This window comes from Pseudomonas moorei, from assembly GCF_042846945.1.
GTDB lineage: Bacteria > Pseudomonadota > Gammaproteobacteria > Pseudomonadales > Pseudomonadaceae > Aquipseudomonas > Aquipseudomonas moorei.
In genome coordinates this window covers 1,306,451-1,537,136 of sequence record NZ_AP035776.1, presented here as the reverse complement: position 1 = coordinate 1,537,136, position 230,686 = coordinate 1,306,451, and the positions used below count along the sequence as shown (strand labels likewise).

Genomic DNA, 230,686 nt, shown 5'->3' with positions numbered 1-230,686 from the left:
AATACTCGGCCAGGCGAAAACCCAGGCATTGCTCGGTAGCGAACAGATCCAGCATGGCGTGAATCCGCGCGATCTCGGTTTGTTCATGCCGGGTGAAATACCCATGCAGTTCTTCACTCAACGCGACGCTATCAAAGCCGGTTTGCAGCAGGCTATAGACCTCGGTCATCTGCTTGCTTTCCAGTTCGACCCAACCCTTCTCCTGAAAGTAATCCAGCGCCTTGACCACCCGGCTGCGCTCGGCCTGGTGCTGCTGATACAACGCCTCGAAATTCACCGTGGCCCAGGTTCGTGCGTGGATGGAAGTCTGGATGATCGCCGCGACGAACGCCCTGCGCTCGCCCTCGAAACGTGCCAGCAACGCATCGGGCTGCAGCAAATACTTGAAACGGTATTCGGCGTAGTAGGCGTAACGCGGGGCGATCAGGCCCCGCAGTTCCAGCTGCACCAGCAAGGTCTTGAGCGGCAGTTGACGAATGTTGCTCTGATCCGCCAACGGCCCCAGCAAAAACTCCCATTGCCCCTCGGGCGCGGCGGCCTGCATTTCGTCGAGTACGCAGCGAATGCCGTCCAGCTCCGGGGTGTCGCCATAGACAAAGTTTTCCAGCACGTTAAGGCTGTCGCGGTTGGCCAGGACCAGGCAGTCGGAGGGCTGTCCGTCACGCCCGGCACGGCCGATTTCCTGGCTGTAGTTTTCGATGGATTTGGGCAGGTCGAAATGCACCACGTTGCGGATGTCGCTCTTGTCGATGCCCATGCCGAACGCGATGGTGGCGACGATGCAATTGGACTGCCCGCTCATGAAACGCTTCTGGATCGCTTCGCGTTGCTCATGGGGCAACCCGGCGTGATAGGCCTCGGCCTGAATGCCGTGGCGGCCCAGGTGCTCGGCGATCTGTTCGGCGGTTTTCTGCAGAGTGACGTAGACGATGCCCGGCTGGTCGGGACGCTGGCTCATCCACTCGACAAGACGTCGGCGCTTGTCCTGCCCGCGCACCGGTTCCACCAACAGATTGAGGTTCGACCGATAGAAACCGGTGGTCACCACATCCTCGGGGGCGATGGCGAATTTGCCCTGCATGTCGACGATCACTTTGGGCGTCGCAGTCGCCGTCAGCAGCAATACCTGAGGGATGTTGAACTGGCGCTGATAGTCGGGAAGCTTGAGGTAGTCGGGGCGGAAGTTATGGCCCCACTCCGAGATGCAATGCGCCTCGTCCACCACCAACAGCGAGATCGGCACCTGCTGCAAGAAGTTGCGAAAGCGCTCGTTTTTCAGGCGCTCCACCGAGATCATCAAAATCTTCAGTTCACCGGACTTGGCCCGGGCCATGACATCGCTGGCGTCATCGCGGCTCTGGGCCGAATCGATACTGCCCGCGGCTATGCCGTGGCGCTGCAGGAACGCCAGTTGATCCTGCATCAATGCCAGCAACGGCGAGACCACCAGCGTCAGGTGCGGCAACAAGACCGCCGGAAGCTGATAACACAGGGACTTGCCGGAGCCCGTGGGGAAAATCGCCGCCGCCGAGCGCCCCGCCAGCACCGCGCTGACCGCCGCCTCCTGGCCGGGCCGAAACTGTGGATAACCGAAAACCTGTTCCAGGGTGTTGTGCATAAGCTGTCACTCCGTTGACCGCTGCGAAGAGCAAAGCCTAGCCGGCGATTGCAGCGGGTCGAGAAAAGGTCGGGGCGGAAAAAGATACGGGATGATACAGCGGATGGTTCGGCAGCATCGCAAGGCTTATGGAATGTCGCGACTGTCAGGGCGCCATCGCGAGCAAGCTCGCTCCTGCAAGGATTCATGCCGTTCACAAACTTGAGGATGATGCAAAACCTGTGGGAGCGGGCTTGCCCGCGAAGAGACCGGCCCATTCACTACAAAACTCGAAACACCCTACCGTTTCTGAAGCGCCCTTTACCGAGCTTTTCGACGCGTTGACTGATAAAGCCGTAGGTATTTTTACCACTGCCAGTTTCAGGGTAAATGACCGCCACCCACTCGTAGGCTTCTTCCTCAAACGTCAGTAAAAACCCTACAAAACCTGTCCATCTCAGCCGTCTTGTGGCACCGGCTCACGCCCTTCTATAGTTTCCGACGCGGCTGAAATCAGTGAATCGGCCTGCCGGGCACACCTGCCGTTTTCGCACAGGACTCACCTTGATGATCAACCCCGAATCACTCAACGACCGCTATCGCCCGCTCAACACCCGCTACAGCGAAACCCCGGTGCTGGTGATCGACACCGAAGCCGATCCGGTCGAGATCCTCGACGCCGCCCAGCAGCGCATCCGCGCCGCCAGTGACCTGTTGGAAACCCTGTACTGCCTGTGCTTCAAAGAGGCCGACGCCAGCGACATCCCCAATATCGTTGGCGCACTGTACCTGCTGACCCAGGACGGCAATGCCCTGCTCGACATCGCCCGGCAACGTCTGCCGAAACTCACAGGCCAAGCCCCACCATGTCCCCCTGTGGGAGCTGGCTTGCCAGCGATGAACGATCACGCAGTGCACGGTGGGTAAGTGCGTCAGCAACGCCCTATGCAAGCTTCGGCACGGTCCTACAAAAGAAGACAACTTTTCGGCTATCGCCGGCGGGGGACGCAAACCTATAGTCCGGACTGTCGCTGCCAAATCAGCGACTCGGGCTTGGTCACCCGATGGAACACATAAACACGTCCGTTGTATGCTGCCGGCACCTCAAGTGTCTGCACGCTTTATGGTGGCTGTGTTTGGGACGCCTTCGGGCGTGCCGGTCTTATGTGTTCTTCCGGTTGACCAACCCGAACACAGTCCGCCTCCATCGCTTGGTCACGATGACAGCGGTTCATCCAATGCATTTGAGAATACATAAAATGAAAAAATGGAATCCATTCACCAACGAACGCTACCTCCCGCTGCACACCAACCTCACCAACACCCCGCCCCTAATCATCGACACCGAAGCCAATCCCCAGGACATCCTTGAAGCCGCCCTCCAGCGCATCCGAGCCTCCAGCGACCTGCTGCGAACCCTGCACTGCCAAAACTTCCACGACGGCGATGTCGAAGACATCCCCCACATCACCCACGCGCTGTACCTGCTGACCCAGGACGGCTGCGACCTGCTCAAGGTCGCCCAGCAACGCATGCTCAACTGGAAAGCGCCGGTCTGAGATTATTTTTAAAACTGGCATTATTCTGGCTGTTTATCGTTATTTCAGCTGGAATAATGACAGTACAGATGGGGGCCCCTATCAATTTCTATGCAGTGAGGCAGCTTCAAGGCGAGGCGATGCTCTTTCACTTAAGTGCTATTATTCTGGCAGTTAAGGCTAAAAAATGAAGGAATATTGGCACATGGCCAAGAAGACCGCGCCACTCCTGCCCGCCGCTTCCCGATTGCTTGCCGAGTTCGGGGAGCGACTGAAACTGGCACGATTGCGCCGCAAGCTCACCGCCAAGCAAGTCGCCGAGAGATCAGGCATGTCACTGACTACCTTGCGCTCTCTGGAATCAGGTGGTTCAGGCGTGACCATCGGTGCCTACCTGTCCGTAATGCAGGTGCTTGGCCTTGAAAAAGACCTGAACAAACTCGCGGCAACCGACGAGGTGGGGCGGCAACTGCAGGACGCACAATTGAAATCCAGGGCCACTTCATCCAACGACTTGAACCGACAGGCACGTAAAGTCAGCGTGGCTAAAAAAGCCCCTCCCAAAACCGGAAAAGAGACTGAAGTAATTGAAAGCGCCAGCCCCGTAGAAGATCTGTTGGCTGACTACCCCTTCAACACCCACTCTCTTTCCAGTCTGTTGACCCAGAAAAAAAACAAGTCCACGACAGGTGAACAATGACGCAGATTGCGGTGTATGCCGATTGGGAGTCCTTGAACGGGCCCAGGCGTCTCGGTTTCCTGCATGCCCGAAAGACCCGTTCCACAGAAGTCTTCGAATTTGAGTACGACAGGGTTGCGCTGGCAGATCCGGAGCTGAATTTCACGCCGCTCGACCCTCGCATTGGCCTCTATGAAGGTCGGCAGTTTCCGGGACAACATCAAAGCCGGTTTGGCGTGTTCGCTGACTCAAGCCCGGATCGATGGGGCCAACTGTTGATGAAACGGCGGCTGGAACGGGATATCCGCGACGGCTTGATTGCCAAGGGCAGCAAGCTCTACGAGTCAGATTTCCTGTTGGGCGTACATGATCTCTATCGGGTCGGTGCGATCCGCTACAAGCTTAATGACCAAGGCAACTTTCTCGATGATCGCGATGGCGTCACCGCCCCGCCTTTCATCGAGTTGCGAGCGCTGGAACAAGCCAGCCGAGCCTTGGAAAACGATCCGGACAACACCTCACTCGATGGCCGCGAGTGGCTGAGAATGTTGATCGCACCGGGCGGCTCACTCGGTGGCGCCCGCCCCAAGGCCAGCGTTGCAGACGAGCACGGTCATTTGTGGATCGCCAAATTCCCCAGTACCCGCGATGACTATGACGTTGGCGCCTGGGAACTGGTGGTCAATGCCTTGGCCAATCATTGTGGCTTGCGCGTCGCAACCGGTATCGCCCGACGCTACGCCAGTGATCATCACTGCTTCATGGTCAAGCGCTTCGATCGCACCGAACGGGGTGGCCGACTGCACTTTGCCTCGGCCATGACCCTGACTGATCGCGTTGACGGGGACGATGCCTCAGTCGGCGCAAGCTACCTTGAGTTGGCCGAAGTGCTCATGGAACACGGCTCGCAAACCCATGCTGACCTACGGGAGCTGTGGTCTCGCATTGTGTTCAACATTCTGGTTTCCAATACCGACGATCACCTGCGCAATCATGGCTTTATCCTCGACCCAGGTCGGGGATGGCGCTTGTCTGCCGCCTATGACATAAACCCGGTGGTCCATGCCGACGGTTTGAAACTCAACATCACCGATGCCGACAACGCACTGGATCTGGAGTTGGCGCGGGAAGTGGCGGAGTATTTTCGGGTCAGTCGTGCGGATGCAGAAAATATCATCGACCGCTTCAAATACGTTGTCAGCCAATGGCCAACGCTGGCGCAGGCATTGGGGCTATCAAAACGTGAGCAGGACAATATGGCACCTGCATTTCGATTGGCGGAGCCTATGCAATGAACCTCGCCCCCCACTTCCCCGACGACCACTTCATGCAGCGACTCATGCAGTTGCTACACGAAGAAATCGGCCTGCCCGAACGCAAAACCATCTGCCTCGACACCTCGATCAACTTCGATCTGGGTTGCAACGGCGCGGATGCCCAGCACCTGATCGAAAGCCTGGAAGAGCAGTTCGCCATCGACTTCATCGACTACGACGCCTATCGCTACTTTCAGCCGGAAGGGTTTGATGTCTTCCTCAAGCGCAGGGCAAAGGGACGTGGCGACAAAGTCCCACTGACTATCGGAATGCTCTACAAAGCGATCAAGGCGCAGCGGTGGGATACATCAGAATTGGAGGGCATGGAGCTAAACGCTTAAGTGCCATTATTCTGGTCGTTTAGCGCCTATTCGGCTGGAATAATGGCAGTTATGTTTTTTGCCGGCCTGAATCAGGCCCATAAAAAAACCGCCCCGAGAGGCGGTTTTTTCATTGCATCAAACCAACGCTTACAACTGAGGACCGGCAGCCTTGATCGCGTCGCTCACGTCGAACTTCTTGAAGTTCTCGGTGAACAGGCCGGCCAGTGCTTTGGCGGCTTCGTCGTAGGCGGCTTTGTCAGCCCAGGTGTTGCGTGGGTTCAGCAGGCCAGTCTCAACGCCCGGTACGGCCAGTGGCACGTCGAGGTTGATGGTGTCCAGGTGCTCGGTCTCGGTACCGATCAGCGCGCCGCTCTGGATCGCTGCGATCACCGCACGGGTGGTCGGGATGTTGAAGCGCTTGCCGACGCCGTAGCCGCCGCCAGTCCAGCCGGTGTTGACCAGGTAGACCTTGGAGCCGAAGCCGCGGATACGCTTGATCAGCAGCTCTGCGTATTCGCCAGCCGGACGCGGGAAGAACGGTGCGCCGAAGCAGGTGGAGAAGGTCGACTTGATGCCGCTGCCCGAACCCATTTCAGTCGAACCCACCAGAGCGGTGTAGCCGGACAGGAAGTGGTAGGCCGCTTGCTCTTCGTTGAGGATCGACACTGGCGGCAGCACGCCGGTCAGGTCGCAGGTCAGGAAGATCACAGCGTTCGGCTCGCCACCGAGGTTCTTCTCGGAACGCTTGGCAACGTGCTCCAGCGGGTAGGCAGCGCGGCTGTTCTGGGTCAGGCTGACATCGGTGTAGTCGGCGTGCTTGGCGTCATCGATCACGACGTTTTCCAGGACGGCGCCGTGCTTGATGGCTTTCCAGATAACCGGCTCGTTCTTCTCGGACAGGTCGATGCACTTGGCATAGCAACCGCCTTCGATGTTGAACACCACGCCCTCGCCCCAACCGTGCTCGTCGTCACCGATCAGGTAACGGCTTTCGTCGGCGGACAGGGTGGTTTTACCGGTGCCGGACAGACCGAAGAACAGGGTCACGTCGCCTTCTTCGCCGATGTTGGCGGCGCAGTGCATTGGCAGCACGTCGGCGGCCGGCAGCAGGAAGTTCTGCACCGAGAACATGGCTTTCTTCATTTCACCGGCGTAGCGCATGCCAGCGATCAGCACTTTCTTCTGAGCGAAGTTGATGATCACGCAACCATCGGAGTTGGTGCCGTCACGCTCTGGAACGCATTCGAAGTTGGCGACGTTGAGCACTTGCCACTCATCACGACCAGCCGGGTTGTACTGGGCCGGGTTGATGAACAGGCAGCGACCGAACAGGTTCTGCCAGGCGGTCTGGGTGGTCATCTTCACGGCCAGGTAGTGCTCGGAAGCCGCACCTACATGCACATGGGAAACGAAATGCTCTTGCGCGTTGTTGAACGCCTCAACGCGGTTCCACAGGGCATCGAACTTGTCGGCCGGGAACTTGCGGTTGATCGGGCCCCAGGCGATGGCGCCCGTGGTGGTCGGCTCATCAACGATGAAACGATCGACTGGCGAACGGCCGGTACGGTGACCGGTGCGAACAACCAGTGCGCCGGTATCGGCAAGCTCGCCTTCACCGCGGTTGAGGGCTTCTTTGACCAGATCATCAACACTCAGATCGGTGTACACGGCGTTATTGGCTTGCGTCATGAGGTTCCCCGTCGGCCAGTGGCCGAGTGCTCCAAACGTTTTGTAGTAGAAAGTCGTGCACTACTACCGCGAAAAAAGTGGGCCGGATTATGCCAGAAAAGCCCAAAAATAGTAGGGCCCTCCCGTCGTAACGGCGTTATTCCGGCACAAACCAGTGAATTTACCTGCGCTGAACCGTTTTAGTGACGGGTATCTGACGGCGTCTCGACACCCGCACCAGCGAACAATTGAGTGACATCGGCGGCATCAAACAGGTACTGATGGTTGCAGAACTGGCAGTCGATCTCGATTTTTCCACCGTGCTCAATCACCAGGTTCTGCGCGTCTTCCATACCCAGACTGACCAGGGCATTGGCCGAACGCTCTCGCGAACAACTGCAACGGAAACGCAGTTTCTGCACGTCGAACATACGCACCTGCTCTTCATGGTAGAGGCGATGCAGCACGGTTTCGTTGTCCAGGCTCAGCAATTCATCGGAGGTCAGGGTGGTGGCCAGCGCGGTGAGGTGCTGCCAGCTGGCGGCGCGTTCTTCTTCGTCCTTCAAACGGTCGGCGGGCAGTTGTTGCAGCAACAGGCCACGGGCGCGACGGCCATCGGCGCAGAGCTTGATGCGAGTGCCAATCTGCTGCGACATGACGAAGTAGTTGGTGAAGCAGTCGGACAACGTTTCGCCATCCAGATCGACGACGCCCTGGTAGCGTTGGCCCTGGTTCGGGTCAATGGTCAGGGTCAGCGAGCCATCGGGCATCAAGTCGGCCAGGATTGCGTCGGCGGCAATCCGGTCCGCCTCGTATCGCGCCAGGCCACGAATGTCGCGCTCACTGGAACATTCGATCATCAGCAGCGGGATCGGGCCTTCGGAACGGGCTTGAAGGATCAGCAACCCGTCGAACTTCAACGTGCCGACCAGCAAGGCCGCAGCGGCCATCAACTCGCCGAGCAGTTGCGCGACCGGCTCCGGATAGGCGTGTTTGGCCAGGACTTCAGCGTAGCTGAGCTCCAGCGAAACCATCTCGCCACGGGTGTCGCTGTCATCGAAGATGAAGCGTTGGGTGAAGTCGTTATCCGGTAAGTCGGTCATAAGTCTGGTATCTGAAGTGGTGACAAAAGTAGTGACAGAATTCGAGGTTACGCCTTGGCTATAGCGTATTGCTGCCTGGTTTTGGGTTAGAGGCCGATGGCGGTGTGCGTTTTACGACGAATGGCACAGGCTCGTCAGGCCAATTACCTCATATGGCTACGCGCAGGCGCAATTACAAGTCTTGGCCTGACTCAGTTGATCGGTGGGTTCGGTCAATCATTCGTTGCTGCTCCCACGAAACTTGAACAGATCACGCCGCTGTTTCTTGCTCGGCTTGCCGTCGGTACTCACACCCAGTGCGCCAGCCTTGCGCTGGGCCGCGGCATTTTCGCGCTTGGCAATACTGGCTTCGGTTTCGGCGTACAGCGTCTGTGCTTCCGGCGCGCCACGGCGAACAATCGACAGCGCCTGGACGACCACCGTACGCTCCTCGAAACCGGTGCGAATCACAAACTCATCGCCAATGCGCGGTTCCTTGCCCGGTTTGCAACGCTCACCCCGGCAATGCACCTTGCCGCTTTCAATCGCTGCCTTGGCCAGGGCTCGGGTTTTGTAAAAACGCGCGGCCCACAACCATTTATCGAGGCGGACTTTATCGTCCTCTTCGTTTTTTTGTGCCATGGGATTTCCTCATTCTGAAATATTGGTGAACTGTACTACCGTTTCTGTCGTACCAAGAATTACCTCGTCTCGGATTACAATGCAGGCATTCCAGAACCTCCCTGAAGGGCTGGAAATCCGGGCCGTAGATATCTGTCGCCTTTTAATCATTATTCTGCGTGAATACCGCGAATCCGGCCGCGTGCGGCCGAGCGGTTACTACCGGTTGAGCACCTTTGAAGACATTTGACCATTTGACCGTCGTCGGTCTGCGCGAGTGGGTGGCGCTCCCGGATTTGGGAGTGGCAGGCCTTCGGGCAAAAATCGACACCGGCGCCAGCACCTCCAGCCTGCATGCCACCGACATCGAGACCTTCGAGCGCGACGGTGAGCAGTGGGTGCGCTTCACCGCGCACCTGGGCACGGTGGTGCAATTGCGTCACCGCCGCTGCGAAGCACCGCTGGTGACGATGAAAACCATTAAAAGCTCTAACGGTCACGCGCAGGTGCGATACGTGATCAGCACCACCCTGGCCCTGGGTGATCGGGTCTGGCGAGTCCAGTTCACACTCGCTTGCCGCAAATCCATGCGATATCGCCTGTTACTCGGTTCCAAAGCCCTGATCGATGGCCAGTTGGTGGTCAATCCGGGCATTAAATATGTACAAGACAAGCCGGTGTTCCCGGTATCTACCTCCTCCACAGGTGTTGCATGAAGATCGCTGTGCTGTCGCGGAACCCGCGTCTGTATTCCACCCGCCGCCTGGTCGAAGCCGGTACTGAACGCGGCCATGAAATGGTGGTGGTCGACACCCTGCGCGCCTACATGAACATCGCCAGCCACAAACCTCAGATCCACTACCGCGGCAAGCCGCTCGAAGGTTTCGATGCGGTGATCCCGCGCATTGGTGCATCGGTCACGTTCTATGGTTGTGCGGTATTGCGCCAGTTCGAAATGATGGGGGTTTTTCCGCTTAACGAATCGGTGGCCATCGCCCGCTCGCGGGACAAACTGCGCTCATTGCAATTGCTGTCACGCCGGGGCATCGGTTTGCCGGTAACCGGGTTTGCCCACTCGCCGGACGACATTCCCGACCTGATTGCGATGGTCAACGGCGCACCACTGGTGATCAAGGTGCTCGAAGGCACCCAGGGCATCGGTGTGGTGCTGTGCGAAACCGCTACGGCGGCAGAGTCGGTGATCGAGGCGTTCATGGGCCTCAAGCAAAACATCATGGTTCAGGAGTACATCAAGGAGGCCGGCGGCGCCGACATTCGCTGCTTCGTGGTGGGTGACAAGGTGATTGCGGCCATGAAGCGCCAGGCCAGGCCTGGAGAGTTTCGTTCCAACCTGCATCGCGGTGGCAGTGCCAGCCTGATCAAGATCACGCCGGAAGAACGCATGACGGCGTTGCGGGCAGCGAAGGTCATGGGACTGGCGGTGGCGGGAGTGGATATCCTGCGCTCCAATCACGGACCGCTGGTGATGGAGGTGAATTCGTCGCCGGGCCTGGAGGGTATCGAGACCACCACCGGCAAGAACGTGGCGGGGATCATCATCGAGCATCTGGAAAAGAATGGCGGGCCGAACATGACGCGGACCAAAGGGAAGGGCTGATCCTGGAGGCTTGTGGCGGCTGGAAGGCCGCCTTCGCTGGCAGGCTCGCCCCCACAGGAGATCCAATGTGGGAGCGAGCCTGCTCGCGGTGGGACCATCAGCCCCACCGAAGAAGTCAGCGCTTAAACCGCATCCCGCGGCAGCATCAACCCCAGCGGCAAGCGCACCCGCGCTTCCAGCCCTCCGCCGGAACGGTTACGCAGTTCAACATTGCCGCCATGCATCGAAGCAATCCGCTTCACGATAGCCAACCCCAAACCGGTGCCCTTTCCGCCCCGTGCACGGTCGCCACGGGTGAACGGGTTGAAGATCGCTTCCAGCTCCGCGGGGTCGATACCGGCACCACGATCCATGACGCTCAGCACCACATATGGGGCGGCGGTGTCCCCAGACACATAGGCCGCCACTTCCACGCCACTTCCGGCGTGGTGCAGCGCGTTGCCAATCAGGTTGTTCAGCAGTCGCTTCATCGACACCCGCCGCAACGGGAATGGCTGGATGGGCTCCAGACGCAAGCGCACTTTCTCTTCGGTCTGGTTGTACGGCGCGGCGACTTCGCGGACCAGATCGCTCAGGTCCACCTCCTCCACCGACTCGTCGCGGCCGTCGCGGATGAACGCCAGGAACTGGTCGAGAATCGCATCCATGTCCTCGATGTCGCGAACCATGTCGTCGGTCAGGTCGCTGCGGTCGCCCATCAACTCCAGGGACAAGCGCAATCGGGTCAACGGCGTACGCAGGTCATGAGACACCCCGGCCAGCATCAGTTCGCGCTCGCGACCGGCCTGCTCGACATCTTCGGCCATCTGGTTGAAAGCGCGGTAAACCTCGGTCATTTCGCTCGGCGTATCGCTGATTGGCAAACGCACGCTGCGACCCTGGCCAAGTTGACGTGCGGCATAGACCAGGCGCTTCAGGGGTTGATTGAGCTGGCTGACAAAAATCCACGCCGCTGCGGTGGACAGCAGGCCAATCGCGAGGAACCAGCCCAGGACGTTCCAGATTTTCTGGCCGCGTAGCGGATGCGGGTACAGCGGTACTTTCAGCCAGCCTTCACCCAGGCTTGGCGCCCGGACCCACAACGCCGGCGGCGCATGCATGCGCAATCGCACCTCGGTGTCCGCCCCCAGTTCGGCCTGCATCTGCCGCTGGTAGATCTCGCTGTAGGGCCAGTGTTGTTCACCTTCCGGCACACCGGCACCTACCACCCGTATCAGGGGTACGGCATCGGCGATCTTGTCGCGGTTTTTTTCATCGGCCGCCCAGTACGCGCGCAACGTCAGGGCGACACCGTGGCTGTACTGACGGTCCACCAGCACGTCCTCGTTCATCAACAGATAAACCAGGGTCAGTGCCTTGGAGAACAGAACGACGATGAGCACCAGCCAAAGGGTGCGGGAGAAAAAGCTCTGGGGGAACCAAACCGGGGTTTTCATGGATAACCGCTACACACTTGCAGGAGCGAGGAATGCTCGCACATTGCGGATCGCGAGTCTGCGGGCATGATCATATGACCCCTGGCCCGCACGACCCGCTCCTACAAAGCGCCGATCACTTGGTGGCGGCGCCATCCGGAACGAACACGTAACCCACACCCCAAACCGTCTGGATGTAACGCGGCTTGGACGGATCAGGCTCGATCATCCGGCGCAGACGGGAAATCTGCACGTCAATGGAGCGCTCCAGGGCATCCCACTCGCGACCACGGGCCAGGTTCATCAGCTTGTCACGGGTCAATGGCTGACGGGCATTCATCACCAGCGCCTTGAGGACCGCAAACTCACCGGTGGTGAGCATGTGCACTTCTTCACCGCGCTTGAGCTCGCGGGTGGCCAGGGACAGTTCGTAGTCGCCGAAAGTCACGCTTTCGTCTTCGCTGCCCGGTGCGCCCGGCACCGGCGCCGATTGACGACGCAACACAGCCTTGACGCGCGCCATCAGCTCGTCCGGGTTGAACGGCTTGGCCAGGTAATCGTCAGCGCCCAGCTCCAGGCCCTTGATGCGGCTCAGCTCATCGCCCTTGGCGGTCAGCATGATGATTGGAATCTGGTTGTTCGCGCCACGCAGGCGACGGCAGGCGGTCAGGCCGTCTTCGCCGGGCAGCATCAGGTCGAGGACGACCAGGTTGAACACTTCGCGTGCCAGCAGGCGATCCATTTGCTCGGTATTCGGGACGGCACGGGCGCGGTAGCCCTTGCTGACGAAAAAACGCTCCAACAGGCTGCTGAGGCCCGGATCGTCGTCAACAATAAGAATTTTCTCGCCTTCAGCAATGTTTGCAGTGCTGCTCATTGGATGCTCCTTTGATCTCGGCGCGCATTATGGCGTAGCTGCCGTTATACGCACCGTGTGCATTGTTAGCAGATTTTTCCTTTACCGCCAGAAAACCGGCCGTTACACCCGTATCCCGCGATGCCCCCTAACGGCAGAACGCTGGTTATAATGCGCGGCCTTTTGTGTCAGGCAACATCAGACAGGTACTACAGACATACGCTAATTATTTTCGTAGCGTTGGCAGTATTTGTTCGATTTCACGGGTCAACGGAGTGCCTGTTGACTCAGGTAGCGGCGCAGGCCAGGCCGCTCAACCAGACTCGCCAAGCCCCTATTTCTGCGCCTGCGAGCCTGCTTTCACAATTTGTCAGGTGGTTTTATGGACAGCATCAACAGCCGCATCGCCGAGGAACTCGGCGTACGCCCACAACAGGTCGAAGCGGCCGTCGCGCTACTCGATGAAGGCTCTACGGTTCCCTTCATCGCCCGTTACCGGAAAGAAGTGACCGGCAGCCTCGATGACACCCAGTTGCGTCATCTGGAAGAACGTCTGCGCTACCTGCGAGAACTCGACGAACGGCGCATCAGCATCCTTGCCAGCATCCAGGAGCAAGGCAAGCTGACCCCGCAACTCGAGCGTGACATCAAGCTCGCCGACACCAAGACCCGCCTCGAAGACTTGTACCTGCCGTACAAGCAGAAGCGCCGCACCAAGGGCCAGATTGCCCTGGAAGCCGGCCTCGGCGACCTGGCCGACGGCCTGTTCAACGACCCGACACTGACGCCGGAAGTCGAAGCCGCGCGCTTCGTCGATGCCGAAAAAGGCGTGGCCGACGTGAAGGCTGCCCTCGAAGGCGCCAAGTACATCCTCATGGAGCGCTTCGCCGAAGACGCCGGCCTGCTGGACAAGCTGCGCAATTACCTCAAACAGGAAGCCACCCTCAGTGCCCGCGTGATCGCCGGCAAGGAAGAGGAAGGCGCCAAGTTCCGCGACTACTTCGAACACGACGAACCGTTGAAAAGCATGCCGTCGCACCGCGCGCTGGCGATTTTCCGTGGCCGCAACGAAGGCATTCTCAGCTCCGCGCTGAAAGTCGGCGATGAACTGCCCGGCACCATGCATCCGTGCGAAGGCATGATCGGCCAGCACGTCGGCATCCAGAACCAGAACCGCGCCGCCGACAAATGGCTGGGCGAAGTGGTGCGCTGGACCTGGAAGGTCAAGCTCTACACCCACCTGGAAACCGACTTGCTGGGCGAGCTGCGCGATGGCGCGGAAACGGAGGCGATCAACGTGTTCGCCCACAACCTGCACGACCTGCTGCTGTCCGCCCCGGCCGGCCCGCGTGCCACCCTGGGCCTCGACCCGGGCCTGCGCACCGGCTGCAAGGTCGCCGTGGTCGATTCCACCGGCAAGCTGCTGGATCACGCCACGGTTTATCCGCACGTGCCGCACAACAAATGGGACCAGACCATCGCCGTGCTCGCCGCCCTGTGCGCCAAGCATTCGGTCGATCTGATCGCCATCGGCAACGGCACCGCCAGTCGTGAAACCGACAAGCTGGCCGCTGAGCTGATCAAAAAATATCCAGCGATGAAGATGACCAAAGTCATGGTCTCCGAAGCCGGCGCGTCGGTTTACTCGGCCTCGGAACTGGCCTCCAAGGAATTCCCTGACCTCGACGTGTCGATCCGTGGTGCGGTGTCGATTGCTCGCCGCCTGCAAGACCCGCTGGCCGAGCTGGTGAAGATCGATCCGAAATCCATCGGTGTCGGCCAGTACCAGCACGACGTGTCGCAGCTGAAACTGGCGCGCGGCCTGGATGCGGTGGTCGAAGACTGCGTGAACGCCGTGGGCGTGGACGTGAACACCGCTTCCGTAGCGCTGCTGGCGCGCATCTCCGGCCTCAATGCAACCCTGGCGCAGAACATCGTCAGCCATCGCGACGAGCACGGCGCGTTCAAAACCCGCGCCGCGCTGAAGAAAGTCGCGCGCCTTGGCGAGAAAACCTTCGAACAGGCCGCCGGCTTCCTGCGCGTCATGAATGGCGAGAATCCGCTGGATTCGTCCGCCGTGCACCCGGAAGCCTATCCGCTGGTTCAGCGAATCGCGGCTGAAACTGACCGTGACATCCGCTCGCTGATTGGCGATGCCGCGTTCCTCAAGCGTCTCGATCCGAAGAAATACACCGACGAAACCTTCGGTCTGCCGACCGTAACCGACATTCTCCAGGAGCTGGAAAAGCCCGGTCGCGACCCGCGTCCCGAGTTCAAGACCGCCGAGTTCCAGGAAGGCGTCGAAGACCTCAAGGACTTGCAACCGGGCATGATCCTCGAAGGTGTGGTGACCAACGTGACCAACTTCGGCGCGTTCGTCGACATCGGCGTGCATCAGGACGGTTTGGTGCACATCTCTGCACTATCGGAGAAGTTCATCAAGGATCCACGGGAAGCGGTGAAGGCCGGCGATGTGGTGAAAGTGAAGGTCATGGAAGTCGACATCCCGCGTAAACGCGTGGGCCTGTCGATGCGCATGAGCGACACCCCGGGCGAGAAGATCGACGGTGCTCGCGGTGCACGTCCAGGATCGGCTCCGCGCCAATCCCAGAACACCGCGCCGCGCAAGGAAACCACGGCGGCGGCTCCGGCCAACAACGCCATGGCTTCGCTGTTCGCCAATGCCAAGCAGTTGAAGAAACGCTGATGGACATCCCGGCCGGGCTGACCGAAAGCGCGTTTTTCAAGCATCTGGGCTGTCGTCTGCACAGCCTGGAAACCGGGGTGGCGCAAGTCGCCCTGGCGCTGGAACCCGAGCTGCGCAATCGCGGCGGCAAGCTGCACGGCGGGGCCTTGTTCAGTCTGGTGGACATTGCCATGGGGCTGGCCTGCTCCAGCACCCACGGCTTTGATCAGCAGAGCGCGACCATCGAATGCAAGATCAACTACATCCGCGCCGTCGCCGACGGTGAGGTGATGTGCACCGCCCGGGTGATCCATCCGGGCCGGCGCACGCTGGTGGTCGAAGCTGACGTGATGCAAGGCGACAAACTCGTCGCAAAAGCACAAGGCACGTTCGCTGTCCTGTAGCTAGACGTCATCGATTTGAGTTAATTTCAACGCAATCAAACCTGTGGGAGCGAGCTTGCTCCCATAGGGATTGTGCGGTTATTAACTGACCGGCATATGGCCTGAGCGGCTCCAAAAACCAGGCGAAAACGCCAGTTTTAACTTCACCCTTGTAGACCGTCTTGCCCACCCCCATATTGGGGCGACTGACGCGTGAAGGAATCCAACTTGAGCGAACTTCTCAACCGCCGCCTGGCCCTGCTCGGCGAGCGCGCTAACCTCTCTCTGCTCGAACAGTGCCTTCACGGCATCGAACGTGAATGCCTGCGCGTGACCGATGAAGGTCGGCTGGCGCAAACGCCGCACCCGGAAGCATTGGGTTCCGCGCTGACCAACGAACAGATCACCACTGACTATTCCGAATCGCTGCTGGAGTTCATCACCCCGGCCCTGCCCGATCCGGCGGACACGCTGGCGAGCCTGGACAATATTCATCGCTTTGCCTACAGCAAGCTCGGCAACGAGTACCTGTGGAGTCCGTCGATGCCGTGCCCGCTGCCGGCCGAGGAAGATATCCCGATCGCCTATTACGGCACGTCCAACATCGGTCAGCTCAAGTACGTCTACCGCAAGGGCCTGGCCCTGCGTTACGGCAAGACCATGCAGTGCATCGCCGGGATTCACTACAACTTCTCCCTGCCGGAGAAACTCTGGCCTCTGCTCAAGCAGGCCGAAGGCTTCGTCGGCACCGACCGCGACTATCAGTCGTCGGCCTACATCGCCCTGATCCGCAACTTCCGCCGCTACAGCTGGCTGCTGATGTACCTGTTCGGCGCATCGCCTGCACTGGACGCCGGCTTCCTGCGCGGCCGTTCGCATCAGTTGGAACAGCTGGATCCGGACACCTTGTACCTGCCGTACGCCACCAGCCTGCGCATGAGTGACCTGGGTTACCAGAGCAACGCACAGGCCGGCCTGACGCCGTGCTACAACGATCTGGGCAGCTACATCGACAGCCTGCGCAAAGCGGTGGCCACGCCCTATGCGCCGTACGTCGAAGTCGGCACCCACAAGGACGGTGAGTGGGTTCAACTCAACACCAACATCCTGCAGATCGAAAACGAGTACTACTCCAACATTCGCCCCAAACGCGTGACCTACACCGGCGAGCGGCCGATCCAGGCGCTGATGGCCCGTGGCATCCAGTACGTTGAAGTTCGCTGCCTGGACATCAACCCGTTCCTGCCGACGGGCATCGATCTCACCGAATCGCGCTTCCTCGACGCCTTCCTGCTGTACTGCGCCCTGAACGACAGCCCGTTGCTGACCAACACCAGCTGCGGCAATGCGACCTCGAACTTCCTCAGCGTGGTCAAGGAAGGTCGCCGTCCGGGCCTGCAACTGCAACGCGATGGTCACCCCGTTGACCTGAAAGAGTGGGCCGCACAATTGCTGGAAAACATCGCACCCCTGGCGGCGATGCTGGATCAGAGCCACGGCGGCGATGCCCACAGCAAGGCGCTGGATGCGCAACTGGCCAAGGTCAAGGACCCATCCCTGACGCCATCAGCCCAAGTCCTGGCGGCCATGGCCGAGCACAAGGAAAGCTTTGCCCAGTTCTCCCTGCGCCAGAGCCGCGCCCACGCCGAGTTTTTCCGTAGCCAGCCATTGCCGGCTGAGGAACAGGCCCGGTTTGAAGAACTGGCGCGCTCGTCGCTGGCTCAACAGGCGGAGCTGGAACAGAACGAAGTCGGCGATTTCGACGTGTTTGTCGGGTCGTATCAGGCGAGCATTCTGGCGATCAGCAACTGACATCAGAGTGTCCTTCGGACCTTATCGCGAGCAGGCTCGCTGCCACAGTGGACTTTCAGTGTTGCCACAATTGTGCAAACACCTGTGATTACTGTGGGAGCCTGCTCGCGATTGACCGCGCAGCGGTCACGGTTAGATTTTTCCGCTCATAAGCTCATTCGAAAAAGTTATTTATTTTCGAATTCTTAGATCATTTAGTCTCCTTTCACGCCGACTCTCGGTCGCCTGACAAGGAGCTTCCCGATGAAACTGCATTTCCCTCTTCGCCTGCTGGCGGCCGCCTCTCTGGCGGCAGCGAGCTTCTTTGCCCAGGCGGCTGACGTGACTGTCGCCTACCAGACCACCGTTGACCCGGCCAAAGTCGCCCAGGCCGATGGCGCCTATGAAAAAGCCACCAAGGCCGACATCAGCTGGCGCAAATTCGATAACGGTGCCGACATCATCGCCGCCATCGCCTCCGGTGACGTGCAGATCGGCTACCTCGGTTCCAGCCCCCTGACGGCGGCTATTACCCGCAAAGTCCCGGTGGAAACCTTCCTGATCGCCACCCAGATCGGCGCCGCCGAAGCGCTGGTGGCCCGTGATGGTTCCGGGATCAAGACCCCGCAAGACCTGATTGGCAAGAAAATCGCCGTGCCATTCGTCTCCACCGGCCACTACAGCCTGCTGGCCGCGCTGAAGCACTGGAACATCGACCCCTCGAAAGTCACCGTCCTCAACCTCGCCCCGCCCGCCATCATCGCTGCATGGAAACGTGGTGACATCGATGCCACCTACGTGTGGGACCCGGCCCTGGGCGTCGCCAAGGAAAACGGCAAAGTGCTGATCACCTCCGGCGAACTGGCCAAGTTCGGCGCGCCGACCTTCGATGCCTGGATCGTGCGCAAGGACTTCGCCGAGAAACACCCGGAAATCGTCACCGCGTTCGCCAAAGTGACCCTGGACGCCTACGCCGACTACCGCAAAGACCCGAAAGCCTGGCTGGCCAATCAAGGTAACGTCGACAAGCTTGTAAAACTGTCTGGCGCCAAGGCCAGCGATATTCCGCTGCTGCTGCAAGGCAACGTTTATCCACTGGCGGCTGATCAGGTCATCACCCTGGGGGCGCCGACCACCAAGGCCATCACCGACACCGCCGCGTTCCTCAAGGAACAAGGCAAGGTCGAGGCTGTGCTGCCGGACTACGCACCCTACGTCAGCGCCAAGTTCATCACCAACTGATCGGGAGTTCATCGCCATGGCCTTGCTACAGCTGGAGCGCATCAGCGCACAGTACCCTGGCAGCCCGGAACCGGTGCTGGCGGATATTTCCCTGAGCCTGGGGCCCCGGCAATTGCTGGTTGCCCTCGGCCCGTCCGGCAGTGGCAAGACTTCGCTGTTGAACCTGATTGCCGGTTTCGTCGAACCCAGCGCCGGGCGCATCACCCTCGACGGCGTGCCCGTCAAAGGCCCGAGTGCCGAACGCGGCGTGGTGTTCCAGGACGACGCCCTGCTGCCCTGGCAGGACGTGCTGGCCAACGTCGGCTTCGGCCTGGAACTGGCCGGCATTCCTCGGGACAAACGCGAAATCCGCGCCCGGGAAATGCTCGCGCTGGTAGACCTTTCCGGATTTGAACACCGCCGCATCTGGCAACTGTCCGGTGGGCAGAAGCAGCGCGTCGGCCTGGCCCGCGCCCTCGCTGCCGACCCACGGGTTCTATTGATGGACGAACCCTTTGGCGCCCTCGATGCGTTCACCCGCGAGCAGATGCAGGAACTGTTGCTGCAAGTCTGGCGGCGCACGGCCAAACCGGTGTTCCTGATTACCCACGACATCGAAGAAGCCGTGTTCCTCGCCACCGACCTGAATCTGCTGGCGCCCAATCCGGGGCAAATCGTCGAGCGCCTGAGCCTGGACTTCGGCCAGCGTTACGCGGCCGGCGAGTCGGCACGGGCGATCAAATCCGACCCGCGCTTTATCGAAACCCGCGAACACGTGCTCGCCAGAGTCTTCTCCCAACGCAGCGCCGCCCAGCGGCAGGAGCGCGCATGAGCAGCTATGAAATTCCGGCCGTTGCGGTAAAACCCGGCGCTTCGGTGATTCCGGTTCGTCGCACTTTGAGCACTCGCTGGATCAGCGTGCTGACGCTGATCGCCCTCGTGGTCCTCTGGTGGGCCGTTACCGCGACCGGTTTGATTGAACCCTTGTTCCTGCCTCCACCGTCCGCCGTCCTGCAAAAAGGCTGGTTGCTGGCCACCAGCGGCTACATGGATTCGACCCTGTGGCAGCACCTGGGCGCGAGCCTCAGCCGCATCGGCCTGGGCCTGGGCTTCGCGGTGCTGAGCGCCGTACCGGTTGGCATCGCCATCGGTCACAACCGCATAGCTCGCGGCGTTCTCGATCCGCTGATCGAGTTCTACCGCCCGATTCCACCGCTGGCCTATCTGCCGCTGATCGTGATCTGGTGCGGCATCGGCGAGCTGTCGAAAGTGCTGTTGATCTACCTGGCCATTTTCGCCCCGATCGCCATTGCCACCGCGACCGGTGTTCGCACGGTCGACCCGGCAAAATTGCGCGCCGCGCAGTCGTTGGGCGCGACCCGTGCACAGTTGATTCGCCATGTGATTCTGCCCAGCGCGTTGCCGGATATTTTGACCGGTGTGCGCATTGGTCTGGGTGTGGGCTGGTCGACACTGGTCGCCGCCGAATTGATCGCCGCCACCAGCGGCCTGGGTTTCATGGTGCAGTCGGCCGCGCAGTTCCTGGTCACCGATGTGGTGGTCCTGGGGATTCTGGTGATCGCGCTGATCGCCTTTGCCATGGAGATGGGCTTGCGCGCCCTGCAACGCAAACTCGTGCCATGGCACGGCCAGGCCCACTAAAAATTGCCGTGTGAAAAACCTGTGGGAGCAAGCTCCCACAGGAGTCAACACTCAGAGTTGAAGAGAACCACCATGAGCCACCTGACCATCACCCCACTAAGCTCCGCCCTCGGCGCGCAGATCAGCGGCGTCGACATCAGCCAGCCACTGAACCTGGAACAGCGCGACGCCATCGAGCAAGCGTTGCTCAAGCATCAGGTGCTGTTCTTCCGCGACCAACCGATCACGCCCCGGCAGCAAGCGCGTTTCGCGGCCAATTTCGGTGATCTGCACATTCACCCGATCTACCCGAACGTGCCGGAACAACCGGAAGTGCTGATCCTCGACACCGCCGTCACCGACGTGCGCGACAACGCAATCTGGCACACCGACGTGACCTTCCTGCCCACCCCGGCGATGGGCGCGGTGCTCAGCGCCAAGCTGCTGCCGGAGTTCGGCGGCGACACCCTGTGGGCCAGCGGGATTGCGGCGTACGAAGCCTTGTCGGCGCCGGTGAAAGCCTTGCTCGAAGGGCTGACCGCCACCCACGACTTCACCCGTTCGTTCCCGCTGGAGCGCTACGGCAATACGCCAGAAGCGTTGGCCCAATGGGAAGAAGCACGGCGCAAGAATCCACCGCTGTCGCACCCGGTGATCCGTACCCATCCGGTGAGCGGGCGCCGTTCGTTGTTCGTCAATGAAGGGTTCACGTCGAAGATCAACGAGCTGTCGGAAACCGAAAGCGAGGCGATTCTGAAGTTCCTGTTCGCCCACGCCACCCGGCCGGAATTCACCATTCGCTGGCGCTGGCAGAAAGACGATATCGCGTTCTGGGATAACCGCGTGACACAACATTACGCGGTGGATGATTACCGGCCGGCGCGGCGGGTGATGCAGCGGGCGACGGTGTTGGGGGATGTGCCGTTTTTTCGCTGAACTCCAAGTGCAGTGTTGATTGTCCCGGCCCCATCGCGAGCAGGCTCGCTCCCACACTGGTTCTGTGTTGACCAAAATTTTGCGGTCAACCGCCATCCCTGTGGGAGCGAGCCTGCTCGCGATAAGGACGGAGCAGACGCCAGAAGACCTGGCTGACGGTTACTCAGCCGTCGAAGGCTTCTCCCAAAGATTGATCCCACCCTCCTGGGCAAACCGGTCGATCTCCGCCAGCTCCTGCTCACTGAAACTCAAATTCTTCAACGCCCCGACGTTCTCGATAATCTGCTCCGGCCGGCTCGCACCGATCAGCGCCGAGGTTACGCGCGGGTCGCGCAGGGTCCAGGCCAGGGCCAGTTGCGCCAGACTTTGACCGCGACGCTTGGCGATCTCGTTAAGCGCACGCACGTGGGCAATGTTGGCCTCGGACAGGTGCGAAGCCTGCAACGAAGCACCGCCAGGACGATTGACCCGTGCATCCGCCGGCACGCCGTTGAGGTACTTGTCGGTCAGCAAACCCTGGGCCAGTGGCGTGAACGCAATCACACCCGTGCCAAGTTCGTCGGTGGTATCGAGCAGGTCTTTTTCCACCCAGCGATTGAGCAGGTTGTAGGCCGGTTGATGGATCAACAGCGGGACTTTCCACTCTTTGAGCAACGCCGCCATTTCGCGGGTCTTCACCCCGGAATAGGACGAAATGCCGATGTACAGCGCCTTGCCCTGTTGCACCGCGGTGGCCAGTGCGCTGGCGGTTTCTTCCAGCGGGGTGTCCGGGTCGAAACGGTGGGAATAGAAAATGTCCACGTAATCCACGCCCAGGCGCTGCAGGCTCTGGTCGAGGCTGGCCAGCACGTACTTGCGCGAACCGCCGCCCTGACCGTAAGGGCCGGGCCACATGTCCCAACCGGCCTTGCTGGAGATGATCAGCTCATCGCGGTATTGCTTGAAGTCCTCGCGCAGCAAACGCCCGAAGTTGATCTCGGCGCTGCCGTAGGGCGGGCCGTAGTTGTTGGCCAGGTCGAAATGGTTGATGCCCAGGTCAAACGCGGTGCGCAACAACGCACGCTGGGTATCGATCGGCGTGCTGTCGCCGAAGTTGTGCCACAGGCCCAGGGACAGCGCCGGCAGCACCAGCCCGCTGCGGCCCACGCGGCGGTAAGGAATGGAGTCGTAGCGGTTTTCGGCAGCGGTGTAAGTCATCGAATCCTCTCTTGTCTGTCTTGAATCTGGTATCGACTGCTTCGCCAGTCGCCCAGCATACGCTTAGACAAACGCCAGAAAAGCCCGGCGTCGACCAATTGCTGAAACGTTTCACAGAATTCATCGTTTGATCTTCATCCGGCCCCCGCAAACACCTCCCCCAAACACCGGCATCGGTGACGGTGGTGTGTCATTGAGGAATTTCATCCCGGGTGAATGGGCAGATCCTGCGGGTCAAGGGTGGGTTGGTTTAAGGCCGGGCCCGCCTGACCTATGCTCAGTAGTGGTATTGATGACTTGGCTTGCACTGACACCGTCGTGACCCCAATCGCGAGCAGGCTCGCTCCCACAGGGATCGCAGTGATCTTTGTGGGCGCGAGCTTGCTCGCGATCGCGGTTTGTCGGGCATTGCTCATCTATCGGACGGAACACAGACCATGCACACCACCATCATCATCACCTTTGGCCTGATCCTCCTGGCGCTGATGCTGTTCATCGGCGAGAAAATCGGCTTCACCCGCCAGACCCTGGCCTACGGCTTTGTCGCACTGTGGCTGGCGCTCACATTGATCAATTCCGCGGTCGGCATGGTTCACGCCGGTCAGCCATTGAGCACCGAAGTGGTGGTCGGCACCGTGGTGTTCAGCGTCCCGGTGGCGGCGCTGGTGCTGTTCATGGTGCTGACCAGCGAAACCTGATCCCCCGATCAACGCACCAGATGCAGGAACTGCATGTGCCGCTCGTACTGATCAAGGATGTCGTTGATGATCTGTTCCTTGGTGTACCCCACCAGATCGTAGTTCTGACTGCCCTCGCTCAAATGCACTTCGGCCCGGTAATAACGACGGTTGTTGAGCTCCTTGGAGCCCATGCCGCCGCGGGCAAATGACGGCGTGAAGTAGCCACGCATCTGCACCTGATAAACAAACGGATGTTCATCGCCGTGACCAATTTCCAGGCTGACGTTGTCATTGGCCGGGTCCGGCTGTGTGATGACCTTCAGGCCCTTTTCGACGAACACCGCCGAGACTTCTTCAATGGCCGGGCGCACCGTCGAATCGAGGAAGCGATAGACCTCGTCCCGCGACGGGAAATGCACCGCCTGACTCAAACGCTGACGCCAGCCGCCGCGCCGCGAGCCGGACACCGGCGCCAGGGAATGCAACTGCGCGATCTGCTTTTGCGACTCCAGGTAAAACGCTTTGTGCAGCCCCCACATCATCAACAGCAAAATCAGCGAGAACGGCAGCGAAGTCAGCACCACCGCCGACTTCAGCGCATCGATGCTGCCGGAGAACAGCAGCGCACTGGTCACCAGCGCCGTCATCGCGCCCCAGAACACCCGCAGCCATTTCGGCCCGTCTTCGTCCGGGTTGCCGCCCTTGGCGGACAGCGTCGACAACACCACCGTGCCGGAGTCGGCCGAAGTCACGAAGAACACGAAGCTGATGAACACCGTGACCGCAATCACGGTTTTGCTCCACGGGTAGGTTTCCAGCAGCAGGTACAGGGTCATCGACGGGTTATCGATGGCCGACATGCCCAGCGCACTCATGCCGTGGTTGAGCACTTGATCGATGGCGCTGTTGCCGAAGATCGACATCCACGCCAGGGTGAAACCGAGCGGGATCAACAGCACGCCGAAGACGAATTCGCGGATGGTGCGGCCGCGGGAAATCCGCGCGATGAACAGGCCCACGAACGGCGACCAGGCAATCCACCAGGCCCAGTAGAACACCGTCCAGCCGCCGAGCCAGTCGCTGGGTTTGTCGTAGGCGTACAGGTCAAAACTCTTCATCGGCAAGGCGCCGAGGTAGTCACCGAGGTTCTGGATCAGGGTATTGAGCAGGTGCTGCGTCGGGCCGGCGAACAACACGAACAGCAGCAACGCGCAGGCCAGCAGCATGTTGATGTCGGACATGACCCGCACCCCCTTATCGACGCCGGACACGGCAACGATGATTGCCGCCCCCATCATCAGGGTGATCAGGCCGACCTGAATCCACTGGGTGTGGGCGATGCCGAACAGGTAGTCCAGGCCCGAGTTGAGGTGCAGCACACCAAAGCCCATGTCCGCACCGAGACCGAACACCGTGGCGATGATGCCGAAGCCATCCACCGCGTAGCCGATCGGCCCATTGATGCGCTTGCCAATCAGCGGATACAGCGCCGAACGCAAGGCCAGCGGCAGGTTATGGCGGTAGGCGAAATACGCCAGCGCCATGCCGACGAAAGCGAACACACCCCAGCCGTGCAGCCCCCAGTGCAGAAACAGAATCTGCATCGCCTGACGCGCCGCGTCCGCCGTGCCGGCCTCGCCTTGGGGCGGTTGCAGCATGTGGGTCAGCGGTTCGGACACACAGAAGAAAAACAGGGTGATGCTGATGCCGGCGGCGAACAACATGCCGGCCCAGGACAGGTAGCTGAACTCGGGCTCGTCGTGGTCGGCACCGAGCTTGATCTTGCCGTAGCCGGACAAGGCGGTGACCACCACGAAGACCAGATACAGCGTCATCGCCAGCATGTAGTACCAGCCGACCGTATTGGCCGCCCAGTTTTGCGCCGCCAGCAACCAGGCACCGGCTTGTTCAGGCAGGGCGATGACCACGACGCCGAACAGCAGAATGAAACTCGCCGCAAAGTAGAACACCGGCGGATTCATGCGGACCAGGCCGCTTGGAGGGAGGGACGATGCACTCATGAACGGTGCACCTCGAAGGGGTAAAACGTGGCTGTAGAAATCAGACTCAGCAAAGGCAAGCCTCCTGTTGTGAGCGGGCGGCGAACCACCGGTTTAACTTGAATGAACGTTCAATTTAAACATGGATAGGGTGCTAAGGACTAATCGCAGGGCTCGGCGGTCGTTTTCTTGTGCCAGTTCAAGGGAGGGTATGAGGCAGGATTAAATCAAAGCCGTTAGCTCGATTCGGCATGAAATCCAATCGCGAGCAAGCTCGCTCCCACCGCGGATCTTCAGTGAACCATGACTGTGAACACCCGAAAATCCTGTGGGAGCGAGCTTGCTCGCGATGAGGGCCTGTCAGTCAGCCAGGATTTCTGGAATTACTTCTGCGCCCCATCATCATGCTGCAGATTCGCCTGGGTCAGGTTGCTGCCCGCCGGCACGCTGCGGGTCAGCCAGACGTTGCCGCCAATGGTCGAACCCTTGCCGATGGTGATCCGTCCCAGAATCGTCGCGCCGGCATAGATCACCACGTCATCCTCGACAATCGGGTGACGCGGCTGGCCCTTCTGCAACTGACCGTCTTCGTCCGCCGGGAAGCGCTTGGCGCCCAGGGTCACGGCCTGATAAATCCGCACGCGCTCGCCGATGATGGCGGTCTCGCCGATCACCACGCCTGTCCCGTGGTCGATGAAAAAACTGCGGCCAATCTGCGCGCCGGGGTGAATGTCGATGCCGGTGGCCGAGTGGGCGATTTCCGCGCTGATCCGCGCCAGCAACGGCAAACCGGCGCGATACAAATGGTGAGCCAGGCGATGGTGGATCACCGCCAGAATCCCCGGATAGCACAGCAATACTTCATCGACGCTGCGTGCCGCCGGGTCACCGTGATAGGCCGCCAGAACATCGGTATCGAGCAGGCTGCGCAACCCCGGCAACGCGAGGGCGAAGTCCTGGATGATCTGGATGGTCCTGGCCTCGACCTCGGTGTCGACCTTGGCGCTGTGGCGCGCGGCGTAGCGCAATTCGAGCCGCGCCTGAGCCAGCAAGGCATTCAGTGCGACGTCGAGGGTATGGCCGACGTAGAAGTCTTCACTTTCCTCGCGCAGGTCCACCGGCCCCAGGCGCATGGGAAACAGCGCACCGCACAAGGCTTCGAGAATCTCCGCCATGGCCGCGCGGGACGGCAATTCGCGCCCTCCCTGCTCGGTGCTGGCACGGCCGTTTTGCGCGCGCCACTGGTCACGTGCCGTGCGCAGCTGGCTGACGATGCTCTGCAATTGCCAATGGCTGGAACGCTCACTCACGGTAAAAACTCCTCACGGGCGGCCGGACAGTCTGGCCGCGTCAAAGGCAAATACTTTACGGCAAGGGCCGTGAGCCAAATTAAGAACCAATTGTGCTGTGTTAAGCACTGTTGGCTATAAGCGATTGGTGGTTGGCGGTTGCCGCTTCAAATAGGCGTGCCTATAGTCCACACATCTCCCACCGCCAGTACGGAACCATGTTCAATCAAGAGCCGTTCAATCAAGAGCCGATCAAACAACAGCTTGCCCGCTTTAACCGTCTCGACCTGCTCGGTCAGCCCACCGCCCTGGAAAAGCTCGAACGCCTGTCGACCTGGCTGGGCCGCGACCTGTACGTCAAACGCGATGACCTGACACCACTGGCCATGGGCGGCAACAAGCTGCGCAAACTCGAGTACCTGGCCGCCGATGCCCTGGCGCAAGGTGCCGACACCTTGATCACCGCTGGCGCGATTCAGTCCAACCATGTGCGCCAGACGGCCGCCATTGCCGCCAAACTGGGCCTGGGCTGCGTAGCGCTGCTGGAAAACCCCCTCGGCACCGACGACGCCAACTATCTCGGCAATGGCAATCGGCTGTTGCTGGACCTGTTCGATGCCAAGGTCGAGCTGGTGGAAAACCTCGACAATGCCGACGAGCAATTGCACGCCCTCGCCGCTCGCTTGCGCAGCAACGGCAAAAAACCGTATCTGGTGCCGATTGGCGGCTCCAATGCGCTGGGCGCCCTGGGTTATGTGCGTGCCGGGTTGGAACTGGCGGAACAGATCAAGGACACCGGCCTGAATTTCGCCGCCGTGGTGTTGGCCTCGGGCAGCGCCGGAACCCACAGCGGCCTGGCATTGGCCTTGAGCGAAGCACTGCCGGATTTGCCAGTCATTGGCGTCACGGTGTCCCGTAGCGATGAGGACCAGCGGCCGAAGGTACAGGGCCTGGCCGAGCGCACCGCCGAGTTGCTGGGTGTGAGCCTGCCGAAGAGTTTCAAGGTCGAGTTGTGGGACGAGTATTTCGCGCCACGCTACGGCGAACCCAATGCCGGGACTCTGGCGGCGGTGAAGCTGGTGGCGAGTCAGGAAGGCCTGCTGCTGGACCCGGTCTACACCGGCAAGGCGATGGCCGGGTTGCTTGATGGCATCGGTCGTCAACGCTTCGATGAGGGCCCGATCATCTTCCTGCACACCGGTGGGGCGCCGGCGTTGTTTGCCTACAAGGACTTTCTGTAACCGTGAAGATCAAAAGATTGCAGTCGCAGGCTGCGATCTTTTCCACAACGCTCACATATTCCTTTATTGCATAACAAAAATAGAATTTATTATTTTCTAATCTAATAACGCCATCATATAGTCATACCTTAGGCAAATTTGCTGCAAGACGCATACGCTGCTTTAGGGCAGGATATCGCAGTCGTTCAAATCCCGAATTTGCCAACTTTCCTAAAGCGTCTTCCATAAGAAAACACAGGGGCTTGTCATGAATTTTTCCGCACTACGTCGAAATCTGCTGGTAGGTTCGCTGGGCCTGGCGCTGGGCGTCGGTCTGCTGGGCCAAGCGGTTGCCGGTGAGCAACTGCAAAAAATCAAGGACGCTGGCGTGATCAACGTCGGTCTGGAAGGCACCTACCCGCCGTTCAGTTTCGTCGACGCCGACGGCAAACTGACCGGCTTCGAAGTCGAGTTCTCCGAAGCCCTGGCCAAAGAGCTGGGCGTGAAGGTCAAACTGCAACCGACCAAATGGGACGGCATCCTCGCGGCGCTGGAATCCAAGCGTCTGGACGCAGTGATCAACCAGGTGACCATCTCCGAAGAGCGCAAGAAGAAGTATGACTTCTCCGAGCCTTACACCGTTTCCGGGATTCAGGCGCTGACGCTGACCAAGAACAAGGACACCATCAAGACCGCCGCCGACCTGGCCGGCAAGAAAGTCGGCGTAGGCCTGGGCACCAACTACGAAGCGTGGGTGAAAGAGAATGTGCCCAAGGCTGACGTCCGCACCTACGAAGATGACCCAACCAAGTTCCAGGACCTGCGTGTCGGCCGTATCGACGCCATCCTGATCGACCGCCTCGCCGCGCTGGAATACGCCAAGAAAGCCAAGGACACTTCTGCCGCCGGCGAAGCGTTCTCCCGTCAGGAAGCCGGCATTGCCCTGCGCAAAGGCGAGCCTGAGCTGTTGGCCGCTGTGAACAAAGCCATCGACAAGCTGCGCGCCGACGGCACGCTGAAAAAGCTTTCGGAAAAATACTTCAGCGCTGACGTCACTCAATAATGGAAGAAGCTTTTCAACTCGCACTGGACTCCCTGCCCTTCCTGCTCAAGGGGGCCTACTACACGGTCATCTTGAGCCTGGGCGGGATGTTCTTCGGCCTGGTGATGGGCTTCGGCCTGGCCCTGATGCGCCTGTCGCGCTTCAAGCTGGTGAGCTGGATCGCCCGCATCTACGTGTCGTTCTTTCGCGGCACGCCGTTGCTGGTGCAACTGTTCGTGATCTATTACGGCTTGCCGCAATTGGGCATGGAACTCGATCCGCTGCCGGCGGCCCTGATCGGCTTCTCGCTGAACATGGCCGCCTACGCCTGTGAAATCCTGCGTGCCGCGATCAGCTCCATCGAGCGCGGCCAGTGGGAAGCGGCTGCCAGTATCGGCATGACCCGTGCGCAGACCCTGCGCCGGGCCATCCTGCCGCAGGCGATGCGCACCGCATTGCCGCCGCTGGGCAACAGCTTCATTTCGCTGGTCAAGGACACCGCCCTGGCAGCCACCATCCAGGTGCCGGAGCTGTTCCGTCAGGCTCAGCTGATCACCGCCCGTACCTTCGAAGTGTTCACCATGTATCTGGCCGCCGCGCTGATCTACTGGATTCTGGCCACGGTGCTGTCGCACCTGCAGAACCAGTTGGAAGCCCGGGTCAATCGGCACGACCAGGAGTCCTGACCCCATGATTGTCGTGGAAAAACTGACAAAGCAGTTCAAGGGTCAAGTCGTGCTCAACGGCATCGATCTGCAAGTGAAGGAAGGTGAGGTCGTGGCGATCATCGGGCCGAGCGGCTCGGGCAAGACCACGTTCCTGCGCTGCCTGAACTTCCTGGAAGAACCCACCAGCGGCCGGATCAAGGTTGGCGACATCGAGATCGATACCAGCCGCCCGCTGAACCAGCAGCAGAGCCTGGTGCGCCGCTTGCGCCAGCATGTGGGCTTCGTGTTCCAGAACTTCAACCTGTTCCCCCATCGCACCGCCCTGGAAAACGTCATCGAAGGCCCGATCATCGTCAAGAAGATCCCGCACGCCGACGCCGTTGCCCTGGGTAAAAAGCTGTTGGCCAGGGTCGGCCTGGCGGGCAAGGAAGATGCCTACCCGCGCCGCCTCTCGGGCGGTCAGCAACAGCGTGTGGCGATTGCCCGTGCGCTGGCGATGGAACCTGAAGTGATCCTGTTCGACGAACCGACCTCAGCGCTGGACCCGGAGCTGGTAGGCGAAGTGCTTTCGACTATTCGCAGCCTCGCCGAGGAAAAACGCACCATGGTCATCGTCACCCACGAAATGGGCTTTGCCCGTGACGTGGCCAATCGTGTGGTGTTTTTCGACAAGGGCGTGATCGTCGAACAAGGCGAAGCGAAGGCGCTGTTTGCCAATCCGAAGCAAGAGCGCACCAAACAGTTTCTCAGCAAGTTCCTGAATAACGCTCACAACTAAATCCCCTCGCAACAATTGCAAACTTCCATGGATGGAAGTTTCACCCCCTATCAAAACCCCTTTCACACATAATTAAGCAACACACACAATAAGCATCTTTTTGTCAGAGCACACGGTACATATTTATATCCTGCAACAAACACATAACGTCTCCAGGCCGCTCGCCGCCACCCCACACCATCGCCAAAAACCCAAGCATTGCTGGCCCTCATGGTCAATGTCGACGCACCTATAGCGTTTATTAACTTCACTACGTAGGAACTTTCTGAATAACAGCAGATTTTGTATTCGAGCAACTAACGCTATTGACACTTATTCAAGCGAACTCGTATCTAGCCTCCCACCGGCGTCAATCATCACGCGCACTCATTATTTCCACTCAAAGTAATGAACGGTCTTGCTGCTCGACATTAAAGTTTCCGGTTTTCCAGAAACGGACCTCGTTGCAAGACTTCAAGGAGACTCTATGACAAGCACCTCGAACAAAACCGGACTGGCGGCCCCGACCCTGGCGCAATCCCACAAAACCGGCATCAACATCACTTCCGCCGCGCACCTGCTGATTGAGGTGCCCGCCTACGCCACGATGGACGAAGGCGACCTGATCGAACTGTTCTGGAACCACTGCTACGTCGCCTCCCGCGTGCTGACCGCCACTGACGTCGGCCAACCCGTTCAACTGCGCGTGCCCGAGAGCTTCATCGACAATGGCACCTCGCGCATCCACTACCGGGTCATGCAGGTCGGCCGGGGCCCGGCGCTGTCTGCCGCCAGATCCGTACAGATCAAACTCGATTGCCCCGGTGGCCAGCCCTCGGCCCTGTGTGGCGACGAAAACCAGAGCCTGGCACCGGTCAGCATCCCCGAGACGATCCGCCGCCAGGGGGTCAATCCGAACCAGGTCAAGCGGGGGGTGCCGTTAACCATCGAGCCGTACCTGAACATGGCCGCCGACGATGAAATCACCCTGCGCTGGGGTGACGTGCGCATGGACCTGCCCCGGGTCAAGACCAGCGATGTTGGTCAACCGATCCAGGTCTGGGTGCCGCCAGCGATCATCCTCGAAGGCGGCGAAGACCTGCGACTGGAAGTGACGTACTGCATCCTCGACCGCGTGGGCAACAACTCGCGCTGGGCGCCGGCGCGAACGCTGAAGATTGGTTGCGCCAACCCTTACCTCAAAGTCCCGAAGAAAGCCTCCCTCAAAGCAGCCGAAGCCCGCAGGCGATGAGACATTTGCGCCTTGCGCGGCGCTTTTTCTACAGGAGCAAGGCGTGCCCGCGATGGCGATCCAATGGGCGCTATCGCGGGCACGCCTTGCTCCTGCAAAAAGCCAAATCCAGCCTTGAACTGTTGCCCCGGAAACAGCTGTTGCCCCATGAACAGTGGGCGATGACACACTTCTATCTATATTCCTAAAAGTTAGTTCATAACTTATTTATAAACGCTTAGGGTATATAGACCGGACCACCGGACATTCTTGTTTTCGTTCGCCGCACCCCGCGGCGCTTCCATGAGATGTGAGGTAGGTATGGTCCGGAACACAATCACCCCAGTGCAGATCGCCAGGGCATTGCGTGTAGCCAAGGAGTGGCGTTGATGTCCAGTCTGGCAGAAGCAATTGTCCAGAGTGATCTGGACGTCGCCCCGCTGTTGTTGCCCGCGCAGGTGTTGCGCAATGACGCACAAGCGATCAAGGCGGCCCTTGAGCTGGCGCAAGTCGCCCGCCTGCAAGCGGCCAAACGCGACCAGCAGCGCAAGCTGCCGTGGTCGGAAGTCGAACAGTTCACCCGCAGCGGCCTGGGCAGCATCGCCATCCCGCGCGAGTACGGTGGCCCGCAGGTTTCGTTCGTCACATTAGCCGAGGTGTTCGCGATCATTTCCGCGGCAGACCCGGCGCTCGGACAAATCCCGCAGAACCAGTTCGGCATCCTCAACCTGGTGTCCGGCAGCGCCACCGAAGTGCAGAAAAAACTGCTCTTCAAAAGCGTGCTCGACGGCTGGCGCATCGGCAATGCCGGACCAGAACGCGGCAACAAAAACACCCTGGAGCTCAAGGCGCGCATCACCGCCGACGGCGATGGCTATGTCCTCAACGGGCAGAAGTTCTACTCCACGGGCGCGCTGTTCGCGCACTGGGTCGCGGTCAAGGCGCTCAATGACGACGGCAAGCAAGTGCTGGCCTTCGTGCGTCGCGGCACGCCGGGCTTGCGCATCGTCGACGACTGGTCCGGTTTCGGCCAGCGCACCACCGCCAGCGGCACCCTTTTGCTCAACAACGTGCGGGTCGATGCCGAACTGGTGGTGGACAACTGGAAGATCAATGAAAAGCCCAACACCCAAGGCGCCGTCTCGCAACTGATCCAGGCCGCCATCGACGCCGGTATCGCCCGTGGCGCCATCGACGACGCCATCGAATTCGTGAAAACCCGTGCCCGGCCATGGATCGACGCCAAGGTCGACCGGGCCAGCGATGACCTCTACGTGATCGCCGACATCGGCAGACTGAAAATCGAATTGCACGCCGCCGAAGCCCTGCTGCGCAAGGCCGGGCAGGTGCTCGATCAGGTCAGCGCCGCGCCGCTCACCGCCGAGTCCGCCGCTCGCGCCTCGATTGCCGTGGCCGAAGCCAAAGTGCTGACCACCGAAATTTCGCTGCTGGCCAGCGAGAAGCTGTTCGAACTGGCCGGCAGCCGCGCCACCCTCGCCGAGTTCAACCTCGATCGCCACTGGCGAAACGCCCGGGTGCACACCCTGCACGACCCGGTGCGCTGGAAATATCACGCCGTCGGCAGCTATCACCTGAACGGCACATTGCCCGCTCGCCATTCCTGGATTTAACGACCAGAACACTTTTCACCAGAGCTCTGGAGAACCACATGACCCTTTCTCAACACGTCGCGGTCATCACCAGCGATGAGCAAGCCCTGATTGTCGCCAGCGACCTGGCCGAAGATTTCAAACGCGACAGCGCCCTGCGCGACCGTGAACGCCGTTTGCCACACCCGGAGCTGGAAGTGTTTTCCCGCTCGGGCCTGTGGGGCATCAGCGTGCCCAAAGAGTACGGCGGCGCCGGGGTTTCCAACGTCACCCTGGCCAACGTCATCGCCCTGATCGCCCAGGCGGACGGCTCGCTGGGGCAGATCCCGCAGAACCATTTCTATGCCCTCGAAGTGCTGCGCGTGAACGGCAGCCCCGAGCAGAAAAAACGCCTGTACGCCGAAGTGCTGGCCGGCCAGCGCTTCGGCAATGCCCTCGCCGAACTGGGCACCAAAACCGCCCACGACCGCGTCACCCGCCTGACCCGCGATGGCGACGGCGACGGCTATCGCATCAACGGCCGCAAGTTCTACTCAACCGGGGCCATTTACGCCCAACGCATTCCGACCTCCGTTGTGGACGAAAACGGCGTGCAGCAACTGGCGTTCGTCCCGCGCAACAGCCAGGGCCTGACCGTGATCGACGACTGGAGCGGCTTTGGCCAGCGCACCACCGGCAGCGGCTCAGTGGTGTTCGAAGACGTGTTTGTCGCCGCCGAAGACGTGATTCCGTTCCAGAGTGCCTTCGAGCGCCCGACGCCGGTCGGCCCGCTGGCGCAGATTCTCCACGCCGCCATCGACACCGGCATCGCCCGCGCCGCCTATGAAGATGCGCTGCACTTCGTGCGCACCAAAACCCGGCCGTGGATCGACGCCACCCACGAAAAAGCCACCGATGACCCGCTGACGATCAAGAGCTTCGGCCACTTGAGCATCCGCCTGCACGCTGCCGAAGCCCTGCTGGAACGTGCCGGTGAACGCCTCGACCAGGCCCAGGCCGACACTAACGCCGAGACCGTCGCCGCCGCATCGATTGCCGTCGCCGAAGCCCGCGCCCTCAGCACCGAAATTTCCCTGGCCGCTGGCAGCACCCTGTTCGAACTGGCCGGCAGCCAGGCCACCCTGGCCGAACACGGTCTGGATCGCCACTGGCGCAACGCGCGCGTGCACACCCTGCACGACCCGGTGCGCTGGAAGTACCACGCAGTGGGCAACTACTACCTCAATGATGAAAACCCGCCACTGCGGGGGACTATCTGATGGCCAGGAAAAAGATCCTGCTCAACGCGTTCAACATGAATTGCATCGGGCACATCAACCACGGTTTGTGGACCCATCCCCGGGACACCTCGACCCAATACAAAACCATCGAATACTGGACCGAACTGGCGCAGTTGCTGGAACGCGGGCTGTTCGACGGCTTGTTCATCGCCGACATAGTCGGCGTCTACGATGTCTACCAGCAGTCCGTGGACGTACCGTTGAAAGAGTCGATCCAGCTGCCGGTCAACGACCCGCTGCTGCTGGTCTCGGCCATGGCCGCCGTGACCAGAAACCTCGGCTTCGGCCTCACCGCCAACCTCACCTACGAACCGCCGTACCTGTTCGCCCGGCGCATGTCGACCCTGGATCACCTGAGCCGTGGCCGGGTGGGCTGGAACATCGTCACCGGCTACCTCGACAGCGCCGCCAAGGCCATGGGCCTGAGCGAACAGGTCGAGCATGACCGCCGCTACGACCAGGCCGACGAATACCTGGAGGTGCTCTATAAGCTCTGGGAAGGCAGCTGGGAAAACGGGGCCGTACTCAACGATCCGCAACAACGGATCTATGCGCAGCCCGACAAAGTGCACAAGGTCGAGCACAAGGGCGAGTTCTATCAAGTCGAGGGGTATCACCTCTGCGAGCCGTCGCCGCAACGCACGCCGGTGCTGTTCCAGGCCGGCAGCTCCGATCGCGGCTTGCTGTTCGCCGGGCGCCATGCCGAATGCGTGTTCATCAGCGGCCAGAACAAACCGTCGACCAAAGTGCAGGTGGACAAGGTCCGCGCCAGCGCCGTCGAAGCCGGACGCAACCCTGAGGACATCAAGGTGTTCATGGGGCTGAACGTGATCGTCGGCGAAACCGAAGAACTGGCCTGGAAGAAGCACGCCGAGTACCTGAGCTACGCCAGCGCCGAAGCCGGGGTGGCGCATTTTTCCGCGTCCACCGGCATCGATTTTTCCGAGTACGCCATCGACGAGCCGATCCAGTACGTGAAAAGCAACGCGATCCAGTCGGCCACCAAAAACCTGCAAAACAACGACTGGACCCGACGCAAATTGCTCGAACAACACGCCCTGGGCGGCCGCTACATCACCCTGGTCGGTTCACCGCAGCAAGTGGCGGATGAGCTGGAATCGTGGATCGCCGAAACCGGGCTGGACGGCTTCAACCTGACGCGGATCGTCACGCCGGAAAGCTATGTGGATTTCATCGATCTGGTGATCCCCGAGCTGCAACGGCGAGGCTCGTACAAGACCGCCTACGACAACGGCAGCCTGCGCGAAAAGCTGTTTCACGGTGAGGCGCATTTGCCTGAGCAACATACCGGATCGACGTTCAGACGCTAAACGCATCGCGAGCAGGCTCGCTCCCACATTTGGAATGCATTCCCCTGTGGGAGCGAGCCTGCTCGCGATGAGGCCCTGATAAACACCCAAAATTCATGGACTGACTGGAAAAACCAACATGACCAAAAACCACCTCTCTAACCCAGTCAAAGCACTGGCCCTGGCCCTCGGCCTGTTCAGCTCTGCGGTGTTCGCCGCCGACGCACCGTTGAAAATCGGCACCACCGCCGCCTTCGCCATTCCCCTGGAAGCGGCGGTCGAAGAAGCCGGCAAGCAAGGCCTGAAAGTCGAGCTGGTGGAGTTCAGCGACTGGATCGCCCCCAACGTCAGCCTCGCCGCCGGCGATATCGACGTGAACTACTTCCAGCACATCCCGTTCCTGGAAAACGCCAAGGCCGCCTCCGGTTTTGACCTGGTGCCGTTCGCGCCGGGGATCATCAACAACGTCGGCCTCTACTCGAAAAAATACAAAAGCTTCGATGAACTGCCCGAAGGCGCCAGCGTGGCCATTGCCAACGACCCGATCAATAGCGGTCGTGGCTTGCAGCTGCTGGCCAAGGCCGGTTTGATCACCCTCAAGCCGGGCGTCGGCTACAAGGCCACCGAAGAAGACATCATCGCCAACCCGAAGAAAATCAAGATTCTGCAAGTCGAAGCCGTGCAGCTGGTGCGTGCCTATGACGACGCCGATCTGGTCCAGGGTTACCCGGCCTACATTCGCCTGTCGAAGACCTTCGATGCCAGTTCCGCCCTGCTGTTCGACGGCCTCGATCACAAGGAATACGTGATCCAGTTCGTGATCCAGCCCAAGAGCAAAACCGACCCGCGCCTGATCAAGTTCGTCGACATCTACCAGCACTCGCCCGCCGTGCGCGCCGCCCTGGATAAAGCTCACGGCAAGCTCTATCAAGCCGGTTGGGAGAGCTGAGCATGACGGCCGCGACCCAACGGCGACTGGAGATTCCAGAGCCCCGCCATGCACAACAGACCGAGCTGCACCCGGAGCTCAATCGTGCCCACGTGCGCTTTGTCGGCCTGGGCAAAACCTACGACGGCAAGCAAGGCCCGGTGGCCGCCCTGCAAGGCATCGACCTGGCGATCCAGCGCGGTGAAGTGTTCGGCATCATCGGCCGCAGCGGCGCCGGCAAGTCGTCGCTGATCCGCACCATCAACCGCCTTGAGCAACCGACGTCGGGTCGTGTGTTGATCGATCAAGTGGACATCGGCGAGTTCAATGAAGAGCGCCTGGTGGCCCTGCGTCGGCGCATCGGCATGATCTTCCAGCACTTCAACCTGATGTCGGCCAAGACCGTATGGCAGAACGTCGAACTGCCGCTGAAAGTCGCCGGGGTGCCCAAGGAAAAACGCGATCAAAAGGTCCGCGAACTGCTGGAACTGGTGGGCCTGCAAGCCAAACACAAGGCGTACCCGGCGCAGCTGTCCGGCGGCCAGAAACAGCGCGTCGGCATCGCCCGCGCCCTGGTGCACGACCCGGCCATTTTGCTGTGCGACGAAGCCACCTCGGCGCTCGACCCGGAGACCACCCAATCGATCCTCGGCCTGCTGCGCGAGATCAATCAGCGCCTGGGCCTGACCATCATTTTGATCACCCACGAAATGGCGGTGATCCGCGAGATCTGTGATCGGGTGGTCGTGCTCGAGCACGGGCGCATCGTTGAGCAGGGGCCAGTGTGGGAAGTGTTCGGCAACCCGCAGCACGAGGTCAGCAAAACGTTGCTCGCGCCGCTGCAACATGCGCTGCCGACAGAACTGCAAAGTCGCTTGCAAGCGCAGCCGCAGACCTCGGACGACGCTGTCGTTCTGCGCCTGCAATTCACCGGCTCGGCCCAGGACGAACCGGACATCGCCGCCCTGTTCGGTGCCCTCGGCGGTCGCGTGCGTTTGTTGCAGGGTGGTGTGGAACGCATTCAGGGCCACGCCCTCGGCCAACTGCTGCTGGCCGTGACCGGCTCGTCCCTCGGCACCGAAGCACTGCGCCAACGTGCCAGCCAATGGGCGCAACAGGTCGAGGTATTGGGCTATGTGGTTTGATCGATTGCTGCAAGGCTTCATCGACACGTTCTTGATGGTCGGCGTGTCGTCCTTGATCGCACTGTTGGCGGGGATTCCGCTGGCGGTGATCCTGGTCACCAGTTCCAAAGGCGGCATCTACGAGGCACCGACCATCAACCGCGCGCTGGGCGCGTTCGTGAACCTGTTCCGCTCGATTCCGTTCTTGATTTTGATGGTCGCGCTGATTCCGTTCACCCGCTTGATCGTCGGCACCACCTACGGCGTGTGGGCGGCCGTGGTGCCGTTGACCATCGCCGCGACGCCGTTCTTCGCGCGCATCGCCGAAGTCAGTTTGCGCGAGGTCGATCACGGCCTGATTGAAGCGGCGCAAGCCATGGGCTGCCGGCGCGGGCACATCGTCTGGCATGTGCTGTTGCCTGAGGCGCTGCCCGGCATCGTCGGGGGTTTCACCATTACCCTGGTGACCATGATCAACTCCTCGGCCATGGCCGGGGCGATTGGCGCGGGCGGGTTGGGGGACATCGCCTATCGATACGGGTATCAGCGCTTTGACAGCCAGATCATGCTGACGGTGATTGTGTTGCTGGTGGCGTTGGTGGCGGTGATTCAGCTGGGCGGGGATCGCTTGGCGCGGGGACTCAACAAACGCTAAGGGGGCCCTTTGTGGGAGCGAGTCCGCTCGCGATGGACGTCAACGATAACGAGGGCTGCCTGGATGAACACGGCGCTCTTGCGTCCATCGCGAGCAGGCTCGCTCCTACAAAAAGCGGATTTTTCCTACAGGAAAAATAGGTCTCCTACAGCCCTGTTCCCTTTCCTTTGCAGGACATTTCCTAGATTATTTCGCTCGCTTGCGCCTGCCAATTTGGGTGACTAGTCTCGGCCCGTCACTGCTCATCAGTGACCGGGTTTAGTAGCCCGGAACAATAGGCGCATAGCAATTCCATGCTCATGTTCGGCACTTTTTGCCGCATGCAGAATATGGTGGCTGTGCGCGGGGCATCTTCGGATGCACGGTTTTCCTATTGACCGGCCTACTAACCTGCGTACAGCCGCCACCCAATCGTTTAGTAGGCGAGAAGTGACGGCTCCCATGAAGCAATAGGAGCAACACTCATGGACAGATCCGTTCCCGATCCACCCCCCGAAACAGCCTCCAACGAAGACATCACCGACGACCTGCTCAGAGATCGCTCGGCGCTCTACCGCACCATCGATTTCTACCTCACCGGCGATCAACCCTCACCGCCCGACGAACTGCGTTTCTACAACGTCAGCAAAGACGTGAGCTTCGAAGACACCCAGCTCTACATCGCCGATCTGCTGCGCTGTGCCTCGGTCACCGCCTATCAGTGCGGCGACCACCTCAAGGGCGCCGACCGGGCCATGGTGTTCTCGGTCTGGCATTTGCTGGAGATCGCCAAGGCGATGGTTGATCGATCGATTGAGTGCTTGGGGATGAAACACGGTTGAGCCATTAAAACCGCCATCGCGAGCAGGCTCCCACAGGGAAACGCCACCCAATGTGGGAGCGAGCCTGCTCGCGATGGGCTGCACAGCAGCCCCCTACCTGATGGCGTATATTCGACCCATTCCAATTGCCTGCGCAGCCCACCATGAAACAGACCCCCGACGATCTCCAGCAAATCACCGCCACCACCCTGGCCCATTACAACTCGGTGGCCGAAGGTTTTCGTGAAGGCACCCGCGATCACGATGTCAGCCAGAACATCGATGCCCTGCTGCGGCATATCCGGGGCGAGGCGCCGTTCGACATTCTGGATTTTGGTTGTGGGCCGGGTCGTGATTTGCAGACGTTCACGCGCCTGGGGCACAAGGCGGTCGGCCTCGACGGATCAGAAAAATTCGCCCAGATGGCGCGCGAGGACAGCGGTTGCGAGGTCTGGCAGCAGGACTTTTTAAAGCTCGATCTGCCGGCCGAGCGCTTCGACGGGATCTTCGCCAACGCCGTGCTGTTTCACATCCCGCGCCAGGAATTGCCTCGGGTGCTCAAGCAATTGCGCGAAACCTTGAAACCGGGTGGCGTGCTGTTCAGCTCCAATCCCCGTGGCGAGAATCAGGAAGGCTGGAACGGGCCACGCTATGGCGCCTATCACGATTTGCAGGCATGGCAGCAGTTGCTGACCGAAGCGGGGTTCGTGGAGCTGGAGCATTACTACCGGCCCGCAGGGCTGCCGCGTGAGCAACAGCCATGGTTGGCGAGTGTCTGGCGTAAGCCTGCGTAGCCCATCCGGACGCCATCGCGAGCAGGCTCGCTCCCACAGGGAACCGGGTTTGTCTGAAGACCATGGTCAACTGTGGGAGCGAGCCTGCTCGCGATGAGCGCGAAGCGCTCGCCTTACTGTCCGTCCTTCTGTGGCTCGCGAATCTTGTACCAGGCCACGTACAGCGCCGGCAGAAACAGCAGCGTCAGCAAGGTCGCGACAATGATCCCGCCGATCATCGCGTAGGCCATCGGCCCCCAGAACACTTCCCGGGCGATCGGGATCATCCCCAGGCTCGCCGCCGCAGCGGTCAACAGAATCGGCCGACGCCGGTGCTCGGTGGCTTGCATCACCGCATCCCAGGGTGAAAGGCCTGCCCTCTCCATCTCATCGATCTGGGTCACCAGAATCACCGAGTTGCGGATGATGATGCCGATCAGCGCCAGGATCCCAAGGATCGCCACAAAGCCCATCGGCGTTCCCGTCGGCACCAGCGCCAGCACCACGCCGATCAGGCCCAGCGGCGCGACGCTGGCCACCAGGAACAGCTTCTGCACGCTGTGCAACTGGATCATCAGGAAGGTGGCCATCAGGAACAGCATCAACGGCACCACTTTGGCAATCGGCCCCTGGGCCTTGCCACTCTCCTCCACCGTACCGCCGGTGGCGACCTTGTAGCCCACCGGCAAACCGGCGGCGAATTTGTCGATGTCCGGTTTGAGTCGGGCCACCAGGTCGGTGGGCTGTATATCGCCGACGACCGCCGCCTTGATGGTGATGGTCGGCCTGCGGTCGCGACGCCATACCAGCGGCTGCTCCAGTTCGTAACGCACGGTGGCAAAGGCCAGCAGCGGAATCGAGGTGCCGCCCGGCGTGACGATCTGCAGGTTTTGCAGGGTCTCCGGCGAACCCCGTTCGGCGTCCATCGCACGACCGACCACGTTGATCAGGTAGATGTCATCGTCAACCTGGGTCACGGTCGAACCGCTGACAATGCTGTTCATCAGGTTCGCCACGTCTTGGGACGACAGGCCGAGTTGGCGCGCCTTGTCTTGGGCGATGTCGATGCGCAGCACCTTGCCGGGCTCGTTCCAGTCGAAAATGATCTCGCCGATGTATGGGCTCTTGTCCAGTTCGCTGGCCAGGTCGATGGCGTGCTTGCGCACCTGGTCGATGTCCTTGCCGCTGACCCGATACTGCATCGGCCGCCCGACTGGCGGCCCCATTTCCAGCGCTTGCACGTAACTGCCGATGCCGACGAAGTCTTTGCGCAGGCGCTCACGCAGGCGATCGCTGAGGGCTTTGCGGGCTTCGAAGTTTTTGCTGACGATCACCAGTTGCGCGTAATAGGGGTTCTGCAATTGCTGGTCGAGGGGCAGGTAGAAACGAATCGCACCCTGGCCGATGTAGGTGCTCCAGCGCACGATGTCCGGATCGCCCTTGAGCGTCGCTTCGAGCTTGTCCACCGCTTTGCGGGTTTCGTCGATGGAGGCGTTTTGCGGCAGGTTCAAGTCCACCAGAATTTCCGGGCGATCCGAGGACGGGAAGAACTGGTTCTGCACGAACCGCATGCCGAACACCGACAACCCGAACAACAGCACGGTGATGCCAATCGCCCACCAGCGATTGCGCATGCACCACAGCAGGCCGGCGTTGAAGGCCCGCCCGACACGCCCCGGTTCGGCCGAATGTGGCTTCACGTTGGTGCTGAGAATGTGCACGCCGATCACCGGGGCGAACAGCACGGCGACGATCCACGACACCAGCATGGCCACGGCAATCACCGCAAACAGGGTGAAGGTGTATTCGCCGGCGGAACTGGCGTTCAGGCCGATCGGCACGAAACCGGCGACGGTCACCAGCGTCCCCGTGAGCATCGGGAAGGCCGTGGAGGTGTAGGCGAAGGTGGCGGCCTGCTCCTTGGTGTCACCCAGCTCCAGGCGCGAGACCATCATCTCGACGGTGATCATCGCGTCATCCACCAGCAAGCCCAGGGCAATGATCAATGCACCCAGGGAAATCCGTTGCATGGTGATGCCGCTGTATTCCATGAACACGAAGACCATCGCCAGCACCAGCGGGATCGAGCACGCCACCACCAGCCCGGCGCGCACGCCCAGGCTGATGAAGCTGACCACCAGCACGATCACCACCGCTTCGAACAGCGCACTGGTGAAACCGCCGACGGCTTCTTCCACCACCACCGCCTGGTCGGACACGTTATGCACGCCGACGCCCACGGGCAGGTCGGCGGTCAGCTCGTTGATGCGTTGATGCAGCGCCTTGCCGAACACCTGGATGTTGCCGCCCTTTTGCATGGCGATGGCCAGGCCGATGGCGGGTTGGCCGTTGTAGCGAAACTCCGGCGACGCCGGGTCGACGTAGCCGCGGCTGATATCGGCGATGTCGGCCAGGCGATAGAAGCGGTCGTTGAGACGCAGGTTGACGTTGGCCAGATCCTTTTCGGAAACGAACTGCCCGGAGGTGCGCACGGAAATCCGCTCGGGACCGGCCTCGATCACCCCGGCCGGGGTCACGGCGTTCTGGGTTTGCAGGCTTTGCACCACTTGCTGCTCGTCGATGCCCAGCGCCGCCAGTTTGCGTGTCGAGAAATTCAGGTAGAAGACTTCGTCCTGCTGGCCGACCATCTCGATTTTGCCCAGCCCCGGTACATCGTGGATCTCGGCGCGGGCCTGTTCGACGTAATCGCGCAACTGACGCATCGACAGCCCGTCGGCGGTGAAGGCATAGACCGAACCGAACACATCACCGAACTCATCGTTGAACGCGGGGCCTTGAATCCCCTGAGGGAACGAGCCGCGAATATCGTTGATCTTCTTGCGCACCTGGTACCAGATTTCCGGGATGTCCTTGGCGCTGGTGGTGTCGCGCAAGTACACGTAGACCGTGGACTCACCGGGACGGGTGTAGCTTTTCACGTAGTCGAGCGAGTCGAGTTCTTCGAGTTTTTTCTCGATGCGGTCGGTGACCTGCTTGAGGGTTTCTTCCTGGGTCGCGCCGGGCCAGCGGGTCTGGATCACCATGGTTTTGATGGTGAACGAGGGGTCTTCCTCGCGCCCCAGGTTCATGTAGGAAAACACGCCCATCAGCAGCGCGACGAACATCAAGTACCAGACAAACGACTGATGCTTGAGGGCCCATTCCGATAAGTTGAAACTCCCTTTCATTGCGGGCTGTCCTCGTCGACTTTCACTTTCTGCCCCGGTTTGAGGCTGTTCACGCCGGCCGTGACAATCCGCTCGCCGGATTTCACGCCACTGGCCACCACCACTGTGCTGTCCGAGCGACTGATGATGCTGACATCCCGGGGCGCCACGGTTTGCGCTTGCACATCGACCACCCAGATACGCGGTTTGCCGTCGACCTCCTGCAATGCGCTCAGGGGCAGTTCAATGCGCGGCTTGATCGTTGAGCTCAGGGTCACGCTGATCGCCGTGCCCAGGCGAAAAGCGGTCGGTGTTTCGGCCAGGGTCAGGCGCGCACGCCGGGTGCGGGTGGTGCTTTCGGCCTGCGGTTCGATTTCGCGCACGGTGGCGGTGGTGGAGATGTTTGGATTGAGTTGCGAGGCGACCTGAAACACCACGCCCTCGGGCAACTGGTCGACCAGGGTGTCGGGCAGGTCGATCACCGCTTCCTTGATGTCCGGTTGCGCCAGGGTCACCACCTGCTGACCCGCCGTGACGACTTGCCCGGCCTCGGCATTCCACGCGGTGACCACGGCCTTGTGGTCGGCGCGCAATTCAACGTAGTTGAGCTGATCCCTGGCCTGGCTGAGCGAAGCCTTGGCCTGGTCGAGGGAGGCCTGGGTGGTTTTCAGGTCAGTCTGCGCCCCATCGAGCTGCGCCTGGGAACCCACGCCGCGATCGAACAGTTCCTGCTGGCGCCGGGCATTGGCCTGGGCGTTGATGAACTGCGCCTGGATACTCGCCAGATTGCCCTCGGCGGTGCGCAACTGGTTCTGCTGGTCGGTAGGATCGAGCGTGGCGAGCAAGCTGCCCTTGTCCACTTCAGCACCGACATCGACGCTGCGACTGGCGATGCGCCCCGGCACCCGGAAACCGATATTGCTTTCATAACGGGCCTGGATGCTGCCGGCAAAGCGCCCGAGGTTTTCCTCGTCGAGTGCCTGGACCTTGATCGACAGCACCGGGCGCACGGGCTCTGGCGGTGGTTCTTTTTTCGAGCAGGCCACCAGCATCACACCGGCTAAAACCAGTAACAGACGCCTCATGGCTGAGCCCCCACGGTCAGGTCCTTGTAGGTGTTTTCGGCGATTTCCACCTTCACACCGGGGTGCAGCAACTGGCCGCCGGCAATCACCACTTTTTCACCACCCTCCAGGCCGGCGCTGATGATGACTTTGCCGGTCAGGTAGCGGCCGACCACGACGTTATGCAACTGCGCCCGGCCTTCCCCATCCACCAGCCACACTGCCGGTTCGCTGAGGTTTTTGGTCAGCGCCGACCACGGCAGTTCCACGGCGGTTTTGCCTCGAGCACTGGCCGTGGCACTCACCACCGAGCCCAACTGCATGCCGTCCGGCAAGCTGTCCAGGCTGACTTTGACCTGCACGGTGCCGGTTTGCTCGGAGACCGCCGGGGTGATTTCGCGGAGGGTACCGGTGGTTTTGATCGCCGGATTATCCAGCAGGCTGACCACCACTGTTTTGTCCGCAGGCGACCCGGCCAGCAATGATTCGTAGACGTTGAACACCGCATCGCGCTCACCGTCCCGGGCCAGGCTGAAAATCGGCACCGTGGCCTGCACCACCTGACCGACTTCGGCCTGGCGCGCCGTAATCACACCCGGCGCCTCGGCGATCAACGCGGTATAGCTCAGTTGTTCGCGGGCATTGGCCAATTGCGCCTGGGCCGCCGCCAGGGAGCTTTGGCTGCTGCGCAATGCGGCTTGGGCGGAATCGTATTCGCTTTGGCTGGTGTAGCCCTTGGGCAGGAGTTTTTGCTGACGCACGAAGGCCGCGGCGTTCTGCTTGACCTTGGCCTGTTCGGCAACGACCTGGGCCTGGGCCGAGTCGACGTTGGTTTGCAGGTCTTTGGGGTCGAGCCGGGCGAGGACTTGTTTGGCGGAAATCCGGTCACCGACATCGACCGTGCGCTGGATGATCTTGCCACCGACGCGGAACGACAACTCGGTCTGCACCCGCGCCTGCACATCGCCGGTCAGGGTGACGCTGGCGGCGTAATGAGCCGGTTTGACTTCTTGTACGAACACCCTTGGACGGTTCTTCTCCACCGGTGTTTTGTCGCCACAGGCACTTAGCAAGGCCAACAGGCTCAAGCCCAGCGCCATTTTCATTCCGGGACCAGCCATGCAGACTCCTTTGCGTTTAACGGGCGCAATTCGTCTGTCAGCTTAGAACAGGGTTACAAAGCTGCGTCCGGTGAAGTCAAAAAAGTCTGGGCTGTAGGGTTCTCACCGCGACTTCCGGAGCGACCGGAATTGACTGCGGCGGATATTGTTGGCCATCGTTGTTACGTCAGAGTGGCGACGAAACGTTTTTTGTTGGGCAACCCAAATTTGTCTGTCGATTTGTTTATTCAAGAATTCTTTAGCCCCGTCCGAGTTTGAAGAGTTGAACCTTGTAGCATCGGCAGGACTACCCGTCAGGGGTGGAGCGCTTGCACCCTCAAAAGGGTCTAGAGTCAGAGGCGGTGCAGACGCTGTATATCTGGTGCTGGGGACCTCAACCCGCCCTTTGTTACCGACAAAATTCTTCAGCGCGGGAATGGTACGGGGATCTCTGGCGGCCCAGCCTGATCCCAATCTTGCCGTAACCGTCAGCGCGGCCAGGCCCAACGCGATGAACCCCAGGGTTTTCACAGCCTCAGTGTCTCCGGTAATGCCCGCGACCGCACTGCCCACCGCGGTCACCGCCGAAACCATCGTCGTGATTCCGGCGATGGTCGCCCCCGCGGCACCGAGTGATTGCTTGAACGGCAACTTCCTTGCCGCGCCCCATAGCAGAGCTTCTTTTCCCAGTTTGTAGGGGATGGAGGGGGACATGACAATACGCGCGTTTGTCACGCCGAGCAGGCTGGTGACCAGCCGGGCAACCTGTCCGGTCGGATCAGTGAAATTCACCGGATCCCCCAGGCAATACGCATAAGGATTCAGCCCACCCCGACCGAACGGGCTCCAGCTGTCCGGGCTGTTGAAGCGCATCAGCACCGGGTTGAACACCCGGCGCCCATTGCCCAGAAAATAATGCCCGGTGACCGGGTCCACCGCTTCACCGGTAAACCCCAGAAGGCTGCCTGAACCACTGTCGACCCGACGATGGCCGTGGGGTGCATAAGCCTGGCGCACAGGCCCGCCAGGCCCGGTAACCTGCAAGACAGAGCGTTGTTGATCGCTGGCCAGCAAGCCGCTGTTGAAGGCGTCACCTTGGCGCGACTGCAGCGCCAGCAGGTGTTTGTCGTGCTGGAAAACATGCTGGCTGGACGTCCCCTGAAGTTCGGTCGCCAGATGCTCGCGGCAGTAAAACCTTTGCAGCGCCTGGGCATCGGCCGGTTCGACCCCGACCAGCAGGTCCAGCGCGTCATACCGATACCGGGATTTTTTAAACGTGGCCATCATCAGAACCTCGTAAAGCATTAGCTTGCCCTAACGAAGTCGCCCTAAATACCTATCAGAACTGATAGGTCGTCCATTTGGCAGGGACGGCGCTATCCTCGCAGACCGGATTGGGCGATTCCTGAAATATCGAATCGCGATCAAGCTCGCAATGATCATTGAGCGCGATGAGGAACGTTGCCGAGGCAACGGAAGACGTCTATTTTCCTTTGCGCCGTAGGAAGGATCTATTTTTCAAGATGCCCCTCCAAGGACGGACCGCTTTTGGCCAGACTCCCCGGCCAACGACTCACAAGGAAGAGAAAATGGCAGACGCAAAAGTGCCTAAGCCGATGAATCCACAGGACGTCGTGAAATTATTGGTGGCGTTGCGCAGGGCATTAAAGGCAAATGAGGCCTGAGGGGTTTTGGGCGAATCAGTGGGAGCGAGCCTGCTCGCGAAGGCGGCGCATCAGCCAACATTAACGTCGACTGACACGCCTCTTCGCGAGCAGGCTCGCTCCCACATGTAATGTGCACACGCAAAAAAACGCCGACGCTGTATCAGCCGTCGGCGTTTCAAACCTTGAAGGGGTTTACCGCGTCAATCAGAACGCCGGCAGTACCGCGCCGTTGTACTTCTTATCGATGAACGCTTTCACTTCCGGGCTGGTCAGGGCTTTGGCCAATTTCTGCATGGCCACGCTGTCCTTGTTGTCCGGACGAGCGACCAGGAAGTTCACGTAAGGCGAATCGGCACCTTCGATCACCAGTGCGTCTTTAGCCGGGTTCAGACCCGCTTCCAGCGCGTAGTTGGTGTTGATCATGTCCAGGTCGACCTGATCCAGCACGCGCGGCAGCATGGCCGACTCAAGTTCCTTGAACTTGAAGTTGTGAGGGTTCTTGGCGATGTCTTTCGGGGTAGCCAGGGCGTTTTTCGGGTCTTTCAACTCGATCAGGCCTGCCTTCTGCAGCAGGATCAGGGCACGGCCGCTGTTGCTGCCTTCGTTCGGGATGGCGATGGTCGCGCCGTCCTTCAGCTCAGCCAGGGTTTTGACTTTCTTCGAGTAGCCACCGAACGGTTCGACGTGCACGCCGATCACGGTTTCCAGGTGAGTCCCTTTACCTTCGTTGAAGCTTTTCAGGTACGGCAGGGTCTGGAAGTAGTTGGCGTCCAGACGCTTCTGGTCGACCTGCACGTTCGGCTGAACGTAGTCGGTGAAGACTTTGATTTCCAGGTCCACGCCTTCTTTGGCGAGGGTGGGTTTGATCAGTTCAAGAATCTCGGCGTGTGGAATCGGGGTCGCCGCTACCACCAGTTTCTCGCCCGCCTGGGCCAGGCCCGCAGTCAGGGCAGCCGCCAGTGCGGTGAACAACAGAACCTTTTTCATGCAGTGTCCTTATCGAAAATCACAGTCGCTTGTGGCGACGGCTAAATATTGTGGTGCCAGTGAAGTGCTATCGCTGGCGTGAAGCGGACAATACCGGGATTTTTTATTCCCGAACAATATCTTTTATTCACTTTCATATTCCATTTTGTTCATACAGCTCTAGCTCGCACATTGCCTTGCAGGAGCGAGCCGGCTCGCGATGGGCGTCAACGATAACGATGGGCACCTGACACCCCGCGGCGCTCTCAGGTTCATCGCGAGCAGGCTCGCGATGGTCGTCAACGATAATGTTGGGCACCTGACCCCCCCGCGGCGCTCTCAGGTTCATCGCGAGCAGGCTCGCTCCTACAGGAGGCCGGTTTGCTTAAGTATTTGTTTAAGGGCGTCTTTTTCTGTGGCGGAACCCTTGGCGAGAATCTGTTGGAGTTGCCGTTCAATTTGCGCCAGTCCTTCGTCCGGCAAATTCAAATGCTCGGGCAAAATCTCGTCGCCGGTGCTCACCAGCAACGCAAAGTGGATGACGTTTTCCAGCTCTCGGGTGTTGCCCGGCCAGGAGTGGCGTTCCAGCACCGCTTGCGCGGCCTCGCTGATCAGCGGCACGGGCAGGTCCAGGCGTTGGCTGTAGATGCCGAGGAAGTATTCGGCCAGCGACAGAATATCGCCCACCCGCTCGCGCAAGGCCGGCAGTTCGAGCTGGCCTTCGCTGAGGTAGTGATAGAGCCGCTCATGGAATTTGCCGGCAGCGACGGCCTGGGCCAGGTCGATGCTGGTGGCGGCCACCAGGCGCACGTCCACCGGGCTTGGCTGGTGCGCGCCGACACGGGTCACTTCGTGGTTTTCCAGGGCAGCGAGCAATTTGATCTGAATCGGCAGCGGAAGATCACCAATCTCGTCCAGGTACAAGGTGCCGCCATTGGCCGAGCCGAACCAGCCGGCGCGGCTGCTGGCCGAGCCGCTGTAACTGCCTGCGGCATAACCGAACAATTCCGCGTCAGCGTAGGTCGGGCTGATGGCGCCGCAATTGACCGAGACAAACAACCCGCCGCGATCGCTGGCGCGATGAATGTGCCGGGCCAGCAACTCCTTGCCGCTGCCGGTTTCGCCTCGGATCAGCACCGAGATCGAACGCGGCGCCAGTTGTTCGAGATCCTGGCGCAATTGCCGGGAACGCGGATCGACGAACACCAGCGCCTTGGCGCGGATGCTCAGGGGACTTTTTTCAGCATCGGGAAAGGTCAGCAGCGGCTGGCCGAAGGTTTCAAAGCTCATGGCAGACTCCCGCCCAAAAACCGCCGGGAGACGGGGGCGTTATTTAAAAATGAAAAAAGCCAAAGGCTCAGGCGCGACGCAGGGCGTGATGTTCCATGCGGTTTTGCAGACGGTAGAGATAGGCAAAACCCTGCTCCCAGCGCTGGTGACCCGACTTCACATTGATGTGCCCGGCACCCGCCAGAATCCCCGCTTCAGCACCCCAGTTGCGCGCCAGTTCCAGGGCGCGTGGTGCACTGACGGCGGCGTCGTTGTCGGAGCTGACGACCTGGCTGGGAAAGGGCAGCAGATCACCTGGAATCGGTGCGAAATTACGCAGGGCCGGCGCGCAGGCGGGACGCTCGACGTCCGCCGGCGCGACCAGCAAGGCACCGCGAACCTGCCGCAGAAACTGCACGGGCGCGGTCGCCGCCCAATGCGCGACGGTGATGCAACCCAGGCTGTGGGCGATCAAGATCACCGGCGTGCTGTCGGCGGCAATCGCTTCGGCCAGCGCGGCAACCCAGTCTTCACGACGCGGCGTCAGCCAGTCAGCCTGCTCCACCCGTGCGCTGTTCGGCAGGCTGTTCTGCCAATGGCTTTGCCAATGATCTTCTGGCGATCCTTGCCAGCCCGGCACAATCAGATAGCGAATGGATTCGTTGCGCATGGGGGAGCTCTCCTGCTGCGTGTCTGTTCCTGATCGAGTATAGGGACGGGATTTATATTCGTTAAGGAATAAGAAGCTATTTATTAAGACCTATATCGAATATGCAACCAATCCTTGTGGGAGCGAGCCTGCTCGCGATAGCGGTACTTCAGACACAGCGATGTCGACTGACACTCAGCCGTCCCGAGCAGGCCCGCGCCCACAGGGACTGGTGTTTTTGCGGAATAAAAAAGGGGCCGCACCCTGCCAAGGAGACGGCCCCGGAAAATCGTAAATCTGTCAGCGCGCGGTAATCACCGACAACCTGGTGATGCCTGCCCGCTCGATGGACGCCATGGCTCGCGCCACCTCGCCGTAATTCACCCCGTCATCGGCCTGCAACTGCACCCGCACTTCCGGGTCCTTGGACTTGAAGCGGGAATACAGAGAAGATACCCACGACGTCATGGTGTACTCCTCGTATAACCATTTCGCGTGAAACAGGTTTCGGTTTCATGAATATCGACATCGGGTGGTTGACCCGGCACATCCCCCTGCTTGGCCGACACAAATCGCCAACACTTCACGGCACTCAGGTCCGCTTCCGCAATGCCCATTGATTGACTCCTGCGGTCTTTTGCGAATAACCCGATACGCGAACCAAACTCCCCCAAACGACGAATCGGTGGGTGAATCATTGAGCCAGACGCTTATTTCTTAAAGTAATTTTTTACGCTAAAACGAGATCAAAATCGCATATGCGCTGGCAAGGGTTGCGAAGCACAAACCCAAATTTTCCGGTGATTCACGCAGATGAACCGGGCTTGGTCATCTGAAGTCCTCAGTTGCGCCGAGGAATCAAACGTTGCAGCCAGGATGGAGTGACAGCGAAAGTGTCATGCAATTGACTGGCAGTGATCGTTCGATCAGCCACGTCAAAAGCCAATGCTGCCCGCAAGGCTGGCCAGCAGTGTTTCGGCAGGTGCTCAGGCGCTCGCAGCTCGCGCTCCAGATGCTCATTGCGAGCCTGGGTCGAGGGCAAGCGGCGAAATGGGTGCCTTCCTCCGGCCAGCTCATAGATCACACAGGCCACTGCGTAGACATCGGCGCTGGCCAAAAGCGGCTGACCTTCCAGTAACTCCGGAGGGGCGTAACTGGCAGTCCAGCCGTTGAAGCGTTCGCGACTCAAGTACGGCAGGCCCGGCAGGACGTCTTTCTCCGCCTGGCCAAGACCGAAGTCAAACAAGCGCACCCCTTCTTCGCTGAGCATCACATTGCTCGGCTTCATATCACCATGCAGCACGCCGCGAGCATGGGCATAGGCCAGTGCATCGAGCAGCGGCAGCGCGATGTCGCGCAGTTCTCTCCACGGCAGACCCAACGGCCGTTCGCAAAGGAGTTTGTCCAGGGTTAACCCGCGCATGAGCTCCATGGTGATGAAGGCACGCTGGCAATCGGTGTCCACTTCAAAGCTGTACAAACGCAGCACGTTGTCGTGACGCAGGTACCGGGTCATGGCGAACTCGCTGTAAAGCAAAGCACTGGCGTCCGGCGACTCGGAAAATTCTTCGCTGAGGATTTTCAATGCAATGTAAGGGGACGGATCGCCGAACTGTTCGCCCAGCAAGTCCCGTGCACGGTAAACCAGGCCCATGCCTCCGGCACCTATCAGGCGCTCGATGCGGTAACGGCCTGCCAGTACATCGGGTAGCTCACCGATGCTGTCCTTGGTAGGCGCCCGTGCCGCTTCAACCTTTTGCGACGCGGCGTATGCAAAGTAGGTCAGATTGCTATCCTGCTCTTCGCTGTCCGGTACGTCGTCGATCGACCGAATGAGCTCACTCATTGCCGGATCACCACGGCGGTCAGATTATCCCGGGCCGAGCCTCGCAGAGCCCCGTCGAACAGACGCGCCAAGGCAACATGGGGAGCCGTCAGGCTCAAGGCGCTGCACAAGGCGTCGATACTCAACCCGTTGTACAAACCATCGCTGCAGAGCAAAAACGCATCGCCGGGATACACCTCAAGTTCCAGTACATCCAGGGTCAATTGCGCGGCCGCACCGACCGCGCGGGTCAGGGCATGCGCTGCGGGATGGTCCTTGGCCTGTTCCGCGCTCATGTGCTGTTCGTCGATCAGTTGTTGTTGCAGTGAATGGTCCTTGGACAGCTGATACAAACGCTGATCACGCCACAGGTAGCAGCGGCTGTCACCGGCCCAGACGCAGGCCGCGCGATTGCCCTCAACCAGCAGTGCCACCACGGTGCTGCCCATGATGCTGTCATGGCTCCCTGCAACAACCGTCAACTCTTGACCCAGACGGCGGTTGAGCCAGTGCAAGCACTGGCGAATCCCTTTGAGTCGTTCGTCGAAATCTTCCCGCACGGGCAATTCCGCCAGGCTGGCGACGATCAACTGGCTGGCGATATCGCCTCCCTGATGACCGCCCATACCGTCCGCGACCACCCACAGCCCCTGTTGGGGAGCGTCCAGGAAAGCGTCTTCGTTGCGCGCCCGAACCTTGCCGGCGTCGGTGCGCGCGGCGCTACGCCAGGGGCCGGGCACCCGCATCAAAGCTGCGCCGGCAGGCGGAAGCTACGCAATACGCCCATGTCGAACGGGTTGGGCGTGCGCTGACTGGTGAGCAGGTAGTTGGCGCGCAGGCCGCCCACATCAGCCTTGAGCACCAGCACGTCGCGACCGCTCAGGTATTCGGTCTGCATCAAATCGAACAGACGGAACAGCGACCAGGGGCCAGTGTTCTTCTCGATACCCAGCGGGCGACCGACCATTTTGTCGAGCACCAGACTGGTACGACCGTCTTCAGCGTCGCTCGGCCACTTGAACGACACCGGCACGATCGGTCCATGGCGGTATTCGATAGTCTTGTCGCCAAACTTGAACTCGGAACGGCTGACAGCCGGGTCGAGGGTGTAAGGCTCCAGTTTGAACGTCACCTGAGGCTCGGCCGGGCTGTTGGCGAAAAAGCTCTGGCGGATCACCAACGCAGCGGCCATCTGATCAAGGTAGACCCTGGAAATCGGCAGACTCTGACCATCAAGGCTACGCATGCGGTAGTGACCCGGATCACCGCTGACAAACGGACGCAGATAGCCGTCGAAGAAGCGGTCGGCAATGCCCTGCGCCTTGAAGAACTCGCTGAAGTCGTTGATTGCCACGTCGCTGGCGCTGTGGGCGTTGAACGGATAGCGCTTGCCGATCGCTTTGTCGTAGAAACTGTACAGCTCATTTTGATAGCGGTGATTCAGGTACCGGTAGGAGTCTCCGAGTATCAGACGCCAGGTGTCTTCAGCCAATACGTTGAACCACACGCCCACTGGACGCGGCAGACGGCCGGCCGCATGGCGCAAGCTGCTCAGCGCATCTCGCTGGCCGCCCATGCGGGTCTTGGCCATTTCGAACGCCGCTTGCTCTGGCAGACTGGCACGGGACAGGCTGGCCATCTGCATTTGCAGGTCATTGAGGGCGGACAGTACCGGGGTCAGCTCAGCAATTGGGCCGTTGTTGTCATCGAGCAAGCGGTGCAGCGATTCAAAACGATTTTGCAGGGATTTCCTCGCGGTATCCGGCAGTTTTTTCACCAGGGTTTCAGACGCCTTGCCTGCCGCAGCGACCGCCAATTTTCCGAGCTTGCCGCCCTTGTCCTCCAGTTTCCCTGCCGTATCGGCGGCGCCATTTGCCAGGTCGGCGATCACCGGAAAACGAGTGTTTTCACGCACTTCAACCAGCAGCTTCAGGACCGGCGAATTGGCCGACGTCAGGCCCGCCAACAGCTCCGCGACTTCAGCGAAATCGCTGATTTCCGGCAACGCGACCCGGCCCACCGCCTCACCCCAGTAATTGGCATAGTCGCGAAAATACAGCTGTTCCAGCTCAATCATCAGGCGACGCAAGTCCATATCGCTGATGCCGGAGCCTTCACCCAGAACCCAGTTGTCACGCAGGATATCGGTGACCAGTATCGAGCCCTGCACCGAAAAATACTGTTGATAGCCCTGCTGGGTGTAGAACCCCGGGATCACATAATCGGTACCGACAAGCTTCGCCCCCTGGGGGCCCAGGTGTTGGCCCAAGCGGTACTCCGGCAGAATGCGGGCCTGCTCGCGCAGCATCCGGTACACCACGTTGACCAGGGACTCGCTGCGCAGAACCTGACGTGCCTGAGCCACCAACTGATCGTTAAGCGGATAAATGAACGGCTTCTTGAGCAAACGCTCGAAGTGGTTGTTCAAGCCGTTTTGCAAGTCGGTATTGCCTGGGTAACGCCGGGACCATTCGCCGGCTACCCAGTCCTTGAGCCACGGCACGTCGCGGCGATCCTTGAAATTGAGCATCAGGTAGGCACGCAGGCTGTTGAGCAGGCGCTCGCGATCCTTCATGTTGGCGCGAATCTGTCCTTCCAGCAGGATCGCGACCTGTGGCAACAGTTGCTCTTCAAGATCATGTTCGTAGGCGGCCTTGACCACGGGGCTGACGTCTTCGCCTTGATACAGCCCCCCGCGCTCGTGGTAACCCACGTCGCCTTTCTTCGGGAACACTTGAGTTGCCGCGTAGCGAGTGTCGAGTGTCTTGAGCACCGCCATCGAGTCATCGCCGGTGGCTGGCGTCGCGCGTTGTTGGGTCCAGGCTTGTGCCAGGCTGCGCAGCTTTTCCAGGCGCTCGTAGTTGGCAGAGAAACCACTGGCCCAGAGCACCCCGAATAGCACCAGTACGGCCAATGAACCCACGTACAGCGCACGTTGGCCCCAGTGGATTCGGCTGCGTTCGCGTTTATCCAGGCCAGCAAGATCGGCCTCGGGAAAAATGACTCGGCTGAACAAATGGTGCGCGAAGCGCGAGCGGCCATTGCGCAGGGTCGGCAGCACACCGGTCTTGACGGCCAGTTTGGCGCCAATACTGGCGGCGGTTTCGTCCATTTCCTCAGTCAGATAAGGCGAACTTGTCAGGTAAAAGCCGCGCAACTGGCTGCCACGCTGGTAGCGGTTACCGGTGAAGGCCATATCCACGAACAGGCACAGACGCTCGCCGATTCGCCCCAGTTGATGCGGAAAGTCGAGGATGCGGCCACGACGTCGGGTGTCACGCTCCTGGTGCATGCGCATGATCAACTGACTGTTGAGGCGATACAGCAACGCCTCGAACTCGCCGCGCAGCACGGCCACATCAGCACCGTTCTGGTCCTTGCGGAAAGTGGCACCGAGCACTTGATCGCTTTCATCACGCGTCAATTGGTCAAAAAACGCTTCAAAGCCCGGCAGGCCATCGGCCTTGCTCAATACAAGGTAAATCGGCACATCCACGTGCAATTTCTGATGCACCTCTTGCAGGCGCGCACGCACCGAGTGGGCCAGGGATTCAATGTCCTGTTCATCGTTGAGCAGGATATGCGCCGGAATGGTCACCAGCACACCGTTCAATGGACGGTCGCGGCGACCCTTGCGTAGCAGGTCGAGCAATGTGTTCCAGGCGTGGGTATCGACGGTATCTGCCTGGGTCATGTAACGGCCAGCGGTGTCGATCAGTACGCCATGGTCGGCGAAATACCAGTCACAGTGGCTTGTGCCGCGGGTGTCACGGGTCAGTTTGCGGTCGATCTTGTTGATCGGAAACTCAAGGCCCGAGAAGTCCAGCAAACTGGTCTTGCCGCTGCCCTGCGGTCCGATCAGCAAGTACCAGGGCAAATCACCGCGCCAGCGTTCGCTGCGACCGCGATACAGGCTCGAGGTCTTCAGGGTCTTGAGCGCATCCTTGAAACGCGCCTTCAACTCCTTCTGTGCCTCGTCGATCAGCTCTTCACGGCGGATTCGATCCTGCCCACCTTCACTGTCTTCGATGGCTTTCTTGCGTACACCCGCGCGCCAGCCAACGAAGACCATTGTCAGCCCCCAGATCAGCGACAGCGCACTGATGGTCAGCAGGCGGGAGGTCGAGGCTTCCCAGAACTTGTAGTCGTCTACCGCCAACAGCGGCCCGACGAACCACACCAGCAGCGCGACGAACATCACCAGCAGCAGGGTCCAGACCCAGGTCTTGCGCAAGAACGCGCCGACTTTCTTGAAAATCTTTTTCATCACTCGTCCCTGTTTACGGCAGCGGCCGAGGTTGAACCGCGGCCGGATCGAACTGCTGATAAGGTTGCAGAACGGTTTCGCGTTGCTCGCCCAATACCCAGGCAAAACCCGAATACATCACCACCAGGCACACGATGGTGAACAGCACGATCATCCACGCGGGCACGATACGCACCAGGGTGCGGCGCTGATCGTTCAAACCTTCCCAATGGGGCGACAATTCCCGTGGCACATCGCCGCGCAGTTGACGAATCTGGCGATACAGGGCGTCGCGGATGCCTTCGAGCTCGAGCATGCCGCGGGCTTGTACCCGGTACTTGCCTTCAAAGCCCAGGGACAAGCAGAGGTACATGAGTTCCAGCATCGGCAGGTGCTTGGCCGGGTTTTTCGACATCTGATCAAGCAGTACGAAAAATTTCTCGCCGCCGAATGTTTCGTTGTGGAAGCTGCTGAGCAAGCTCATCTGCGACCAATCGCTTTCGTTGCCCCACGATGTGGTGACGACCGCTTCGTCAGCGACGGTGCAGAGCACGTAACGGGCGGTCGACACATGACCGCTTTCGGCGCCGTTGTGATACGCGCTGCTTTCAAACAGGTTCAGCACGTTGGTCAGTCGCACGTTGAGCTCGCGCAGATTTTCAGGGCCATCGCTGTGCTTGAGGCGCACCACTTCCGATAACAGCCCGGAGGCGGCGGCCACCAGCGAGTTGAGGCTGACGTTGAACGTTTCTGCCGGGCGCAGTCGCGCGGCGTAGATCATCCGCTCTTCAAGCTGCTCGAAACGCGGCGGCGCGGCGAGGTCGGTCAGCGGACCCGACGCAGGGCCGTGGCCCTTACGGTCGAGAAGAACAGTTTGCTCGTCCTGGCTGTATTCCGTGTCCTTGTTCATGTCGGTCAGTTCCTGATGGCCCAGAATTTCAGTTCAAGCTCGGCAAATTCGCCGGACACGTGAAACGCGAAGCCGCCTGAGCGCTCGAGTTGCGCCTGGTCTTCGGAACTGAGTTCGAGGATGAAATAGGTTTTGTTGGAGTGGAACGCGATCTGCCGTGGAGCCACGGGCAACGGTTTGACCTTGATGCCCGGCAGATGCAGGTTGACTAGTTGGCGGATGTTTTCCACCGGGCCGACCTTGAGGTGCGCCGGCAAGCGATGGCGCAATTCTTCGGAGTCGCAGTTGGCACTGGCCGCCAGCACGAACGAAGCCGAGCCCAAGAGTTTATGGTCGTGCAACGGCGAGACGACGATTCCGTACTGACGCGCTTGCAGCACCAGTTCGATGGCGTGCTGTTCCAGCACCATCGACAGCACCTGCCGGATCGCATCCATCAATTTGCCAAAGCTCGCCCCTTGGTCGCTGTGCTGATAACGGCTGTCCAGACGTGGACGCTTACTGTCGCTGGAGAAGGTCGCCAGATCGCCAAGCATGGTCAGCAGCGTGCGGTACAACTCTTCCGGGTGTACCTGTTCGAGGCTGAGGTAGTGGCGCAGGAGTAGTTCGGTACGATTGATCAGTTGAAGCATCATAAAGTCACCGACCTCCGCGCCACCCACCTTGCCATTGGAGCGGATCCGCTCAGCGATGGTGTCACCCCGGTGACCGAGCATGCTGATCACTTCCTTCAGACACGACAGCAGATAGCTGGAGGCGTGGGCCTGGATGTAGGTCGGTACGAACTCCGGGTCCAGCCTGATCACTCCGTCCGGCGTGCTGTCGAGCACTGCGCAGATTTTCAGCTTCACATACGCCTGATCGTTCTGCTGCTCGCCAAGCAACAGTTTGAAATCCGGAAGCGCGCAATTGATCTGACTGGCGGAGTCGTCGCCCGCGTTGGAGTCGGTCACCTGCGCCTCGTACGTGGTATAGCGCGCCAGCACGTCCGACTGCTCCGGGCGACGGGCCTCGATGTGATTGCCGGTGACCAGTGGCAGCGCCAGATAAACCGGCGTATTGCCAGTGTTTGGGGGCACGTCCAGGGCCAGCGGCTCGGTGTTGCCGCCCAGCTCGAACAGGCTCCCGTCGGGCAGAATCCCGGAGGCCTGGCTGATCACCAGTTTGCCCATGTTGAGAAACTGCGAGTCGATGTCCAGGTTGAGGAAGCCCCAGATGTAGCTGCCCAGCAATTGGGTGCGGGTCTTCATCTGGTGGTCGTAGTAGCGATCGTTGTGCTGGAAGTGCTGCGGACGCAGCAACATGCCTTCCTGCCAAATGACTTTATGGGTGTTCATGGGTCAGTCATCCACTTTGGCGAGCGATTCATGGGTGTTGCGAATGCCGCTCTCGTCGAGAGACAGGTCAGCGTCGGTGACTTGCTCCGGAGTGACTCGCAGGGTGTGGCGCCATTTGCTATCCGGAAGATCACGGTAGGCGGCGAGGACACCGACGTAGCGACTGCCCTCCTTCACACTCAGTTTGAGTTCGATCGTTTCACCCGGCCGCATTTCCAGCTCCTCGCTGGCAACCATGTCCGGAGCCAGGGAATCCTTGGCGCGCTCGTACAGGCTGAAGAAGTCCGCGCTCTCGAAAGCTACCGGGTGTTTGAGTTCGATCAGGCGTATGACTATCGGCGACGGACGGCCATTAAGGTCCGGGTTCAACTGATCGCTGGCCGTCAGCTTCAGGTTGAGTTTGGTGACGTGGGAATACGGCGATAGCGTCGAGCAACCCGCCAACAGCGCCAGGGTGGTCAGCGCAGGCAGCGCCTTGGAAAAAACAGTCAAGCGGCGAGACATGCGCATCATCCTTGGTGGTCGGTGTGGAGGGTGGAGATCAGTCGGATCTGTTCTTCGTAGGCCTGGGCGAAGTCACGGGCCATCAGGCGCTCACACCAGTCATCGTCCTGGCACAACGCCTGGTGATAACGCCCATAAGCTCTCCAATGACTGCCAGCGGTGGCGAGCAACGGTTTGTTGTCACGCTCGAAACGCAGGGTGAGCTGCTGAGGCGAGAAGTATTCCAAGGTGCTGCGAACGGCGGTTCGGCTCGCTGTGAGCAAGGCCACCTGATGTGCCTGTAAATCGCGGAACGCACGGGATATGGCCTGTTCAGCCGATAGCTGCCCCGGCTTGCCCGGTTGCAGAAGAATGCCCAGCGCTTCACCGGTATCAACAGCGAACTTCAACGGGTTCTTTTGCGAGCCATGCACCGTGGTCTGCGCAAGCCGCAACTCGTTTTTCAGCTCGCTTCGTGTACGCAGGCTCTGCTGGAGACCGCCGACGCTCTGCTTGAGCAAACACGCGGCTCTCAACGCCAGGGCTTCTTTGGCGTCATGATCAAGGCCGTCGAGATCCACGCCCAAGGCGTCGGCAAACTTTTCCCAGAAACCGTCAGCCTGACGCTCGACCTCTATCGGTGCCGGTTCGGGCTCAGGCGCCGCCGGGGCATCAATCAGCTCCGGCACCCTGAGACTTTCCATGTCGATACGGGCATAGTCGGCTCGCTGACAGGGCTCTTCGTTGGCCTTGCCCGGTGAGATCAGCGGGTCGATGTCCGAGCACGCACCGTCCTCCCGATTGAGAGCGTTCAACGGGTCGAGGTCGAAAAATGCATCGTCAGGAATGACACTGCCCGCGGGTTGCGGACGACCGACTTCCACCTCGAAATTGGCCGGATCACGAACCAGCCGTGCACGGATCTCCACATCACCCAGCACATACACGCTGCCGTGCTCGATACGTACTGCCACGCCCTTGGGCAGTAGTGCGCCGCTGCCGCTGTACGAAATACCGTTGCTACTGGTATCGGTCAGGAAAAACGCGCCTTCGCTGTAGCTGATCAAGGCGTGTCGGTTAGACATGTGTCGGTGGATGTCCGGGATAATCCAGTCGCAGTCCCCGTTCCGCCCAATCACGCCACCAGCCTGCTTGAAAGTCTTGCGCCACAACTCCATCGGTACGGGCTGCTTGGTGCTCAGCATTTCGAAAATCAGTTCCATGATGATGCTCCTTGCGGTCACTTGCCGCGATTGACCGACTGCGGATCACCCAATGGGCGATAGGTGTTGTCGTTGTATTTGTAATTGCCGTTGCAGGCGGCTAGGCCACATAGAACGACAACTGTCAGCAGGACGGCTTGCCAGTGACGAATAGACATCAGAGGGTCTCCAGGGGCAGCACAAGGCACTGGCCCTTAGGGTTGAGGCTGTTAAAAGCGGATGAATTGAAACCGGGTGCGTCTGGCCTACCCATCAACGTTTCCCGTGTTGATGTTCAGGCGACCAAGGCGGTAGAGGAATGTGCGTCGTGGCAGGCCAAGCTCGCGGGCCGAGAGGGTCTGATTACCGTCGTTCTTGCGCAGGCAGTCGATCAGCAGGCTGCGCTCGATCTGCTCCAGGCGTTCGCGCAGGTTCATGCTGCCGACTTCGGGCAGGGTGTCCGTACGTAGGGAGAAGTGCTCCACCAGCAACTCGCTGCCTTCGCAAAGCAGTACCGCGCGTTCGACCAGTCCCTTGAGTTCACGCACGTTGCCGGGGAATGCGTAACTGGCCAGTAGATCCAGCACTCCGTTGGACCAGCTCACCTCATCACGCTGCAAAAACGCACAGGCTTTGTCGGCGAAGTGCCGTGCCAATTCGAGGATGTCGTCTTCGCGTTGACGCAGGGGCGGCAGTTCAATAGGGAACTGCGCGAGACGGTAGTACAAGTCCTCGCGAAACTTCCCCTCGCTGACCAGCACCGATAAATCCCGATGTGTCGCGGCAATAATGCGCACGTCAATCTTGTGGGTGTCGTTGGAGCCCAACGGACGAATCTCACCCTCTTGGAGCACTCGCAACAGCTTGGCTTGCAACGACAGCGGCATGTCACCGACCTCATCAAGCAACAAGGTCCCGCCATTGGCAGCGTCGAACAGGCCGGATCGGTCTCTGTCGGCACCCGTGAAGGCGCCTTTACGGTAACCAAACAGCTCGCTTTCGAGCAGGTTTTCCGGAAGCGCGGCGCAGTTTTGCACGATGAATGCCTGAGAGCGACGAGGTCCGCCATCGTGGATCGCCCTGGCCACCACCTCCTTGCCGGTACCCGTTTCACCACCCAGCAGCACGGTATAGGGGCTGTGCAGGACTTTACCGATCAGGGAATACACACGGCGCATGGCTGTGCTTTTACCCGTGAGGCCATAACCGCTGGCACTCGCAACGACGACCGGTGTCGGCCCTACATTGCCGCTTGGTCGCCGCAACCGCTGCAGCAAATGCAAATGGCCCAGCACGAACGAGCCAAGTCGACCAAACGAGTCGGCGAAGCCTTGCAGCTCAACGTGCCGATGGCTGGCGCACAGCAACAACCCTTGCACAGACTTCTGCTGGTTAATCAGCGGCACGCACAACAGCGATTGCCAAGGCCTCGCCTGGGCCGGCAGAAAACCGGTCTCGTGCAGGCTGCCGCTCAATTCACTCATGCACACAACACGGTTCTGGCACAGCGCAAATTGCAGCAGTTGCTCACCGTTGTAATCCACCGACAAGCTGGCGGTTTCCCGGGGTTGCAGATTGCCGTTGAGGCACTCGGCGCTCATCTCCAGGGAGGTGTGGGTGGCGTCCAGCAAGTACAGCTGGGTCAATTCGCAATGGCTGAGTTCAGCCAACCCGAGTACAAATTCCTTGAGCAACGTAACGCCATCCATCGCTCGCGACAGACTGGAAAACTGCGCTAACAACGCTTCGGCATAGGCCAGGGGTTGTGGCACTGAAGTGAACATCACTCCCACCTCAGGCGAACTCACAAGTCACTCCGCCGCCACCGAGCGTGGCGTGCACACGCTGGAGGGTTTCCCCGGTGGTCATGGCATCCAGCAGGCGATCGGCAATCAGCGGCAGTACGTGCAGGTCCAGCAAGTGATCGATCAGGCGCGCACCGCTATCGCTTTGGGTGCAGCGTTCGGCCAAGTGATCGACGAGGCCCTGCGAGTAAGTGAAATCCAGCTGGCGACGGTTCAGGCGCTCGCCCAGACGACCGAGCTTGATTTCGATCAGCTCGCGCAGCACCGGACCACCGACCGGGTAGTAAGGCACCACGCGCATCCGCGCCAGCAGTGCCGGTTTGAAGTGCTTGATGAGCACTGGACGAATGGTTTGCTCAAGTACCTCGGCAGTTGGCCGCGCACCGTTTTCGCAGAGCTCGCTGATACGGTCGCTCCCCAGGTTAGAGGTCATCAGAATGAGTGTGTTGCGGAAGTTGATCTCACGCCCTTCACCGTCATTGACTACGCCCTTGTCGAAGATTTGATAGAACAGATTGAGCACGTCCGGGTCGGCCTTCTCGACTTCATCGAGCAGCACGACCGAATAGGGCTTCTGCCGCACGGCTTCGGTGAGCATGCCGCCCTCGCCATAGCCGACGTAGCCTGGCGGTGCACCGATCAGGCGCGAAACGGTATGTTTTTCCTGGAATTCGGACATATTGATGGTGGTGATGAAACGATCACCTCCGTACAACAAATCAGCGAGGGCCAGCGCGGTTTCGGTCTTGCCGACGCCACTGGGGCCCACCAGCAGAAACACACCCTCGGGCGCATCGGGATTGTTCAGGCCCGCCGCAGTAGCGCGCATCGAGCGATCAAGGGCATGAATGGCCTGTTCCTGACCCCGAATGCGGGTACGCAGTTCATCAGCGAAGCTGGCAACCTTGGCATTATGCTCACGGGCCAGCTGCGCCAGCGGCACGCCGGTCCAGGCACTGATCACTTCAGCCACAAGCCGCGGGCAGACCTCAAAGCTCACCAGTCGCTCTTTGACTTGCATCTCGGTCAGCGCTTGGTGAGTTTCGTTGAGCGTCGCTTCCAGTGTTTCGACGCTTTGCGCTTCGTCTACGGGCAGGGTTTCGATCACGGTGCCTTCGGCGTCGTCATCGACCATCACAGGCGGCTCTGCGTCGACGGCTTCACGGGCCTTGGCCAATTGCCGGCGCAGTTCCAGCAGATGTTCAGCCAATGTTTTCTGTTCGGTCCAGAGGGCTTCCAGCGCGACCCTTTCGGATTCGGCCTGGCTCAGGCGTGCGTCCAGCGAATCCAGCGCTCCGCGGTCGATCAGCAGACCGGCCTCGGCATCGCGGCGCAGGGCCTGGCGTTGACGGCCACCCTCAGCCAGCTCGCCGCGCAGCCGCTCCAGGCTTTGCGGCGCAGCAGCAAGGCTGATGCGCACTCGGGCGCAGGCGGTGTCCAGTACGTCGACAGCTTTATCCGGCAGTTGACGACCCGCCAGGTATCGAGCGGACAACTCGGCAGCGGCGACCACTGCGTCATCACGCAAATAGATACCGTGGCTCTTCTCGTATACCCGAGCAAGGCCACGAAGGATGGTCACCGCCTCGCTGACGGTTGGCTCGTGCAATTGCACCGGTTGGAATCGGCGGGCCAGCGCCGGGTCTTTTTCAAAGTACTTTTTGTACTCCACCCAGGTGGTTGCAGCGATGGTACGTAACTCTCCTCTGGCCAACGCCGGTTTAAGCAGATTGGCGGCGTCGGAACCGCCGGCATTGCCACCCGCGCCGATCAGGGTATGGGCCTCGTCGATGAACAGGATGATCGGCCTGGGCGAAGCCTTGACTTCGTCAATCACACCTTTGAGGCGACGTTCGAATTCACCTTTCACGCTGGCACCGGCCTGTAACAAGCCCATGTCCAGAGACAGCAACTCGACGCCCTTCAATACCTGCGGCACTTCACCGGCAGCAATGCGCGAGGCAAGGCCTTCGACGATCGCCGTTTTACCAACGCCCGCTTCGCCAACCACGATCGGGTTATTCTTGCGGCGTCGAGCAAGGATGTCGACCATCTGCCGGATCGAGTCGTCGCGGCACAGCACCGGGTCAAGCTTGCCGTCACGGGCTTGTTGGGTCAGGTTGTGGGTAAAACGCGGCAGCAGCAGCTCACTCGATCCGATCGGTTTGCCGCTGTCCAATGGTTCTTTGCGGGATAAGGCGAACGCTTTCAGACGGTCGATATTCAATTTGGCCAGCAGCGGCTGGTAGCGACTGCCGGCATAGCGCATCGGATTACGCAGCAACGCGAGAATCAGTGCAGCCTGTTCGACCTGGGTCTGGCCCAGTTCAAGGTTGGCAACCAGCAAGGCGTCTTGCAGCCATTGCACCAGTTCCGGAGCGAATACCGGGTTGCGCGAAGCGCTGTGCTCGACCCGGCTTTGCAGCACGGCACTGAGTTCACCAGCATCGACTTCAGCATCCTGCAAAGCGCGGGCAAGCAAGCCTTGCGGACGTTCCAGCAACCCCAGCAGCAGGTCTTCGATAAGGATCTTGCTGCCGCCACGCGTCACACAGCGCTCGGCGGAACTTTCCAGGTCACGACGGGTTTCGGCATCGAGCGCCTGGATAAGCTTTTGCAGGTCTACGTTAATCATTTGTCAGCTGTCCTTAATGAATTTTGCTGCCCAGAGTCACCACGCCGTCCGCTTTTTCGCGACCGAGCCAACTGGTCCATCCCAAGCGACAAGCGTTTTGCTCACCAATACGCAGTTCGCGAATTTCATCCCGGCGCAGCATCAGGCGTATGTCGTAATCGAGCGGGTCACGCAGGGTGAATCGCACCAGCGCACATAGCGGCTGGTACCCGAAACCAATCGGCAGGAATTCATGAAAGCGCTGCCAGTCCAGTTCGCGAATGTGGATCCGGAACTTGCCGCTGCGATCACGAACGCTCTCCCCCAGCACCACGTTTTCACCCAGCGCGGTATTGACTTGTCCCAGGCGATTACGTTGTTCGTCGAGAATGTCCACATGGCGCTCAATGCACTGTTCAATGGTCAGATCGGCGTGCTTGAAGTAGTAACGCAGCACCGCTTCGATCAGCGCAGCCGAGTGCGCACGCAAACTGAGCAAGCCCAGATACGGCAGCAGGCGCTTCCAGTTCAGCTCCCGGGCTTGGCGGATCTCTTCACCACCGAGGCCGATCAGGGCAAATAGCCGGGAGGAAAAAGGGTCGAGGGCACCGCTCTCGAAACTGGCGCGGTAGCGATATTTTTTCCAGATCGGCAACATCAGTCGTTGCAAGCGATGGTGGAACAGGTCGAGGAAGTTGCGTGTCGGGTTGCCGTCCTCGCTGTCGCCCAAGGCCTGTTCCGCGTAAAACGCCGGCAGGGGCGATCCTGAACCAACCAGCCCGATCAAGTTGAAACGCAAGCGAGCGCGCATCAGCCCGTCTTCGTGAAAGAACTCAACGCGATCAATATCACTGCCTGGAAACCCCAGACTGGGATTGGCCTGGAATTCCAGTTGGTCGTACAAATCGTCCTGGCTGAGATGAGGGTGCGCTTCGCGTAGTCGGTCAACGACCAACAGCACGGCCTGAAACAGCGAGTATTCGCGTATACCTCGAGTCAGCCCGCTTAAAGAAGCGGTTGCAGGCCCATACGTGGTGTCCATTGATACACCTCTCCCTGTGTGCTCTTTACCCGCAGCTCGTGGTACGAATTGAGGCTGGCGTAAAGTGCGAAAAACTCGTTAAGCACCGAAGCAAAAACAAACAGGTCGCCCTCGCCGATGTACCCTTGGGGGTCGATGGTCAGCTCGGTACGCAGTCCACGAACCGGTAACCCTCGGTGCAATCGATCGACGTATTGGTGTTTGATCGACTTGAGGCCGCTTAGCAGGCGTTCGCTGACTTTGGCCGCGTGCTGGTCGTAATAGCGCGGCAGGTCATAGGTTTCGAGAATGACCTTCAGTGCGTTGACGTCAGCCAGCGACAGATAGTTAAGCGACATATTGCTGATCAGCTTCCAGAGGAAGTCACGATTCAGCGGCGGCGCGAAGCTCGAAGTGGCGGGGGTAATGTTTCGAAAGCTCAGGAACTCCGGCGTCTGCTCACAGGCCCGTTTGATGTCGCCAGGCTTGAGCTTGCGCGGCAGGTTCTGGTTGGTGCACATCAGCTCGACCGACAGGGTTTCATGGGCCTGGGTGTGACGAACCCCGAAGCTCAGGTAAGTGTCGAGGCCGTCGTGCAACGAAGAAGCGCGCTGGAGAACGCTGTAGTGAGGACGGCTGGTGGGCACGTCAAAACTAGGGTCGTGCTCGAAGGATTCGAACGCAACATACGCCTGATAACCGAGTCCGCCGGGTTTCCAACCCGTGACACTTTCCACGGAAAATACCCCGCAGCTGTCCAGGTCGTACTTGGCGGGTAGCAGCAGGTACTCGTCCTGTTTGCCATCAAGACGAATCGGCAGTGCATCGTGCCGGAACAGATTAACGATGGGCGTACAGTGAAGCTTCACGTTATCCAGGGTCGGACGCATGCGCAGGACTCCACTCTTGCGGATGTCAAAGCGCAGCTCCAGACCACGGACCTGTTTGAGAATGTCAGCCGGCAAAGACTTGAGCAGGTCCAGGCCGTTGATATCGACGAACAGGAATTTGTCCTGGAAGGCAAAATACTCTTGCAGGTAGCGATAACCGCGGAAGGTGTTCAGCGGATAGGGAATCAACGCTTCTTCTTCAGCAAAACCCACCGGCTGCACGCGGTCGCCGGGCATCTTGAATGCCATAGACACGCCGTTGACGCCGCCAATCGGGTTGCCGACATCGTCCAGTGGAATCAGCTCGATGCTTTCCAGGTTACGCAGCAGACTCAGGTACAACATCTGACTGATATAGCGCTCGCCGGCAAAGTGCAGTCGCAAGCGGCGTAATTCCAGCTCACCGAGGTGACCGTCGGCGCTCATCTCCAGACGCAGGCTCAACAGCGAGCCGTCGCCCTTCACCGAGTAATTCAGCGCAATCAGGTCCAACGCCAGGACTTCAGTCGGGTAACAGGTGCGAAAGCGGCAATGCACGTCATCTATCGGCTCGCTTTCCACCGGTGTATCGCGCTCGACCATCAATGCCGGACCGGAACGTTTCAACGGATCGAACTGCAAAATGCTGAACGCCGGCAGCGGCCGCATATAGTTGGGCCATAGCAGTTGCATCAGCGAATGGCTAAGCTCCGGCAACTCGTCATCGAGCTTCTGGCGCAGACGCCCGGTCAAGAACGCAAACCCCTCCAGCAACCGCTCCACGTCGGGATCCCGCCCGGTCTGCCCGAGAAAAGGCGCCAGTGCCGGACTACGTTCGGCGAAGCGACGACCTAACTGACGAAGTGCCGTGAGTTCGCTTTGGTAGTAGTGGTTAAAGGACACGGAGGACCTGCCTGGTTTTGGAACTCATGAAAAAAGGCTTGAATGCCCGACTGCCGAACAAATCACCCACGGCCACAGGGTCCGGATAACACCTCGATTCAACGGTGTTCATGGCTATTCGATTCCTGCCTTTTTGGATGTCAGGACATGCGCGTTTCATTGGCTGACCTTGACTTGACCGCTGCCATCCAGGCACGCGGTAAAACTGACCTGTCGCTTGAAACCGTCCACTTCCAGCAGGCCTTCGATACTGAAGGCCAGCCGAAGCTGATCGTGTTCACGCGGCAGGGAAATGACATGCACTGCGCTCAGGCGTGGCTCGTAGGCTTCGATGAAACTTTCGATGGCCGTACGGGCCTGACTCAGGGAGTCGTGCAGGCTCAGACGCATGTCATTAAGATCGGGGAGCCCGTAATCGGACAGCGTTTGCACGCTGCCCGCACGGGTGCTGAGCATCTTGGCCAGATGGGCAGCCACGGATGCCATGGCCGAGACCTCGCGACTCCAGCCGGCGCGGCCGTCCGCGTCGCCCCCCAGGCGCTCGAAAAGGCTGCCGTATCCAGTCATGAGTCAGGCTCCGTTTACTCTTTGTCCAGCTTGCCAACCAGCGACAAGGTGAAATCGGCACCCATGTATTTGAAATGCGGGCGCACGTTCAGGCTGATGCGGTACCAGCCTGGCTCGCCTTCGACATCACTGACGATGATCTCGGCTGCGCGCAGCGGGCGACGGCCACGCACTTCGGTGCCAGGGTTTTCCTGATCGGCGATGTACTGGCTGATCCACTTGTTGAGTTCACGCTCCAGGTCAGTGCGCTCCTTCCACGAACCCAGTTGCTCGCGCTGCAGCACTTTCAGGTAATGAGCCAGGCGGTTGACGATCATCATGTAAGGCAGCTGGGTGCCGAGCTTGTAGTTCAACTCCGCCCTCTTGCCTTCCGCGCCTATGCCAAAGAACTTGGGCTTTTGCACCGAACTGGCGGAGAAGAACGCCGCGTTGTCGCTCCCTTTGCGCATGGTCAGGGAAATGAAGCCCTCCTCGGCCAGTTCGTACTCACGACGGTCGCTCACCAGAACCTCGGTAGGAATCTTGGTTTCGATTTCGCCCATGCTTTCGAAGTGATGCAACGGCAAGTCTTCAACTGCACCACCGCTTTGCGGGCCAATAATGTTCGGGCACCAGCGGAACTTGGCGAAACTGTCGGTCAGCCTGGTAGCAAATGCATACGCGGTATTGCCCCACAGGTAGTTCTCGTGGCTGTTGGCGACGGTTTCTTTGTAGACGAACGATTTGACCGGGTTTTCTTCCGGATCGTATGGGTTACGCAGCAGGAAACGCGGCACGGTCAAGCCAACGTAACGGGCGTCTTCCGACTGGCGGAAACTCTGCCATTTGGCGAATTGCGGGCCCTCGAAGTGATCCCTCAGGTCCTTCAGGTCCGGCAGACCAGTGAAACTGTCCAGACCGAAGAATTTCGGGCCGGCCGCAGCGATGAACGGTGCGTGGGACATGCAGGCCACGCTGGACACGTACTGCATCAATTTCACGTCCGGCGAGCTTGGGGACATGAAGTAGTTGGCGATGATTGCGCCCACCGGCTGACCACCGAACTGACCGTATTCAGCGGTGTAGACGTGCTTGTAAAGACCCGACTGCATCACTTCCGGCGAATCTTCGAAGTCGTCCAGCAGGTCGTCCTTGGAGACGTTGAGGATTTCGATTTTGATGTTTTCGCGGAAATTGGTGCGCTCCACCAGCAACTGCAGGCCACGCCACGATGATTCCAGAGACTGGAAGTCCGGGTGGTGGAGGATTTCGTCCATCTGACGGCTGAGCTTGGCATCAATCTCGGCGATCATGCGGTCAACCATGGCTTTCTTGACCGGCTCACCGTTGTTCTGCGGTTTGAGCAGCTCCTCAATGAAGGCCGACACACCGCGCTTGGCGATGTCGTAGGCTTCGTCGGCCGGAGTCAGGCGGGTTTCGGCGATGATGCTGTCGAGAATGCTGTATTCGCGGTTCTCGTTGCTGTTCTGCTGCGCTGCACTAGTGGTCATTGTCTTGGCTTCCTTGGCTGATGGGGACTCAGGCGTCCTGGGCTGCGGCGTTCAAGCCCAGCTCACCCAGTACGCGACCGCGGGACTCATCGTCGGCGAGCACGCCTTCGATGGCTTTGCGGAACGCAGGCGCGTTACCCAGCGGGCCTTTGAGGGCCACAAGCGCGTCGCGCAGGTCCATCAGTTTTTTCAGTTCGGGCACCTGCTTGACCAGCGAGGCCGGGTTGAAGTCCTTCATCGAGTTGACGCGCAGTTTCACCGCCAGTTCTTCAGTGCCGCCGTCTTCCTGAAGACGGTTCGGCACGCTCAAGGTCAGCTCCAACTCCTGCTTTGCCAACACTTCGTCGAAGGTCATTTTGTCGATGCTGATCGGCTTGCGATCTTCGACTTTGCGTTCGTCCCTGCGGTGGGTGTAATCACCGATTGACAGTAGTTTCAACGGCAGTTCGATCTCTTCCTGTGCGCCACCAGTGGCAGGCTTGAAAGTGACGTTGATGCGTTCCTTGGGGGCTACCGAGCCTTCTTTGGCCATGGCTTTTCTCCTTGCGGTTGTGGCCCTGGGGCCTATTGGAGTACCACTTCAAGATCGAGGTGGCACAACCTGCGATAAACCTCTTCCTTGCGCTCACGCACAGCATGGTTCTGCGGTAACAACTCGCAGCAGCTATGCAGAAAATGCAGCACTTCGAGCACAAGATCAGGCTCCCAGGCGCTGACTCCTGAGTCCTGTAATGTCTGGTCGAGGGTTTCGAGTTGGGTCTTGGCCAGCTCATATTTTTTGGCCATGAAACACAGCCGCGCGAGGGCGAACTGCCAGAAGAATCGGAAGCGCCCGCCCTGGGCACTTTGCAGGCCCTGCTTGAGGATCTGCACGGCAGCCTTGAGGCCGTCCTTGCGCAGGATCGGCAGGGCTTCCTCCAGAGCCAGCTCCCAGGCCGGCAGGGTGTCGGTTGCTTCAACCTTGCGCGGCGTACTGGCGGTTTGCAGATGCGGCATGACATTGGCACTGATCCAGGCGCGGGTGGCGGGATCGGCGAACGGTGTACCGTCGTGGAAACGCAGTTCGATGATGCCGGGCAGACGCCGAATCAAAAGCGCGAAGTGCACTTCCACCTCGCGCATGGCCAATTCAGCGTTCAGTCCTTGCAAGCATTCCCAGACCATTCGCTGGCCATCGAACCAGAAGGGCGCGTTTGCCAGGCTTGCCTCCAGGTCAACCAGCAGGTCTGCGTATTTGCCCTGATCATAGCGATCCTGATAGTGCTTGAGCTTGTCCACCAGCAGCCCGCGCATCACGGTAATCTGCTCGGCGTCGCGCTCGGGAATCGCGTCGATGGACAGCCACGACAGCGTGCGATTGAGGCGCAAGGCGCGCACATCAGTGGCTTTTTGCTTAAGCCACCAGGCACACAACGGACGGGCGCTTTCCAACTGAGCCCGCAAGGCCTTTTGAGCCTCTCTCTCGTTATCGATTGGCGCGCCAGGCGCGAACAACTGCGTAGCAACCTGTTTGACCTGCGCAACCGCAGCCCCCACCAGGCCGGTCTCCAACGGGCTGTCGGCGGCGCGTTGGACCCTGTTTTTCAGACGACGGGAAATCGGCAGCAGTAGTGGTGCGTCAGCACCCAAATGCTCGGTACATGCAGCATCAATACCCTCAAGGTGTTCGACCAGACGACGAAACAGCGGCAACTGCTCTTTGACCGCGATACTTTCACCTAACACCTGCTCAAGACGCATCATCAACCAGTTGATGGCAGCAGCACGGGTACGGGACTTGCTCGGATAAATTTCAGTCCAGTGGTTCTCACACAGGTAGTGCAGAAATCCGAGGCCAGCCAATAACCCGGGGAAGGACTCGCACCGGTACAGACCCCAGGTCAGCCAAGCCCCAACGCGTAAATCCTTGGACTGGGTGCGCAGCAGGGTTTCACTGTTTTCACAGACTTTCCGCCAATCGGTCTGGCCGCTCTCATGGATGGATTGGGCTTTACCCAGCTCGCTCTCCAACGCTTCATATTCGCTGGAAAAACGAACGTCCTCGCCCGCAAAAGCCTCTTTGGAAACAGAGGCTTTCGCGAGATCAAGATAGTAAGCAGAAAGTTCACTGGAGTAGGACATCCATACCCTTTGATAAAAATTGCCGCGTTTTAACGCCATCATTGCGAGCGCGCTGCATTCACGGGCACGCCTGCGAATTTATTCCGCGTTGATGCCCCAACGAATTTTATTTAGAAAGCCATTCAGATCGTGCCTTTCATAAAAACACAGAAAAACATCAACCTATATATAAGTAATTGAAAATAGTGATTTTTTTCTAGTTCCATTCACCTCGCCCGGCAATTTCAGAGCATGGCGAAGCGAGTGAAATGGATGAAGCGAGTCACTCGGGAGATATTACGATCATTGCGACAAATGAAGGTGTAGGACTATTCCGATAACCCGCTAGGAAAATTCCTTAACCTTTATATTCTTGTGAAGAAACAACTTAATAGCCACCTGCGCAGCGTGCGCAAAAAATCGCACGTTAAATTGTGGACAACCCTGTAGATGAATTTCTGCAGGGCTTGTATTTCATCATGCACAGACAAGTGCGCAAGAAGTTGTGCAGATCTGCGCAACTTCTTGCGCACTTTTTACCGATACCATCTGTATCAATCAGGAACTGAAACTTCGTTTTTCTCTGTATAAGCCTGATAAATAGGGAATTTAATTTAACTGGCATAAACCTTGATCGTAGCTTTGGAACCCACGACGCAATAAAGCCTGTGGGTTCCCTATTTTCAGCAAGGAGAGTATCCATGGCTATGCCCGCCTATATGACCATCACGGGTACCAAGCAAGGTCAGATCACTAAAGCAGTTTTCACCGCTGATTCCGTAGGCAACATATTTCAGGAAGGTCATGAAGACCAAATCATGGTTCAGGCCTTCAGCCACGAAGTGATCATTCCTCGCGACCCGCAATCAGGTCAACCGACCGGTCAACGCGTTCACAAACCGGTCAAAATCACGAAGGTGTTCGACAAGTCTTCGCCCTTGTTGATGCGTGCACTGACTACCGGCGAACTCCTGCCTGAAGTGACCATCCACTGGTACCGTGCCTCAGCGGCATCTTCTCGAGAGCTCTACTACATCACGAAACTTGAAGACGCGATCATCGTCAACATCAAGGGCTACATGCATAACTGTCAGGACCAGACAACCGCGCACTTCACGCAGTTGGAAGACGTTGAGTTCAGCTACCGAAAAATCACTTGGGTACACACAATCGGCAATACCGAAAGCTCTGATGACTGGCGCACCCCCGCCGCTGCAGGCTGAAACTGACAGGTGGTTTCACGGCATTGACCTTTTTAGCGGTTGATGCCGTTTAAGGCGCCCTCCCAATCGACCATCAAGCCTGAGCCGCACGCACCTTCTCTGCGTTCAGTTCTTCCTTTCGCACAAACCGGTTCGCCCGCATAAACGTGCCGAAATCATTAAACCGAACCCCCATTTCCCGCATCACCTTATGCCCCACCGGCACGGTCAGCTGGCGAATGTAGAACGGTTCCTTCACCACAAAGTGATGGATGCCATGACTGCTGCCGAAGTTGAAGCAGAACGCCTGCAACGGCCACAGCCACCAGGCGTTCAGCACCTGGCACTGCTGCATCACGTTCCCCGGCTCGATGTCGCCGTAGTAGTGCATGTTCGAGCTGATGAAGTGCAGGCAGAACGTGCGCAGCACGTTCGGGCCGATGATCACCACCGCCGCGATGTCGATCACGCTCATTACCGACAGCGTGGTCGCCGACCATTCAATCGGGGTGCCCAGCAGATGCGCAATGCCGTTTGCGGCGTGGAAGCCGAGAAACGCGTACCACGCGCCCCAATGCACCAGCGCCAGCGGCGCATAGACCTTCAGCGTACGTTTGATGATGCTGAATTTGTGGGCCCAGGTCTTGGCCCGCAACATGCGAATAAACGCCGACATGACGTTGTCGCCGACCATCAGCAACCGCGCCAAACCCCAAGGCTCGCCATTGGTGATCGCACGCTCTTCCATGTCGGTCTCGGAGCCGGAGACCTTGTGGTGGTTGAGGTGCAGGTGACGGCGAATCCAGGGGTTGATGGTGCTGGGTCGCGCCAGCCAGACCAGACCCATCATCAGGTTGTGCGGCACCCGCTGTTTGCGGAAGTACATGCTATGGATCAGGTCGTGCTCAAGTTCATGGGTCAACGAAGCGAAGAACGCATTGAGCAGCAGGCACGCCCACCAGGCCATGTGCCCGGTGATGTAGAGCGCCGCCGAACCGATCATCCCGGCCAAGGCGAAGGCCAGGATGCCCGCGCCCAGCGCGTCCTGATGCTTGAGTATCGGGTAGCGCTGACGCAGTTCGACGCCCTTGGCCAACACCACTTCACGAATATGCGCTGATCGCTGCGCTGCATTCAGTCGTTGGGGACTTGCAGAAGTACCGTGCATGCTTCCATCCTCTGGTTATTGATGTTCGCATCCTGCCCGCTTCACACTCCCGAAGCGGTAGCCGTGAACGCCAACCTGTTGACCGGAAGCGCCAATCAGCATGACTGAACCGACCTCCCTCGCCAGCTGGACCCGCGCCCTGCGCAAGCAACTCGACGCCCTGGGCCTCGACAGCACCGCCCTGTGTCGCCAGGCCGGGCTCGATCCGCAATGGATGGACGACCCGAACGCCCGATACCCGTTATCCGGTACCACGCGCCTGTGGGAACTTGCGGTGCAGGCCAGCGGCGACCCGGCGATTGGCCTGCGCGTCTCCCGCTTCGTCAGCCCCACCACCTTTCACGCCCTCGGTTATGCACTGGTGGCCAGCGGCAGTTTGCGCGAAGTGTTCGAGCGCATCGTGCGCTATCACCAGGTGGTCAGCGATGCCCTGGAACTGGAACTGACCCGCGGCGAGGATCGTTACCGCTTCCGCCTGAAAGTTCCGATCGGCAATCCGGCCCCGGCCTACGAGGCCATCGATGCGTTCATGGCGATTTATGTGCGCACCTGCCGCAATCGCCTGGGCCGCGACTATGCCCCGTTGGCGGTTTACCTGCGTCGGCCGGAACCTGAAGACTCGCATCAATGGCACAAAGTCTTCCGCTCACCCGTGCACTTCGGCACCGACGAAGACCGACTGGAATTCGCCCTCGTTGACTTCGACAGTCACCTGGACGACGCCAACCCGGAACTGGCCGAACACAACGAAACCGTGCTCAAGCGCGCTTTGGCGCAACTCAAGCCGTTGACCTGGGAGCGCAAGGTCCGCGATGCCATAGAAGAGCAATTGCCGGAAGGTGAACCCAGCGCCGAGCACATCGCCAAGGCCCTTCACCTGAGCTTGCGCAGCCTGCAACGGCACCTGGCGGATGAGGGTTGTCGGTTCGATACGCTGCTCAATGAAAGCCGCGAGAACCTGGCGCTGCTGCACCTGCGTGATCCCCAGGTTTCGCTGAGCGAGGTCAGTTATTTGCTGGGGTTTGCCGATACCAGCAGTTTCAGCCGCGCATTCAAGCGCTGGACCGGGATGACGCCGGGGCAGTTTCGGGATGGGTTGCGTTAAGGACGTTGAAATCTTCGCTGGTTTTGCCGGCCTCTTCGCTGGCAAGCCAGCTCCCACAGGCTTTTCGGTTGACCAGACATTTAGGATTCACACAAGCCACTGAGCTGGCTTGCCAGCGATAGCGATTGTTCAGGCACCACAGAAACCACTACCGCCCCTGACCCCGCCGCAACAACTTGCGCACCCGCGCCACCAGCTCACTGACGGCGAACGGCTTGAGCAGGTAGTCATCTTCATGCAGCTCCAGCCCGCGCAGGCGATCCTCGATGCCGTCCCTGGTGGTGAGGAACAGCACCGGCGTTTCACCGAGCTTGCGGATCTGTTGCAGCAGCTGCCAGCCATTAAGCCCCGGCAGCATGACGTCGAGGATGATCAGCTCGTATTCGCCGGACTCAATGAAGCGCCGGCCGTCCATCCCGTTGACCGCCACATCCACCGCATAACTGGCTTCGCTCAGGCCATTGGCCAGAAGCTTGGCGGTCTCGGGTTCGTCTTCCACTAACAGGACACGCATTTGGCACACCTCGATTGTCGTCAGCACAGGCTAGGCGTGTTCGGGGATAAAGCCCACCTTTAAAAGATCGCCAGCGCCCGCAACCGTTCGATATCGAGGATTTCGATCTCGCCATAGCCCAGATTCAGAATCCCCTGCCCTTGCAGATCCTTGAGCATTTGATTGGTGGTCTGGCGCGACAACGACAACATTGAAGCCAGTTGCTCCTGGGGCAGTTGCAGGCGCAGGCGTGGCGGGTCGATCTCGCCGTAGCCGTGGGCGATCATCAACAAGCGATGGGCCAGCCGCGTCGAGGCCGGCATCAGGCTCAGCTGTTCGAGGTGGATGAAGGTCAGGCGCAGTTTCTGGCTCATGAGCAAGGCCAGTTGCCGCCAGTACTCCGGTTGTTCGTCGAGCAACTTTTGCAGCGCCATTTGCGGGATGTGCAACAGGGTGCAGTTGCCCAGGCCGAACGCATCGTGGGTACGCGCCTGACCATCGAACAGACAAATCTCGCCGAACCAGTGCGGCGCCTCCACCAGGCTGAGCAACGCTTCCTTGCCTTGCTCGCTGACCGTGCCAATGCGCACGGCACCTTCGAGCACCGCGTACAGACCACAGGGCGGATCACCCCGCTTGAACAAGCGCTGGCCCGGCGACAGGCGCCGGACCCTGGCGGCGGCCAGCAGACTATCCTGAAAGGAAACAGGCAAATGACTGAACCACTGACCGTGCATCAGGCGTGGACGCCAGACCTGCATATCCATGAAAACTCCTAGAGATTGTCGCCTGGCTGACAGAGTGAGCAATGGCCCCGGGGCATGATCAATCACCCTACAGGAGGAATAACAATGAAAAGCCTCGTTGACCATCTCAGTCAATACGCCACTTACCACCGTGACCCGCGCAACATCGCCACCCACTTCGTCGGCATTCCGCTGATTGTGCTGGCGGTGGCGGTCCTGCTGTCTCGTCCGCAATGGGCCGGGGGCTGGCTTTCACCGGCGGTGCTGGTGTCGTTGGCTTCGGCGTGGTTTTACCTGCGGCTGGAATTACGCCTTGGTGTACTGATGACGGTGTTGCTGGGGCTGTGTGTCTGGGCCGGTCATGCGCTGGCGCAGCAAAGCACTGGCATCTGGCTGGCCAGCGGCATTGGAATGTTTGTGGTGGGTTGGGCGATTCAGTTTGTCGGCCATCACTACGAAGGGCGCAAACCGGCGTTCGTCGATGACGTGACGGGGTTGATTGTCGGGCCGCTGTTTGTGGTGGCTGAGCTGGCGTTTTTGCTGGGGATGCGCCATGAGCTGAAAGAGCAGATCGAGGCGCGGGCGGGGGGTGTGCGGGTCAATCCGAAGCGTGCGGCTGTTTAGATCGCAATCGCGAGCAGGCTCGCTCCCACAATGGATCGGTGTTGAGCACAAAATCTGTGACCGACACCGAACCCTGTGGGAGCGAGCCTGCTCGCGATGCTCTTGCTTTAGAGGTTGGCGACCTTCTGCCAGACCTTCGGCTTGAAGAACAGCGTCTCGCCCTTGGCCAGCCCGATCAGGCTGTCGTGGTCCTTCACCACTTCGGCTTCGATCAAATCGCTCTGTCCTTCGACCTTCAGGGTCACCCGCGTGGTCGCGCCCAATGGACGGATATCACGCACTTCGGCCGCATGGTGGTCTTCCAGTTCATGCCGCGAAAGCGACACTTCGTGCGGGCGGAACAGCACGTGATTGTCTTCGCCCAGATGCAGACGGTTCGAATCGCCGAGGAAGTGATAAACGAAATCGCTGGCCGGGTTTTCGTAGACGTCGCCCGGTGAGCCGATCTGCTCGATCACGCCCTTGTTCATCACCACGATGCGGTCGGCGACTTCCATCGCTTCTTCCTGGTCGTGGGTCACGAACACCGAGGTCAGGTTGATGTCTTCGTGCAGGCGCGCCAGCCAGCGGCGCAGTTCTTTGCGGACCTTGGCGTCGAGGGCGCCGAACGGCTCGTCGAGCAGCAGTACTTTTGGCTCGACCGCGAGGGCACGGGCCAGGGCGATCCGCTGACGCTGGCCACCAGACAGTTGTTCCGGGTAGCGATCCGACAGCCAATCCAGTTGCACCATGTTCAACAGTTCGTGGACCTTGGTCGCGATCTGGCTTTCGCTCGGGCGCTGGTTCTTGGGCTTCATGCGCAGGCCGAACGCGACGTTGTCGAATACCGTCATGTGGCGGAACAAGGCGTAATGCTGGAACACGAAACCGACGTTGCGATCACGCACGTCGTGGCCGGAAACGTCTTCACCGTGGAACACGATGTTGCCCTGGTCCGGGGTTTCCAGACCGGCGATGATCCGCAGCAGCGTGGTCTTGCCGCAACCGGACGGGCCGAGCAGCGCCACCAGTTCACCGCTCTGGATGTCCAGGCTGATGTTGTCCAGCGCCTTGAACGCATTGAAATTCTTGCTGACGTTACGCACTTCGATCGACATGAATTATTCCTCCGCGGCGCTGGCGCGCAGGCGGTTAATACGGTTTTCGCTCCACTGCTTGAGCAGCAGGATGAAGAGCGCCAGGATCAGCAACAGGCTCGCCACGGCGAACGCCGCCACGTGGTTGTATTCGTTGTAGAGAATCTCGACGTGCAGCGGCAAGGTGTTGGTCACCCCGCGAATGTGCCCGGAAACCACCGACACCGCACCGAACTCACCCATGGCCCGCGCGGTACACAGCACCACGCCGTAGATCAGGCCCCATTTGATGTTGGGCACCGTGACGTGCCAGAACATCTGCCAGCCATTGGCCCCGAGCAAACGCGCTGCCTCTTCCTCCTGGGTGCCCTGCTCCTGCATCAGCGGGATCAGTTCACGGGCCACGAACGGCACGGTGACGAAAATCGTCGCCAGCACGATGCCCGGCAAGGCGAAGACGATCTGGATGTCGTGGTCCTGCAACCATGGGCCGAACAGCCCTTGGGCGCCGAACATCAGCACGTAGACCAGACCGGCAATCACCGGCGACACCGAGAATGGCAGGTCGATCAGCGTGACCAGCATGCTCTTGCCACGGAACGAGTATTTGCTCACGCACCAGGCGGCGCTGACACCGAACACCAGGTTCAGCGGCACCGATATCAGCACGGCGATCACCGTGAGTTTCAGCGCGGACAGCGCGTCCGGTTCAAAAATCGCGGTGAAGAACGCACCCAGGCCATTCTTCAGGCCCTGGGACACCACGATGAACAGCGGCAGTAGCAAGAACAGCGCAAAAATCAGCCAGCCGAGGCCGATCAGGACGCGCCGCGAAGTCGCACTGCCACGACGGGCAGCGTTGGCCGAAGAGGCGGCAGCAATGGACGATTGGGACATGTGTGCGCCTCCTTATGGGGTTTCGATACGGCGCTGCAGCAAGTTGATCAGCAGCAGCAGGACAAAGGAAACCACCAGCATCAGTACACCAATGGAGGTAGCGCCGGTGTAATCGTACTGGTCGAGTTTGACCATGATCAGCAGCGGCAGGATCTCGGTTTTCATCGGCATGTTGCCGGCGATGAAAATCACCGAACCGTACTCGCCGACCCCGCGGGCAAAGGCCAGGGCGAAACCGGTCAGCCAGGCTGGCAACAATGCCGGCATCAGAATATGGCGGAATACCTGCAACGGTTTTGCCCCCAGGCACGCCGCCGCTTCTTCCACCTCACGAGGAATATCGGCCAGTACAGGTTGTACGGTACGTACTACGAATGGAAGTGTCACAAAAGTAAGGGCAAGGGTGATGCCCAGGGGGGTGTAGGCGATCTTGAACCCCAGATCGGCTGCGAACTGACCGACCAAACCGGTGGGGGTGTACAACGCGGTCAGGGCAATACCGGCCACTGCGGTGGGTAATGCGAAGGGCAAGTCGATCATCGCATCGATGACTTTGCGCCCAGGGAAGGTATAGCGCACCAGCACCCAGGCCAGCAGCGTGCCGATGATGCCGTTGATAATCGCCGCATAGAGCGCGGTGCCGAAGCTGAGCTTCAACGCCGCCAGCACCCGTGGCGCGGAGATGATTGCCCAGAACTGATCCCAGGTGAGTTGAGCGGCATGCACGAACATTGCCGCCAGCGGTATGAGCACAATCAGGCTGAGGTACACCAAGGTGTAGCCCAGCGTCAGCCCGAAGCCGGGTATGACGGGGGAGATACGACGCGACATAAAAGTCCTTGGTTGAGAATGCGCAAAGCCCCGTCGCCAGGATCGGGGCCCGTTGGCCAAAGCCGGTCGGCTAAGGGCTTGAACACCGCAACTTCTGTGGGAGCGCCTGCTCGCGATACCGGTGGGCCAGCCAACATCCCTGTTGTATGTACCGCCATCATCGCGAGCAGGCTCGCTCCCACACGTTGCGCCCCTTAACTGACAGGCATCCGGCCGGTTGTCAGGTCTACTTCAGGTTATTGCGCCTGGTAGATCTGGTCGAACACGCCACCGTCGTTGAAAAATTTCGGTTGCGCGGTTTTCCAGCCGCCGAAGTCTTTATCGATGGTGACCAGTTCCAGTTTCGGGAACTGGTTGGCGTACTTGGCAGCCACCTCCTTGTCACGTGGACGATAGAAGTTTTTCGCCGCGATTTCCTGGCCAGCCGGGCTGTACAGGTGTTTGAGGTAGGCTTCGGCGATCTGCTCGTTGCCCTTTTTCTCGGCGTTCTTGTCGACCACGGCCACCGGCGGCTCGGCAAGGATCGACAGCGAAGGCACAACGATGTCGAACTTGTCGGCGCCGCCGTCTTCTTTCAGCGCCAGGAAGGCTTCGTTTTCCCAGGCCAGCAACACGTCACCCTGACCGTTGTTGACGAAGGTGATGGTCGAACCGCGAGCACCGGTGTCCAGCACAGGCACGTGTTTGAACAGGGTTTGTACGTATTCCTTGGCCTTGGCTTCGTCACCGCCATTGGCTTTCAGGCCATAGGCCCAGGCGGCGAGGAAGTTCCAGCGTGCACCGCCGGAGGTTTTCGGGTTCGGGGTAATCACCGACACGTCATTCTTGATCAGGTCGCCCCAGTCCTTGATGCCTTTGGGGTTGCCCTTGCGCACCAGGAACACGATGGTCGAGGTGTAAGGCGTGCTCGCTTCCGGCAGGCGTTTTTGCCAGTCGGCCGGGAGGGTCTTGCCGAGTTTGGCGATTTCATCAATGTCACCCGCCAGCGCCAGGGTCACGACGTCGGCACGCAGACCGTCGATCACCGCCCGCCCCTGCTTGCCCGAACCACCGTGGGATTGCTGGATCTTCACGGTGTCGCCGGCATGGTCCTTCTGCCAGAACTTGATGAATTCAGCGTTGTAGTCCTGATACAGCTCACGGGTCGGGTCGTACGACACGTTGAGCAACTCGTAATCCTTGGCTACCGCGGAACCGGCAAAGAGGGCACTGGCCAGGGCGGCCAAAGCGAACTGACGAATCGACGACATGGTGAAAGCTCCTGGAATTCTTGGGTATTGGCTTTTTTTATGATCTGGAATCGGATGCTTGCTCAAAGATCGCAGCCTGCGGCAGCTCCCACACAATCCCCCGCAGAAACTGCCGCAGGCTGTGATCTTTTGATTGGTTTCGCTTCAGCCCGGTTTGTTGCCCGGTTGCTGCAAGCGGAATTTTTCCTTGCGTTCGATCTGAACCACCTGGGCGTTGTGGACGGTGATTTCCACTGCGCCAAAACGCAGATCGCGCAGGGCGCTCTGGATTTCACGCAGGATGGTTGCTTCGTCCTGGCCGTCAACGCTACGTAGAGATGCGCTCATGGTGCTGCTCCTTCGACTGAGAGGTTGCCCTGGCAGTGGCGGCACTGCTTGCGGCGTGGGACCAATAGTAGAGAGGCGCAGATATTCTTAAAAAGACTATTTAAGAATGTTTATATAACCAGAAGACATTATTTGATGGGCAAGGGTTTGCGGGGGGAATTCTGTAGGAGCGAGCTTGCTCGCGATGGACGCGAACGAAAACCAGGGCTGCCTGGATGAACGCGGCGCTTCTGCCACCATCGCGAGCAAGCTCGCTCCTACAGGTTTTGCGCAACAGATTCTTAACGGATTGACGGTGCATGCACCCAATTCAGTTGTCCGGGAGGCACCGGCCGCCCGAACCAGTATCCCTGGCCCAGATGGCTGCCATGCTCAAGCAGGAACGACGCCTGTTCGACCTGCTCGATCCCCTCGGCCTGCACCTGCATTCCCATGCTGTGCGCCAGGGCAATGATCACCCGCACAATGGCCGCGTCGTCTTCGTCCCCCGGCAGCCCGGCGACAAAACCCTGATCGATCTTGAGTTTCTGTACCGGCAGGCGCTTGAGCCGCAGCAGCGACGAATAACCGGTGCCGAAATCATCGATGGCCAGCCGTACACCCAACTCGCGCAGTCTGTGCATTTGCTCAAGCGCGACCTCGGGATCTTCCATCACCGCGCTCTCGGTGACCTCCAGCTCAAGATAAGCCGGGTCCAGTCCGGTTTCGCGCAGCACCTGGGCCACTTGCTGGTACAGCTCACGACCGGCGAACAGCCGCGATGAAACATTCACCGCGACGAACGACAACACCACGCCGGCCTGATGCCACTGGCACATCTGCTGACACGCTTGCTGCATGACCCAGGCATCGATTTCGGCAATCAGGCCGGTGCGTTCGGCGACGGGAATGAATTCAGCCGGCGACACCAATCCCCGCTCGGGATGCTCCCAGCGCACCAGCGCCTCGACACCGATCAAGCGGCTGGTGGGCAAGTCATGGACCGGTTGGTAGTAAACCCGCAATTGCTGCTGCTCCAGCGCGCGACGCAATTCGAATGCAAGCTCGACCCGTTGCTGGGCGTGGGCCGTCAATTCTTCGGTGTAGAGGGCATAGCCATTGCGACCGGCGCTCTTGGCCTTGAACAGCGCCGAGTCGGCGTTGCGCAATAATTGCTCAGTGCTCAAAGCATCGCCGGGGAACAGGCTGATGCCGATGCTGGTGTTCATGAACAGCTGATGCCCGTCGATAAAGAACGGTTCTTTGAGGCCATCGATGATCCGCTGGGCCAGCGCCGCGGCCTGGACCAGTTGCGGGCAGCTCTCGGCCAGCACGGCAAACTCATCGCCCCCAAGCCGCGCCAGGGTAATGCCCGGCCCGAACATCGCGTCTAGACGCTCCGCCACCGCCTTGAGCAATTGGTCGCCGATGGTGTGTCCGAGGCTGTCGTTGATCATCTTGAAGTGATCCAGATCGACCATCAGCAGTGCGCAGCCACGCTTGTGAGTCTGTGCCGAAGCCAGCGCCTGTTCGGCGCGATCGGTGAACAGCAGGCGGTTGGGCAGATCGGTCAACGGATCGTGATGCGCCAGGTGCATCAGTTCGTGTTCGGAGTTCTTGATCGCGCTGATGTCGGAAAACACTGCCACGTAATGACTACGCCGTCCCCGCTCGTCGTGAACGATGCGGATGGTCTGCCATTGCGGATAGATTTCGCCGCTTTTTCGACGGTTCCAGATTTCTCCGCTCCACTCGCCGTTACTGTCGAGTGTCGCGAACATCGCCTGATAGAAGGCGGCCGGATGACGGCCGGACTTGAACAAACTGGGCCGCTGGCCCAGCACTTCCTGGCTTTGATAACCGGTGATCTGGATGAAGGCCCGGTTCACATGGACGATCAACCCTTCGTGATTGGTGACCAACACGCCTTCACGGGTGCAATCAAACACGGCGGCGGCCTGACGCAGTCGCTCTCGGTCTTCACGGCGCTCACGCAATTTGGCCCCAATACCGAGACAACGGAGCAATCGCGCCCGGGCAATGAAGACCAACCCGGCACTGATCACCACCCAGACATAACCGTTGATCAGTTGCCATCGCGAAAGCTCGGCAGAACTATCGAAGAAACTGTTCAATAAATAGCCACTGAGCTGCAGCCATATCAAGGAAAGCAAGAGGTAAAGCAGCGCTGCGCGCGAGGCTTCGCGATAGCTGGCAGACATAAGGCTGTCCATGTCCCTATACAAAAAACGGGATTATAGGTTAAAGACACATCCAGCCACTCATATCTGAAAGGGCGACTGGTTTTCTCTGTGGGCTTAGTGATAATGCACCGGCTGTTTTTTTCTTTATCGAGGGCCCTATAGCCTATGTGGTACGAAGGTTTTCTCGGCTTGTCGCCCTGGTCACTGGTGGCAGTCACCCTGCTGATGACCCACGTGACAATCGTCGGCGTCACGGTCTATCTGCACCGTTACTCAGCCCATCGCTCGCTTGAGTTGAATGCCGGCCTGAAGCACTTTTTCCGTTTCTGGCTGTGGCTGACCACCGCGCAGAACACCCGCGAGTGGACCGCCATCCACCGCAAGCACCACGCCAAATGCGAAACCGAGGATGACCCGCACAGCCCGGTCATCAAGGGCCTGTCCACCGTTCTGCGCAAAGGCGCCGAGCTGTACCGCGCCGAAGCGGAAAACCCCGAGACCCTGCGCATCTACGGCAAGAACTGCCCTGAAGACTGGATCGAACGCCATCTCTATACCCCCTTCCCGCTGCTGGGTGTGGCGATCATGGCCGTCATCGACCTGCTGCTGTTCGGCACCATCGGCATCACCATCTGGGCCGTCCAGATGATGTGGATCCCGGTGTGGGCCGCCGGTGTGGTCAATGGCCTGGGCCATGCCGTCGGCTACCGCAACTTCGAATGCCGTGACGCGGCGACCAATCTGGTGCCCTGGGGCATCCTGATCGGCGGTGAAGAACTGCATAACAACCATCACACCTACCCTAACTCGGCAAAACTGTCGGTGAAGAAGTGGGAATTCGATCTGGGCTGGGCCTGGATTCAAGTGTTCAGCTTCCTGCGCCTGGCCAAGGTCCAGCGGGTTGCGCCGATTGCCCATCGTGTCGAAGGCAAAGGCAACCTGGACATGGACACCGCCATGGCGATCCTCAACAACCGCTTCCAGATCATGGCCCAGTACCGCAAATTGGTGATCGGGCCGCTGGTCAAGCAGGAGCTGGAAAAGGTCGATCACTCGGTCCGTCACCAGTTCCACCGCGCCAAGCGGTTGCTCTCGCGTGAAACCAGCCTGCTGGACGACAAACACCATGTCCGCATCCAGACCATGCTCGAGCACAGCCAGGCACTGAAGGTAATTTACGAGAAACGCCTGGCCTTGCAGCAGATCTGGGTCAAGACCAGCTCAAATGGTCACGACATGCTGGCCGCCATCAAGGATTGGGTACACGAAGCCGAAGCCAGCGGGATTCAATCCCTGCGTGACTTCGCCAACCAGCTCAAAACCTACTCCCTGCGTCCAACCGCTGCCTGACTGTGGCGAGGGAGCTCGCTCCCGCGCGGCTGCGCAGCAGACGCATAATCGGCGACGCGTTTTAATCGAATAAAACGCGTCGCCAATACCGCCCAGCGGGAGCAAGCTCCCTCGCCACAAAATGCGGGAACTTCGCTTCAAATCCTCCCTCTCAAAGACACTTCGCCACCCAGGCGGGCTTCGTTGTGGCCGCTTTCGAATCCAGAGCGGTGCACGCCCTTTGAGATTTGTTCCCATGGTCATTAAAAACCAACAAGACTCATCCCCTTCGCAGTGGCCCGAGACTGCGCAAACCCTGCTGGCACTGATGCACGCTCAAGGTGAAGTGGCGCGACTGAGCGAACGCGAACAGTTGTTCAGCACCCTGCTGGTGAGCGTCAATGCCGTGCTCTGGGCATTCAACTGGGAAACCCGCCAGGTGCTGTACGTCAGCCCGGCCTATGAGCGGATTTTCGGGCGCTCCGCCGACCTGCTGCTGTCCGATTACAACCAGTGGCGCGACAGCATTTACCCCGACGATCTGGAATATGCCGAGCGCAGCCTGGCAGATGTGCTGGAAAAAGGCGCGATCGAAGACCGCGAATACCGGATCATCGCCGCCGACGGCCAGGTTCGCTGGCTCAGCGACAAATGCTTCATCAATCGCCAGGCCGAGCCGGGACAGCCAGTGATCATTGTCGGCATCGCTGAAGACATCACCGACAAGAAGCAGATGGAAACCGAGCTGCAACGCCTGGCGACCACCGACGCCCTGACCCAAAGCAGTAATCGTCGGCACTTCTTCGAAAGCGCTCATCAGGAATTCGAAAAGGCGCTGCAACAGGGCACGCCGCTGTCGTTCCTGATGCTGGATATCGATGACTTCAAAGTGATCAACGACACCTACGGTCACCAGGAAGGCGACACCGTACTGCAACGCATCGCCGAGAGCGGACGTGCGGCGTTACGCCGTGGCGACCTGTTCGGGCGCATTGGCGGTGAGGAATTTGCCGCAGTGTTCCCGGGCTGCACGCCAGACATGGCCCTGCAAGTGGCCGAGCGACTGCAACGGGAGATCCAGCGTTTGAGCTTCAAGCATGACGGCCAGACCTTTGGCATCACCGTCAGCCAGGGGCTGACCAGCCTGGTCGCCGGGGACGAAAACGTGGACAGCCTGTTTGCCCGCGCGGACGCGGCGATGTATCAGGCCAAGCGTGAGGGCAAGAACCGGATAGTGACGGCCTGAACGCCCCAACGCAAACCCTCGGTGGGTAAAGCCTTATTTCTTGCGCAGACGCACCAACTCCGGCAAGCCGATCTTGAGCAGGCGCGCCGTTCGGCTTTTGGCCAGGTCCTCAAGCCCCTCATGCTCGCTCAGGCGCGCCAGCTGTGCCGCCATGTTCATCACCAGTGCTTCGCGGGAGTAGACCCCGCCACCGAGCTGGTAGGTCGCGGCAATCAGCTCTCGCAGCTCCAGCGGCAGCCGCCAGCGGGTGCGCAACGCCGATCCGTAGGCCGCACTGAATTCGGCCAGCGCCTCCCCGACCGCCTCTTGGTCGTCCAGTTCGCCACCGCCCTGCTTCCACTCCTGCAAACAGCGCAACAACGCCAGATCGCCGAGTCGATGCAACATACCGGCGCAATAGCACCGCGCCTGATCCAGATCGAGCAGGCGCGCCAGTGTTCGCGCGTATTCGGCGGTGTGCAATGACAAGTCCCAATAACGCTCGGCATAGTCCGCCAGAGACGGATCACTGAGCCGTGCACTGCGCTTGAGGGCCAGCCCGAGAATCAGGTTCATGCTTTGTCCGGTGCCCAGTCGGTGCAACGCCTGAGCCAAGGTTTGCACGCCCGCACCATGGTGCTGGGCCGCGCTGTTGGCGGCGGCGATCAGCACGGCGGTGACCTGCGGGTCCGTGCGGATCTCATCTTCGAGCGCCGTCAGATCCAGACCATCAGGATTGAGGCTTCGCTTGACCGCCAGCTGCACGTCGGTCATGAGCGGCGCGCCCTCGGCCAGTTCGCGACGGCGCTCTAGGAATACGGACAAGGTCATGCCCGGTGCCAGCGCCGGCACTTCGCACGACACCTCTTCCCCGGCATCAAGCAGCAACCCCTGCAAGCGCTGGGTCAGGCTATCCATGTTCAGGGGTTTGGTCAGGTAGGCGGCAGGCGCCAGCGGCAAGGCTTCGCGTACGCTGGCGCTGTCGTTGCGGCTGCTCATCAGAATGAATGGCAATGGAGGATTACGTTTGCGCTGGCGAATACTGCGCAACACATTGAGGCCATCGACACCAGGTAGTTCCCAGTCGGCGATCACCAGATCGTACGGGTTGGCCGCCAGCAGCTCCAACGCCTGCTGGCCGTCGGCGCACAAATCGAGTTGTGCGTCACAGCGCACGTTCAACAACACTTCCTTGAGCAGATCACGGGACCAGGGGTCGGCCTCGGCGATCAATACTCTTGGAACCGCGGGTAAAATGACAGTCGTCATACAGCTCTCCCTGGCAATGCTCGAACCTTATCCAATGCCGCTCCTTCGAAATAGTAGCAATACGTCGTATCTGTTCTGGCAGGTATGAAAAAACCCGCCGAAGCGGGTTTTTTGTCGATCAGGTCACACTTTGCGATCAGAGTTCAGCGAAGCACTCTTCGATGATCGCCAGACCTTTGTCCAGTTGCTCGTCCGGCGCAGTCAGCGGTACCAGGACGCGCAGAACGTTGCCGTAGGTGCCGCAGGACAGCAGGATCAGACCTTTGTCGCGAGCCTTGGCCACAACGGATGCCACAGCGGCAGCGTTCGGCTTGTGGCTGTCGCCGTTTTCGAACAGCTCGACAGCGATCATCGCGCCCAGGGCACGGACTTCGCCGATTACCGACGGGTACTTGGCCTGAATGGCCTTGAGGCCAGTGACCAGACGCTCGCCGACTGCCTTGCAGCGGTCCAGCAGGTGCTCTTCTTCGAACACTTCCATCACGGCCAGGGCTGCGGCGCAAGCGATCGGGCTACCGGCGTAGGTGCCGCCCAGGCCGCCTGGAGCGATGGCGTCCATGTATTCGGCCTTGCCGCACACACCGGCCAACGGGAAGCCGCCAGCGATGGATTTGGCGAAGGTGGTCAGGTCGGCAGCAACGCCCATCTGTTCCATGGCGAAGAACGTACCGGTACGGCCAGCGCCAGTCTGTACTTCGTCAGCGATCAGCAGGATGCCGTGGTGGTCGCACAGGGCACGCAGACGCTTCATGAATTCTTTCGGCGCGACGTAGAAACCACCTTCACCCTGTACAGGCTCGATGATGATGGCCGCGATGTCTTTCGGCTCGGCGTCGTTCTTGAAGATGCGCTCGATGGAAGCGATCGAATCGTCGATGCTCACACCGTGCAGTTCGTTCGGGTACAGCGCGCGGAAGATGCCGCCTGGCATCAGGCCCATGCCGGCCGAGTAAGGCACGACTTTACCGGTCAGGCCCAGGGTCATCATGGTGCGACCGTGGTAAGCGCCGGTGAAGGCGATCACGCCGGCACGGCCAGTGGCGGCGCGAGCGATTTTCACGGCGTTTTCCACGGCTTCGGAACCGGTGGTGACCAGCAGGGTTTTCTTGGCGAAATCACCTGGCACCTTGGCGTTGATTTTTTCGCACAGTTCCACGTACGGCTCGTAGGCCAGTACCTGGAAGCAGGTGTGGGTCAGCTTGTTCAGTTGCTCGGTCACGGCGGCGATGATTTTCGGGTGCACGTGGCCGGTGTTCAGCACGGCGATACCGCCGGCGAAGTCGATGAACTCGCGACCTTCAACGTCGGTCACGGTAGCGTTCTTCGCGGACTCGGCGAAGATCGGGTGAATCTGGCCTACGCCACGTGGAACTGCAGCGGTACGGCGGGCCATCAAAGAAGCGTTAGTCTTGCTCATACATTCCTCATTCGCCGCTCATCGGTCGGCGTGATTCAAGGATTAAGCAGCGAGGAGGCAACCAGGGCAGCATGCGATGATCGACTGCCACAGCGTTCCCCGCCACAGAGAAAATTCCGTTTGAAGCACGCAAAGGGTCAGCGCTCTCGTGCCCTTTGCGTTTGAAGCAATGCCTTGCCGGGCTTAGATGCCCAGGCAGAGGTATTTGATTTCCAGGTAATCTTCGATGCCGTACTTGGAGCCTTCACGGCCCAGGCCCGAGGCCTTGATGCCGCCGAACGGCGCGACTTCGTTGGAGATCAGCCCGGTGTTGACGCCGACCATGCCGTATTCCAGGGCTTCAGCCACACGGAACACTCGGCCCAGGTCACGCGCATAGAAGTACGAGGCCAGGCCGAACTCGGTGTCGTTGGACATCGCGATCACATCGGCTTCGTCTTTGAAGCGGAACAGCGGTGCCAATGGACCGAAGGTTTCTTCCTTGGCCACGGCCGCGTTGTTCGGGACGTTGGTCAGGATGGTCGGCTCGAAGAAGTTGCCTTCCATCGGCTTGCCGCCGGACAGCACGGTGGCGCCTTTGGCAACGGCATCAGCGATGTGCTCCTGCACCTTGGCCACGGCTTTTTCGTCGATCAGCGGGCCAGTGGTGGTGCCGGCTTCCAGACCGTTGCCGATCTTCAGCTTGGCCACAGCCACTTTCAGCTTCTCGGCGAAGGCGTCGTAGACCGCATCCTGGATGTACAGACGGTTGGCGCAGACGCAGGTCTGGCCGTTGTTGCGGTACTTGGAAATGATCGCGCCTTCGACGGCCTTATCCAGGTCCGCGTCGTCGAACACGATGAACGGAGCGTTGCCGCCCAGTTCCAGGGACACTTTCTTGATGTCCTTGGCGCATTCGGCCATCAGTTGACGACCGATTTCGGTCGAACCGGTGAAGGACAATTTGCGCACGATCGGGTTGCTGGTCAGCTCGGTGCCGATGTCGCCGGCGCTGCCGGAAACCACGCTGAACACGCCAGCCGGGATACCGGCACGCTGGGCCAGTTCAGCCAGGGCGAAGGCGGAGAACGGCGTTTGCGAAGCAGGCTTGAGCACCATGGTGCAACCGGCGGCCAGGGCCGGGCCGGCTTTACGGGTGATCATCGCGGCCGGGAAGTTCCACGGGGTGATGGCTGCGGTCACGCCGATTGGCTGCTTGATCACGATCAGGCGCTTGTCTGGCTGGTGGCCCGGAATCACGTCACCGTAGATGCGCTTGGCTTCTTCGGCGAACCACTCGATGAAGGAAGCGGCGTAAACGATTTCGCCCTTGGCTTCGGCCAATGGCTTGCCTTGTTCCAGGGTCATCAGGCGAGCCAGGTCGTCCTGGTTCTCGATCATCAGTTCGAACCAGCGACGCAGTTTGCCCGCACGCTCTTTGGCGGTCAGTGCACGCCAGGCCGGCAGCGCTTTGTCAGCGGCTTCGATGGCACGACGGGTTTCGGCAGCGCCCATTTTCGGCACAGTACCCAGAATTTCGCCCGTTGCCGGGTTGTTGACCTTGATCGTCTGACCATTGTCCGCATCAACCCAAGCGCCATCGATGAAGGCTTGCTGGCGGAACAACTGGGTGTCTTTAAGCTGCATGTCGGCTTTCCTTAACAGCACCGCAATGGATGCGGAGCAAATTATGATTGTAGAAAGGCGCCTCAGTAGGCTGCCGTCAGGGAAATCATTCACCGGGCTGAAGCACATAAATAGCGCACGTATTGGATTCGTGCGGTTCAGCACCCAGACAAGAGCGTTTGAAATCTCAAACGAATCCTAGGATCAAAGGGGGTAAAGGACAATAGGGCGTTCGAAAAAAAGAACGAAATCGACTTTTTTGCTGCGTTTTTCTGATCAACGTAGCAAACACAGGTTACGCTTTGGAAAAACGCAGACGATTCAGCAGCATGGACGCCTGCGGTGCATATGAGTATCATGGCGCCCGCGCTGCACCAGTAGCTCAGCTGGATAGAGTACTGCCCTCCGAAGGCAGGGGTCGTGGGTTCGAATCCCGCCTGGTGCACCATACATAGAAACGAGAAAGCCTCAGACCGCAAGGTCTGGGGCTTTTTTGTGCGCGGAACTCATCAGATCCGGAAGCTGCCCACCAAATGCTTCAAGCGGCTGGCCTGCTGTTCCAGATCCGAACAGGCGCGCAAGGTGAACTGCAGGTTTTCCATGCCTTCCTGGTTCAGCGTGTTGATTTCATTGATGTCCATGTTGATCGAGTCGACCACCGCTGTCTGCTCTTCAGTGGCAGTGGCCACTGACTGGTTCATCCCGTCGATTTCACCGATGCGCTGGGTCACGCTGCCCAAGCGCTCGCCTGCCTGATTGGCAATCGACACGCTGTCCTGGCTGTGGCGCTGGCTTTCACCCATGGTATTGACCGATTCACGGGCGCCGACTTGCAGCTCCTCGATCATGTTCTGCACCTGCTGCGCCGATTCCTGGGTGCGGTGGGCCAGATTGCGAACTTCGTCAGCTACCACGGCAAAGCCACGTCCCGCCTCGCCTGCACGCGCCGCTTCGATTGCCGCGTTGAGCGCCAGCAGGTTGGTTTGCTGAGAGATGCTGGTGATCACTTCGAGGATCTGACCGATGTTCACGGTCTTGCTGTTCAGCGTTTCGATGTGCGAACTGGAGGTGACGATCAGGTCCGAGAGGCGGTTCATGGCCTCAATGTTGCGATTGACCACTTGCTGGCCTTCTTCGGCCAAGTGGCGGGCGGAGCTTGCGTGTTGCGAAGCTTGCGCGGCGTTATGTGCGATTTCCTGGGCGGCAGCCCCCAGTTGATTGATCGCGGCGGCAACGCTGCTGGTACGGTTGACCTGCTCGTCGGAATTGGCCATCGAAGCGTTCGATGCACTCACGACACGCAGGGCCACTTCGTTGACCTGCTCGGTGGCCGACGACACTTCGCGGATCGAGGTGTGAATCCGTTCGACGAAGCGGTTGAAGGCGTTCCCGAGAATGCCGAACTCGTCCTGGGTATGAATGACCAGGCGCTTGGTCAGGTCGCCTTCACCTTCGGCGATATCTTCCATAGCCTTGCTCATGGCCTGCAGAGGTTGCAGCAGCAGACGAATCAGCATGCCCAGCAGGGCAATGATGAAAACCACGGCGATCACGGTGGCAATCACAGCCGACGCGCGGAATTCACTGAGCCTGGAAAAGGCCTTGTCCTTGTCGATGGACAGGCCGATGTACCAGTTCACCGAAGGCAAACCCTTGATCGGGGCGAAAGTGACGATGCGGGTCTGGCCATTGGCCTGGACTTCGGTCAACTCGCCGTTGATCCGTGGCGTACCCTGCGGGAAGAGGTCGCTCAGGGTCTTCATCTGCATGTTTTTGTCGGGGTGGACCAACACCTTGCCATCGGAACTGACCATGAAGGCGTAACCCACACCGCCCAGATCCAGTTTGTCGATAATGTCGACCAGCGCACCGAAGCTCACATCACCGCCGACCACGCCGACGGTCTGCCCTGACTTGCGAATGGCCGCCACCATGGAGACCACCAGCGTGTTAGTGGCCATCTCGACGTAAGGCTCGGTCATGGCGACGGTATTGCTGGCCTCGGCAAGCTTGTACCAGGGGCGTGTGCGAGCATCGTACCCATCCGGCATCTTCGCATCAGGCAGGATGGCGAACTCGCCTGCTGCGGTACCGACGTAGGTACTGGGGAAGCTCGACACCAGGGTTTTCTGTGCCATCAACGTGGTGATGCTGGCCATCTGTGGGTTCAAGGCCGCGTTTTGCGCCAGGTTTTCAACCAGCAACGTGCGACCGTCAAACCAGTTCTTGATGTTGGCCGCCGTCATGTCGCCCATTTCATGGAGGTTGTTTTCCAGATCCTTGCGAATGGCGTTGCGCTGGAGGTAGTCGTTGTACAGCGTGAATAGCGCGAAGGCGGCTACCACGATCAGCGACGCCACAATGAGGATCTTGTGGCTGAATCGGAGGTTTTTATTCATAACGGGTCGTGTCCACGAAGGCGTTATTGTTGATTGGCACGAGCTGTATCGACCGCTTGAATAAAATACTGAACAGCTTTGTTCGTTTTTCTATACGCCGAAGGATTACCGGCAATTTCGACTTTGATTCTGAATATTGGCTTTCGGGACTACGAAGGCAGGGGCGTGGGTTCGAATCCCGCCCCGTGCTCCATCCAAAGAAACGAGAAAGCCTCAGGCCTTAGGGGTCTGGGGCTTTTTTGCGGGCACAAAAAAACCGCCTAAGCGGTTTTCTCATTCCGTCGTCCAATCAAACTCGTCGTATTCATCATCGTCTTCGTCATCCTCGAAGCCTTCATCTTCAAGCATGTCATCTTCAACAATGTCTTCGTCCGGCTGATTCAGCAGAAAATCCTTGCGACTCTCGGTAATCGCTCGCCGTAGTTCCTCGCCCTTTTCCGGGCAGTTGAGCATTTGGGCGATGCGGTCGATTTTTTTTGTCACGGCATCCTCCAACGCATCGACTACAGGCTGATAGTGCGCGCTTTCGGGGAGGGATGCCAAATCCCCGGAAGGCCGCGCACTTCAGCTTTCTGCAAAGCCGCTGAAGTGATCAGGCTTCAGCGATGGTAGCGCCGGACCACGCTGCTGTTTTTCAGCACATGACCGTTGATTCTTTCCAGCAGCTGCGCACGGGTCAGGCCTGCCGGCAATGCGTCCGGGGCGAGGTCCAGGGCGTAGATCTGGATGATGTAGTGGTGCGCGCTGTCGCCAGCCGCCGGGCAAGGGCCGACGTAACCGGCCGTGCCTTTGCTGTTGATGCCGGCCACGCCTTCAAGCGTGGCTTTTGCGCCGACGCCGGCGGCAATCTGGTGGGTGGTGGCTTTGATGCCGTAATGCACCCAGTGATCGACACCCTGCCCTTTCTGGCCATCCGGATCGTGCATGACGATGGCGTAACTGAGCGTACCGGTCGGGCCGGCATTCCAGCTCAGTGCCGGTGAAACGTTGTGCCCGCCGCAGCCCGGGGCATCGCTGGCAGCGGCAGACGTGAACAAACGGTCATCCGACACACCTGGGATGTTCAGGGTAAAACGCTCCTGGGTTGCCTGTGTCGCCTGTGTCGCCGGTGCCGCTTGCGCCGGCAATTGCACGCAAAGGGCGACTGCTATGGCCACTAGCCAAGGGTTCAGAGAGGTCAATCGGGTCATGCCGGAGTACCTTGTGCGGGTGGGGCCGTCGTCGGCGTGCAAACTATAGCTGGAGCTTTCATAGGGTGGCACCAGGATTTGGCGCAACCTTGAACAATTGCGCCGTTTTTTTAATTGAGCAGTGCATCTCAGAACCGTCCTACAGCCGTATCTGAACACGGTGACGAGGATAGGGTCGACCGCATCAACCGCAGAAAGCGAAACGCCCGGCGCCAGCATTGCGCAGAGGCCGGGCGTTTCCTGAAGGGTTGCGGTTTATTGAACCTCGCCTGCGCCAGCAAATTTGCTCATGACGAAACCGACAAATTCTTCGACGGTCATTTTCTGGCCATTGAACTCGACCTGATTGTTGGCGTAGTGCAGTTTGCTGACGATGTTGCTTCCATCCAGTTTCGCCAGTTGCGAGCCGACGGCCATGCTGCCAAACATGTCGGCAGTGGCGGTGGCCTGATCGGCGATCAGCTTGGCATCGGTCTGGCCGTCGATTTGCGATTGCACGGTGAACACATCAACCAGCATTGGTTTGGACACTTGGACATTGATGTCCAACAGCGCAATCAACTGCCTGATCAGTTGGTCGGTCGGCAATTCGATCGATTGCGGCTTGGTCAGATCCAGCACCAGGTTGGCGCGGCTTTCGCCGTTGGTGGTCTTGAACGAGAGATTTTCCAGGGCCACCTGCGGGCCGGCCGCCAGCAATTGCTCCAGACCGGTTTTCAGTTGCGTCTCTTCGGCGTCGGTCAGCTTCAGTTCCGGCACCGGCTGACCCGCCTCGGCGGCCTCGGCGGCGAGCTGCTCGTAGGGTTGCAGCTTGCTCTGGTAAATCTGCATCAGCGACATCGTTGCCGGAATGTCGAGGTTCTTCAGGCTCATCGCCATCTGTGCCGAACCGATCGCCTTGCCGTTCAAGGACACTTCACCCACCTTGTAATCGGCACGTCCGGAGGCGCTGGTGCCTGATTCTGCGGTCTGGTTCTTCATTTCGAAATTCTTGAGGCCCAGCACTGACTGTTTGGGACCGAACGTGGTCTGGCTGTTGCTCAGCGAGACGGTGTTCTCGCCGGTGTAATAGCCGTAGGTGCTTTTGCTCAGGTTGCTGGCCAGGGTCAGGCCGTTCAATTCAACCTGCACCGGTGCCTGATCTTCAGAAACGGTGATCAGCTTCAGGCTGTCCATGTAGCCGTCGGCCTTGACCTTCTGCGCCTGGGCGCTGGCCGCGACATCAAGCTTCAGGCCGGAAAACTTCAGGCTGGACTTGTCATCCAGTGCCGTTTCCAGTGGCAGCATTTCCAGCGTGCCATTGGTGGAATTGTCGTAGCCGATATTGACCACGCCTTTGAGCGGAGAGACATCCTTGGCGGCGGCAAACCATTTTTCGGTGAGCGGTGTCTTTTCCAGTTCGTAGTGACTGGTGGCCATGACCGGCAACCACTTCAGCGATACCAGGCGCGAGAACGGCAGCGGACCGTGTTCGATATGGTCGACAAACAGCAGCTCGACCGGCTCCTCGCCGAACATTTCACCCTCGCCCTTGAGGCGATAGTGCGCGGTGCTGCTGAACACGTGGCGCTCCAGCGATACCAGTTCCAGTGACGCCGTACCTTTATGACCGACCAGCGCGGCTTGCAGCTGCTGGTTGGCGTCAGCCAGGGAGGCGTTCACCACCCCTTCAATCTTGGTGCCGGTGTACCAGGCACCGCCAGCGCTGATAGCACCGATGGCAACGACGATTCCCAGAAGCACGCCTGCTGATTTATTCATGAATGACCCAATCAATGTCCGTTGTTTAAGGTGTAGTCGTCTTCCCTGAACCCATGGCGGGTTGCGGACGCGACAGCGCTGAAAGTGGGATGCAGAGTAGCATCAGGCGCGATGGACGGCCCAAGGATTAAAGGTGAAAGAGTGTCTATGGGGCTGCGTATGCAGGTAAGTATTCGATGTCCATGCGATCGCCATCGCGAGCAGGCTCGCTCCCACATTGGAATGCGAACTCCTGTGGGAGCGAGCTTGCTCGCGATGGCGTTCCGACGATGGCGTCAGACCTGACGACACAGAATCAGGAATACTGAACCTCGATCTCATCGAGCTGGTGATCAAAGGTCTTGAGCCGCGCAGTCCAGGTGTACACCAACACTTCAAAGTCGCGATTGATCACCGCCCCGCCCATCACTTCCCCCCGCGGGTCGCAGAAATCCAGCTGATAGCGTTCGCGGGCCATGGCCGTGGCGACATCGGCCAGTTCTCGCGCATTGTTGAGCCAGTGCCAGCCGTCGTCGGCCACTTGCTTGTCGAGCTCCAGGCATTGCTTTTTCAAGGTCTCCAGGCTCTTTTCCAGCGGCGTGCCGGTCAGTTCGCCCATGACTTCCTGAAACGTGCGCCCCGGTTGCCAGTAGCTGCCCCAGAAATAGCGATCGAACACCGTTTCGACACGACGCAGTGCGACCTTGGTGTCCCAGATCAGCACCAGGGTCTTGCCTTGTTCGAGTTGTCTTTTTTTGGTTCGCTGGTTCTGGACCGAAGCCCAGGCCACTACCGCGATGGACATCACGGCAATCAGCGCGGTGGCGCTGTCGAGAAACACCAGAGCCTTGTCGATCTGGAGGGTCAGCATGATGCCGTAGAAATAGGTGGCCGAAAGCAGCACCAACGCCACGACGGCGCACCAGAAACCGAGAGCATAAGGGTTTTTCATTATTGGTTTCCCCATGACCTGCGCGAGCCTTGTGCGAAGCAAGGGCGCTTTGCTCCAACGCCCCTCCAACACTTCAAAGCATAGCAACGGCCTCAGGGTTTGCTGGAGTTCGACGCTTGCGTTCGTCCGCTTTCCCAACCACCACCCAGGGCGAGGAACAAATCGATCTGGCTCATGGCAACTTGCGTGTTCGCCGTCGCCAATTGCGCCGTGACGTCGGTATAGGTGCGCGTCGCTTGCAGGTCCGCCAGGAACGACGCGCGGCCAGCCTGGAAGAAGCGGTGGGTCTGGTCGGCCGCCAGTTTCGCCGATTGCTCGGCATCGGCCAGGGCATCGCGGCGTTGCAGCAGCGCCGAGTACTGGGTCAGGGCGGTCTGGGTTTCGCGAATGGCGTTGAGTACAACGCCGTCGAAGTGCGCCAACACGCCCTGGGTCGTGGCTTCGGCCTCACGGATGCGTGCGCGGGTGCCGTTGGACGGTACGGTCCAGGTCAGCGACGGTCCGAAGCCCCAGCGATTGGTGGAGGGCTCGCCGAGATCACCGAGGATGCCGACGGTGCCGATGGTCGCGCCGATGCTGATGTTCGGGTACAGCTCGCCCGTGGCGATGCCGATACCGGCAGTCGCGGCGGCCAGTCGGCGTTCGGCCTGCCGCACGTCGGGACGACGCTTGAGCAACGCTGCACCATCGCCCACGGGCACCAGTTGCGCGATTTTCGGCAGTTCGGCGCAGGTCGCGGTGCCCGCCGGTAATTGATCCACCGGTTTGGCCAGCAGCATCGATAAACGGAACAGCCCGGCCTGACGCGCCGCCTCATAACGTGGCATGTCGGCACGCAATGACTTGAATTGGGTTTGCGAACGCGTGACCTGGGTTTCGTCGCCGCGTCCGGCATCGCGCAAGCGCTGGATCAGCGTAGTGCTCTGGGATTGCAGGTCGAGCGAGTGCTGGGCAATCTCCCGCTCTTCGTTGGCCGCGCAGACTTGGGTGTAAGCGCGCACGACATCGGCTACCAAGGTGATGCGTGCGGTATCGGCGGCGGCCTGGGTGGCATCGGCATTGGCCTTGGCCGCTTCGATGCCGCGCTGCAGCGTACCGAACAGGTCGAACTGATACGACGCGGAAATACCGATATCGCCGATGTTGGCCACCGGCACCTTTTCCGGCAACAGGAAGGCCTGGCCGGACTCCTGCAAACGTTCGGCGCCCATTTTCACGCCGCCGCTCCAGCCACCGGCCGCCTCGGCCTCGTCCACTTGCGCACGCGCGCGCAACAGACTGGCCGCCGCCACGCGCAGATCAGTGTTGGAGGCCATGGCCTGCTGCACCAGTTGATCCAGGCGCGGGTCCCGATACAGGCGCCACCAATCGGCAGGCACCGGCGCCGAGACCACCGGCTTGCCCTCCACCGCCAGCTCGCCCCGCAAGTCCTCACGGTGGATGGCCGCCGCCTCCGGCAGGTGATAGTCCGGCCCGACCACCTGACACGCCGACAGCAACAGGCCTAACCCGGCAACCGCCAAACCCGAGGCTTTGCTCATTGCGCCGGCTCCTGGAACTGGTCGTCGATGATCGATACGGTCGCGGTGCGCCCGGCGATCATGCGGAAATCCGCCGGTACGTCATCGAAGGCGATCCGCACCGGAATCCGCTGCGCCAGACGCACCCAGCTGAACGCCGGGTTGACGTTGGGCAAGAGGTTATTGCCGCTGGTGCGGTCGCGGTCTTCGATACCGGCGACGATGCTTTCCACGTGGCCACGCAGGCGCGCGCGGTCACCGATCACCCGGATGTCGACGCTCTGGCCGACATGGATGCCGTCCAGTTTGGTTTCTTCGAAATAGCCGTCGATGTGAAACGAATTACTGTCGACGATGGACAGTACCGGCCGCCCGGCACTGACAAATTCCTGGGTGCGCGGCGCACGATCGTTGACGTAACCGTCCACCGGGCTGCGAATCACCGAGCGGTCGAGGTTGAGCTGGGCACTGTCCACTGCCACCTGGGCTTCCATCAACGCCACTTGGGCGCGGGCGACCCTGGACTGGCTTTCTTCCAGCTGTTCGGCGGGCACCAGATTTCCCAGGCCCTTGTTGCGCTTGGCTTCACGCTGGGCCTGGGCCAGGGTTTCCTCGCGGTCGGCGACTGCGGCTTTCGCCTGGCGCAGGGCCAGTTTGAAGCGGTCCTGATCGATGCTGAACAGCACCTGGCCGCGCTTGACCGGCTGGTTGTCGCGCACGTCCACTTGCTGGATCAACCCGGAGACGTCCGGGGCGATCTGCACGATGTCGGCACGGATGTGGCCGTCGCGGGTCCAGGGGGCAAACATGTAGTACATCACCATGCGCCAGACCACGACCACGGCGAAGCTCACGATCAACAGGGTCAGGACCACGCGGCCGATGGTCAATAAAGGTTTTTTCATGTCATCAGGTATCGACTGAGTGAGTCCACGACGCCAAGCAGCAAGGCGTAGAGAGCCACGTTAAACAATGCCCGGTGCCAGACCAGACGGTAAAAGTGCAGGCGCGTGAGCACCCCGTGCACCAACAGAAACAACACATACGTAATGCCCATCAGCACCAGCAGCGTGGGCAGGAACACCCCGCTCAGATCCAGATCACCAATCATAAGGGCGCTCCATCGATCCCATGGGGAAGCGGTTCTTCGAGCTCGGCGGACCCGACAAATTCGACGCCGGGCAACAACGCCAGGCGCAAGCCACTCAAGGCGTGCAACAGATGCAGGCGGGTTTCATCATCGCCCGCACCGCCAAGCGCGCGACGGGTACGGTCCATGGTCATCAGCAACGGGCTCGGCGCGGGCAAGCGCTCGCCAGCCTTGAGACACGCCTTGAAGTATTCGCCAACCTCGGCCACCACCTGACGCAGCAGCGCGTTCGGCGTCCCGTCGATACGCGGCGCGTAGGCGAGCAGATCGAGCATGTTCAACGCCACGCGGACTTCCCGCAGGGCGATGCCGGTGTCCTGGCCGGTCATGGCCAGACGCGGCAAATGCTGCATCAAGCGGTCGAGCATCTGCACACCCAGGTGCCGGTGCTCGGCCAGCGTGGCGGGCTCGGACAGGCCGACAATGTCGCGCCAGCTGAAACGGGTCAGACGCTTGGCCGCCAGCTCGGCGCCGAAGGGCCGGGCGATCAGGGTCCAGACGAATGCAAACAGCAAGCCCACGGGGCCGGCCAGATTGGAGTTGGCAAAGCTGAGGAAGTCCGCGTCGTATGCGCCCTGAATACTGATGAAGGACGAGGTGTTGACCAGGGTCAGCAACATGCCCAGGTAAAACTGCGGTTTGACCGTCAGGGTGCCGACGACGATGAACGGCACGGCGAACGCCAGCACCAGCATCGGGAAATCGTGCAGGTTGGGCAGCACCAGAAACAGGTAAAGGCTGGCGAACAACACCGACATCGCCGTCCAGAAAAAGAACCGGTATATCTGCGGTGCGGGGTCGTCCATCGAGGCGAAGAAACTGCACGCCACCGCCGCCAGAATCACCGCGGCGCCGCCGTCGGTCCAGCCCAGCAGAATCCACAGCACCGACGCGACAATGATCGCAGTGACGGTGGACGCCGCTGAATAAAGCATCAGGCCGCGATCCAGAAAGGGCGACAGCCGCCCGAGGCGCCAATGCCGATACACCGCGCGCCAACTGTCCAGGTTTTCGCATTGGATGGCGATTTGCAGACTGCGGCAGTCCTGCCACAGATCAATCCACTCGCCGAGGCGGTACAGCGCGTTGGAGAACAGCAGCTGCTTGCGATCCTGCAGCGCCCCGGCACTGGGTTGCAGGGCTTCGAGCTGGTCTTTCAGCGCCTGCCAACGATGGATGTCCGCGTCCTTGTGTTGCAGCCATTCGCTGGCGGCGCCGAGGAGTGGCGCGAACTTGTCCACAAGTTCGGGGGTGCGCCGTTCCAGGGCGTAGAGCGCATCGTCAAGGGCGTCGACTACGGTCAACAGGTGAATCATCCGCCCGCGCAGTTCCTTGGTATTGCGCACCGTTTGCGGCCGCGCGCCTTCGTGGGGCAACTGGCCGATCATCAGTTCCAGGCTGTTGAAAGTCGTCACCATCGCCGCACGCAACGCACTGATTTCGCCGGGCTGCACCTGGCGACTGAGGAATTGCAGGCTGTAGGTCGAGGCATCGGCAAACCATTTGCTCACCGAATCGTTGAACACCGGGGCCAGCCGCCGCGGCCAGAACATCGCGCCGACGACCGCCGCCACAGCGATACCGAGGAAGATCTCCTCCGTGCGCGCCTCGGCCACGTCCCACACGGCCAACGGGTTATTCACCACCGGCAGGGCGATCAGCGGCAAGGTGTAACCGGCGAGCATCAAGGCGTAGTTGTTGGCGGTGCGCAGGTGCAGGGACAGAAACAGCAGAATCCCGGTCCACAGCGCAATGGCCAGCACCAGCACATAGGGGCTCTGGACAAACATCGGCACGAAAAAAACCGCCGCCGCAGCGCCGAGAAAAGTGCCCACTGCGCGGTACAGCGCCTTGGAACTGGTGGGGCCGACAAACGGGCTGGAAACGATATACACCGTGGCCATCGCCCAGTAAGGACGCGGCATTTGCATGAGCAAGGCGATGTAGAGCGCAATCATCGAGGCGGCGAACGTGCGCACGCCAAAGAACCAGTCCCGCGCCGGGGGCATGCCGGTAAAAAAGCCGTTCAAGGGTTGACCACCGGAAACGGAACGGCCAACTCAAAAGCCTTCAACACACGCAACGTGGCTTCCAGATCGCGCTGATCGATGCCCTCGAGCACCTCATTGCGCAGGCGTACCAGTTCAACTTCGACGGCTTGCACCAGTGTCCGGCCGCTGTCGGTAAGGCTCAGGCATTTGGCGCGGCGATCCTGGGCATCCTCGGTACGACAGACGTAGCCGGCATGACACAGCTGATCGAGCAAACGCACCAGGGACGGACTCTCCATCCCTGCCGCCTGCGCCACTGTCACCTGCCGCACACCCTCGCCCAGGCGCCCGATCATCAACAACGGCACGGCACAGGCTTCGGAAATTCCATAGTTGACCAGCGTGCTCTGGCAGATCTTCCGCCAATGCCTGGCGGCCACCACCATGGAGCTGCTGATGTTCATCTGGAGAGCGTCGAGGTTATTCGGCACGGGAGAAAACACACACTGTTAGTTTGCTAACTATCAATATGGCATTGGAGAGGTTTTTCCGTCAAGTTTTGAAACAAATTGGTTTCCGCCCGTCGCAAGCAGAACGCGATGGACCAGACAACGTACTGATGATGTATATACTTTCTTAGTACCAGATCCAGGAATACTCACCATGTCAAAACAAGCCGTTTTTACAATGAAACTCGAAGCAGATTTGCGCGAACAATTCATGGCCGAAGCAGAAGCCGCCCATCGTCCTGCCTCACAAATCGTCCGGGAAATGATGCGCCAGTTTGTCCAAACGCAACGAGAATCTCGTGAATACGAGGCCTTCTTGCAACGCAAAGTGGACGTCGCCCGCACCTCGATGCACAGCGGCAACGGCCTGACGAATGAGGAAGTGGAAGCAGCGTTCGCCGCCAGACGTGGGAAGGCAGCCACAGAACAATGAAGATAATCTGGACGCGAGAAGCCGCACAGGATCGTGCAGATATTTGGGACTACCTGTATGCCAGCAACCCGAAAGCGGCCATCGACATGGACAATCGCTTCAGCGATGCGATATCCAGGCTTGCTCACACCCTGAAAGCGGCCCTGCCGGAATCATTGCAGGCACTCGCGAACTGATCCCACATCAGAGTTATCGCATTGTTTATGAACAGGCAGTGAACGCAATCTGGATACTGGCTCTGGTTCATACATCCCGTCAGTGGCCGCCAGAGAATTGAACGTCTACAGCCCCCGCCCCTTCCTCAACATCACATCCAGCTGATCCACCACCTCCGCCCAATCGGCATCCTCCAGAATATCGTCGCGCAGAAAATCCGCCTGGCTCTGGGTCCAGAAGAACGCATCCGCCAAATGCAGTTCCGGTTTGAGCGGCGAATGGGTGGCGATGAATTTATCGATGCTTTCGGCGTCGTCGGGCAGGCCGAGTTGTTTGAACAGCGATGGGAGGCTGTGGGTCGGGTTTTCCATGGCTGGCTCCTTGGGGAAGGCTTGAATGGGTGACCGCTGCGCGGTCAATCGCGGGCAAGCCCGCTCCCACAGGTTCAGTGTTGATCACAAATCTGCGGCTCAAATCAATCACTGTGGGAGCGAGGCTTGCCCGCGATGACGGCGGCACTGGCGTCGCGAAACTCAATGACTCAACTCCCGCACCTCGGCATGCGGCACCATTTTCAGGAACTGCGGCATGTCCATGTGCAGCAGGTTGATGTGATTGCCGGCTTCCAGATAGATGTCTTTTTGCCGGGTCAGCAGCGGGTCGATGACCACGTCCAGCCCATAAGCCTCACCCAGGGCCGGCACGGCGCCACGTTCGCAGTCATCGAACAGGTGCGGCAGATTGCTTTCGCGAGAGACCTGCCATTCGCCGCTGCTGCGGACTTTGCTCAGGTCCAGGTGGCGACTGGCGGGCAACACGGCCATCAGGTAATGGCCGTGGTGGTCGTCGAGGATGACCGACTTGGCTACCCGCTCGGCAGGAATGCCCGCGACTCGCGCTGTTTCCAGGCTACTGGCCGAGTGAGGGTGGGTGACGATGTCATATTCGCATTGAGCCTTTTCCAGGCTTCTCTGCACGGTTCTTGCCATACGCATGATGCACCTCGGTGTCCGCAGCAACGTCTGGCGGACGATGGTTGACGCTTTTCCACGTAGTGAAAGTCTAGGCCCGCCGGGCCAATCCGGTGGGAAATCCGCCCATTGGACACGTCGACATCTGAACAAAATTCATACGACCAAACGGTCAACTAAACTGTATACAGAACCGCCCACGACTCTCCCGGAGGGTGACGTGAACACGCGCTGTTGCACCGTTGCACTGCTATTGGCGTTGAGCGCATCGGCCTTCGCCGCAGACACTGTCGGGCTGCCGGCGACCAATCCCGCCGGCGTCTGGTTGATCACCTTCGGCCTCGCGTTCCTGATCGCCGAGGCGGCCCTGCCCAATTACGGCGTGATTGGCCTGGGTGGAATCGTGATGTTCGTGATCGGCGCGCTGATCCTGACCAATGCCGAACTGCCCGCTCCGTTGATGATTGTGTTGGGCCTGATCAGTGCACTGCTGCTGGCGTTCCTGCTGATCCGCGCCCTGAAGACCCGCCCGCGCCACACCATCAGCGGCGATGCCGTGCTGGTCGGCAGTGTGACCCCGATCACCTCATTGCAGGCCGACGATGCCTGCCACGGCTGGGTGCATTTACAGGGCGAATGCTGGCAAGTATCGAGCGCCAAGCCCCTGCAGATCGGGCAAAAGGTACGCGTGGTGTCGCGCAAGGGATTAATGCTGAAAGTGGCCGCGACTGACGCGGTGCCGGCGGGAGAATAGTCATGGGTCTGCAATTGGGTTTTGCCGCGCTGCTGTTACTGCTGATCGCGCTGGCCGGTTCGACCTTCCGCATCCTGCGTGAATACGAACGCGGGGTGGTGTTCCAGCTCGGACGCTTCTGGCAGGTCAAAGGCCCGGGCCTGATTCTGTTGATTCCAGTGGTTCAGCAAATGGTTCGCGTCGACTTGCGCACCGTGGTGCTCGACGTCCCGGCGCAAGACGTGATCACCCGCGATAACGTTTCGGTCAAGGTCAATGCCGTGCTGTACTTCCGCGTGCTTGACCCACAGAAGGCGATTATCCAGGTCGAGGACTTCCTGATGGCCACCAGCCAGTTGGCACAAACCACCTTGCGCGCGGTGCTGGGCAAGCACGAACTCGACGAGCTACTGGCCGAGCGCGAACGGCTGAATCTCGATATCCAGCAAGTGCTCGACGCCCAGACCGATGCATGGGGCATCAAAGTGGCCAATGTCGAAATCAAGCACGTGGACCTCAATGAATCGATGATTCGCGCCATTGCCAAACAGGCCGAAGCGGAGCGTGAGCGCCGGGCCAAGGTGATCCACGCCGAAGGCGAATTGCAGGCCTCGGAAAAACTCATGCAGGCCGCTGAAATGCTCGGCCGCCAGCCGGGGGCCATGCAACTGCGCTACATGCAGACGCTCAGCTCGATCGCCGGCGACAAGAGTTCGACCATCGTCTTCCCACTGCCGATCGAGCTGCTCAAGGGCATGGCGGACCTGTCGTCGAAATCTTGAGCACCGTCACTCACCCGCCATGACAAACAACCGTGCCCGAGTGTTCCCGGCAGCGGTCTCGGCGACTTTCTGCCAACCGCCGGGCAGCGGGGCGAATTCGTCGGGTTGATCCGCCGTGCTGATCAACCACACGCGACCGGTTCCCCTGGGCAGTTGACTGAGCTGGTCGAGGTAGATCCTTGGCGCATCACCGTTGACCAGCGTGCCAAAGCCATAATCATTCGGGCGGCTGGATGTTCCGTTGGCCAGGGGCGGGGTGTAGAGCAGCGGTTCCGTATCGGTGCGGTTGTAGTAGACGTAGCTCATGTACCAGAGCATGTCGCTGATGACGATTCGGTCACCGGCCACGTAGTGCTGGTTGACGAACTCGACCATTACACTGGTCTGGTCATTCACATCCACCGTGGCATTGGTTTTCAGCCCGACCAGCTCGGCGCCGACAAACAGCACCAGCAACCCGAGCGCCAATACCCGAAAGCCGCCCAGCAAGCGGTCGATGGCCAGCGCCATGATCAGCGGCAGACCCAACGCATAGGCGTTCAAATAACGCTCGATAAACACCGGCGAAATAAACGAAACCCCATAAACCAGCAACAACGGCAGCACGGTGTAGAGCGCCAGCAGCGCACTCCAGCGATAGCGGCTGCGATCACGCCAGACCGTCAGCAGGATCACGCTCAGCAATAGCACTGGCATCGCGACGAACAGGAGCCGGGGCAAGTTATCCCCATCGTCCTGGATCAGAAAATCCCAGACCATCGACGGCAGGGAGCTGAGGGTGACCGGCGACTCCCAACCCACGTCGCCGCTGGCCTTGAGCTCCTCCATGTGCCGGGTCAAATCGACCAGGCCAGGGATCCACGGAGCAAACAGCACCACAATGGCCACATTGCTCAGCCACCAGGCCGGGCGAGTGATGTAATGGGAGGGTTGGTCCGGGTTCAGGCGCAGCACCAGCAAGTACGCCCAATGGACGAGCACACAGAGCGCGGTGAAATAGTGGGTGTAGAACGCGGTGGCCATCAGCAACGCGTAGATCACCAATGCATGGGTGTGGCGAGGCTGCTTGACCCAATGCACCAGCGCAATGGTGGCGCCGAGCAGCCACACCCCCAGCCACGAATACATCCGCACTTCCTGGCTGTAACGCACCGCCGTGGGCAGCAGCGCCAGCATCAACCCGGCCAGCAATGCCGCGCGCGGATTGGCGATCAGGCGGACCAGCCACATGCCCAGCATGACCGACGCCACACCCGGCAGCGCACTCAAACTGCGTATCGAAAAAATGCCATCGCCAAACAGCCCGATCCAGCCGTGCAGCATCATGAAATACATCGGCGGATGGACGTCATGGGCGGCATGGGCCCAGATGCCGTCCAGGGTGTAGCGGCTCATCAACAGGCTGGAACCTTCATCGCCCCAAATCGCGGCATCGGTCAGGCCATATAACCGGGTCACGATAGCCAGCACCAGGATCAACAAACCGCCGCCATACCAAAGCATTCGCTGCCTCGAGTCGGACACTGCCAAATTCTCGGGCGCTGGCCGGGATTTGACCAACCGCTCTTTTCTTTGCGCCTCCACTACCACTCTGTTCACCTGCACTGCCAAAACGTTCCGCTCACTTTAGGCTAATGTCAGTCGCCACGGCCAGCGGATACACCGACGCTAACGGCCATCCCTTCCATATACCGCTGTCGCGTCGTCCGCAGGGCGATCTGATTCTGACGAACGGCGTCGGCCAGGCTGTCGATACCGGGTTTGCTCCAGCCAAGCAGGATGTGAGCCACCAAGACCTAGCAGTTCTGATAGCTCTCAATCGTGAGCGCCGCGAGTAGAACTAAACGCCAACATGGCCCTGGCGGAATTCGCTGTATGACTCAAGCAAACACCATTCGGCAACGCGTGATACTGCTGGCCTCCAACAGCAGCCAATCGATCATTGGCGAAAGCGTCGAGGGCAAGATCAACAACATCGGTTACACCGCCTACGGCGAACAGTCCGCGCAGCAGGACGTCGCGACGGCGCTGGGTTTCAACGGCCAATTACGCGAAGCCCGCCTCGGCTGGTACTTGCTGGGCAACGGCTACCGCGCCTACAACACGCGATTGATGCGTTTTCATAGCCCGGACAGTTGGAGCCCGTTTGGGCGAGGCGGGTTGAATGCGTATATGTATTGCGTAGGGGATCCGGTGAACCGGGTGGATCCGACGGGGCATATGTGGGATACCACCAAGTTTTTTGTTCAGAAGAACATTGGATTCCGAACACCCCAAAAACTCGCCATTGCCAACACCAGGGCAATCGCAAGACGGGAAGCCATTTCGCCCCTTAGGCGGAGCTCCCGTTCAGTGGAACCGTCGAAACCGAGTCGCCAGTCTGACGCTGCGTCTGCGAAAGGCGGCTATATCATGGGAGCCCCTGGTGCTAGAAATTCCACTCCATCGCCAGGCGGTGATCTCGCGCCCCAGAACATAGAAGGATGGGAGCGCCCACTTCCCGGCCAAGGAACTTCCAGGAAAGTGAGCCCTACTGCGCCGGAAACGCATCGCGGGAGCAGAAGCCGTCCTGCAGGACCGACTGGACCGATGCCTCCCCCAACATATAAAGAGGCAATATCCGTGATTAAGGAATTGAACCTTGATTATTTTGCTAGATCGCAGCAGGGTAAAACCTATGTAGTCGCCAGCTTGGCTCCTCACGTCAACTATCCTGCAATCGATCTTGCTCATCCGATTCAGTCAATAAGACAACCGGCAGTCCCACCACCTCCGCCGCTAATTGTCATTGTTCCGCCACCAAACTAGAAACAGGTTAAAACACTACGTAATGACGAATGTATTAGGTGGGCTTGGGAGAGCTGCCTTAGGCATGCGACCCAACGGACTGGATCGTCTTACCAACCTAATACTTCCCTACCGCACCATCCCCCACCGCTTCACCGTCACCCGCTCCAGTGAATCAAACACCAGATTCTCCACCAGCAGCCCAATCAAAATCACCACCGCCAACCCGGCAAACACCTTGTCGGTGTACAGCTCATTGCGATTCTGAAAGATGTACCAGCCCAATCCGCCCTTGCCGCTGGTGGCACCAAACACCAGTTCGGCGGCGATCAGCGTGCGCCAGGCAAACGCCCAGCCGATTTTCAGCCCGGCGAGGATCGACGGCAGTGCGGCGGGAATGAGGATGAACAACACGAAGTGCATGCCCTTGAGACCGTAATTGCGCCCGGCCATGCGCAGGGTTTCCGAGACGCCGAGAAACCCGGCGTAGGTGTTCAGCGCCAGGGCCCAGAGCACCGAATGCACCAGCACGAAAATCAGGCTGTTCTGCCCCAGCCCGAACCACAGCAGGGCCAGCGGCAGCAGTGCAATCGCCGGCAGCGGGTTGAACATCGAGGTCAGGGTGCTGAGCAGGTCACGACCGAACTGGGTCGACACCGCCAGGGTGGTCAGGGCAAACGCCAGGACGATGCCGATCAGGTACCCCTTGACCAGCACCACCAGGGAAATCCACACCTTGCCCAACAACTCGCCACTGAGCAGGCCGTCATACAGCGCATGGCTGGTTTGCAGAAAACCCGGCAACAGCAAATCGTTGTTCTGATATCGGGCGACGGCTTCCCACAGGACGGCGAGCAGAATCAGGATCAGGCTTTTGCGTAACCAGCCCTGTTGCCACAGGCGCTGGCCCAGCGGTAACTCTCGCTCCAGCGGCACGCTGGTCAGCGGTTGCAGGACGATTTCGAACTCTTCACGCGGGGATGATAAATGGCTCATCGGGCCCTCCTCTCAACTGGCTCAATAAGCGATACGGATGTCAGCAAAATCCAGCGCGCGCTCGGTTTCCGGCGACTGACCTTCATCAAACAACAATCGATGGATACGCCGCGCCGATTCCTGGAACGCAACGCCGCCAAGGCTGTGCAGATCATATTGATGGCTGTGGACTTCCGCGCGCACCCGCCCCGGATGCGGCGACAACAGCAGGATCCGGTTGCCCACCACCAGCGCCTCTTCGATGGAGTGAGTGACGAACAACAGCGTGAAGCGCACCTCCTCCCAGAGCAGCAGCAACTCTTCCTGCATCTTGCGTCGAGTCAGCGCGTCGAGGGCGGCGAAGGGTTCGTCCATGAGCAGGATTTTCGGCTGCATGGCCAACGCCCGGGCGATGGCGACCCGCGCCTTCATGCCGCCCGACAGGGTATGCGGATAGGCATCGGCAAACGCCGCCAGACCGACCTTCTCCAGGTAGTGCAGCGCCCGCTCTTCCGCCTCTTTGCGCTTGAGGGTTTTGGAGGCCAACAGCGGAAACATCACGTTCTGTTTGACGGTTTTCCACGGCGGCAGTTGATCGAATTCCTGGAACACCACGATCCGGTCCGGCCCCGGCGCATCGACGCGCTGGCCTTGCAACCGGATCTCGCCTTCGACGGGCTGGATGAATCCGGCGGCGGCCTTGAGCAAGGTCGACTTGCCGCAACCGGACGGGCCGAGCAGGACAAAGCGGTCCGTCGGATCGATTTCGAAGCTGACCTGGTGGGTCGCTCGCACCACCCGTTGCGGTGTGCGGTATTCGAGGCAGACCTTCTCGACCGACAGCAACGCCTGGGCTGCCGCGGCCGGTTTGCTGACCGTGTGGCCTTGCAAAGGGGCGTTCATGTCGGTCAGCTCCCTTGCAGCGGTTTGGCGTCCTGGAAGAAATAATCCTTCCATGAATCCGGTTTGTTTTTGATCGCCCCCACGCGGTAGAGGAACTCGGCCAGCGGGTAGGTATTTTTCGGCGTGACGCTGAATTCGAACTGCGGGTTGTCGATGATTTTCAACAAGGCCGCACGGTCGATCTTGGCCTTGGTCACGCGGATGTAAGTGTCAGCCGCCGCGCCTTTATCGTTTTGCGCGAATTGCGCGGCTTCGGTCAACGCTTCAACAAAGGCTTTGTAGGTTTTCGGGTTCTCATTGCGGAATTTCTCGGTGGCGAACAGTACCGTCGGCGAGTTCGGGCCGAGCACGTCATAGGAGTTGAGCACGACGTGGACGTTCGGGTTTTCCAGCGCCTGATCCTGGAACGGCGGGTTGGAGAAGTGTCCGGTCAATTCGGTGCCACCGGCGATCAGCGCTGCCGTGGCGTCGGGGTGCGGCACGGCAATGGTGTACTTGTCGAGGCGATTGAATTCCTTGTCACCCCACTGCTTGGCGGCCGCGTATTGCAGGAAGCGCGACTGCACCGACACGCCCACGGCCGGCACCGCGATGCGGTCCTTCTCGGTGAAGTCGGCGATGGTCTTGACCTTCGGATTGTTGCTCACCAGGTAGTACGGAAAGTTGCCCAGCGAGGCCACCGCCTTGACGTTTTGCTTGCCGTGGGTGCGGTCCCAGATCGTCAGCAATGGGCCGACCCCGGCACCGGCAATGTCGATGGAACCGGAGAGCAACGCATCGTTGACCGCCGCACCGCCGGAGAGCTGGGTCCAGTCGACCTTGATGTCGATGCCTTCCTGCTTGCCGTACTTCTCGATCAGGTTCTGGTCGCGCACGACATTGAGCAACAGATAAACGATGCCGAACTGTTCGGCGATGCGGATCTCACCTTCGGCATGGGCCACGGTCGGTGCCACCAGGCTACCGGCGATCAGGCTGAAACCCAGGCCGATGGCTGCAGCCAGCGGGGCCAATGAAAGACGTTTGGACATGTTCAGATCTCCGACAAATCAGAAAGGCGCGTCGCCCTGGATGGTGGTGCGATACAGCTTGCGGCGCAGATAGCTTGGGCATCCGGCGGCGAGGTGGATCAGCGAACGGTTGTCCCAAAACACCAGGTCATGGGCCTGCCATTGATGGCGGTAGATGTTTTGCGGCAACACGCTATGGGCATAGAGCTCGTCGAGCAGCTGCTTGCTCTCGTCTTCGGGCAAACCAACGATGCGGGTGGTGAAGCCTTCACTGACGAACAGCGCCTTGCGGCCGTTTTCCGGATGGGTACGCACGACGGGGTGAATCACTTCGGCGACCTGGGCCAATTGCTCCGGGGTCAGGGTCGGGCGCCAGTTGCCTTCGAATTTGGTCTCGCTGTAGCGCGCCGTATAGGAGTGCGCGGCCGAGCGACCTTCGACCGCCTTGCGCAGCGCCTCGGGCAGGTTGTCCCAGGCTTTGTGCATGTCGGCGAACAGCGTGTCGCCGCCTTCCGATGGCAGCTCCTGGGCATGCAGCATCGAGCCCAGGCTCGGCAGCTCCTTATAGGACAGGTCGGAGTGCCAGAACTTGCCGGCGTCACCGAGGCCGATGTTCTGGCCGTTCTCGACGACGTTGGAAACGATGAGGATTTCCGGGTGACCGGCGAGCAGGAATTGTTTGAGCACATGGATCTGCAACACGCCAAAACGGCGGCTGAAATCGATTTGCTGCCGGGGAGTAATGCGCTGGTCGCGGAACACCACCACGTGATGATCCAGGTGCGCGCGGTGGATGCGGGCGAAGTCTTGATCGTTGACCGGGCGGGACAGATCAAGGCCGATGATTTCGGCACCCACCGCACCGCTGAACGGGCGGATTTCAAAAAATTGTGGCGCGATGCTTGGCGATGCAGATGTTGCAGACATAAATCACTCCCACGCACGGCACGCTCAAGGGCGCGCGCGTCGATCAGAAACACACGGATGTCGTGTTGGTTCGTGTCGTGCGGCGCGCCGATTGGTCGGCAGGTACGCAGGGGAGTGACTTTATAGGTATAAGAAAGCTAATTTAAATACCGTTAAAGAATAACGATATGGCCTTTGGAAATGCGCCATGCCGGTGCAATGCCTTGGCGGGCAATCCCGCTCCCACAAGGTACTGAGTCAGGTCTTCATTTTGTGATCAACCCAAACCCAATGCGGGCGCTGACTTGCCAGCGAAGAGGCCATCAGCCTCACCCTTTATTTGGCCCAGTTGATGACTTCACTGTAAGGCGTCTGCAAATCCCGCTCGGGAATCTCCCAGATCACCAGCTTCGGCGGCGTCTGCTTGAAGGCCGGGTTGTCGAAGTAACCATTGGCGCCGCCGGAGAATTCACCACCGTCCTTGGCGAAGTTGCCAATCGGTGCGCCCAGGGCCTGTTGCAAGAAACCGGCAAAGTTGGAGTTGCGCGAGAACGAAGTGCCGATCAGCGCCACGTTCGGCAAATTGTCATCGCCGAACAGGTCGTCGAGGTTGTCGCCGCCGCTTTGCGCCTGGGCAACCTTCTCGCTGATCCGGGTGGCGGCAACGGTTTCCGCCTGCGGTTGCCAGGTCACCGGCAACCATTCCAGCCCTGCCAATCGCACCAGGTCGCCAGGGCGGCGGGCCGGGTCCTGGACCTTCACATCGAAGTCTTTGTGCGGGGTCGCGCTGATGCCCATGGCTTGTACGTGTTGGGCCACGGTCTTGGCCGCCGCCGCCGAACCGGTTTCGCTCCAGTGGGTATCGGTGCGCAGATAGGCATCGGCGCCCAAGGGTTGCAGGGTCGGCGCAAGATCAATGGCGGCGACACCGGCCTTGTTCAAGCCATCGACCCAATCCACTGCGCGCTGTTGCAATTGCAACGGACGACGCAGGTCGCACAACTGCGCACTGGCGATGCGACTCTTGTCCGGCACCACCGCCACCAGCAACGTAATCCCGCGCTTGGCCAGGCGCTGCTGAACCTCTCGCACCACACCGGCCTTGGTCTCGGCATTGCCTTGAGCGTGACGGTTGATGCGCAGCTCGTCGGTCAGGAACAGCCAGCCCGGGCAGCCGGAACGCACCCGCGGCCCGGTGTCGTGCAGCAGCAACCAACTGGCGCCACGTTCCAGGTCGGCCGCCTGTTCCGGCACCGCAGCCTTCGACAGCTGCTTGGCGACCTTGTGGGTGACCTCGCCATGCAACGCATCATCGAGGGTCAGCCTGGGTGGCAGCATCTCGACTTTGCCGCTCAACAGCAACCAGACGCAGGAGACGAAACCGATCGCCAGAAAAGCCACGAAAAACACACCCGATGCCTTGCTGACAGGGGCAGTCACTTCGCTGGATTGGGCCGGTACATGGGACAAGGAAGTCATGGGCGCGGTCATCAGAACTGGAAGTACAGGAAGGGCACCGACTCACGACTCGCGACCAGGGCGAACGCGAGCAGGAAACCCATCATCGGTGCAAATAGCGCATGGCCGACAAGCCGCTGCTCATAGCGGCTCTGCAGCACGGGCGCGATGATGTACAGCACGCCGAGCAGCGCCGCGATGCCGTGGACCGGACGCAGCGTCACCGCCAGCGCCTCACCCAATGCAAACCCGTGCAGGCCGAACTGCCCGGCATACATGGTCATTGCGCTATGGAAATCCGGAGCACGGAACAAGGTCCACGCCAGGAACACAAACAGCAGCGTCAATGTGTGCGACAGCAGTGGCGGGATGCTCGGCAGACTGGAACGCGACCACCAACGATCGACGCACAAGGCGATGCCGTGGGCCGAACCCCACAACAGGTAGTTCCAGCTGTCGCCGCCGTGCCACAGGCCGGCGATGGCCATGGTCAGGAACAGGTTGCGATAGGTCTTCCATACGCCTTTACGGTTGCCACCAAGGGCGATGTACAGGTAATCGCGCAACCAGCTCGACAGCGACAAATGCCAGCGCCGCCAGAAGTCCTGGATGCTGCTGGCCAGGTACGGCCGGTTGAAGTTTTCCGGGAAGTGAAAGCCGAGCATCAGGCCCAGGCCGATGGCCATGGCGCTGTAACCGGCGAAGTCGAAAAACAGCTGCAGCGAGTAGGCCAGGCAGCCGATCCAGGCGTCGACGAAGGAAGGGTTTTCCAGATGGAAAGCGACGTCCACCAGCGGCGACAGGGTATCGGCCACCAGCACTTTCATGCACATGCCGATCATGAAACGGCGCGCGCCCAGAGAAAAATTCTGCCAATTGAAATAGCGCTGGCTCAGCTCACGGCGTACCCAGTCATAACGAATGATCGGCCCGGCAATCGAGTGGCCGAACATCGAAATGTAGGTCGCGTAATTGATGAAGCTGCGCTCCACCGGCACCGTGTGGCGATGCACGTCCACCAGGTAGGAGATCGCCTGCAACACGATGAACGACAGCCCCGCCGGCAAGGCCACCCGCTGCCATTCCAGCGGCATGGCGCCGTAGTAAGTGATCAGGTCACTCCAGGTCCCGGCCAGGATGTTGGCGTACTTGTACCAGCACAGCACCGCCGTGTTGAACACGATCAGCGCAATCAACAGCCTCACCCGCCCTTTCGAACCCTCGCGGGCGCGATCCACCAGCAGTCCGCCGACCCAGGCGACGATGGTCAGGACCACGTGCAGGCTGAGGAACAGCGGGCTCAACCAGCCATAGAACAGCCAGCTGCCGATCAGCAGGATGACGTTGCGCCAGGCCGGTCTGGCCAGGGCATACACCAGCAGAAACGCAGGCAGAAACAGCGTCAGGAACTCGAGTGAGGCGAAGACCATGGCAGCGGCAGAATCCGATCAGTGGGACAGAGTGTCCGTGGCGTTCAGAAGACGCGGCCCGGTCGCTGAAGGCACCAGCAGCACGCTGTAGCGCTCGCCCGCTTTCAGCTCGCCCAGGTCCAGCGGCGCACCGACATTGGCGTTCGCGCACACCAGTTGCACCGACAGGCTCACCGGGTTGATCGAACGGCGCTGGACGCTGTCGACCGGCACGGCCTTGAACAGATCGGCGGTACGCCCGGCAGGACGCAGGCTCGCATCGGTACACGCGCCATCGACGTTGAAGAACGCCAGTGAGGCTTTGAGGCCATTGAAGTCATCCGGTTGCTCGCGCACGGCGACTTGCTTGATGCCATTGCCGTCCGGCAACGCGACCACGGTGGCGAATTCACCGGGCTCGATCTTCATGTCCATGGCCAGTTTCTGTGCGCCACTGACCAGGGTGCCCTTGACCGGACTGCTCGACTGCACCGGGAAAAACAGTGATACGGGTTTGGCCGCTTCCAGGCGCATCGGTGGCTGGCCGGCCTGGGCGATCACGTCCAGCGGTGCGCTGCTGGCGTTGACGAAACGGATGAACGCCGCGTCTTCGCTGGGGCCGGTGGGGTACAGGGCAAACTCAGCCGCCAGGGCGTTCACGCTGGAAAACAGCGCCGCCACGGCGCACACCGCAGACAGGGCACGCATCACTGCTTGGCTCCCTTGTTGCTGACCGCGTCGGCCGGCAGTTTGGCCAATGCGCCACCGATGGCGTTGGCCCAGGATTTGTAACCCGCCACGGTGAAGTGCTGGCCGTCGGTGGTCACCCACTCGCCCGGCTTGGAGAAGGTCAGCGAATCGATGTAGGTGCAAGGCGCCACGTTGCTCGCCAGGAACGCCGACATCAACTTGGTGCGCGTGTCGTTCTTCTTGTACATGCCGCCTTCCTTGCCCCACGCCGGGCCGACCCACGCGCACTTGGCGCCGTTGGCGGTGATTTCCTTGGCCAGGGCGGTCACGTTCTGCCAGGCCCAGGCTTTGGGGAATACCGGTTTGTCGTAGGACGCCATGGTGTCGCCGATGACCAGCACGACCAGGTCAGGCTTGTCGGCGGCGATCAGATCCTTGATCGGCGTGGTGGTGGCTTCGCGCCCCTTGATGACGATCTTGCCGTCGCCTTTCTGCTCGGCGCCACAATCGACTTTCTTGGTGATCAGCCAGTCGCCGGCACTGGCGCCGCATGCGCCGATCGAATGCACGATCGCGCCCTGCTGGGTCAGGTTGGCTTGCAGCGGCTCCATCAAGTGGTCCGCCAGGCTCATGTGGCTTTCCCCGAGTACGAGAAGGGTCATACCGGCGAGAACGGAAGAAGGCATTTAAGTCTCCAGGAATCAGTTGGAATAAGGGGAACGGTAGGGGCTGACCGGCAATTCCATCGCGCCGTTCATGTCTTCGAACATGTAACGCAGGTACATGGCCCCCGTGAATTGTTTGTAGTCCTGAGCGTTGTCCAGGCCGAGATTGCCGCCGAGGAAGAAATTCGAACCGAATTTGTATTCCCCTGCACCGCTGAGGCTGTAGCCCACGCCGGTCTTGCTCTGGCCTTTGTAGCGCTGATTGTTGGCGGCCTGCAGGTCTTTGTCGTTCGGGAAGTAATCCGCCGCGTCCTGGTCGAAGTACTGCACGCCCACCGAGCCTTTGACCTGATAGGAGAACCGGTCGCCGCGCTGCGCCCAGGTCACTGGCACGCCTAAAGCGAAGTAGCTTTGCGGGCTGAAGTAACCGCCATGGCCGTAGGTGAAGAAGTCCTGGTTATTCTCGAAGCTCAAGCCGGTGGCACTCAGGCCGAGGGTCAGCTTGCTGTCTTCGGCGTTGTGCAGATACCAATACACGCCGCCACCCAGTTCGGTGCGACTGTTGGATTCGACGTTGTGGCCGAGCAACTTGTGCCACGAACCGTAGCCGTAGGAGCCAACCTGCTGATCGTCATAGCTGAGCTGAGCACGGGCGCCGTTGGCCGTCACGCCGCCCCACGATTGGCCGGTGCGTTCATCAGTAGTGCCGGCAAACGAGGCCACGCTGTCCGTCACCGGACGCCGCGAGACATTGACGCCATAACGCACGTTGGAGTTGTCGGCGAACGGCCGATCCACACTCACGCCACCGGCTGCGGTGCTGTACTTGAAGCCGATTGGCGTGGTGCCGAGATCGGCCTTGACGCCTTCGTCCGGGCGGGCATAGGCCACGCTCAAGCCCACGCCTTTATCCCGCTGGGAACCGGCACCGTCCGGCGACGCTCCGCCCCCGCCGAAGCGGGCCGCGGAGTCGCTACCGACACTGCCGGCATTCAGCGACACCGGGGTCACGCGCACGGCATAGCGGTTTTCGCCAGCCGGGATGTTGATCTCCAGCGGCGTTTCAACGTCGGTCATTTTGCTCAGACCTGACTCGCTGTCGTTGCTGCGGATGGTCACACCCTGGGTCACATAGCCACTGCGCTCCTGCAGGATATTGTCGAGCGCGCGCTGGGCGGAACTGGCTTGATCCACCGCAACGTTGACCGTGCCCCGCGGCGCGAACGGATTACCACCGGCAGCGGCAAAACGCCCCGCCGGCAACGTCTGGCGTCCGGCAACGGGCGCTGCCATACGAGGCTGGGCTTGCCCCGGATAGGCGTCGGCCGGCAGTGCGTCATTGCTGGCCACCATGACCGGCGTGGCCGCTTCAAGCTGCGCCTGGGCCGGCGCGGGAATGCTGTCCACCGGTACGCGGCTCACTTGATTGCGCTGGCCCGGCAAACCCACAAAGGGGTTCGGCGCGACGTTGAGGCTGTTGGCCTGGGCCGTCAGGCTGCGTTTCTGCTCGTTCTGCTCGATGGCAACGGCCTTGCGCAGCAACTCGGTGGCCTGGCTGGACTTGCCCATGCTGCGGTAGATCCGCGCGGCTTCGGTCAGCGATTGCGGATCGTAGGTTTCCAGTTTGAGGAACTGTTCCAGCGCCCGATCCGCGTAGCCATTGTCGTGGGCCTGAACCGCCGCATCGGCAGCATTGAGCAAAATCTGCGGATCGTTGGGCTGACGCTGCAACAACGGTTTGTACAGTTCAAACGCCTTGGCATTGTCGCCATTGCTGGCGTACATGCGTGCCAGTGCCGAGACAGCACCCGCATCCCCCGGACGCGAAGCCAGAGCCGGTGCCAGGGTGTCATAGGCTGCGGCCAGATCGCCGTTTTCGCGCAGGATATCGGCCTGGCGAATGCGGTACTGATACAGCACGTCATCAAAACGTTTACGCGTGGCCACGCTCATCGGCTGGTTCTGCAAGCCATGCAGGATCGAGTTGACCTGTGCATCGTCGCCGGTCTTGAGCAGCAGGCTGGCGTACTGCAGCATCAGGTCGGCAGACGGCGTCGGCGTTTGGGCAATGACGTCGCGCATCATCTGTTGCGCGTGTGCCGAATCCCCGGCGTCCACATAGGCCGCGGCCAGGGTCGCCATGCCGTCGGGGCTGCGGCTGGCTACCGGTTGCAAGCGGTCGAGCAAGGCCAGGGCTTCCTGACGCTGGCCACGCTTGGCGATGCTCGCCGCCAGTTTGATTTGTACTGTCAGGGTGATCTGGTCGGCCAACTGATTCATGTCCGCCGTGCGACGTTCGGCCGGAATGCGGCTGATGGTCGCTTGCGCGGCGTTCCATTGCTCCATTTCCACCGAGAGCAAGGCACTGGTGTACAGCGCATCGATGTTGGTCGGATGGGTTTTCAGGTCGCTGTCGATCAGATCCCGAGCCTTTTGCGGCTCGCCGGCCTTGAGGTACAGGCGCGACAGATCGAAGCGGGTCCAGACGTTATCCGGGTCGTCCTGCACCGCTTGCGCCAGGGCTTGCTGCGCAGCGCGATTATCGCCGCGCTGTTCGGCGAGTTTGGCCGCTTGCGTGGAGCGCAAGGCGCGCAGACGAGCGCCGCCGCCCATTTCGGCCTGTTGGGCCGGGGTCAAGGTGTCGAGCAGGCGCAGCGCCTCATCGGCCTGACCGGTTTGCGCCAGCACATTGACCAGCCCCTGCACGGCCTGCGGGTTGCCGCGTTGCACGCTCAGCACCTGGCGATAGTTGGCCTGGGCGGCGTCCAGTTGCCCGGCCTGGGCCTGAATATCGGCCAGGGCCAGACGCGCGTCGATACCTTTGGGGTTCAAGCGCATGGCCTGGGCAATGCTCTCTTGCGCCTTGGCCGGCTGCGTCCTGGCTTGATCGCGGGCCTGTTGCAACAATGCCCAATAGCGCACGTTGTCCAGCGCCGACTTCCAGCGGGTGCCGCCATTGGCGATGGCACGGTTGAGCAATTGCTCGGCTTCGCCGAAACGGTTTTGTTGCTGACGCACCACGCCGAGGCCACCGAGGGCATCGGCGTCGTCGGGTTTGTTTTTCAGGCGGGCGGCAAATGCCTGTTCGGCACCCGATTGATCGCCCTTCTGCAGCGCTTGCAGCCCACGCGCCACCAACGGATCTTGCTGCCAGGCCGGCGCACCGGCGGTGGTCGACTGCGACTTGCCCTTGTTGAGCAGGTCACGGATTTCCTGGTCGTCGGGATGCACTTTCAGGAAGTCATCGAACAGCGACACTTGCGAGGCGTTCGGCGGCCCCATCCACACCAGCGCCAGACGCCAGCTCTCATCGGCGTCACCGGCAATGTCGGCACGGGTCGACAGTTTGGCCAGCGCCCGGATGCCTTCCGGGCGGCTGTCTTCGTGGCGCACCAGGTGTTTGGCCAGGAACAGCGCGACAATCGAGTCGTTCGGCGTTTCGCGCAGCAAGCGTTCAAGGCCTTTACGCGCCTCGGGCCAGCCGGCGTCATTGAATGCCAGGTTGGTGTAGAACTCGCGACCGATCTTGCCTTCGGGCGTGCGTCCGGCAAACAGCTGGCGGAACACTACGGTGGCTTTGTCACGCTGGTCGCCGTCGGCCAGGCGCCGTGCCTCGTCCAGCAGGGCAATGTTCTGCGGGTCGGTCAGGGCGATGTCCTGTTCCAGTTGCGCGGCCTGCCAGGGGCGCGGCGACAACGCCTGCAAGCGCATCAGATACTGTTGTGCCTGTTGCGGTTTGTTCTGTTTGACGCCGATCAGCCCCATGCCGTACAGCGCATCGATCTGGTTGGGGTCCAGACGCAGAACCTTTTCCCAGGCTTCTGCCGCACGCGCAGCGTTATCCCGGCTCTGCCAGTATTGGCCCTGCTCCACCAGACGCGTTTGTACGTCATTGGTTTCGGCGTGGGCAGCGGTGCCGATAAGCGCGGCGAGAATACCGACGGCTAGCGTGTGACGGCGCGGGTGCATGACGTCTCCCAAGTCAGTTTGAGCGTTCCGTCATCACGAAACTGATAGCGTTTTTCAGCCCAGCCCAGTGCGAACAGACTAAGCATGGCGTTGTAGTACAGCGGTTCGGCACGTTCGCCATCGGCTTTGGCCAGCGCCGCGTTCAACGCCGTTTCGGCCCGACGCTGCTGCTGTTCGGCCAGCCAGGGTTGCCCCTTGGCCTGGAAGTACGGAATCAGCGCGGCAGAGTACCCGAACGGGCCCTGCCCTTCGAGCACGCCACTGATGACCTGAACCTTTTCCGGAGGAATGCCGGTGGACGCGGTGCTGTTCGACATGCCGTCCAGACGTGCCAGCAGCGGCGCGGCCAACGGGTCGGACTTGGGTGTCATGCCGGCCCACAGATAGACGCGAATCGCGTCATAACTGCCCAGCTCACCCTTGACCGGATCGACCACAAACAGGCCGGCCTTGGGCGCTGTCGCGCGATAGCCGATCCAGTCCGCCACATAACCTTTCGGGCTGGAGGCGCTGACCATTTTCACGGTGTTTTCGGCGATCTCCTTCCACGGCCCGGTCGGTGCTTCCTTGGCCAGCCGGCGCAACAGCGGCAGCGGCAGATAACTCGGGTTCAGGCGCCATAGGTGATCGGGCTGGGTGAAGCCTTCGGGCCCTGGCAAAACCATTTTGCCCAGGCCGGGCAGACTCACCACCAACTGGGTTTCGATGTTCTTGAGCAGGCGCAATGCGTCTTCGCGGTAATCCGGACGCTGCCACAGCCGTGCTGCTTCGAGCAGTGAGTAGGCGATCCAGAGGTCCGAATCGGATGCGGAGTTGGCGTCCTGCAATTGCCATTTGCCGTCCTTGCCCTGCCCCCACAACCAGCCCGGCAGACGATTGCCGATATCGGCACCGGCCATGTTGGCGGCGGTCCACTTCCACAGCGCATCGAAACGCTCGCGGTCGTTGCCGATCAGCGCAAACAGCATGCCGTAGGACTGACCTTCGGAGGTGCTGTGATTGTCCTCGACGCTGGACTCCAGCATGCGCCCGTCGTTTTGCACGAAACGCGTGGCGTAGGTTTGCCACAGCGGCCAGTCGACGCTTTTGCAGGCTGCCTGATCAGCCATGGCCGGTGTCAGACTCAAGGACGCGAGTGTGCCGGCCAGCCAAAATACGGCCCGGCGCCAGCGGCGCTCGGGGGCAGAATTGCATCCAGGTGTCCCGTGGCTATTCATGGCGATCTCAGTTGCTCAGCCGCTGTTTGGCACGCGAACGCAGCGACAAATAGGCCAGGCAGCTGAGCAGCACCACGCCCAGGCCGGTCAGCAGCAGCGTCAGACCGACGTGGCGCGACAGCATCCATTCCAGGCGTTTGAACGGGCCCAGTTCGCCGACGTAGTACTGCTCGTCCGCCACCAGGGGCTCGATGGTTTTGCCGCGCACCACCACCAGACTGCCCTGGATCGACTGGGTGTAATCCTCGCCACCGATCAAGGCATTGGTTGCATCGGCCAGGCCTTGCGGCTGGCCGCTGGCGATCACCACCACGCTGCGACCGCTTTTGAGCGGCGATTCGAAACCGGTCAGGTATGTGCTGCGCGCACCGCCGGAGAAGGCCATGGCCAGACGAGCCTTGCGCTGGTTCGCCTCAGGATCCGGGCTGAACCAGTCACGCACACGCATCGGCAGATCGGACAGGTGGAAGCTTTGCTGGTCGCCGATATCGGCAGCCGGCAGGCGATCGGCCCACTGGGTCAGCAATGGCTGATTGTTGCCGGCCGCAAACACCAGCAAGTCTTTATCCGCCGCCGCCTGGACCTGCGCCGCCTGCATCACCTGCACGCCAGTGGCCGGGTATCCGGTGGACTGGCCGAAGCGGCCGAGCACCGTCAGGTACGCATCCAGCTCGGCAGCGCCGGCGTTGTCCGGCAGCACCACGGCGGTCTGCGACAGATCCGCCAGACGGGTGAACGGGAAGCCTGCGTCCTTGAATACGCCGAGGTTCGGCATGGCCATGAAGTGGTCGTAGCCAGTCAGGTCCAGGGTCGATTCCGGATCGACGCTGCCGCGCATGTTGTCGATGATGATGTCGCCACATTCGCCCTGCTTGATGTAGTCGAACATGAAGCGCAGTTGCAGGCGCGATTGCAGGGCCACCGAGTTCAACGGCAGGCGCACGCGGGTTTCGCGGTTCAGCGTGTCGTCGTTGATCTTCAGGGCTTTCAATACGCTGCTTTCGAGTTTGTCCTGAGGCAGCAGGTTCTGCGACTGGATCAAGCCATCGTTGAAGCTGACGATGAACGAGGAGTTGCTCGATTTTTCCTGTGGTGTGTAGCGGTATTTCAGGTTCAGCGGCGCCCCTTCATCACGCCAGGTAAACAGGTCTGGCGGGAAATTCAGCGGCACGGTGATGTCGCCCGGGTTGTAGCCCGACACATTGAATTGTTTGGCCGGCAGCAGCTCGCCGAGTTTGACCGGACGATCGCTCGGCAACCAGTTCGGGGCATCGTAAGGCTTGCGTGGTTGCACGGTGTCGAGCCGGTCAATCACCACGCTGCTGCCCGACAGGGCCTGACTGCCCAGCACCAATGCGGTGGTGGCGGTCTTCAATTCGGCGGCGTCGCGACCGCTGATCACCAGCAACTTGCCGTTGGCGTCGTTGGGGTTGGTCATCACGCTCAGGGTCGGGCCCTTGGCCGCGGGCAGGCTCAAACCGCCGATTTGCAGCGCCTCGGGACCGCTGAACAGCAACACAGCGTTGCCGCGGGCGGGGATCTGGTTGATCTGCGTCGAGAACCTCGCACCGCGATAACTGGCCTGGGCACCGAACCACGATGACAGGGCACCGGCCGCTTCCAGGGTGGTGTTGTCAGGCACGCTGGCGAACACGAACGGCAGGCTCAGGGTGCGTGCATCGCGGCGGTCGAAGAATGGCAGCGGCATGATCGACAAATCGTTGGGCAGCGCCAGCGGTGACACGTCAATGCTCAGCGCGGTGGCGTTGCTGATCTTCGCCCACAGGCTGGAGTGCGTCGGATCTTCGCAACTCATGGTGTAGTGACCAACGAATTGCAGGCTCAAGCGGTTGAACTCGGTGATCAGCTGCGGCGGAATGCTGACCTCCCGGGTTTGCAATTGCCCGGCGTTTTCCTTGGGCAATGGCAGGCTCGCGGCCACTTCATCGTTGACGATGACGTTGATCTGCGACAGATCAGCCAGCAAGGCCGGTGAATAGGTGTACTGCAACTTCAGTCTGGCGCCGGTCACGATGGAATCGGCGCGCACATCGAAGTTGACGCTATCGGTGGACTCCACGCCGCGCAGGCTCATCGGATAATTGCGGCCCAGTTGCTTGAGCGTCACGCTGTAGCTGTTGGCGCCGGGCGCGACATCCGCTGGCGCAGTCTCGGCGAATGCCGACGCGCCACCACCCATTGCCAGCAAGGCGCACGTCATGCGTACCAGGGCGCGGCGAGGCTCGCGCAGGTTACCGAAAGCGAAAGACTTCGAGTTCATCACTTGTCCAAAACGTTTTCCAGGGTGGACGGGGAGACGTGGCGACGGCGGAACAGGTTCCGCACTTCCATGACCGTTGCTTTGAAGAGTTCGTAGATACCGCGAAGACCAATGCCGCTGACATCGCGCAAGGCGGCCAGCGGTGTATCGACCTGGCCATTGCCCCAGGTCGATGCCCAGGTGTCGGCGCGCGAGAACGTCAGGCGAATCAGCTCGCTTTGCTGACGCAAGGTCAACTGATCGAATTGCGCGCCCAACAGCCCCTCGCGACTGAATACGACGACGGCAGGGAACACACTCAGCTGTTGATTGCGGAACAGCGATATCTGTACCCGTTCGCCCTTGGGAATCTCGATGCCTTCCGGCAAACGGAACCCCAGGCCTTTTTGCGAGAAGTCCTGCGTCACGCCTTCGATCACGGTGCCATCGGCGCGAGTCAGACGCATCGGCAGGGCCGCCGCCACCCGTGGTTCGGAACGCACCTGGCGGGTTTCGCTGGCCACCGCCACCGAGGCACTGGTGATGATGAGGTTGTAGACCGTCCACGCCAGGTTGATCAGGATCGTGGTGGTGGCGCCCTCGGCACCTTCGATCAGGCGCACCACGCCATAGATCAGACCCGCGGCGTTCAAGGTCAGCAGCACAATGTACGGGCGTGCCAATTTCCACTCGAAATATTTCTTGTCGATTACGCCACCCTTATCGGTCACGTTAAAGCCACCGAACTTGGGGTTGACCAGCGCCATCAGCACCGGGCCCATGATGTACCACGCCAGTACCGTCTCGTAGACCTCGTTCCAGAACGAGTGGCGGAACCGCCCCTGGATGCTGGAGTTGGTCAGGCTGGCGTGCAGAATGTGCGGCAATACGTAAGCGGTGATCATCAACGCCGAGGCGTGGAAAATCTGCGCATCGAAGAACAGGAACGCCAGCGGTGCCGTGAGAAAGGCCAGGCGCGGCAATCCGTAGAAAAAGTGCAGCATCGCGTTCAGGTAGCACAGGCGCTGACCCAGGTTCAGGCCTTTGCCGAACAGCGGGTTGTCTGTGCGAAAGATCTGCGCCATGCCACGTGCCCAGCGAATCCGCTGGCTGATGTGCCGCGACAGGCTTTCCGTGGCCAGGCCTGCGGCCTGGGGAATGGCCAGGTACGCGGTGTTGTAGCCGGCACGGTTCAGTTTCAGCGCGGTGTGGGCGTCTTCGGTCACGGTTTCGACGGCAACGCCACCAACTTCCAGCAACGGTGCACGACGGATCACGGCACAAGAGCCGCAAAAGAACGTCGCGTTCCACAGGTCGTTGCCGTCCTGCACCAGGCCATAGAACAGTTCACCTTCGTTCGGCACGGAGCGGAACGTATTGAGGTTTTTCTCAAACGGGTCGGGCGAGAAGAAGAAGTGCGGCGTTTGCAACATCGCCAACTTCGGGTCCTTGATGAACCAGCCGACACATACCTGAAGGAAGGAGCGGGTCGGCACGTGGTCGGCGTCGAAAATCGTCACGAACTCGCCGCTGGTGACCTTGAGGGCTTCGTTCAGGTTGCCGGCCTTGGCGTGACGGTTGTTGTCCCGGACGATGTAACCCACGCCGATCTGTTCGCAGAACTCGCGGAAGTCTTCACGGCGGCCGTCGTCCAGGACATGCACGCGCAGTTTGTCCTGCGGCCAGTCGATGGCCTGGGCGGCGAAGATGGTGACTTTCACGATGTCGAGGGTTTCGTTGTACGACGGGATGAAGACATCGACCGTAGGCCATTCGCTCGGCGGCCCGCTCATCAGTACCGGTTTGCGGCGCAGGGGCCAGGCGGTTTGCACGTAACCGAACACCAGCACGATCATCGCGTACAACTCGGCCAGGACCAGGCCGTAGCCGAACAGCATATCGACCCAGCCCTCGAAACCAAGGGTGGAGGTAAGTCGCCAGTACAAGTAGCGCAGGGAAGCGGTCAACGACAGCCCGATGAGTATCAGCACGGTCAGGCGCCCGGGAATCTTGCGCAGCACCATTGCCGCAATAAAGCAGCCGAGGGCGAAAGCGCACTGCGAATACAACTCGAACGGCACCGTGATGATGAACAGCGCCAACAGGCCGCACAGCAGCATCACGATGACGCTCAATGCTCGACGCAATGCGGCTGGCAGGCTCTCCAGGCGATCGGAGACCGATTGTGCCCAACGCTGTGTGCGGGTTTGGTCGGCAGTGTCTGGGGCTGAGGTGTTGATCACGAGGCGTAGGACTCTGCAGCTTCCATGGATTTCAGCTGTGCCATGAGCCGGTCACTCAGCAACAGCATGTCGCGGCAAGCCTGGGACGATTCGGCCGTCAGCAGCGGGTTTTGACCATAAGCCAGTGCTTCGCCAACGGCATGGTCGAGCGTCACGACGCCCAGCAGGCGTGAACCCAGGCGGCGCTTGAGCACTTCGTGCATGTCGCTGCAGAACAGGCGAGAGCTGTCGAACTGATTGATCACGTAATTGCACAGCGGCGCCTGGCCGAGGGCCGCGCGCTCCGCCAGTAAATGCTCCATCTGGTCCAGCGTGACGAAACACGCTGCGTCGGCCGTCAGGACGACGAGCACCTGATCCGCCACCATCAAGGCCTGCGTCAGATAAGCGGTACGACCCGGTGGCGTATCAAGGACCACAACATCGTTTTCGTTCAGGTCCATGCTTGCCAGTTGCCGGGCGAGCCAGTAGCGGTCGTTTTCCAGATAGCGCTCAAGGGTGCGGCGCTCGTCCTCCGTCACCGAGCCGTAAGGCAGCAGCAATGAACCGGCCGAGCCGGCCAACAACAGTGACTTCCAGTTCTCACCCTTTAGGCTGGCGTAACCCAGGCCCGCCACGTCTGGCTCCGCGCCCAAGTGATGTTGCAGGGCGTTTTGCGGATCGAGGTCGATGGCCAGGGTCTGCCCGCCCTCTATACGCAAGGCGGTGGCCAGTGCAGAGGCCAGCGTACTTTTACCAACGCCCCCCTTGGCCGACACCAGGGCAATTACGTGAGCCCTGGTTTTGGCCGGGCGACCCTGTGGCAACACTTGGCGTAGCGCCTCTTCGTTGCGCGCTTGCGCTTCGGCCTGACGCGCCAGGGCGACTTCAGCCAGCAGGTGGCGAAGTGGTGCGGCAGGTGTGGCAGGTGCCGGGGTATTAACAGGCGCCAAGGGAGCTTCGACGCCCTGCAAGGAATCGGCAGAAGCCTGATCGCCGGGCTGTAGCGCCGGTTGATCGACTTCAACGACAGGCACCCGCTCAGGAGCCGTCGGCACCAGCGCCAACGGTTTTTCTTTGTACTCGAAATGGCTACCGAACTCGAGATAGCTGTCCGCACTTGCCCCGAACCTGTTGAATAGGTTCGATATATCGTCTGTACGTTTCATAAAAGACTATCCGAGGCGCTGGCACATATTGGGGAGCACGCTGCTCAAGAACTCATCGAAGCTAGCCATCAAAATGGTATCGTCAATATTTTGAACGCCGCAAGTGTAATAGTTGAACGCGATTAAAAAAACCTTTTTTATCGCCATAAAATTGACGAATTAGTGGCTTTTTTATTTGGCGCCTCCTGTTTGCTCTGGCTGCCCAACTGTGCCGCAGGCGAATAACTACGGGGGCTGGCGGCGGCGCGGGATTATCCAGTAAGCACCGGAAAGGCGCACATGGTTTGCGCCGGATGGCACCTCGGTAGATGGACGGCAATCTGAAGATATTGCCAACTCTCAAAGCAATTCGCGGACCATATGAACTATGGTTATAGGCTACATTGTTTGGAATTCAGATATATATGTTCCAAATCAATGTCTTAGTTCCAACTTGGGGATTTTCTTTCCGGCAACGACCTGCACGTGATGACACTCAGTGCAATTGTGAGAGCAAAGAGTGTGCGGTGCGCCCTCTATCAGCGCGATGTTGGCTATGCTGCTGACAGCATGACGCTGTTCACTTATGAGGGAAGTTCGATGTTCTACGTGCAACGCGATTCAGACGGCCAACTGCTGCGCGTGGAAGCCGAAGCTTACGCCGAGTCCACGGAAACGCTGCCGGCCGACCACCCTGACCTTCAGGCCTGGTTCGCCAACGAAATCATGGCCACCAGCCACAAGCAACTGCAGCAGATCAAACAGCTCAAGCAACTGCGCCAGAGCGACCTGGAAATGATCCGGGTACTCGACGACTTGATCGCCGTACTGATCAACAAGGGCGTGATCCTGGTCACCGACCTGCCAGCGCCGGCACAGGCCAAACTCATGGACCGCAGCCAGGCCCGTGAGGCCTTGGGCGGGTTGAGTCAGCTGGTTGAGGACGATGAGGAAGGGTTTATCTGATGCTTCGCTGGCTGTACCGACGCCATCGCGAGCAAGCTCGCTCCCACCCTTGCGCGGTGGCGGTCGCAGGATGTGCGAGCAATACACAAACCTGTGGGAACGAGCTTGCTCGCGATGGCGGCATCACTGACGACACAAACCCAACGCCCTAAGCCCAAGGCCTGGGCTCACCCAACAGCCGCCCCTGGACGCCATACACCCCCATTTCCCGAATCACCCTCAACTCCCCTTCGGTCTCGACCCGCTCGGCAATCAATGGCAAATCGATACTGTGGGCGGCGCGCTGAACCGCTTCGATGAACAGGCGCTTGTCGTTCTCCTGATCAATCGCGCGGATGTAGCTGCCGTCGATTTTCAGGTACGCCAACCCCAGACGCGCCAGGTTACCGATGATGCTGAAGCGGCCCCCAAAGTGCTGCAGGCTCAGCGAGAACCCGAGCTCACGCAAACGCCGCGTCAGGTCTTCGAGCATGGCTTGCTCCGGCAATTGCTCTTCGCCGATTTCCAGGGTCAGCCGCGGCCCCAGGCTGGAGTGCGAACGCAGTGTCTCGAAGAGGGCATTCAACGCTTTCGGGTCGTCCAGGGTCGCCGATGACAGGTTCAGTGCCAGCGACTCCTCGTGATCGCCCATCTGCTCCAGCACCAGCTCCAGCATCAGTCGGTCCAATCGTGACACCCAGCCGAACCGTTCGAGCCACGGCAGGAAGCCTCCAGCCGGGATGATCTGGCCCTGATCGTCGATCAGCCGCGAAAGCACTTTGTAGTGCAACACCAGTTGAGTGTCCTGGCTGGCCACCACCGGCTGAAAATACAACTTGAATCGCCGCTGGGTCAGCGCCTGATCCAGCAGGTTGTGCCAGGCATGATGGTCGTCGCCGACGCCGGCCAAGGCACTGCGATCCAGGCAGACCCAGTGCGTGTCGGTCTGACCTTCGGCCTGCGCCAATGCCTGATCGGCCAATGCGAGCACCGCCTGCGGGGTATCGCCATGAATAAACGGCGCCAGCCCGATCGCCGCCACCGAGGCGACGTCCGTGGCACCGGTCGCATGCAGGCTGGCCAGGGCGATGTCGAGGTGCTGCGCCAGTTGCAGGGCTTCTTCACGCACCAGTCCTGGCGCCAGCACGGCAAATTCGCCCCCCCGAATCCGCGTGACGAGGTTGTGCGTCTCCGGGTATCTGGCGCACTCGCGGGACAACTGCTGGCCCACCGCCTGAAGCAAGGCGTCAGTACGCTGTCCACCCAAACGCTGGTTCAGCCCGGCCAGGTCCTGCACGCGCAGCAGCAACAAATACCCGGAGCTGGCCTGCTCGGGATTGCTCACCCGTGCATTGAGCTGCATTTCGAAGTAACGCCGGTTGGCCAACCCGGTCAGGTTGTCCTGATAGGACTCGACCCGCAGTTTTTCACTGCGCTCGGCCTGCTCATGAAACAGCGCCTTGAGCTTCTCGACCATTTGGTTCATGGCCAGCACCACTCGACGCAATTCCGGTGTGCGAGGCAACTCGGGCAGGCTGAGAAATTCGCGTCGGGCAATCGCGTGGGACTGCTGGACCATGTAATCGAGCGGCTTCAATTGTCGACGCAGCAACAGCGCGCCCAATACCGCGCTGACCACGCCACAGGCCAGCAACCAGCCCAGGCTGCCCAGCGCGCTCTGCCACAATTTGGCCAGCGCAAACATCGGGTGACTGACCACCTCGACCCGCGCAGCCTGCTCCCAGCCACGACTGACAATCGCATCGCCCCCGGCGGGCTCCAGGCCAATCAGTTTGACGAACCAGTCCGGCACGTGGGCATCGGTCGGGATGCCGCTGCGTTCGACCAGGGTTTGTTCGGTCTTCAGGTCGACGACGCGGATGCTTGCGTAGTAGCCGCTGTCGAAGATCGAACTGACCAACAACTCGACCATCGCCGGGTCATCGATGTTTGGCGTCAGGGACAGCGCCAGCGCCGTCGCAGCGTCCTGAGCATGGGAGCGCAACTGGTTGACATACTGGGCGCGCGAGCTCTCCAGGCTCACCATGAAGTTGCCGGTGAAGGCGACGACCAGGAACAGACAGATAGCAATCAACAGCTGTTTGAACAAAGACATCTGAGGGCGTGCTCCTAATTAGTCGTCTCGACCGGAAATCCTTCGGCCTGCATTTTTTTCAGCACATCCTGCCAACGGGACAGGCGTTTGGTGTCACCGACCTTCTGGTTGCCCTTGGCACCCGGTAACCACAACCCCTCTGCGTTAAAGGAGTAGACCGGCAGCAAATCCGTTCGTTGGCTGGCCGGCTTGATCGTATCGATCAGGCTATCGAGCACCAGCGGCATGGCGTCCGGGCTTGAGTAGTAGGTCAATACCATGTGCGCGCGATTCAGACTCAGCGCCTTTACGTAGGTGATGCGCAGTTTTTCACTGGCAATGCCGAGGTGGCGCAGGCTGAAATACTTGGCGATCGCGTAGTCTTCGCAATCGCCCGCACCTTTCCACAGGGCTTCGATGGGTGTTGCCCAATAATCCTCCTGGTGCCACAGATCGATGTCCTCGACGTAGCGCAGCTGTTTGTTGAAGAACCGATTGACTACATTCAGCTGTTCCAGCTCGCTGACCTGCTTCTGGGTCGCCAATAAGTATTGCCAATCATCAATGCGCTTCTGGCCTTCACCCAAAGGTCCGTACAATGCCCGCGCCCGGCCGCTGATCAAGGAAAAATCCCAATCGGCCTGCACACCGCCCAGCAGGACGCCGGCCAGCAGCAACGCGCCGAATAGCCAGCGCAACATCCGGGAAATCGGGAAACGTACCGCCAATGCCAGGCATCCAGGGTAGTCAGAGGGAAGTCGGTTGATGGTGTAGGTTAGCCCGGTAAAAAACAACGGTACGCTGAGATCACTGGCGGCACGCTAAACTGAGAGAAGGTGCTCTGTCGGGCGTTTGACAACCCCTCAGGCCACCACTAGTGTCAGTTGGATCCAAAAATACAAGTCAATCATGGTGCGTAGTAGTGACACAAAAGCCCAACCCTCTGAGCAGTATTAAGGTCAACGGGCCGATTCCCGCTCACCTGGCACGCTCGGTGATTGAAGAAACCCTTCGCGCGGCCATTCTCGACGGTCGTATTCCCTGCGGTGCAGCCCTGCGTCAGCAAGACCTGGCCGATCTGTTTGGCGTTAGCCGCATGCCCGTGCGCGAAGCTTTGCGCCAGCTCGAAGCCCAGGCATTGCTTAGCGTGACAGCCCATAAAGGCGCCGTGGTCGCCCCGCTGGTTCAGGGCGATGCCGTGGAAACCTATGCCCTGCGCATCCTGTTGGAGTCCGAAGCGCTGAAATTATCGATTCCGTTTCTTGAAGGCGCGGATATCGAACAGGCAACCCGCTACATCGAGGAACTGGAAAGAGAACAGGACTACACCGAAATCGGCCGACTCAATCGCCTGTTTCACATGTCGCTGTACAGCAAAGCCCCTAACCGTCGACTGCTGAAGCTGGTCGAAGACGGGTTGATCGAGGAAGAGCGCTTTCTGCGCTTCAATCTGGAAGCCATGGGCCTGGGCAAGTTGTCTCAGGAAGATCACCGGGCACTGCTGCGGGCTGCCGAAGAGCGGGACGTCGAAAAATCGGTGAAGTTACTCGAACACCACCTCAATCGTGCGGTCGAGGTCATCACTCGCTACCTGGCCAGCCCTGAGGCTGAGCGCATCAAAACCTCGAAATGACCCCCGTTGACCTGTGGCGATAGCGCCACAGGTCCAGTGTCACGCTTGAAGCCGCACGATCCACTTACAAATTTCCCCCGCCGCCCCCCTCCCGGCCCCTCATACGCCGGTGATAGCGGCTGCCTTGCATTACGCTCACTCTTGGGTCGACAACAAACCATGAACGGGGGACGCGTGCTAACGCTGGCGCAGTCCCCGCACCAGGAACGTACGGAAGGAGCCTGCCTCGGGAAAGGGAGAATCGGTGTCACCCCCGTCAAACTTCCGCCCCTTTCAAATCACCTCAATCATCTGCGTGAAAAAGTTACTTCGAGTGAGGCATTCACTCTTTATCTAAATTCTTACTTATATAACTAGGAAGGAGTAACTACGCCTAAATAAAGCTTATACATAAAGCTTTATTGGGCCGACTCACACCCAGAAAAGTTAAACTTTAAAAACATTTAAAAATAACTTGCCCAGGTCTTAATTCATGTACTAATTTTTCCACACCGTCAGCCAGCAATGGCCGACACAGCAATAACACGCCAATCGCATTACAACTAAAACCCATCAATTCATTTGAGGCGCCTGCTCGCCAGCGGAAAAGTTTACTCAACAGCCGACGCTTTAACACATCACATTTGACTATTTAGAGGTTCACCCATGAAACCCACTAAAGACCGTCTCGCCCAGAAAAAAGCAGAACTTGCTGCACACCCGATATTCCGCGAAATACATTCATTGTCGGTATTACAGCATTTCATGGAAACCCATGTGTTTGCGGTATGGGATTTCATGTCACTGACCAAGCGCCTGCAGCAGGAACTGACTTGCACCCACTTGCCCTGGCTTCCCCCAAGGGACCCACAGGCAGCGCGATTGATCAACGAGATCGTGCTGGGTGAAGAGTCCGATGCGCGTCCGGATCACGGTCACTACAGCCACTTCGAGCTGTACCTGGATGCGATGCGCGAAGTCGGTGCCAATACCGCCGCCATCGAGCGCTTCGTAACGCTGCAACAAGAAGGGGTGAATTACGACGTGGCGCTGCAAAGCGTCGAGGTCGATCCGGCGACCGCGCGATTTGTGCGCCAAACGTTGCACACCGCATTGCATGCGCCGGACCACAGCGTGGCGGCGGCGTTCCTGCATGGTCGCGAGAGCGTCATCCCGCCGATGTTCCAGCGCATTCTCGACGACTGGGGCATCGGCATTGAACAAGCCCCCACCTTTCGCTACTACCTCGAACGGCACATTGAAGTCGACTCGGAAGACCACGGCCCGGCTGCGGAAAAACTTCTCGACCGACTGATCGATGGCGATCCGCATCGTGAAGAAGACATGTACGCCAGCGCAATCGCCGCCGTGGAAAGCCGCATCGCGCTATGGGACGGCCTGCGCCTGAGCATGAGCCAACGCAGCGCGCAGGTGAGCGCATGAACGCCGCCGACTACCAATCCTTCGCCGACGCCTGGGAAAGCCGTGCGACCATTCGCACCCGCCCGCGTCGCGTGCTGGAGAACGACGACAAACTGATCTATCCGCTGAGCCGCCAACCGCTGGTGCTCGGTGAAACCTTCCTGCGCGAGTGCCCGCAGCTGCGCGACTTTGCCCTGGTGCAGACGCTCTACAAATTCATCAACGACGTGGTGATTTTCGAAACAGAGATCGTCGACAAGACCGCCCGCAACATTGCCAAGAATCGCTTCGACGTGACCTTCCCGTTCGCCTGCCGTTATGACGCCATGACGGTGGTCGTGGACGAGGATTACCACGCCTTGGTGGCGATGGATTTCATGCAGCAGACCGTCGCCATGACTGGCATCGCGCCCATTGAGCTGCCGGGCGAAATCGAGCTGAGCCGGGCGATCCCGGCGGCCGTGGCACTCGCGCCGCAGCACCTGCGTGGCGCCGTGGAACTGATCTGCGTGGCCATCGCCGAAAACACCGTGACCGGCGATGTGGCGGCCTTCGCCAAGGACGACACGATCAAGCAATCGATCAAGGGCCTGATGGCCGATCACTTGCTCGATGAAGGCCGGCACTCCGGTTTCTGGTCACGGATGGTGCGCATCTACTGGCACACCGCAAGCGAGGGCGACCGCCACTGCATCGCGCAGATTCTGCCGGTGTTCATCGGCCACTACCTGACCAACGATATCCAGAGGTCCTTTGATTTGCGCTTGATCGATGCCCTGCCGATCAGCGACAGGGTGCGCCACGCCCTCAGGAATGAAGTGTCCGGAGTGGCCTTTCCAATCAATCGCCATCACCCGCTGGTCGCCAACATCGTGCAGTTCTTCCGCAGCAGTTCGCTGCTGGATTCGCCGTGCGTGCAAAGCGCCTTGCGCGATTACTTGATTTGACGAGGAGCCCCTCATGAGACGTCTGGACATACTGCTCGTTGGACAAAGCCGGGCCTTGACCGACCTGGCGCAGGAACTCGAAAAACACGGCCATGCACTGTCCCGGGTGACAACAATTGATGAACCGGCACCCACGCCTGTGGATTTGTTGATTGACGATGCCACGCTACCGATTCGAGGCTTCGACGATGTGCCGCGACTGACGCTGCAACTGGGTGTTGGCCTGCCGGGCCCTTGCGGATTGCCATCGCTGGACTTGCTGTGCCTGTGCGGCTCGACGTTGATCAGTCGCGTGTCGATGGCCGATGAGCCCTCGGGCAATGGCCAGGCATTGCGTCTGCGGACCGTGGCGGAACTGGTGGACCATGTGGCGCTGCTGGTCAGCCGCTATTCCCGTGACGCCGACTATTGGCTGCTCACCGAGCCCGTCACTTCTGCGCACTTCGAAAGCGTGGAGAGCCTGATGTTTCTCGAGCGCCTGGCCTTTGTCCACCGGCTCAATGCCACCGCTGAGCCGCGCCTGCAATAACGGGCGCAGACACCGATGATTGAACGCCTGGAACAACGCTTCATTCAGTCGGCCGGTTGCCGTGCACTGACTGTTTCCGGCACCGCCCTCGATTACCGGCAATTGCATGACCTCAGCCGCGCCATTGCCCAACGTTTACAACCGCTGCTGGCCGGGCATCAGGGGCCTCCGGTGATCGGCATCTGCCTGCCCAGGTGCAGCGCGCTGTATGCGGGCATCCTGGCGATCCTGGGCCACGGTGCGGTGTACCTGCCGCTGGAGCCAAGCCATCCGCTGCAACGTCAGCAGTACATTCTGTCGGACGCTGGCGCGGTGTTGCTGCTGCATGACGGTCAGCATCCACTCGCGTCAGAAGTCGTAGGGCTCGACATTACCCGTATCGACTTAGATGAGGTGGATCTTGATCAACCGCTGATGCGCCAACGCCCCGCGCTCGATGCACCGTGCATGGCGCTCTATACCTCGGGCACCACCGGCCACCCCAAAGGGGTGCTACTCAGCCAGGCCAACCTCGCCCACTTCACCGCGTGGTACGCCGATTATGTCCAATTGACCGAGAACAGCCGTGTATTGCAGTTTTCGTCGTTGGGTTTCGATTCGTCGTTGATCGATATTTTCCCGACCTTGCTCCAAGGCGCCGAACTTATCGTGCCCAGTGATGACCAGCGTCGTGACCCGCTACAACTGGTTGAACTGATCCGGCACAACCGTCTGAGCCACGCATTTTTACCGCCAGCATTGCTGAGCGTTTTGCCGCTTGAACAACTGCAAGACCTCGGGCACGTGATGACCGGCGGCGATGTCTGCGAACCTTGGGTCATTCAGCAGCTGAGCCGCCAGGGCAGGCTCTACAACCTCTATGGCCCAACCGAAGCCACGGTACTGATAACCGCGAGGCGACTGCAGGCCGGCGATAACAATCGATCGCTCGGCGGGCCGATTGCCAATAGCCAGGTGTTGATTCTCGATGACGATTTGCAGCCAGTGCCCGAGCAGACCGTTGGCGAGCTGTACATTGTCGGGCCGGGTGTGTGCCTGGGTTACCTGAATAACCCGCAACAGACCGCCGAACGCTATTTGTCCCTGAACCTGCCCGACGGCCAGATCCTGCGTGCCTATCGCACTGGCGACATGGCGAAGTGGACCGCTGAGGGAGTCGAGCTGTGTGGGCGGCGTGATAATCAAGTGAAAATTCGCGGTTTCCGGGTCGAGCCGGAGGAGATTGAACGTTGCCTGCGCGACAGCCAGCTGTACCGCCAGGTGGCGGTGGTCATTGATAGCCATCGACGAATACTGGCTTTCCTTGCGCAACCTCAGGGATACCCCATCGGTATCGCTCGCGAAGCGTTAAAGGCCCATGCGGCGCAGTACCTGCCGGACTACATGCAGCCCTGCGCCTGGACTGAACTGCCGAGCCTGCCATACGCCAGTAACGGCAAAGTCGATCGCAAGGCGCTGCTGGAGATGCCGGTCAGCATCAGCGAAAACACCCCTCGCCGCTTGCCTGCCAACGTTGATGAAACGCGGCTTCTGGCGATCTGGTCTGAACTGCTGGAATTGCCGATCCACGATATTTCTACTGACGAAAGCTTCTTCAACCTGGGAGGACATTCGATCCTGCTGTCGCGAATGCTTCTGCGTCTACGCGAAGAATTCGGCCGCAGCATTTCGATCAACCGCTTCATCGAACTCCCCACCATCGAAAAACTCGCGACCCTGGTACGCGGCTCCGGCACGGAAGAAGCGCTGAGCGAACGAGCCATAACCGATGCCGAGCGCACGCTGGATGTGCAGCCTTTGCCCGCGAGCCGCATGGGTGATGTGCAAAGGGTGATCGTCACCGGCGCCAACAGTTTTGTGGGCGTGCACATTGTCGAAGCGCTGCTGGCCGCGGGTGCCAGTGAAATCGCATGCCTGATACGCGAAGGCGAAGGGCAATCGGCTGCGGAGCGCTTTGCCCGGGCGTTACGGGAAAACCGTCTGGAGCATCTGGATCTGAGTCGGGTTCAGGTCTACGCGGCCGACATTGCCCGGCCGGCACTGGGGCTGGCTACAGATGTGTACGAGCGATTGGATCGAGAGTTCGGCGCCTTGGTGAACAATGCTGCGAACGTCAATCACGTGCTCGATTATGAGTCGCTGGCGCGGGACAACGTCGAGCCGATTTTCGAGTGTCTGCGGCTTTGCGAAGGACGCAGCAAAAAGATCTTCAACTTCGTCTCGACGCTCTCGGCCTCCAGCACGATTTCCGCCGAAGGCCGGGTACTTGAGTTACCCGCCGCGCCGACTCCGCCGATCTACATCAAGAACGGCTACAACCTGTCCAAGTGGGTCGGCGAGCGGATCCTCGAACGTGCCCGGGAACGCGGCGTGCAGGTCAATCTCTATCGCCCTGGCAACATCAGTTTCAATAGCCTCTCGGGAGTGTGCCAACCGCACAAGAACCGTTTGATGCTGATGCTCAAAGGTTCGATCCAGCTTGGGCAGGTACCGGAGTTCACGTTGAATTTCGACCTGATGCCGGTGGATTTCCTTGCCCGCTTTATTGCCTTTCATGCCGGACGTTATGAGCCGGAAAGGTCGGTCTTCAACCTGCACAACCCCGAACCCCTGGATTGGGGCACCTACGTTGCGTCTTTTCGCGAAGCAGGTCGCGAGTTTTCCTTGGTCAGTGTCACCGACTGGCAGCAGCAACTGGGCCGAGTCGACAGCGACAACGCGCTGTTCGGGGTGGTGGGTTTCTACCTCAACGGCTTCGAGGAAGACATAGGCGACATCTCCATGATCGGTCATGACAACGCCAAAGCCGGCGTCCGGCAAATGGGCGCGCGCTACCCGGAAAAATCCCCGGCGCTACTGCGACGCGGTTGCGACTACCTCAAAGACATTAATTTCATCTGATTCATCCCAACCAAGAACGGAGCAAAACCATGAACACTCTGCAACCCGATACCTTGATCAAAAACCCGCAAGGCTGCCAGGTCGTGTCTTCGGTGGAAGTACTGGCCGATGCTGCGCAAGTCTGGGCCGTGGTCGGCAACTTTGCCGGCTTCGATCAATTCATTCCGGCGCTGTCGCACATCGAGATGACCGGCGAGGGCGTGTCGTCCCTGCGCAAGAAGTTTTTCAGGGACGGCAATCTGGTAGTCGAACAACTCAACTCCCGAGACGATCACGCCCTGAGCATGACTTGGACCACGATTTACAACACCTTGGGCGTGGCGAATTTGTGGGCGGCTATGACCGTGGAATCATTGGGAGTGGGCAAATCGCGGGCCACCTGGACGATCATGGCTGAACCTGCTCAGGGTGGCGCTGAGGCACTGCCCGGGTTCAAGGACTTCGTTCAGGGCTTTGCCGATGATGCGATGAATAATGTGCTGAAGCTGTTTGCTTAAAGCTTGGCTTGCTTTATTTGCCAGCCGGTAACTTCTGCTAAATTTTAGCGATGCTGAGCCAGGTTGCTGCTGCAAAGCCAGTCTCTGAACCAGAGGCTGGTTTTTTTGTGTTTCTGGTTTTTGGCTGGTCCAGAACGACAAAACCCCTGTCTGTGTTAACAAACAGGGGTTTCGGAATTTAATCTTGACGATGACCTACTCTCACATGGGGAAACCCCACACTACCATCGGCGATGCATCGTTTCACTTCTGAGTTCGGGATGGGATCAGGTGGTTCCAATGCTCTATGGTCGTCAAGAAATTCTGTATGTCGGTCCGTCTGTAGAGACGTTCCAACGAATTCTTGATACTTCTACTCTAAAGACAAAACCCCTACCTGCATACGCAGATAGGGGTTTCGGAATTTAATCTTGACGATGACCTACTCTCACATGGGGAAACCCCACACTACCATCGGCGATGCATCGTTTCACTTCTGAGTTCGGGATGGGATCAGGTGGTTCCAATGCTCTATGGTCGTCAAGAAATTCGGGTACCGAACCGTCTTTCGACGCTTCAGCAAATTGGGTATGCGATAGTTTGTGTGTTGTGCGAACTTTCGGTTCATTGCGTCTTCACACACCGCAATCTGGCTTTTAAGCGCAAATTGCTTGGGTGTTATATGGTCAAGCCTCACGGGCAATTAGTATTGGTTAGCTCAACGCCTCACAGCGCTTACACACCCAACCTATCAACGTCGTAGTCTTCGACGGCCCTTCAGGGGACTCAAGGTCCCAGTGAGATCTCATCTTGAGGCTAGTTTCCCGCTTAGATGCTTTCAGCGGTTATCTATTCCGAACATAGCTACCCGGCAATGCCACTGGCGTGACAACCGGAACACCAGAGGTTCGTCCACTCCGGTCCTCTCGTACTAGGAGCAGCCCCTCTCAAATCTCAAACGTCCACGGCAGATAGGGACCGAACTGTCTCACGACGTTCTAAACCCAGCTCGCGTACCACTTTAAATGGCGAACAGCCATACCCTTGGGACCGGCTTCAGCCCCAGGATGTGATGAGCCGACATCGAGGTGCCAAACACCGCCGTCGATATGAACTCTTGGGCGGTATCAGCCTGTTATCCCCGGAGTACCTTTTATCCGTTGAGCGATGGCCCTTCCATACAGAACCACCGGATCACTAAGACCTACTTTCGTACCTGCTCGACGTGTCTGTCTCGCAGTCAAGCGCGCTTTTGCCTTTATACTCTACGACCGATTTCCGACCGGTCTGAGCGCACCTTCGTACTCCTCCGTTACTCTTTAGGAGGAGACCGCCCCAGTCAAACTACCCACCATACACTGTCCTCGATCCGGATAACGGACCTGAGTTAGAACCTCAAAGTTGCCAGGGTGGTATTTCAAGGATGGCTCCACGCGAACTGGCGTCCACGCTTCAAAGCCTCCCACCTATCCTACACAAGCAAATTCAAAGTCCAGTGCAAAGCTATAGTAAAGGTTCACGGGGTCTTTCCGTCTAGCCGCGGATACACTGCATCTTCACAGCGATTTCAATTTCACTGAGTCTCGGGTGGAGACAGCGCCGCCATCGTTACGCCATTCGTGCAGGTCGGAACTTACCCGACAAGGAATTTCGCTACCTTAGGACCGTTATAGTTACGGCCGCCGTTTACCGGGGCTTCGATCAAGAGCTTCGCGTTAGCTAACCCCATCAATTAACCTTCCGGCACCGGGCAGGCGTCACACCCTATACGTCCACTTTCGTGTTTGCAGAGTGCTGTGTTTTTAATAAACAGTCGCAGCGGCCTGGTATCTTCGACCGGCGTGGGCTTACGCAGCAAGTGCTTCACCCTCACCGGCGCACCTTCTCCCGAAGTTACGGTGCCATTTTGCCTAGTTCCTTCACCCGAGTTCTCTCAAGCGCCTTGGTATTCTCTACCCAACCACCTGTGTCGGTTTGGGGTACGGTTCCTGGTTACCTGAAGCTTAGAAGCTTTTCTTGGAAGCATGGCATCAACCACTTCGTGTTCTAAAAGAACACTCGTCATCAGCTCTCGGCCTTGGAATCCCGGATTTACCTAAGATTCCAGCCTACCACCTTAAACTTGGACAACCAACGCCAAGCTGGCCTAGCCTTCTCCGTCCCTCCATCGCAATAACCAGAAGTACAGGAATATTAACCTGTTTTCCATCGACTACGCTTTTCAGCCTCGCCTTAGGGACCGACTAACCCTGCGTCGATTAACGTTGCGCAGGAAACCTTGGTCTTTCGGCGTGGGTGTTTTTCACACCCATTGTCGTTACTCATGTCAGCATTCGCACTTCTGATACCTCCAGCAAGCTTCTCAACTCACCTTCACAGGCTTACAGAACGCTCCTCTACCGCATCACCTAAGTGATACCCGTAGCTTCGGTGTATGGTTTGAGCCCCGTTACATCTTCCGCGCAGGCCGACTCGACTAGTGAGCTATTACGCTTTCTTTAAAGGGTGGCTGCTTCTAAGCCAACCTCCTAGCTGTCTAAGCCTTCCCACATCGTTTCCCACTTAACCATAACTTTGGGACCTTAGCTGACGGTCTGGGTTGTTTCCCTTTTCACGACGGACGTTAGCACCCGCCGTGTGTCTCCCATGCTCGGCACTTGTAGGTATTCGGAGTTTGCATCGGTTTGGTAAGTCGGGATGACCCCCTAGCCGAAACAGTGCTCTACCCCCTACAGTGATACATGAGGCGCTACCTAAATAGCTTTCGAGGAGAACCAGCTATCTCCGAGCTTGATTAGCCTTTCACTCCGATCCACAGGTCATCCGCTAACTTTTCAACGGTAGTCGGTTCGGTCCTCCAGTCAGTGTTACCTAACCTTCAACCTGCCCATGGATAGATCGCCCGGTTTCGGGTCTATTCCCAGCGACTAGACGCCCTATTAAGACTCGCTTTCGCTACGCCTCCCTATTCGGTTAAGCTCGCCACTGAAAATAAGTCGCTGACCCATTATACAAAAGGTACGCAGTCACAGAACAAAGTCTGCTCCCACTGCTTGTACGCATACGGTTTCAGGATCTATTTCACTCCCCTCTCCGGGGTTCTTTTCGCCTTTCCCTCACGGTACTAGTTCACTATCGGTCAGTCAGTAGTATTTAGCCTTGGAGGATGGTCCCCCCATATTCAGACAAAGTTTCTCGTGCTCCGTCCTACTCGATTTCATGACTAAGAGATTTTCGCGTACAGGGCTATCACCCACTATGGCCGCACTTTCCAGAGCGTTCCGCTAATCTCAAAGCCACTTAAGGGCTAGTCCCCGTTCGCTCGCCACTACTAAGGGAATCTCGGTTGATTTCTTTTCCTCAGGGTACTTAGATGTTTCAGTTCCCCTGGTTCGCCTCTTAAGCCTATGTATTCAGCTTAAGATAACCATCTTATGATGGCTGGGTTCCCCCATTCAGACATCTCCGGATCAAAGTCTGTTTGCCGACTCCCCGAAGCTTTTCGCAGGCTACCACGTCTTTCATCGCCTCTGACTGCCAAGGCATCCACCGTATGCGCTTCTTCACTTGACCATATAACCCCAAGCAATCTGGTTATACTGTGAAGACGACATTCGCCGAAAATTCGCATTGCTCAAAGAGCAACTCACAAATTTTACCTTAGCCTGATCCGTTACCAGTGAAAGTAACGTTCAGTCTATCTTTCTATCACATACCCAAATTTTTAAAGAACGATCTAGTCAAAGACTAGAAATCAACATTCACCATCGGCTCGATGGAATGCTCATTTCTAAGCTTTCAAACTTCAGAAGCAGTAGTGGTGGAGCCAAGCGGGATCGAACCGCTGACCTCCTGCGTGCAAGGCAGGCGCTCTCCCAGCTGAGCTATGGCCCCGTATTTCTACAGGCGTTTCCCACACAAAATTGGTGGGTCTGGGCAGATTCGAACTGCCGACCTCACCCTTATCAGGGGTGCGCTCTAACCAACTGAGCTACAGACCCAATTTCGGGCTGCTTCTATCGTCTTCTTCAATGAATCAAGCAATTCGTGTGGGAACTTATGGAGCAGCTGAGTCGTCGATTAAGGAGGTGATCCAGCCGCAGGTTCCCCTACGGCTACCTTGTTACGACTTCACCCCAGTCATGAATCACACCGTGGTAACCGTCCTCCCGAAGGTTAGACTAGCTACTTCTGGTGCAACCCACTCCCATGGTGTGACGGGCGGTGTGTACAAGGCCCGGGAACGTATTCACCGCGACATTCTGATTCGCGATTACTAGCGATTCCGACTTCACGCAGTCGAGTTGCAGACTGCGATCCGGACTACGATCGGTTTTATGGGATTAGCTCCACCTCGCGGCTTGGCAACCCTCTGTACCGACCATTGTAGCACGTGTGTAGCCCAGGCCGTAAGGGCCATGATGACTTGACGTCATCCCCACCTTCCTCCGGTTTGTCACCGGCAGTCTCCTTAGAGTGCCCACCATGACGTGCTGGTAACTAAGGACAAGGGTTGCGCTCGTTACGGGACTTAACCCAACATCTCACGACACGAGCTGACGACAGCCATGCAGCACCTGTCTCAATGTTCCCGAAGGCACCAATCCATCTCTGGAAAGTTCATTGGATGTCAAGGCCTGGTAAGGTTCTTCGCGTTGCTTCGAATTAAACCACATGCTCCACCGCTTGTGCGGGCCCCCGTCAATTCATTTGAGTTTTAACCTTGCGGCCGTACTCCCCAGGCGGTCAACTTAATGCGTTAGCTGCGCCACTAAGAGCTCAAGGCTCCCAACGGCTAGTTGACATCGTTTACGGCGTGGACTACCAGGGTATCTAATCCTGTTTGCTCCCCACGCTTTCGCACCTCAGTGTCAGTATCAGTCCAGGTGGTCGCCTTCGCCACTGGTGTTCCTTCCTATATCTACGCATTTCACCGCTACACAGGAAATTCCACCACCCTCTACCATACTCTAGCTTGTCAGTTTTGAATGCAGTTCCCAGGTTGAGCCCGGGGCTTTCACATCCAACTTAACAAACCACCTACGCGCGCTTTACGCCCAGTAATTCCGATTAACGCTTGCACCCTCTGTATTACCGCGGCTGCTGGCACAGAGTTAGCCGGTGCTTATTCTGTCGGTAACGTCAAAATTGCAGAGTATTAATCTACAACCCTTCCTCCCAACTTAAAGTGCTTTACAATCCGAAGACCTTCTTCACACACGCGGCATGGCTGGATCAGGCTTTCGCCCATTGTCCAATATTCCCCACTGCTGCCTCCCGTAGGAGTCTGGACCGTGTCTCAGTTCCAGTGTGACTGATCATCCTCTCAGACCAGTTACGGATCGTCGCCTTGGTGAGCCATTACCTCACCAACTAGCTAATCCGACCTAGGCTCATCTGATAGCGCAAGGCCCGAAGGTCCCCTGCTTTCTCCCGTAGGACGTATGCGGTATTAGCGTTCCTTTCGAAACGTTGTCCCCCACTACCAGGCAGATTCCTAGGCATTACTCACCCGTCCGCCGCTGAATCAGAGAGCAAGCTCTCTTCATCCGCTCGACTTGCATGTGTTAGGCCTGCCGCCAGCGTTCAATCTGAGCCATGATCAAACTCTTCAGTTCAAACATCTTTGGGTTTTGAGAAAACCCTAAACTTGGCTCAGCAATCGTTGGTTACATCTTTGATTTCTCGCGGAGTAACTTGTGATGCTGATAATCTGTTGACTAGCAGTCTGACTCCACAAGCACCCACACGAATTGCTTGATTCAGTTGTTAAAGAGCGGTTGGTTAAGAGCTTTGTCTCAACCGAGGCGCGCATTCTACAGCAGCCTCATTTGCTGTCAAGTGATTATTTTCAGAAGTTTTCAAGGAAAACTTAACAACTTCAACCACTTGCGCTTTCGATCTCTCGTCAGCGGGATGCGAATTCTACAGCGTTACTCGCTGCTGTCAACACCTCTTTTTCAACTTCCTTCGTACTTCGATGACCTGAAGCAACCTGCTGCCGAAAACTGCGTAACTCATTGTTTATCAAGGAGTTTTCCGTTTCGACTGCGCCGGAAGTGGGGCGAATTATAGGCCTCCAGAATCTGCCGTCAAGCACTGATTTGGTTTTTCTATCAATTACTTACGGAAGGCAGGAAAACAGCCCGTTCCTCCCCCCGTAACAAGGAGGAGTCAAACCAGCGCTCTTTATAGAAGGAAGCCCTAGAGCACTCCAGACTCTTTAAAGGCCGCCACTACACCAGCATCCAGCCCCAACACCCGCTGCAGTACCTCCGACGTATGCTCTCCCAGCAGCGGAGGCGCATAACGGTACTCCACGGGCGTCTCGGACAATCGAATAGGGCTCGCTACTTGCGGCACCATCCCGGCCAATACATGCGGCAACTCAATCGCCAACCCACGCGCCTTGACCTGAGGGTCCGCAAACATCTGCGCAAGATCATTGATAGGCCCACACGGAACCCCCGCCTGCTCCAGTTGTGCCACCCACTCAGCAGTGGTCTTGAACACCGTCGCTTGACGAATCAGTGGAATGAGCACTGCGCGGTTAGCCACCCGCAACTTATTGGTAGCAAATCGCGGATCATCTGCCCATTGCGGCTGACCAGCCACCTCGGCGAATTTGCGGAACTGCCCGTCATTACCTACGGTCAGGATGAAATCGCCATCCGCTGTAGGAAAATCCTGATAAGGCACGATGTTCGGATGAGCGTTACCCAAGCGCTTCGGCGCATTGCCTGTGGTCAGGTAGTTCATCGCCTGGTTAGCCAGGCAGGCCACCTGAACATCCAGTAGCGCCATATCAATATGCTGACCGCCGCCATCATGATCCCGGTGCGCAAGCGCCGCCAGGATCGCCACCGTCGAATAAAGCCCGGTCAGAATATCCGTCAGCGCCACGCCGACCTTTACCGGCCCTGCGCCTTCTTCCCCTTCCGGTCGACCCGTCAGACTCATTAGCCCGCCAAGCCCCTGGATCATGAAGTCATAACCCGCGCGCTTGGCATAAGGCCCGGTCTGACCGAACCCGGTGATCGAGCAATAAATCAGGTCTGGATTGATCGCCTTCAGCGACGCATAGTCCAGCCCATAAGCCGCCAGTCCACCGACCTTGAAGTTCTCGATCAGGATGTCCGATTTGGCCGCCAACTCACGCACCAGCTTCTGCCCCTCCGGACGCGTGAAGTCGATGGTGACTGACTGCTTGTTGCGATTGGCCGACAAATAATAGGCGGCCTCGCTGGTGTTCTCGCCATAGGCGTCCTTTAAGAACGGCGGCCCCCAGGCGCGCGTGTCATCGCCATTGCCCGGACGCTCGACCTTGATCACCTCAGCGCCAAGGTCCGCAAGAATCTGACCGGCCCATGGCCCGGCCAGCACCCGCGATAAATCCAGTACCCGTAGATGCGAAAGCGCGCCCATGGCCGTTCTCCTATTAATAGAACGCCTGGATGCCGGTTTGCGCACGACCAAGGATCAGCGCGTGGACGTCATGCGTACCTTCATAGGTATTCACCACCTCCAGGTTGACCAGGTGGCGCGCGACCCCGAACTCATCGGAGATACCGTTGCCGCCGAGCATATCGCGGGCCATGCGAGCGATGTCCAAAGATTTGCCACAGGAGTTGCGCTTCATCATCGAAGTGATTTCGACTGCCGCCGTTCCTTCATCTTTCATGCGACCCAGACGCAGGCAACCTTGCAGCGCCATGGTGATTTCGGTCTGCATGTCGGCCAGTTTCTTCTGGATCAATTGAGTGGCAGCCAATGGACGACCGAACTGCTGACGATCCAGGGTGTATTGGCGAGCGGTGTGCCAGCAGAATTCTGCCGCACCCAACGCGCCCCAGGAAATGCCGTAGCGAGCCGAGTTCAGGCAGGTGAAAGGACCTTTCAAGCCACGGACATCCGGGAAAATGTTCTCTTCCGGCACGAATACGTTATCCATGACGATTTCGCCGGTGATCGATGCACGCAGGCCGACCTTGCCATGAATCGCCGGGGCACTCAGACCTTTCCAGCCTTTCTCCAGAACGAAGCCGCGGATATCACCCGCATCGTCTTTGCCCCAGACGACAAACACGTCCGCGATCGGGCTGTTGGTGATCCACATCTTGTTACCGGTCAGGCTGTAGCCGCCTTCCACTTTGCGAGCACGAGTAATCATCGCACCTGGGTCAGAACCGTGGTTTGGCTCGGTCAGGCCGAAGCAGCCGATCCACTCACCCGAGGCCAGTTTCGGCAAGTATTTCTGCTTTTGTGCTTCTGTGCCGAATTCGTTGATCGGCACCATCACCAGCGAAGACTGCACACTCATCATCGAACGGTAACCGGAGTCAACACGCTCAACTTCACGGGCAATCAGACCGTAGCTGACATAGTTCAGACCACTGCCGCCGTATTGTTCAGGGATGGTTGCACCCAACAAACCCACTTCGCCCATTTCGCGGAAGATCGCCGGGTCGGTCTTTTCATGACGGAAAGCTTCGAGAACGCGCGGTGCGAGGCTCTGCTGAGCGAACTGCGCAGCGGTGTCGCGAATCATGCGCTCTTCTTCGGTGAGCTGTTGATCCAGCAGCAGGGGATCGATCCAGTTGAAGCTAGCTTTACCGGCCATGAGTGTGTCCTCTCGAAACAGGTCAAATAACGTGGACTGATGCTAGGCCGGCTTCGGCCTCCCGGCAAACGAGGATTTTGCATACTGTTGTGCTAATTTCTCACTCCGAAACGTCGCGAAATGCCAATAATGCGATGTATTAGTGAGGTTGACGTACATGCGCAGAAAGATACCCAGCACCACCGCCCTGATCAGCTTTGAAGCAGCAGCGCGCCACGAGAGCTTTACCAAGGCAGCACAGGAGCTTTCGCTGACACAGGGCGCGATTTGCCGTCAGATCGCCAGCCTCGAGGACTTCCTCGGCGTAGAACTGTTCCGACGTTCGCGACGCGGGGTCAAACTGACCGAGGCCGGACTTTCCTATAGCCGCCGGGTCGCCACTCAACTGGATGCCGTGGAACGCGATACCTTATCCGTGATGGGCCAGCAGGGTGCCAACGTGATCGAGTTGGCCGTAGTTCCGACCTTCGGCACCCAATGGCTGCTGCCCCGACTCAAGGACTTCCAGCAAAAACACCCGGAAGTGACGGTCAACCTGACCAACCGCACACGCCCGTTTCTCTTTGCCGACACCGACTTCGACGCCGCGATCTATTTCGGTGACGCGGACTGGTCAGGTACAGAATCCCACCGCCTGATGGGCGAACATCCGCTGCCGGTGTGCAGCCCCGGCCTACTGGGAAAAAAGACCGTTCTGACCGCCGCTGAAATCGCCGAATTACCCCTGCTGCAGCAAACCACCCGCCCTTATGCCTGGCGACAGTGGTTCGACTCCCAACACCTGAATGTCCCGCGCGACATGACAGGACCTCGGTACGAGCTATTCTCCATGCTGGCTCAAGCAGCCATGCATGACATGGGGATCGCCTTGATACCACCGTTTCTGATTCAGCGTGAGTTGGCCGAAAAACGCCTGGTCATCGCCAACGCCCAGGCACTCTCCAGCATCAAGGCCTATTACCTGATGATTCCTGAGCGAAAGGTCGAATCGGCGTCATTAAGGGCTTTTCGGGATTGGCTGGTGAATCAGGCACATAGCTACAGCTTAGAGAAATAAAGGCCCACAGCCATTAGCTGACCCCGTAGTCAGCAAAATAAAAACCCTACAGATATAAGTATTTGTCGCATTTTTGCAGACTGTAGCCAAAAGTAGTACAGACGTCCTACAAGCGCCTGAAGACGTGGCTTTGAGGTGTTATTTGAAAGCGATGCCGCATCATTCATATGGCCGATGCAAAAATTGTTGAAAAGCCACCAAAATCCCTGAAAGGCACGGGCTACAAGGGATTAACCCGGTTAGTTGCGACATTCGGTCACGGGGTGACTTGTAGTTAATTTTCCGTCACCCGTCATAATCCCTTGAAGGGCACAAAGTTCGCCTGCAAAATGCCGCGCCCCGCCCTGATTTAGCGGGATCGTGCTGATCGGCCGCCCCAGCCGCACCATCCGTAGTGCATGGGTTTACTCAATAAGATCACGCAGGAGATTTGACGTGCACATTGGTGTTCCTCTCGAAACCCAGACGGGTGAAACACGGGTTGCTGCAACCCCGGAAACCATCAAGAAACTGATCGGCCAGGGTCATAAGGTCACTGTGCAAAGCGGCGCCGGCATTAATGCCAGTGTTGTCGACAGTGCTTATGCAGCGGCAGGCGCAACCATTGGCAGCGCCAACGATGCCTTTGGTGCAGAGCTGATTCTTAAAGTGGTCGCCCCCAGCGACAGCGAGCTGGCGCTGATCAAGCGCGGCACCGTTGTGGTGGGCATGCTCAACCCGTTCAGCAATGAAACCATCGCCAAGATGGCTGAATGCGGCATCACCGCGTTCGCGCTAGAGGCTGCACCACGTACCTCCCGTGCTCAAAGCCTGGATGTGCTGTCCTCGCAAGCCAACATCGCCGGTTACAAAGCCGTGTTGCTGGCCGCTCATTACTATCCGCGCTTCATGCCGATGCTGATGACCGCTGCTGGTACCGTGAAAGCCGCTCGCGTGCTGATCCTCGGTGCCGGTGTGGCCGGTTTGCAGGCCATTGCCACGGCCAAGCGCCTGGGTGCAGTGATCGAAGCGTCCGATGTGCGTCCTGCGGTTAAAGAGCAGATCGAATCCCTCGGCGCCAAGTTCGTCGACGTGCCCTACGAGACCGATGAAGAGCGTGAATGCGCCGTCGGTGTCGGCGGTTACGCGCGCCCCATGCCCGCCAGCTGGATGCAACGCCAGGCCGTGGCCGTGCACGAACGCGCCAAGCAGGCAGACATCGTCATTACCACCGCGCTGATTCCGGGCCGCAAGGCGCCGACGCTGTTGAGCGCGGAAACCGTGGCGCAGATGAAGCCAGGCTCGGTGGTCATTGACCTCGCGGCCGCCCAGGGCGGCAACTGCCCGCTGACCGTGGCCGACCAGGTGGTCGTCGCAAACGGCGTGACCATCGTCGGCCCGACCAACCTGGCCGGCGCGGTCGCGGCGGACGCTTCGGCGCTGTACGCCCGCAACCTGCTGGACTTCCTGAAACTGGTGTTCACTAAGGAAGGCCAGTTCGACATCAACCTTGAAGACGATATCGTCGCCGCGTGCCTGATGTGCCGCGATGGCCAGATCGTGCGCAAGAACGGCTGAGGATAAAAACAATGGAAGACATGCTGATCTCTCACGGTATCTACAACCTGATCATCTTCGTGCTGGCCATCTACGTCGGCTACCACGTGGTCTGGAACGTGACACCTGCGCTGCACACCCCGCTGATGGCCGTGACCAACGCGATCTCCGCCATCGTCATTGTCGGCGCCATGCTCGCCGCCGCCCTCACCGTCACCCCACTGGGCAAGACCATGGGCACCCTGGCCGTGGCGCTGGCGGCGGTCAACGTGTTTGGTGGCTTCCTGGTCACCCGGCGCATGCTGGAAATGTTCAAGAAGAAAGCGGCTCCAGCAAAGGCTCCGGCAGCCAAGGCCGAAGCAGTCAAGGCCGAGGTGCAACAAGCATGAGCATGAACCTGGTTACCTCCCTGTATTTGATCGCCTCGGTCTGCTTCATCCAGGCGCTCAAGGGGCTCTCGCACCCAACCACGTCGCGTCGCGGCAACCTGTTCGGCATGCTCGGCATGGGCCTGGCGGTCCTCACCACGGTCGGCCTGATCTACAAGCTCGGTGCCGAACTGGCCCATGACGGTATCGTCTACGTGATCGTCGGCCTGCTGATCGGCGGTACCGCCGGTTCGATCATGGCCAAACGCGTTGAAATGACCAAAATGCCGGAACTGGTCGCCTTCATGCACAGCATGATCGGCCTGGCCGCGGTGTTCATCGCCATCGCGGCTGTCGTCGAGCCGCAGTCCCTGGGCATCGTCCAGCATCTGGGCGATGAAATCCCGACCGGTAATCGCCTGGAACTGTTCCTCGGCGCGGCTATCGGTGCAATCACCTTCTCCGGTTCGGTGATCGCTTTCGGCAAACTGTCGGGCAAGTACAAGTTCCGTCTGTTCCAGGGCGCGCCGGTACAGTTCAGCGGTCAGCACAAACTGAACCTGCTGCTGGGCCTGGCCACACTGGCGCTGGGCGTGACCTTCATGCTGACCGGCAACCTCAGCGCCTTCGCCTTGATGCTGGCCCTGGCGTTCGTCATGGGCGTGTTGATCATCATCCCGATCGGCGGCGCCGACATGCCGGTAGTGGTGTCGATGCTCAACAGCTACTCCGGCTGGGCCGCAGCGGGTATCGGCTTCTCGCTGAACAACTCGATGCTGATCATCGCCGGCTCGCTGGTGGGCTCCTCCGGTGCGATCCTCTCGTACATCATGTGCAAGGCGATGAATCGCTCCTTCTTTAATGTGCTGCTCGGTGGTTTCGGCAATACAGCCGACGCCGGTCCCGCAGGCGCCAAGGAAGCCCGTCCGGTGAAATCCGGTTCGGCTGACGACGCGACCTTCCTGCTGACCAACGCCGACACCGTGATCATCGTTCCGGGCTACGGCCTGGCGGTGGCCCGTGCTCAGCATGCGCTGAAGGAACTGACCGAGAAGCTGACCCATCGCGGCGTGACCGTGAAATATGCGATCCACCCGGTGGCCGGTCGTATGCCGGGCCACATGAACGTGTTGCTGGCCGAGGCCGAAGTGCCTTACGACCAGGTGTTCGAGATGGAAGACATCAACTCCGAGTTCGGCCAGGCCGACGTGGTGCTGGTGTTGGGCGCCAACGACGTGGTCAACCCAGCGGCGAAGAACGATCCGAAATCGCCGATTGCCGGCATGCCGATTCTCGAAGCGTTCAAGGCCAAGACCATCATCGTCAACAAACGCTCGATGGCCAGCGGCTATGCCGGCCTGGACAACGAACTGTTCTACCTGGACAAAACCATGATGGTGTTCGGCGACGCTAAAAAGGTCATCGAAGACATGGTCAAGGCTGTCGAGTAAACCTCCCCGGCAACGCAAACGCCCCGACTCGTCGGGGCGTTTTTGTTTGCGCAAATCGTCGAAAAAATCGAAGCTTTGTTACCGATCCGGTAACGGTGTTTTGTCTTAAAGCCCCGAAATAGACAGCTCTTCTGCGACCTTGGTAGCGGGACGCAGGCCTTCGAAATTCACTAGACTGCACATCCTGCTACCCGTTGCCCGAGATAACAATCCATGTACCGTGACCGTATTCGCCTGCCTTCGTTGTTGGATAAAGTGATGAGCGCTTCCGAGGCTGCCGCTCTGATTCAGGACGGCATGACCGTCGGCATGAGCGGCTTCACCCGCGCCGGCGAAGCCAAGGCTGTACCCCATGCACTGGCCGAACGAGCCAAGGTCACGCCGCTGAAGATCAGCCTGATGACCGGTGCCAGCCTGGGCAACGATCTGGACAAACAGCTGACCGAAGCCGGCGTATTGTCGCGGCGCATGCCGTTTCAGGTGGACAGCACGCTGCGCAAGGCGATTAACGCCGGTGAGGTTATGTTCATCGACCAGCACCTTTCGGAAACCGTCGAACAACTGCGCAACCAGCAGCTGAAACTGCCGGACATCGCCGTGATCGAGGCGGTGGCGATCACTGAACAAGGGCATATCGTGCCAACCACCTCGGTGGGCAACTCGGCCAGCTTCGCGATTTTCGCCAAACACGTGATCGTCGAGATCAATATGGCGCACAACCCGAACCTCGAAGGCCTGCACGACATTTATATCCCGACGTATCGTCCGACCCGCACGCCGATTCCGCTGGTCAAGGTCGATGACCGAATTGGCAGCACCGCCATCCCGATCCCGCCGGAAAAGATCGTCGCGATCGTGATCACCAATCAGTCCGACTCGCCATCCACCGTGCTGCCGCCGGACGCCGACACCCAAGCCATCGCCGACCACCTGATCGGCTTCTTCAAGCAGGAAGTCGATGCCGGGCGCATGACCAACAAGCTTGGCCCGCTGCAGGCAGGTATCGGCACCATCGCCAACTCGGTGATGTGTGGCCTGATCGATTCGCCCTTCGAAGACCTTACGATGTACTCCGAAGTGCTGCAGGACTCGACGTTCGATCTGATCGATGCCGGCAAATTGAGCTTCGCCTCAGGCAGCTCGATCACCCTGTCGAGCCGTCGCAACGCCGATGTATTCGGCAACCTTGAACGCTACAAGGACAAGCTGGTACTGCGTCCGCAGGAGATCTCCAACCACCCTGAAGTGGTGCGTCGCCTCGGCATCATCGGAATCAACACCGCGCTCGAGTTCGACATTTATGGCAACGTCAACTCAACCCATGTCTGCGGCACACGAATGATGAATGGCATTGGCGGCTCGGGCGACTTCGCGCGCAACGCGCACCTGGCCATCTTCGTAACCAAGTCGATTGCCAAGGGCGGCGCCATTTCCAGCGTGGTGCCTATGGTCAGCCACGTTGACCATACCGAGCATGATGTCGACATTCTCGTCACCGAAGTCGGCCTGGCAGATCTGCGCGGCCTGGCGCCTCGGGAACGCGCTCGCGTGATCATCGATAATTGTGTGCATCCGGACTATCGCCAGGCACTCAACGACTACTTCTGCGCCGCTTGCGCCCTCGGCGGTCATACGCCACACATCCTGCGTGATGCACTGAGCTGGCACATGAACCTGGAAGAAACCGGGAAAATGCTCGCGGTGTAATTGGTACAGATTGCAGCTGACGGAAACACAATTTCGTCAGCTAGCTATGCTCCAGCAATATCCTTTCAAAAACTGTACTGCTGTACCGGTCATTTCCTACGGCATTTGCCTACACCCCTAGGAGAAATCGGAAAAAACGCACCCAATTAGTGCAGACAAGTACAGTTGCCTCAATTTCGACCAGTACACCCCCTATAAACAGTTAACTGAGCCCTCACAATACAGGTGAACTGTATCTACAGAGACTAGGCAAACAAGAGGATCATGGGCACCAGTTAAACCACTACCTAATCCCGCCACAAGCGGAAGGATGACCACCATGGAACGTACACTCAGTTCCGATCTGTTCTTCGACAACACTACTGAAAAAACCCAGGCTTCCCTGCCTCTGCGCGTTATCGCCAACCTGATGCTGTGGCAGCGCCGCATCTCCAGCCGCCATCAACTGGCTCGTCTGGATTCGCGTCTGCTGGCTGATGCCGGTATTAGCGAAGCACAACGCTACGAAGAGCTGAGCAAGCCGTTCTGGCGCTAAGTTAGCGTCGCTGGCTCTGACCTTAAGGTCCACCGCCAGCAACCCGAATTGAACAAACAGAACCCGTCGTGGGAAACCGCGACGGGTTTTGTCGTTTCAGGCCATTCAACGGGTCAAAAAGTAGATAAAGTTGCAGACAAGTACAGTTTCCTATAAATAAAATATAACCAGTACAGTATGCCTGGTAACACCTCCCACCCGAACAGACGGCACTGTTCGAATGTCTATACACGGGCCTAATATCAAAACCAGCAGGTGACAAACGAGTGTCTTGCAATTGAATGTCCAGACACCGCGCCACCTTTTAATGCATTTATCCAAAGGAGTTTCACCATGTCCCGTCTCCGTCTGCTCAGCGCCGCAGCCCTGTTTGCCGTGGCTGCCAATGCCCATGCCTCCAGCTTCATCGCAACCACCGATGCTGTCGTCAACGCGCTCAAGGCCACGTCCGATGCGACCACCGATGTCGTTTCGTCGTCGTTCAAGGATCACAAGATCATCCTCGCTGCCCGTGACGACGCGGCGAGCTTTGTTGCCACTGACGGCGCGATCCGCGGCGTAAAACTGGAAAGTGCACTCGACTACATCCGCCATCAGGCGCCACAACTGAACGCAACCGACGCTCAACTGGCGCAAGCGATTCTGACCATCTAAAGCGACTGGCCTTGGAGCGGGACACGCCAGTCGTGTCCCAATGTTGCGACGCTGGCTCTAGACCGGGGCTTGCGCTAGCCTTGGGACTCACTTGCAACTGTCGAGTCTCATGCGCTTTCATTCACATCTGTTGATCTCTACGGTATTTTTCGCGGCCATCCACTGTGGTTCGGCCCACGCTTTCGATGCCTTCAACCTCTCTACACAAGGCGCTGTCGCCAGTGGTTACGCCACAAGCATGGTGACCTCGGCGCCCTTCGACCATAAACTGCTGCTCGCCGCCCAGGATGACGCTGCGGCATTCATCGCCAGTGACGGCCAATTGAGAGGCGCACAGCTGGAATCGGCCCTGAATTATCTGCGCCGAACCCAGCCAAAACTTCATGCCAGCGACCTTGAACTGGCACAGGCAATTCTCGTCCAATAGCTATCCCAAGTTTCTCCGGAGTCGTTCCATGCGTAACCCGCTGATTGCCGCCACCCTTGGCCTGTTGCTGCTCGCCGACGTGGCCCAGGCCCATACCCTGGTTGCCACCAGTAACATGCTGATTCGTGCCACCCAGCGCACACTTGATTTCACATCCGATACCACCACCTCCATCCGTGATTCGAAAATCGTCCGCGAAGCCCAGGACGACGCCGCCAGTTTCGTTGCCAGCAACGGCGACATTCGTGGAGCACATCTGGAAGCAGCCTTGGATATGTTGCGCACCCGCGTACCGGAAGCCCGCGACGCCAGTGACCAGGTTCTCGCCGAAGCCATTCTCGCGCTGTGAGGCTTCCAGCTGCCTGGCTGTGGGCCGGGGCACTATTACTGTTCGGCAACGCCGCCTATGCCGGCCTTGAACTACACCTCAAGACCGACGGCCTGAGTCCCGCCGAACAGCAAGCCAGCCAAGCCTTGCTCGATGAAGCCATGCAGGCGCTGCCGCCGCGCTTCATCGAGCAACTCGACCGGCGTATCGACGTCAGCTGGACCGACGACATGCCCGCCAACGCCTACGGCGAGGCGTCATTGGTGTCGGAACTCGCCTTGAATCGCAACCTGTTGGCAGGCCTCACTGACGGCAGTGCCGCAACCAAGAAAACCTATCGCCCCCATGGCACCGTACGCCGGGAGATGCTGGCGACGGTACTGCACGAACTGACCCACATCTATGATCGTTCACGCCTGTGGTCAACGACGGAACGCAAACTGATTCAGCGCTGCTCCCGATTCCAAAGCAGCTCGGGGCTGATTGGTATCCCGGACGAATGTCGTGGCCAGTCCGATCGCCGCTTTACCCTCAGTGACGACCCACGCCTGCTCGACCTCGCCGGATGGCAGCAATACGTTGGCCGTCGCGGTGAACGCGAGCAGCACAACCGCCAGATCGCCCGCAGTCCGGATATTTACGAGACAACCAGCCCCAAGGAGTTCGTCGCGGTCAACATGGAGTACTTTCTCCTTGACCCGAGCTATGCCTGTCGCCGCCCATCGCTGTACCGCTACTACAAAGAGCACTTCAACTGGGCGCCCGCCGCCAAGGATACTTGCAGCAAAACTTTTGCGTTCCTGAATGCCGGTAACGACTTCGCCAAAACACCCCTGGGGCAGGTAGATCCGGAGCGGGTTTACGCCGTCGACTATCTCCTGGCGGAGGCCAACCAGAACTGGGTCAGCCGCTGGGGTCACAGCATGTTGCGGCTGGTGATCTGTGCACCGGGCCGGCCGCGCGGGCCGGATTGTCGACTGGACCTGGATCAGCACCTTGTGCTGTCCTACCGCGCCTTCGTCGGCGACGTCCAACTGTCGAGTTGGGATGGCTTGGTGGGCAAATACCCGTCACGTCTGTTTGTCCTGCCGTTGGCTCAAGTGATCGACGAATACACCAAGACCGAATTGCGCAGCCTGGCCTCGGTGCCGCTGAACCTGTCGCGCCGCGAGATTGAAGATGTGGTGGAACGTGCCGCCGAGATGCACTGGAGCTACGACGGTAACTACTTCTTCCTTTCAAATAACTGTGCTGTGGAGGAGTTGAAGTTACTGCGTGGCGGCACAAACAATCCCAAGTTGGTTGCTCTGGACAACATCATGCCAAACGGTCTGCTGGAAGTGCTCAAAGGGCGCGGACTGGCGGATACCAGCGTGTTGGACGACCCTCGGGAAGCACTGCGTTTGGGCTATCGCTTCGACTCCTTCCGCGATCGTTATCAAGCCATGTTTGACGTGTTGAAAAAACACTTGCCGATCAAACAGGAAAAAGTAGAAGACTGGCTCGACTTGAAAGCCGAAGAGCGCCGCAAATGGTTCGAACAGGCTGATTTGCGTACGAGCGCAGCGTTGCTCCTGTTGGAACAAGCCAGCTTTCGCCGCCAGTTGTTGTTGGCCCAGGACGAGGTCAAACAGCGTTACCTGGGTGCTCGAGAATTGAAAAACGGTGGAATGGACAAGGCGAACGAAACACTGAGGCAGATTCTCGATAACAGCGGCTTTCTCAGCCGTCCGGCAGAACTGCTCGGCAGTGGCGGATACGGCTTGCCACAACCCAGTGAGTCGCAACATCTGGAATCGGAAAGCAGCCAGCGACAGAAACAACTGCTGGCACTGTCCGGCGATCTGGATAAGGAAGTCAGAGCACTGCTTGAACCGAGTCGCGCAGCCGAAATGGCGGCCAATGAAGCCAACGTGAAACAGATTGGTGAGCACTTGCGCAAGTTGCACAAGGCAGCGGGTGGCCTGGAGTTACCTTAATTCCATAACCTGTGGGAATGAGCCCGCTCGCTCCCACAGGTTCAGGATATTCGACCTTCAACCTGCTGGCTTTTCAGTACAGAACCCCCTGCAAAACCTCATAGACAATTCCCGTTCCCACAGCGATCAGCACAACATCCGCGCCAGCACGCCGCCATTCGTAACCGGGGTAATACGGCAAGTGGCTCAGCGCCCGGTTATCCAGGCGCTCGCCGTAATAACCTCGGGGCAGCGGCCGTCCACGCACCACAATGACACCCGGTGGCGGCGGTGCGCCTCGCACGAAGTAGCCGTGATTGTCGTAAATGGTCTGGCGCACCGGTCCGAAGTCCCGCGGCGGAGGGCCACCCCAATGGTTGTCATGGTCGCGATGATCATCGCCATGATAGTCACCACGGTTATCGTAATGACCGTGATCATCGTGTTGATCTGCACTGGCCGGCAACAATGGGGTAGCACTGAGCATCAGAACGCCCAGGCTGGCAATCAGACGCTTCGACATGTTCATCGGTTTTTTCCTCACGGCACACGCAGCAAAAAGGGCTTCAGAACGAGGTCCTGAAGCCCTGGGTCTTGCTCATTAGTCTGTGCCGGAGGGCGCTAATTCCTCTGTATCAGGAACTTTACCATCAGCTGACGCGCGCTTTACGCACGCCTTCGGCCAACGCCGAACAAAGGCTCAGTACGCCATCCACCGCCTGCTCCGACGTCGTGGCATTGGCGATGTGATCGATCAACGCCGACCCCACCACCACGCCATCGGCCAGACGCGCGATATTCGCGGCTTGCTCCGGGGTGCGGATGCCGAAACCGATGCTGATCGGCAGATCGGTATGACGACGCAGACGCGCGACCGCCTCTTCGACGTGCTCCAGGGTCGCTGCGCCAGCACCGGTCACCCCGGCCACGGACACGTAATACACAAAGCCGGAGCTGCCATTGAGCACTTTTGGCAGACGCACATCATCCGTGGTCGGCGTGGTCAGACGGATGAAGTCGATGCCCGCCGCCTGCGCCGGATCGCACAACTCCTCGTTATGCTCGGGCGGAATGTCGACCACGATCAGACCATCGACCCCGGCCTCTTTCGCTTCGGCAATGAAACGCGGCACGCCGTATTTGTGGATCGGGTTGAAGTAACCCATCAGCACCAGCGGTGTTTCTTTGTTGTCCTTGCGGAACTCGCGAACCATTTCCAGGGTTTTCGCCAGATTCTGCTTGGCTGCCAGGGCACGGATATTGGCGAGCTGGATCGCCGGGCCATCGGCCATCGGATCGGTAAAAGGCATGCCCAATTCGATCACGTCAGCACCCGCCGCCGGCAAGCCCTTGAGGATCGCCAGGGAAGTCTCGTAGCTCGGGTCGCCGGCAGTGACGAAGGTCACGAGGGCGGCGCGGTTCTGTTCCTTGAGTTCGGCAAAGCGCGTTTGCAGGCGGCTCATCAGTGTTTCTCCTGCTTGGATTGTTCCATGTGGTGCATCACGGTTTGCATGTCTTTGTCGCCACGGCCCGACAGGTTCACCACCATCAGGTGATCTTTCGGCAGGTTCGGCGCGCGTTTGAACACTTCAGCCAGGGCATGGGCACTTTCCAGGGCAGGAATAATCCCTTCCAGACGGCAGCATTGGTGGAACGCCGCGAGGGCTTCGTCATCCGTCACCGAGGTGTACTGAACGCGGCCGATGTCATGCAACCAGGCGTGTTCCGGGCCAATACCCGGGTAGTCCAGACCTGCGGAAATCGAGTGAGCGTCGATGATCTGGCCATCGTCGTCCTGCAGCAGGAAGGTACGGTTACCGTGCAGCACGCCCGGTACGCCGCCGTTCAGGCTGGCCGCATGCTTGCCGGTCTCGATGCCATAACCGGCCGCTTCGACACCGATGATCTCGACGCTCTTGTCGTCGAGGAACGGGTGGAACAGGCCCATGGCGTTGGAACCACCGCCGATGCACGCCACCAGGCTGTCCGGCAGGCGGCCTTCCTGGGCTTGCAGCTGGTCACGGGTTTCCTTGCCGATTACGGCCTGGAAGTCGCGAACCATCGCTGGATAAGGGTGCGGACCGGCCACAGTGCCGATCAGGTAGAAGGTGTTGTCGACGTTGGTCACCCAGTCACGCAGGGCTTCGTTCATGGCGTCTTTCAAAGTACCGGTGCCGGATACCACCGGGATCACTTCGGCGCCCAACAGCTTCATGCGGAACACGTTGGCTTGTTGACGCTCGATGTCAGTGGTGCCCATGTAGATCACGCAATCCAGGCCAAAACGCGCGGCTACGGTGGCCGTGGCCACGCCGTGCATGCCGGCGCCGGTTTCGGCGATGATGCGTTTTTTACCCATGCGTCGCGCCAACAGGATCTGGCCGATGCAGTTATTGATCTTGTGCGCGCCGGTATGGTTCAGCTCTTCACGCTTGAGATAGATCTTTGCGCCGCCGCAGAACTCGGTCAGACGCTCAGCGAAATAAAGTGGGCTCGGACGTCCGACGTAGTCACGCTGGAAGTAGGCCAATTCTTCTTTGAATGCAGGATCTTCCTTGGCAGCTTCGTACTCACGGGCCAGATCGAGGATCAACGGCATCAGGGTTTCGGCGACGTAACGGCCGCCAAACGCGCCGAACAGGCCGTTGGCGTCTGGGCCGTTGCGCAGATTAGTCTGGGTCATGGAGCGCTCCAGTTGGATGCGTGAAGTAATGAGTAAAGAGACAGTGGGCTTAACTGTACCCCTGACGCCCCGCACTGAAAACCGATAAGATCGCCGCAACCTGTCAGGAAAACTCACAGATCAATGAGCCACGACCTCCCACCGCTAAATGCCCTCAGGGCCTTTGAAGCCACGGCTCGCCTGAACAGCGTCAGTCAGGCAGCCGAGCAGCTTCACGTCACTCACGGCGCAGTCAGCCGGCAACTGAAGGTGCTCGAAGAACACCTTGGCGTGAGCCTGTTCATCAAGGACGGACGTGGCCTGAAACTCACAGATGCCGGTATGCGTTTGCGCGATGCCAGTACTGAGGCCTTTGAGCGCCTGCGTACGGTTTGCGCCGAACTCACGCAAAGCACTGCCGACGCACCCTTCGTCCTCGGTTGTTCGGGAAGCCTGCTTGCACGCTGGTTCATTCCGCGCCTGGGGCGGTTGAATGCCGATCTGCCAGACCTGCGTCTGCACTTGTCTGCCGGGGAAGGCGATCTTGATCCACGTCGCCCCGGCCTCGATGCCTTACTGGTCTTTGCTGAACCGCCGTGGCCGACGGATATGCAGGTGTTCGAGCTGGCCAGCGAACGGATAGGACCGGTCTTGAGCCCGCGATTCGTCGGTTATGAACGATTGAAAAATGCGCCCGCCACCGCCTTGCTGCAGGAGTCCGTGCTGCACACCACCTCGCGCCCGCAAGCCTGGCCCAGCTGGGCGCAGCAAAGTGGCCTCGATGCCAAGGCATTGAAGTACGGACAGGGTTTCGAGCATCTGTATTACTTGCTGGAAGCGGCCGTCGCCGGGCTGGGCGTGGCGATTGCCCCCGAGCCATTGGTAGCCGAGGACTTGAAGGCTGGCCGCTTGGTCGCCCCCTGGGGTTTCAGCGAAACCCCGGCAAAACTGGCGTTGTGGCTACCCAAGCGCGCCGCGGACGGACGCGCCCGGCAACTGGCGCAATGGCTTAAAAACGAGCTGCGCCAAACCAGTTAGTCACCACGCTTGCACAACAGATACGCGGCCAGCAGGCCTAACGCACCCACGGCAACACCCGCCGTGGTCCAAGGGTGCTCCTGGGCGTAGTCCCGGGTCGCGATCCCGGTTTCCCGGGTTTTCACCTTGACCTCTTCGTAGGCATCGGCCAGCAGATGGCGCGAATGCCTCAGCGCGTTCTCGGCGTTGCCTTTGAGTACCTTGAGGGTCTTACGTGACTCGTCCGAGGCGTCGTCTTTCAGGTTTTCCAGGGATTTGAGCAGACTCTCGATCTCCGCTTCCATGCTTTGCAATGAGGCTTTACGTAACGAGCTGTTGGCCATGGTGGCTCTCCTGCATTGTTGATGAGTGGCGTGTGTTGGTTGGGACTCCAGGGGTTGGAGAAAGTGCAGTAAATGTGAACCTCCTTGTCAGACCGGGCGACAGAAGTAAGACAGAAAATCGCTGCTAGGCTGTATTTCACACCCTAAGGAGAACGCCATGTCTGACCATCACACCTATAAAAAAGTCGAACTGGTTGGCTCGTCCACCAGCAGCATTGAAGACGCGATCAACAACGCGCTGGCCGAGGCCAGTAAAAGTCTCAAGTACATGGAATGGTTTGAAGTGACGGAAACCCGTGGGCATATCAAGGACGGCAAGGCTGCGCACTTCCAGGTGACGCTCAAAGTCGGGTTCCGGATTGCCAGTAGCTGAGTTTGATCCTGACTTCTGAACTTGTGCGCTGGCCGAGTGCCATATGGAGTGGCAAAGCGCTACATGACTGCGTCCAGCGGATAGCTGGACGATCCTTTTATCCGACCAGGGAATGCGACCAATGAAGAAGTTTATTTTGGCGGTAGGTTTGTTGAGCCTTGCAGGCAGCGCATTTGCGGCCGGCAAACCGTGTGAAGAGCTCAAAGCCGAAATCGCCGCAAAGCTCGATGCCAAGGGCGTTTCCGGGTATTCGCTGGAGATCGTCGATAAAGGCGCTGCTGCCGGCAGGAAAGTCGTCGGTAAATGTGAAAGCGGCGCAAAGGTCATTGTCTATAAACGGTAGGCAATTCCTTTACCCATTAAAAAGCCGACGCCATGGCGTCGGCTTTTTTGTAGCCGCTTGATCTTCAGTCCTTCATGACCTGCGCCAGCAGTTCATAGGAATGGACCCGATCTGAATGTTCGTACAGGTCGCAGGTAAAAATCAGCTCATCGGCTTGAGTCTGCTCGATCAGCACCTCCAACCGGGCGCGAATTTTCTGCGGGCTGCCGATCATTGCCAGGCCCAGGAAATCACTGACGGCTTCTTTCTCATGGGGCAGCCACAGACCATCCATGGTTTTCACCGGTGGCCGCTGTACAAGGCTCTGGCCACGCATCAGGGCAAGAATGCGCTGGAACACCGAAGTAGCCAGATAGTCAGCCTGCTCATCGGTGTCGGCAGCCACCAGAGGCACCCCGAGCATCACATAGGGCTTGTCCAGCACGGCTGAAGGCTTGAAATGGTTGCGATAGACGCGAATCGCCTCATGCATGTAGCGCGGTGCGAAATGTGATGCGAACGCGTAGGGCAAACCACGCTCACCGGCCAATTGCGCACTGAAGAGGCTTGAGCCCAGCAGCCAGACCGGCACCTGGGTACCGGTGCCCGGCATTGCGATGACTCGCTGATCCGGAGTGCGCGGTCCCAGGTAACGCATCAGCTCTGCGACGTCTTCCGGGAAATCATCGGCGCTGCCGGAGCGTTCACGGCGCAGCGCGCGAGCGGTCATCTGATCGGAACCGGGGGCACGCCCCAGGCCCAGGTCGATCCGGCCCGGATACAGGCTTTCAAGGGTGCCGAACTGCTCGGCGATCACCAGCGGCGCATGGTTGGGCAACATCACCCCGCCCGAACCGACGCGAATGGTCGAAGTACCACCGGCCAGGTAGCCCAGTAAAACCGAGGTGGCCGAACTGGCGATGCCGTCCATGTTGTGGTGTTCAGCGACCCAGAAGCGGTTGTAGCCGAATTTTTCGACGTGTTGCGCCAGGTCCAGCGAGTTGCGCAACGACTGGGCTGCGCTGCCGTTCTCTCGCACAGGCACCAGATCGAGGGTCGAAAACTTGATATCGGACAGTCGTTTCATAAACCTGCTTCTCCAATTGAGGGCGCAGGTTTTTTCTTACGAACGAAAACCTGCCGAATCCAAAAGCGTGTTTCATGCAATGAGGGCATATACCCGAGTTTCAATAGCAGGGTGAAAATTACTGCCGAATGAATGGAGTGACCAGATCAGGTGAACTTTGCACCGCGGTCTATCCTCAGAACCCTAGCGAGGCAAATCACGTAGGCGCGACGCTCCGCGCCGGCTCTTGAGGAGACAAGCATGGCTATCATCAAAAAAGCATCGGCTCATTGGGAAGGTGACCTGAAAACCGGCATCGGTTCGATATCCACGGAAACCGGCGTCCTCAGAGAAGCGCCCTACGGCTTCAAGGCACGTTTTGAAGGCGGCAAGGGCACCAACCCTGAGGAATTGATTGGCGCGGCCCATGCCGGTTGTTTCTCCATGGCGTTTTCCATGATCCTCGGCGACGCCGGCCTCAAGGCCGACAGCATCGATACCCAGGCCGAAGTCACCCTCGACCAAGTGGACGGCGGCTTTGCAATCACTGCGGTGAAACTGATCCTCAAGGCGAAAATCCCCGGGGCCACCCCAACGCAATTTGAAGAACTCAGCAACAAGGCGAAAGAAGGCTGCCCGGTGTCCAAAGTGCTGAATGCCAGCATCAGCCTGGATGCGACATTGGTCAGCTAAATTCGCGCTGAAATGAAAAGCTCGCAGCCATGGGCTGCGATCTTTTTTACAAGCACAGAGATTTGCCCGTTAAAACTGTGGTCGAATAAATGACAGCAGCCGAAAACCCATGAACATGCGCGCTGCCTCAAGGGAGCTTCAACCATGAAACGTTTTGCCTTGGCGGTTATCTGTAGCGCACTGGCCACTTCAGCCCTGGCAGCAGCGAAACCCTGTGAGGAACTCAAGGCCGAAATCGAAGCCAAGATCCAGGCTAGAGGGGTTACTTCCTATACGCTGGAAATCGTGAAAAACGAAGAAGTGCACGATCAGAATATGGTCGTTGGCTCGTGCGAATACGGCACCAAGAAAATCATCTATCAGAAGAACGATCGCTGATCGGCCTCACGGCACGCAGTTGATCTGGCTAGCTTCGGCGACGATTTCACGTTTGGCGTTGAACAAACGGGCTTCGGGAGTAAATGCCATGGAGCGGGCTTCCAGCACATAACGCTGACCGGCATCGAAATGATCGTACTTGATGATCATGTAGCACAGCCGCTCTGTGGAGCCGTTGAGCATTTCAGAGCCTCCTCCAGGTACCTCAAAATCGAAGCGAACGGTCAGTTCATGGCGGCCCGGAGTGACCTGGAAAAAACGTCCGTCCCGTGATCGCACGTTGTCGAGCCGCTCGGCCATCAGCAATTTGTCATTGGGGAAAGGCGTAGAGAAATCGACCCACGCCATCTGCGGATTGACCGCCGGCATAGGACTCGAACAACCGGCGACCGCACTTGCAGCGAGTAACAGCATCAACCTGCGCATGATGAATGTCCCGAATATCAGGTACTCAGCATAGCGCCGATCAGGTGCGTTGGCAGCCCGCCGGTGTGCCCTTGCCGATCACTTTTCGCTGTTGATCGTAAAGCCTGGCCCACGGCCTGAAACCAATATTCCCCGCTTGCAACTGATAACGCGCACCCGCGCTGAAGTCATTGAATTTCACGCTTATCTGGCAATCACGCCACAGCGTCTCTGCATTGGGGCCTATGTTGCTGGGTTGAACCGGGAACTGGTAGCGAACCTTCAACTCATGACTGCCCGGTTGCACCTCGAAATAGCGTTTATCGTTGGCAGCCTGTTTATCCACTTCCAACGCCTGCAGGGCCGTATCTTCCTGCTGCGAATCCAGATCGATCCACGCCTGCGTCGGATCCTGGCGTGGTATTCCGAAACCAGCACAACCGGCCAGCATCAGCAGGCCTCCCGTCAGCATCAACTTGCGCATAGCGGAGCTCCAGTCAAGCGGGATAGTCTTGCGAGCAGACTTTCCGGGGATTTTTTATTTTGATCAGGCCGCGTCCAAGCCTTGGGTTACTTGATCGCGTTTTGCGCGTTTTGTTTCCGGGTGTGTTGTTTTTGTTGCTCAACGGTTGTGCCAACGTCAGCTACTACAGCCAGCTGGCCAGTGGTCAATTGCAATTGCTGCGGGCGCGAGAGCCGGTTTCCAGTGTGATCGCCGATCCTCAGCGCGATCAAAAACTGCGTGCGCGCCTGGCCCAATCACAAAGGGCCCGCACATTCGCCAGCCAGCAGCTGCATCTGCCGGATAACCAGAGCTACCGCTTGTATGCCGACATCGGTCGGCCCTATGTGGTCTGGAATGTGTTCGTCACGCCGGAATTTTCCCTGAAGCCACAAAATCACTGCTTCCCCATTGCCGGCTGCGTGGCTTATCGCGGTTACTACAGCCAGAGTGCTGCACGTGGCGAGGCCGCGCTGCAACGCCTGCAAGGCATGGACGTGTCGATCGGCGGAGTCGAGGCCTACTCGACCCTGGGCTGGTTCAACGATCCGATCATGAATACGATGATGGGCTGGGGCGATGAGCGCCTGGCCACACTGATCTTTCACGAACTGGCGCATCAGCGCTTTTATGTAAAGGACGACACAGAGTTCAACGAATCGTTCGCCACTTTCGTCGAGCAGGAAGGCACCCGCCAATGGCGCGCATTCCGAAGTCTGCCACCGGAAGACGACACTCAGGCCCAACACCGCGATGCGTTCGTTCAATTGGTTCTGAACACCCGCACACGTCTTGAAAAGCTTTACGCCCTGCCGCTGCCACCGGAGCAGATGCGCCAGCGTAAAGCCTCGGAATTCGAGCGGTTACGTAGCCAATACCGCCAGTTGCGCGACCACCAATGGGCTGGAGACAAACGTTACGACGCCTGGATCAACGCGCCGATGAACAATGCGCGGTTGCTTCCGTTTGGCCTGTACGATCAGTGGGTCCCAGCGTTTGCGGCGCTGTTCCGTCAGCAGGATGGGGACTGGGCGAAGTTTTATAAGGCGGTGGAAAAATTGGGAGAACTACCGGTTGGGGAACGCAAGTCAGCCTTGAAAGCCTTGGCAGGCAATCCCTCTTGATGATCGAAAAGTCTTGGTCGCGAGCAAGCTGTGGGCGCGAGCTCGCGATGACATACCGATCAGCGCTGCAGAAACGCCTGATGCATCTCATCCAGGGTTTCAAAATGATAGGTCGGCGCCTCAGCGCTCAGCTCTTCCCGGCTGCCAAAGCCATAACCGACAGCGGCCGCATCCAGTCCATTGCTCCGCGCACCGATCAAATCGTGCTTGCGGTCGCCAATCATCAGAGTATTGGCCGGGTCCAGACCTTCTTCGGCGATCAAATGAGCAATCAACTCGACTTTGTTGGTACGGGTGCCATCCAGTTCGCTGCCGTAAATCACCTTGAAGTGCTTGGCGAAGTCGAAATGCCGGGCGATTTCCCGGGCGAACACCCAGGGTTTGGATGTCGCAATGTAAAGCTGTCGCCCTTGTCCGCCGAGGGTTTCCAGTAAGGGTGTGACACCGTCGAAGACGCGATTCTCGTAGAGACCGGTCACTTTGAAGCGCTCACGGTAAAAATTGACCGCGTCCCAGGCCTTGGCCTCGTCGAAGTCGTAGAACTGCATGAACGCTTGCAACAACGGCGGGCCGATGAAGTGTTCGAGTTTGCTCAGGTCGGGCTCATCGATGCCCAGTTTGCCCAGGGCAAACTGAATCGAACGGGTGATGCCTTCGCGTGGGTCGGTCAGGGTGCCATCGAGGTCGAACAAAACGGTCTGGTAATGCATGAAAATTCCTGGGCAATCGTGGGACGCTGTCCGTTATCCGGGGCTTAGAGCTGGTCGTAGCCTTCCGCCAGATGCAGATCCTTGAGTTTCACGTAGTTCGCCGCACTGTAGGTGAAAAAGGCTTGTTCCTTGTCAGTCAGCGGCCGGATCTGCTTCACCGGGCTACCCACATAAAGGAAACCGCTTTCCAGGCATTTGCCCGGTGGCACCAGGCTGCCAGCGCCGATGATCACATCGTCGGCGACCACCGCACCGTCCATGACGATACTGCCCATGCCGATCAGCACGCGGCTGCCCACGGTGCAGCCGTGCAGCATGACCTTGTGGGCGACGGTCACGTCATCGCCGATCAGCAAAGGGAAACCCTCGGGGTTGAATGGCCCGGCATGTGTAATGTGCAGAACGCAGCCGTCCTGCACGCTGGTGCGCGCACCGATGCGGATGCGGTGCATGTCGCCGCGGATCACCGTCAGTGGCCAGACGGAGCTGTCTTCGCCGATTTCGACATCGCCAATCACCACCGCCGAGCTGTCGACAAAAGCGCCTTTGCCGAGCCGAGGTGTGTGGTTCTGATACTTGCGAAGGGACACGATAGGTTCTCTCTCTGTCGCTGATAGCTGCGGTGAGTGTCGATTGTAATTAAGATGGCTGCATGTTTCTCCAGCCAAGGTATCAACCGTGAGCGTGAACAACCCTCTTTTGCAGCCCTACGACCTGCCCCCGTTCTCCGCGATCCGTGCCGAGCACGTGCAACCGGCCATTGAACAGATCCTGACTGACAACCGTGCCGCCATTATCGAGATCCTCAAAACCCAGGGCAAACAGCCGACCTGGGCCGGTCTGGTATTGGCAATGGACGAGCTCAATGACCGCCTCGGTGCTGCCTGGAGCCCGGTCAGCCACCTCAATGCCGTGTGCAACAGCGCCGAACTGCGCGAGGCCTACGAGTCCTGCCTGCCGGCTTTGAGCGCCTACGCCACCGAATTGGGTCAGAACCGCGACCTGTTCCAGGCCTTCGAAGCCTTGGCCAACAGCCCGGAAGCCGCCGGTTTCGACGTGGCGCAGAAAACCATTCTGGAACATTCCCTGCGCGATTTCCGTCTGTCGGGTATCGACCTGCCGGAAGCCGAACAAAAGCGTTATGCCGAAGTGCAGAGCAAGCTGTCCGAACTGGGTAGCCGTTTCTCCAACCAGTTGCTCGACGCCACCCAGGCCTGGACCAAGCACATCACCGACGAAGCCGCCCTCGCCGGCCTGACCGACTCGGCCAAGGCGCAAATGGCTGCCGCTGCCCAGGCCAAAGACTTGGACGGCTGGCTGATCACACTGGAGTTCCCGAGCTACTACGCGGTGATGACCTACGCCCAGGACCGGAAATTGCGCGAAGAAGTCTATGCCGCCTACTGCACCCGTGCGTCGGACCAAGGCCCGAATGCCGGTCAGAACGATAACGGCCCGGTGATGGAGGAAATCCTCGATCTGCGTCAGGAGCTGGCAAAACTGCTGGGCTTCACCAGTTACTCGGAGCTGAGCCTGGCCACCAAAATGGCCGAATCCAGCGATCAGGTACTGAGCTTCCTGCGCGACCTGGCCAAGCGCAGCAAGCCGTTTGCCGTGCAGGACCTGGAGCAGCTCAAGGCTTACGCGGCGGAACAAGGCTGCCCGGACTTGCAAAGCTGGGACAGCGGTTTCTACGGTGAAAAACTCCGCGAGCAGCGCTACAGCGTTGCCCAGGAAGCCCTGCGTGCCTACTTCCCGATCGATAAGGTGCTAAGCGGGCTGTTCGCCATCGTGCAACGCCTGTACGGCATCGAGATCGCCGAACTCAAAGGCTTCGACACCTGGCACCCAGACGTGCGCCTGTTCGAGATCAAGGAAAATGGTCAGCACGTCGGCCGCTTCTTCTTCGACCTCTATGCCCGTGCCAACAAGCGCGGCGGTGCCTGGATGGACGGCGCCCGCGACCGTCGCCGTACGGCTGGCGGTGTTCTGCAAAACCCGGTGGCCAATCTGGTGTGCAACTTCACCCCGGCCGACAGCGGCAAACCTGCCCTGCTGACCCACGATGAGGTGACCACCCTGTTCCACGAATTCGGTCATGGCTTGCATCACCTGCTGACCCGTGTCGAACACGCTGGCGTGTCGGGTATCAACGGCGTCGCGTGGGATGCGGTCGAGTTGCCAAGTCAGTTCATGGAAAACTGGTGCTGGGAACCTGAAGGCCTGGCGCTGATTTCCGGCCACTATGAAACCGGCGAGCCACTGCCTCAGGACCTGTTGGGCAAAATGCTCGCAGCGAAAAACTTCCAGTCCGGCCTGATGATGGTGCGTCAACTGGAGTTCTCGCTGTTCGACTTCGAACTCCACGCCACCCATGGCGACGGTCGTAGCGTGCTGCAAGTGCTCGAAGGCGTGCGCGATGAGGTTTCAGTCATGCGACCGCCAGCCTACAACCGCTTCCCCAACAGCTTTGCGCATATCTTTGCCGGAGGTTACGCGGCGGGCTACTACAGCTACAAATGGGCTGAAGTGCTCTCGGCCGATGCCTTCTCGAAGTTTGAAGAAGAAGGCGTGCTCAACGCCGACACCGGTCGTGCATTCCGCGAGGCCATCCTGGCACGCGGCGGGTCCCAGGAACCGATGGTGCTGTTCGTCGACTTCCGTGGTCGTGAGCCATCGATTGACGCACTCTTGCGTCACAGCGGCCTGAGTGAGGACGCTGCAGCATGAGTGAGGGTCCAGTGGTTACCAAACGACGCTTTATCGCCGGTGCAGTTTGCCCGGCTTGCAGCGAGCCGGACAAATTGATGATGTGGAGCGAAGATGACGTACCACACCGTGAATGTGTGGCTTGCGGTTACTCCGACACACTGAATGAGCAAGGCTTGTCAGTACCCAAGGAATTGGGCACCCGAGTCAATACCACCGCTTTGAAAACACCGGATGCCAAGGTTCAGGCCGTGCAGTTCTTCCCGAACCCGAAGCTGAAGAAAAAGTCAGACGAGCAACACTGAGTGACGTAAACAGCCTTCCACTGCGCAATGCGGTGGAAGGCATGGTCACTCGACATGCGCCGACTTGAACCAACTTTTCATCGAACAGGCCGCGAACGGGCTTGTGCTGCAATCGCCATTGGCCAGCGCAGTACGAAGTTTGTCGACATCGGCCTGCATCATGTAACGAATGCCGTCCTTGAAGTGGGTGCTGTCACCAAAGCCACCACGGGTCATTTCATTCAGTGCGTCTTCCTTGCTCCAGCCCTGCACTACAACCCGATACATGGCCGCGATCAGACCGGTTCGGTCAGATCCATGCTTGCAGTGCATCAATACCGGGCCTTTGGCTTCGGCGGTCTGAATGGTGCGCAAGGCCTTGATTATGTCTGCGTCATCCACATGATTGGTGCGATAGGGCAGCTGTACCTGGGCGATACCGGGTGTGGACAACCAGCTTGAATCGGGCTCCGGGAGAAAACTGATCACCGTGCCGATCTTGAGTTTTTCCAGAAGCGAAACAGCGCCACTGTCGGGCAGCGCGCTGCGATAGAGCGTCGGGCTCATCTGATAGAGGTTGTACTGTACCTCTACCGGTTGCGCCCACTCTGGCGGACGAGGCAGAGCCGTGTCGTCTGCGAAGACCGGTGTAAGGTTGAAAAGTGCAACAAGCGATAGGCACATCGCCGGAAAAATGCGCGGTAGGGGCATGCTCGGTTGACCGTTCAGAGAGACTGGATATTGATTCCCTATATTCAGCCCTGAGCGGTCAAAGGTCCGTGAGGCAGGTGTCAATGAAATGTGAAACGTGCATGGATCACGTTGAATTCATAAACTCAATTTGATGAACGCCTTTATCAATTTTTCCAGGCCGGGGGTCTCTTCGACATCTGGACCGGAATGAGGATTGACCCTTCTTACTGTGAAATTTTCACCGTTATCTTGAGATAGCGCGCTTAACACATAAAGGAATTCCGGCTCGTCATTCTCCAGATCAAATACTTTAATTCGCACCAGAAGCAATTTATCGTTGAAAGGAATGACTGCAAGAAAAACCCCATACTCGGAACTGATTGTTGTCTGATCTCGAAACTCCAGAGCAAGCCGAGTGATTACATTAATATCTTCCTCATCAATACTGTCATCAGCAACGACATCCAAGTTGGACCACGGATCAAACTGAAGAGTGTAATCTTCATTGTCGCTCGGATTAAAATACAAAACCGTGATTGTTTCTTCAGCAAGATCTCCGTAACCGGCACCCGATGACTTCCTCAGAATTTTTAGAACTATTTTGTTACTTTCCGGTGTTTCTATTCGCTGTAAGAACACACCCGTGCTTGCGGGATTCCACATGATAGACATCCTTATCTGCCGCTGCGCACAGCTCGTATGTGCAGCACGCCACTCACTTTCGGCAGCTGAACGTGTCGAAGGTGAGTGGCAATCATGACTCAGGGACGGACGATATTTGCATAAGCTTTGGCAAGCGCCAGCAACTTGGCCCTGTCATCATTATCGATATCGCCATCACCATCCACATCTTTGGCGTTGCCAATACTGAAGGATTGGCCGCCATCATTAGAGGACGCAATGAAAATGGTGGAATCAATCAACTTTTCGGTGAGTGCTCCCTCTTCATCCTGCGTAGGTTCCTTCAGAGAAAACTGCATGGAAACCAGCACTTCATTCGGATCGACTACGGTAGGGCCAAGTTTCTGAAGAAAAATTCCACGACGATTGAAATACGACATGATTAAATCCTTTTAAGTGACATTCATAATTATGCTTTGCTGCGAGAAAAATAATAACGACACCTATTACATGCAAACCAGATTACACATGTATCTATTATTTACCCCGCTCCGTTTTAAATAATGAAAAACAGGAAAATGCCGAACGGCACTGGTCGTCCGCGGCACAGGGATGTACTGTATAAACATACAGCAACCAGGACCCACCCATGCAATCGCCATTGCCCCCACGTGGCCGCGGCACCGCGACCAACCCGCACAACCGATTCGCGCCCAATCGTTCGGTAGCCGAGGACGACGGCTGGTATCAGGAAGTACCAGTCACGCAAGGCACCGAGGTGCGCATCGAGGCGGCGAAAACCATCATCACCCGCAACAATTCGCCGGATCTGCCTTTTGATCGTTCGATCAATCCTTACCGCGGTTGCGAGCACGGTTGCATTTATTGCTATGCACGACCGAGCCACGCCTATTGGGACATGTCCCCGGGGCTGGATTTCGAAACGCGCCTGATTGCCAAGACCAACGCCGCTCAGGTGCTGGAGGAACAACTCTCCAAGCGCGGCTATCAATGCGCGCCCATCAACCTAGGCTCCAACACCGATCCGTATCAGCCGATCGAGCGCGAACACAAGATCACCCGCCAAACCCTGGAAGTGCTGCTGCGTTATCGCCACCCGGTGACCATCATTACAAAAGGCTCGTTGATCCTTCGCGATCTGGACCTGCTGGCCGAACTCGCCCGGCAAAGGCTGGTGGCGGTGATGATCAGCCTGACCACCCTGGATGACGAACTCAAACGCATCCTTGAACCCCGAGCGGCGGCGCCCAAGGCCAGGCTAAGGGCGATCAGGGTCATGCGCGAGGCGGGAATTCCGGTGGGAGTGCTGTGCTCTCCGATGATTCCCATGATCAATGACAGCGAACTTGAAAGCCTGTTGACCGAGGCTCATGCAGCCGGAGCACAGAGTGCGTCTTACATGATGCTGCGTTTGCCGCTGGAAGTGGCACCGCTGTTCGAGGAGTGGCTGGACGCCCATTACCCGCAACGGGCGGCCCATGTCCTGAGTCTGATTCGCCAGAGCCGTGGCGGTGAGTTGTACGACAGTCGTTTTGGCGCCCGGATGCGCGGCGAAGGTCCCTTTGCCGACCTGTTGGCACAGCGCTTTGCCAAAACCATCCGGCGCCTGGGGCTTGATCAACGGGAAGGTTTCAACCTGGACTGTGAAGCCTTTTGTCCACCAGGTCGCCAAATGTCATTGATTTAAGGACAAATAACCTATGGTTGAGTACTGGGGAACGCGCGCAGGCATTAGGCTGGTCACGTTTTTTGTGACCTGGAACACACGTTCTAGAGCGCTTGATTCAGTTTGAGTTAAGATTCGGCAGCTACCTTGTTCATCGAGTGACTGATGGGTCGAGATTTTTTGACCTGGATGTTTTTTAACAGCCACTGGCTTCATACCGGACAAAAAGGGAAATTCCCTGATTCCGCAAAAGAGGATGAATCATGAGTGACAAGGATAAACAGCCGTTGGCTGCGTCGGCGCCTGCCCAACCGGAGGCGGAAACCGCCGATGCGGCGCTGCAGCATATCGTTGACGGCTTTTTGCATTTTCATCATGAGATCTTTCCGCAACAGGAAGAACTCTTCAAAAAACTCGCTACCGCCCAACGGCCGCGAGCCATGTTCATCGCCTGTGCGGATTCGCGCATCGTTCCTGAATTAATCACCCAAAGCGCCCCCGGCGATCTGTTCGTTACCCGCAACGTCGGCAACGTCGTACCGCCTTACGGGCAAATGAACGGTGGTGTCTCTACGGCTATTGAGTACGCCGTGCTGGCTCTTGGCGTGCATCACATCATTATCTGCGGGCACTCCGACTGTGGCGCGATGCGTGCGGTGCTCAATCCGCAGAGCCTGGAAAAAATGCCGACGGTCAAAGCCTGGCTGCGACATGCCGAAGTGGCGAAAACCATGGTTCAGGACAACTGTAACTGCGCCAATGAAAGCGAAAGCATGCACATCCTCACCGAGGAAAATGTGATCGCCCAACTGCAGCATTTGCGCACGCACCCGTCAGTGGCTTCGCGCATGGCCAATGGTCAGTTGTTCATCCACGGTTGGGTTTACAACATCGAAACCAGCGAAATCAAAGCCTACGACGCAGATCAAGGTTGTTTCCTGCCCCTCAATGGCAGCCTGCCGATTCCTGTGGCGACGCCCAAAGCGCGCTTCTAAATACTCCTAAATCCCCGCGTGGTTTAGCCGAGGCTGCCGATCAGGCAGTCTGGCTTTGCCATGCCTGAAGAAAACTTCGGGAGAATCAACATGCGTGCTGCACAACTCAAAGCTGTTCTGCCACGTGAGCTGCTGGCTTCGGTGGTGGTGTTTCTGGTCGCCCTGCCCTTGTGCATGGGTATTGCCATCGCGTCAGGACTCCCACCAGCCAAAGGCCTGATCACCGGGATCATCGGTGGTTTGGTGGTGGGCTGGTTGGCCGGTTCACCCTTGCAAGTCAGCGGCCCCGCGGCAGGCTTGGCGGTGCTGGTGTTCGAACTGGTGCGCCAGCACGGTATGGCCATGCTCGGGCCAATCCTGTTGTTGGCGGGATTTCTGCAATTGGTGGCTGGTCGATTGAAGCTCGGCTGCTGGTTTAGGGTGACGGCGCCCGCCGTAGTCTATGGCATGCTCGCCGGGATCGGGGTGTTGATTATCCTGTCACAGCTGCATGTGATGCTCGATGCCGCGCCCAAGCCTTCAGGGCTGGATAATCTGGCGGCATTCCCGGCTGCCGTGGCCCAGGCCTTGCCTTCCTTTGGCTGGCAGGCCGGTTTGCTTGGCGTAGGGACAATCGTTGTGATGTGGCTATGGGAACGGCTGCGCCCGCAGTCCCTGCGCTTCATTCCCGGCGCGTTGCTTGGGGTAAGTCTTGCAACGGTCGCCAGCCTGGTGATGGCCTTGCAGGTCAAACGCGTGGAAGTCCCGGCCAACCTGGCTGAAGCCATTGATTGGTTGCGACCGACCGACCTGCTCAACCTGGCTGATCCCACCCTGCTCATAGCCGCGTTTGCCGTGGCCTTTATCGCCAGTGCCGAAACCTTGCTGTCCGCCGCCGCAGTGGACCGTATGCACAGTGGCCAGCGTTCGGACTTTGATCGTGAACTGTCCGCACAAGGTGCCGGCAACATGCTCTGCGGCCTGCTTGGCGCGCTGCCAATGACCGGCGTGATCGTTCGCAGCTCGGCCAATGTGCAGGCCGGTGCCACCACGCGTTACTCGACGATTTTCCACGGAATGTGGTTGTTGGCATTCGTGATGCTGCTGTCGAATATGCTGCAAAGCATTCCCGTGGCCAGCCTGGCCGGCGTGCTGGTTTACACGGGTTTCAAACTGGTCGATCTCAAAGCGTTTCGCAGCCTGGGGCGTTATGGTCGCATGCCAATGTTCACTTATGCTGCGACGGCGCTGTCGATCGTTTTCACCGACCTGCTGACCGGCGTGCTGATCGGCTTCGGCTTGACCCTGGCCAAACTGGCCTGGAAAGCCTCACGCCTGAAGGTCAGCCTGATCGACCTGCCCAAAGAGGGTGAAATGGAGTTGCGGCTGGTGGGGGCGGCCACGTTTCTCAAAGTGCCGGCGCTGACCCGTGTACTGGCAAGCATTCCTGCCGGCGCAACGGTGCACGTGCCGCTCAATCACCTGAGCTACATCGATCATGCGTGTCTGGAGTTGTTGGAGGAGTGGGGTCGGGCGAATGCGGCGAAGGGTTCGAAATTGTTGATCGAGGCCTGGGGATTGAAGCGCCGGTTGGAAGGACGGGTGCGGACCAATAGCGGTATAGGTGCATCTGGCTGAATACCCCTGTAGGAGCGAGCTCGCGATGGGCAAAAGAACACCGCGGGGTGTCAGGATACCCGCGTAGTCGTTGTCGACCATCGCGAGCAGGCTCGCTCCTACAGTGGATGGAGGTGGATCAGGCCTCCAGCTCCAGGCCCACGCCCAGGCGGCGGGACATGCATGGCCAGCGCTTCCACGCGGCGCCGGTACCCGGGCTGCTGAGCGTCTCGCGGTAGGCCTCTACCGACTCCAGCGCAAAACTTTCCTCGTGGAGCATCTCGTCGATGGCGTGATGCACTGCCTCGTCCAGTTGGTTGGCGAATTCCTCACCGATCAATTGGTGGGCAATCAGGTTGGCGACAGTCATGTCCAGGGGGATCAGTGGCTGGCCAAAATGCTTGATGTACAGGTCGTTGACCTCTTCGACAAACCGATGTGCCAGGTAGGCCTCGTCCAGCAGGCTGTCGAGCCCGACGTGCCCGGCCATGATCGCTGGAGGCTGGAGGAAGTACTGTTCGGCAATGGTCAGCACCGGTTTGATCTGCGATTCGATACCCGCTTCCCTGGCAACTTCATTGGCTGCATCCAGCAGCTCAGGCACTTCGTCGATGTAGGCGGCGACAAAACGTGTCAGTACGCCTTTGGCGTCCGCGTCGGGCAATTGGATCGATGGGTGCAGGTGAGGCAGCTTGCTTTCCAGCTGACGAGTCAGCAGGCCGGTTTCGGCTTCGTGTTGTTGGGCTTTTTGGATCTGCTCGCGCAATGCGGCGGTGTTCATGAAAACTCCAGGAAACAAGGCAATGAAATAGGGAAGACATAACTTAGCTGGCTGACGAAAAATGCTAAGACGCATTTGTCATAATTATTTCATCCTTGAGACGCCCGCGTTATATCGATTTGCCACCACTCGTCTGCATCCTTCTCCATTCGTGACCTGCAACGCAAGTTAATGCTGTTTCAGATCATTTACGCCTTCGCATTGCGAGGTGAGAGTCGCTGTCTATACTCGGACTTGAATGGAGTTAGCTGATGACGCCCGACTGCAAATGCAGCAAGGCTCGGCGATTCAAGTTCGTAGTCTGATGCAGCCGCTCCCTTGCCGCAGGTGAAAGCCGGCGGGATAACAAGAACGATAAGGGGAACCCGCAATGATGCGACATCCACATGTCTGGATGGGCCTCCTGTTGTGGTCGATATTCAGCCAGGCGCAAGCCGCCTGGACTGTGAATATGGCGCCTGGAGCGACTGAAATCAGTCACGCTGTATTTGACCTGCACATGACCATTTTCTGGATCTGTGTGGTGATCGGCATCATCGTCTTTGGCGCCATGTTCTGGTCGATGATTCTGCACCGCCGCTCGACCGGGCAGGTGGCCGCAAAATTTCATGAAAGCACTACCGTCGAAATCCTCTGGACCATCGTGCCCTTCATCATTCTGGTGGCCATGGCAGTTCCCGCGACGGCAACCCTGATCAAGATGTACGACCCCAGTGAGCCGGATATCGATATCCAGATCACCGGTTACCAGTGGAAGTGGCATTACAAATACCTGGGCCAGGACGTCGAGTTTTTCAGCAACCTGGCCACCCCCGCCGATCAAATCCACAACAAGGAAGCCAAGGGCGAGCATTACTTGCTCGAGGTCGACAAGCCGCTGGTGCTGCCGACCGGCGCCAAGGTGCGCTTTTTGGTGACATCCGCCGACGTGATCCACTCCTGGTGGGTGCCGGCCTTCGCGGTCAAGCGCGATGCGATCCCGGGGTTCGTCAACGAAGCCTGGACCCGCATCGATAAGCCCGGCATCTACCGTGGCCAGTGCGCCGAGCTGTGCGGCAAGGATCACGGCTTCATGCCGATCGTGGTCGAGGTCAAGGAAAAGGCCGATTACGACAAGTGGCTGGCCGATCGCAAAGCCGAAGCCGCTCAGCTCAAAGAACTGACCAGCAAGGAATGGACCCTCGACGAGCTCAAGGATCGTGGCGACAAGATCTATCACACCACCTGCGTGGCCTGTCACCAGGCCGAAGGCCAGGGCTTGCCACCGATGTTCCCGGCGCTCAAGGGCTCGCCGATTGCCACAGGACCCAAGGCAGACCACCTGCACCGCGTGTTCTTCGGTAAACCTGGCACCGCCATGGCGGCGTTCGGCAAGCAGCTGTCGGAAGTCGATATCGCGGCGGTCGTGACCTACGAACGTAACGCCTGGGGCAACAACAAGGGCGACATGGTCACCCCTAAAGAAGTGCTGGAGCTGAAACAGGCGGAAAGCAAATGACCCGGTCTATTGCGCACGTAAGGAACCGGTCGGGGCAAAGCGCCCCGGCCCGCCCCGCCCATCTGTTGACAGGAGACAGGCCATGAGCGCCGTTATCGATGACCACGGTCATGCCGACCACGCCCACGGCCCCGCCAAAGGCCTGATGCGCTGGGTACTGACCACCAACCACAAGGACATCGGCACGCTGTACCTGTGGTTTGCATTCACCATGTTCCTGTTGGGCGGTTCGTTCGCGATGGTGATTCGCGCCGAATTGTTCCAGCCGGGCCTGCAAATCGTCGAACCGGCATTCTTTAACCAGATGACCACCATGCACGGTCTGGTGATGGTGTTCGGTGCGGTGATGCCGGCGTTCGTCGGACTCGCCAACTGGATGATCCCGCTGATGATCGGCGCGCCGGACATGGCCCTGCCACGGATGAACAACTTCAGCTTCTGGTTGCTGCCGGCGGCGTTCATCCTGCTGGTCTCGACCCTGTTCACTCCGGGTGGCGGACCGAACTTCGGCTGGACCTTCTACGCCCCACTGTCGACGACCTATGCACCGGAAAGCGTGACCTTCTTCATCTTCGCCATCCACTTGATGGGTATCAGTTCGATCATGGGCGCGATCAACGTGATCGCCACCATCCTCAACCTGCGCGCCCCCGGCATGACGTTGATGAAAATGCCGCTGTTCGTCTGGACCTGGCTAATCACCGCGTTTCTGCTGATCGCGGTCATGCCGGTACTGGCCGGGTGCGTGACGATGATGCTGATGGACATCCACTTCGGCACCAGCTTCTTCAGCGCCGCCGGTGGCGGTGACCCGGTTCTGTTCCAGCATGTGTTCTGGTTCTTCGGTCACCCCGAGGTGTACATCATGATTCTGCCGGCCTTCGGTGCCGTCAGCTCGATCATCCCGACCTTCTCGCGCAAACCGCTGTTCGGCTATACCTCGATGGTCTACGCCACGGCGAGCATCGCGTTCCTGTCGTTCATCGTCTGGGCGCACCACATGTTCGTGGTCGGCATTCCGCTGGTGGGCGAACTGTTCTTCATGTACGCCACGCTGCTGATCGCGGTACCGACGGGTGTGAAGGTGTTCAACTGGGTCAGCACCATGTGGCAGGGCTCGCTGACCTTCGAGACCCCCATGCTGTTTGCCGTGGCGTTCGTGATCCTGTTCACCATCGGCGGTTTCTCCGGGTTGATGCTGGCCATTGCTCCGGCAGACTTCCAGTACCAGGACACCTACTTCGTGGTCGCGCATTTCCACTATGTGCTGGTGCCAGGGGCGATCTTCGGGATCTTCGCCTCGGCCTACTACTGGTTGCCGAAATGGACCGGCCACATGTACGACGAAACCCTCGGCAAGCTGCATTTCTGGCTGTCATTCATCGGCATGAACACGGCCTTCTTCCCGATGCACTTCGTGGGGCTGGCGGGCATGCCTCGGCGGATTCCGGATTACAACCTGCAATTCGCCGACTTCAACATGGTGTCGTCGATTGGTGCGTTCATGTTCGGCGCCACACAGATCTTCTTCCTGTTCATCGTGATCAAGACCATTCGCGGCGGCCCGCCAGCACCGGCCAAACCGTGGGATGGGGCCGAAGGCCTGGAGTGGAGCATCCCGTCACCGGCGCCGTATCACACCTTCACCACGCCACCGGAAGTGAAATGAACAACTGCCCTTCTGTGGGAGCGAGCTTGTGTGGCGAGGGAGCTTGCTCCCTCGCCACAAGGCCGCGTTCCGACGGGGTTATGCGTTGAGGTCGTAAACCATGGCTGACTCGATTTCGATGAAGAAACTGGTCACCCGCCTGTTATTGGTGGTGGTAGCGATGTTTGTCTTCGGTTTTGCCCTGGTGCCCATCTACGACGTGATGTGCAAGGCGTTCGGCATCAATGGCAAGACCGCCGGGCAGTATGAGGGCGAGCAAACGGTCGACACCTCGCGACAGGTACGTGTGCAGTTTCTGTCGATGAACAACGCCGACATGCCGTGGGAGTTCTATCCAAAGGGCGATGATCTGGTGGCCTATCCGGGGGCGGTGAACGAGATGATCTTCATCGCGCGTAACCCCACTGACCGCCCGATGAGCGCCCAGGCCGTCCCGAGCATCGCGCCCAGCACCGCGGCGGCGTATTTCCACAAGACCGAATGTTTTTGCTTTACCCAGCAAGTGCTGCAGCCCGGTCAACGGATCGAGATGCCGGTACGTTTCATCGTTGACCGTGATATGCCCAAGGATGTGAAGCACCTGACGCTGTCCTACACGCTGTTCGATATCACCGCCCGACATCCACCGGTAGTCGTTGCACACACTGGCGGTTGAGCGTGCCCGATAAGGAGAACAATAAATGGCAACTCATGAACATTATTACGTTCCCGCCCAGAGCAAGTGGCCGATCATTGCCACGCTCGGCATGCTCACCACCGTGTTCGGCCTGGGCACCTGGTTCAACGACCTGAAAGCCGCGCGGCCGGAATCCCATGGCCCGCTGATCTTTTTCGTCGGCGGCCTGCTGTTGGCCTACATGCTGTTCGGCTGGTTCGGCACGGTGATCAAGGAAAGTCGCGGCGGACTGTACAGCCCGCAGATGGATCGCTCGTTCCGCTGGGGCATGAGCTGGTTTATTTTCTCGGAAGTGATGTTCTTCATCGCCTTTTTTGGCGCGCTGTTTTACGTGCGCCACGTCTCCGGCCCGGCTTTGGGCGGGGAAGGCACCAAGGGCATCGCCCATATGCTCTGGCCGAACTTCCAGTTCACCTGGCCGCTGCTGCACAACCCGGATTCCAAACTCTTCCCGCCGCCCAAGGAAGTCATCAGTCCCTGGGGCCTGCCGCTGCTCAATACCGTGTTGCTGGTGAGCTCCAGCGTGACCGTGACCATCGCCCACCACGCCTTGAAAAAAGGCCATCGCGGCGCGCTGAAACTCTGGCTGGCGATCACCGTGCTGCTTGGCTGCGCGTTCCTGACCTTCCAGGCCGAAGAGTACATGCACGCCTATCACGAACTGGGCCTGACCCTGGGTTCGGGCATCTATGGCGCGACGTTCTTCATGCTCACAGGCTTCCACGGTGCCCACGTGACCATCGGCACCATCATCCTGTTCGTGATGCTGATGCGGATCATGCGCGGGCACTTCGACGCCGATCACCAGTTCGGCTTCGAGGCGGCGAGTTGGTATTGGCACTTCGTGGACGTGGTGTGGATCGGGCTGTTCGTTTTCGTCTACGTGCTCTAGGCCTTACCACGGCGCATGCGACACCAACTGGCCGCTGAAAAAACCCCAGGCGATCAAGCCGACGGTAATGGCGGCCAGTGCGACACGGACACTCAAGGCAATGACGAGGCGGTTTGAGCTGCTGTCGTCCTTGACCAGAAAAAACAGGCCGCTGAACAGGCTGACAACCGTGGCAATCAGCATCAGGACGATGGCTGCTTTGAGCATGGGTAAAACTCCGGGGGGACAAGCGATGCACTTGAGTATAGCTATCGCGATGACCGACTTTTTGGCGACGCCATGAAGCGCTTCCGGCCGGGCATCTTGCCGACGCTGGTGGTGGCGCTGTTGTTGCCGCTGTTGGTGTCCCTGGGTTTCTGGCAACTGAGCCGGGGCGCCGAGAAAAGCGCGCTACTGCAAAGCTACACCGAGCGCCGGGCCGCCGAGCCGATGGCCAGCACCGAGCTGCAACATACCGCAGACACGGCCTTTCGCCGGGTACGTCTGCACGGCCGGTTCGATGCCGCCCACAGTCTGCTGCTGGATAACCGGCAGCGCGACGGCAAGGTCGGGATCGAGTTGCTGCAACCGTTTCAGGATCAGGCAACAGGGCTCTGGCTGTTGGTCAATCGCGGCTGGCTGCCATGGCCGGACCGACGCACACCCCCACAATTCGCCACCCCTGCCGATGCCTTGAGCCTCGACGCCTGGGTGTATATCTCTCCCGGCGCAACCTTCCAGCTCCATGCCGACCCCGACTCAACGACCTGGCCTCAACTGGTGACGGCAGTTAACCCGACAAAACTCTGGTCAACCCTCGGCCGCGAAGGCTTTGCCTACGAATTACGTGAGGAAAGCGGCCCCGCGTCCTACCGGGCCGACTGGCCCGTCGTCGCCATGGGTCCGGAAAAACACATCGCTTATGCCGTGCAGTGGTTCGCCATGGCGATTGCCCTGTTCGGCCTTTATCTCTACCTCGGCTGGCAAAACGCAAAGGAGAAACACCATGGGAGCGGCCATGAATCCACCCAGCATGTCTGAGGCGAAAACGCCGGCGAGTCGGCGCAAGGGGCGCTTGCAGTTGCTGTTGATCCTGCTCGGGGTGATCGGTCCGATGATCCTCGCCACCGGCATGTACAAACTGCAGTTCTGGGTGCCGGAGGGCCGCAGTTATCACGGCGAACTGATCGGCAACGGCCAGACCCGCGCCGACATTGGCGTGCAGGCGCAAGAGGACCGCTGGCAGATGCTGGTCACCGCGCCCAAGGATTGCGCGGTGGACTGCCAGCAACTGGTGTATCTGGCGCGGCAAATCCAGATTGGCCTCGGTCGCGACGCCTCTCGCGCCAGCCACGCACTCGCTACGGCCCAACCCTTGACGTCCGAGTACGACGCCAGGCTGACCCGCGAATATCCACAGCTGCAGCGCTATCCGCTGGACTTGAGCACCTTCAGCAAGGCCACAGGCGACAAGGCTGCCCCGCAACTGTGGATCATCGATCCACACGGCAATCTGGTGTTGCGCTACGACCCGTCGGTCAAGGGCAAGGACTTGCTCAACGACCTGCGCCAACTGCTGAAACTGTCGAACATCGGATAAGGGCATCGTCATGGCCAAACCTGGATTTCGCCTCGCGCTGTTTGCCACCTTGCTGGCACTGATTGTGGTGTTGCTCGGCGCCTATACCCGCCTGACCCACGCCGGCCTCGGCTGCCCGGACTGGCCCGGCTGCTACGGTTTTATCAGCGTGCCGAAAAGCGAAGCCCAACTGGCCCATGCCGAATTGCATTTCCCTGATGCGCCAGTAGAGGCCCACAAGGGCTGGAACGAGATGATCCATCGCTACTTTGCCGGCACCCTCGGCATGCTTATTTCGGTGCTGGCCGCACGCGCCTGGATCAATCGCCGGCATCCGGGACAACCGCTGAAGCTGCCGTTGTTCCTGCTGGCGGTGGTGTTCGGCCAAGCGGCATTCGGCATGTGGACGGTGACGCTCAAGCTCTGGCCGCAGGTGGTCACCGGACATTTGCTGGGCGGCTTTGCCACGCTGAGCCTGTTGTTTCTACTGACCTTGCGCCTGTCCGGCGTGCTGCCGGCGCTGACGGTGCCAAGGCGTTTGCAGCACTGGGCGACGGCCGGGTTGCTGCTGGTGATCCTGCAAATAGCCCTCGGCGGCTGGGTCAGTTCCAACTACGCCGCCGTGGCCTGCATCGACTTCCCGACCTGCCACGGTCAATGGCTACCCCCCGCCGACTTCGCCAACGGCTTTCACCTGACCCAACATATCGGCCCGAATTACCTCGGCGGGCAACTGGACAGCGATGCCCGCACCGCGATTCACCTGACTCACCGCATCGGCGCATTGCTGGTGACACTCGTGCTATTGGGTCTGGCGTGGCAACTGAAGGCGGTCGGCATGACACGCCTGGCCGGCCTGGTACTGACTGCCCTCGCCGCACAAATCAGCCTCGGTATCAGCAACGTGCTGTTTCATCTGCCGCTGCCAGTGGCCGTCGCGCACAACGCCGGGGGTGCTGCGCTGCTGCTGACGATGGTGTTGGTCAATTATCACGCCCGAACCAGCCTGGTTCGGGTCAAGCAGCCGACTCGCTGGCGCTTCAGTCCGCGTAAACAAACAGCCGGGCCCATAACAATAAAAGGAGAGATGCCATGGCGATTCTGATCGGCGAACGTCCCAGTCAGGCGATTTGGCGTGACTACCTGGAGCTGACCAAACCGAAAGTGGTGGTGCTGATGCTCATCACCTCGCTGGTGGGGATGTTCCTCGCGACCCGCGCCGGCGTGCCGTGGACCGTATTGCTGTTCGGTAATCTGGGGATCGCCTTGTGCGCGGGCGGTGCGGCTGCGGTCAACCATGTGGTGGACCGGCGCATCGACGCGGTGATGGCCCGCACGCATAAACGACCTCTGGCCGAAGGCCGGGTTTCACCGGCCGCCGCGCTGACCTTTGCCCTGGTGCTGGCGGTGCTCGGCCAGGCCTTGCTGCTGGCCTTCACCAATCCGCTGACGGCCTGGCTGACCCTCGCCTCCTTGCTGGGCTATGCCGTGGTGTACACCGGTTTCCTCAAGCGCGCGACGCCGCAGAACATCGTCATTGGCGGACTGGCCGGCGCCGCTCCGCCCTTGCTCGGCTGGACTGCCGCCACAGGTCACGTCAGTGCCGAACCACTATTGCTGGTCCTGATCATCTTCGCCTGGACCCCGCCACACTTCTGGGCCCTGGCCATTCACCGCAAAGAGGAATACGCCAAGGCCGATATTCCGATGCTGCCGGTGACCCACGGCGAGCATTACACCAAGGTGCATATCCTGCTTTACACCGGCGCGCTGCTGGCCGTCAGCCTGATGCCATACGTGATTCACATGAGTGGCCTGCTCTACCTGATTTGCGCCATCGGCCTGGGCGCCAGATTTCTGCAATGGTCAGTGGTGCTGTACCGTGGCACTCGGCCGCACGCGGCGATCAACACCTTCAAGTACTCTATTTACTACTTGTTCCTGCTGTTCATCGCCCTGCTCGTTGATCACTACTTATTGTTGAACCTATGACTCGAACCCAGAAAACCGTCTTCATCCTCGTCGCCCTGATCGCACTGGTCCTGGGCCTGACCATCAATAAAGTGCTATCGGGCAAAGGCCAGGGCGACCCGACGGCGCTGATCGATGCGGGGATCATCCTGCTGCCGCAAAGCCGCAGCCTGCCGAGCGTGACGATGACCAACCAGGACGGTCAACCGGTCACGATCAACGAGTTGAAAGGCAAATGGAGCCTGCTGTTCTTTGGCTATACTTTCTGCCCGGACATCTGCCCGACCACCCTCGCCCAATTGCGCCAGATCAAAAGCGAACTGCCACCCGAGGCGGTGGCCAAGTTGCAAATCATACTGGTCAGCGTCGACCCGAATCGCGACACGCCCAAGCAGCTCAAGCAATACCTGGGCTACTTCGATCCACAGTTCATCGGCCTGACCCCGGCATCGATCGAAGAACTGCAAAAAGTTGCCAATGCGGTGAGCATTCCGTTCATTCCGGCGGACACCAGCAAGCCCAACTACACCGTCGACCACAGCGGCAACCTGGCGGTGATCGGGCCGGACGGGACACAGCGCGGCTTTATCCGGGCGCCGTTGAACAATGCGAAGCTGGTGGCGCAGTTGCCGGTGATGTTGAACCGCAAATAACCACCACAAGCCGGCTCTACAGGGTCGGTATTTCTGGCACAAAAAAGGGGACGCATCTGGCGTCCCCTTTTTTGTACTTTCAGCCAATCAGAACGCTGGCACCACCGCACCTTTGTACTTCTCGAGAATGAATGCTTTCACTTCCGGGCTGTGCAGTGCAGCAACCAGTTTCTTCATCGCATCGCTGTCCTTGTCGTCCGGGCGGGCAACGAGGATGTTCACGTATGGCGAGTCGCTGCCTTCGATGACCAGCGCATCCTTGGAGGGATCGAGCTTGGCCTCCAGCGCGTAGTTGGTGTTGATCAGGGCCAGGTCGACCTGGGTCAGCACGCGCGGGATGGTCGCGGCCTCCAGTTCACGGAATTTCAGGTCCTTGGTGTTCTCGGTGATGTCCTTGACGGTCGACAGGATGTTGTTCGAATCCTTCAACTTGATCAGGCCCGCCTTCGCCAGCAACAGCAAGGCGCGGCCGCCGTTGGTGGCGTCATTCGGGATCACCACGTTCGCGCCGCCTGGCAGCTCTTCCAGTTTCTTGTACTTGCTGGAGTAAGCGCCCAAGGGTTCCAGGTGCACACCGGCTACCGAAACCAGGTTCGTGCCCTTGGCCTTGTTGAATTCATCGAGGTATGGCTGGTGCTGGAAGAAGTTGGCATCCAGGCGTTTTTCCGCAACCTGCACGTTCGGCTGGATGTAGTCGGTGAAGACCTTGACCTTAAGGTCCACGCCTTCTTTGGCCAGGGTCGGTTTAACGAATTCGAGGATTTCCGCGTGGGGAACCGGGGTTGCCGCGACCGTCAGGGTCTCGGCAGCGTGAGCGGAAAAGGCTGCAACGGCAGCGAATGCGACCAGTAGTTTTTTCATTCAGCTAACTCCTTCTGAGTACTCGCTTGCGACGCCTGAACCAGCGCCTGCCAGCAAATGGCCGGCTCATTGATCATTTACGAGAAAAGTGGACAACCAGCTTGTCGCCGACGGTCTGCAGTACCTGAACCAGTACCAGCAGCAAGATCACGGTGACTATCATCACGTCAGTCTGAAAACGCTGGTAACCGAAACGAATCGCCAGGTCACCCAGCCCGCCCGCGCCGACCACACCCGCCATCGCCGTGTAGGACACCAGTGTAATGGCTGTCACCGTAATCGCCGCGAAGATGCCCGGACGGGCTTCAGGCAGCAACGCATTGGTGATGATCTGCCGCGTCGTCGCACCCATGGACTGGGTCGCTTCGATGATGCCGCGATCGACTTCACGCAACGCGGTTTCCACCAGACGGGCAAAGAACGGCGTGGCGCCCACCACCAGTGGCGGAATCGCACCGGCGACACCGAGGGACGTTCCGGTGATCAACACGGTGAACGGAATCATCACGATCAGCAAAATGATGAACGGCAGCGAACGCAGGATGTTCACCACCAGCGACAACATCGCGTAGATGCCTTTGGCTTCCAGCAACTGACGCGGGCTGCAGAGGAACAGCAACACACCCAGTGGCAGACCCAGCAGCACGGTGAACAACAGCGAACCACCGAGCATCAGCAAGGTGTCGCCCGTGGCCAGCCAGATTTCGAACCAGTCGATATTGGCGAAGAAACTTGTCAGGGCTTCCATTAACGCAGCACCTCCATGTGGACGTCGGCAGCGGTGAAGCGGGCGAAGGCCGCTTCCATGTCACCACCGGTCACAGCCAGGGTCAGTTGCCCGTAAGGAATGTCTTTGATGCGATCGATACGACCGGCCAGGATGCTGTAGTCCACGCCCGTTTCGCGAGCAACGGTACCCAGCAGTGGCGCGTAGGTCGCTTCGCCCTGGAACGTCAGACGCACGATGCGGCCCGGCACATGAGCGAAGTCGTCACGCTGTTCGCTTTCGTCGATTTGTTCATCTTCTTGCACGAAACGCTTGGTGGTCGGGTGCTTCGGGTGCAGGAACACCTCGGCCACGGAGCCTTGCTCGACGATCACACCAGCGTCCATCACCGCCACCTGGTCGCAGACACGACGGATCACATCCATCTCGTGGGTAATCAGCACGATGGTCAGCTTCAGCTCACGATTGATCTCGGCCAGCAATTGCAGGACCGAGGCCGTGGTCTGTGGGTCAAGGGCGCTGGTGGCTTCGTCGCACAGCAGGATTTTCGGCTTGGTCGCCAGGGCGCGGGCAATGCCGACACGCTGCTTTTGACCACCAGACAATTGCGCCGGGTATTTTTTGGCGTGGTCGGACAAACCGACCCGGGCCAGCAATTCGGCCACACGTTGATCGATGTCAGCACGCGACAGTTCGCCGGCCAGGGTCAGTGGCAGCGCGACGTTGTCGGCAACGGTCTTGGAGGCCAGCAGATTGAAGTGCTGAAAAATCATCCCGACTTGCTGGCGGAAACGGCGCAAACCATTGGCATCGAGCGCGGTAACTTCTTCGCCGTCGACGATGATCTTGCCGCCGCTGGAGTTTTCCAGGCGATTGATCAGGCGCAACAGGGTACTTTTTCCCGCACCGGAATGGCCGATCAGGCCAAAGACCTGACCGTTCTCAATCGTCAGACTGGTCGGATGCAGGGCGGGAATTTCCTTACCGGCGACGCGGTAGGTTTTATGGACGTTTTGGAACTCGATCACGTAGCGAACCTTGTGGGGCGCGTTAGAAAAGGATCAGCGGTTAGCCGGGCGCGCATTTTAGCCTGTCCGTATAGAGGTTCTTAGCATTTATTTCGCATTCGACCAGTCATTTGGCAATAACGCGATCGAAGGTCAGATAAAAGGAACGGCTAAAAACGTCATCAGTCATTAGTTAGGCCACTCGAAAACAGCCCGAGGAGTTATGCCTGATGAGTACCAAGAAGCCTGCCGTCAACAAGAGCGCACTGGCCGGGACCGATACCCTGGACCGCAGCAATACCAACGCCAAACTCGATAGCCTGGAAAAATTCCGCTCCGACGCCACCGGCCAGGCCTTGCGCACCAATCAGGGCGTGAAGGTGGCGGACAATCAGAACAGCCTGAAGGCCGGGGCTCGCGGGCCTTCGCTGCTGGAAGATTTCATCATGCGTGAAAAAATCACGCACTTTGACCATGAACGCATTCCCGAGCGCATCGTCCATGCTCGGGGCACGGGTGCCCATGGCTACTTTCAGTCCTACGATAACCATAGCGTGCTGACCAAGGCGGGTTTCCTACAGGACCCAAGCCAAAAAACCCCGGTATTCGTGCGTTTTTCCACCGTGCAAGGCCCTCGCGGCTCAGGCGACACGGTGCGGGACGTACGAGGCTTCGCGGTGAAGTTTTTCACCGACGAAGGCAACTTCGATCTGGTGGGCAACAACATGCCGGTGTTTTTCATTCAGGACGCCATCAAGTTTCCTGACTTCGTGCATGCAGTGAAGCCTGAACCGCATAACGAGATTCCCACCGGCGGTTCGGCCCACGATACGTTCTGGGACTTTGTCTCGTTGCAGCCGGAATCGGCACACATGGTGATCTGGGCCATGTCCGACCGGGCGATCCCGAAAAGCCTGCGCAGCATGCAGGGTTTCGGTGTGCACACCTTCCGCCTGATCAATGCCGAAGGAAAATCACGCTTCGTCAAATTCCACTGGCGCCCTACGGCCGGGACTTGTTCGCTGGTGTGGGATGAAGCGCAGAAACTGGCGGGCAAAGACACCGACTACCATCGTCGCGACCTCTGGGAATCCATCGAGATGGGGGATTACCCGGAATGGGAGCTCGGTGTACAGGTCATCGAGGAAGAAAACGAACATGCCTTCGATTTCGACATTCTCGACCCCACCAAGCTGATTCCGGAAGAACTGGTGCCCATCACACCACTGGGCAAAATGGTGCTCAACCGCAACCCGGACAACTTCTTTGCCGAAACCGAACAGGTTGCTTTCTGTCCGGGCCACATTGTGCCGGGCATCGATTTCTCCAACGATCCGCTGCTGCAAGGCCGTCTGTTTTCCTACACCGATACCCAGATCAGCCGACTCGGCGGACCGAATTTTCACGAGATCCCTATCAACCGTCCGGTCACTGCGTTCCACAACGGCCAGCGGGATGCGTTACACCGCACGACGATTGATAAGGGCCGCGCATCCTACGAACCAAACTCAATCGATGGCGGCTGGCCGAAAGAAACACCACCTGCCGCGCGGGACGGTGGCTTCGAGACATATGCCGAACGCATCGATGCCAACAAGATTCGTCAGCGCAGCGAGTCGTTCAGCGACCATTTCTCTCAGGCACGGCTGTTTTTCCACAGCATGAGCAAGCATGAGCAGGAGCACATCATCTCGGCGTACAGCTTCGAGCTGGGCAAGGTTGAACGGGAGTTCATCCGCGCACGGCAAGTGAACGAGATCCTCGCCAACATTGACCTGGATCTGGCCAAGCGTGTGGCGCAGAACCTCGGCTTGCCGGCACCCAAGGCCGGAACGGTCGATGTGCCGAACATTTCTCTGGAGCGTTCGCCGGCCCTGAGCCAGGCCAATCTGCTACCGGGCAATATCAAGACGCGAAAAGTCGCCATCCTTGCAGCCAACGGTGTCGATGGCGTAGCAATTGATGCCATGAAGAAAGCGCTGGAAGCCGAGGGCGCGCACGCCAAACTGCTTGGCCCGACTTCCGCCCCCGTGACGACCGCCGATGGCAAGACATTAACGGTGGATGCGTCCATGGAAGGCTTGCCTTCAGTAGCATTCGACGCTGTGTTCGTGCCCGGAGGCGCCGCATCGATCAAGGCCTTGAGCACGGACGGCGTCGCCCTGCATTACCTGCTCGAAGCCTACAAACACTTGAAAGCGATCGCGCTGCATGGCGAGGCGAAGCAATTGCTGGATGTGTTGAAACTGGAGGCGGATGCGGGGTTGATCGTCGGTGCGGATGCCAAGCTGATCAAACCGTTTTTTGCGGCCATCGGGCAGCATCGGGTGTGGGACAGGGAGCCGAAGGCCAAGGCTGTTCCGGCCTGAAAGTTTTTAGCGATTGAAAGGCCGCCATCGCGAGCAAGCTCCCACAGTTGATTTGCAGTGAACACAAATCGAACGTGGGAGCGAGCCTGCTCGCGATGCTTTTAAGGTTTTTTGCGAGGGCTGAGCACCATCTGCGCCGGAACACTGCGCAGGATCTGCCGCTCAAGCTTCAGGTCAAACTCCGGATCGAGCTTCTTCACCCGCTTGCTCAGCAAATTGGCCAACCACGGATAATCTTCAGTGCGCGGAGCCTGAATGCTCACATCGCACTGAAAATTCACCACATCGGCGGCGATCGCGTCCAGTTGTCGGCGCAATTTGCCCATATCGTTGATATTCAGCGCAACCGTGGTGCTTTCAGCCGTCGGGTCGATAACCTTGGCTTTTGGCTGGGCTTCGGCCGCCTTGAGAGCAGCTTCAGCCTTTTCCAGCTCAGCCTTGCGCGCTTGGGCGATGGCGCCATTGACCCCACCGGTCAGCGCCGGCGCCTTGGGCATCAGCGCGCGGGCGCGACTCAGGGCGGTGGCTGCGGCGTTGACATCGCCTTTTTGCAGCACGATCTGACTGCGCATCAAGTAGGCTTCGGCCAGTTGACGCTGGTATTGCTCAAGGGATTGATCGTTGGGCGATTCGGCTTGCAAGGCAGCCAGTTGATCTTCCGCCGTGGCCAGTTCGCTGCTGGCCAGACTTTGCTCAAGCTGTGCAATGGCCGCGGCCCGCGCATCGGGGGCTTCGGTGGCCGCCGGTGGCGTGCTTTGGCAAGCGCCCAGCAGCACAGAAAATGCGACAAGGAGCAGATAACGGGAGGCGAACGACTTCATTCCTGCGACTCTCTATTTGCGCAAAAAACGAGCAAGTCTACACCCCTCGACGGGGCAGAACAAAACTCAGCAGAAACAGCGCGGCGGCTGCCACCACAATTGACGGGCCGGCCGGTGTGTCCTTGAACCAGGACAACGCCAATCCGCCACACACGGCGAGTATGCCCAGCAGGCTCGCACCCAGTGCCATCTGCTCCGGTGAGCGGGCGTGACGTTGTGCCGCAGCCGCCGGGATGATCAGCAACGAAGTGATCAGCAACACACCGACGATTTTCATCGCCACGGCAATCACCACAGCGATCAACAGCATCAGCGCCATGCGCAATCCGGCTACGGGCAAGCCCTCGACCCTGGCCAACTCTTCGTGCACGGTAATGGCCAGCAACGGCCGCCACAAGGCAACCAGCAGCGCCAGAACAGCCGCGCTACCACCCAAAATCCAGGCCAGATCAGTCGGGCTGATCGCCAGCAGGTCGCCGAACAGATACGCCATCAGGTCGATCCGCACTTCGTGCATGAAGCTTAGTACCACCAGGCCCAGAGAGAGCGTGCTGGGTGCGAGAATTCCCAAAAGCGTGTCAGACGCCAGCGGCTGACGCTGTTGCAAGGTCACCAACAATACCGCCAACAACAAGCAACCCACGGTCACTGCAACGGTCGGGCTGACATCCAGCAAAAAGCCCAACGCCACGCCCAGCAATGCCGCATGAGATAGGGTGTCGCCAAAATAAGCCATGCGTCGCCAGACCACGAAGGAACCCAGAGGTCCCGCAACCACCGCCAGGGCCAGACCTGCAAGCAGGGCGTAGAGCAGAAAATCAGCCATGCTTGCAGCTATCTCCATGGACATGGGTATGGCCCGATCCGGGCGCCTTGACCACCGAGCCATGCAGATCGTGAGCGTGGTCGTGATGGTGGTGATAAATCGCCAGGCTTTGTGCGTTTTTTCCGAACAGCTCGACGAAAGCCGGATCACCACTGACCTGCTCAGGGTGGCCGGAGCAGCAAACGTGGCGATTGAGGCAAACCACCTGGTCGGTGGTGCTCATCACCAGATGCAGGTCGTGCGACACCATCAACACACCGCAACCGTGACGGTCACGCAGACGGGTAATCAAACTGTAGAGTTCGGCCTGACCGGCCACATCGACACCTTGCACCGGTTCGTCGAGCACCAGCAGTTCCGGTTCGCGCAACAAGGCCCGCGCCAACAGGACACGCTGCATTTCACCGCCGGAAACACTTTGCACCGGACTGTCGATCACCTGTTCGGCACCGACTTCCTTAAGTGCCGCCAGGGCCATCGCACGGTCCACACCCGGCACCAGACGCAAGAAGCGCAGGACCGAGAGCGGCAGCGTCGGATCAACGTGAAGTTTTTGCGGCATGTAGCCGATGCGCAGCTTCGGTTTGCGCCAGACGCTGCCGCTGTCGGGCTTCAACAGACCGAGCACGGCGCGCACCAACGTCGTCTTGCCCGCGCCATTGGGGCCGATCAAGGTGACGATCTGCCCCGGTTCGACGCTCAACTCGATGTTGTCCAGCACACTTTGCCCGGCAAACGTGACGGCAACCTGCTCGAGGCGGATCAGCGCGTTGCTCATCAAGCCCCCTGACAACCAGAGCAGAGACCAATCACTTCGACGGTCTGGCCTTCGACGACAAACCCGACCTCTTTAGCGCTGGCGATGATCGCGTCGCTGATGGATTTCTGTTCGAGCTCAATGGCCGCGTGACAATCACGGCAAATCAGAAACTGGCCCTGATGCGCGTGCTCCGGATGATTGCAGCCGATGAAGGCGTTGAGCGAAGAGATTCGGTGAACCAGCCCGTTGTCCAATAGAAAATCCAGCGCGCGATACACGGTCGGCGGTGCGGCGCGGCGGCCGTCCTGCTCGCTCAGCACGGCGAGAATGTCATACGCGCCCAACGGTTTGTGGCTTTGCCACACCAGCTCAAGCACCCGTCGGCGCAAGGCAGTCAAGCGCAGGCCCTGGCGCGCGCACAGCGCATCGGCCTCGGACAAAGCGCTGTGAACGCAATGAGAGTGGTCGTGGGGACGGCTGGCAATCGGTGTTTTAGACATGAGCGGCGACGCGTATGGTGAGAGACGTTATTATGTTACCCGTTCTCGCCTCTTCGAGTGGTCATCGTGTCCCGACTTTTTCCTTTTTTTGTCGCATTTGTCGCCAGTTTTCTGCTGGTCGGTTCGGCCCACGCCGAAGTCAAAGTCCTCACCAGCATCAAACCGCTGCAATTGATTGCCGCTGCGGTGCAGGACGGCGTGGCGATTCCGGAAGTGCTGTTGCCGCCGGGCGCCTCACCGCATAACTATGCCTTGCGCCCTTCCGACGTACGGAAAGTGCAATCGGTGGACTTGCTGTACTGGATCGGTCCGGACATGGAAGGTTTCCTGCCCCGCGTGCTCAATGGCCGGACGTTGCCGAGCGTCGCCGTGCAGGATCTGCCGGGCATGAAGCTGCGCCGTTTCGCCGAAGATAGCCACTCCCATGCCGAAGAAGCCGACGAGCATGACCACGATCATCGCCCGGGTAGCCTGGACGCGCATTTGTGGCTGTCGCCGATCAACGCCCGCGTCATCGCGACGAAAATGGCGGCTGACCTCAGCGCAGCCGATCCCGACAACGCCGCGCGCTATCAAAGCAATCTCAAGGCGTTCGATGAACGTCTCGATGCGCTGGATCTGCGCCTGAAGAAACGGCTGGCAGGCATTGAAGGCAAACCTTACTTCGTGTTCCACGAAGCCTTCGATTATTTCGAGGACGCCTACGGGCTCAAGCACACCGGCGTTTTCAGTGTTGCAGCTGAGGTGCAACCTGGCGCCCAGCATGTCGCGGCGATGCGCGCGCGGCTGCAGGAAGTGGGCAAGACCTGTGTATTCAGCGAGCCGCCACTGCGTCCGCGCCTGGCGGAAACCCTGGTAGCCGGCTTGCCGGTGAAACTGGCGGAACTGGATGCGCTGGGCGGGTACACGCCAGCGACGGCCCAAGGGTACGAGCAGGTATTGGAAAAGTTGGGCAATGATCTGGCAGGGTGCCTGGAGTCGCTTTAACCGACTCAAAACCTGTGGTGAGGGGGGGCATGCCCCCTCACCACAACTTAGAGCGCGAAAGGCAACGGCGTATTGACCTTCTGCCGCTGCGCCAACCGCAGCTGAAACTCCATCGGATCATGAATCAACACGTCCTGCCCGGCGAACGACTCCGCAGCGATCAGGCGTGACAGCCAGAACCGTACGCACGCCACCCGCAGCATGGTCGGCCATAGCTCGGCTTCGGCAGCAGTGAATGGCCGCAGGGCCGCATAAGCCCCCAACAAGGCCCGGGCGCGAGGCCCATCGATCAACCCCTCTTCGTCCGAACACCAGTCATTCAAGGCAATCGCCACGTCGTAGAGCATCGGCCCCGAGCAGGCGTTGTAGAAGTCGATCAACCCGGTCAGGTGCGTCCCTTCGAACATCGCGTTGTCGCGGAACAGATCGGCGTGGATGTTGGCTCGTGGCAGCGCCAGAATTTTCTCTTTTTGCTGAGTGATTTCTTCCAGTGCCCGTTGCAGCAGATCTTTCTGCCCGGCATCGAGGTGCGACAGAAACTGAGTGCCCTCTTCCAGCATCCAGTCGAGGCCGCGATCGGTTTTTCGCTTGATCATGTTGGCTTGGGTCGCCAGGTGCAGATGGCCGAGCAACTCGCCGACTTGCGCGCAATGTTGCGCGTTGGCTTCCTTGATGTGCTTGCCGGCCAGGCGCGGCTGCAACAGCGCTGGCTTGCCGGCCAGTTCGCGCAAGGCAACGCCATCGGTGGTGCGCAAGGCGTAAGGCACCGGCAGATCGGCTTCGTGCAGCACGTCGAGCAGTTCGATGAAGAACGGCATCTCCTGAACCGGACCACGCTCGACCAGGGTCAGGACGAATTCACCCTGCTCCAGGCTGATGAAGAAATTGGTGTTTTCGCTACCGGCGGCAATCCCCTGGAAATCAAGCAGGCGGCCGAGGCCATAAGGGGCGAGAAAAGCTTCCAGCTCGGGCCGAGCCAGGGGAGTGAACACAGACATGTTTGAACTGCCAGTACGGGCGCCGCCAGTGAGCCAGCGCCGATTGAAATTAAGAAACTATTTCCACTCAAAGATCTTCCACGCCGGTATCAGCATATCCGGCTGATCCGAGCGGATGTAGTTTGCATCGGTGCCGTCGGCGCGTACAAGAAAGTACGGTTTACCCACCTTCGGCGTGACCTTGATCGCGTACAGGAAACCGTTTTGGCGGTACTCCTGAATAATTTTGTCCCCTTCCGTGTGGATCGTGACTTGCGGTTCCGGTGTCGGTGCATCATCCGCCGCCATGGCGGCTAATGGTGCAATTGCAAACAAGCCAGCCAGCAACAGGCGATTTAGTGTGCACATGATAACCTTGTCCCTTTGTCGTCAACGGTCCCGCTATTCTAGCGCCTGACCCGCCGAAAAGGTTGATCCTGCTCATGAACCAAGCCCCCCTCGTCCTGGTCGACGGTTCTTCGTACCTGTACCGCGCCTTTCACGCGCTGCCGCCACTGACCACGTCCAAAGGCCTGCCGACCGGTGCGGTCAAGGGCGTACTGAACATGCTCAAGAGTCTGCGCAAGCAATATCCGGACAGCCCGTTCGCGGTGGTGTTCGACGCCAAGGGTGGGACATTTCGCGATGACATGTACGCCGAATACAAGGCCAACCGTCCGAGCATGCCCGACGACATGCGCGTACAGATTGAGCCGCTGCATCAGAGCGTGATCGCTCTGGGCTTCCCGCTCCTGTGCGTTGAAGGCGTCGAAGCCGATGACGTGATCGGCACCCTGGCCCGCAGCAGCGCGGCCGCCGATCGCCCGGTGATCATCTCCACCGGCGACAAGGACATGGCGCAACTGGTCGACGGGCACATTACCTTGGTCAACACCATGACCGGTAGCAGCATGGACGTAGAGGGCGTGAAGGAGAAATTCGGCGTCGCTCCCGAGCAGATCATCGATTATCTGGCGCTCATGGGCGATTCTTCCGACAACATTCCGGGGGTTCCGGGCATCGGTCCGAAAACCGCTTCCGGCTTGCTGGTCGGTGTGAATGGCGGGCTGACCGAGCTCTACGCGCAGCTCGATATTGTGCCGACCCTACCGATCCGCGGCGCCAAGACCCTGCCGGCCAAGCTCGAAGAGCACAAGGAAATGGCGTTCCTGTCCTATCAGTTGGCGACCATCAAGGTCGATGTGCCGCTGGACATCGGCCTCGATGACCTGCGAATGGGGGCTGAAGATCCGGAAAAACTCTACGAGCTCTACACCCTGCTGGAATTCAAGAGCTGGTTGAACGATCTGCAACGCGATGCCAAACGCATCGAGCTGAGCGCTGCCGCCGAGCCAGCGCCGGTCGTCGATCTGTTCAGCGCCGCCGAGGCCGAAGCGCCAGCGGTCAGCTCTGAAACCCGCTACGAAACCGTTCTTGATCAAGCACGGTTCGACGTCTGGCTGGAGAAACTGCACAACGCCAAACTGTTCGCCTTCGACACCGAGACCACCGGCATCGACGCGCAACAGGCGCAACTGGTGGGCCTGTCGTTCGCCGTGCAGGCCAACGAAGCGGCCTACATCCCGCTGACCCACTCCTACATCGGTGTGCCCGAGCAACTGGACCGCGACACCGTCCTGCGCGCCCTCAAACCGATTCTGGAAGACCCGAACAAACTCAAGGTCGGCCAGCACGCCAAGTTCGACATGAATATCCTGGCCAACTGCGCCATCGGTGGTGACCAGGCAAACGGCATCACGGTGCGCGGCATCGCCTTCGACACCATGCTGGAATCCTACGTACTCAACTCCACCGCGACTCGCCATGACATGGACAGCCTGGCGCTGAAGTACCTGGATCACACCACCGTGAGTTTCCAGGACATCGCTGGTAAGGGTGCCAAGCAGCTGACGTTCGACCAGATTGCCCTTGAGCAGGCCGGCCCTTACGCCGCCGAGGACGCCGACATCACTTTGCGTCTGCACCAGGCGCTGTTCGAGAAGCTCAACGCCATCCCGAGCCTGGCCAGCGTGCTGACCGATATCGAAATACCGTTGGTGCCCGTGCTGGCGCGTATTGAACGCCAGGGTGCCTTTGTCGATGCCGCGCTGCTGGGCGTACAGAGCATTGAATTGGGCGACAAGATGGTGGCCCTGGAGCGCGAAGCCTTCGAGATTGCTGGCGAGGAGTTCAACCTTGGCTCGCCCAAGCAGCTCGGGACCATCCTCTACGAGAAGCTCGGTCTGCCGGTGCTGAAGAAGACCGCCAAGGGCCAGCCATCCACGGCTGAAGAAGTACTGGCCAAACTGGCCGAGGATGACTATCGCCTGCCGAAAGTGCTGATGGAATACCGTTCCATGAGCAAGCTGAAAAGCACCTACACCGACCGCTTGCCGGAGCAGATCAACCCGCGTACCGGGCGCATCCACACGTCTTACCATCAGGCCGTGGCATCCACTGGACGCCTGTCCTCCAGCGATCCGAACCTGCAGAACATTCCGGTGCGCACCGCTGAAGGGCGTCGCATCCGCCAGGCTTTCGTGGCCCCGGCCGGTTACAAGTTACTGGCGGCCGACTATTCGCAAATCGAGTTGCGGATCATGGCTCACCTGTCCCGTGATGAAGGCTTGATGAACGCCTTCCGTCACAATCTGGACGTGCACACCGCGACCGCCGCCGAGGTGTTCAAGGTCGAACTGGCCGATGTCACTTCCGACCAGCGCCGTAGCGCCAAGGCGATCAACTTCGGTCTGATCTATGGCATGGGCGCGCAAAAGCTCGGCAAGGACATTGGCGTGGACACCAAGACCGCCAAGGCCTACATCGATACTTACTTCGCCCGTTACCCCGGCGTTCGCCAATACATGGACCGCACCCGTGCGCAGGCGGCGGACCAAGGGTATGTGGAGACGTTCTTCGGGCGACGGCTGTACCTGCCGGAGATCAACTCCAACAAACCGCAGGAGCGCGCCGCCGCTGAACGCACGGCGATCAACGCTCCGATGCAAGGCACGGCGGCGGACATCATCAAGAAAGCCATGGTCGCGGTGGATAACTGGCTGGCCACATCCGGCCTCGATGCCAAAGTCATCCTGCAGGTGCACGATGAATTGGTGCTTGAAGTGCGTGAAGATCTTATCGACCAGGTCAGCGATGAAATTCGCCTGCACATGAGCGGCGCGGCGAAGCTGGACGTTCCGTTGCTGGTGGAAGTGGGCGTAGGCAACAACTGGGATGAGGCTCACTGAGCCGCCTGACGAGACACTGCTCTCCTGCTGCGGCGTAGTGCCGCAGCAGAGCAAGCGAAGGGTGTTTATTCCGGAAGGCGCTTAGGGTTATTCCAAAGGCATTCGAAAAAATTCTGAACTAATCGGCCAAAACACCACTCAGAGATACTGAATGGCTGGTGAAGCCCTTCGATGCTCCTATGTTGTGTTAAGTGTTGGCAGATATCTGGACCCCGCCCTAGCGGTCTAGAACTTGAACCCCGGACCTTCCCCCTCCCCATAGAAGTCCGGGGTTTTTTTTGCCTGTAGCTTTACTCGGTCACCTCGGCGCCCTTGTCCGCCAGCTCCATCCAGTCCGCCAATACAGTGTAGGCGTCTTCCAGCCCCATGCGTTTTGGCGCCGAAAAAAGCTGAATCGTCACGGCATCGCCCCAACCCTTGCGGATTTCCGACTGCACTTTGAGCAGCGTGTTCTTGGCTGCCCCGTAGGTGAGCTTGTCCGCTTTGGTCAGCAGAATATGCATGGGCATGCCGCTGGCCACGGCCCAATCGAGCATCAGCAGGTCGAAGTCGGTCATTGGATGACGGATATCCATCATCAGAATCAGCCCCTTCAGACTCTCGCGACTGCCCAGGTACGCTTCCAGGTGACGCTGCCAGTGTTGCTTGAGCGGAATGGGTACTTTTGCGTATCCGTAGCCTGGCAGGTCGACCAGACGGCGTTCATCGTCTAGCTTGAAGAAGTTCAACAACTGTGTGCGACCCGGCGTTTTCGAGGTCCGCGCCAGGCTTGCGTGAGTCAGGGTGTTAAGCGCACTGGACTTGCCGGCGTTGGAACGACCGGCGAAGGCCACTTCAAAGCCTTCGTCATCCGGACATTGGTCGACTTTGGCGGCGCTGAGCATGAAGGTGGACTGTTGGCACAGACCGAGAATGGGATTCTTGAGTTGCATGGGATTTCCGATGTGGGCGGCGCCGGGAATGGGCGCGGCAAGCGGTGTCGCTTCCGTTTCACTGACGCCAGTATATAATGCCGCAGATTTTGTGTGCGCTTTGTCCCAGCGTAGGATGAAGTTCATGAGAGCGACAGACCTTGATTGCGCATCAGAACGCAACACGCTCTCAACCCTGAAAAGGTCGTTTTATGACGAAATGGCTGCTAGTTGCCGGTGTCTTGATGCCACTTTACAGCGCTCAGGCTACACAGGATCCGGAAGCTGTGTACAACCGTGTTTGTGGTGCCTGTCATTCCGGCCAACTACCCATGGCGCCCCGCAAGGGCGATCAGGCAGCTTGGACGCCGAGGTTGGCGAAAGGTATGGGGACGCTGGTGCAACACGTGACCCAGGGTTTCAAGGCGATGCCGCCGCGTGGTTTGTGCATGGACTGCAGTGCCGAGGATTACCAGGCCATCATCCACTGGATGAGCGAGTGATCCCGGTCCATAACTCTTTAACCCTTAGCCGTAGTTGGATTAGCTGATGAACAAATTGATCGTGAGTCTGCTGTTGACCGTGGGGATCTCCGGCATTGCCCATGCTGCAGGTGAGCCAGCAAAACCTGGTGACGCCGCCGCAGGCCAGGCAAAAGCCGCCGTATGTGGTGCCTGTCATGGCCCGGATGGCAACAGCATGGCGCCTAACTTTCCAAAACTGGCCGGCCAGGGTGAACGCTACCTGACCAAGCAATTGCACGACATCAAGTCGGGCAAGCGCACCGTTCTGGAAATGACGGGCCTGCTGACCAACCTGAGCGATCAGGACCTGGCCGATATCGCAGCCTATTTCTCCAGCCAGAAAGGCAGTGTCGGTGCCGCCGATGAGAAACTGGTCAAGCGCGGCGAGAATCTGTTCCGCGGCGGCGACCTGGCTAAAGGCCTGCCAGCCTGCACCGGTTGCCACTCGCCAAATGGCGCGGGCAATGCGGCAGCCGGCTTCCCGCACCTGGGCGGCCAACACGCTCAATACGTCGCCAAGCAACTGACCGAATTCCGCAAGGAAGAAGGTGGTCGCACCAACGATGGCGATACCAAACCCATGCAGAGCATTGCCAAAAAGCTGAGCGACGAAGACATCGCCGCAGTGTCCAGCTACATACAGGGCCTGCACTAAGGCCGGTGAATCGGGCGCTGCGCAGGGTCTGCATCGACTGCAACGTTAACGCTCGATTAATCCGTCGCGGCAAGTATAAAAAGGGTGGCTTTGGCCGCCCTTTTTTGTGGCCGCTGCCGTTACACTACAGAACTCAAGCCCGCCAGGACCTGTCTGAAAACAGGTCGCGCGTGGCGATAAATTTGTCCAGGAGTAAAGCATGCGTAATCTGATCATCAGCGCCGCACTCGTCGCTGCCAGCCTGTTCGGCATGACTGCCCAGGCCGCCGAAGCCCCCGCTGCCCCTTATGTCGAACTGACTAATCCGGTTCCGGTTGCCGTGCCTGGCAAGATCGAAGTGGTGGAGCTGTTCTGGTACGGCTGCCCGCATTGCTACGCCTTCGAGCCGGTGATCAATCCGTGGGTCGAAAAACTGCCGTCCGATGTGAATTTCGTGCGTATCCCGGCCATGTTCGGCGGCCCATGGGATGCCCACGGCCAAATGTTCCTGACCCTTGAAGCCATGGGCGTTGAGCACAAGGTGCACGCTGCGGTGTTCAATGCCATCCAGAAAGAACACAAGAAGCTCGTCGACAAGAATGACATGGCCGACTTCCTGGCCACGCAAGGCGTAGACAAGGAAAAGTTCCTGGCCACTTTCGACTCCTTCGCCATCAAGGGCCAGATCAACAAGGCCAAAGAACTGGCCAAGAAATATGAAATCTCCGGCGTTCCAACCATGATCGTCAATGGCAAGTATCGCTTTGACGTGGGCTCTGCCGGTGGTGCCGAACAAGCCCTGCAACTGGCCGATAAACTGGTAGACAAAGAGCGAGCAGCTAACAAGGCTGCCGCCAACTAAGCGCGGTACTCACCATGCGCCGCTGGGGAACTGAACGCGTCGTTGGCCTGCATGATCCGCAGGTCAACGAGCACCATCTGAAGTCTACCGGCTTGCCCGCAGACAGCCGTCTACGCTTGCTCAGCTTCAATATCCAGGTCGGCATCAGTACCGAGCGCTACCGGCATTACCTGACCCGGGGCTGGCAACATCTGTTGCCGCACCCCGGGCGTGCCGACAATCTGCAAAAAATCGGCAACCTGCTCGGCGATTTCGACCTGGTCGCCTTGCAGGAAGCCGATGGCGGCAGCCTGCGTTCAGGCTACGTCAATCAAGTCGAACATCTGGCCCAGCTCGGCGCCTTCCCCTACTGGTATCAACAACTCAATCGAAACCTCGGTCGCCTCGGCCAGCACAGCAATGGCGTGCTAAGCCGGCTGCGCCCGTGGGCGATTGAGGATCATCCGCTGCCGGGACCCAAGGGTCGCGGGGCGATACTGGTGCGTTTCGGCGAAGGTCCGGAAGCACTGGTGGTGGTCATGATGCATCTGGCACTGGGCGCCCGCGCCCGCAGCCTGCAACTGGCCTATATCCGCGACCTGATCGGGGACTATAAACACCAGGTGCTGATGGGTGATATGAACACCCACGCCAGCGATTTGCTGCAAAACTCGCCATTGCGTGACCTCGGCCTGCTGGCCCCGCAACTGGAAGCGACCTTCCCCAGCTGGCGCCCGCAACGCTGCCTGGACCATATTCTGCTCAGCCCCAGCCTGACCCTTGAAAAGGTCGAGGTGCTGGCCCAACCCATTTCCGATCACCTGCCGGTCGCGGTAGAGATTCGTCTGCCGGGTTCGCTCACGGCCGATGCATTGCCCGCGTTGAGTCCTGCCCCTCGCGGATCCCTTGAATGAGCGACGAAACACAGCGCTGGAAAGAGAAATACCTCAAAAGCATCGAACAACAGGAAAAGCTCGAACGTCGCTGGGACGCCCGGCTCGACTTGCTGCGTCGCGGCCTGGTACGAAGCACCCTGGCGGCGGAAGGCACCGACCGCGCCGTCGACCAGTGCATGAAGGAAATGCGCGAAGTGGTGCGCACCGACGACATGGATGCCGGCCTGGCCGCCCTGCTCCCGCGCCTGGAAAAAGCCGTGCTCGATTCCGAGCAGCGCCGGGAGACACGCGTCAACCAGACCAGCGCCGCACTGACCGCCCTGGTCACTCAACTGCAAAAGTTGCCGCTGCCCCGAGAAGTCCGGCGCCCCCTGAAGAATTTCGCCAAACAACTGGATAGTCGGGTCAGCCAGGCCCGCGAAATCCCTTTGCTCCTCAGTGAACTCAGCGGCCTGCAAGGTAAAGCCTTGAGTCAATTGGAGACCCCGGCAGAACCTGATCGCCCAGGCCTGCTGCAGCGGCTGTTCGGCCACCGTGAAGCCGATGAGGCGGCGGTCGCCCCAGAGCACGCCCCCATCGCATCGCCTGCCGAAGCCGTCCCGGCGCCAGTTTCCGTCGCACCTCCCGCCGCTACGGAACTCACACCAGCTGTCGATGAGCCGCACGAGGCGCTTTGCGCGCCGCCCCAAGCCATTACCGCTGCACAGGCAATCGAGGCCTTACCCGCAACGCAAGAAGCACCTGTGGCCACCGCCGCTGTTGCGCCAGCCCCTGGATCTCAACAGGCGCCCGCCTTGCCTTTCGAGGCACAGGCCCAAGCGGACTCAGCGTCACCCGAGACACCGGTGACTCTCGCCGTCGCGCCAGCAGCTGAGGCTGAACAGGCGGTCAACCCCGACGAGCTGACCCCGACGGTGTTTCTCGACACCCTGCCGCTCCCCGCGCCCATGGCCCAAGCCTTGGCGGCCATCGATCCCGAACAATCCGAGGACGACATACTCTATGCCCTCCCGGACTCGCCCGAGCCGTCGTACAGCTCGGTCGCCAAACACATCGAAGACACACTGCTGGGCCTGCTCGATGACCTGACGCTACCCGAGCGTCACCGTCCGCAAGCCGAATCGATGCGTGATCGCCTGAAAAATGGTTTGAACTGGTACGAGTTACTGCCGATCCTCGACGATTTCGCCACCTTGATGCTGGCGATCTCCGATAGCGGCCAGCACGAATTCGAGGCTTACCTGCAAAGACTCAACGAACGACTCGAATCGTTCCAGAGCAATCTGCAGGCTGCCAGCGCCGGTCATGCCGACAACCGTTCTGCGGCGCAAGCCATGGACACGCAGATCCGCGAACAAGTCGACGGCTTGCAAAGCAGCATGAATGAAGCGGCCGACCTGGATGACCTCAAGCGAGTTCTGGAAAACCATCTCGAAGGCCTGCTGGGCACCATGGACCAGCACCGCAAGCAACGCGATGAGCGTGAGCAAGAGGTGGCGGGCCGCCTGCAAAGCCTGGCCGAACGGGTGGCCCACATGGAGCAGGAAGCCCAAGGCTTTCGCGAACACCTGGAAGAACAACGCCAGAAAGCCTTGATCGACCCACTGACCGGCCTGCCCAACCGCGCCGCCTGGAGCGAACGCCTGGACCAGGAAATCAGCCAGTGGCAGCGCCACGGCAACACGCTGATGCTGGCGATGCTGGACCTCGATCACTTCAAGCGCATCAACGATAACTACGGCCACCTGGCGGGCGACAAAGTACTGAAACTCATCGCCAGCGTGCTGCGCAAGCGCTTGCGCAGCACGGACTTCATTGCACGCTTCGGCGGAGAAGAGTTTGTCCTGTTGATGCCATCCACCGTACCGGCAGCCGGCATGAAGCTGCTGGAACTCCTGCGCGCCTCCATTGAAGCCTGCCCTTTCCACTTCAAGGGTGAACGGGTAACGATCACTATTTCCATGGGACTGACCGCGTTCAGGCCGGGAGAACATAGCGATTTGGTGCTCAAAAGAGCCGATCAGGCGCTCTACCGCGCCAAAAACGCAGGGCGAAACCGGGTGGAACTGGGCTGACGGACAATTGTTCCATATTATTTAAAAAACGCGCGATGGGTCTCCGGGCGCAAGGCAGTACGTTACACTGTTGCATTACTGTCTTGCGTGTATCGCCCTCCGCCATGAAATACTTCGCTCTTATCGTGTCGCTGATCCTGTTGGCCGGTTGTGCCAGCGGTCCCCGCTTCGACACCAGCCACCCTTCCGCCAACCACGACAGCCGAATACAGTTCGTGGTGCTGCATTACACCAATGCATCCCAGGAGCGCTCGCTTCAACTGCTCACCCGCGGGGAAGTCAGTAGCCACTACCTGATCGGCGACGACAAGAACGCGACCATCTTCAAACTGATGGATGAAAACCAGCGCGCCTGGCACGCCGGTGACAGCCAATGGCAAGGACGAACCTGGCTGAACTCCAGCTCCATCGGCATCGAAATCGTCAATCCTGGCTTCAAGGACACGCCAACCGGACGCCTCTGGTATCCCTACAGCGAAGCGCAGGTCCAGTCACTGATCGTCCTGCTCAAGGACATCAGCAAGCGCCACGCCATCAGCCCTCGCAGCATCATCGGCCACAGCGACATCGCCCCGCTGCGCAAACTTGATCCAGGTCCGCTGTTTCCCTGGAAGCGCCTGGCGAACGAAGGCATCGGCATCTGGCCGAACGAACAGGCGGTAGCGCGGCAACAAGCTCAATTCGAAGCACAACTGCCGAGCATCAGCTGGTTTCAGACTCAACTCGCGCGCTTCGGTTATGACACCCCGCAAACCGGCGAACTGGATGTAGCAACCCGTCACGTGATTGCCGCCTTTCAAATGCACTTCAGACCGTCGCGCTTCGATGGCACCCCGGACGCGCAAACGGCAGCACTGCTGCAAGTGCTCAATCAGACAAAATAATGACGCCCGCCCGACGGTCAACGCGGTTTCTCAAACAGCAGCTATAACTCATTGGTAATCCTTCGGATATTCCATAATGGCCGCTGCTCGAGATACGTTCCGTAGCTGGTTCTATCGCCCCTGGTTTCTGGCGATGCTGGCTGCTGTCTTGAGCGCCTCCCTATTGCTGGCCGGCAGCTACTTTGTCGCCATCCAACAGGTCGAACAAAACGAAAGTCGCGAAATGAATGCCCAGGGCGCACGCTTTCTGGCCCGCCTGGAGCAACTGTTCGGGCAACTGCGAGAAAGCCTCGATGACCTGGAGGCGCAGCCATTGCGAACGTGCAATGACGAGATGATCGCAACCCTGCAGCAGGTCAGCTTCAATTACCGCTTTGTGTATGACGCCGCCTATATGGACGCGACGCGGATCTGCTCAAGCCGCCCACGCCAGGATGGCTTGCCGTTGACGCGGCCACCGGACATCAGGGGCCCCACCTACAGTTACTGGTTGAACACCACCACCGAACCCGATGAAAACCGTGCGGCGCTGATGCTCGGCCGTGGCAATTTTCGAGTCGCCACCTCTCGCGGCCATTTGACCGACATGGTCGACCTGTCACCGGGCAGTAGCCTGTTGGTGGTTCTCGACCATGGCACAAGGGTGATTCCGGTCCTGGGTGCCTCCCAGGTCTGGTCGCTGACGGAACAATGGCCACCGACCACCCGCGAAGCGCTGCAAGTCACCCCATCACGCCTGATTTACCGCATGCCCACCGCCAACCCGGAATTCCAGCTGGTGTTGATCAGCCCCCGCACCGGCAACCATATACCGCCAATGTGGTGGTGGTTGTTGCCAGTCAGCCTGGTGCTGGCCGCCTTTGTCGGCTTTCTGGTGTTTCTGCTGGTTCGCCAGCGGCAGTCTCTCGACGCCGAACTGACCGGCGCCATTCGCCGCGGCGAGCTGCAGGTGCTGTATCAGCCGATTTTCGATCTCGACAGTCGCAACTGCGTCGCGGCCGAGGCCTTGCTGCGTTGGCGCCGGCCGGACGGCAGCCTGACCAGTCCCGACCTGTTCATTCCGATGGCGGAGAACACCGGCCAGATCCGGCAGATGACCGACTTCGTCCTGCAACGCCTGCTTGAGCAACTCGGTCAATTGCTGCGGGCCAATCCGCAGCTATACATCTCGGTCAACCTGGCGGCGTGTGATGTCATGGTCCCGCGTATCGGCCAGGTCATGGCGCGCCTGCTCACCCTGCACCGGGTCGCAGCCAGGCAAATTGCCTTTGAAGTCACGGAACGGGGACTGATCGATGTCGAGGTGGCGCGGGAAAACCTGCAAGCCTTGCGGGACGTCGGGCATCAGGTACTGATCGATGATTTTGGCACCGGTTATTGCAGCCTTGCCTACCTGCAAACCCTACCGGTGGATTGCCTGAAAATCGACAAGGCCTTTATTGATGCGCTGGGTCATGACGCGGCGAGCAGCGGCGTGGCCCCGCACATCATTCACATGGCCCAGTCACTGCATTTGAAGGTCATCGCCGAGGGCATCGAGCATGAATCCCAGGCCGCGTTGCTGAGCAGTGAAGGCGTGAAATTCGGTCAGGGCTGGTTGTTCGCCCATGCGCTGAGCTCGGTACAGTTCATCGAACTGATCACTCGCGGTCGCCGGCTGACCAAGCGACGCCTCGACGATGAAGCGTAAAGGCCGCTACACCGCGAGCGCCATATAGAACTGCGTGCCCTGCCCGGGTCGCGAATAAACTCCCATCCGCCCGCCGTGCAACTGAACGATCTCCTTGCACAGTGCCAGACCCAGTCCGGCCCCGCCTTTCTTGCGGCCAACCTGCACAAAGGGCTCGAAGATGCGCCCCTGCTGCCCGTAGGCGATGCCTTCGCCATTATCTTCGACGCTGATGATCACCCGCTCGCCATGGCGTCGGGCCTGCAACCGGATGAGACCACCCGGGGCGGTGTGGCGAAGCGCATTGTCGATCAGGTTGTCGAGCACACGGTCCAGTTGCGGCTGATCGGCCTGCAGGTGTGGCAATGGCCCCTGCATTTCCACCAACAACTCAATGCCCTTCTGTTCGGCACCTTCGGCAAATCGTAACCGCGCCTGCTCCAGCAAATCCTCGATGGAACAGGGCGCGAGCGTCAGTTTCTGCAGGCCATTCTGGTAACGGGAGAAATTCAGCAGATCGTTGATCAACTGCATCAGGCGCTGCATCTCTTCATTCACCGTGTCCAGCAAATCGGCTTCACGGGATTCTGCCGGGAAATGCGTGCGCTCGCGGAACAGGCCGAACGCCATGTGCATGCCGGTGACCGGGGTGCGCAGCTCATGGGAAGCGCGCAGCACAAACTCACTGCGTACACGCTCGAAGGCGCGCTGCTCGGTGACGTCATGCAACACCATCACCGCACCGAGAATATGGCCCTGGGTATGGCTGACCGGCGTCAGGCTGTAGGTCAGCAGACGCGACTCGCCATCGACCTCGACACTCAGATCCTCCGGCGCCCGCTCCAGCGTGCCGCCGCGCAGAACCAGTTGCAGCTGCTCATCGAGCTCGGGCCGCCCCAGTGCGGTGCCCAACCCTTGGCCAAGGCGATCGGTGTCCCAACCCAACTGACGCTGCGCTACCGGGTTGAGGTGCTCCAGGCGCCCCTGGCGATCAATCATCAGCAACCCGTCATCGATGCTGTCGAGCACGGCCTGCAACCGCTGCTGACCCGCCAGCAACTCATCGACGTTAGTGGCCTGATGCTCACGCAGCGCCTCGGCCATGATCCCGAAACGCTTGGTCAACTGGTTCAACTCGACCGCCGAGGAAATCGGCAGCGTGACGTCAAATTTGCCTTGGCCGATATTGTCCGCCGCCTGCGCCAGAGCCTCGATGGGCTCGCCGAAGCGCCGGGCGATGGCATGAGCCGTCACGAAACCGATGATCAGCACCGCAAGCCCGACCAACCCCAGCAACCCGGCGATCAGCAGCGCCCGCTCACGGGACGAACGCTCGGTTTCGCTGATGTTATCCAGCGCATGCTTGTGCTCATTGAGCAAACCCGTGCGCAGCGCATTGAATTTTTCAGTGAGCTCCTGGTTGCCACTCAGCACATGTTTCGGCTCACCGGCCGCTTCATACGCCTGGATAAAGCTCAAGTAATCAGCCTTGGCCTTTCTGAAGCCGTCCTCGTTGCCCTCGACCGGCTGCTCTCCGGCGATGCCTTGTTCCAACAGCTCAAGGTAATGCTGTTTGGACGCCTCGAAGGCCGCTGCGTCGTGATTTTCACTGAGCATGATGATCAGTTGATCACCCAGTGTCTGACGCAGTTTCAGCCCCAAGTCGAGGGTGACGAAGTTGTTGCGTACCAGTGCTTCCTGGCTACCGGCCATTTGCATCACGCTGACCAGCCCGAGCAGAAGCCCGAGCAGCGCCACGGTGATCAGCGCGGAAATGCTCAGGAACAGCCGGGTCCGCAACTTCATCGCCAGTCTCATTGGCGGCTCACAAGTTGTACTGTTTGCGTTTGCGGTACAGGGTCGAAGCGTCGATTCCCAGGGTTTTCGCCGCTTGATCCAGCGTGCCGGCGGTGGCCAGCACGGCGCCGATGTGGGCCTTCTCCAGTTCATCCAGGCTCAGTGCCGCGCCGATGCGGGGTGCATTGTTGACCGGCGTTTCGGCCATCCCCAGGTGGCTGATCTCGACTCGCTCCTGCGGGCAAATAATGCTCGCCCGTTCCACCACGTTACGCAGCTCTCGAATGTTCCCCGGCCAGCGGTAGCCCAGCAACGCCTCGCGAGCCTCGTCGCTGAAGCCCCGGGCCGGGCGCGCGTATTCCTTGACGAACCGGGCGAGAAACCGGTCGGCCAGGTTCAAAATGTCTTCTCTGCGTTCGCGCAGCGGTGGCAGGTGCAGGGTGATGACGTTCAGACGATAGAGCAGGTCTTCACGGAAACGGCCATCGCGAACCATGTCTTCGAGGTTCTGGTTGGTGGCCGCGAGGATACGGACATCGGCGCGACGGGTGACCGGATCGCCCACGCGCTCGTATTCCTTGTCCTGAATGAATCGCAGCAACTTGGGTTGCAAAATCAAGGGAAAATCGCCGATTTCATCAAGAAACAGCGTACCGCCGTCGGCCTGATTGACACGCCCCAAGGTGCTTTCGCTGGCCCCGGTGAACGCGCCGCGGCTGTGACCGAACAGCTCGCTTTCCATGAGTTCGGCGGTCAGCGACGGGCAGTTGATGGTGATGCAGGATTTTTTCGCCCGTTTGCTCCAGCCGTGAATAGCCTGGGACAGCTCGCCCTTACCGGTGCCGGATTCGCCGAGAATCAAGATATTGGCGTCGGTCACCGCAACCTGGCGGGCGGTTTCCAACACCACCTTCATCGCCGGGCTGTGGGAGTCCAGACCGTCCCTGGGTTTGCGCACCTCGCCTTCCAGGGCTTCCAGGCGCGCCGACAATTGCCGTACTTCCAGCTGTTTGGCGGTTGCCAGACGCAATTGATCCGGACTGCAAGGTTTGACCAGATAGTCGGCAGCGCCCGCCTGAATGGCATCCACGGCCGTGTCCACGGCCGAGTGAGCGGTGACGATCACCACGCGCATCCAGGGCGCCTGAATCCGCATCTGCGCCAACACATCCAGACCGTTGTCTTCACCCAGCCGCAAATCGAGGAAACACAGGTCAAAGACCTGACGTTGCAACAACGCGTCCGCCTGCGCAGCACTGTTGGCGGTCGCCACGCTGTAGCCCTCGTCTTCCAGGCAATAGCGAAAGGTACGCAGGATGGCAGACTCATCATCCACCAGAAGAATACGGCCTTGGTGCTCCGTGGCAGATTCCATTTTCCTACGCTCCTTAATGAATGATCTTGGTTAGTCCCGGAAAAATCGGGCAAGTTGCATGGTTTATTCTGATGCATTCCTTTCATGGCAGGGTAGCTCTCTCCTGACACGATGCCTTGTGTCCATTTCTGACACCTGCGCCCTTCTCTCAATTCAAAAATATTGCGACATCTGTCGAAACGATCGTGCATTACGCACGACGGCGCAAAGGGCCATCGTGCAGGATGCGTCCACAGTACTGCGTGCGTATTTATTAACTTATTGATTTATATCGATTTTTTTATATAAAAAAGCTGGCATGCAGACTGCAACTACCTGAGTAATGACAGGGCAATAACAAACGCCCTCAACGAAACGACCCCCCAGCGTGGGAGGAGCCTCAGGATGAATCGCCAACGTGCCGCCCAAAAGCGTTTCTCGCCACTGCATCTTCAGCAAGGTCTGTTCGCTGTACTGGCACTGCTGATCACTTTGATCGCCGGCCAGCAATTCCTTCGTTGCGAGCAGAACCAGCAGGAAGCAGCGTCGCGCATTTCCTTTGAGCATCCGACCCAGACCCACTTCACTGCCGCGAGCAGTGCCATGGCCGACAGCGCACAGATGCGCATGATGGATGTCGACCAGGCCCGTCCCGACGATGAGATGCCTCGTCAGGAACGCTGGGTGTTCTAACACCACAATTTTGGTGCGCCAGGCGCGCCGAAACGAGCAACACCTCTAAATAGAACCGTAAGGAGAATCACCATGTTGAGCTGGGCAATCACATTCCTGATCATTGCCATTGTCGCTGCCGTACTGGGCTTCGGTGGTATCGCGGGCACCGCCACGGGTATCGCCAAGATTCTCTTTGTAGTGTTCCTGGTGATGTTCATTGCGTCCTTCTTCTTTGGCCGTCGCGGTCGAGGCTGAACATGAGCGTCGGGTTAAGGACACTGGCGGCCGCCCCGCTGTTGGGCGGCCTTACCAGCGTAATGGCTGCCAAAGACGCACACCGCTTTCGCGGGAAACCGGATCAGGGTATGCAGGATTTGGTGATGGAACACCTGAAAAAAGATCCGCACCTATACCGAATTTGAAACATGAAAGGGGCTAAATGCCTCTTCCACTGCGCCCACCTGAGGAAGGTCGGTGCATGACCAAGGGGCCGGGACGTTCTGCCTGTTTCAGGGGCGGAGTGACCTACGGGTACAGGGAGTGCCTGCGCGAGGGCCGGGTCAGGTAAAAGCTGCGACGCAAGTTCGCCAGTCAAGCATGGCTCGACGGACTTGCGGAGAGCTTGTACGCGCAAAGCGTCGAGCTAGAGCGATTGAGTGATGCACATCCCCTCCCCCGAAAATCCTGTCTTTGATTTGCGCAATCTACTTTCCCCGCTGTTTAGCGAGCGACCGTATATCGCGAAAAACGGCTTTTATCTGGCCGTGAGTTTTCTTCCTGCCCTGTCGTATTTTCCCGAATTTTGTCGTCTATTCTGTTGATCAAGAAACGAACAATCTGCGCTGTGATGGCCGGTTCACGGCACTTATGCCTGCCGAAATGTCGTAATCGAACCGACTGGGACGCGAGTTTCAGTAAAAAAACCTCATGCCGATTCGGCATAGGGTAGGCGTTTACGGCATTAGACGCCGCTTCCTTGCATCTGAATAGTTGCGCCTTTTTTCGCCTGCCAGAGAGCCACTAACAAGCGCTCCGGGGCTCCTTATACGGGGGTAGATGCACAAGACTTTTTCGCCACAAGCGTTCCAGTTCATGCATCTGCTCGAGTCAAACTGAAGTAAGGGTAAAGATATGAAGAAGGCAAAGCTTAGCCTCGCCTGGCAGATCCTCATCGGTCTGGTATTGGGGATAGCAATCGGTGCACTGCTCAACCATTTCAGTGCCGAAAAAGCCTGGTGGGTCAGCAACGTCCTGCAACCGGCAGGCGATATCTTTATCCGTCTGATCAAGATGATCGTGATCCCGATCGTGATCTCCTCGCTGATCGTCGGCATCGCAGGCGTCGGCGACGCGAAGAAACTCGGGCGCATCGGCCTGAAGACCATCGTCTACTTCGAAATCGTCACCACCATCGCCATTGTGGTCGGCCTGCTGTTGGCCAACCTGTTCCATCCAGGCTCGGGCATCGACATGAGCACCCTGGGTACTGTGGATATTTCCAAGTACCAGGCGACCGCGGCCGAGGTTCAGCATGAACACGCGTTCATCGAAACCATCCTCAACCTGATCCCGTCGAACATCTTCGCGGCAATGGCCCGCGGTGAAATGCTGCCGATCATCTTCTTCTCCGTGCTGTTCGGTCTCGGTCTGTCGAGCCTGCAAGCGGACCTGCGCGAACCGCTGGTGAAGATGTTCCAGGGCGTGTCGGAAAGCATGTTCAAGGTCACTCACATGATCATGAACTACGCTCCGATCGGCGTGTTCGCACTGATCGCAGTGACTGTGGCCAACTTCGGCTTCGCTTCGCTGCTGCCACTGGCGAAACTGGTGATCCTGGTTTACGTCGCCATCGCCTTCTTCGCCTTCGTGGTGCTGGGCCTGATCGCTCGCCTGTTCGGCTTCTCGGTGATCAAGTTGATGCGCATCTTCAAGGACGAGCTGGTACTGGCCTACTCCACCGCCTCCTCCGAAACCGTGCTGCCGCGCGTTATCGAGAAGATGGAAGCCTACGGCGCACCGAAGGCCATTTGCAGCTTCGTAGTGCCGACCGGGTACTCGTTCAACCTCGACGGTTCGACCCTGTACCAGAGCATCGCGGCGATCTTCATTGCCCAGCTGTACGGCATCGACCTGTCGATCAGCCAGCAACTGCTGCTGGTCCTGACCTTGATGGTGACCTCCAAAGGCATCGCCGGCGTACCGGGCGTGTCTTTCGTGGTGCTGCTGGCGACCCTGGGCAGTGTCGGTATCCCACTGGAAGGCCTGGCGTTCATCGCCGGTGTCGACCGCGTCATGGACATGGCCCGTACCGCGCTGAACGTGATCGGCAATGCCCTGGCCGTGCTGGTCATCGCTCGCTGGGAAGGCATGTACGACGACGCCAAGGGCCAACGCTACTGGAACTCCCTGCCGCACTGGCGCAGCAAAGAGAAGCTGCCGGCTGGCGAGATTTCCCGCAACTAGCGCATGCCCCCTGTAAGAGCAGTCGGTCGACGCTCGACTGCTCGCGATGGCAACAGGAGCACCGCGCTCATCCAGAATGCCCGCGTCATCGTTGACGTTCATCGCGAGCAGGCTCGCTCCTACAGGGGTCCAGGCAAGCCGTATTAAACAAACCCCGGAGAAATCCGGGGTTTGTCGTTTCTGGCCACCCCGCTATCATTCGCGCATCTTTTGGGGGATTTGACCGATGCTAAATGGCCTATGGCTTGGCTTCTTCATCGTGGCGGCCGTGTCGGCACTGGCGCAGTGGCTGATAGGCGGCAACGCCGGGATTTTCGCGGCGATGGTGGAAAGCATATTCGCCATGGCCAAGTTATCGGTCGAGGTCATGGTGCTGCTGTTCGGCACCCTGACCCTCTGGCTGGGCTTTCTGCGGATCGCCGAGAAAGCCGGGATCGTCGAATGGCTGGCCAGGGCCCTTGGCCCGCTGTTTCTGCGCTTGATGCCGGAAGTCCCGCCCGGCCACCCCGCCATCGGCCTTATCACCCTTAACTTCGCCGCCAACGGCCTGGGCCTGGACAACGCCGCCACACCCATCGGCCTCAAGGCCATGAAAGCCCTGCAGGAGCTCAATCCCAGCGCAACGGTCGCCAGCAATGCGCAGATCCTGTTCCTGGTGCTCAACGCTTCTTCTCTGACCCTGCTGCCGGTGACGATCTTCATGTACCGCGCCCAGCAAGGCGCGCCCGACCCGACCCTGGTGTTTCTGCCGATTCTGTTGGCCACCAGTTGCTCGACCATCGTCGGCTTTCTATCCGTGGCGTTCATGCAACGTCTGCGTGTCTGGGACCCGGTGGTGCTGGCCTATCTGATTCCCGGCGCCCTCGCCCTCGGTGGCTTCATGGCGCTGCTGGCTACGCTTTCGGCCACTGCGCTGGCCGGTCTGTCGTCGATCCTCGGCAACCTGACGCTATTCGGGCTGATCATGTTGTTTCTGGTGATTGGCGCACTGCGCAAAGTGAAGGTTTACGAGGCCTTCGTCGAAGGTGCCAAAGAAGGTTTCGACGTGGCGAAAAACCTGCTGCCGTATCTGGTGGCAATGCTATGCGCGGTAGGTGTTTTGCGCGCATCCGGGGCCCTGGATTTCGGCCTCGACGGGATTCGTCATCTGGTGCAATGGGCGGGCCTCGATACGCGTTTTGTCGATGCGCTGCCAACCGCGATGGTCAAGCCGTTCTCTGGCAGCGCCGCCCGGGCGATGCTGATCGAAACCATGAAAACCTCCGGCGTGGACAGCTTCCCGGCGTTGGTCGCGGCGACGGTTCAGGGCAGTACCGAAACAACGTTCTATGTGCTGGCGGTGTACTTCGGCTCGGTCGGCATCCAGCGCGCGCGGCATGCGGTGGGGTGTGCATTGCTGGCCGAGCTGGCGGGGGTCTTGGGCGCCATTGGCGTTTGCTACTGGTTCTTCGGCTAACTGAGCCTCCCTGTAGGACCGAGCCTGCTCGCGATCAACCCGAGCGCACCGAGGGATGTCCGGTGCCCAGCGTCATCGTTCACGATCATCGCGAGCAGGCTCGCTCCTACAAAGGGTCTGTGTAGACTTCAAAGTCGCGCTGGCGGCGCGAGTTTCTGCCCTTGCTCAACCGCCCAAACCACCACCTGCGCCGTCAGTTGATCGGTGGCCTGACCGAACCCGGTCACTACCGCCGGCACCTTCACATCGCTCAGCGGCTGGCGCACTTCGAAGCGTTTACTCGCGAGGATCCGTTGATCAGCGCCACGTACCAGCAAGGCGTCCAGGCGCACCACCACGCTGGCGCCCGAGCCCTGATACTCGGTCTGAAATGCCTGCAGGCTGCCGCCCAGCTCCAGGTCTGCCTGGAAATTGCTGTCGTCGGTGCTCAGCAGCGTCACGCGGCCATCACGCTGGAATCCATCGAGCAGGCGATTGCGCAACAGCACCGGCGCCGGATCGCTCCAGCGCGAGGCCTTGTAGCTGATGATCACATCGCCTTGAGGGATCACCGCAATGTTGGGGCTGTTCAACGCTTCGCTGGCCTGGGGTTTGTTCAGGCGCAACGACCAGCGCTGCGGCGTCCCATGGCTGGTTGCCGTGCTGGATTGGGCCGAAGGTAACCGATAGACATCAAACGGCTCGGACTTGGGCAGGATCGAGCACGAACTGATCAGAGTGAACCCGGCGAGGAGGGCAAAGTGAATCAACTTCATGGGGTAAATTCCTTGTTCTTGTCACTGCCCAACAGGTAGCCGCTGGGGTTGGACTCCAGACGCTGGGAGATGGCGCGCAGCGAGCTCAGGGTTTCACGCAACTCCCGCACCGCCGGGGCCAGCCCATTGAGACCCTGCATGCCGCTATTGAGCGAGTCCTGATTGGTGGCCAGCAGTTTGTTGATGGTCGCGCTGCTCTGTTCCAGCGACTTCATGGCCTGCTCGGCGCTGCCGAACATCTGCTTGCCCTGATCATTGAGCAAACCGTTGGCGTTGCGCATCAGCGCCGACGTCTGCTCCATCATGGTGCTGGCCTGCTGGCCGACCGAGGCCAATTGCTTGATCGCCTGACCCAGGTCGCCGCGCTGATCGGCGATGGTGCCGGTGGTTTGTTCCAGATGCTCCAGGGTCTTGCTGATGCGCTCGATGTTTTCTTCGGAAAACATCTGGTTGGCGTTGTGCATCAGCATGTTCACCCCGGACATCAGGTCATTGCTGTCGTTCAGCAAACGGGCGATGGGCGAAGGCGCTGCGATGATGGTCGGCAGGCTGCCATCCTTACCCTTTAACGCCGGGCTTTGTGGCGTGCCGCCACTGAGCTGGATGATCGACGTCCCGGTGACACCCGTCAGCGCCAGTTTGGCCTGAGTGTCTTCCTTGACCGGAGTGTCGCCACCCAGGCGAATCCGCGCCAGCACCCGGCGCGGGTCTTTCGGGTCCAGGCGCAACGACACCACGTCGCCGACCTTGATCCCGCTGTACTGCACGGAACTGCCCTTGGACAGGCCGCTGACCGCCTCGTTGAACACGACTTCGTAATCCTTGAACTCAGTGTCGACGCTGGACTTGGCCAGCCACAGGCCGAAGAGCAGGGCGCCCGTCACCACAATCACGGTGAACAGGCCGATCAATACATGATGGGCTCGGGTTTCCATGTCAGACCTCGTTGAACTGTTTAGCGGCACTCAACGCCGCGCGGCCGCGAGGGCCATGGAAGTATTCGTGAATCCACGCGTCGTCGGTTTCCGAAACCTTGTCGATGGCGTCCGCCACCAGCACTTTCTTCTGCGCCAGCACCGCCACCCGGTCAGTGATGGTGTAGAGCGTATCGAGGTCGTGAGTCACCAGAAACACGCTCAGGCCCAAGGCATCGCGCAAGGTCAGGATCAGTTGATCGAAGGCCGCGGCGCCAATCGGATCGAGTCCGGCGGTGGGCTCGTCGAGAAACAGTATGTCCGGGTCCAGCGCCAGGGCCCGCGCCAGCGCCGCGCGCTTGATCATGCCGCCAGACAGGGAGGCGGGGTACTTGTCTGCCGCCGACAGCGGCAACCCGGCCAGCGCCAGTTTCACCGCCGCCAGGTGCTCGGCGTCATTGCGGCTCAAACCGGCGTGTTCGATCAGGGGCAGGGCGACGTTCTCGGTCACCGTCAACGAAGAAAACAACGCGCCTTTCTGGAACAGCACGCCGAACCGCCGTTCGACCATCGAGCGCTCGTGCTCGGACAGCGTCGGCAGGTTCTTGCCAAAGACCTTCACCATGCCCTCGCTGGGCTGGCGCAAACCGACAATGCTGCGCAGCAGCACCGACTTGCCACTGCCGGAACCGCCGACCACGGCAAGGATCTCGCCCTTGTACAAATCCAGATCGAGGTTCTCGTGCACGCTCTGTCGACCAAAGCGATTGCACAGCCCACGGACTTCGATCACCGCCTCGGTGGGCGCTCGGGGTAAACGGCTCACCAGCCCATCTCCATGAAAAACAGCGCGGCCACGGCGTCGAGCACGATCACCACGAAGATCGATTGCACCACGCTCGAGGTGGTGTGCGCGCCGACAGACTCGGCGCTGCCGCTGACCTTGAAGCCTTCCAGGCAACCAATGGCGGCGATCAGGAATGCAAAGATCGGCGCTTTGACGATCCCCACCACAAAGTGCTGAACGCCGATGTCCGATTGCAGCAGCGATAAAAACATCGCCGGCGAAATACCCAGCGACACCGCGCAGACCACTCCACCGCCAACAATCCCCGACAGCATCGCCAGAAAGGTCAGCATCGGCAGTGAGACCAGCAGCGCCAAGACCCGAGGCACCACCAGCAACTCCATCGGGTCGAGGCCCAGCGTGCGGATCGCGTCGATTTCTTCGTTGGCCTTCATCGAACCGATCTGCGCAGTGAACGCACTGGCGGTGCGCCCGGCCATCAGGATCGCGGTGAGCAACACGGCGAATTCGCGCAGAAAGGAGAACGCCACCAGGTCCACCGTAAACACCGTGGCGCCGAAATTGGCCAACACCGTCGCCCCGAGAAACGCCACAACGGCGCCCACCAGAAAGGTCAGCAGGGCAACGATGGGCGCCGCGTCGAGGCCGGTCTGCTCGATGTGCGCCACCATCGGCGTGATGCGCCAGCGCTTGGGGCGAAACAGGTTGCGGGCGATGGTTTCCAGGATCAGGCCGACGAAACCAAGCAGCTGCAGGGTGTCTTGCCAGACCGCGTCCACCGCACGGCCTATGCGGTTCAGCAGTTGAACGCCGACGTTGATTTCCGGTTCCTTGAGCGGCACACAGAAATCCGTCAGCGAACGGTAGATCCTTTGCAGCAACGCGCGGTCGGCAGAAGAGAGGGTGCAATCGGGGTGTTCGGCTGATCGGCCCAGGCGCTCGGAGCCCAGCAGCTCCACCAACAGCGAGGCACCTGCCGTATCGAGCGCGCCGAGACCATTGAGGTCGATGCGGGTGTTGTCGTCGTATTGACCTTCGAGCTTTTCGCTCAGCAGTTTGAGGTCGGCGTAATGGGCGAGCGTCCAGTCCCCTGTAACCCTTATCCGGGGCGGGGTGTGCGAGGTATCCAGTTGGGCATTGCCCGCCGCAGTGTTGCTGGTCATAAGCTCCGTGCTTTTTCGGCTGTTACGCAGACCTACGTAATAGCACGAACCGCATTACTTTTCTTTGATCGCTGTGCTGTCAGTGACCTTGAAGCGCAGCACGCCGATCAGTTGGCCGTCCTCGGTCAGCACCCGGACCTGCCAGTTGCCTGCGGGGCTTGAGGGGAAGTTCTGCTTATGGGTCCAGGCGCGGTAGCCTTCCTTGCGACCGCCATGAATATCCAGAGGGATGCGATCGACTTCTTTACCGTCGAACTGCCAGACGTGATAAATCCGTTCGTCCAGGCCACGGGGAGCGTTGATCGCGGTGTAGGCGTACAGACCGCCACCACGAATCTGCTCAGCGCTGACCTCTTCAAGGCTGTCACCGGGGGTGCGGTCCTGCATTTGCGTGCTGATGGCCACGTCGGTCATCCACAGGGTTGCTGGCGGCACCCACGATCGCAGTACCCAGCCAACGCCGCCGATCCCCACGGTAATGCTCAGAATCGCCAAGGCGTTGCGCACGGTCCGAATCGGAAAAATCGAAGCGAGGCTCGGGAACGACAATACGACGGCGATACCCAGCGCCAGTTTGAAACTCTGGGACGTGGTCAGGTGCATGATCACGGGGAGGGCGGTAAGCAGGGCGGCGAACAGCGTCAGCGTGTGCAACGCCAGGAAGGCCCATCGCCGTGGTGCCAGCCATTTGTAGTAGAGCGGGTCAGTGATGGAAATCAGCGCCGCGATGCCCAGCATCCCGGTGAAGAATAATTGGCCGCTGTTCCAGGTGGTGGTGATGAAAAAGAACGGCAGGACGAAAAACAGGCTTTCCTGGTGGATCATCTGCGTCGCATAACGCAGCAGAGGCTGGGGAATTTCCCGTTTGAAGACCTTGGTGAACAGCTTGGTCAGGCTGTTTTCCAGCATCAACCAGACCCAGCTCACCAGCATGATGGTGGTGATCCAGCTCGCCAGACCTTGTTGACGGTCGACCAGAATGAAACTGCAGACGCCGGAGATAAAACCACCGAGCGCAATGACCCCGGGGTAGCGCTTCATCAGTTCGAGAATGCGCTGTATGAAAAGGGTCAGGGTAGGCATTCGGCGGTTCACAGTAGTCGTAGGAAAAATCCCCGACAGGTTACCGCCGGCAGGGCAGTGTGGCGAGAGGCCATTAACTTCTGCAGGCACCGGCCTGCAAACGGCCCCGGGTTATCCAGCCAACACCCGTTATCGTTGACGACCTTCGCTGGCAAGCCAGCTACAGGGGGTCGGTTAGTGTTTGCGGTGGATGCGCCAGGCCAATAGTCCAAGTACCAGGAACGCCAACATGCCGCCGATTGCCCACAGCACCTGGTCATAACTGAGCAACGGCTTCTCGATCCGCAGATACCCCGGTTGCATGAGCAACTCGCGCATCGCCTTGTTCGCTTCCTCCAGCGTCACGCCCTGAAACTCTCTGGCCGGATCGACGAAACGACCGTCCTCATAGTCCCCAAGGGCGCCCCAATAGTAATCGGCCAACGCGCTGTTGCCTTGCACGGCCCAGGCCTGGCGGGCGATGGCAGCCTGTTTGAGGCGGTTGAAGGTCTCGGCATTGAGACCGTCCTTGAGCAGCCCGGCTTTCAAGTCCTCCAGGACCTGTTGCGCCTCGGCCACGTCGTCGCGCTCCAGATCGGCGTTCAGGCTCATGAAGCCCACGCCACCAAATACCTCGCGCTCGGCCCACGGACCATAGGACAAGCCGTGCGCCAGGCGTAACTGACGATAGAGCGCCCAGTCCAGATAGTCCTTGAGCAGGTCGAAAGTTACATCGTGCTCATCTTCCTGAACCGGCTCCGGCACCAACCAGTGCAGTTTGGCGCCGCCACCGATAAAGCCCTGGGTCAGGACGCGCACATGGGCAGCGCTGGACTGGATCTGCGGCAGAGCCGGGTGATCGGTGGGGTTGATCGCTTCGAGCGCGCCGTAGGTGCGCTCCAGATAAGCCGGCAGCAATCGGTCCAGGTCGCCGACGATGATCAGTGTCATGTTGTTCGGTGCGTACCAGTCCTTTCGCACCTTCTCCAATTGATCGCGGGTCAACTGACCAACTTCTGCGCGCTCCTGGCACTTGAGGCCCAGTTCCACCGCCAGTTGATTGCTGGCGGTGTGGCCCAGGTCCTGGCGATCCAGCCAGCGCTGCAGGTGAGAATAGTGACCACCGTCTTCGCGCTCGACCACTTGCTTGGCAGCGTTGATGGCGTTCTCGTCGAACCGGGTCTGGGTCAACAGCGCCAGCAGCAGGTCGAGTACCTGCCGCTGGTTTTTCGCCGGGGCCTCGATCACAAACGTGGTGTCGGCATTGCTGGTGTAGGCGTTCCATTCGCCACCCAATGCCTGCATGCGCTCTTCCAGGCCACCTTCGCCGCTGGCGTCGATGCCACTGAACAGCAAGTGTTCAAGCAGGTGCGGCAGTTCCTTGTCGGCGCAGCTGAAGTCATCCAGGCCAACGCCAACCACCAGCCGAATCGCCACATGACCGCGATCAATACCGGGCTTGAGCAGCAATTGCAGACCGTTGCGCAGGGCATAGCCCTCGACCTGGAAACGATCCAGGGCAAACGAAGGGAGTGAGCCAAGCAACAGACAGACGAACAACAGACAACGCATAACGAGCTTCCCGGCAACCCATCGGAGATCCGTTTCATCCTTCAGTCCGCCATCGCGGGCAAGCCCGCTCCCACAGGAACATCGCAGACCTGTGGGAGCGGGCTTGCCCGCGAAGACGGCCTTGGAGCTGAATCAATAGTACTGACTGACCATGCTGCCAGACGTTCAAGGCGAATGTGTAATGTCGGTCAAATCATCGACCGCCAGCGCACCGGTTTCGGCCGTTTCCAACACCACATAGGCACTGCTGCAGAACAGTGAGTTCAGACGCTTCATGTCGGCGATCAACTCCAGGTGCAGCGAACTGGTCTCGAGACTCTGCACGATCTTACGTTGCAAACGGCTGACATGCGCATGGGCCATGCGGCGCTCCTGAGCGCGAAAGCGACGTTTCTCGCGCAACAACTGGCGGGCACTTTCCTTGTCGGCACTGAGGAACACCGACAATCCCAGACGCAGGTTGGAGATCAACTGGCTGTGCAGCCCTGCCAACTCTTCCAGGCCGACCTCGGAAAACGACCGACGCTGGGACGTTTTCTGCTGCTGCACTTTACGCAGCATGCGTTCGATCAAGTCGCTGGCGAGCTTGAGGTTGATCGCCAGCTCGATAATTTCCGCCCAGCGCCGGCTGTCCTGATCACTGAGGTCTTCCCGGGGCATTTGCGCCAGATACAGCTTGATCGCACTGTAGAGCGCCTCGACATCATCGGTCAGACGCCGCACTTCCTGGGTCACGGCGGTTTGCTTGCCCTGCAGCACATCGAGCATGGCCTCGAGCATGTTGTCGATCAGATCCCCCATGCGCAGGGTTTCCCGGGCGGCGTTGGCCAGCGCCAGGCTGGGCGTGACCAACGCCGTCGGATCCAGGTGCCGGGGTTTGGCCATGCCGTTGGCTTGCGGGCGCTCCGGCAGTACCCACGCACAGAACCTGGCCATCGGCTCGACACTGGGCAGCAGGATCAGGCAGCGCGCGGTGTTGTAAAGCAGATGGAAGCCAATGACCATTTCCTGCGGGCTGAAATCCAGACTATCGAGCCAGTGCACCAGCGGGTCGAGCACAGGAATGATCAGCAACAGGCCGATCAGCTTGTACAACAGGCTGCCCAGCGCCACCTGGCGGCCGGCGGAGTTCTGCATGCTGGTACTGAGGAACGCGAGAATGCCGCTGCCGATATTGGCGCCGATCACCAGGCCGATCGCTACCGGCAGGCTGATCACGCTGGCGCCGGCCAGGGTTGCGGTCAGCAGCACCGCCGCCAGGCTGGAGTAGGAAATCATCGCGAACATCGCGCCGACCAGGGCATCGAGCAGGATATCGCCGGTCAGGGAGGCAAAGATCACCTTCACCCCTTGGGCGTGGGTGATGGGTGCGGCGGCTTCGACGATCAGTTGCAAGGCCAGAATGATCAAACCCAGGCCAATGGCCACGCGGCCCATCTGACCCAGGCGGGTCTGTTTGCGCGACAGGAAAAAAATCACCCCGAGAAAGATCAGCAGCGGCGACAGCCATGACAGATCGAAGGTCAACACCCGCGCCATCAGCGCGGTACCGACATCGGCGCCCAGCATGGTCGCCAGCGCCGGGGTCAACGCCATCAGGCCCTGACCGACAAACGAGGTCACGAGCATGGCGGTGGCGTTGCTGCTCTGGACCATGGCCGTCACCACAATCCCCGCGATAAACGCCAGCCAGCGCTTGGACATGTTCTGGCCAATCACGTGGCGCAGGTTGGAACCGTAAACCCGCAGGATGCCGGTTCGGACGATGTGCGTGCCCCAGATCAACAGGGCCACGGCAGATAATAAATTGAGCAGGGTGAGCATACAGGCCCCCTGTGGTGGTAGCGCCCCAAAGGAGCAAGTTGACGGTGCCGCGCTTTTTTCTACGTTTTGTACTTAAGCTGTAGTTGGCTAACGGTCTGGGCGCCAGCATCGCATAGCTAAAGTAGCGATTGAAACAAAACCGTCATGAAACCTGACCTTCCAGCCACCCAAAACAAATGTGAGAGCGAGCTTGCTCGCGATTGGGCCCTCACATTCAACATTGATGTTGAATGATGGACCGCTATCGCGAGCAGGCTCGCTCCCACAGGGCGTTGCGTATTTGCGGGTTACTGGCCCGGAATGTCCTTGCGCAGTTTCACCGGGTCACGCTGCTGTTTCTTTCTTGCAATCGCAGTGCGCATCTTGATGTTGATCGCTTCCACCGCCAGCGAGAACGCCATGGCGAAATAGACGTAGCCTTTTGGCACGTGCACGTCGAAGGATTCGGCAATCAGCACCGTACCGACCACCAACAGGAACGACAGCGCCAGCATCTTCAGCGAAGGGTGCTTGTCGATGAACTCGCTGATGGTGCCGGAAGCCCACATCATCACCAATACGGCCACGATGATGGCCGCGACCATGACCGGTACGTAGGAGACCATGCCGACCGCGGTGATTACCGAGTCCAGGGAGAACACGATGTCAATGATCGCAATCTGGATGATGGTGTAGAGGAAATTGCCGCCCGCGCCACTCGGCTCGTCGTTGGTTTCGTCTTCGCCTTCCAGCGCGTGGTACATCTCCTGCGAGCTTTTCCACAACAGGAACAGGCCACCGAAGAACAGGATCAGGTCTCGCCCGGAAATACCCTGGCCGAACACGACGAACAGGTCGGCGGTGAGGCGCATGACCCAAGTGATCGACAGCAACAATAGAATCCGCGTGACCATGGCCAGCGCCAGCCCGAAAATCCGGGTGCGCGCCTGCATGTGTTTGGGCATGCGGCTGACCAGGATCGAAATCATGATGATGTTATCGATACCCAAGACGATTTCCAGGGCGGTCAGGGTAAAGAAGGCAACCCAGATTTCAGGGTTGGTCAGCCATTCCATGTGTATTCCTTTGAGCGAGTGTTAAACCACGAAGGGCCCGGGCTTCAAACCAAAAAGCCTGGACCCGAAGTGGTGAGTCTTGGGCTTATAGCGTGCTGAACAGCGGGAAAATCCCCATCAGCAATGCGGCAACCAGTATGCACATGCACACCAGCACTGCCCATTTCAGGGTGAAGCGCTGATGGTCACCGAAATCGATACCGGCCAGGGCCACCAACAGGTAGGTCGATGGTACCAGCGGGCTCAGCAAGTGGACGGGCTGACCGACGATCGAGGCACGTGCCATTTCCACTGCGGTAATACCGTAGTGGCTGGCGGCTTCGGCAAGTACCGGTAACACGCCGTAATAAAACGCATCGTTCGACATGAAGAACGTGAACGGCATGCTCACCAGCGCCGTGATCACGGCCAGGTAAGGGCCGAGGAAATCAGGGATCACTGCCAACAGGCTTTTCGACATGGCATCCACCATACCGGTGCCCGACAGGATGCCGGTAAAAATACCGGCGGCAAAGATCAGCCCGACCACCGCCAGAACGCTGCCGGCGTGGGCCGCGATACGATCTTTCTGCTGTTGCAGGCACGGATAGTTGACGATCATCGCAATACTGAACGCCACCATGAACAGCACGGGCAGCGGCAACAGACCAGCGATCAGGGTGCACATCAACGCCAGGGTCAGGGCACCGTTGAACCAGATCAGGTTCGGACGACGGGCATCCGGGAACTGCGAAACACTGATTACGCTGTGGTCGACTTCATCGCCAACCAGATGCAGCTCACCCAGACGCGCCCGCTCACGCTTGCCGTAGAAGTAGGCAATGACGAGGATCGCCAGCACACCGGCAGCCATCGCCGGAATCATCGGCACGAAGATCGCCGACGGATCCACATGCAATGCACTGGCGGCGCGAGCGGTCGGGCCACCCCACGGGGTCATGTTCATCACGCCACCGGCGAGGATGATCAGGCCGGCCATGATCCGCGGGCTCATGCCGATACGGCTGTAAAGCGGCAGCATGGCGGCCACGCAAATCATATAAGTGGTCGCGCCGTCACCATCGAGGGAGACGACGAGCGCCAGTACGGCGGTGCCGACCGAAACTTTCAACGGGTCGCCCTTGACCAGCTTGAGGATCTTGCGCACGGCCGGGTCGAAAAGACCCGAATCGATCATCAGGGCGAAGTACAGAATGGCGAACATCAGCATCACGCCGGTCGGCGCAAGCTTGGTAATGCCTTCGAGCATCATCGGGCCGATTTTCGGGGCAAAGCCGCCGAACAGGGCGAAGACGATCGGGATGATGATCAGGGCGATCAGCGCGGACAGGCGCTTGGTCATGATCAGGAACATGAACGTGATGACCATGGCGAAGCCAAGGAAAGTCAGCATGGGAATACTCCAGGCGTAGCGCGGCTAGGGAAAGGGCGGATCGGGCGGGATCAGCGCAGAACGGCAAGCACGAGGCGTACGGACGGAGTTGGAGCGAAGCGGCGGATAGAAGAGGACATCAGGATCACCATTGTTGTTGTTAAATGGGCCGGGCGAGCAATCGCACACTCGTGTTGGCCAACCGGTCTGTTGCCGGCAGTGGGGGCGATCCTAATCGGGGAAGCTTTCAGCCAGCTTTCGCCGATGAAAGCTTTGACCGGATGCATAACCGGTCGTCGGACGCTATCTGGACCGACAACCGCTTGCCGAGGCTGCATTCGAACGAGCATTCGCCGGGCGAGCCTGAAGAAAGCATCTGATCAAAAAATAGACAGATCCAGTGGGCGAATCGCGCCCATCCAGATGGCGTGCTCGCTGTGGTCCAGCAGATCGTCGCCGGTGTCCGGGTGCAGGAACACCACCAGACCCTTGCGGTTGAGCGCCAGCCACGGCAACACATCGCCGATGAGCTCAGGTCCGAAGGCCAGCTGGCAACTCCAGTCCGGATGCGGGCCGACGGGGCGTTCGTGGACGCGGCCCATCTTCAGCGGAAACAATTGTGCTGCCTGTTCACACAACGCCCGAGCCTGATCGATGGTGCTGGCATCGAAGTAAACATGGGCGTGATAGCCCTTGATCCGTTGCATTTGAATCCCTCCAAAACCCGGTCGAACCCTCACCGTTTCCCACAGGTCACACGCCATATACGCAGAAAACAACGGAGCCCGGCCATGAAAAATGCCGAAACCCCGGCGGTGAAGGTGGTGCTTTATGGTGCCATGAGTAGCCTCGGCAGCGCGCTGATGGCTGAAATGTTGCGCCGCCAACATGAAGTGATCGCCATTCTCGATGACCTGACGGCACTCGCGCCACGTCCGGGCTTGCGCACAAAGACGGGCGACCTGTTTGACGCCGATCGGGTCAAGCAAAGCGTGGCGGGCAGCTCAGCTGTCATCTGCTTGTTGGACGCGCCAGGATTACCCTTCAACAGCGAATATGTAGAAAAGACCATCGTACCGGGCCCCGTCGAGCAGGTGCTGGCGGTGGATGCATTGATCGATGGTATGCGGGCGGCGGGCGTTGCACGGTTGTTTCTGGTGGGTGACTTCGAGGTGCTGGACGATCCCGAGATTGACGACGGCCTGCAACGTCACGCGGCCGAAGAAATACGCGAAGCGCTGCAAAGCAGCGCCTTGCAGTGGACACTGGTAAACGCCCCGCGGGGCGTGCCCGGACTGACCATCGAACATTTCAGTCAGGTCAGCAGCAGCCTGGAGCCAGGTCTGGCAGATCCATTGAAACGTCTGACCCGGACTGCCGTGGGAATCGCGGATGAATTGCGTTTGAACCTGCACATCGGCGAGCACGTCAACTTCATCGCGGCTGAACCCTAAACCGCAATCGAGGGCAGGGCCAGACCATTGAGCGATTGCGCACTGCTGGCCTGCTCGGCCATCAACCAGTCGACAAACTGTTGAATCAACGCGCCGCGCCGCTTGCGTTGCGGCAGGACCACGTAATAGCCCAGCCGGGATATCACCGTCTCGGCGATGGGACGGCACAACAGACCTTGCGCCAGCAAGTTATCCACAAGGTGGCGCCAGCCGATGGCCACGCCCTGACCGCCAATCGCGGCCTGGATCAGCAGGGTGTAGTTGTCGAAACGCAACTGGCCAGGCGCCGGGGGAGAGGTAATCCCCAAGGCGCGAAACACGCCGCTCCAATCAAACCAGTGGCTGCTGTTTTCACCGCGAAGGTGCAACAACGGAAACTCCAGCAGCGCCTGGGCGGGCAAGGGCAGGGGACGCTCACTCAGCAACTGCGGGCTGCACACCGGGAAAACTTCCTCACTGAACAGCCAATGGCTTTCGCCCTGTTTGAAGCGGCCATCACCGAACAGCACCGCCACATCGATATCGGTACGTAGCATGTTATGGCTGCGCTCACTGGTCACCAGGCTGACGTCCACCTGCGGATGGGCCGCGTGAAAGCGATGCAGGCGCGGCATCAGCCAGTACGCCGCGAATGCGAAATCAGTCGCGACTTGCAGCACCTCATGCTGTTGTTGTGCACTGATAGCGCTTAATCCTGCATCGATTTGCTGCAAACCGATCTGAACTTGCTCGAAAAGAATCATCCCGGCCTCGGTCAGTTCGATCCCGCGATAAATACGATCGAACAGGCGTGTCGCCAGTCGTTCTTCCAACCGTTTGATCTGCTGACTGATGGCCGGTTGCGTGGTGCCGAGTTCAACAGCGGCGGCAGTGAAACTGCGTTGGCGGGCCGCGGACTCGAACGCACGAAGCAAATCCAGGGACAGGTCACCCAGGGCGTCATACATAAGCTGTGCTTATCCTAGTCATTGCCGTACATGGGCTTTACCGCAATGTGCATGGGTTACATGCTCGATCGCAGCACTCTCGCATAAACATCCACTATGGAATGCCGCGATCACATGAAGCGCAAGAACATTCTTTTCATCATGGCCGATCAGATGGCCGCGCCAATGTTGCCGTTCTACGGTCCTTCGCCGATCAAACTGCCTAATCTCAGTCGCCTCGCCGCCCAAGGCGTGGTATTCGACGCCGCGTACTGCAACAGCCCTCTGTGTGCGCCATCGCGCTTTACCCTGGTCAGCGGTCAGTTGCCGAGCAAGATTGGCGCCTACGACAACGCAGCGGATTTCCCGGCCGATGTACCGACCTATGCCCACTATCTGCGTCGCCTCGGCTACCGCACCGCGCTGTCGGGCAAGATGCATTTCTGCGGCCCGGACCAATTGCACGGCTATGAAGAACGTCTGACCAGCGATATCTATCCAGCCGACTACGGCTGGGCAGTGAATTGGGACGAGCCGGATGTGCGCCCGTCCTGGTATCACAACATGTCTTCGGTGCTGCAAGCCGGACCCTGCGTACGCACCAATCAACTCGATTTTGACGAAGAAGTGGTGTTCAAGGCCCAGCAGTATTTGTTCGATCACATCCGCGAAGACGGCGACCGGCCGTTCTGCCTGACCGTTTCGATGACTCACCCCCATGATCCGTACACCATTCCCAAGGCATTCTGGGATCTGTACGACGATGCCGATATCCCGTTGCCTGTGACGCCGGATCAACACGAACTCGACCCGCATTCGCAACGCTTGCTCAAGGTCTACGACCTGTGGGACAAGCCGCTGCCTGTGGATAAGATCCGCGACGCCCGCCGCGCCTATTTCGGCGCGTGCAGCTATATCGATAGCAACGTCGGCAAACTCCTGCAAACACTCGAAGATACCGGGCTCATCGATGACACCATCATCGTGTTCTCTGGCGACCACGGCGACATGCTCGGTGAGCGTGGCCTCTGGTACAAAATGCACTGGTATGAAATGGCGGCTCGCGTGCCCCTGTTGATAAGTGCCCCGGGGCAATTCGGCGCCGGTCGTGTCAGCGCCTCAGTGTCCACTGCCGACCTGCTGCCGACCTTCGTCGAACTGGCGGGCGGTTCGCTGGAACCGGGCTTGCCGCTCGATGGCCGTTCACTGGTTCCGCACCTGCAAGGGCAGGGCGGTCACGACGAAGTGTTCGGCGAGTACATGGCCGAAGGCACCATCAGCCCGTTGATGATGATTCGCCGCGGCGCCTACAAATTCATCTACAGCGAAGACGACCCTTGCCTACTCTTCGATGTGCACAATGACCCGCACGAACTGGAAGAACTCAGCCAGTCTCCGCAACATCGCCTGCTGTTCGACGATTTTCTCGCCGAAGCGCGGGCCCGATGGGACATCCCCGCGATCCACCAACAGGTGCTCGCGAGCCAACGACGCCGGCGTTTCGTTGCCGATGCGCTGACCATCGGCAAACTGAAGAGCTGGGATCACCAGCCGCTGGTGGACGCCAGTCAGCAGTACATGCGCAACCACATCGACCTTGATGATCTGGAGCGTAAAGCACGTTATCCACAACCCTGCCAAAACCAATAATGTTAAGGGGAAGTCCATGCAAAGGTTATCCACAATACTGACGGTCGGGCTCCTGGCTCTGGGCAGCACTTCGGCGTTTGCCGATCAGAGCTGCGATACGGTGAAAATGGCCGATCCTGGCTGGAGCGACATCGCCGCGACCAACGCCATCACCGGGTTTCTGCTGGACGGCATGGGCTACAAGGCCAAGGTCGACACCCTGGCGGTGCCGATCACCTATGGCGGACTCAAGGATGGCCAGGTCGATGTGTTCCTGGGTAACTGGATGCCGGCGCAGCAGGGTTTCTACGACAAATTCGTCGCCACCGGCGATGTCACGCAACTGTCGAAGAACCTCGATGGCACGGAATTCACCCTCGCCGTCCCGGACTATGTATGGGACGCGGGTGTGCATAACTTTGCCGACCTGAACAAGTTCGCCGACAAGTTCGACAAGAAGATCTACGGCATCGGCTCCGGCGCGCCCGCGAATGCCTCGTTGCAGGAAATCATCAAGAAGAACGACTTCGACATGGGTCAGTGGAAACTGGTCGAATCCAGCGAACAGGCGATGCTCGCCGAAGTGTCTCGCGCCGTGAAAAAACAGAAGTTCGTGACCTTCCTCGGCTGGACCCCGCACCCGATGAACGTGCAGCTGAAAATGCATTACCTCAAGGGCGGCGAGAAGTATTTCGGCGATACCGGCAGCGTCCACACCCTGACCCGCAAAGGTTATGCACAGGCCTGTCCGAACGTTGGCAAGCTGCTGACCAACCTGAGTTTCACCCAGGAGATGGAAAACAGCATCATGGCCGAGGTGGTGAACAAGAAAATCAGCAATGCCGACGCGGCCAAGGCATGGATCAAGGCCAACCCGGCGGTGCTGGACAAGTGGCTTGATGGCGTGAAGACCGTGGATGGCAAGGATGCGTTGCCGGCGGTGAAAGCCAGGCTCTGATAATGACCTGTGGCGAGAGAGCTTGCTCCCGCTGGAGCGCGTAGCGCTCCCCGTCCGGTCAACTCGGTGAATCTGTCTTATCGAGTCGTCCGGGCTTGCGTCTGCTACGCAGCCGAGCGGGAGCAAGCTCCCTCGCCACAGAAATAGCCCTGCCACAATTTCGTTGTCGTCCTGCTACCCTTGCGAAAATCCCCAACCGAGAGGACCCATGGCCCTTCCCAGTCGCCATTCACTCTTTCCCTTTCTCGCCTGGTTACCCCGGCAAACCCGCGCCAGCGTTGGTCGTGATCTGATTGTCGGGCTCAGTGGCGCCATTCTCGCGCTGCCGCAATCCATCGCCTACGCGCTGATTGCCGGCCTGCCACCGGAATATGGCCTGTACGCGGCGATCATCCCGGTGCTGATTGCTTGTTTGTGGGGTTCGTCGTGGCATTTGATCTGTGGTCCTACGGCGGCCATCTCCATTGTCCTGTACGCCAGCGTCAGTCCTCTGGCCGTTCCCGCGACGCAGGACTACGTCACCTTGATCCTGCTGCTGACGTTCCTGGCCGGGGTTTTCCAGTGGCTGCTGGGTTTGTTGCGGTTTGGCGCACTGGTGAATTTCGTCTCTCACTCTGTGGTGCTGGGCTTCACGCTGGGCGCGGCCATGGTGATTGCCGTCGGCCAGTTGCCCAATCTGCTGGGGCTGGACTTGCCGAGCCAGGCCACTGCCCTGGACAGCTTCATCAATTTATTCAGGCATCTCGACAAGGTGGATAAACCATCTCTGGCACTGGGCCTGGCCACCGTCGTGATCGGCGCGATCCTGAAACTGTTGTTGCCGCGCTGGCCGACCCTGTTGATCACGCTGATGCTGGGCGCGCTGCTGGTTTGGCTCTGGCCAGCAATGTTCGGTCATGTGCAACTGGTCAGCGCCTTCACTGGAAAGTTACCGCCATTCAGCCCGTTACCGCTGGACCTCGACCTGGTCCTGCGCCTGCTGCCCAGTGCCGTGGCCGTGGGCATGCTCGGGCTGGTGACCAGCCTGTCGATTGCCCGCTCGCTGTCCGCACGGTCACAGCAGTTGCTCGACGCCAATCAGGAAGTTCGCGCCCAAGGCTTATCCAACATCATCGGTGCGTTCTTTTCCGGATCGCTGTCAGCCGGCTCCTTTACCCGCTCAGGGCTGAGCTATGAAGCCGGCGCCTGCTCACCATTGGCGGGGGTATTTTCGGCGTTGTGGGTGGCACTGTTCGCGATCTTCGGCGCCAGCCTGATCGCACACATTCCAATCCCGGCCATGGCTGGCAGCATCCTGTTGATCGCCTGGGGATTGGTCGACCATCGCGGCATTCGCGCCTTGCTGCGGGTCAGCCATGCCGAATTCGTGGTGATGGCCCTGACTTGCGTCGCGACCTTGCTGCTGGAATTGCAGACGGCCATCTATGCCGGCGTGCTGGCGTCGCTGTTCTTCTACCTCAAACGCACCTCACAACCGCGGGTACAACATATACGCAATGGCGATGAGGACATTCTGCGGGTCGGCGGTTCGATCTTTTTCGGCGCCAGCCATTACCTGCAAGTGCGCCTGCAACTGATGCACGGCGCACGGGTGGTGATCGAGGCGCAGCAGATCAACTTCATCGACTATTCGGGCGTGGAAATGCTGCATCAGGAAGCGCGGCGATTGCTGCGACAGAATCGCAGCCTGACCCTGCGCCAGGCGCGGCCGCAGGTGGTGGAGGAATTACGCAAGCTCGAAGGCGCGGAGAAATGCCCGATTCGGTTTGAAGACTGAAACACCGCACGGGAAACACACTGAACCCTGTGGCGAGGGAGCAAGCTCCCTCGCCACAAAGGCCTAGAGGGCCAACTGCCGACGCAGCTCGGCCAACACCGGTGCCGTATCCGGGCGCACGCCGCGCCACAGGAAAAAAGCCTCAGCCGCCTGTTCGGCGAGCATGCCCAAGCCATCCATCGCCACTGCGGCACCGTGTTCGCTGGCCCAACGGCAGAACGAGGTTGGTTCCTTGCCATACATCATGTCGTAGCACACCGTTTTGCCCGGCTCGATCAGGCTGGCGGCGATCGGCGGGACTTCGCCCGACAGGCTGGCGGACGTCGCGTTGATGATCAGGTCCACCGACTCCTGCAACCAGTCATAACCGCTAGCCGATACCGGACCCAGGTCGCAGAACAGCTCCGCCAGCAACTCGGCCTTGTCCACTGTGCGGTTGGCGATGATCACCGACGCCGGTTGCTCCGCCAACAAAGGCTCCAATGCACCGCGCACCGCGCCGCCAGCACCGAGCAGCAGGATGCGTTTGCCCTTGAGGCTGAACCCGGCATTGACTGTCAGGTCGCGCACCAGGCCGGCACCGTCAGTGTTATCGCCCAGCAGAGTGCCATCGGCCAGTTTGCTCAG

Annotated in this window: 200 protein-coding genes, 3 tRNA genes, 4 rRNA genes and 6 pseudogenes (2 of these 213 cut by a window edge); 93 read left to right on the top strand and 120 right to left on the bottom strand. The window is 59.4% G+C overall.

Features of this window, described 5'->3' with window-relative positions:
• Positions 1-1,618, bottom strand: partial view of a RecQ family ATP-dependent DNA helicase gene (locus tag ACGJAX_RS07265; RefSeq protein WP_390958135.1) — the 5' portion only. Its footprint begins 341 nt before the window's first position; the window shows 1,618 of its 1,959 coding nt (coding positions 1-1,618); it begins with the start codon at positions 1,616-1,618; the stop codon falls past the left edge of the window.
• A 546-nt stretch (positions 1,619-2,164) separates the two neighbouring features.
• Here ACGJAX_RS07265 and ACGJAX_RS07260 point away from each other — a divergent pair.
• The 5 genes and pseudogenes from ACGJAX_RS07260 to ACGJAX_RS07240 form a co-directional block, all read left to right on the top strand.
• Positions 2,165-2,449 (top strand): annotated as a pseudogene (locus tag ACGJAX_RS07260) (hypothetical protein); the annotation flags it as partial.
• A gap of 407 nt (positions 2,450-2,856) precedes the next feature.
• On the top strand, positions 2,857-3,156 hold the full coding sequence (locus tag ACGJAX_RS07255; protein ID WP_247256698.1) for a hypothetical protein: 300 nt from the start codon (positions 2,857-2,859) through the stop codon (positions 3,154-3,156).
• Between the two features lie 184 nt (positions 3,157-3,340).
• A complete protein-coding gene (locus ACGJAX_RS07250; protein ID WP_390958133.1) occupies positions 3,341-3,835 on the top strand; it encodes a helix-turn-helix domain-containing protein in 495 nt (164 codons plus the stop codon).
• On the top strand, positions 3,832-5,109 hold the full coding sequence (locus tag ACGJAX_RS07245; protein WP_390958131.1) for a HipA domain-containing protein: 1,278 nt from the start codon (positions 3,832-3,834) through the stop codon (positions 5,107-5,109). The genes ACGJAX_RS07250 and ACGJAX_RS07245 overlap by 4 nt, the downstream gene beginning before the upstream one ends.
• Positions 5,106-5,471: a DUF1493 family protein gene (locus ACGJAX_RS07240; protein ID WP_390958130.1), complete on the top strand. Its 366-nt coding sequence runs from the start codon at positions 5,106-5,108 to the stop codon at positions 5,469-5,471. The genes ACGJAX_RS07245 and ACGJAX_RS07240 overlap by 4 nt, the downstream gene beginning before the upstream one ends.
• Positions 5,472-5,600: 129 nt before the next feature.
• Here the strand turns inward: ACGJAX_RS07240 and ACGJAX_RS07235 are convergent, their stop codons facing one another.
• The 3 genes from ACGJAX_RS07235 to ACGJAX_RS07225 all read right to left on the bottom strand — a co-directional run bounded on the left by ACGJAX_RS07235 (position 5,601) and on the right by ACGJAX_RS07225 (position 8,845).
• The gene (locus tag ACGJAX_RS07235; protein ID WP_390958128.1) at positions 5,601-7,142 is read right to left on the bottom strand and encodes a phosphoenolpyruvate carboxykinase; all 1,542 of its coding nucleotides are present in this window, start codon (positions 7,140-7,142) and stop codon (positions 5,601-5,603) included.
• Between the two features lie 179 nt (positions 7,143-7,321).
• Positions 7,322-8,224, bottom strand: a complete 903-nt coding sequence (gene hslO / locus ACGJAX_RS07230) for an Hsp33 family molecular chaperone HslO (RefSeq protein WP_390958126.1) — start codon at positions 8,222-8,224, stop codon at positions 7,322-7,324.
• Positions 8,225-8,440: 216 nt separating this feature from the next.
• Positions 8,441-8,845: an RNA-binding S4 domain-containing protein gene (locus ACGJAX_RS07225; RefSeq protein WP_090327868.1), complete on the bottom strand. Its 405-nt coding sequence runs from the start codon at positions 8,843-8,845 to the stop codon at positions 8,441-8,443.
• Between the two features lie 281 nt (positions 8,846-9,126).
• Here ACGJAX_RS07225 and ACGJAX_RS07220 point away from each other — a divergent pair, with 281 nt between their 5' ends.
• Together ACGJAX_RS07220 and rimK are read left to right on the top strand one after the other, a co-directional pair.
• Positions 9,127-9,540 (top strand): ATP-dependent zinc protease, encoded by a 414-nt coding sequence (locus tag ACGJAX_RS07220; RefSeq protein WP_239142517.1) that lies wholly within the window; start codon positions 9,127-9,129, stop codon positions 9,538-9,540.
• On the top strand, positions 9,537-10,442 hold the full coding sequence (gene rimK, locus ACGJAX_RS07215) for a 30S ribosomal protein S6--L-glutamate ligase (RefSeq protein ID WP_090327866.1): 906 nt from the start codon (positions 9,537-9,539) through the stop codon (positions 10,440-10,442). Before ACGJAX_RS07220 ends, rimK begins: the two co-directional genes overlap by 4 nt.
• A 122-nt stretch (positions 10,443-10,564) precedes the next feature.
• Here rimK and ACGJAX_RS07210 read toward each other — a convergent pair whose 3' ends face one another.
• A complete protein-coding gene (locus ACGJAX_RS07210; RefSeq protein ID WP_090327864.1) occupies positions 10,565-11,878 on the bottom strand; it encodes an ATP-binding protein in 1,314 nt (437 codons plus the stop codon).
• A 115-nt stretch (positions 11,879-11,993) separates the two neighbouring features.
• On the bottom strand, positions 11,994-12,734 hold the full coding sequence (gene ompR / locus ACGJAX_RS07205) for a two-component system response regulator OmpR (RefSeq protein WP_020795794.1): 741 nt from the start codon (positions 12,732-12,734) through the stop codon (positions 11,994-11,996).
• Between the two features lie 361 nt (positions 12,735-13,095).
• On the opposite strand from ompR, the gene ACGJAX_RS07200 reads away from it, so the two are divergent.
• From ACGJAX_RS07200 to tauD, 7 genes are all read left to right on the top strand, one after another.
• Positions 13,096-15,420 carry a Tex-like N-terminal domain-containing protein gene (locus ACGJAX_RS07200; protein ID WP_390958123.1) on the top strand — a complete coding sequence of 775 codons (2,325 nt, stop codon included), beginning with the start codon at positions 13,096-13,098 and terminating at the stop codon, positions 15,418-15,420.
• A complete protein-coding gene (locus tag ACGJAX_RS07195) occupies positions 15,420-15,803 on the top strand; it encodes a PaaI family thioesterase (protein WP_247256704.1) in 384 nt (127 codons plus the stop codon). The genes ACGJAX_RS07200 and ACGJAX_RS07195 overlap by 1 nt, the downstream gene beginning before the upstream one ends.
• Before the next feature lie 207 nt (positions 15,804-16,010).
• Entirely contained in the window at positions 16,011-17,594 is a 1,584-nt protein-coding gene (gene gshA / locus ACGJAX_RS07190; protein ID WP_390958120.1) for a glutamate--cysteine ligase, read from the top strand.
• Positions 17,595-17,837: 243 nt separating this feature from the next.
• On the top strand, positions 17,838-18,815 hold the full coding sequence (gene tauA / locus ACGJAX_RS07185; RefSeq protein WP_247256705.1) for a taurine ABC transporter substrate-binding protein: 978 nt from the start codon (positions 17,838-17,840) through the stop codon (positions 18,813-18,815).
• Between the two features lie 16 nt (positions 18,816-18,831).
• Complete coding sequence (gene tauB / locus ACGJAX_RS07180) at positions 18,832-19,626, top strand: taurine ABC transporter ATP-binding subunit (protein WP_390958118.1); 795 nt, start codon at positions 18,832-18,834, stop codon at positions 19,624-19,626.
• Complete coding sequence (gene tauC / locus ACGJAX_RS07175; protein WP_090327849.1) at positions 19,623-20,456, top strand: taurine ABC transporter permease TauC; 834 nt, start codon at positions 19,623-19,625, stop codon at positions 20,454-20,456. The genes tauB and tauC overlap by 4 nt, the downstream gene beginning before the upstream one ends.
• A gap of 72 nt (positions 20,457-20,528) precedes the next feature.
• Complete coding sequence (gene tauD / locus ACGJAX_RS07170) at positions 20,529-21,371, top strand: taurine dioxygenase (protein ID WP_390958116.1); 843 nt, start codon at positions 20,529-20,531, stop codon at positions 21,369-21,371.
• A gap of 159 nt (positions 21,372-21,530) precedes the next feature.
• On the opposite strand, the gene mgrA is transcribed toward tauD, so the two are convergent.
• Positions 21,531-22,568, bottom strand: coding sequence for an L-glyceraldehyde 3-phosphate reductase (gene mgrA, locus ACGJAX_RS07165; protein ID WP_090327844.1), 1,038 nt, complete (start codon positions 22,566-22,568; stop codon positions 21,531-21,533).
• Positions 22,569-23,005: 437 nt separating this feature from the next.
• On the opposite strand from mgrA, the gene ACGJAX_RS07160 reads away from it, so the two are divergent.
• Entirely contained in the window at positions 23,006-23,266 is a 261-nt protein-coding gene (locus ACGJAX_RS07160) for a hypothetical protein (protein WP_090327842.1), read from the top strand.
• 8 nt (positions 23,267-23,274) lie between these two features.
• Here the strand turns inward: ACGJAX_RS07160 and betT are convergent, their stop codons facing one another.
• Both betT and epsC read right to left on the bottom strand, forming a co-directional pair.
• Complete coding sequence (gene betT, locus ACGJAX_RS07155) at positions 23,275-25,230, bottom strand: choline transporter BetT (protein WP_390959811.1); 1,956 nt, start codon at positions 25,228-25,230, stop codon at positions 23,275-23,277.
• Positions 25,231-25,631: 401 nt separating this feature from the next.
• Positions 25,632-26,558: a serine O-acetyltransferase EpsC gene (gene epsC, locus ACGJAX_RS07150; RefSeq protein ID WP_090327837.1), complete on the bottom strand. Its 927-nt coding sequence runs from the start codon at positions 26,556-26,558 to the stop codon at positions 25,632-25,634.
• A gap of 197 nt (positions 26,559-26,755) precedes the next feature.
• On the opposite strand from epsC, the gene ACGJAX_RS07145 reads away from it, so the two are divergent.
• From ACGJAX_RS07145 to ACGJAX_RS07085, 13 genes are all read left to right on the top strand, one after another.
• Positions 26,756-27,778 (top strand): D-cysteine desulfhydrase, encoded by a 1,023-nt coding sequence (locus ACGJAX_RS07145; RefSeq protein WP_390958113.1) that lies wholly within the window; start codon positions 26,756-26,758, stop codon positions 27,776-27,778.
• A 247-nt stretch (positions 27,779-28,025) separates the two neighbouring features.
• Positions 28,026-28,820 carry a cystine ABC transporter substrate-binding protein gene (tcyJ, locus tag ACGJAX_RS07140; RefSeq protein WP_090327831.1) on the top strand — a complete coding sequence of 265 codons (795 nt, stop codon included), beginning with the start codon at positions 28,026-28,028 and terminating at the stop codon, positions 28,818-28,820.
• Positions 28,820-29,485, top strand: a complete 666-nt coding sequence (gene tcyL, locus ACGJAX_RS07135) for a cystine ABC transporter permease (RefSeq protein WP_090327828.1) — start codon at positions 28,820-28,822, stop codon at positions 29,483-29,485. Before tcyJ ends, tcyL begins: the two co-directional genes overlap by 1 nt.
• Before the next feature lie 4 nt (positions 29,486-29,489).
• Positions 29,490-30,245, top strand: coding sequence for an L-cystine ABC transporter ATP-binding protein TcyN (gene tcyN, locus ACGJAX_RS07130; protein WP_390958111.1), 756 nt, complete (start codon positions 29,490-29,492; stop codon positions 30,243-30,245).
• Positions 30,246-30,711: 466 nt separating this feature from the next.
• Positions 30,712-31,476, top strand: a complete 765-nt coding sequence (locus ACGJAX_RS07125) for a hypothetical protein (RefSeq protein WP_390958109.1) — start codon at positions 30,712-30,714, stop codon at positions 31,474-31,476.
• A gap of 368 nt (positions 31,477-31,844) precedes the next feature.
• Positions 31,845-33,086 carry an SfnB family sulfur acquisition oxidoreductase gene (locus ACGJAX_RS07120; protein WP_390958107.1) on the top strand — a complete coding sequence of 414 codons (1,242 nt, stop codon included), beginning with the start codon at positions 31,845-31,847 and terminating at the stop codon, positions 33,084-33,086.
• Positions 33,087-33,124: 38 nt separating this feature from the next.
• Entirely contained in the window at positions 33,125-34,324 is a 1,200-nt protein-coding gene (locus tag ACGJAX_RS07115; protein WP_390958105.1) for an SfnB family sulfur acquisition oxidoreductase, read from the top strand.
• On the top strand, positions 34,324-35,676 hold the full coding sequence (locus ACGJAX_RS07110; protein ID WP_247256712.1) for an LLM class flavin-dependent oxidoreductase: 1,353 nt from the start codon (positions 34,324-34,326) through the stop codon (positions 35,674-35,676). Before ACGJAX_RS07115 ends, ACGJAX_RS07110 begins: the two co-directional genes overlap by 1 nt.
• Positions 35,677-35,794: 118 nt before the next feature.
• Positions 35,795-36,604: a MetQ/NlpA family ABC transporter substrate-binding protein gene (locus ACGJAX_RS07105; protein WP_390958102.1), complete on the top strand. Its 810-nt coding sequence runs from the start codon at positions 35,795-35,797 to the stop codon at positions 36,602-36,604.
• A 2-nt stretch (positions 36,605-36,606) separates the two neighbouring features.
• Positions 36,607-37,728, top strand: a complete 1,122-nt coding sequence (locus tag ACGJAX_RS07100; protein ID WP_390958100.1) for an ATP-binding cassette domain-containing protein — start codon at positions 36,607-36,609, stop codon at positions 37,726-37,728.
• Positions 37,718-38,362: a methionine ABC transporter permease gene (locus tag ACGJAX_RS07095; protein WP_090327810.1), complete on the top strand. Its 645-nt coding sequence runs from the start codon at positions 37,718-37,720 to the stop codon at positions 38,360-38,362. The genes ACGJAX_RS07100 and ACGJAX_RS07095 overlap by 11 nt, the downstream gene beginning before the upstream one ends.
• Positions 38,363-38,826: 464 nt before the next feature.
• Positions 38,827-39,183: a DUF6124 family protein gene (locus tag ACGJAX_RS07090; protein ID WP_390958097.1), complete on the top strand. Its 357-nt coding sequence runs from the start codon at positions 38,827-38,829 to the stop codon at positions 39,181-39,183.
• 143 nt (positions 39,184-39,326) lie between these two features.
• The gene (locus ACGJAX_RS07085; protein WP_390958095.1) at positions 39,327-39,956 is read left to right on the top strand and encodes a methyltransferase domain-containing protein; all 630 of its coding nucleotides are present in this window, start codon (positions 39,327-39,329) and stop codon (positions 39,954-39,956) included.
• Positions 39,957-40,069: 113 nt separating this feature from the next.
• Here the strand turns inward: ACGJAX_RS07085 and ACGJAX_RS07080 are convergent, their stop codons facing one another.
• The 24 genes and pseudogenes from ACGJAX_RS07080 to tssA all read right to left on the bottom strand — a co-directional run bounded on the left by ACGJAX_RS07080 (position 40,070) and on the right by tssA (position 71,210).
• Positions 40,070-43,123 (bottom strand): efflux RND transporter permease subunit, encoded by a 3,054-nt coding sequence (locus ACGJAX_RS07080; protein WP_390958093.1) that lies wholly within the window; start codon positions 43,121-43,123, stop codon positions 40,070-40,072.
• A complete protein-coding gene (locus ACGJAX_RS07075) occupies positions 43,120-44,187 on the bottom strand; it encodes an efflux RND transporter periplasmic adaptor subunit (RefSeq protein WP_247256716.1) in 1,068 nt (355 codons plus the stop codon). Before ACGJAX_RS07075 ends, ACGJAX_RS07080 begins: the two co-directional genes overlap by 4 nt.
• A complete protein-coding gene (locus ACGJAX_RS07070) occupies positions 44,184-45,287 on the bottom strand; it encodes an efflux RND transporter periplasmic adaptor subunit (RefSeq protein WP_090327797.1) in 1,104 nt (367 codons plus the stop codon). Before ACGJAX_RS07070 ends, ACGJAX_RS07075 begins: the two co-directional genes overlap by 4 nt.
• A gap of 102 nt (positions 45,288-45,389) precedes the next feature.
• Entirely contained in the window at positions 45,390-46,571 is a 1,182-nt protein-coding gene (locus tag ACGJAX_RS07065; RefSeq protein WP_390958091.1) for an RHS repeat-associated core domain-containing protein, read from the bottom strand.
• Between the two features lie 566 nt (positions 46,572-47,137).
• Positions 47,138-47,920, bottom strand: coding sequence for a MetQ/NlpA family ABC transporter substrate-binding protein (locus tag ACGJAX_RS07060; protein WP_390958089.1), 783 nt, complete (start codon positions 47,918-47,920; stop codon positions 47,138-47,140).
• A gap of 345 nt (positions 47,921-48,265) precedes the next feature.
• Entirely contained in the window at positions 48,266-49,189 is a 924-nt protein-coding gene (locus tag ACGJAX_RS07055; RefSeq protein WP_130211638.1) for a sigma 54-interacting transcriptional regulator, read from the bottom strand.
• 67 nt (positions 49,190-49,256) lie between these two features.
• Positions 49,257-49,838: an alpha/beta hydrolase gene (locus ACGJAX_RS07050; RefSeq protein WP_047536146.1), complete on the bottom strand. Its 582-nt coding sequence runs from the start codon at positions 49,836-49,838 to the stop codon at positions 49,257-49,259.
• Between the two features lie 279 nt (positions 49,839-50,117).
• A pseudogene (locus tag ACGJAX_RS07045) lies at positions 50,118-50,249 on the bottom strand (ExbD/TolR family protein); the annotation flags it as partial.
• Positions 50,250-50,658: 409 nt separating this feature from the next.
• The gene (locus ACGJAX_RS07040; protein ID WP_390958086.1) at positions 50,659-51,663 is read right to left on the bottom strand and encodes a protein kinase domain-containing protein; all 1,005 of its coding nucleotides are present in this window, start codon (positions 51,661-51,663) and stop codon (positions 50,659-50,661) included.
• On the bottom strand, positions 51,660-52,388 hold the full coding sequence (locus tag ACGJAX_RS07035; protein ID WP_390958084.1) for a protein phosphatase 2C domain-containing protein: 729 nt from the start codon (positions 52,386-52,388) through the stop codon (positions 51,660-51,662). The genes ACGJAX_RS07040 and ACGJAX_RS07035 overlap by 4 nt, the downstream gene beginning before the upstream one ends.
• Entirely contained in the window at positions 52,388-55,909 is a 3,522-nt protein-coding gene (tssM, locus tag ACGJAX_RS07030) for a type VI secretion system membrane subunit TssM (RefSeq protein ID WP_390958082.1), read from the bottom strand. Before tssM ends, ACGJAX_RS07035 begins: the two co-directional genes overlap by 1 nt.
• A gap of 13 nt (positions 55,910-55,922) precedes the next feature.
• Positions 55,923-56,798: a type IVB secretion system protein IcmH/DotU gene (gene icmH, locus ACGJAX_RS07025; protein ID WP_390958080.1), complete on the bottom strand. Its 876-nt coding sequence runs from the start codon at positions 56,796-56,798 to the stop codon at positions 55,923-55,925.
• A 5-nt stretch (positions 56,799-56,803) separates the two neighbouring features.
• Positions 56,804-58,135, bottom strand: coding sequence for a type VI secretion system baseplate subunit TssK (gene tssK / locus ACGJAX_RS07020; RefSeq protein WP_390958078.1), 1,332 nt, complete (start codon positions 58,133-58,135; stop codon positions 56,804-56,806).
• Positions 58,136-58,138: 3 nt separating this feature from the next.
• The gene (gene tssJ, locus ACGJAX_RS07015; protein ID WP_390958076.1) at positions 58,139-58,639 is read right to left on the bottom strand and encodes a type VI secretion system lipoprotein TssJ; all 501 of its coding nucleotides are present in this window, start codon (positions 58,637-58,639) and stop codon (positions 58,139-58,141) included.
• A 5-nt stretch (positions 58,640-58,644) separates the two neighbouring features.
• Entirely contained in the window at positions 58,645-59,841 is a 1,197-nt protein-coding gene (gene tagH, locus ACGJAX_RS07010) for a type VI secretion system-associated FHA domain protein TagH (protein ID WP_390958074.1), read from the bottom strand.
• Between the two features lie 17 nt (positions 59,842-59,858).
• The gene (locus tag ACGJAX_RS07005; RefSeq protein ID WP_248916128.1) at positions 59,859-59,999 is read right to left on the bottom strand and encodes a type VI secretion protein; all 141 of its coding nucleotides are present in this window, start codon (positions 59,997-59,999) and stop codon (positions 59,859-59,861) included.
• 87 nt (positions 60,000-60,086) lie between these two features.
• Positions 60,087-61,604 (bottom strand): sigma 54-interacting transcriptional regulator, encoded by a 1,518-nt coding sequence (locus ACGJAX_RS07000; RefSeq protein WP_390958072.1) that lies wholly within the window; start codon positions 61,602-61,604, stop codon positions 60,087-60,089.
• A 10-nt stretch (positions 61,605-61,614) separates the two neighbouring features.
• Positions 61,615-64,260 (bottom strand): type VI secretion system ATPase TssH, encoded by a 2,646-nt coding sequence (tssH, locus tag ACGJAX_RS06995; RefSeq protein WP_390958070.1) that lies wholly within the window; start codon positions 64,258-64,260, stop codon positions 61,615-61,617.
• 13 nt (positions 64,261-64,273) lie between these two features.
• Positions 64,274-65,281, bottom strand: coding sequence for a type VI secretion system baseplate subunit TssG (gene tssG, locus ACGJAX_RS06990; protein WP_390958068.1), 1,008 nt, complete (start codon positions 65,279-65,281; stop codon positions 64,274-64,276).
• Entirely contained in the window at positions 65,245-67,032 is a 1,788-nt protein-coding gene (gene tssF, locus ACGJAX_RS06985) for a type VI secretion system baseplate subunit TssF (protein WP_390958066.1), read from the bottom strand. Before tssF ends, tssG begins: the two co-directional genes overlap by 37 nt.
• Positions 67,033-67,188: 156 nt before the next feature.
• Positions 67,189-67,599 (bottom strand): type VI secretion system baseplate subunit TssE, encoded by a 411-nt coding sequence (gene tssE, locus ACGJAX_RS06980; RefSeq protein ID WP_248916123.1) that lies wholly within the window; start codon positions 67,597-67,599, stop codon positions 67,189-67,191.
• Between the two features lie 14 nt (positions 67,600-67,613).
• Positions 67,614-69,089, bottom strand: a complete 1,476-nt coding sequence (gene tssC / locus ACGJAX_RS06975) for a type VI secretion system contractile sheath large subunit (protein ID WP_390958064.1) — start codon at positions 69,087-69,089, stop codon at positions 67,614-67,616.
• A gap of 28 nt (positions 69,090-69,117) precedes the next feature.
• Positions 69,118-69,621: a type VI secretion system contractile sheath small subunit gene (gene tssB / locus ACGJAX_RS06970; protein ID WP_390958062.1), complete on the bottom strand. Its 504-nt coding sequence runs from the start codon at positions 69,619-69,621 to the stop codon at positions 69,118-69,120.
• A 32-nt stretch (positions 69,622-69,653) separates the two neighbouring features.
• A complete protein-coding gene (tssA, locus tag ACGJAX_RS06965) occupies positions 69,654-71,210 on the bottom strand; it encodes a type VI secretion system protein TssA (protein ID WP_390958060.1) in 1,557 nt (518 codons plus the stop codon).
• A 680-nt stretch (positions 71,211-71,890) separates the two neighbouring features.
• Between tssA and ACGJAX_RS06960 the strand changes: the two genes are divergently transcribed.
• Complete coding sequence (locus ACGJAX_RS06960) at positions 71,891-72,412, top strand: Hcp family type VI secretion system effector (protein WP_390958058.1); 522 nt, start codon at positions 71,891-71,893, stop codon at positions 72,410-72,412.
• 73 nt (positions 72,413-72,485) lie between these two features.
• Here ACGJAX_RS06960 and ACGJAX_RS06955 read toward each other — a convergent pair whose 3' ends face one another.
• Positions 72,486-73,559 carry a fatty acid desaturase gene (locus tag ACGJAX_RS06955; protein WP_390958056.1) on the bottom strand — a complete coding sequence of 358 codons (1,074 nt, stop codon included), beginning with the start codon at positions 73,557-73,559 and terminating at the stop codon, positions 72,486-72,488.
• A gap of 100 nt (positions 73,560-73,659) precedes the next feature.
• On the opposite strand from ACGJAX_RS06955, the gene ACGJAX_RS06950 reads away from it, so the two are divergent.
• Positions 73,660-74,664, top strand: coding sequence for an AraC family transcriptional regulator ligand-binding domain-containing protein (locus tag ACGJAX_RS06950; RefSeq protein ID WP_390958054.1), 1,005 nt, complete (start codon positions 73,660-73,662; stop codon positions 74,662-74,664).
• Between the two features lie 148 nt (positions 74,665-74,812).
• Here ACGJAX_RS06950 and ACGJAX_RS06945 read toward each other — a convergent pair whose 3' ends face one another.
• A complete protein-coding gene (locus ACGJAX_RS06945) occupies positions 74,813-75,178 on the bottom strand; it encodes a response regulator (protein WP_198132610.1) in 366 nt (121 codons plus the stop codon).
• 59 nt (positions 75,179-75,237) lie between these two features.
• Entirely contained in the window at positions 75,238-75,924 is a 687-nt protein-coding gene (locus tag ACGJAX_RS06940) for a cyclic nucleotide-binding domain-containing protein (protein WP_390958052.1), read from the bottom strand.
• 84 nt (positions 75,925-76,008) lie between these two features.
• On the opposite strand from ACGJAX_RS06940, the gene ACGJAX_RS06935 reads away from it, so the two are divergent.
• Positions 76,009-76,527: an Mpo1-like protein gene (locus ACGJAX_RS06935; RefSeq protein WP_390958050.1), complete on the top strand. Its 519-nt coding sequence runs from the start codon at positions 76,009-76,011 to the stop codon at positions 76,525-76,527.
• Positions 76,528-76,634: 107 nt separating this feature from the next.
• Here the strand turns inward: ACGJAX_RS06935 and ACGJAX_RS06930 are convergent, their stop codons facing one another.
• From ACGJAX_RS06930 to dibA, 6 genes are all read right to left on the bottom strand, one after another.
• A complete protein-coding gene (locus tag ACGJAX_RS06930; RefSeq protein WP_090327770.1) occupies positions 76,635-77,624 on the bottom strand; it encodes a sulfate/molybdate ABC transporter ATP-binding protein in 990 nt (329 codons plus the stop codon).
• Between the two features lie 3 nt (positions 77,625-77,627).
• The gene (gene cysW, locus ACGJAX_RS06925; protein WP_390958048.1) at positions 77,628-78,500 is read right to left on the bottom strand and encodes a sulfate ABC transporter permease subunit CysW; all 873 of its coding nucleotides are present in this window, start codon (positions 78,498-78,500) and stop codon (positions 77,628-77,630) included.
• Positions 78,501-78,512: 12 nt separating this feature from the next.
• Complete coding sequence (gene cysT, locus ACGJAX_RS06920; RefSeq protein WP_123498267.1) at positions 78,513-79,331, bottom strand: sulfate ABC transporter permease subunit CysT; 819 nt, start codon at positions 79,329-79,331, stop codon at positions 78,513-78,515.
• 236 nt (positions 79,332-79,567) lie between these two features.
• Positions 79,568-80,581: a sulfate ABC transporter substrate-binding protein gene (locus tag ACGJAX_RS06915; protein ID WP_390958046.1), complete on the bottom strand. Its 1,014-nt coding sequence runs from the start codon at positions 80,579-80,581 to the stop codon at positions 79,568-79,570.
• Positions 80,582-80,725: 144 nt separating this feature from the next.
• Positions 80,726-80,908, bottom strand: coding sequence for a sulfur starvation response protein OscA (gene oscA, locus ACGJAX_RS06910; protein ID WP_007975618.1), 183 nt, complete (start codon positions 80,906-80,908; stop codon positions 80,726-80,728).
• A 281-nt stretch (positions 80,909-81,189) separates the two neighbouring features.
• Positions 81,190-83,109, bottom strand: a complete 1,920-nt coding sequence (gene dibA, locus ACGJAX_RS06905) for a phosphodiesterase DibA (protein ID WP_247256725.1) — start codon at positions 83,107-83,109, stop codon at positions 81,190-81,192.
• Between the two features lie 147 nt (positions 83,110-83,256).
• Here dibA and desA point away from each other — a divergent pair, with 147 nt between their 5' ends.
• On the top strand, positions 83,257-84,441 hold the full coding sequence (gene desA / locus ACGJAX_RS06900) for a delta-9 fatty acid desaturase DesA (protein ID WP_390958043.1): 1,185 nt from the start codon (positions 83,257-83,259) through the stop codon (positions 84,439-84,441).
• 235 nt (positions 84,442-84,676) lie between these two features.
• Positions 84,677-85,666, top strand: coding sequence for a sensor domain-containing diguanylate cyclase (locus ACGJAX_RS06895; protein WP_248916115.1), 990 nt, complete (start codon positions 84,677-84,679; stop codon positions 85,664-85,666).
• Between the two features lie 33 nt (positions 85,667-85,699).
• Here ACGJAX_RS06895 and ACGJAX_RS06890 read toward each other — a convergent pair whose 3' ends face one another.
• The 3 genes from ACGJAX_RS06890 to gabD form a co-directional block, all read right to left on the bottom strand.
• Positions 85,700-86,914, bottom strand: coding sequence for an HDOD domain-containing protein (locus ACGJAX_RS06890; RefSeq protein WP_390958041.1), 1,215 nt, complete (start codon positions 86,912-86,914; stop codon positions 85,700-85,702).
• Between the two features lie 136 nt (positions 86,915-87,050).
• On the bottom strand, positions 87,051-88,331 hold the full coding sequence (gene gabT / locus ACGJAX_RS06885) for a 4-aminobutyrate--2-oxoglutarate transaminase (RefSeq protein ID WP_090327750.1): 1,281 nt from the start codon (positions 88,329-88,331) through the stop codon (positions 87,051-87,053).
• Between the two features lie 183 nt (positions 88,332-88,514).
• Entirely contained in the window at positions 88,515-89,957 is a 1,443-nt protein-coding gene (gabD, locus tag ACGJAX_RS06880; RefSeq protein ID WP_390958039.1) for an NADP-dependent succinate-semialdehyde dehydrogenase, read from the bottom strand.
• Positions 89,958-90,307: 350 nt separating this feature from the next.
• Here gabD and ACGJAX_RS06875 point away from each other — a divergent pair.
• Positions 90,308-90,384: transfer RNA gene (locus ACGJAX_RS06875), tRNA-Arg, on the top strand.
• A 61-nt stretch (positions 90,385-90,445) separates the two neighbouring features.
• On the opposite strand, the pseudogene ACGJAX_RS06870 reads toward ACGJAX_RS06875, so the two are convergent.
• From ACGJAX_RS06870 to ACGJAX_RS06820, 11 genes and pseudogenes are all read right to left on the bottom strand, one after another.
• Positions 90,446-91,042, bottom strand: a pseudogene (locus ACGJAX_RS06870) (methyl-accepting chemotaxis protein); the annotation flags it as partial.
• Between the two features lie 309 nt (positions 91,043-91,351).
• Positions 91,352-92,182, bottom strand: a pseudogene (locus tag ACGJAX_RS06865) (cache domain-containing protein); the annotation flags it as partial.
• A gap of 426 nt (positions 92,183-92,608) precedes the next feature.
• Positions 92,609-92,878, bottom strand: coding sequence for a hypothetical protein (locus ACGJAX_RS06860; RefSeq protein ID WP_247256730.1), 270 nt, complete (start codon positions 92,876-92,878; stop codon positions 92,609-92,611).
• A 56-nt stretch (positions 92,879-92,934) separates the two neighbouring features.
• Positions 92,935-93,525 (bottom strand): YbhB/YbcL family Raf kinase inhibitor-like protein, encoded by a 591-nt coding sequence (locus tag ACGJAX_RS06855; protein WP_390958037.1) that lies wholly within the window; start codon positions 93,523-93,525, stop codon positions 92,935-92,937.
• Between the two features lie 255 nt (positions 93,526-93,780).
• Positions 93,781-95,286 carry a DUF945 family protein gene (locus tag ACGJAX_RS06850; RefSeq protein WP_390958035.1) on the bottom strand — a complete coding sequence of 502 codons (1,506 nt, stop codon included), beginning with the start codon at positions 95,284-95,286 and terminating at the stop codon, positions 93,781-93,783.
• Positions 95,287-95,581: 295 nt separating this feature from the next.
• Positions 95,582-96,217, bottom strand: coding sequence for an NADH:ubiquinone oxidoreductase subunit N (locus ACGJAX_RS06845; RefSeq protein ID WP_090327733.1), 636 nt, complete (start codon positions 96,215-96,217; stop codon positions 95,582-95,584).
• 92 nt (positions 96,218-96,309) lie between these two features.
• A complete protein-coding gene (locus ACGJAX_RS06840) occupies positions 96,310-97,758 on the bottom strand; it encodes an efflux transporter outer membrane subunit (RefSeq protein ID WP_390958033.1) in 1,449 nt (482 codons plus the stop codon).
• On the bottom strand, positions 97,755-98,642 hold the full coding sequence (locus tag ACGJAX_RS06835) for an efflux RND transporter periplasmic adaptor subunit (protein ID WP_390958031.1): 888 nt from the start codon (positions 98,640-98,642) through the stop codon (positions 97,755-97,757). The genes ACGJAX_RS06840 and ACGJAX_RS06835 overlap by 4 nt, the downstream gene beginning before the upstream one ends.
• Positions 98,639-98,848 carry a DUF1656 domain-containing protein gene (locus tag ACGJAX_RS06830; protein WP_047536034.1) on the bottom strand — a complete coding sequence of 70 codons (210 nt, stop codon included), beginning with the start codon at positions 98,846-98,848 and terminating at the stop codon, positions 98,639-98,641. The genes ACGJAX_RS06835 and ACGJAX_RS06830 overlap by 4 nt, the downstream gene beginning before the upstream one ends.
• Positions 98,845-100,917, bottom strand: coding sequence for an FUSC family protein (locus ACGJAX_RS06825; RefSeq protein WP_390958029.1), 2,073 nt, complete (start codon positions 100,915-100,917; stop codon positions 98,845-98,847). Before ACGJAX_RS06825 ends, ACGJAX_RS06830 begins: the two co-directional genes overlap by 4 nt.
• Positions 100,914-101,342, bottom strand: coding sequence for a MarR family winged helix-turn-helix transcriptional regulator (locus ACGJAX_RS06820; protein WP_090327720.1), 429 nt, complete (start codon positions 101,340-101,342; stop codon positions 100,914-100,916). Before ACGJAX_RS06820 ends, ACGJAX_RS06825 begins: the two co-directional genes overlap by 4 nt.
• A 199-nt stretch (positions 101,343-101,541) precedes the next feature.
• Between ACGJAX_RS06820 and ACGJAX_RS06815 the strand changes: the two genes are divergently transcribed.
• Positions 101,542-101,820: an antitoxin of toxin-antitoxin stability system gene (locus tag ACGJAX_RS06815; protein ID WP_390958027.1), complete on the top strand. Its 279-nt coding sequence runs from the start codon at positions 101,542-101,544 to the stop codon at positions 101,818-101,820.
• A pseudogene (locus ACGJAX_RS06810) lies at positions 101,817-102,097 on the top strand (type II toxin-antitoxin system RelE/ParE family toxin). Before ACGJAX_RS06815 ends, ACGJAX_RS06810 begins: the two are co-directional and overlap by 4 nt.
• A 4-nt stretch (positions 102,098-102,101) precedes the next feature.
• On the opposite strand, the gene ACGJAX_RS06805 reads toward ACGJAX_RS06810, so the two are convergent.
• Both ACGJAX_RS06805 and ACGJAX_RS06800 read right to left on the bottom strand, forming a co-directional pair.
• Complete coding sequence (locus tag ACGJAX_RS06805; protein WP_390958025.1) at positions 102,102-102,347, bottom strand: DUF2789 domain-containing protein; 246 nt, start codon at positions 102,345-102,347, stop codon at positions 102,102-102,104.
• A gap of 162 nt (positions 102,348-102,509) precedes the next feature.
• Positions 102,510-102,971, bottom strand: coding sequence for an aminoacyl-tRNA deacylase (locus ACGJAX_RS06800; RefSeq protein ID WP_047536019.1), 462 nt, complete (start codon positions 102,969-102,971; stop codon positions 102,510-102,512).
• A gap of 196 nt (positions 102,972-103,167) precedes the next feature.
• Between ACGJAX_RS06800 and ACGJAX_RS06795 the strand changes: the two genes are divergently transcribed.
• Positions 103,168-103,701 (top strand): NfeD family protein, encoded by a 534-nt coding sequence (locus tag ACGJAX_RS06795; protein ID WP_090327707.1) that lies wholly within the window; start codon positions 103,168-103,170, stop codon positions 103,699-103,701.
• 2 nt (positions 103,702-103,703) lie between these two features.
• On the top strand, positions 103,704-104,462 hold the full coding sequence (locus ACGJAX_RS06790) for a slipin family protein (protein ID WP_247256738.1): 759 nt from the start codon (positions 103,704-103,706) through the stop codon (positions 104,460-104,462).
• Between the two features lie 6 nt (positions 104,463-104,468).
• Here ACGJAX_RS06790 and ACGJAX_RS06785 read toward each other — a convergent pair whose 3' ends face one another.
• Positions 104,469-105,965: a glycosyltransferase family 39 protein gene (locus tag ACGJAX_RS06785; RefSeq protein WP_390958022.1), complete on the bottom strand. Its 1,497-nt coding sequence runs from the start codon at positions 105,963-105,965 to the stop codon at positions 104,469-104,471.
• Between the two features lie 372 nt (positions 105,966-106,337).
• On the opposite strand from ACGJAX_RS06785, the gene ACGJAX_RS06780 reads away from it, so the two are divergent.
• Entirely contained in the window at positions 106,338-107,270 is a 933-nt protein-coding gene (locus ACGJAX_RS06780; protein WP_390958020.1) for an RHS repeat-associated core domain-containing protein, read from the top strand.
• Positions 107,271-107,378: 108 nt separating this feature from the next.
• On the opposite strand, the gene ACGJAX_RS06775 is transcribed toward ACGJAX_RS06780, so the two are convergent.
• The 13 genes from ACGJAX_RS06775 to bcsQ form a co-directional block, all read right to left on the bottom strand.
• Entirely contained in the window at positions 107,379-108,245 is an 867-nt protein-coding gene (locus tag ACGJAX_RS06775) for an ABC transporter permease (protein WP_247256740.1), read from the bottom strand.
• A 21-nt stretch (positions 108,246-108,266) separates the two neighbouring features.
• A complete protein-coding gene (locus tag ACGJAX_RS06770; protein ID WP_390958018.1) occupies positions 108,267-109,127 on the bottom strand; it encodes an ATP-binding cassette domain-containing protein in 861 nt (286 codons plus the stop codon).
• Positions 109,128-109,132: 5 nt separating this feature from the next.
• Positions 109,133-110,158 carry an ABC transporter substrate-binding protein gene (locus ACGJAX_RS06765; protein WP_090327691.1) on the bottom strand — a complete coding sequence of 342 codons (1,026 nt, stop codon included), beginning with the start codon at positions 110,156-110,158 and terminating at the stop codon, positions 109,133-109,135.
• An 18-nt stretch (positions 110,159-110,176) separates the two neighbouring features.
• Positions 110,177-111,064 carry a TauD/TfdA family dioxygenase gene (locus ACGJAX_RS06760; protein ID WP_390958016.1) on the bottom strand — a complete coding sequence of 296 codons (888 nt, stop codon included), beginning with the start codon at positions 111,062-111,064 and terminating at the stop codon, positions 110,177-110,179.
• A gap of 315 nt (positions 111,065-111,379) precedes the next feature.
• On the bottom strand, positions 111,380-112,522 hold the full coding sequence (locus tag ACGJAX_RS06755; RefSeq protein WP_248916103.1) for an alginate O-acetyltransferase AlgX-related protein: 1,143 nt from the start codon (positions 112,520-112,522) through the stop codon (positions 111,380-111,382).
• 11 nt (positions 112,523-112,533) lie between these two features.
• On the bottom strand, positions 112,534-113,931 hold the full coding sequence (locus ACGJAX_RS06750; protein WP_390958014.1) for an MBOAT family O-acyltransferase: 1,398 nt from the start codon (positions 113,929-113,931) through the stop codon (positions 112,534-112,536).
• An 18-nt stretch (positions 113,932-113,949) separates the two neighbouring features.
• A complete protein-coding gene (locus ACGJAX_RS06745; RefSeq protein WP_390958012.1) occupies positions 113,950-114,618 on the bottom strand; it encodes an alginate O-acetyltransferase AlgF in 669 nt (222 codons plus the stop codon).
• Positions 114,618-115,286 carry an SGNH/GDSL hydrolase family protein gene (locus ACGJAX_RS06740; RefSeq protein ID WP_077186205.1) on the bottom strand — a complete coding sequence of 223 codons (669 nt, stop codon included), beginning with the start codon at positions 115,284-115,286 and terminating at the stop codon, positions 114,618-114,620. Before ACGJAX_RS06740 ends, ACGJAX_RS06745 begins: the two co-directional genes overlap by 1 nt.
• Before the next feature lie 15 nt (positions 115,287-115,301).
• Complete coding sequence (locus ACGJAX_RS06735) at positions 115,302-119,234, bottom strand: cellulose synthase subunit BcsC-related outer membrane protein (protein ID WP_390958010.1); 3,933 nt, start codon at positions 119,232-119,234, stop codon at positions 115,302-115,304.
• Positions 119,210-120,451: a cellulose synthase complex periplasmic endoglucanase BcsZ gene (bcsZ, locus tag ACGJAX_RS06730; protein ID WP_390958008.1), complete on the bottom strand. Its 1,242-nt coding sequence runs from the start codon at positions 120,449-120,451 to the stop codon at positions 119,210-119,212. Before bcsZ ends, ACGJAX_RS06735 begins: the two co-directional genes overlap by 25 nt.
• Before the next feature lie 7 nt (positions 120,452-120,458).
• Complete coding sequence (bcsB, locus tag ACGJAX_RS06725; RefSeq protein WP_390958006.1) at positions 120,459-122,732, bottom strand: cellulose biosynthesis cyclic di-GMP-binding regulatory protein BcsB; 2,274 nt, start codon at positions 122,730-122,732, stop codon at positions 120,459-120,461.
• Positions 122,732-124,954: a UDP-forming cellulose synthase catalytic subunit gene (gene bcsA, locus ACGJAX_RS06720; protein ID WP_247256748.1), complete on the bottom strand. Its 2,223-nt coding sequence runs from the start codon at positions 124,952-124,954 to the stop codon at positions 122,732-122,734. The genes bcsB and bcsA overlap by 1 nt, the downstream gene beginning before the upstream one ends.
• Positions 124,951-126,102 (bottom strand): cellulose biosynthesis protein BcsQ, encoded by a 1,152-nt coding sequence (bcsQ, locus tag ACGJAX_RS06715; RefSeq protein ID WP_390958004.1) that lies wholly within the window; start codon positions 126,100-126,102, stop codon positions 124,951-124,953. The genes bcsA and bcsQ overlap by 4 nt, the downstream gene beginning before the upstream one ends.
• A 579-nt stretch (positions 126,103-126,681) precedes the next feature.
• Here bcsQ and ACGJAX_RS06710 point away from each other — a divergent pair.
• Complete coding sequence (locus ACGJAX_RS06710; RefSeq protein WP_247256750.1) at positions 126,682-127,047, top strand: tryptophan synthase subunit beta; 366 nt, start codon at positions 126,682-126,684, stop codon at positions 127,045-127,047.
• Positions 127,048-127,195: 148 nt separating this feature from the next.
• Here the strand turns inward: ACGJAX_RS06710 and lapD are convergent, their stop codons facing one another.
• Together lapD and lapG are read right to left on the bottom strand one after the other, a co-directional pair.
• On the bottom strand, positions 127,196-129,142 hold the full coding sequence (gene lapD, locus ACGJAX_RS06705) for a cyclic di-GMP receptor LapD (RefSeq protein ID WP_390958001.1): 1,947 nt from the start codon (positions 129,140-129,142) through the stop codon (positions 127,196-127,198).
• A 14-nt stretch (positions 129,143-129,156) separates the two neighbouring features.
• Entirely contained in the window at positions 129,157-129,849 is a 693-nt protein-coding gene (lapG, locus tag ACGJAX_RS06700) for a cysteine protease LapG (protein ID WP_390957999.1), read from the bottom strand.
• A 194-nt stretch (positions 129,850-130,043) separates the two neighbouring features.
• On the opposite strand from lapG, the gene ACGJAX_RS06695 reads away from it, so the two are divergent.
• The 5 genes and pseudogenes from ACGJAX_RS06695 to ACGJAX_RS06675 all read left to right on the top strand — a co-directional run bounded on the left by ACGJAX_RS06695 (position 130,044) and on the right by ACGJAX_RS06675 (position 137,029).
• Positions 130,044-130,754, top strand: a complete 711-nt coding sequence (locus ACGJAX_RS06695) for a GntR family transcriptional regulator (RefSeq protein ID WP_247256753.1) — start codon at positions 130,044-130,046, stop codon at positions 130,752-130,754.
• Positions 130,755-131,399: 645 nt separating this feature from the next.
• Positions 131,400-132,176 (top strand): DUF3050 domain-containing protein, encoded by a 777-nt coding sequence (locus ACGJAX_RS06690; RefSeq protein ID WP_390957997.1) that lies wholly within the window; start codon positions 131,400-131,402, stop codon positions 132,174-132,176.
• Positions 132,173-133,102, top strand: coding sequence for a diiron oxygenase (locus ACGJAX_RS06685; RefSeq protein ID WP_390957995.1), 930 nt, complete (start codon positions 132,173-132,175; stop codon positions 133,100-133,102). Before ACGJAX_RS06690 ends, ACGJAX_RS06685 begins: the two co-directional genes overlap by 4 nt.
• Before the next feature lie 13 nt (positions 133,103-133,115).
• Positions 133,116-136,532: pseudogene (locus ACGJAX_RS06680) on the top strand (amino acid adenylation domain-containing protein).
• Between the two features lie 29 nt (positions 136,533-136,561).
• The gene (locus tag ACGJAX_RS06675; protein ID WP_390957993.1) at positions 136,562-137,029 is read left to right on the top strand and encodes an SRPBCC family protein; all 468 of its coding nucleotides are present in this window, start codon (positions 136,562-136,564) and stop codon (positions 137,027-137,029) included.
• A 182-nt stretch (positions 137,030-137,211) separates the two neighbouring features.
• On the opposite strand, the gene rrf (ACGJAX_RS06670) is transcribed toward ACGJAX_RS06675, so the two are convergent.
• The 8 genes from rrf (ACGJAX_RS06670) to ACGJAX_RS06635 form a co-directional block, all read right to left on the bottom strand.
• Positions 137,212-137,327 (bottom strand): 5S ribosomal RNA (gene rrf / locus ACGJAX_RS06670).
• 110 nt (positions 137,328-137,437) lie between these two features.
• Positions 137,438-137,553: ribosomal RNA gene (gene rrf, locus ACGJAX_RS06665) — 5S ribosomal RNA — on the bottom strand.
• Between the two features lie 137 nt (positions 137,554-137,690).
• Positions 137,691-140,581: ribosomal RNA gene (locus tag ACGJAX_RS06660) — 23S ribosomal RNA — on the bottom strand.
• A gap of 245 nt (positions 140,582-140,826) precedes the next feature.
• A tRNA-Ala gene (locus tag ACGJAX_RS06655) sits at positions 140,827-140,902 on the bottom strand.
• A 30-nt stretch (positions 140,903-140,932) separates the two neighbouring features.
• Positions 140,933-141,009, bottom strand: a tRNA-Ile gene (locus tag ACGJAX_RS06650).
• 80 nt (positions 141,010-141,089) lie between these two features.
• Positions 141,090-142,626: ribosomal RNA gene (locus ACGJAX_RS06645) — 16S ribosomal RNA — on the bottom strand.
• Together the 16S, 23S and 5S rRNA genes with 2 tRNA genes alongside form the textbook arrangement of a ribosomal RNA operon.
• Before the next feature lie 586 nt (positions 142,627-143,212).
• The gene (locus tag ACGJAX_RS06640; protein ID WP_390957991.1) at positions 143,213-144,433 is read right to left on the bottom strand and encodes a CoA transferase; all 1,221 of its coding nucleotides are present in this window, start codon (positions 144,431-144,433) and stop codon (positions 143,213-143,215) included.
• A gap of 13 nt (positions 144,434-144,446) precedes the next feature.
• Positions 144,447-145,628 (bottom strand): acyl-CoA dehydrogenase, encoded by a 1,182-nt coding sequence (locus ACGJAX_RS06635; protein WP_090327225.1) that lies wholly within the window; start codon positions 145,626-145,628, stop codon positions 144,447-144,449.
• Positions 145,629-145,785: 157 nt separating this feature from the next.
• Between ACGJAX_RS06635 and ACGJAX_RS06630 the strand changes: the two genes are divergently transcribed.
• The 10 genes from ACGJAX_RS06630 to ACGJAX_RS06585 all read left to right on the top strand — a co-directional run bounded on the left by ACGJAX_RS06630 (position 145,786) and on the right by ACGJAX_RS06585 (position 155,670).
• Positions 145,786-146,685 carry a LysR family transcriptional regulator gene (locus ACGJAX_RS06630; RefSeq protein ID WP_090327222.1) on the top strand — a complete coding sequence of 300 codons (900 nt, stop codon included), beginning with the start codon at positions 145,786-145,788 and terminating at the stop codon, positions 146,683-146,685.
• A gap of 435 nt (positions 146,686-147,120) precedes the next feature.
• Positions 147,121-148,242, top strand: a complete 1,122-nt coding sequence (locus tag ACGJAX_RS06625) for a Re/Si-specific NAD(P)(+) transhydrogenase subunit alpha (protein WP_090327220.1) — start codon at positions 147,121-147,123, stop codon at positions 148,240-148,242.
• Between the two features lie 11 nt (positions 148,243-148,253).
• Positions 148,254-148,610: an NAD(P) transhydrogenase subunit alpha gene (locus ACGJAX_RS06620; protein ID WP_007992881.1), complete on the top strand. Its 357-nt coding sequence runs from the start codon at positions 148,254-148,256 to the stop codon at positions 148,608-148,610.
• Positions 148,607-150,040: an NAD(P)(+) transhydrogenase (Re/Si-specific) subunit beta gene (locus ACGJAX_RS06615; RefSeq protein ID WP_090320549.1), complete on the top strand. Its 1,434-nt coding sequence runs from the start codon at positions 148,607-148,609 to the stop codon at positions 150,038-150,040. Before ACGJAX_RS06620 ends, ACGJAX_RS06615 begins: the two co-directional genes overlap by 4 nt.
• A gap of 213 nt (positions 150,041-150,253) precedes the next feature.
• A complete protein-coding gene (locus tag ACGJAX_RS06610) occupies positions 150,254-151,747 on the top strand; it encodes an acetyl-CoA hydrolase/transferase family protein (RefSeq protein ID WP_247255143.1) in 1,494 nt (497 codons plus the stop codon).
• Positions 151,748-152,066: 319 nt separating this feature from the next.
• Positions 152,067-152,282 carry a DUF1127 domain-containing protein gene (locus ACGJAX_RS06605; protein WP_390957988.1) on the top strand — a complete coding sequence of 72 codons (216 nt, stop codon included), beginning with the start codon at positions 152,067-152,069 and terminating at the stop codon, positions 152,280-152,282.
• A 333-nt stretch (positions 152,283-152,615) separates the two neighbouring features.
• Positions 152,616-152,936 (top strand): DUF2388 domain-containing protein, encoded by a 321-nt coding sequence (locus ACGJAX_RS06600; RefSeq protein WP_090327213.1) that lies wholly within the window; start codon positions 152,616-152,618, stop codon positions 152,934-152,936.
• A 109-nt stretch (positions 152,937-153,045) separates the two neighbouring features.
• Positions 153,046-153,363, top strand: a complete 318-nt coding sequence (locus ACGJAX_RS06595; protein ID WP_390957986.1) for a DUF2388 domain-containing protein — start codon at positions 153,046-153,048, stop codon at positions 153,361-153,363.
• A gap of 28 nt (positions 153,364-153,391) precedes the next feature.
• Positions 153,392-153,712 (top strand): DUF2388 domain-containing protein, encoded by a 321-nt coding sequence (locus tag ACGJAX_RS06590; RefSeq protein ID WP_090327208.1) that lies wholly within the window; start codon positions 153,392-153,394, stop codon positions 153,710-153,712.
• A complete protein-coding gene (locus tag ACGJAX_RS06585; protein WP_390957984.1) occupies positions 153,709-155,670 on the top strand; it encodes a DUF4105 domain-containing protein in 1,962 nt (653 codons plus the stop codon). Before ACGJAX_RS06590 ends, ACGJAX_RS06585 begins: the two co-directional genes overlap by 4 nt.
• A 73-nt stretch (positions 155,671-155,743) precedes the next feature.
• On the opposite strand, the gene ACGJAX_RS06580 is transcribed toward ACGJAX_RS06585, so the two are convergent.
• The 3 genes from ACGJAX_RS06580 to trpB form a co-directional block, all read right to left on the bottom strand.
• On the bottom strand, positions 155,744-156,178 hold the full coding sequence (locus ACGJAX_RS06580) for an anti-virulence regulator CigR family protein (protein ID WP_390957982.1): 435 nt from the start codon (positions 156,176-156,178) through the stop codon (positions 155,744-155,746).
• Between the two features lie 121 nt (positions 156,179-156,299).
• Entirely contained in the window at positions 156,300-157,112 is an 813-nt protein-coding gene (gene trpA / locus ACGJAX_RS06575) for a tryptophan synthase subunit alpha (RefSeq protein WP_390957980.1), read from the bottom strand.
• Positions 157,112-158,332, bottom strand: coding sequence for a tryptophan synthase subunit beta (gene trpB, locus ACGJAX_RS06570; RefSeq protein WP_090327197.1), 1,221 nt, complete (start codon positions 158,330-158,332; stop codon positions 157,112-157,114). The genes trpA and trpB overlap by 1 nt, the downstream gene beginning before the upstream one ends.
• A gap of 123 nt (positions 158,333-158,455) precedes the next feature.
• Here trpB and ACGJAX_RS06565 point away from each other — a divergent pair, with 123 nt between their 5' ends.
• The gene (locus tag ACGJAX_RS06565) at positions 158,456-159,349 is read left to right on the top strand and encodes a LysR family transcriptional regulator (protein ID WP_390957978.1); all 894 of its coding nucleotides are present in this window, start codon (positions 158,456-158,458) and stop codon (positions 159,347-159,349) included.
• On the opposite strand, the gene ACGJAX_RS06560 is transcribed toward ACGJAX_RS06565, so the two are convergent.
• Positions 159,346-159,672 carry a YqjD family protein gene (locus tag ACGJAX_RS06560; protein ID WP_047535917.1) on the bottom strand — a complete coding sequence of 109 codons (327 nt, stop codon included), beginning with the start codon at positions 159,670-159,672 and terminating at the stop codon, positions 159,346-159,348. The two genes, ACGJAX_RS06565 and ACGJAX_RS06560, sit on opposite strands and share 4 nt — an antisense overlap.
• Before the next feature lie 157 nt (positions 159,673-159,829).
• On the opposite strand from ACGJAX_RS06560, the gene ACGJAX_RS06555 reads away from it, so the two are divergent.
• Both ACGJAX_RS06555 and ACGJAX_RS06550 read left to right on the top strand, forming a co-directional pair.
• On the top strand, positions 159,830-160,045 hold the full coding sequence (locus tag ACGJAX_RS06555; RefSeq protein ID WP_090327193.1) for a dodecin: 216 nt from the start codon (positions 159,830-159,832) through the stop codon (positions 160,043-160,045).
• 121 nt (positions 160,046-160,166) lie between these two features.
• On the top strand, positions 160,167-160,388 hold the full coding sequence (locus tag ACGJAX_RS06550) for a DUF1161 domain-containing protein (protein WP_247255150.1): 222 nt from the start codon (positions 160,167-160,169) through the stop codon (positions 160,386-160,388).
• 64 nt (positions 160,389-160,452) lie between these two features.
• Here ACGJAX_RS06550 and ACGJAX_RS06545 read toward each other — a convergent pair whose 3' ends face one another.
• Complete coding sequence (locus tag ACGJAX_RS06545) at positions 160,453-161,454, bottom strand: MsnO8 family LLM class oxidoreductase (RefSeq protein WP_390957975.1); 1,002 nt, start codon at positions 161,452-161,454, stop codon at positions 160,453-160,455.
• Between the two features lie 240 nt (positions 161,455-161,694).
• On the opposite strand from ACGJAX_RS06545, the gene ACGJAX_RS06540 reads away from it, so the two are divergent.
• Positions 161,695-162,126 carry an OsmC family peroxiredoxin gene (locus ACGJAX_RS06540; RefSeq protein ID WP_390957973.1) on the top strand — a complete coding sequence of 144 codons (432 nt, stop codon included), beginning with the start codon at positions 161,695-161,697 and terminating at the stop codon, positions 162,124-162,126.
• Between the two features lie 144 nt (positions 162,127-162,270).
• Positions 162,271-162,504: a DUF1161 domain-containing protein gene (locus ACGJAX_RS06535; RefSeq protein WP_090327182.1), complete on the top strand. Its 234-nt coding sequence runs from the start codon at positions 162,271-162,273 to the stop codon at positions 162,502-162,504.
• Between the two features lie 6 nt (positions 162,505-162,510).
• Here ACGJAX_RS06535 and ACGJAX_RS06530 read toward each other — a convergent pair whose 3' ends face one another.
• A complete protein-coding gene (locus ACGJAX_RS06530) occupies positions 162,511-162,930 on the bottom strand; it encodes a hypothetical protein (RefSeq protein ID WP_390957971.1) in 420 nt (139 codons plus the stop codon).
• Between the two features lie 40 nt (positions 162,931-162,970).
• Complete coding sequence (locus ACGJAX_RS06525) at positions 162,971-163,393, bottom strand: hypothetical protein (protein WP_390957969.1); 423 nt, start codon at positions 163,391-163,393, stop codon at positions 162,971-162,973.
• 59 nt (positions 163,394-163,452) lie between these two features.
• Here ACGJAX_RS06525 and ACGJAX_RS06520 point away from each other — a divergent pair, with 59 nt between their 5' ends.
• Complete coding sequence (locus tag ACGJAX_RS06520) at positions 163,453-164,535, top strand: aminopeptidase (RefSeq protein ID WP_248914638.1); 1,083 nt, start codon at positions 163,453-163,455, stop codon at positions 164,533-164,535.
• 59 nt (positions 164,536-164,594) lie between these two features.
• Here ACGJAX_RS06520 and ACGJAX_RS06515 read toward each other — a convergent pair whose 3' ends face one another.
• Both ACGJAX_RS06515 and ACGJAX_RS06510 read right to left on the bottom strand, forming a co-directional pair.
• Entirely contained in the window at positions 164,595-165,245 is a 651-nt protein-coding gene (locus ACGJAX_RS06515) for an HAD family hydrolase (protein ID WP_090327171.1), read from the bottom strand.
• Between the two features lie 44 nt (positions 165,246-165,289).
• On the bottom strand, positions 165,290-165,835 hold the full coding sequence (locus ACGJAX_RS06510; RefSeq protein WP_247255155.1) for a gamma carbonic anhydrase family protein: 546 nt from the start codon (positions 165,833-165,835) through the stop codon (positions 165,290-165,292).
• Between the two features lie 88 nt (positions 165,836-165,923).
• On the opposite strand from ACGJAX_RS06510, the gene prlC reads away from it, so the two are divergent.
• Positions 165,924-167,975 (top strand): oligopeptidase A, encoded by a 2,052-nt coding sequence (gene prlC / locus ACGJAX_RS06505; RefSeq protein ID WP_390957966.1) that lies wholly within the window; start codon positions 165,924-165,926, stop codon positions 167,973-167,975.
• Positions 167,972-168,259: a YheV family putative zinc ribbon protein gene (locus ACGJAX_RS06500; protein WP_247255157.1), complete on the top strand. Its 288-nt coding sequence runs from the start codon at positions 167,972-167,974 to the stop codon at positions 168,257-168,259. The genes prlC and ACGJAX_RS06500 overlap by 4 nt, the downstream gene beginning before the upstream one ends.
• Positions 168,260-168,304: 45 nt before the next feature.
• Here the strand turns inward: ACGJAX_RS06500 and ACGJAX_RS06495 are convergent, their stop codons facing one another.
• From ACGJAX_RS06495 to ACGJAX_RS06485, 3 genes are all read right to left on the bottom strand, one after another.
• A complete protein-coding gene (locus ACGJAX_RS06495) occupies positions 168,305-168,949 on the bottom strand; it encodes a tyrosine-protein phosphatase (RefSeq protein ID WP_247255158.1) in 645 nt (214 codons plus the stop codon).
• Positions 168,950-169,066: 117 nt separating this feature from the next.
• Positions 169,067-169,594, bottom strand: a complete 528-nt coding sequence (locus ACGJAX_RS06490) for a hypothetical protein (protein WP_390957964.1) — start codon at positions 169,592-169,594, stop codon at positions 169,067-169,069.
• Between the two features lie 98 nt (positions 169,595-169,692).
• Positions 169,693-169,992 carry a hypothetical protein gene (locus ACGJAX_RS06485; protein WP_390957962.1) on the bottom strand — a complete coding sequence of 100 codons (300 nt, stop codon included), beginning with the start codon at positions 169,990-169,992 and terminating at the stop codon, positions 169,693-169,695.
• Positions 169,993-170,201: 209 nt separating this feature from the next.
• Here ACGJAX_RS06485 and ACGJAX_RS06480 point away from each other — a divergent pair, with 209 nt between their 5' ends.
• The 3 genes from ACGJAX_RS06480 to ACGJAX_RS06470 all read left to right on the top strand — a co-directional run bounded on the left by ACGJAX_RS06480 (position 170,202) and on the right by ACGJAX_RS06470 (position 173,851).
• The gene (locus tag ACGJAX_RS06480) at positions 170,202-171,260 is read left to right on the top strand and encodes a PA0069 family radical SAM protein (RefSeq protein WP_390957960.1); all 1,059 of its coding nucleotides are present in this window, start codon (positions 170,202-170,204) and stop codon (positions 171,258-171,260) included.
• Between the two features lie 242 nt (positions 171,261-171,502).
• The gene (locus ACGJAX_RS06475; RefSeq protein WP_390957958.1) at positions 171,503-172,234 is read left to right on the top strand and encodes a carbonic anhydrase; all 732 of its coding nucleotides are present in this window, start codon (positions 171,503-171,505) and stop codon (positions 172,232-172,234) included.
• 90 nt (positions 172,235-172,324) lie between these two features.
• Positions 172,325-173,851: a SulP family inorganic anion transporter gene (locus ACGJAX_RS06470; RefSeq protein ID WP_390957956.1), complete on the top strand. Its 1,527-nt coding sequence runs from the start codon at positions 172,325-172,327 to the stop codon at positions 173,849-173,851.
• A 118-nt stretch (positions 173,852-173,969) separates the two neighbouring features.
• Here the strand turns inward: ACGJAX_RS06470 and ACGJAX_RS06465 are convergent, their stop codons facing one another.
• Positions 173,970-174,611 (bottom strand): hypothetical protein, encoded by a 642-nt coding sequence (locus ACGJAX_RS06465; RefSeq protein WP_390957954.1) that lies wholly within the window; start codon positions 174,609-174,611, stop codon positions 173,970-173,972.
• A gap of 370 nt (positions 174,612-174,981) precedes the next feature.
• Here ACGJAX_RS06465 and coxB point away from each other — a divergent pair, with 370 nt between their 5' ends.
• The 4 genes from coxB to ACGJAX_RS06445 all read left to right on the top strand — a co-directional run bounded on the left by coxB (position 174,982) and on the right by ACGJAX_RS06445 (position 179,346).
• Positions 174,982-176,109, top strand: coding sequence for a cytochrome c oxidase subunit II (gene coxB / locus ACGJAX_RS06460; RefSeq protein WP_247255164.1), 1,128 nt, complete (start codon positions 174,982-174,984; stop codon positions 176,107-176,109).
• 82 nt (positions 176,110-176,191) lie between these two features.
• Positions 176,192-177,778 carry a cytochrome c oxidase subunit I gene (gene ctaD, locus ACGJAX_RS06455; RefSeq protein WP_247255165.1) on the top strand — a complete coding sequence of 529 codons (1,587 nt, stop codon included), beginning with the start codon at positions 176,192-176,194 and terminating at the stop codon, positions 177,776-177,778.
• A 100-nt stretch (positions 177,779-177,878) separates the two neighbouring features.
• A complete protein-coding gene (locus ACGJAX_RS06450; protein ID WP_247255166.1) occupies positions 177,879-178,433 on the top strand; it encodes a cytochrome c oxidase assembly protein in 555 nt (184 codons plus the stop codon).
• Positions 178,434-178,458: 25 nt separating this feature from the next.
• Positions 178,459-179,346: a cytochrome c oxidase subunit 3 gene (locus ACGJAX_RS06445; RefSeq protein WP_390957951.1), complete on the top strand. Its 888-nt coding sequence runs from the start codon at positions 178,459-178,461 to the stop codon at positions 179,344-179,346.
• A 3-nt stretch (positions 179,347-179,349) separates the two neighbouring features.
• On the opposite strand, the gene ACGJAX_RS06440 is transcribed toward ACGJAX_RS06445, so the two are convergent.
• Positions 179,350-179,553 carry a twin transmembrane helix small protein gene (locus ACGJAX_RS06440; protein WP_008064738.1) on the bottom strand — a complete coding sequence of 68 codons (204 nt, stop codon included), beginning with the start codon at positions 179,551-179,553 and terminating at the stop codon, positions 179,350-179,352.
• Positions 179,554-179,625: 72 nt separating this feature from the next.
• Between ACGJAX_RS06440 and ACGJAX_RS06435 the strand changes: the two genes are divergently transcribed.
• The 5 genes from ACGJAX_RS06435 to ACGJAX_RS06415 are packed head-to-tail and all read left to right on the top strand — an operon-like array spanning position 179,626 to position 183,528.
• Complete coding sequence (locus ACGJAX_RS06435) at positions 179,626-180,366, top strand: SURF1 family cytochrome oxidase biogenesis protein (RefSeq protein WP_390957949.1); 741 nt, start codon at positions 179,626-179,628, stop codon at positions 180,364-180,366.
• Entirely contained in the window at positions 180,332-180,925 is a 594-nt protein-coding gene (locus ACGJAX_RS06430; RefSeq protein ID WP_390957947.1) for a hypothetical protein, read from the top strand. Before ACGJAX_RS06435 ends, ACGJAX_RS06430 begins: the two co-directional genes overlap by 35 nt.
• A 10-nt stretch (positions 180,926-180,935) precedes the next feature.
• Positions 180,936-182,009 carry a heme A synthase gene (locus ACGJAX_RS06425; protein ID WP_247255170.1) on the top strand — a complete coding sequence of 358 codons (1,074 nt, stop codon included), beginning with the start codon at positions 180,936-180,938 and terminating at the stop codon, positions 182,007-182,009.
• Positions 181,997-182,896, top strand: coding sequence for a heme o synthase (gene cyoE / locus ACGJAX_RS06420; protein ID WP_090327128.1), 900 nt, complete (start codon positions 181,997-181,999; stop codon positions 182,894-182,896). The genes ACGJAX_RS06425 and cyoE overlap by 13 nt, the downstream gene beginning before the upstream one ends.
• Positions 182,893-183,528 (top strand): SCO family protein, encoded by a 636-nt coding sequence (locus ACGJAX_RS06415; RefSeq protein ID WP_390957944.1) that lies wholly within the window; start codon positions 182,893-182,895, stop codon positions 183,526-183,528. The genes cyoE and ACGJAX_RS06415 overlap by 4 nt, the downstream gene beginning before the upstream one ends.
• Positions 183,529-183,615: 87 nt before the next feature.
• On the opposite strand, the gene ACGJAX_RS06410 is transcribed toward ACGJAX_RS06415, so the two are convergent.
• From ACGJAX_RS06410 to ACGJAX_RS06400, 3 genes are all read right to left on the bottom strand, one after another.
• The gene (locus ACGJAX_RS06410) at positions 183,616-184,389 is read right to left on the bottom strand and encodes a MetQ/NlpA family ABC transporter substrate-binding protein (protein ID WP_090327123.1); all 774 of its coding nucleotides are present in this window, start codon (positions 184,387-184,389) and stop codon (positions 183,616-183,618) included.
• Between the two features lie 73 nt (positions 184,390-184,462).
• Positions 184,463-185,137, bottom strand: a complete 675-nt coding sequence (locus ACGJAX_RS06405; protein ID WP_090327120.1) for a methionine ABC transporter permease — start codon at positions 185,135-185,137, stop codon at positions 184,463-184,465.
• Complete coding sequence (locus tag ACGJAX_RS06400) at positions 185,137-186,144, bottom strand: methionine ABC transporter ATP-binding protein (RefSeq protein ID WP_090327117.1); 1,008 nt, start codon at positions 186,142-186,144, stop codon at positions 185,137-185,139. The genes ACGJAX_RS06405 and ACGJAX_RS06400 overlap by 1 nt, the downstream gene beginning before the upstream one ends.
• Positions 186,145-186,353: 209 nt before the next feature.
• On the opposite strand from ACGJAX_RS06400, the gene katE reads away from it, so the two are divergent.
• Complete coding sequence (gene katE / locus ACGJAX_RS06395) at positions 186,354-188,492, top strand: catalase HPII (RefSeq protein ID WP_390957941.1); 2,139 nt, start codon at positions 186,354-186,356, stop codon at positions 188,490-188,492.
• A 101-nt stretch (positions 188,493-188,593) separates the two neighbouring features.
• Here katE and ACGJAX_RS06390 read toward each other — a convergent pair whose 3' ends face one another.
• The 4 genes from ACGJAX_RS06390 to zur are packed head-to-tail and all read right to left on the bottom strand — an operon-like array spanning position 188,594 to position 191,399.
• A complete protein-coding gene (locus ACGJAX_RS06390) occupies positions 188,594-189,313 on the bottom strand; it encodes a PA5502 family lipoprotein (RefSeq protein ID WP_248914629.1) in 720 nt (239 codons plus the stop codon).
• 37 nt (positions 189,314-189,350) lie between these two features.
• Positions 189,351-190,139 (bottom strand): zinc ABC transporter permease subunit ZnuB, encoded by a 789-nt coding sequence (gene znuB, locus ACGJAX_RS06385; protein WP_090327107.1) that lies wholly within the window; start codon positions 190,137-190,139, stop codon positions 189,351-189,353.
• On the bottom strand, positions 190,132-190,917 hold the full coding sequence (znuC, locus tag ACGJAX_RS06380; RefSeq protein ID WP_090327104.1) for a zinc ABC transporter ATP-binding protein ZnuC: 786 nt from the start codon (positions 190,915-190,917) through the stop codon (positions 190,132-190,134). Before znuC ends, znuB begins: the two co-directional genes overlap by 8 nt.
• Positions 190,917-191,399, bottom strand: a complete 483-nt coding sequence (zur, locus tag ACGJAX_RS06375; RefSeq protein WP_248914627.1) for a zinc uptake transcriptional repressor Zur — start codon at positions 191,397-191,399, stop codon at positions 190,917-190,919. Before zur ends, znuC begins: the two co-directional genes overlap by 1 nt.
• A 57-nt stretch (positions 191,400-191,456) precedes the next feature.
• Between zur and ACGJAX_RS06370 the strand changes: the two genes are divergently transcribed.
• On the top strand, positions 191,457-192,386 hold the full coding sequence (locus ACGJAX_RS06370; protein WP_390957938.1) for a metal ABC transporter solute-binding protein, Zn/Mn family: 930 nt from the start codon (positions 191,457-191,459) through the stop codon (positions 192,384-192,386).
• Positions 192,387-192,433: 47 nt separating this feature from the next.
• On the opposite strand, the gene ACGJAX_RS06365 is transcribed toward ACGJAX_RS06370, so the two are convergent.
• A complete protein-coding gene (locus tag ACGJAX_RS06365; RefSeq protein WP_090327094.1) occupies positions 192,434-193,384 on the bottom strand; it encodes a homoserine kinase in 951 nt (316 codons plus the stop codon).
• Positions 193,385-193,441: 57 nt separating this feature from the next.
• A complete protein-coding gene (locus tag ACGJAX_RS06360) occupies positions 193,442-193,732 on the bottom strand; it encodes a DUF2782 domain-containing protein (RefSeq protein ID WP_090327091.1) in 291 nt (96 codons plus the stop codon).
• A 74-nt stretch (positions 193,733-193,806) separates the two neighbouring features.
• Between ACGJAX_RS06360 and polA the strand changes: the two genes are divergently transcribed.
• On the top strand, positions 193,807-196,611 hold the full coding sequence (gene polA, locus ACGJAX_RS06355) for a DNA polymerase I (protein WP_390957936.1): 2,805 nt from the start codon (positions 193,807-193,809) through the stop codon (positions 196,609-196,611).
• 290 nt (positions 196,612-196,901) lie between these two features.
• On the opposite strand, the gene yihA is transcribed toward polA, so the two are convergent.
• Positions 196,902-197,543 (bottom strand): ribosome biogenesis GTP-binding protein YihA/YsxC, encoded by a 642-nt coding sequence (yihA, locus tag ACGJAX_RS06350; RefSeq protein ID WP_247255176.1) that lies wholly within the window; start codon positions 197,541-197,543, stop codon positions 196,902-196,904.
• A 191-nt stretch (positions 197,544-197,734) separates the two neighbouring features.
• Here yihA and ACGJAX_RS06345 point away from each other — a divergent pair, with 191 nt between their 5' ends.
• The 7 genes from ACGJAX_RS06345 to ACGJAX_RS06315 all read left to right on the top strand — a co-directional run bounded on the left by ACGJAX_RS06345 (position 197,735) and on the right by ACGJAX_RS06315 (position 205,066).
• Complete coding sequence (locus ACGJAX_RS06345; protein ID WP_090327081.1) at positions 197,735-198,025, top strand: cytochrome c5 family protein; 291 nt, start codon at positions 197,735-197,737, stop codon at positions 198,023-198,025.
• 46 nt (positions 198,026-198,071) lie between these two features.
• Positions 198,072-198,701, top strand: a complete 630-nt coding sequence (locus tag ACGJAX_RS06340) for a cytochrome c (protein WP_090327079.1) — start codon at positions 198,072-198,074, stop codon at positions 198,699-198,701.
• 199 nt (positions 198,702-198,900) lie between these two features.
• On the top strand, positions 198,901-199,542 hold the full coding sequence (locus ACGJAX_RS06335; RefSeq protein ID WP_247255177.1) for a thiol:disulfide interchange protein DsbA/DsbL: 642 nt from the start codon (positions 198,901-198,903) through the stop codon (positions 199,540-199,542).
• A 14-nt stretch (positions 199,543-199,556) separates the two neighbouring features.
• Positions 199,557-200,435 carry an endonuclease/exonuclease/phosphatase family protein gene (locus ACGJAX_RS06330; protein WP_090327070.1) on the top strand — a complete coding sequence of 293 codons (879 nt, stop codon included), beginning with the start codon at positions 199,557-199,559 and terminating at the stop codon, positions 200,433-200,435.
• Entirely contained in the window at positions 200,432-202,492 is a 2,061-nt protein-coding gene (locus ACGJAX_RS06325) for a diguanylate cyclase (RefSeq protein ID WP_390957932.1), read from the top strand. Before ACGJAX_RS06330 ends, ACGJAX_RS06325 begins: the two co-directional genes overlap by 4 nt.
• Positions 202,493-202,596: 104 nt before the next feature.
• The gene (locus ACGJAX_RS06320; RefSeq protein ID WP_390957930.1) at positions 202,597-203,376 is read left to right on the top strand and encodes an N-acetylmuramoyl-L-alanine amidase; all 780 of its coding nucleotides are present in this window, start codon (positions 202,597-202,599) and stop codon (positions 203,374-203,376) included.
• 76 nt (positions 203,377-203,452) lie between these two features.
• The gene (locus ACGJAX_RS06315; protein WP_390957928.1) at positions 203,453-205,066 is read left to right on the top strand and encodes an EAL domain-containing protein; all 1,614 of its coding nucleotides are present in this window, start codon (positions 203,453-203,455) and stop codon (positions 205,064-205,066) included.
• Between the two features lie 6 nt (positions 205,067-205,072).
• Here ACGJAX_RS06315 and ACGJAX_RS06310 read toward each other — a convergent pair whose 3' ends face one another.
• Positions 205,073-206,863: a KinB sensor domain-containing domain gene (locus ACGJAX_RS06310; protein ID WP_390957926.1), complete on the bottom strand. Its 1,791-nt coding sequence runs from the start codon at positions 206,861-206,863 to the stop codon at positions 205,073-205,075.
• A gap of 7 nt (positions 206,864-206,870) precedes the next feature.
• Complete coding sequence (gene algB / locus ACGJAX_RS06305) at positions 206,871-208,217, bottom strand: sigma-54-dependent response regulator transcription factor AlgB (RefSeq protein ID WP_090327057.1); 1,347 nt, start codon at positions 208,215-208,217, stop codon at positions 206,871-206,873.
• A gap of 384 nt (positions 208,218-208,601) precedes the next feature.
• Between algB and ACGJAX_RS06300 the strand changes: the two genes are divergently transcribed.
• From ACGJAX_RS06300 to ACGJAX_RS06285, 4 genes are all read left to right on the top strand, one after another.
• Positions 208,602-208,889, top strand: a complete 288-nt coding sequence (locus tag ACGJAX_RS06300; RefSeq protein ID WP_390957924.1) for a hypothetical protein — start codon at positions 208,602-208,604, stop codon at positions 208,887-208,889.
• 72 nt (positions 208,890-208,961) lie between these two features.
• Positions 208,962-209,126, top strand: coding sequence for a DUF1328 domain-containing protein (locus ACGJAX_RS06295; RefSeq protein WP_003170804.1), 165 nt, complete (start codon positions 208,962-208,964; stop codon positions 209,124-209,126).
• Positions 209,127-210,002: 876 nt separating this feature from the next.
• Entirely contained in the window at positions 210,003-211,334 is a 1,332-nt protein-coding gene (gene gltP / locus ACGJAX_RS06290) for a glutamate/aspartate:proton symporter GltP (protein WP_090327052.1), read from the top strand.
• A 226-nt stretch (positions 211,335-211,560) separates the two neighbouring features.
• Positions 211,561-212,790 (top strand): nucleoside recognition domain-containing protein, encoded by a 1,230-nt coding sequence (locus ACGJAX_RS06285; RefSeq protein WP_247255185.1) that lies wholly within the window; start codon positions 211,561-211,563, stop codon positions 212,788-212,790.
• A gap of 128 nt (positions 212,791-212,918) precedes the next feature.
• On the opposite strand, the gene ACGJAX_RS06280 is transcribed toward ACGJAX_RS06285, so the two are convergent.
• The 10 genes from ACGJAX_RS06280 to ACGJAX_RS06235 all read right to left on the bottom strand — a co-directional run bounded on the left by ACGJAX_RS06280 (position 212,919) and on the right by ACGJAX_RS06235 (position 224,022).
• Entirely contained in the window at positions 212,919-213,545 is a 627-nt protein-coding gene (locus ACGJAX_RS06280; protein WP_248914617.1) for an ABC-type transport auxiliary lipoprotein family protein, read from the bottom strand.
• Positions 213,542-214,480 carry an MlaD family protein gene (locus tag ACGJAX_RS06275; protein WP_090327044.1) on the bottom strand — a complete coding sequence of 313 codons (939 nt, stop codon included), beginning with the start codon at positions 214,478-214,480 and terminating at the stop codon, positions 213,542-213,544. Before ACGJAX_RS06275 ends, ACGJAX_RS06280 begins: the two co-directional genes overlap by 4 nt.
• 1 nt (position 214,481) lies before the next feature.
• Positions 214,482-215,285, bottom strand: coding sequence for an ABC transporter ATP-binding protein (locus tag ACGJAX_RS06270; RefSeq protein WP_248914616.1), 804 nt, complete (start codon positions 215,283-215,285; stop codon positions 214,482-214,484).
• A complete protein-coding gene (locus tag ACGJAX_RS06265; RefSeq protein ID WP_390957920.1) occupies positions 215,282-216,430 on the bottom strand; it encodes an MlaE family lipid ABC transporter permease subunit in 1,149 nt (382 codons plus the stop codon). Before ACGJAX_RS06265 ends, ACGJAX_RS06270 begins: the two co-directional genes overlap by 4 nt.
• 54 nt (positions 216,431-216,484) lie before the next feature.
• Positions 216,485-217,513, bottom strand: a complete 1,029-nt coding sequence (locus tag ACGJAX_RS06260) for a DUF5924 family protein (protein ID WP_390957918.1) — start codon at positions 217,511-217,513, stop codon at positions 216,485-216,487.
• A gap of 174 nt (positions 217,514-217,687) precedes the next feature.
• On the bottom strand, positions 217,688-219,064 hold the full coding sequence (locus ACGJAX_RS06255; RefSeq protein ID WP_390957916.1) for an insulinase family protein: 1,377 nt from the start codon (positions 219,062-219,064) through the stop codon (positions 217,688-217,690).
• A 165-nt stretch (positions 219,065-219,229) separates the two neighbouring features.
• A complete protein-coding gene (locus ACGJAX_RS06250; protein WP_390957914.1) occupies positions 219,230-220,888 on the bottom strand; it encodes a sodium-dependent inorganic phosphate transporter in 1,659 nt (552 codons plus the stop codon).
• 287 nt (positions 220,889-221,175) lie between these two features.
• Entirely contained in the window at positions 221,176-221,943 is a 768-nt protein-coding gene (locus ACGJAX_RS06245; protein WP_247255191.1) for a TerC family protein, read from the bottom strand.
• A gap of 85 nt (positions 221,944-222,028) precedes the next feature.
• Positions 222,029-223,336: a citrate:proton symporter gene (locus tag ACGJAX_RS06240; protein WP_390957912.1), complete on the bottom strand. Its 1,308-nt coding sequence runs from the start codon at positions 223,334-223,336 to the stop codon at positions 222,029-222,031.
• Positions 223,337-223,695: 359 nt separating this feature from the next.
• A complete protein-coding gene (locus tag ACGJAX_RS06235; RefSeq protein WP_390957910.1) occupies positions 223,696-224,022 on the bottom strand; it encodes a DOPA 4,5-dioxygenase family protein in 327 nt (108 codons plus the stop codon).
• A gap of 84 nt (positions 224,023-224,106) precedes the next feature.
• On the opposite strand from ACGJAX_RS06235, the gene ACGJAX_RS06230 reads away from it, so the two are divergent.
• Complete coding sequence (locus ACGJAX_RS06230) at positions 224,107-224,769, top strand: NAD(P)H-binding protein (protein ID WP_390957908.1); 663 nt, start codon at positions 224,107-224,109, stop codon at positions 224,767-224,769.
• Here ACGJAX_RS06230 and ACGJAX_RS06225 read toward each other — a convergent pair.
• The gene (locus ACGJAX_RS06225; protein ID WP_390957906.1) at positions 224,766-225,716 is read right to left on the bottom strand and encodes a choline sulfate utilization transcriptional regulator; all 951 of its coding nucleotides are present in this window, start codon (positions 225,714-225,716) and stop codon (positions 224,766-224,768) included. The two genes, ACGJAX_RS06230 and ACGJAX_RS06225, sit on opposite strands and share 4 nt — an antisense overlap.
• Before the next feature lie 114 nt (positions 225,717-225,830).
• Between ACGJAX_RS06225 and betC the strand changes: the two genes are divergently transcribed.
• From betC to ACGJAX_RS06210, 3 genes are all read left to right on the top strand, one after another.
• Positions 225,831-227,345 carry a choline-sulfatase gene (gene betC, locus ACGJAX_RS06220; protein ID WP_390957904.1) on the top strand — a complete coding sequence of 505 codons (1,515 nt, stop codon included), beginning with the start codon at positions 225,831-225,833 and terminating at the stop codon, positions 227,343-227,345.
• A 16-nt stretch (positions 227,346-227,361) separates the two neighbouring features.
• The gene (choX, locus tag ACGJAX_RS06215; protein ID WP_090327012.1) at positions 227,362-228,282 is read left to right on the top strand and encodes a choline ABC transporter substrate-binding protein; all 921 of its coding nucleotides are present in this window, start codon (positions 227,362-227,364) and stop codon (positions 228,280-228,282) included.
• Between the two features lie 208 nt (positions 228,283-228,490).
• Complete coding sequence (locus ACGJAX_RS06210) at positions 228,491-230,059, top strand: SulP family inorganic anion transporter (RefSeq protein WP_390957901.1); 1,569 nt, start codon at positions 228,491-228,493, stop codon at positions 230,057-230,059.
• Between the two features lie 63 nt (positions 230,060-230,122).
• On the opposite strand, the gene aroE is transcribed toward ACGJAX_RS06210, so the two are convergent.
• On the bottom strand, positions 230,123-230,686 hold the 3' portion of the coding sequence (gene aroE / locus ACGJAX_RS06205) for a shikimate dehydrogenase (RefSeq protein ID WP_390957899.1). 258 nt of this gene lie beyond the right edge of the window; 564 of the gene's 822 nt are visible here — the last part of the coding sequence; the start codon falls outside the window, past its right edge; the stop codon is at positions 230,123-230,125.

Bases quoted from the DNA above. Each gene is read 5' to 3' on its own strand.
- tauA (WP_247256705.1), top strand. From the start codon at position 17,838: ATGAAACTGCATTTCCCTCTTCGCCTGCTGGCGGCCGCCTCTCTGGCG.
- ACGJAX_RS06600 (WP_090327213.1), top strand. From the start codon at position 152,616: ATGTCCCGTCTCCGTCTGCTCAGCGCCGCAGCCCTGTTTGCCGTGGCT.
- bcsZ (WP_390958008.1), bottom strand. From the start codon at position 120,451: ATGAATAGCCACGGGACACCTGGATGCAATTCTGCCCCCGAGCGCCGC.
- ACGJAX_RS06735 (WP_390958010.1), bottom strand. From the start codon at position 119,234: ATGCACCCGCGCCGTCACACGCTAGCCGTCGGTATTCTCGCCGCGCTT.
- ACGJAX_RS06840 (WP_390958033.1), bottom strand. From the start codon at position 97,758: ATGAGCAAAGCCTCGGGTTTGGCGGTTGCCGGGTTAGGCCTGTTGCTG.
- ACGJAX_RS07200 (WP_390958123.1), top strand. From the start codon at position 13,096: ATGGACAGCATCAACAGCCGCATCGCCGAGGAACTCGGCGTACGCCCA.
- trpB (WP_090327197.1), bottom strand. From the start codon at position 158,332: ATGACCCAGACTAATCTGCGCAACGGCCCAGACGCCAACGGCCTGTTC.
- ACGJAX_RS06890 (WP_390958041.1), bottom strand. From the start codon at position 86,914: ATGACGACTGTCATTTTACCCGCGGTTCCAAGAGTATTGATCGCCGAG.
- ACGJAX_RS06530 (WP_390957971.1), bottom strand. From the start codon at position 162,930: ATGCGCAGGTTGATGCTGTTACTCGCTGCAAGTGCGGTCGCCGGTTGT.
- ACGJAX_RS06780 (WP_390958020.1), top strand. From the start codon at position 106,338: ATGACTCAAGCAAACACCATTCGGCAACGCGTGATACTGCTGGCCTCC.
- hslO (WP_390958126.1), bottom strand. From the start codon at position 8,224: ATGACCGACTTACCGGATAACGACTTCACCCAACGCTTCATCTTCGAT.
- polA (WP_390957936.1), top strand. From the start codon at position 193,807: ATGAACCAAGCCCCCCTCGTCCTGGTCGACGGTTCTTCGTACCTGTAC.
- cyoE (WP_090327128.1), top strand. From the start codon at position 181,997: ATGGCGATTCTGATCGGCGAACGTCCCAGTCAGGCGATTTGGCGTGAC.
- ACGJAX_RS06405 (WP_090327120.1), bottom strand. From the start codon at position 185,137: ATGGAAGCCCTGACAAGTTTCTTCGCCAATATCGACTGGTTCGAAATC.
- ACGJAX_RS06245 (WP_247255191.1), bottom strand. From the start codon at position 221,943: ATGGAATGGCTGACCAACCCTGAAATCTGGGTTGCCTTCTTTACCCTG.
- znuB (WP_090327107.1), bottom strand. From the start codon at position 190,139: ATGGCTGATTTTCTGCTCTACGCCCTGCTTGCAGGTCTGGCCCTGGCG.
- ACGJAX_RS06555 (WP_090327193.1), top strand. From the start codon at position 159,830: ATGTCTGACCATCACACCTATAAAAAAGTCGAACTGGTTGGCTCGTCC.
- gabT (WP_090327750.1), bottom strand. From the start codon at position 88,331: ATGAGCAAGACTAACGCTTCTTTGATGGCCCGCCGTACCGCTGCAGTT.
- ACGJAX_RS06410 (WP_090327123.1), bottom strand. From the start codon at position 184,389: ATGAAAAAACTACTGGTCGCATTCGCTGCCGTTGCAGCCTTTTCCGCT.
- ACGJAX_RS06805 (WP_390958025.1), bottom strand. From the start codon at position 102,347: ATGGAAAACCCGACCCACAGCCTCCCATCGCTGTTCAAACAACTCGGC.
- ACGJAX_RS06210 (WP_390957901.1), top strand. From the start codon at position 228,491: ATGGCCCTTCCCAGTCGCCATTCACTCTTTCCCTTTCTCGCCTGGTTA.
- ACGJAX_RS07240 (WP_390958130.1), top strand. From the start codon at position 5,106: ATGAACCTCGCCCCCCACTTCCCCGACGACCACTTCATGCAGCGACTC.
- tcyN (WP_390958111.1), top strand. From the start codon at position 29,490: ATGATTGTCGTGGAAAAACTGACAAAGCAGTTCAAGGGTCAAGTCGTG.
- ACGJAX_RS06300 (WP_390957924.1), top strand. From the start codon at position 208,602: ATGAATCGCCAACGTGCCGCCCAAAAGCGTTTCTCGCCACTGCATCTT.
- tssJ (WP_390958076.1), bottom strand. From the start codon at position 58,639: ATGTCTCGCCGCTTGACTGTTTTTTCCAAGGCGCTGCCTGCGCTGACC.
- tauD (WP_390958116.1), top strand. From the start codon at position 20,529: ATGAGCCACCTGACCATCACCCCACTAAGCTCCGCCCTCGGCGCGCAG.
- ACGJAX_RS06590 (WP_090327208.1), top strand. From the start codon at position 153,392: ATGCGTAACCCGCTGATTGCCGCCACCCTTGGCCTGTTGCTGCTCGCC.
- ACGJAX_RS07195 (WP_247256704.1), top strand. From the start codon at position 15,420: ATGGACATCCCGGCCGGGCTGACCGAAAGCGCGTTTTTCAAGCATCTG.
- ACGJAX_RS06225 (WP_390957906.1), bottom strand. From the start codon at position 225,716: ATGTATGACGCCCTGGGTGACCTGTCCCTGGATTTGCTTCGTGCGTTC.
- ACGJAX_RS06740 (WP_077186205.1), bottom strand. From the start codon at position 115,286: ATGCCTTCTTCCGTTCTCGCCGGTATGACCCTTCTCGTACTCGGGGAA.
- ACGJAX_RS07070 (WP_090327797.1), bottom strand. From the start codon at position 45,287: ATGGCTGGTCCCGGAATGAAAATGGCGCTGGGCTTGAGCCTGTTGGCC.
- ACGJAX_RS06765 (WP_090327691.1), bottom strand. From the start codon at position 110,158: ATGTCCAAACGTCTTTCATTGGCCCCGCTGGCTGCAGCCATCGGCCTG.
- ACGJAX_RS06435 (WP_390957949.1), top strand. From the start codon at position 179,626: ATGAAGCGCTTCCGGCCGGGCATCTTGCCGACGCTGGTGGTGGCGCTG.
- ACGJAX_RS06935 (WP_390958050.1), top strand. From the start codon at position 76,009: ATGAAAAGCCTCGTTGACCATCTCAGTCAATACGCCACTTACCACCGT.
- gltP (WP_090327052.1), top strand. From the start codon at position 210,003: ATGAAGAAGGCAAAGCTTAGCCTCGCCTGGCAGATCCTCATCGGTCTG.
- ACGJAX_RS06325 (WP_390957932.1), top strand. From the start codon at position 200,432: ATGAGCGACGAAACACAGCGCTGGAAAGAGAAATACCTCAAAAGCATC.
- ACGJAX_RS06445 (WP_390957951.1), top strand. From the start codon at position 178,459: ATGGCAACTCATGAACATTATTACGTTCCCGCCCAGAGCAAGTGGCCG.
- ACGJAX_RS06560 (WP_047535917.1), bottom strand. From the start codon at position 159,672: ATGGCCAACAGCTCGTTACGTAAAGCCTCATTGCAAAGCATGGAAGCG.
- ACGJAX_RS06235 (WP_390957910.1), bottom strand. From the start codon at position 224,022: ATGCAACGGATCAAGGGCTATCACGCCCATGTTTACTTCGATGCCAGC.
- tcyL (WP_090327828.1), top strand. From the start codon at position 28,820: ATGGAAGAAGCTTTTCAACTCGCACTGGACTCCCTGCCCTTCCTGCTC.
- ACGJAX_RS06240 (WP_390957912.1), bottom strand. From the start codon at position 223,336: ATGCTGACTTTCCTTGGCTTCGCCATGGTCATCACGTTCATGTTCCTG.
- ACGJAX_RS06895 (WP_248916115.1), top strand. From the start codon at position 84,677: ATGGTCATTAAAAACCAACAAGACTCATCCCCTTCGCAGTGGCCCGAG.
- ACGJAX_RS06685 (WP_390957995.1), top strand. From the start codon at position 132,173: ATGAACGCCGCCGACTACCAATCCTTCGCCGACGCCTGGGAAAGCCGT.
- ACGJAX_RS06565 (WP_390957978.1), top strand. From the start codon at position 158,456: ATGAGCCACGACCTCCCACCGCTAAATGCCCTCAGGGCCTTTGAAGCC.
- ACGJAX_RS06790 (WP_247256738.1), top strand. From the start codon at position 103,704: ATGGGTCTGCAATTGGGTTTTGCCGCGCTGCTGTTACTGCTGATCGCG.
- desA (WP_390958043.1), top strand. From the start codon at position 83,257: ATGTGGTACGAAGGTTTTCTCGGCTTGTCGCCCTGGTCACTGGTGGCA.
- ACGJAX_RS06315 (WP_390957928.1), top strand. From the start codon at position 203,453: ATGGCCGCTGCTCGAGATACGTTCCGTAGCTGGTTCTATCGCCCCTGG.
- ACGJAX_RS07235 (WP_390958128.1), bottom strand. From the start codon at position 7,142: ATGACGCAAGCCAATAACGCCGTGTACACCGATCTGAGTGTTGATGAT.
- ACGJAX_RS07145 (WP_390958113.1), top strand. From the start codon at position 26,756: ATGTTCAATCAAGAGCCGTTCAATCAAGAGCCGATCAAACAACAGCTT.
- ACGJAX_RS07255 (WP_247256698.1), top strand. From the start codon at position 2,857: ATGAAAAAATGGAATCCATTCACCAACGAACGCTACCTCCCGCTGCAC.
- ACGJAX_RS06250 (WP_390957914.1), bottom strand. From the start codon at position 220,888: ATGCTCACCCTGCTCAATTTATTATCTGCCGTGGCCCTGTTGATCTGG.
- ACGJAX_RS07095 (WP_090327810.1), top strand. From the start codon at position 37,718: ATGTGGTTTGATCGATTGCTGCAAGGCTTCATCGACACGTTCTTGATG.
- coxB (WP_247255164.1), top strand. From the start codon at position 174,982: ATGATGCGACATCCACATGTCTGGATGGGCCTCCTGTTGTGGTCGATA.
- ACGJAX_RS06480 (WP_390957960.1), top strand. From the start codon at position 170,202: ATGCAATCGCCATTGCCCCCACGTGGCCGCGGCACCGCGACCAACCCG.
- ACGJAX_RS06635 (WP_090327225.1), bottom strand. From the start codon at position 145,628: ATGGCCGGTAAAGCTAGCTTCAACTGGATCGATCCCCTGCTGCTGGAT.
- ACGJAX_RS07250 (WP_390958133.1), top strand. From the start codon at position 3,341: ATGGCCAAGAAGACCGCGCCACTCCTGCCCGCCGCTTCCCGATTGCTT.
- ACGJAX_RS06950 (WP_390958054.1), top strand. From the start codon at position 73,660: ATGACTGAACCGACCTCCCTCGCCAGCTGGACCCGCGCCCTGCGCAAG.
- ACGJAX_RS06610 (WP_247255143.1), top strand. From the start codon at position 150,254: ATGTACCGTGACCGTATTCGCCTGCCTTCGTTGTTGGATAAAGTGATG.
- tssM (WP_390958082.1), bottom strand. From the start codon at position 55,909: ATGAAAAAGATTTTCAAGAAAGTCGGCGCGTTCTTGCGCAAGACCTGG.
- algB (WP_090327057.1), bottom strand. From the start codon at position 208,217: ATGGAATCTGCCACGGAGCACCAAGGCCGTATTCTTCTGGTGGATGAT.
- znuC (WP_090327104.1), bottom strand. From the start codon at position 190,917: ATGAGCAACGCGCTGATCCGCCTCGAGCAGGTTGCCGTCACGTTTGCC.
- ACGJAX_RS06630 (WP_090327222.1), top strand. From the start codon at position 145,786: ATGCGCAGAAAGATACCCAGCACCACCGCCCTGATCAGCTTTGAAGCA.
- tauB (WP_390958118.1), top strand. From the start codon at position 18,832: ATGGCCTTGCTACAGCTGGAGCGCATCAGCGCACAGTACCCTGGCAGC.
- tssE (WP_248916123.1), bottom strand. From the start codon at position 67,599: ATGACTGGATACGGCAGCCTTTTCGAGCGCCTGGGGGGCGACGCGGAC.
- ACGJAX_RS06760 (WP_390958016.1), bottom strand. From the start codon at position 111,064: ATGTCTGCAACATCTGCATCGCCAAGCATCGCGCCACAATTTTTTGAA.
- ACGJAX_RS06335 (WP_247255177.1), top strand. From the start codon at position 198,901: ATGCGTAATCTGATCATCAGCGCCGCACTCGTCGCTGCCAGCCTGTTC.
- ACGJAX_RS07085 (WP_390958095.1), top strand. From the start codon at position 39,327: ATGAAACAGACCCCCGACGATCTCCAGCAAATCACCGCCACCACCCTG.
- ACGJAX_RS06800 (WP_047536019.1), bottom strand. From the start codon at position 102,971: ATGCGTATGGCAAGAACCGTGCAGAGAAGCCTGGAAAAGGCTCAATGC.
- ACGJAX_RS06820 (WP_090327720.1), bottom strand. From the start codon at position 101,342: ATGAACATCAGCAGCTCCATGGTGGTGGCCGCCAGGCATTGGCGGAAG.
- ACGJAX_RS07105 (WP_390958102.1), top strand. From the start codon at position 35,795: ATGACCAAAAACCACCTCTCTAACCCAGTCAAAGCACTGGCCCTGGCC.
- ACGJAX_RS07245 (WP_390958131.1), top strand. From the start codon at position 3,832: ATGACGCAGATTGCGGTGTATGCCGATTGGGAGTCCTTGAACGGGCCC.
- dibA (WP_247256725.1), bottom strand. From the start codon at position 83,109: ATGTCTGCCAGCTATCGCGAAGCCTCGCGCGCAGCGCTGCTTTACCTC.
- lapD (WP_390958001.1), bottom strand. From the start codon at position 129,142: ATGTCTTTGTTCAAACAGCTGTTGATTGCTATCTGTCTGTTCCTGGTC.
- ACGJAX_RS06265 (WP_390957920.1), bottom strand. From the start codon at position 216,430: ATGACCAGCAACACTGCGGCGGGCAATGCCCAACTGGATACCTCGCAC.
- tagH (WP_390958074.1), bottom strand. From the start codon at position 59,841: ATGGAACTGATTTTCGAAATGCTGAGCACCAAGCAGCCCGTACCGATG.
- ACGJAX_RS06915 (WP_390958046.1), bottom strand. From the start codon at position 80,581: ATGTCGTCGATTCGTCAGTTCGCTTTGGCCGCCCTGGCCAGTGCCCTC.
- ACGJAX_RS06415 (WP_390957944.1), top strand. From the start codon at position 182,893: ATGACTCGAACCCAGAAAACCGTCTTCATCCTCGTCGCCCTGATCGCA.
- ACGJAX_RS06365 (WP_090327094.1), bottom strand. From the start codon at position 193,384: ATGTCTGTGTTCACTCCCCTGGCTCGGCCCGAGCTGGAAGCTTTTCTC.
- trpA (WP_390957980.1), bottom strand. From the start codon at position 157,112: ATGAGCCGCCTGCAAACGCGCTTTGCCGAACTCAAGGAACAGAACCGC.
- tcyJ (WP_090327831.1), top strand. From the start codon at position 28,026: ATGAATTTTTCCGCACTACGTCGAAATCTGCTGGTAGGTTCGCTGGGC.
- ACGJAX_RS07050 (WP_047536146.1), bottom strand. From the start codon at position 49,838: ATGCGCAACGAATCCATTCGCTATCTGATTGTGCCGGGCTGGCAAGGA.
- tssH (WP_390958070.1), bottom strand. From the start codon at position 64,260: ATGATTAACGTAGACCTGCAAAAGCTTATCCAGGCGCTCGATGCCGAA.
- ACGJAX_RS06450 (WP_247255166.1), top strand. From the start codon at position 177,879: ATGGCTGACTCGATTTCGATGAAGAAACTGGTCACCCGCCTGTTATTG.
- cysT (WP_123498267.1), bottom strand. From the start codon at position 79,331: ATGTCGCGTCGTATCTCCCCCGTCATACCCGGCTTCGGGCTGACGCTG.
- ACGJAX_RS06390 (WP_248914629.1), bottom strand. From the start codon at position 189,313: ATGAAGTCGTTCGCCTCCCGTTATCTGCTCCTTGTCGCATTTTCTGTG.
- bcsQ (WP_390958004.1), bottom strand. From the start codon at position 126,102: ATGAAACGTACAGACGATATATCGAACCTATTCAACAGGTTCGGGGCA.
- bcsB (WP_390958006.1), bottom strand. From the start codon at position 122,732: ATGAACTCGAAGTCTTTCGCTTTCGGTAACCTGCGCGAGCCTCGCCGC.
- ACGJAX_RS06835 (WP_390958031.1), bottom strand. From the start codon at position 98,642: ATGAAAAAACCTTTATTGACCATCGGCCGCGTGGTCCTGACCCTGTTG.
- tauC (WP_090327849.1), top strand. From the start codon at position 19,623: ATGAGCAGCTATGAAATTCCGGCCGTTGCGGTAAAACCCGGCGCTTCG.
- oscA (WP_007975618.1), bottom strand. From the start codon at position 80,908: ATGAGCGCATCTCTACGTAGCGTTGACGGCCAGGACGAAGCAACCATC.
- ACGJAX_RS06275 (WP_090327044.1), bottom strand. From the start codon at position 214,480: ATGGAAACCCGAGCCCATCATGTATTGATCGGCCTGTTCACCGTGATT.
- ACGJAX_RS06750 (WP_390958014.1), bottom strand. From the start codon at position 113,931: ATGGTCTTCGCCTCACTCGAGTTCCTGACGCTGTTTCTGCCTGCGTTT.
- ACGJAX_RS06295 (WP_003170804.1), top strand. From the start codon at position 208,962: ATGTTGAGCTGGGCAATCACATTCCTGATCATTGCCATTGTCGCTGCC.
- mgrA (WP_090327844.1), bottom strand. From the start codon at position 22,568: ATGACTTACACCGCTGCCGAAAACCGCTACGACTCCATTCCTTACCGC.
- ACGJAX_RS06850 (WP_390958035.1), bottom strand. From the start codon at position 95,286: ATGAATAAATCAGCAGGCGTGCTTCTGGGAATCGTCGTTGCCATCGGT.
- ACGJAX_RS06430 (WP_390957947.1), top strand. From the start codon at position 180,332: ATGGGAGCGGCCATGAATCCACCCAGCATGTCTGAGGCGAAAACGCCG.
- ACGJAX_RS06310 (WP_390957926.1), bottom strand. From the start codon at position 206,863: ATGAGACTGGCGATGAAGTTGCGGACCCGGCTGTTCCTGAGCATTTCC.
- ACGJAX_RS06500 (WP_247255157.1), top strand. From the start codon at position 167,972: ATGAGTGAGGGTCCAGTGGTTACCAAACGACGCTTTATCGCCGGTGCA.
- ACGJAX_RS06475 (WP_390957958.1), top strand. From the start codon at position 171,503: ATGAGTGACAAGGATAAACAGCCGTTGGCTGCGTCGGCGCCTGCCCAA.
- betC (WP_390957904.1), top strand. From the start codon at position 225,831: ATGAAGCGCAAGAACATTCTTTTCATCATGGCCGATCAGATGGCCGCG.
- ACGJAX_RS06745 (WP_390958012.1), bottom strand. From the start codon at position 114,618: ATGCGTGCCCTGTCTGCGGTGTGCGCCGTGGCGGCGCTGTTTTCCAGC.
- ACGJAX_RS06675 (WP_390957993.1), top strand. From the start codon at position 136,562: ATGAACACTCTGCAACCCGATACCTTGATCAAAAACCCGCAAGGCTGC.
- ACGJAX_RS06930 (WP_090327770.1), bottom strand. From the start codon at position 77,624: ATGTCGATCGAAGTGCGTAACGTCAGCAAGAATTTCAATGCGTTCAAG.
- ACGJAX_RS06525 (WP_390957969.1), bottom strand. From the start codon at position 163,393: ATGCGCAAGTTGATGCTGACGGGAGGCCTGCTGATGCTGGCCGGTTGT.
- ACGJAX_RS07225 (WP_090327868.1), bottom strand. From the start codon at position 8,845: ATGGCACAAAAAAACGAAGAGGACGATAAAGTCCGCCTCGATAAATGG.
- ACGJAX_RS06330 (WP_090327070.1), top strand. From the start codon at position 199,557: ATGCGCCGCTGGGGAACTGAACGCGTCGTTGGCCTGCATGATCCGCAG.
- tssG (WP_390958068.1), bottom strand. From the start codon at position 65,281: ATGGACACCACGTATGGGCCTGCAACCGCTTCTTTAAGCGGGCTGACT.
- ACGJAX_RS07005 (WP_248916128.1), bottom strand. From the start codon at position 59,999: ATGTCTATTCGTCACTGGCAAGCCGTCCTGCTGACAGTTGTCGTTCTA.
- ACGJAX_RS06615 (WP_090320549.1), top strand. From the start codon at position 148,607: ATGAGCATGAACCTGGTTACCTCCCTGTATTTGATCGCCTCGGTCTGC.
- ACGJAX_RS06595 (WP_390957986.1), top strand. From the start codon at position 153,046: ATGCGCTTTCATTCACATCTGTTGATCTCTACGGTATTTTTCGCGGCC.
- ACGJAX_RS06515 (WP_090327171.1), bottom strand. From the start codon at position 165,245: ATGCATTACCAGACCGTTTTGTTCGACCTCGATGGCACCCTGACCGAC.
- ACGJAX_RS06320 (WP_390957930.1), top strand. From the start codon at position 202,597: ATGAAATACTTCGCTCTTATCGTGTCGCTGATCCTGTTGGCCGGTTGT.
- ACGJAX_RS06540 (WP_390957973.1), top strand. From the start codon at position 161,695: ATGGCTATCATCAAAAAAGCATCGGCTCATTGGGAAGGTGACCTGAAA.
- ACGJAX_RS06485 (WP_390957962.1), bottom strand. From the start codon at position 169,992: ATGTCGTATTTCAATCGTCGTGGAATTTTTCTTCAGAAACTTGGCCCT.
- ACGJAX_RS06945 (WP_198132610.1), bottom strand. From the start codon at position 75,178: ATGCGTGTCCTGTTAGTGGAAGACGAACCCGAGACCGCCAAGCTTCTG.
- ACGJAX_RS07120 (WP_390958107.1), top strand. From the start codon at position 31,845: ATGTCCAGTCTGGCAGAAGCAATTGTCCAGAGTGATCTGGACGTCGCC.
- tssA (WP_390958060.1), bottom strand. From the start codon at position 71,210: ATGTCCTACTCCAGTGAACTTTCTGCTTACTATCTTGATCTCGCGAAA.
- ACGJAX_RS06830 (WP_047536034.1), bottom strand. From the start codon at position 98,848: ATGATTGGTGATCTGGATCTGAGCGGGGTGTTCCTGCCCACGCTGCTG.
- ACGJAX_RS06815 (WP_390958027.1), top strand. From the start codon at position 101,542: ATGTCAAAACAAGCCGTTTTTACAATGAAACTCGAAGCAGATTTGCGC.
- ACGJAX_RS06360 (WP_090327091.1), bottom strand. From the start codon at position 193,732: ATGTGCACACTAAATCGCCTGTTGCTGGCTGGCTTGTTTGCAATTGCA.
- ACGJAX_RS06255 (WP_390957916.1), bottom strand. From the start codon at position 219,064: ATGCGTTGTCTGTTGTTCGTCTGTCTGTTGCTTGGCTCACTCCCTTCG.
- ACGJAX_RS06960 (WP_390958058.1), top strand. From the start codon at position 71,891: ATGGCTATGCCCGCCTATATGACCATCACGGGTACCAAGCAAGGTCAG.
- rimK (WP_090327866.1), top strand. From the start codon at position 9,537: ATGAAGATCGCTGTGCTGTCGCGGAACCCGCGTCTGTATTCCACCCGC.
- ACGJAX_RS06955 (WP_390958056.1), bottom strand. From the start codon at position 73,559: ATGCACGGTACTTCTGCAAGTCCCCAACGACTGAATGCAGCGCAGCGA.
- ACGJAX_RS06285 (WP_247255185.1), top strand. From the start codon at position 211,561: ATGCTAAATGGCCTATGGCTTGGCTTCTTCATCGTGGCGGCCGTGTCG.
- tssB (WP_390958062.1), bottom strand. From the start codon at position 69,621: ATGGCCAAAGAAGGCTCGGTAGCCCCCAAGGAACGCATCAACGTCACT.
- ACGJAX_RS06425 (WP_247255170.1), top strand. From the start codon at position 180,936: ATGGCCAAACCTGGATTTCGCCTCGCGCTGTTTGCCACCTTGCTGGCA.
- ACGJAX_RS06280 (WP_248914617.1), bottom strand. From the start codon at position 213,545: ATGAAGTTGATTCACTTTGCCCTCCTCGCCGGGTTCACTCTGATCAGT.
- ACGJAX_RS06345 (WP_090327081.1), top strand. From the start codon at position 197,735: ATGACGAAATGGCTGCTAGTTGCCGGTGTCTTGATGCCACTTTACAGC.
- choX (WP_090327012.1), top strand. From the start codon at position 227,362: ATGCAAAGGTTATCCACAATACTGACGGTCGGGCTCCTGGCTCTGGGC.
- ACGJAX_RS06640 (WP_390957991.1), bottom strand. From the start codon at position 144,433: ATGGGCGCGCTTTCGCATCTACGGGTACTGGATTTATCGCGGGTGCTG.
- ctaD (WP_247255165.1), top strand. From the start codon at position 176,192: ATGAGCGCCGTTATCGATGACCACGGTCATGCCGACCACGCCCACGGC.
- ACGJAX_RS06490 (WP_390957964.1), bottom strand. From the start codon at position 169,594: ATGTGGAATCCCGCAAGCACGGGTGTGTTCTTACAGCGAATAGAAACA.
- icmH (WP_390958080.1), bottom strand. From the start codon at position 56,798: ATGAACAAGGACACGGAATACAGCCAGGACGAGCAAACTGTTCTTCTC.
- gabD (WP_390958039.1), bottom strand. From the start codon at position 89,957: ATGCAGCTTAAAGACACCCAGTTGTTCCGCCAGCAAGCCTTCATCGAT.
- ACGJAX_RS06845 (WP_090327733.1), bottom strand. From the start codon at position 96,217: ATGAAAAACCCTTATGCTCTCGGTTTCTGGTGCGCCGTCGTGGCGTTG.
- tssK (WP_390958078.1), bottom strand. From the start codon at position 58,135: ATGAACACCCATAAAGTCATTTGGCAGGAAGGCATGTTGCTGCGTCCG.
- betT (WP_390959811.1), bottom strand. From the start codon at position 25,230: ATGAATCCGCCGGTGTTCTACTTTGCGGCGAGTTTCATTCTGCTGTTC.
- tssC (WP_390958064.1), bottom strand. From the start codon at position 69,089: ATGACCACTAGTGCAGCGCAGCAGAACAGCAACGAGAACCGCGAATAC.
- ompR (WP_020795794.1), bottom strand. From the start codon at position 12,734: ATGAGCAGCACTGCAAACATTGCTGAAGGCGAGAAAATTCTTATTGTT.
- yihA (WP_247255176.1), bottom strand. From the start codon at position 197,543: ATGCAACTCAAGAATCCCATTCTCGGTCTGTGCCAACAGTCCACCTTC.
- ACGJAX_RS06440 (WP_008064738.1), bottom strand. From the start codon at position 179,553: ATGCTCAAAGCAGCCATCGTCCTGATGCTGATTGCCACGGTTGTCAGC.
- ACGJAX_RS07065 (WP_390958091.1), bottom strand. From the start codon at position 46,571: ATGCTTTACGAGGTTCTGATGATGGCCACGTTTAAAAAATCCCGGTAT.
- ACGJAX_RS06545 (WP_390957975.1), bottom strand. From the start codon at position 161,454: ATGAAACGACTGTCCGATATCAAGTTTTCGACCCTCGATCTGGTGCCT.
- ACGJAX_RS07110 (WP_247256712.1), top strand. From the start codon at position 34,324: ATGGCCAGGAAAAAGATCCTGCTCAACGCGTTCAACATGAATTGCATC.
- ACGJAX_RS06605 (WP_390957988.1), top strand. From the start codon at position 152,067: ATGGAACGTACACTCAGTTCCGATCTGTTCTTCGACAACACTACTGAA.
- ACGJAX_RS06620 (WP_007992881.1), top strand. From the start codon at position 148,254: ATGGAAGACATGCTGATCTCTCACGGTATCTACAACCTGATCATCTTC.
- ACGJAX_RS07035 (WP_390958084.1), bottom strand. From the start codon at position 52,388: ATGCGGGTGCCCGGCCCCTGGCGTAGCGCCGCGCGCACCGACGCCGGC.
- ACGJAX_RS06465 (WP_390957954.1), bottom strand. From the start codon at position 174,611: ATGAACACCGCCGCATTGCGCGAGCAGATCCAAAAAGCCCAACAACAC.
- ACGJAX_RS06785 (WP_390958022.1), bottom strand. From the start codon at position 105,965: ATGCTTTGGTATGGCGGCGGTTTGTTGATCCTGGTGCTGGCTATCGTG.
- ACGJAX_RS06855 (WP_390958037.1), bottom strand. From the start codon at position 93,525: ATGACCCGATTGACCTCTCTGAACCCTTGGCTAGTGGCCATAGCAGTC.
- ACGJAX_RS07090 (WP_390958097.1), top strand. From the start codon at position 38,827: ATGGACAGATCCGTTCCCGATCCACCCCCCGAAACAGCCTCCAACGAA.
- ACGJAX_RS07075 (WP_247256716.1), bottom strand. From the start codon at position 44,187: ATGAGGCGTCTGTTACTGGTTTTAGCCGGTGTGATGCTGGTGGCCTGC.
- ACGJAX_RS07125 (WP_390958109.1), top strand. From the start codon at position 30,712: ATGACAAGCACCTCGAACAAAACCGGACTGGCGGCCCCGACCCTGGCG.
- ACGJAX_RS07115 (WP_390958105.1), top strand. From the start codon at position 33,125: ATGACCCTTTCTCAACACGTCGCGGTCATCACCAGCGATGAGCAAGCC.
- ACGJAX_RS06340 (WP_090327079.1), top strand. From the start codon at position 198,072: ATGAACAAATTGATCGTGAGTCTGCTGTTGACCGTGGGGATCTCCGGC.
- ACGJAX_RS07055 (WP_130211638.1), bottom strand. From the start codon at position 49,189: ATGAGCTTTGAAACCTTCGGCCAGCCGCTGCTGACCTTTCCCGATGCT.
- ACGJAX_RS07000 (WP_390958072.1), bottom strand. From the start codon at position 61,604: ATGTTCACTTCAGTGCCACAACCCCTGGCCTATGCCGAAGCGTTGTTA.
- ACGJAX_RS07060 (WP_390958089.1), bottom strand. From the start codon at position 47,920: ATGAAAAAGGTTCTGTTGTTCACCGCACTGGCGGCTGCCCTGACTGCG.
- ACGJAX_RS06755 (WP_248916103.1), bottom strand. From the start codon at position 112,522: ATGACTTCCTTGTCCCATGTACCGGCCCAATCCAGCGAAGTGACTGCC.
- ACGJAX_RS06470 (WP_390957956.1), top strand. From the start codon at position 172,325: ATGCGTGCTGCACAACTCAAAGCTGTTCTGCCACGTGAGCTGCTGGCT.
- ACGJAX_RS07160 (WP_090327842.1), top strand. From the start codon at position 23,006: ATGCACACCACCATCATCATCACCTTTGGCCTGATCCTCCTGGCGCTG.
- ACGJAX_RS06535 (WP_090327182.1), top strand. From the start codon at position 162,271: ATGAAACGTTTTGCCTTGGCGGTTATCTGTAGCGCACTGGCCACTTCA.
- ACGJAX_RS06580 (WP_390957982.1), bottom strand. From the start codon at position 156,178: ATGAACATGTCGAAGCGTCTGATTGCCAGCCTGGGCGTTCTGATGCTC.
- katE (WP_390957941.1), top strand. From the start codon at position 186,354: ATGAGTACCAAGAAGCCTGCCGTCAACAAGAGCGCACTGGCCGGGACC.
- ACGJAX_RS07100 (WP_390958100.1), top strand. From the start codon at position 36,607: ATGACGGCCGCGACCCAACGGCGACTGGAGATTCCAGAGCCCCGCCAT.
- ACGJAX_RS07040 (WP_390958086.1), bottom strand. From the start codon at position 51,663: ATGAGTGAGCTCATTCGGTCGATCGACGACGTACCGGACAGCGAAGAG.
- zur (WP_248914627.1), bottom strand. From the start codon at position 191,399: ATGTCTAAAACACCGATTGCCAGCCGTCCCCACGACCACTCTCATTGC.
- cysW (WP_390958048.1), bottom strand. From the start codon at position 78,500: ATGTCCCAATCGTCCATTGCTGCCGCCTCTTCGGCCAACGCTGCCCGT.
- ACGJAX_RS06690 (WP_390957997.1), top strand. From the start codon at position 131,400: ATGAAACCCACTAAAGACCGTCTCGCCCAGAAAAAAGCAGAACTTGCT.
- ACGJAX_RS06775 (WP_247256740.1), bottom strand. From the start codon at position 108,245: ATGAGCCATTTATCATCCCCGCGTGAAGAGTTCGAAATCGTCCTGCAA.
- ACGJAX_RS06940 (WP_390958052.1), bottom strand. From the start codon at position 75,924: ATGGATATGCAGGTCTGGCGTCCACGCCTGATGCACGGTCAGTGGTTC.
- ACGJAX_RS06550 (WP_247255150.1), top strand. From the start codon at position 160,167: ATGAAGAAGTTTATTTTGGCGGTAGGTTTGTTGAGCCTTGCAGGCAGC.
- ACGJAX_RS06230 (WP_390957908.1), top strand. From the start codon at position 224,107: ATGAAAAATGCCGAAACCCCGGCGGTGAAGGTGGTGCTTTATGGTGCC.
- ACGJAX_RS06260 (WP_390957918.1), bottom strand. From the start codon at position 217,513: ATGCCTACCCTGACCCTTTTCATACAGCGCATTCTCGAACTGATGAAG.
- ACGJAX_RS07210 (WP_090327864.1), bottom strand. From the start codon at position 11,878: ATGAAAACCCCGGTTTGGTTCCCCCAGAGCTTTTTCTCCCGCACCCTT.
- ACGJAX_RS06710 (WP_247256750.1), top strand. From the start codon at position 126,682: ATGTTCTACGTGCAACGCGATTCAGACGGCCAACTGCTGCGCGTGGAA.
- ACGJAX_RS06770 (WP_390958018.1), bottom strand. From the start codon at position 109,127: ATGAACGCCCCTTTGCAAGGCCACACGGTCAGCAAACCGGCCGCGGCA.
- ACGJAX_RS06495 (WP_247255158.1), bottom strand. From the start codon at position 168,949: ATGCCCCTACCGCGCATTTTTCCGGCGATGTGCCTATCGCTTGTTGCA.
- ACGJAX_RS07080 (WP_390958093.1), bottom strand. From the start codon at position 43,123: ATGAAAGGGAGTTTCAACTTATCGGAATGGGCCCTCAAGCATCAGTCG.